At 63.7% G+C, this 219747-nt stretch carries 204 protein-coding genes, 2 tRNA genes and 3 rRNA genes; 114 read left to right on the top strand and 95 right to left on the bottom strand.

Translation table 11 applies throughout. The annotated features are described in order from the left end of the window. From P9220_RS19070 to P9220_RS19060, 3 genes are all read left to right on the top strand, one after another. The coding region (locus P9220_RS19070) for a DUF2380 domain-containing protein (RefSeq protein ID WP_309766851.1) at window positions 1-138 on the top strand (138 nt) is incomplete at its 5' end. Window positions 139-292: 154 nt separating this feature from the next. Then, entirely contained in the window at window positions 293-1357 is a 1065-nt protein-coding gene (locus P9220_RS19065) for a beta-propeller fold lactonase family protein (RefSeq protein WP_404980248.1), read from the top strand. A 111-nt stretch (window positions 1358-1468) separates the two neighbouring features. Further along, window positions 1469-1879, top strand: a complete 411-nt coding sequence (locus tag P9220_RS19060; protein WP_309766736.1) for a hypothetical protein — start codon at window positions 1469-1471, stop codon at window positions 1877-1879. Between the two features lie 9 nt (window positions 1880-1888). Here the strand turns inward: P9220_RS19060 and P9220_RS19055 are convergent, their stop codons facing one another. Continuing rightward, window positions 1889-4189 (bottom strand): TonB-dependent receptor, encoded by a 2301-nt coding sequence (locus tag P9220_RS19055; RefSeq protein WP_309766734.1) that lies wholly within the window; start codon window positions 4187-4189, stop codon window positions 1889-1891. A gap of 178 nt (window positions 4190-4367) precedes the next feature. On the opposite strand from P9220_RS19055, the gene P9220_RS19050 reads away from it, so the two are divergent. After that, a complete protein-coding gene (locus P9220_RS19050; RefSeq protein WP_309766731.1) occupies window positions 4368-5408 on the top strand; it encodes an ATP-binding protein in 1041 nt (346 codons plus the stop codon). Here P9220_RS19050 and P9220_RS19045 read toward each other — a convergent pair. The 11 genes from P9220_RS19045 to P9220_RS18995 all read right to left on the bottom strand — a co-directional run bounded on the left by P9220_RS19045 (window position 5336) and on the right by P9220_RS18995 (window position 16246). Next, on the bottom strand, window positions 5336-6037 hold the full coding sequence (locus tag P9220_RS19045) for a response regulator transcription factor (protein WP_309766730.1): 702 nt from the start codon (window positions 6035-6037) through the stop codon (window positions 5336-5338). The genes P9220_RS19050 and P9220_RS19045 overlap by 73 nt on opposite strands. A 5-nt stretch (window positions 6038-6042) precedes the next feature. After that, window positions 6043-7230, bottom strand: a complete 1188-nt coding sequence (pqqE, locus tag P9220_RS19040; protein WP_309766728.1) for a pyrroloquinoline quinone biosynthesis protein PqqE — start codon at window positions 7228-7230, stop codon at window positions 6043-6045. Window positions 7231-7242: 12 nt separating this feature from the next. Then, window positions 7243-7524 (bottom strand): pyrroloquinoline quinone biosynthesis peptide chaperone PqqD, encoded by a 282-nt coding sequence (gene pqqD / locus P9220_RS19035; protein ID WP_309766847.1) that lies wholly within the window; start codon window positions 7522-7524, stop codon window positions 7243-7245. Between the two features lie 23 nt (window positions 7525-7547). After that, on the bottom strand, window positions 7548-8282 hold the full coding sequence (pqqC, locus tag P9220_RS19030) for a pyrroloquinoline-quinone synthase PqqC (RefSeq protein ID WP_309766845.1): 735 nt from the start codon (window positions 8280-8282) through the stop codon (window positions 7548-7550). Window positions 8283-8325: 43 nt separating this feature from the next. Next, window positions 8326-9246 (bottom strand): pyrroloquinoline quinone biosynthesis protein PqqB, encoded by a 921-nt coding sequence (pqqB, locus tag P9220_RS19025; protein ID WP_309766727.1) that lies wholly within the window; start codon window positions 9244-9246, stop codon window positions 8326-8328. A 22-nt stretch (window positions 9247-9268) separates the two neighbouring features. Beyond that, on the bottom strand, window positions 9269-9838 hold the full coding sequence (locus P9220_RS19020) for a cytochrome b (RefSeq protein WP_309766725.1): 570 nt from the start codon (window positions 9836-9838) through the stop codon (window positions 9269-9271). Window positions 9839-9901: 63 nt separating this feature from the next. Continuing rightward, a complete protein-coding gene (locus tag P9220_RS19015) occupies window positions 9902-10723 on the bottom strand; it encodes a formylmethanofuran dehydrogenase subunit C (RefSeq protein ID WP_309766723.1) in 822 nt (273 codons plus the stop codon). Further along, window positions 10720-11661, bottom strand: a complete 942-nt coding sequence (fhcD, locus tag P9220_RS19010; RefSeq protein WP_309766844.1) for a formylmethanofuran--tetrahydromethanopterin N-formyltransferase — start codon at window positions 11659-11661, stop codon at window positions 10720-10722. The genes P9220_RS19015 and fhcD overlap by 4 nt, the downstream gene beginning before the upstream one ends. Before the next feature lie 5 nt (window positions 11662-11666). Continuing rightward, window positions 11667-13358, bottom strand: coding sequence for a formylmethanofuran dehydrogenase subunit A (locus P9220_RS19005; protein ID WP_309766722.1), 1692 nt, complete (start codon window positions 13356-13358; stop codon window positions 11667-11669). Then, a complete protein-coding gene (locus tag P9220_RS19000; RefSeq protein WP_309766720.1) occupies window positions 13358-14593 on the bottom strand; it encodes a formylmethanofuran dehydrogenase in 1236 nt (411 codons plus the stop codon). The genes P9220_RS19005 and P9220_RS19000 overlap by 1 nt, the downstream gene beginning before the upstream one ends. Before the next feature lie 954 nt (window positions 14594-15547). Then, a complete protein-coding gene (locus tag P9220_RS18995; protein WP_309766718.1) occupies window positions 15548-16246 on the bottom strand; it encodes a HisA/HisF-related TIM barrel protein in 699 nt (232 codons plus the stop codon). Between the two features lie 13 nt (window positions 16247-16259). Between P9220_RS18995 and P9220_RS18990 the strand changes: the two genes are divergently transcribed. Genes P9220_RS18990 through P9220_RS18980 form a run of 3 tightly spaced genes read left to right on the top strand, consistent with a single transcriptional unit; the run spans window position 16260 to window position 18977 of the window. Beyond that, entirely contained in the window at window positions 16260-17291 is a 1032-nt protein-coding gene (locus P9220_RS18990) for an ATP-grasp domain-containing protein (RefSeq protein WP_309766717.1), read from the top strand. Next, window positions 17288-18385, top strand: a complete 1098-nt coding sequence (locus P9220_RS18985; RefSeq protein WP_309766715.1) for a hydantoinase/oxoprolinase family protein — start codon at window positions 17288-17290, stop codon at window positions 18383-18385. The genes P9220_RS18990 and P9220_RS18985 overlap by 4 nt, the downstream gene beginning before the upstream one ends. A 4-nt stretch (window positions 18386-18389) precedes the next feature. Further along, entirely contained in the window at window positions 18390-18977 is a 588-nt protein-coding gene (locus P9220_RS18980) for an aspartate kinase (RefSeq protein ID WP_309766714.1), read from the top strand. 2 nt (window positions 18978-18979) lie between these two features. On the opposite strand, the gene P9220_RS18975 is transcribed toward P9220_RS18980, so the two are convergent. From P9220_RS18975 to pqqA, 3 genes are all read right to left on the bottom strand, one after another. Then, window positions 18980-19684, bottom strand: a complete 705-nt coding sequence (locus P9220_RS18975) for a (5-formylfuran-3-yl)methyl phosphate synthase (RefSeq protein ID WP_309766712.1) — start codon at window positions 19682-19684, stop codon at window positions 18980-18982. Window positions 19685-19706: 22 nt separating this feature from the next. Further along, window positions 19707-20276, bottom strand: a complete 570-nt coding sequence (locus P9220_RS18970) for a DUF447 domain-containing protein (protein WP_309766711.1) — start codon at window positions 20274-20276, stop codon at window positions 19707-19709. A 61-nt stretch (window positions 20277-20337) separates the two neighbouring features. Next, window positions 20338-20412, bottom strand: a complete 75-nt coding sequence (gene pqqA, locus P9220_RS18965) for a pyrroloquinoline quinone precursor peptide PqqA (protein ID WP_008354335.1) — start codon at window positions 20410-20412, stop codon at window positions 20338-20340. Window positions 20413-20732: 320 nt separating this feature from the next. Here pqqA and P9220_RS18960 point away from each other — a divergent pair, with 320 nt between their 5' ends. From P9220_RS18960 to fba, 7 genes are read left to right on the top strand one after another with little or no spacing between them, the layout of a single operon-like run. Then, window positions 20733-22223 (top strand): form I ribulose bisphosphate carboxylase large subunit, encoded by a 1491-nt coding sequence (locus tag P9220_RS18960; RefSeq protein ID WP_309766710.1) that lies wholly within the window; start codon window positions 20733-20735, stop codon window positions 22221-22223. A 27-nt stretch (window positions 22224-22250) separates the two neighbouring features. Continuing rightward, window positions 22251-22670, top strand: coding sequence for a ribulose bisphosphate carboxylase small subunit (locus tag P9220_RS18955; RefSeq protein WP_309766708.1), 420 nt, complete (start codon window positions 22251-22253; stop codon window positions 22668-22670). An 11-nt stretch (window positions 22671-22681) separates the two neighbouring features. Further along, window positions 22682-23599, top strand: a complete 918-nt coding sequence (gene cbbX / locus P9220_RS18950) for a CbbX protein (protein WP_309766706.1) — start codon at window positions 22682-22684, stop codon at window positions 23597-23599. 12 nt (window positions 23600-23611) lie between these two features. Beyond that, window positions 23612-24706, top strand: coding sequence for a class 1 fructose-bisphosphatase (locus P9220_RS18945; protein WP_309766704.1), 1095 nt, complete (start codon window positions 23612-23614; stop codon window positions 24704-24706). A 32-nt stretch (window positions 24707-24738) separates the two neighbouring features. Further along, window positions 24739-25611 (top strand): phosphoribulokinase, encoded by an 873-nt coding sequence (locus P9220_RS18940; protein WP_309766702.1) that lies wholly within the window; start codon window positions 24739-24741, stop codon window positions 25609-25611. Between the two features lie 32 nt (window positions 25612-25643). Further along, window positions 25644-27686 (top strand): transketolase, encoded by a 2043-nt coding sequence (tkt, locus tag P9220_RS18935; RefSeq protein WP_309766700.1) that lies wholly within the window; start codon window positions 25644-25646, stop codon window positions 27684-27686. A 15-nt stretch (window positions 27687-27701) separates the two neighbouring features. Further along, window positions 27702-28739 (top strand): class II fructose-bisphosphate aldolase, encoded by a 1038-nt coding sequence (gene fba / locus P9220_RS18930; RefSeq protein ID WP_309766697.1) that lies wholly within the window; start codon window positions 27702-27704, stop codon window positions 28737-28739. Here the strand turns inward: fba and P9220_RS18925 are convergent, their stop codons facing one another. Both P9220_RS18925 and P9220_RS18920 read right to left on the bottom strand, forming a co-directional pair. Beyond that, the gene (locus tag P9220_RS18925; RefSeq protein ID WP_309766842.1) at window positions 28740-29117 is read right to left on the bottom strand and encodes a type II toxin-antitoxin system VapC family toxin; all 378 of its coding nucleotides are present in this window, start codon (window positions 29115-29117) and stop codon (window positions 28740-28742) included. Then, window positions 29117-29407, bottom strand: a complete 291-nt coding sequence (locus P9220_RS18920) for a hypothetical protein (RefSeq protein ID WP_309766695.1) — start codon at window positions 29405-29407, stop codon at window positions 29117-29119. Before P9220_RS18920 ends, P9220_RS18925 begins: the two co-directional genes overlap by 1 nt. 89 nt (window positions 29408-29496) lie before the next feature. Here P9220_RS18920 and P9220_RS18915 point away from each other — a divergent pair, with 89 nt between their 5' ends. Further along, window positions 29497-30042 (top strand): thioredoxin family protein, encoded by a 546-nt coding sequence (locus P9220_RS18915; RefSeq protein WP_309766692.1) that lies wholly within the window; start codon window positions 29497-29499, stop codon window positions 30040-30042. Here P9220_RS18915 and P9220_RS18910 read toward each other — a convergent pair whose 3' ends face one another. From P9220_RS18910 to P9220_RS18900, 3 genes are read right to left on the bottom strand one after another with little or no spacing between them, the layout of a single operon-like run. Next, window positions 30043-31443 carry a DUF6513 domain-containing protein gene (locus P9220_RS18910; protein ID WP_309766690.1) on the bottom strand — a complete coding sequence of 467 codons (1401 nt, stop codon included), beginning with the start codon at window positions 31441-31443 and terminating at the stop codon, window positions 30043-30045. It abuts the gene before it with no gap. Next, window positions 31422-32021, bottom strand: coding sequence for a flavoprotein (locus P9220_RS18905; protein ID WP_309766688.1), 600 nt, complete (start codon window positions 32019-32021; stop codon window positions 31422-31424). The genes P9220_RS18910 and P9220_RS18905 overlap by 22 nt, the downstream gene beginning before the upstream one ends. After that, the gene (locus P9220_RS18900) at window positions 32018-34039 is read right to left on the bottom strand and encodes a sigma-54-dependent Fis family transcriptional regulator (protein WP_309766686.1); all 2022 of its coding nucleotides are present in this window, start codon (window positions 34037-34039) and stop codon (window positions 32018-32020) included. The genes P9220_RS18905 and P9220_RS18900 overlap by 4 nt, the downstream gene beginning before the upstream one ends. Window positions 34040-34353: 314 nt before the next feature. On the opposite strand from P9220_RS18900, the gene P9220_RS18895 reads away from it, so the two are divergent. Continuing rightward, window positions 34354-34824, top strand: coding sequence for a dihydroneopterin aldolase (locus P9220_RS18895; protein ID WP_404980247.1), 471 nt, complete (start codon window positions 34354-34356; stop codon window positions 34822-34824). A gap of 6 nt (window positions 34825-34830) precedes the next feature. On the opposite strand, the gene P9220_RS18890 is transcribed toward P9220_RS18895, so the two are convergent. The 9 genes from P9220_RS18890 to P9220_RS18850 all read right to left on the bottom strand — a co-directional run bounded on the left by P9220_RS18890 (window position 34831) and on the right by P9220_RS18850 (window position 43041). Continuing rightward, the gene (locus P9220_RS18890; protein ID WP_404980246.1) at window positions 34831-35220 is read right to left on the bottom strand and encodes a hypothetical protein; all 390 of its coding nucleotides are present in this window, start codon (window positions 35218-35220) and stop codon (window positions 34831-34833) included. An 80-nt stretch (window positions 35221-35300) separates the two neighbouring features. Next, entirely contained in the window at window positions 35301-35810 is a 510-nt protein-coding gene (fae, locus tag P9220_RS18885) for a formaldehyde-activating enzyme (protein ID WP_309766685.1), read from the bottom strand. A 168-nt stretch (window positions 35811-35978) separates the two neighbouring features. Beyond that, entirely contained in the window at window positions 35979-36824 is an 846-nt protein-coding gene (locus P9220_RS18880; protein ID WP_309766683.1) for a triphosphoribosyl-dephospho-CoA synthase, read from the bottom strand. Continuing rightward, the gene (locus P9220_RS18875) at window positions 36811-37785 is read right to left on the bottom strand and encodes a RimK family alpha-L-glutamate ligase (protein ID WP_309766681.1); all 975 of its coding nucleotides are present in this window, start codon (window positions 37783-37785) and stop codon (window positions 36811-36813) included. The genes P9220_RS18880 and P9220_RS18875 overlap by 14 nt, the downstream gene beginning before the upstream one ends. Continuing rightward, window positions 37770-38756, bottom strand: a complete 987-nt coding sequence (gene mch, locus P9220_RS18870) for a methenyltetrahydromethanopterin cyclohydrolase (RefSeq protein ID WP_309766680.1) — start codon at window positions 38754-38756, stop codon at window positions 37770-37772. Before mch ends, P9220_RS18875 begins: the two co-directional genes overlap by 16 nt. A 3-nt stretch (window positions 38757-38759) precedes the next feature. Further along, the gene (locus P9220_RS18865) at window positions 38760-39911 is read right to left on the bottom strand and encodes an ATP-grasp domain-containing protein (protein ID WP_309766679.1); all 1152 of its coding nucleotides are present in this window, start codon (window positions 39909-39911) and stop codon (window positions 38760-38762) included. Next, the gene (locus tag P9220_RS18860) at window positions 39911-40840 is read right to left on the bottom strand and encodes a methylenetetrahydromethanopterin dehydrogenase (RefSeq protein ID WP_309766839.1); all 930 of its coding nucleotides are present in this window, start codon (window positions 40838-40840) and stop codon (window positions 39911-39913) included. The genes P9220_RS18865 and P9220_RS18860 overlap by 1 nt, the downstream gene beginning before the upstream one ends. Window positions 40841-40884: 44 nt before the next feature. Beyond that, a complete protein-coding gene (locus tag P9220_RS18855; RefSeq protein ID WP_309766837.1) occupies window positions 40885-41907 on the bottom strand; it encodes a beta-ribofuranosylaminobenzene 5'-phosphate synthase family protein in 1023 nt (340 codons plus the stop codon). 759 nt (window positions 41908-42666) lie between these two features. Further along, on the bottom strand, window positions 42667-43041 hold the full coding sequence (locus tag P9220_RS18850) for a 4a-hydroxytetrahydrobiopterin dehydratase (RefSeq protein WP_309766678.1): 375 nt from the start codon (window positions 43039-43041) through the stop codon (window positions 42667-42669). Between the two features lie 372 nt (window positions 43042-43413). On the opposite strand from P9220_RS18850, the gene P9220_RS18845 reads away from it, so the two are divergent. The 9 genes from P9220_RS18845 to P9220_RS18805 all read left to right on the top strand — a co-directional run bounded on the left by P9220_RS18845 (window position 43414) and on the right by P9220_RS18805 (window position 51481). Continuing rightward, entirely contained in the window at window positions 43414-45234 is a 1821-nt protein-coding gene (locus P9220_RS18845; protein ID WP_309766677.1) for a methanol/ethanol family PQQ-dependent dehydrogenase, read from the top strand. Between the two features lie 103 nt (window positions 45235-45337). After that, the gene (locus P9220_RS18840; RefSeq protein WP_404980286.1) at window positions 45338-45721 is read left to right on the top strand and encodes a c-type cytochrome; all 384 of its coding nucleotides are present in this window, start codon (window positions 45338-45340) and stop codon (window positions 45719-45721) included. 42 nt (window positions 45722-45763) lie between these two features. Then, window positions 45764-46681, top strand: a complete 918-nt coding sequence (locus P9220_RS18835) for a substrate-binding domain-containing protein (protein WP_309766674.1) — start codon at window positions 45764-45766, stop codon at window positions 46679-46681. After that, window positions 46678-47448: a hypothetical protein gene (locus P9220_RS18830; RefSeq protein WP_309766673.1), complete on the top strand. Its 771-nt coding sequence runs from the start codon at window positions 46678-46680 to the stop codon at window positions 47446-47448. Before P9220_RS18835 ends, P9220_RS18830 begins: the two co-directional genes overlap by 4 nt. 24 nt (window positions 47449-47472) lie before the next feature. Then, the gene (locus tag P9220_RS18825; RefSeq protein ID WP_309766671.1) at window positions 47473-48447 is read left to right on the top strand and encodes a LysR substrate-binding domain-containing protein; all 975 of its coding nucleotides are present in this window, start codon (window positions 47473-47475) and stop codon (window positions 48445-48447) included. A gap of 44 nt (window positions 48448-48491) precedes the next feature. Beyond that, entirely contained in the window at window positions 48492-49373 is an 882-nt protein-coding gene (locus tag P9220_RS18820) for a quinoprotein relay system zinc metallohydrolase 2 (protein WP_309766669.1), read from the top strand. Between the two features lie 17 nt (window positions 49374-49390). After that, entirely contained in the window at window positions 49391-50236 is an 846-nt protein-coding gene (locus P9220_RS18815) for a quinoprotein dehydrogenase-associated SoxYZ-like carrier (protein WP_309766668.1), read from the top strand. Continuing rightward, window positions 50233-51150, top strand: a complete 918-nt coding sequence (locus P9220_RS18810) for an MBL fold metallo-hydrolase (RefSeq protein ID WP_309766667.1) — start codon at window positions 50233-50235, stop codon at window positions 51148-51150. Before P9220_RS18815 ends, P9220_RS18810 begins: the two co-directional genes overlap by 4 nt. A gap of 22 nt (window positions 51151-51172) precedes the next feature. Further along, on the top strand, window positions 51173-51481 hold the full coding sequence (locus tag P9220_RS18805; protein WP_309766666.1) for an EthD family reductase: 309 nt from the start codon (window positions 51173-51175) through the stop codon (window positions 51479-51481). Window positions 51482-51486: 5 nt separating this feature from the next. Here the strand turns inward: P9220_RS18805 and P9220_RS18800 are convergent, their stop codons facing one another. From P9220_RS18800 to P9220_RS18790, 3 genes are read right to left on the bottom strand one after another with little or no spacing between them, the layout of a single operon-like run. Then, complete coding sequence (locus tag P9220_RS18800) at window positions 51487-52233, bottom strand: Pr6Pr family membrane protein (RefSeq protein ID WP_309766665.1); 747 nt, start codon at window positions 52231-52233, stop codon at window positions 51487-51489. Between the two features lie 9 nt (window positions 52234-52242). Beyond that, window positions 52243-52830 carry a phosphonate metabolism protein/1,5-bisphosphokinase (PRPP-forming) PhnN gene (gene phnN, locus P9220_RS18795; protein ID WP_309766663.1) on the bottom strand — a complete coding sequence of 196 codons (588 nt, stop codon included), beginning with the start codon at window positions 52828-52830 and terminating at the stop codon, window positions 52243-52245. Further along, complete coding sequence (locus tag P9220_RS18790; protein WP_309766661.1) at window positions 52827-53546, bottom strand: DUF1045 domain-containing protein; 720 nt, start codon at window positions 53544-53546, stop codon at window positions 52827-52829. Before P9220_RS18790 ends, phnN begins: the two co-directional genes overlap by 4 nt. A 70-nt stretch (window positions 53547-53616) precedes the next feature. Here P9220_RS18790 and P9220_RS18785 point away from each other — a divergent pair, with 70 nt between their 5' ends. From P9220_RS18785 to P9220_RS18775, 3 genes are all read left to right on the top strand, one after another. Continuing rightward, window positions 53617-54777, top strand: a complete 1161-nt coding sequence (locus tag P9220_RS18785; RefSeq protein WP_309766659.1) for an alpha-D-ribose 1-methylphosphonate 5-triphosphate diphosphatase — start codon at window positions 53617-53619, stop codon at window positions 54775-54777. 151 nt (window positions 54778-54928) lie between these two features. Next, a complete protein-coding gene (locus P9220_RS18780; protein ID WP_309766657.1) occupies window positions 54929-56293 on the top strand; it encodes an MFS transporter in 1365 nt (454 codons plus the stop codon). Between the two features lie 205 nt (window positions 56294-56498). After that, the gene (locus P9220_RS18775; protein WP_309766656.1) at window positions 56499-56786 is read left to right on the top strand and encodes a hypothetical protein; all 288 of its coding nucleotides are present in this window, start codon (window positions 56499-56501) and stop codon (window positions 56784-56786) included. A gap of 85 nt (window positions 56787-56871) precedes the next feature. Here the strand turns inward: P9220_RS18775 and P9220_RS18770 are convergent, their stop codons facing one another. Beyond that, window positions 56872-57306: a VOC family protein gene (locus P9220_RS18770; RefSeq protein ID WP_309766655.1), complete on the bottom strand. Its 435-nt coding sequence runs from the start codon at window positions 57304-57306 to the stop codon at window positions 56872-56874. 116 nt (window positions 57307-57422) lie between these two features. On the opposite strand from P9220_RS18770, the gene P9220_RS18765 reads away from it, so the two are divergent. The 3 genes from P9220_RS18765 (at window position 57423) to P9220_RS18755 (ending at window position 59899) form a co-directional block, all read left to right on the top strand. Further along, window positions 57423-58349, top strand: a complete 927-nt coding sequence (locus P9220_RS18765) for a LysR family transcriptional regulator (protein ID WP_309766654.1) — start codon at window positions 57423-57425, stop codon at window positions 58347-58349. A 39-nt stretch (window positions 58350-58388) separates the two neighbouring features. Then, a complete protein-coding gene (locus P9220_RS18760) occupies window positions 58389-59465 on the top strand; it encodes an FUSC family protein (protein WP_309766653.1) in 1077 nt (358 codons plus the stop codon). Window positions 59466-59662: 197 nt separating this feature from the next. Further along, window positions 59663-59899: a hypothetical protein gene (locus P9220_RS18755; protein ID WP_309766652.1), complete on the top strand. Its 237-nt coding sequence runs from the start codon at window positions 59663-59665 to the stop codon at window positions 59897-59899. Here P9220_RS18755 and P9220_RS18750 read toward each other — a convergent pair. Further along, window positions 59884-61461: an MDR family MFS transporter gene (locus tag P9220_RS18750; protein ID WP_309766835.1), complete on the bottom strand. Its 1578-nt coding sequence runs from the start codon at window positions 61459-61461 to the stop codon at window positions 59884-59886. The genes P9220_RS18755 and P9220_RS18750 overlap by 16 nt on opposite strands. A 132-nt stretch (window positions 61462-61593) precedes the next feature. Here P9220_RS18750 and P9220_RS18745 point away from each other — a divergent pair, with 132 nt between their 5' ends. Next, window positions 61594-62949 carry an ATP-binding protein gene (locus P9220_RS18745; protein WP_309766651.1) on the top strand — a complete coding sequence of 452 codons (1356 nt, stop codon included), beginning with the start codon at window positions 61594-61596 and terminating at the stop codon, window positions 62947-62949. Window positions 62950-63060: 111 nt separating this feature from the next. Beyond that, window positions 63061-63744: a response regulator transcription factor gene (locus P9220_RS18740; protein ID WP_309766650.1), complete on the top strand. Its 684-nt coding sequence runs from the start codon at window positions 63061-63063 to the stop codon at window positions 63742-63744. Window positions 63745-63779: 35 nt separating this feature from the next. Here P9220_RS18740 and P9220_RS18735 read toward each other — a convergent pair whose 3' ends face one another. Next, complete coding sequence (locus P9220_RS18735; protein ID WP_309766648.1) at window positions 63780-63950, bottom strand: DUF3563 family protein; 171 nt, start codon at window positions 63948-63950, stop codon at window positions 63780-63782. A gap of 256 nt (window positions 63951-64206) precedes the next feature. Between P9220_RS18735 and P9220_RS18730 the strand changes: the two genes are divergently transcribed. The 7 genes from P9220_RS18730 to P9220_RS18700 all read left to right on the top strand — a co-directional run bounded on the left by P9220_RS18730 (window position 64207) and on the right by P9220_RS18700 (window position 70598). Next, window positions 64207-64572 carry a hypothetical protein gene (locus tag P9220_RS18730; RefSeq protein WP_309766647.1) on the top strand — a complete coding sequence of 122 codons (366 nt, stop codon included), beginning with the start codon at window positions 64207-64209 and terminating at the stop codon, window positions 64570-64572. A gap of 92 nt (window positions 64573-64664) precedes the next feature. Further along, window positions 64665-65840: a DNA polymerase IV gene (gene dinB / locus P9220_RS18725; protein ID WP_309766646.1), complete on the top strand. Its 1176-nt coding sequence runs from the start codon at window positions 64665-64667 to the stop codon at window positions 65838-65840. A gap of 105 nt (window positions 65841-65945) precedes the next feature. Continuing rightward, window positions 65946-66845 (top strand): TauD/TfdA family dioxygenase, encoded by a 900-nt coding sequence (locus P9220_RS18720; protein WP_309766645.1) that lies wholly within the window; start codon window positions 65946-65948, stop codon window positions 66843-66845. 37 nt (window positions 66846-66882) lie between these two features. Next, window positions 66883-67905, top strand: coding sequence for an ABC transporter substrate-binding protein (locus tag P9220_RS18715; RefSeq protein ID WP_309766643.1), 1023 nt, complete (start codon window positions 66883-66885; stop codon window positions 67903-67905). 105 nt (window positions 67906-68010) lie between these two features. Continuing rightward, complete coding sequence (locus tag P9220_RS18710; protein WP_309766834.1) at window positions 68011-68835, top strand: ABC transporter ATP-binding protein; 825 nt, start codon at window positions 68011-68013, stop codon at window positions 68833-68835. After that, window positions 68832-69710, top strand: a complete 879-nt coding sequence (locus P9220_RS18705) for an ABC transporter permease (protein ID WP_309766641.1) — start codon at window positions 68832-68834, stop codon at window positions 69708-69710. The genes P9220_RS18710 and P9220_RS18705 overlap by 4 nt, the downstream gene beginning before the upstream one ends. Window positions 69711-69797: 87 nt before the next feature. Beyond that, window positions 69798-70598: an exodeoxyribonuclease III gene (locus tag P9220_RS18700; protein ID WP_309766640.1), complete on the top strand. Its 801-nt coding sequence runs from the start codon at window positions 69798-69800 to the stop codon at window positions 70596-70598. Here the strand turns inward: P9220_RS18700 and P9220_RS18695 are convergent. From P9220_RS18695 to P9220_RS18685, 3 genes are all read right to left on the bottom strand, one after another. Continuing rightward, window positions 70595-71194, bottom strand: a complete 600-nt coding sequence (locus P9220_RS18695) for a phasin family protein (RefSeq protein ID WP_309766639.1) — start codon at window positions 71192-71194, stop codon at window positions 70595-70597. The genes P9220_RS18700 and P9220_RS18695 overlap by 4 nt on opposite strands. 142 nt (window positions 71195-71336) lie before the next feature. Then, entirely contained in the window at window positions 71337-72170 is an 834-nt protein-coding gene (locus P9220_RS18690) for an alpha/beta hydrolase (protein WP_309766638.1), read from the bottom strand. A 42-nt stretch (window positions 72171-72212) separates the two neighbouring features. Next, window positions 72213-73577, bottom strand: coding sequence for a nucleobase:cation symporter-2 family protein (locus tag P9220_RS18685; protein ID WP_309766637.1), 1365 nt, complete (start codon window positions 73575-73577; stop codon window positions 72213-72215). A 391-nt stretch (window positions 73578-73968) separates the two neighbouring features. Here P9220_RS18685 and P9220_RS18680 point away from each other — a divergent pair, with 391 nt between their 5' ends. Genes P9220_RS18680 through P9220_RS18655 form a run of 6 tightly spaced genes read left to right on the top strand, consistent with a single transcriptional unit; the run spans window position 73969 to window position 80463 of the window. Next, window positions 73969-74889: an STAS domain-containing protein gene (locus P9220_RS18680; protein WP_309766636.1), complete on the top strand. Its 921-nt coding sequence runs from the start codon at window positions 73969-73971 to the stop codon at window positions 74887-74889. A gap of 51 nt (window positions 74890-74940) precedes the next feature. Continuing rightward, window positions 74941-75300 (top strand): STAS domain-containing protein, encoded by a 360-nt coding sequence (locus P9220_RS18675; RefSeq protein ID WP_309766635.1) that lies wholly within the window; start codon window positions 74941-74943, stop codon window positions 75298-75300. 21 nt (window positions 75301-75321) lie between these two features. After that, window positions 75322-75762 (top strand): anti-sigma regulatory factor, encoded by a 441-nt coding sequence (locus P9220_RS18670; protein ID WP_309766634.1) that lies wholly within the window; start codon window positions 75322-75324, stop codon window positions 75760-75762. Next, complete coding sequence (locus P9220_RS18665) at window positions 75747-76799, top strand: ATP-binding protein/SpoIIE family protein phosphatase (RefSeq protein ID WP_309766632.1); 1053 nt, start codon at window positions 75747-75749, stop codon at window positions 76797-76799. The genes P9220_RS18670 and P9220_RS18665 overlap by 16 nt, the downstream gene beginning before the upstream one ends. Next, a complete protein-coding gene (locus P9220_RS18660; RefSeq protein ID WP_309766631.1) occupies window positions 76796-78556 on the top strand; it encodes an ATP-binding protein in 1761 nt (586 codons plus the stop codon). Before P9220_RS18665 ends, P9220_RS18660 begins: the two co-directional genes overlap by 4 nt. Continuing rightward, entirely contained in the window at window positions 78553-80463 is a 1911-nt protein-coding gene (locus P9220_RS18655; protein WP_309766630.1) for a response regulator, read from the top strand. The genes P9220_RS18660 and P9220_RS18655 overlap by 4 nt, the downstream gene beginning before the upstream one ends. Before the next feature lie 370 nt (window positions 80464-80833). Here P9220_RS18655 and P9220_RS18650 read toward each other — a convergent pair whose 3' ends face one another. From P9220_RS18650 to P9220_RS18625, 6 genes are all read right to left on the bottom strand, one after another. Beyond that, window positions 80834-81622: a hypothetical protein gene (locus P9220_RS18650; protein ID WP_309766629.1), complete on the bottom strand. Its 789-nt coding sequence runs from the start codon at window positions 81620-81622 to the stop codon at window positions 80834-80836. A gap of 60 nt (window positions 81623-81682) precedes the next feature. Continuing rightward, window positions 81683-82468, bottom strand: coding sequence for a DUF1835 domain-containing protein (locus tag P9220_RS18645; RefSeq protein ID WP_309766627.1), 786 nt, complete (start codon window positions 82466-82468; stop codon window positions 81683-81685). Window positions 82469-82547: 79 nt separating this feature from the next. Next, window positions 82548-83963: an efflux transporter outer membrane subunit gene (locus P9220_RS18640; protein ID WP_309766625.1), complete on the bottom strand. Its 1416-nt coding sequence runs from the start codon at window positions 83961-83963 to the stop codon at window positions 82548-82550. 11 nt (window positions 83964-83974) lie between these two features. After that, on the bottom strand, window positions 83975-85117 hold the full coding sequence (locus tag P9220_RS18635; protein WP_309766624.1) for an ABC transporter permease: 1143 nt from the start codon (window positions 85115-85117) through the stop codon (window positions 83975-83977). Continuing rightward, a complete protein-coding gene (locus P9220_RS18630) occupies window positions 85114-86070 on the bottom strand; it encodes an ABC transporter ATP-binding protein (RefSeq protein WP_309766623.1) in 957 nt (318 codons plus the stop codon). The genes P9220_RS18635 and P9220_RS18630 overlap by 4 nt, the downstream gene beginning before the upstream one ends. Next, window positions 86067-87029, bottom strand: a complete 963-nt coding sequence (locus P9220_RS18625) for an HlyD family efflux transporter periplasmic adaptor subunit (RefSeq protein ID WP_309766622.1) — start codon at window positions 87027-87029, stop codon at window positions 86067-86069. The genes P9220_RS18630 and P9220_RS18625 overlap by 4 nt, the downstream gene beginning before the upstream one ends. 246 nt (window positions 87030-87275) lie before the next feature. On the opposite strand from P9220_RS18625, the gene P9220_RS18620 reads away from it, so the two are divergent. The 9 genes from P9220_RS18620 (at window position 87276) to P9220_RS18580 (ending at window position 96983) form a co-directional block, all read left to right on the top strand. Then, the gene (locus tag P9220_RS18620; RefSeq protein ID WP_309766621.1) at window positions 87276-87620 is read left to right on the top strand and encodes a DUF4148 domain-containing protein; all 345 of its coding nucleotides are present in this window, start codon (window positions 87276-87278) and stop codon (window positions 87618-87620) included. A 411-nt stretch (window positions 87621-88031) separates the two neighbouring features. Next, window positions 88032-89563 (top strand): 16S ribosomal RNA (locus P9220_RS18615). 61 nt (window positions 89564-89624) lie between these two features. Further along, window positions 89625-89701, top strand: a tRNA-Ile gene (locus P9220_RS18610). A 44-nt stretch (window positions 89702-89745) separates the two neighbouring features. Further along, window positions 89746-89821: transfer RNA gene (locus P9220_RS18605), tRNA-Ala, on the top strand. Between the two features lie 285 nt (window positions 89822-90106). Next, a 23S ribosomal RNA gene (locus tag P9220_RS18600) occupies window positions 90107-92989 on the top strand. 166 nt (window positions 92990-93155) lie between these two features. Next, a 5S ribosomal RNA gene (rrf, locus tag P9220_RS18595) occupies window positions 93156-93268 on the top strand. The 16S, 23S and 5S rRNA genes sit together here with 2 tRNA genes alongside, the layout of an rRNA operon. Before the next feature lie 149 nt (window positions 93269-93417). Continuing rightward, entirely contained in the window at window positions 93418-94068 is a 651-nt protein-coding gene (locus tag P9220_RS18590; RefSeq protein ID WP_309766619.1) for a hypothetical protein, read from the top strand. A 47-nt stretch (window positions 94069-94115) separates the two neighbouring features. Continuing rightward, entirely contained in the window at window positions 94116-95114 is a 999-nt protein-coding gene (locus P9220_RS18585; RefSeq protein WP_309766833.1) for a LacI family DNA-binding transcriptional regulator, read from the top strand. An 84-nt stretch (window positions 95115-95198) separates the two neighbouring features. Continuing rightward, on the top strand, window positions 95199-96983 hold the full coding sequence (locus P9220_RS18580) for an IlvD/Edd family dehydratase (protein ID WP_309766617.1): 1785 nt from the start codon (window positions 95199-95201) through the stop codon (window positions 96981-96983). A gap of 3 nt (window positions 96984-96986) precedes the next feature. On the opposite strand, the gene P9220_RS18575 is transcribed toward P9220_RS18580, so the two are convergent. Beyond that, window positions 96987-97322, bottom strand: a complete 336-nt coding sequence (locus P9220_RS18575; RefSeq protein WP_309766615.1) for a hypothetical protein — start codon at window positions 97320-97322, stop codon at window positions 96987-96989. 234 nt (window positions 97323-97556) lie between these two features. Here P9220_RS18575 and P9220_RS18570 point away from each other — a divergent pair, with 234 nt between their 5' ends. Beyond that, window positions 97557-98642: an MBL fold metallo-hydrolase gene (locus P9220_RS18570; protein ID WP_309766614.1), complete on the top strand. Its 1086-nt coding sequence runs from the start codon at window positions 97557-97559 to the stop codon at window positions 98640-98642. Window positions 98643-98722: 80 nt separating this feature from the next. Here the strand turns inward: P9220_RS18570 and P9220_RS18565 are convergent, their stop codons facing one another. The 4 genes from P9220_RS18565 to P9220_RS18550 all read right to left on the bottom strand — a co-directional run bounded on the left by P9220_RS18565 (window position 98723) and on the right by P9220_RS18550 (window position 101345). Continuing rightward, entirely contained in the window at window positions 98723-98884 is a 162-nt protein-coding gene (locus tag P9220_RS18565; protein ID WP_035967564.1) for a DUF1328 domain-containing protein, read from the bottom strand. A 248-nt stretch (window positions 98885-99132) separates the two neighbouring features. Next, the gene (locus P9220_RS18560; protein WP_309766612.1) at window positions 99133-99303 is read right to left on the bottom strand and encodes a hypothetical protein; all 171 of its coding nucleotides are present in this window, start codon (window positions 99301-99303) and stop codon (window positions 99133-99135) included. A 293-nt stretch (window positions 99304-99596) separates the two neighbouring features. Next, entirely contained in the window at window positions 99597-100211 is a 615-nt protein-coding gene (locus P9220_RS18555; protein WP_309766610.1) for a LysE family translocator, read from the bottom strand. A gap of 105 nt (window positions 100212-100316) precedes the next feature. Next, on the bottom strand, window positions 100317-101345 hold the full coding sequence (locus tag P9220_RS18550) for an aldo/keto reductase (RefSeq protein ID WP_309766609.1): 1029 nt from the start codon (window positions 101343-101345) through the stop codon (window positions 100317-100319). Between the two features lie 176 nt (window positions 101346-101521). Here P9220_RS18550 and P9220_RS18545 point away from each other — a divergent pair, with 176 nt between their 5' ends. The 4 genes from P9220_RS18545 (at window position 101522) to P9220_RS18530 (ending at window position 106061) form a co-directional block, all read left to right on the top strand. Next, the gene (locus P9220_RS18545; protein WP_309766831.1) at window positions 101522-103852 is read left to right on the top strand and encodes a VTT domain-containing protein; all 2331 of its coding nucleotides are present in this window, start codon (window positions 101522-101524) and stop codon (window positions 103850-103852) included. Continuing rightward, window positions 103849-104607: an endonuclease/exonuclease/phosphatase family protein gene (locus P9220_RS18540; RefSeq protein ID WP_309766608.1), complete on the top strand. Its 759-nt coding sequence runs from the start codon at window positions 103849-103851 to the stop codon at window positions 104605-104607. Before P9220_RS18545 ends, P9220_RS18540 begins: the two co-directional genes overlap by 4 nt. Before the next feature lie 207 nt (window positions 104608-104814). Next, on the top strand, window positions 104815-105282 hold the full coding sequence (locus P9220_RS18535) for an HU family DNA-binding protein (RefSeq protein ID WP_309766607.1): 468 nt from the start codon (window positions 104815-104817) through the stop codon (window positions 105280-105282). A 419-nt stretch (window positions 105283-105701) separates the two neighbouring features. Continuing rightward, window positions 105702-106061, top strand: a complete 360-nt coding sequence (locus tag P9220_RS18530; RefSeq protein WP_309766606.1) for an H-NS histone family protein — start codon at window positions 105702-105704, stop codon at window positions 106059-106061. Window positions 106062-106098: 37 nt separating this feature from the next. Here P9220_RS18530 and P9220_RS18525 read toward each other — a convergent pair whose 3' ends face one another. Continuing rightward, window positions 106099-106509 (bottom strand): RcnB family protein, encoded by a 411-nt coding sequence (locus tag P9220_RS18525; RefSeq protein WP_309766605.1) that lies wholly within the window; start codon window positions 106507-106509, stop codon window positions 106099-106101. A 275-nt stretch (window positions 106510-106784) separates the two neighbouring features. Here P9220_RS18525 and P9220_RS18520 point away from each other — a divergent pair, with 275 nt between their 5' ends. After that, on the top strand, window positions 106785-108236 hold the full coding sequence (locus P9220_RS18520; RefSeq protein ID WP_309766604.1) for an aldehyde dehydrogenase family protein: 1452 nt from the start codon (window positions 106785-106787) through the stop codon (window positions 108234-108236). A gap of 123 nt (window positions 108237-108359) precedes the next feature. On the opposite strand, the gene P9220_RS18515 is transcribed toward P9220_RS18520, so the two are convergent. Both P9220_RS18515 and P9220_RS18510 read right to left on the bottom strand, forming a co-directional pair. After that, window positions 108360-108704, bottom strand: coding sequence for a hypothetical protein (locus P9220_RS18515; protein ID WP_309766601.1), 345 nt, complete (start codon window positions 108702-108704; stop codon window positions 108360-108362). A 97-nt stretch (window positions 108705-108801) separates the two neighbouring features. Then, on the bottom strand, window positions 108802-109746 hold the full coding sequence (locus P9220_RS18510; protein WP_309766830.1) for a LysR family transcriptional regulator: 945 nt from the start codon (window positions 109744-109746) through the stop codon (window positions 108802-108804). Window positions 109747-110133: 387 nt separating this feature from the next. Here P9220_RS18510 and oxlT point away from each other — a divergent pair, with 387 nt between their 5' ends. The 5 genes from oxlT (at window position 110134) to P9220_RS18485 (ending at window position 114650) form a co-directional block, all read left to right on the top strand. Then, window positions 110134-111486: an oxalate/formate MFS antiporter gene (oxlT, locus tag P9220_RS18505; protein ID WP_309766600.1), complete on the top strand. Its 1353-nt coding sequence runs from the start codon at window positions 110134-110136 to the stop codon at window positions 111484-111486. Window positions 111487-111495: 9 nt separating this feature from the next. Beyond that, on the top strand, window positions 111496-112443 hold the full coding sequence (locus P9220_RS18500) for a LysR family transcriptional regulator (RefSeq protein WP_309766599.1): 948 nt from the start codon (window positions 111496-111498) through the stop codon (window positions 112441-112443). A gap of 142 nt (window positions 112444-112585) precedes the next feature. Continuing rightward, window positions 112586-113599, top strand: coding sequence for a 2-dehydropantoate 2-reductase (locus P9220_RS18495; protein ID WP_309766597.1), 1014 nt, complete (start codon window positions 112586-112588; stop codon window positions 113597-113599). Between the two features lie 114 nt (window positions 113600-113713). After that, complete coding sequence (locus tag P9220_RS18490; protein ID WP_309766595.1) at window positions 113714-113935, top strand: hypothetical protein; 222 nt, start codon at window positions 113714-113716, stop codon at window positions 113933-113935. After that, complete coding sequence (locus P9220_RS18485; protein WP_309766594.1) at window positions 113925-114650, top strand: GntR family transcriptional regulator; 726 nt, start codon at window positions 113925-113927, stop codon at window positions 114648-114650. Before P9220_RS18490 ends, P9220_RS18485 begins: the two co-directional genes overlap by 11 nt. A gap of 73 nt (window positions 114651-114723) precedes the next feature. Here the strand turns inward: P9220_RS18485 and sucD are convergent, their stop codons facing one another. Together sucD and sucC are read right to left on the bottom strand one after the other, a co-directional pair. Then, on the bottom strand, window positions 114724-115596 hold the full coding sequence (gene sucD / locus P9220_RS18480; RefSeq protein ID WP_309766593.1) for a succinate--CoA ligase subunit alpha: 873 nt from the start codon (window positions 115594-115596) through the stop codon (window positions 114724-114726). Next, window positions 115593-116795 (bottom strand): ADP-forming succinate--CoA ligase subunit beta, encoded by a 1203-nt coding sequence (sucC, locus tag P9220_RS18475; RefSeq protein WP_309766591.1) that lies wholly within the window; start codon window positions 116793-116795, stop codon window positions 115593-115595. The genes sucD and sucC overlap by 4 nt, the downstream gene beginning before the upstream one ends. 310 nt (window positions 116796-117105) lie before the next feature. Here sucC and P9220_RS18470 point away from each other — a divergent pair, with 310 nt between their 5' ends. The 4 genes from P9220_RS18470 (at window position 117106) to P9220_RS18455 (ending at window position 123303) form a co-directional block, all read left to right on the top strand. After that, on the top strand, window positions 117106-118872 hold the full coding sequence (locus tag P9220_RS18470) for a thiamine pyrophosphate-binding protein (RefSeq protein ID WP_309766590.1): 1767 nt from the start codon (window positions 117106-117108) through the stop codon (window positions 118870-118872). Window positions 118873-118914: 42 nt separating this feature from the next. Beyond that, a complete protein-coding gene (frc, locus tag P9220_RS18465) occupies window positions 118915-120177 on the top strand; it encodes a formyl-CoA transferase (RefSeq protein WP_309766588.1) in 1263 nt (420 codons plus the stop codon). Window positions 120178-120261: 84 nt separating this feature from the next. After that, the gene (locus tag P9220_RS18460) at window positions 120262-122469 is read left to right on the top strand and encodes an acetate--CoA ligase family protein (RefSeq protein WP_309766586.1); all 2208 of its coding nucleotides are present in this window, start codon (window positions 120262-120264) and stop codon (window positions 122467-122469) included. 54 nt (window positions 122470-122523) lie between these two features. Next, window positions 122524-123303 carry a fumarylacetoacetate hydrolase family protein gene (locus P9220_RS18455; RefSeq protein ID WP_309766584.1) on the top strand — a complete coding sequence of 260 codons (780 nt, stop codon included), beginning with the start codon at window positions 122524-122526 and terminating at the stop codon, window positions 123301-123303. Between the two features lie 102 nt (window positions 123304-123405). On the opposite strand, the gene P9220_RS18450 is transcribed toward P9220_RS18455, so the two are convergent. The 3 genes from P9220_RS18450 to P9220_RS18440 form a co-directional block, all read right to left on the bottom strand. Beyond that, window positions 123406-123660 (bottom strand): CsbD family protein, encoded by a 255-nt coding sequence (locus P9220_RS18450; RefSeq protein ID WP_309766582.1) that lies wholly within the window; start codon window positions 123658-123660, stop codon window positions 123406-123408. Between the two features lie 133 nt (window positions 123661-123793). Then, a complete protein-coding gene (locus tag P9220_RS18445) occupies window positions 123794-124150 on the bottom strand; it encodes a response regulator (RefSeq protein ID WP_309766580.1) in 357 nt (118 codons plus the stop codon). Beyond that, complete coding sequence (locus tag P9220_RS18440; protein ID WP_309766579.1) at window positions 124147-125658, bottom strand: ATPase domain-containing protein; 1512 nt, start codon at window positions 125656-125658, stop codon at window positions 124147-124149. Before P9220_RS18440 ends, P9220_RS18445 begins: the two co-directional genes overlap by 4 nt. Window positions 125659-126690: 1032 nt before the next feature. Here P9220_RS18440 and P9220_RS18435 point away from each other — a divergent pair. Further along, window positions 126691-127236, top strand: a complete 546-nt coding sequence (locus tag P9220_RS18435) for an OmpA family protein (protein WP_309766577.1) — start codon at window positions 126691-126693, stop codon at window positions 127234-127236. A gap of 66 nt (window positions 127237-127302) precedes the next feature. On the opposite strand, the gene P9220_RS18430 is transcribed toward P9220_RS18435, so the two are convergent. The 3 genes from P9220_RS18430 to P9220_RS18420 are packed head-to-tail and all read right to left on the bottom strand — an operon-like array spanning window position 127303 to window position 128831. Continuing rightward, window positions 127303-127818, bottom strand: coding sequence for a methylated-DNA--[protein]-cysteine S-methyltransferase (locus tag P9220_RS18430; RefSeq protein WP_309766575.1), 516 nt, complete (start codon window positions 127816-127818; stop codon window positions 127303-127305). A gap of 1 nt (window position 127819) precedes the next feature. Then, window positions 127820-128080, bottom strand: a complete 261-nt coding sequence (locus tag P9220_RS18425; protein ID WP_309766574.1) for a hypothetical protein — start codon at window positions 128078-128080, stop codon at window positions 127820-127822. Further along, entirely contained in the window at window positions 128073-128831 is a 759-nt protein-coding gene (locus tag P9220_RS18420) for a DNA/RNA non-specific endonuclease (RefSeq protein ID WP_309766571.1), read from the bottom strand. The genes P9220_RS18425 and P9220_RS18420 overlap by 8 nt, the downstream gene beginning before the upstream one ends. 211 nt (window positions 128832-129042) lie before the next feature. On the opposite strand from P9220_RS18420, the gene P9220_RS18415 reads away from it, so the two are divergent. The 3 genes from P9220_RS18415 to P9220_RS18405 all read left to right on the top strand — a co-directional run bounded on the left by P9220_RS18415 (window position 129043) and on the right by P9220_RS18405 (window position 131558). Continuing rightward, a complete protein-coding gene (locus tag P9220_RS18415) occupies window positions 129043-130086 on the top strand; it encodes an alpha/beta fold hydrolase (protein ID WP_404980295.1) in 1044 nt (347 codons plus the stop codon). Between the two features lie 144 nt (window positions 130087-130230). Next, a complete protein-coding gene (locus P9220_RS18410) occupies window positions 130231-131166 on the top strand; it encodes an AAA family ATPase (protein ID WP_309766569.1) in 936 nt (311 codons plus the stop codon). Continuing rightward, window positions 131163-131558 carry a hypothetical protein gene (locus P9220_RS18405; RefSeq protein WP_309766566.1) on the top strand — a complete coding sequence of 132 codons (396 nt, stop codon included), beginning with the start codon at window positions 131163-131165 and terminating at the stop codon, window positions 131556-131558. Before P9220_RS18410 ends, P9220_RS18405 begins: the two co-directional genes overlap by 4 nt. A gap of 47 nt (window positions 131559-131605) precedes the next feature. On the opposite strand, the gene P9220_RS18400 is transcribed toward P9220_RS18405, so the two are convergent. Then, window positions 131606-132964, bottom strand: a complete 1359-nt coding sequence (locus P9220_RS18400; RefSeq protein WP_309766564.1) for an MATE family efflux transporter — start codon at window positions 132962-132964, stop codon at window positions 131606-131608. A 96-nt stretch (window positions 132965-133060) separates the two neighbouring features. Between P9220_RS18400 and P9220_RS18395 the strand changes: the two genes are divergently transcribed. Then, on the top strand, window positions 133061-133378 hold the full coding sequence (locus P9220_RS18395; protein ID WP_309766563.1) for a YnfA family protein: 318 nt from the start codon (window positions 133061-133063) through the stop codon (window positions 133376-133378). 13 nt (window positions 133379-133391) lie between these two features. Here the strand turns inward: P9220_RS18395 and P9220_RS18390 are convergent, their stop codons facing one another. Beyond that, window positions 133392-134414, bottom strand: coding sequence for a DUF2891 domain-containing protein (locus tag P9220_RS18390; protein ID WP_309766561.1), 1023 nt, complete (start codon window positions 134412-134414; stop codon window positions 133392-133394). Between the two features lie 236 nt (window positions 134415-134650). Between P9220_RS18390 and P9220_RS18385 the strand changes: the two genes are divergently transcribed. Both P9220_RS18385 and P9220_RS18380 read left to right on the top strand, forming a co-directional pair. Next, window positions 134651-135946: an MFS family transporter gene (locus tag P9220_RS18385; RefSeq protein ID WP_309766560.1), complete on the top strand. Its 1296-nt coding sequence runs from the start codon at window positions 134651-134653 to the stop codon at window positions 135944-135946. Window positions 135947-136149: 203 nt separating this feature from the next. After that, window positions 136150-136827, top strand: a complete 678-nt coding sequence (locus tag P9220_RS18380) for a hypothetical protein (protein ID WP_309766558.1) — start codon at window positions 136150-136152, stop codon at window positions 136825-136827. Window positions 136828-136836: 9 nt separating this feature from the next. On the opposite strand, the gene P9220_RS18375 is transcribed toward P9220_RS18380, so the two are convergent. Then, window positions 136837-136998 carry a hypothetical protein gene (locus P9220_RS18375; RefSeq protein WP_309766557.1) on the bottom strand — a complete coding sequence of 54 codons (162 nt, stop codon included), beginning with the start codon at window positions 136996-136998 and terminating at the stop codon, window positions 136837-136839. Window positions 136999-137133: 135 nt separating this feature from the next. On the opposite strand from P9220_RS18375, the gene P9220_RS18370 reads away from it, so the two are divergent. The 3 genes from P9220_RS18370 (at window position 137134) to P9220_RS18360 (ending at window position 140805) form a co-directional block, all read left to right on the top strand. Then, entirely contained in the window at window positions 137134-138267 is a 1134-nt protein-coding gene (locus P9220_RS18370) for an acyl-CoA dehydrogenase family protein (RefSeq protein ID WP_309766828.1), read from the top strand. A 12-nt stretch (window positions 138268-138279) separates the two neighbouring features. Continuing rightward, on the top strand, window positions 138280-139980 hold the full coding sequence (locus P9220_RS18365) for an AMP-binding protein (protein ID WP_309766556.1): 1701 nt from the start codon (window positions 138280-138282) through the stop codon (window positions 139978-139980). Window positions 139981-140103: 123 nt separating this feature from the next. Then, window positions 140104-140805 carry a hypothetical protein gene (locus P9220_RS18360; RefSeq protein ID WP_309766554.1) on the top strand — a complete coding sequence of 234 codons (702 nt, stop codon included), beginning with the start codon at window positions 140104-140106 and terminating at the stop codon, window positions 140803-140805. Window positions 140806-140898: 93 nt separating this feature from the next. Here the strand turns inward: P9220_RS18360 and P9220_RS18355 are convergent, their stop codons facing one another. The 3 genes from P9220_RS18355 to P9220_RS18345 all read right to left on the bottom strand — a co-directional run bounded on the left by P9220_RS18355 (window position 140899) and on the right by P9220_RS18345 (window position 143996). Continuing rightward, window positions 140899-141459 (bottom strand): DUF6572 domain-containing protein, encoded by a 561-nt coding sequence (locus P9220_RS18355; protein WP_309766552.1) that lies wholly within the window; start codon window positions 141457-141459, stop codon window positions 140899-140901. A gap of 263 nt (window positions 141460-141722) precedes the next feature. Then, window positions 141723-142814: an AI-2E family transporter YdiK gene (gene ydiK / locus P9220_RS18350; protein ID WP_309766550.1), complete on the bottom strand. Its 1092-nt coding sequence runs from the start codon at window positions 142812-142814 to the stop codon at window positions 141723-141725. A gap of 330 nt (window positions 142815-143144) precedes the next feature. Continuing rightward, window positions 143145-143996 (bottom strand): 3-hydroxybutyryl-CoA dehydrogenase, encoded by an 852-nt coding sequence (locus P9220_RS18345; protein ID WP_309766548.1) that lies wholly within the window; start codon window positions 143994-143996, stop codon window positions 143145-143147. A 417-nt stretch (window positions 143997-144413) separates the two neighbouring features. Here P9220_RS18345 and P9220_RS18340 point away from each other — a divergent pair, with 417 nt between their 5' ends. Continuing rightward, entirely contained in the window at window positions 144414-145550 is a 1137-nt protein-coding gene (locus P9220_RS18340) for a DUF2827 domain-containing protein (protein ID WP_309766546.1), read from the top strand. After that, on the top strand, window positions 145547-146704 hold the full coding sequence (locus P9220_RS18335; RefSeq protein ID WP_309766543.1) for a DUF2827 domain-containing protein: 1158 nt from the start codon (window positions 145547-145549) through the stop codon (window positions 146702-146704). Before P9220_RS18340 ends, P9220_RS18335 begins: the two co-directional genes overlap by 4 nt. A 14-nt stretch (window positions 146705-146718) precedes the next feature. Here P9220_RS18335 and P9220_RS18330 read toward each other — a convergent pair whose 3' ends face one another. Continuing rightward, a complete protein-coding gene (locus tag P9220_RS18330) occupies window positions 146719-147198 on the bottom strand; it encodes a 2,4'-dihydroxyacetophenone dioxygenase family protein (protein ID WP_309766541.1) in 480 nt (159 codons plus the stop codon). A gap of 118 nt (window positions 147199-147316) precedes the next feature. Here P9220_RS18330 and P9220_RS18325 point away from each other — a divergent pair, with 118 nt between their 5' ends. Genes P9220_RS18325 through msrB form a run of 3 tightly spaced genes read left to right on the top strand, consistent with a single transcriptional unit; the run spans window position 147317 to window position 149556 of the window. Beyond that, entirely contained in the window at window positions 147317-148243 is a 927-nt protein-coding gene (locus P9220_RS18325; RefSeq protein ID WP_309766539.1) for an ABC transporter ATP-binding protein, read from the top strand. Further along, window positions 148240-149001, top strand: coding sequence for an ABC transporter permease (locus P9220_RS18320; RefSeq protein ID WP_309766537.1), 762 nt, complete (start codon window positions 148240-148242; stop codon window positions 148999-149001). The genes P9220_RS18325 and P9220_RS18320 overlap by 4 nt, the downstream gene beginning before the upstream one ends. A 48-nt stretch (window positions 149002-149049) precedes the next feature. After that, window positions 149050-149556: a peptide-methionine (R)-S-oxide reductase MsrB gene (gene msrB / locus P9220_RS18315; RefSeq protein ID WP_309766535.1), complete on the top strand. Its 507-nt coding sequence runs from the start codon at window positions 149050-149052 to the stop codon at window positions 149554-149556. Between the two features lie 211 nt (window positions 149557-149767). Here msrB and P9220_RS18310 read toward each other — a convergent pair whose 3' ends face one another. Then, window positions 149768-150928 (bottom strand): metallophosphoesterase, encoded by a 1161-nt coding sequence (locus P9220_RS18310; protein ID WP_309766534.1) that lies wholly within the window; start codon window positions 150926-150928, stop codon window positions 149768-149770. A gap of 252 nt (window positions 150929-151180) precedes the next feature. On the opposite strand from P9220_RS18310, the gene P9220_RS18305 reads away from it, so the two are divergent. Continuing rightward, window positions 151181-151798: a hypothetical protein gene (locus tag P9220_RS18305; RefSeq protein ID WP_404980279.1), complete on the top strand. Its 618-nt coding sequence runs from the start codon at window positions 151181-151183 to the stop codon at window positions 151796-151798. 3 nt (window positions 151799-151801) lie between these two features. Here the strand turns inward: P9220_RS18305 and P9220_RS18300 are convergent, their stop codons facing one another. Both P9220_RS18300 and gabT read right to left on the bottom strand, forming a co-directional pair. Beyond that, window positions 151802-153262, bottom strand: coding sequence for an NAD-dependent succinate-semialdehyde dehydrogenase (locus P9220_RS18300; protein ID WP_309766533.1), 1461 nt, complete (start codon window positions 153260-153262; stop codon window positions 151802-151804). Window positions 153263-153276: 14 nt separating this feature from the next. Further along, a complete protein-coding gene (gene gabT / locus P9220_RS18295) occupies window positions 153277-154572 on the bottom strand; it encodes a 4-aminobutyrate--2-oxoglutarate transaminase (protein ID WP_309766531.1) in 1296 nt (431 codons plus the stop codon). A 270-nt stretch (window positions 154573-154842) separates the two neighbouring features. On the opposite strand from gabT, the gene P9220_RS18290 reads away from it, so the two are divergent. Further along, on the top strand, window positions 154843-156051 hold the full coding sequence (locus tag P9220_RS18290; RefSeq protein ID WP_309766529.1) for a M20 aminoacylase family protein: 1209 nt from the start codon (window positions 154843-154845) through the stop codon (window positions 156049-156051). A gap of 45 nt (window positions 156052-156096) precedes the next feature. Here P9220_RS18290 and P9220_RS18285 read toward each other — a convergent pair whose 3' ends face one another. From P9220_RS18285 to P9220_RS18245, 9 genes are all read right to left on the bottom strand, one after another. Next, window positions 156097-157638: a methyl-accepting chemotaxis protein gene (locus tag P9220_RS18285; protein ID WP_309766528.1), complete on the bottom strand. Its 1542-nt coding sequence runs from the start codon at window positions 157636-157638 to the stop codon at window positions 156097-156099. 185 nt (window positions 157639-157823) lie between these two features. After that, window positions 157824-157985 (bottom strand): hypothetical protein, encoded by a 162-nt coding sequence (locus P9220_RS18280; protein ID WP_309766526.1) that lies wholly within the window; start codon window positions 157983-157985, stop codon window positions 157824-157826. A 19-nt stretch (window positions 157986-158004) separates the two neighbouring features. Further along, on the bottom strand, window positions 158005-158619 hold the full coding sequence (locus P9220_RS18275; RefSeq protein ID WP_309766524.1) for a glycosyltransferase family 9 protein: 615 nt from the start codon (window positions 158617-158619) through the stop codon (window positions 158005-158007). Between the two features lie 219 nt (window positions 158620-158838). Next, entirely contained in the window at window positions 158839-159333 is a 495-nt protein-coding gene (locus P9220_RS18270) for a hypothetical protein (protein WP_309766522.1), read from the bottom strand. A 129-nt stretch (window positions 159334-159462) separates the two neighbouring features. Beyond that, window positions 159463-160983: a UdgX family uracil-DNA binding protein gene (locus P9220_RS18265; RefSeq protein WP_309766520.1), complete on the bottom strand. Its 1521-nt coding sequence runs from the start codon at window positions 160981-160983 to the stop codon at window positions 159463-159465. Between the two features lie 102 nt (window positions 160984-161085). Further along, window positions 161086-161667 carry a nucleotidyltransferase family protein gene (locus P9220_RS18260; protein ID WP_309766518.1) on the bottom strand — a complete coding sequence of 194 codons (582 nt, stop codon included), beginning with the start codon at window positions 161665-161667 and terminating at the stop codon, window positions 161086-161088. 219 nt (window positions 161668-161886) lie between these two features. Beyond that, entirely contained in the window at window positions 161887-164103 is a 2217-nt protein-coding gene (locus tag P9220_RS18255) for a xanthine dehydrogenase family protein molybdopterin-binding subunit (RefSeq protein WP_309766516.1), read from the bottom strand. Continuing rightward, the gene (locus tag P9220_RS18250; RefSeq protein ID WP_309766514.1) at window positions 164100-165089 is read right to left on the bottom strand and encodes a xanthine dehydrogenase family protein subunit M; all 990 of its coding nucleotides are present in this window, start codon (window positions 165087-165089) and stop codon (window positions 164100-164102) included. Before P9220_RS18250 ends, P9220_RS18255 begins: the two co-directional genes overlap by 4 nt. Before the next feature lie 11 nt (window positions 165090-165100). Continuing rightward, entirely contained in the window at window positions 165101-165796 is a 696-nt protein-coding gene (locus P9220_RS18245; RefSeq protein WP_309766512.1) for a 2Fe-2S iron-sulfur cluster-binding protein, read from the bottom strand. A gap of 379 nt (window positions 165797-166175) precedes the next feature. Here P9220_RS18245 and P9220_RS18240 point away from each other — a divergent pair, with 379 nt between their 5' ends. Continuing rightward, window positions 166176-168209, top strand: coding sequence for a tetratricopeptide repeat protein (locus P9220_RS18240; protein ID WP_309766510.1), 2034 nt, complete (start codon window positions 166176-166178; stop codon window positions 168207-168209). Here the strand turns inward: P9220_RS18240 and P9220_RS18235 are convergent. Further along, window positions 168190-169509, bottom strand: a complete 1320-nt coding sequence (locus tag P9220_RS18235) for a GNAT family N-acetyltransferase (protein ID WP_309766508.1) — start codon at window positions 169507-169509, stop codon at window positions 168190-168192. The two genes, P9220_RS18240 and P9220_RS18235, sit on opposite strands and share 20 nt — an antisense overlap. A gap of 139 nt (window positions 169510-169648) precedes the next feature. Between P9220_RS18235 and P9220_RS18230 the strand changes: the two genes are divergently transcribed. The 7 genes from P9220_RS18230 to P9220_RS18200 all read left to right on the top strand — a co-directional run bounded on the left by P9220_RS18230 (window position 169649) and on the right by P9220_RS18200 (window position 179874). Next, the gene (locus P9220_RS18230; RefSeq protein ID WP_309766507.1) at window positions 169649-170047 is read left to right on the top strand and encodes a GFA family protein; all 399 of its coding nucleotides are present in this window, start codon (window positions 169649-169651) and stop codon (window positions 170045-170047) included. Continuing rightward, a complete protein-coding gene (locus tag P9220_RS18225) occupies window positions 170044-170961 on the top strand; it encodes a DUF72 domain-containing protein (RefSeq protein WP_309766505.1) in 918 nt (305 codons plus the stop codon). The genes P9220_RS18230 and P9220_RS18225 overlap by 4 nt, the downstream gene beginning before the upstream one ends. 179 nt (window positions 170962-171140) lie before the next feature. Then, window positions 171141-172742, top strand: coding sequence for a S53 family peptidase (locus P9220_RS18220; protein ID WP_309766503.1), 1602 nt, complete (start codon window positions 171141-171143; stop codon window positions 172740-172742). A 35-nt stretch (window positions 172743-172777) separates the two neighbouring features. Further along, window positions 172778-174526, top strand: coding sequence for a S10 family serine carboxypeptidase-like protein (locus tag P9220_RS18215; protein ID WP_309766502.1), 1749 nt, complete (start codon window positions 172778-172780; stop codon window positions 174524-174526). A 113-nt stretch (window positions 174527-174639) separates the two neighbouring features. Continuing rightward, on the top strand, window positions 174640-177891 hold the full coding sequence (locus tag P9220_RS18210; protein ID WP_309766501.1) for an ATP-binding protein: 3252 nt from the start codon (window positions 174640-174642) through the stop codon (window positions 177889-177891). 120 nt (window positions 177892-178011) lie between these two features. Further along, window positions 178012-178545, top strand: coding sequence for a hypothetical protein (locus tag P9220_RS18205; protein ID WP_309766499.1), 534 nt, complete (start codon window positions 178012-178014; stop codon window positions 178543-178545). Between the two features lie 96 nt (window positions 178546-178641). Continuing rightward, window positions 178642-179874 carry a L,D-transpeptidase gene (locus tag P9220_RS18200; protein WP_309766497.1) on the top strand — a complete coding sequence of 411 codons (1233 nt, stop codon included), beginning with the start codon at window positions 178642-178644 and terminating at the stop codon, window positions 179872-179874. Here P9220_RS18200 and P9220_RS18195 read toward each other — a convergent pair whose 3' ends face one another. Beyond that, a complete protein-coding gene (locus tag P9220_RS18195) occupies window positions 179875-180756 on the bottom strand; it encodes a DMT family transporter (RefSeq protein ID WP_309766495.1) in 882 nt (293 codons plus the stop codon). It lies immediately after the preceding gene. 79 nt (window positions 180757-180835) lie between these two features. Next, a complete protein-coding gene (locus P9220_RS18190) occupies window positions 180836-181027 on the bottom strand; it encodes a hypothetical protein (RefSeq protein WP_309766493.1) in 192 nt (63 codons plus the stop codon). Window positions 181028-181417: 390 nt separating this feature from the next. Here P9220_RS18190 and P9220_RS18185 point away from each other — a divergent pair, with 390 nt between their 5' ends. Beyond that, window positions 181418-183871, top strand: a complete 2454-nt coding sequence (locus P9220_RS18185; RefSeq protein WP_309766491.1) for a glycogen/starch/alpha-glucan phosphorylase — start codon at window positions 181418-181420, stop codon at window positions 183869-183871. 25 nt (window positions 183872-183896) lie between these two features. On the opposite strand, the gene P9220_RS18180 is transcribed toward P9220_RS18185, so the two are convergent. Further along, window positions 183897-184301: a DUF6232 family protein gene (locus tag P9220_RS18180; protein ID WP_309766489.1), complete on the bottom strand. Its 405-nt coding sequence runs from the start codon at window positions 184299-184301 to the stop codon at window positions 183897-183899. A 211-nt stretch (window positions 184302-184512) separates the two neighbouring features. Here P9220_RS18180 and P9220_RS18175 point away from each other — a divergent pair, with 211 nt between their 5' ends. From P9220_RS18175 to P9220_RS18155, 5 genes are all read left to right on the top strand, one after another. Next, on the top strand, window positions 184513-186867 hold the full coding sequence (locus P9220_RS18175; RefSeq protein ID WP_309766487.1) for a filamentous hemagglutinin N-terminal domain-containing protein: 2355 nt from the start codon (window positions 184513-184515) through the stop codon (window positions 186865-186867). Window positions 186868-187361: 494 nt separating this feature from the next. After that, window positions 187362-187655, top strand: a complete 294-nt coding sequence (locus P9220_RS18170) for a metalloregulator ArsR/SmtB family transcription factor (protein WP_309766485.1) — start codon at window positions 187362-187364, stop codon at window positions 187653-187655. 60 nt (window positions 187656-187715) lie between these two features. Then, window positions 187716-188777, top strand: a complete 1062-nt coding sequence (locus tag P9220_RS18165; protein ID WP_309766484.1) for an alkene reductase — start codon at window positions 187716-187718, stop codon at window positions 188775-188777. Between the two features lie 404 nt (window positions 188778-189181). After that, the gene (gene aspT / locus P9220_RS18160; RefSeq protein WP_309766483.1) at window positions 189182-190873 is read left to right on the top strand and encodes an aspartate-alanine antiporter; all 1692 of its coding nucleotides are present in this window, start codon (window positions 189182-189184) and stop codon (window positions 190871-190873) included. 65 nt (window positions 190874-190938) lie between these two features. Next, window positions 190939-192582, top strand: a complete 1644-nt coding sequence (locus P9220_RS18155) for a bifunctional aspartate transaminase/aspartate 4-decarboxylase (RefSeq protein WP_309766481.1) — start codon at window positions 190939-190941, stop codon at window positions 192580-192582. Between the two features lie 64 nt (window positions 192583-192646). Here the strand turns inward: P9220_RS18155 and P9220_RS18150 are convergent, their stop codons facing one another. After that, a complete protein-coding gene (locus P9220_RS18150) occupies window positions 192647-193819 on the bottom strand; it encodes a porin (protein WP_309766479.1) in 1173 nt (390 codons plus the stop codon). Between the two features lie 269 nt (window positions 193820-194088). Here P9220_RS18150 and P9220_RS18145 point away from each other — a divergent pair, with 269 nt between their 5' ends. Continuing rightward, complete coding sequence (locus P9220_RS18145) at window positions 194089-194457, top strand: nuclear transport factor 2 family protein (protein WP_309766477.1); 369 nt, start codon at window positions 194089-194091, stop codon at window positions 194455-194457. A 6-nt stretch (window positions 194458-194463) separates the two neighbouring features. Here the strand turns inward: P9220_RS18145 and P9220_RS18140 are convergent, their stop codons facing one another. After that, the gene (locus P9220_RS18140) at window positions 194464-195579 is read right to left on the bottom strand and encodes a M14 family metallopeptidase (RefSeq protein WP_309766476.1); all 1116 of its coding nucleotides are present in this window, start codon (window positions 195577-195579) and stop codon (window positions 194464-194466) included. Window positions 195580-195819: 240 nt separating this feature from the next. Next, a complete protein-coding gene (locus P9220_RS18135; RefSeq protein ID WP_309766475.1) occupies window positions 195820-196611 on the bottom strand; it encodes an ABC transporter substrate-binding protein in 792 nt (263 codons plus the stop codon). 443 nt (window positions 196612-197054) lie between these two features. Here P9220_RS18135 and P9220_RS18130 point away from each other — a divergent pair, with 443 nt between their 5' ends. Continuing rightward, a complete protein-coding gene (locus P9220_RS18130; RefSeq protein WP_309766474.1) occupies window positions 197055-197951 on the top strand; it encodes a ferritin-like domain-containing protein in 897 nt (298 codons plus the stop codon). On the opposite strand, the gene P9220_RS18125 is transcribed toward P9220_RS18130, so the two are convergent. Further along, window positions 197941-198669 (bottom strand): TetR/AcrR family transcriptional regulator, encoded by a 729-nt coding sequence (locus P9220_RS18125; protein ID WP_309766472.1) that lies wholly within the window; start codon window positions 198667-198669, stop codon window positions 197941-197943. The genes P9220_RS18130 and P9220_RS18125 overlap by 11 nt on opposite strands. A 168-nt stretch (window positions 198670-198837) precedes the next feature. On the opposite strand from P9220_RS18125, the gene P9220_RS18120 reads away from it, so the two are divergent. The 3 genes from P9220_RS18120 to P9220_RS18110 are packed head-to-tail and all read left to right on the top strand — an operon-like array spanning window position 198838 to window position 203684. Next, entirely contained in the window at window positions 198838-200019 is a 1182-nt protein-coding gene (locus P9220_RS18120) for an isovaleryl-CoA dehydrogenase (protein WP_309766470.1), read from the top strand. Between the two features lie 9 nt (window positions 200020-200028). After that, entirely contained in the window at window positions 200029-201636 is a 1608-nt protein-coding gene (locus P9220_RS18115; RefSeq protein ID WP_309766468.1) for a carboxyl transferase domain-containing protein, read from the top strand. Between the two features lie 53 nt (window positions 201637-201689). Beyond that, complete coding sequence (locus P9220_RS18110; protein WP_309766466.1) at window positions 201690-203684, top strand: acetyl/propionyl/methylcrotonyl-CoA carboxylase subunit alpha; 1995 nt, start codon at window positions 201690-201692, stop codon at window positions 203682-203684. Here the strand turns inward: P9220_RS18110 and P9220_RS18105 are convergent. Further along, window positions 203681-204205, bottom strand: coding sequence for an OmpA family protein (locus P9220_RS18105; RefSeq protein ID WP_309766464.1), 525 nt, complete (start codon window positions 204203-204205; stop codon window positions 203681-203683). The genes P9220_RS18110 and P9220_RS18105 overlap by 4 nt on opposite strands. 170 nt (window positions 204206-204375) lie before the next feature. Between P9220_RS18105 and P9220_RS18100 the strand changes: the two genes are divergently transcribed. After that, entirely contained in the window at window positions 204376-205458 is a 1083-nt protein-coding gene (locus P9220_RS18100) for an AI-2E family transporter (RefSeq protein ID WP_309766462.1), read from the top strand. Here the strand turns inward: P9220_RS18100 and P9220_RS18095 are convergent. From P9220_RS18095 to pcaH, 3 genes are all read right to left on the bottom strand, one after another. Next, entirely contained in the window at window positions 205455-205775 is a 321-nt protein-coding gene (locus tag P9220_RS18095) for a DUF2288 domain-containing protein (RefSeq protein WP_309766460.1), read from the bottom strand. The two genes, P9220_RS18100 and P9220_RS18095, sit on opposite strands and share 4 nt — an antisense overlap. A gap of 93 nt (window positions 205776-205868) precedes the next feature. Then, window positions 205869-206459, bottom strand: a complete 591-nt coding sequence (pcaG, locus tag P9220_RS18090; protein WP_309766459.1) for a protocatechuate 3,4-dioxygenase subunit alpha — start codon at window positions 206457-206459, stop codon at window positions 205869-205871. Window positions 206460-206463: 4 nt separating this feature from the next. After that, window positions 206464-207165 carry a protocatechuate 3,4-dioxygenase subunit beta gene (pcaH, locus tag P9220_RS18085; RefSeq protein ID WP_309766458.1) on the bottom strand — a complete coding sequence of 234 codons (702 nt, stop codon included), beginning with the start codon at window positions 207163-207165 and terminating at the stop codon, window positions 206464-206466. 112 nt (window positions 207166-207277) lie between these two features. Between pcaH and pcaQ the strand changes: the two genes are divergently transcribed. Both pcaQ and P9220_RS18075 read left to right on the top strand, forming a co-directional pair. Further along, window positions 207278-208216 (top strand): pca operon transcription factor PcaQ, encoded by a 939-nt coding sequence (pcaQ, locus tag P9220_RS18080; RefSeq protein ID WP_309766457.1) that lies wholly within the window; start codon window positions 207278-207280, stop codon window positions 208214-208216. A gap of 204 nt (window positions 208217-208420) precedes the next feature. Then, window positions 208421-208792 (top strand): response regulator, encoded by a 372-nt coding sequence (locus P9220_RS18075; protein ID WP_309766456.1) that lies wholly within the window; start codon window positions 208421-208423, stop codon window positions 208790-208792. A 10-nt stretch (window positions 208793-208802) separates the two neighbouring features. Here the strand turns inward: P9220_RS18075 and P9220_RS18070 are convergent, their stop codons facing one another. Further along, window positions 208803-209516, bottom strand: coding sequence for a lysophospholipid acyltransferase family protein (locus P9220_RS18070; RefSeq protein ID WP_309766455.1), 714 nt, complete (start codon window positions 209514-209516; stop codon window positions 208803-208805). A gap of 139 nt (window positions 209517-209655) precedes the next feature. Between P9220_RS18070 and P9220_RS18065 the strand changes: the two genes are divergently transcribed. Beyond that, window positions 209656-210627, top strand: coding sequence for an alpha/beta fold hydrolase (locus tag P9220_RS18065; protein WP_309766453.1), 972 nt, complete (start codon window positions 209656-209658; stop codon window positions 210625-210627). A 15-nt stretch (window positions 210628-210642) separates the two neighbouring features. Here P9220_RS18065 and P9220_RS18060 read toward each other — a convergent pair whose 3' ends face one another. Further along, window positions 210643-211881, bottom strand: coding sequence for an EAL domain-containing protein (locus tag P9220_RS18060; protein WP_309766824.1), 1239 nt, complete (start codon window positions 211879-211881; stop codon window positions 210643-210645). Between the two features lie 271 nt (window positions 211882-212152). Here P9220_RS18060 and P9220_RS18055 point away from each other — a divergent pair, with 271 nt between their 5' ends. Continuing rightward, window positions 212153-212575 carry a hypothetical protein gene (locus P9220_RS18055; RefSeq protein WP_309766452.1) on the top strand — a complete coding sequence of 141 codons (423 nt, stop codon included), beginning with the start codon at window positions 212153-212155 and terminating at the stop codon, window positions 212573-212575. Between the two features lie 404 nt (window positions 212576-212979). After that, window positions 212980-215949 (top strand): EAL domain-containing protein, encoded by a 2970-nt coding sequence (locus P9220_RS18050; protein ID WP_309766450.1) that lies wholly within the window; start codon window positions 212980-212982, stop codon window positions 215947-215949. 34 nt (window positions 215950-215983) lie between these two features. On the opposite strand, the gene P9220_RS18045 is transcribed toward P9220_RS18050, so the two are convergent. Beyond that, window positions 215984-216193: a hypothetical protein gene (locus P9220_RS18045; protein WP_309766448.1), complete on the bottom strand. Its 210-nt coding sequence runs from the start codon at window positions 216191-216193 to the stop codon at window positions 215984-215986. Window positions 216194-216401: 208 nt separating this feature from the next. Between P9220_RS18045 and hutU the strand changes: the two genes are divergently transcribed. Beyond that, window positions 216402-218075 carry a urocanate hydratase gene (gene hutU, locus P9220_RS18040; RefSeq protein ID WP_309766447.1) on the top strand — a complete coding sequence of 558 codons (1674 nt, stop codon included), beginning with the start codon at window positions 216402-216404 and terminating at the stop codon, window positions 218073-218075. Next, entirely contained in the window at window positions 218072-219292 is a 1221-nt protein-coding gene (gene hutI, locus P9220_RS18035; protein WP_309766445.1) for an imidazolonepropionase, read from the top strand. Before hutU ends, hutI begins: the two co-directional genes overlap by 4 nt. Window positions 219293-219329: 37 nt before the next feature. Here hutI and P9220_RS18030 read toward each other — a convergent pair whose 3' ends face one another. Then, a complete protein-coding gene (locus tag P9220_RS18030) occupies window positions 219330-219584 on the bottom strand; it encodes a GlsB/YeaQ/YmgE family stress response membrane protein (protein WP_309766443.1) in 255 nt (84 codons plus the stop codon). Window positions 219585-219747 lie beyond the last annotated feature (163 nt).

Here is a 219747-nt window from a genome sequence, read left to right as displayed (position 1 = left end):
CGCGTGGAAGACGCGCACAGCGGCGCAATACTCTTTCAGCGTTCGGTCGATATTCGCGGCAATACGGATCAGTCATGGCGACGTGGCGCAAAGGCGTTGGTTGATCTTCTCGCTAACGATGCGTCCGCCCTGCATTGATTATTCGCCCAGGAATTTCGGGAATTTTTCCCGTCCGGCGAGATTGCCTGTGCGGTGTTTCGTGCGCTAAGTTATTCGCTGGGCCAGGCTTCCTGCAAACGGCCCGCGATTGAACGAACAAGAGCCAACAAAGAACGTTTAGCCGGAGACGCTCATGCAAGTCAGCTTCAAGGCCGCGCGCCTGACGTGCGCGTCGTTTCTCGCGCCCATGGCGTTTCTCTCCGCGATCAGCGCGCACGCCACGGCGCAAACGGCGTATGTGACGAGCGAGACCGGCGGTGTCGGCGTGATCGATCTGGCGAATCTCTCGCTTGCGAGAACCATCGATGTGGGCAAGGACGGCCCGCGCGGTTTGAGCCTCAATGAGGACGGCACGCGCCTCTACGTCGCGAATAAATCGACGGGCGATCTATCAGAAATCGATACGTCTTCGGGGAAGGTCGTGCGGCGCGTGAAGATCGGCAAGAACCCGGAATTCGTGCGGGTCTACGGCGGCTATGCTTATGTCACGTATGAGCCGGGCGAGTCCGGCGGACCGCCCAAGCCCGGCGAGCCGGAGAAGGATGACGACGACGCGAACTCGCCGCCCGCCGAAATCGCCATCGTCGATTTGAAGCCGTTGAAGGTCACGCATTCGGTCAAGAGCGGCCATGAAACGGAAGGCGTCGAGTTTTCGCCGGACGGCAAACTCATTCTCGTCACGAACGAAGGCGACGACACGGTGTCGGTTTATCGCGCGCGCACGGGCAAGCCAGTGCGCACGGTGGAATTGCAAAAGGGCTCGCGCCCGCGCGGCATCAAGCGGTCGCCCGATGGAAAGCAATACGTCGTCACGCTGGAGAACGCGAACAAGTTCATCGTGCTGGACGGCAAGGACCTGAAGATCGTCAAGACCGTCGACACGAAAACCGGCCCGTATGGCGTATCGTTCGATCCGTCGGGCAAGCGCCTGATCGTGGCTGCATCGCGTGACAAGACACTGCAAGTCTTCGACGGCGCCACCTACGCGCACATGAGCGACATACCCGTTGGCCAACGCTGCTGGCATTTCAGCTTCACGCCCGATGGCTCGCGGCTTCTGCTTGCATGCGGCCGTTCGAACGCGGTGTATGTGCTCGATGCGTCGAACTTCCAGACCATCAGGCAGATTGGCGACTTGCCGCTTGCATGGGGCATCGTCACGTATCCGCCGAGCGCGGGGTCGATAGCCGGCCGCTGATCGCGCGGCGTACGGCCGTTTCACTTTGCACCGGCCGTCGTTGCCCGATCCATCTCGCACCTCGCCGGAAGCGGCTGCTAGTATCAGATAGGCTCTCCGGCGAGGACAATCATGCTCACTTTAGCGGAGGCGTTCGATGCAATATCCGATACTCCGGTACGCAAGCGCGTTCTGATCGCGGCTCAGGGCAGCACGGGAAATTGCCGATGGGTGCCCGCCTATATCGGCAAGCGCGGCGAGCTTCGTCACGAACAGTGCATGAAAGACGACATCGAACTGGACGACGCCGCCGCCGATGCCGTTCGCCGCTTCGACGCCGGTTCGCTATCCTCGTGCGCGCTCGTCGTGCATCTTGGGTCACTTGGCGTTGGCGCGCTGGTGATAGGACCGGAATCGCCCAGCGATGCAATGCGGATGCTCGAGCAACTCAAGGCCAATGCACTGGGCCGCTTCGTCGAAGATTATCTGGCCGAGTTGCGGCAACGGCGGCCCGCAAGGATATATCCGTTCAGACCGCGTTGATGACGGCACTCAGTTCCACGCATAGCGCAAGCCGACCCACACGCCACGCGGCGCACCGATGCCCAGGAACTGCTCGTTGGTCGTGTCCGCGCCGTTGAACGTATGGTTCGGGCCGTTGAAGAAGTTCTCGCCCAGAATCGCGAAGTTCGCATAGCGCTTGTTGAGCAGGTTCTTGACCGTTGCATAGACCTGCAACTGCTTCGTGACGTTATAAGTCGTGTCGAGATCGATCAGGAAATAGCCGGCGATGCTGCCGTTCACGTCCTGATTGTTCTCATCGCCGCGCGCAAGGATATTGCTGCGATACGTGAGATTCGTGCCGATGTTCCATCGCGAGAGCGGGTTGTAGTCCACGCGCAATTTCACCGTGTTGGCCGGAATGCCCGGAATGCGGTCTCCCGAATGCACGGTGATGTTGCCGTCGGCGTCGGCGCTCGAATTGCTTGCACTGTTCTCGGTCCATGTCGAGCGATACGTCGCGTTGACATAGCTATAGCTCGCCGCGAGTCCGAGCGGTCCCCACTGCGTGCGCCCGGCAAGTTCGAAACCCTGGCGGCGTGTCTTGCCGACGTTCTGGAAATAGCCGAGCGTGCTCGTCGCGCCTTCGCTGCTGACGAACTGGATGTCGTCCGTGAGTGTGGTGCTGTATAGCGCGGCGCTCCACGTCGTCGCCTTGCCGATACGTCCTCGCGCGCCTATTTCGAAAGTCTTCGAGATGACGGGCTTTAGTTCGGGGTCCGCAATGAAATCGTTCGGCAGCGAGCACGGCGCATTCGGGTCGGCGCATGCAAGTTCGATGGCGGTCGGCGAGCGCATGCCTTCGTTGTAGGTCGCATAAGCCGTGAGCCACGGCGTCGGGTTCCAGTTGAAGCCGATCGCCGGATTGAAACGCGAGAACGTGTGCCGTCCATCGAGCAAGGGCTGCACGCCGCTTTCATCGCCGATGACGGCCTTCGCCCAGTTATAGCGGCCCGCAAGCGTCATCGACCATTGCTCCGTGAACGACAGCGTATTCTCGAAGTAGATTCCCCAGTTTTCGTTACGCGTCCGCGCGTTCGTCGTCGGCACGAACGGGCCTGAGCCGATGGTCGCGCGACTATCGGTGAACTCGGCGGGCTGCGACGATTGCGTGAAATGCGAATTGGCGAAGTCGCCTGCTGCGCCCAGAACCAGCTGGTTATCCATGCCGGCGAGCTTGTTGAGCAGCGTCAGTTGCAGGCTGGCGCCGTAGCTGTCCGTCACGATCACCGATTGATCGTTGGTCGCCTGTGTTAGATCGATTGCGCCGTCGTCGTCGGCTTCGCCATAATTGTCGTTGACGTTGCTGCTCACGTTACGGTTGCGGTAGTGCCGGTAATACAGGTTGCCGCTCAACTCGACGTTCGGCGAGAAATAGTGCTCGCCCGACAGCGTGACGTAGCCCACCTGGTTTTGATTGGTGTCGGGAAACGTGTATGCCTGCTTGTAGTTGTCGAGAAACGAGCGAGGAATCGTTTGCGATCCATTGAGTGTGTTGTCCGCGCCGCCCATCGATAACGCAATGGTGGTGTCGACGTCCGTATAGCGAAGTTTGGCGAATGCTTGTCTCAGGCGGCTCGAATTCTGTGCAGCCCAGCCATTGTCATTCGAGACGTTGGCCGTGAAGTAGTAGTCGAGGTTGCTGCCGATCACGCCGCCCTGTTCGATCTGTGCTGTCTTCCTTCCCCATGATCCGCCGCTTACATCGATATTCCCGCCGGGGTTCGAGCGGCCGTTCTTGGTCGTCACGACGATTGCACCGCCGAGCGTGTTGAGCCCGAACGTCGGATTCGAGCCTGGAATGAGTTGCATCGTATTGATGGCAGCCTGAGGAATGAGGTCCCAGTTCACGACATCGCCGAAGGGCTCGTTGATCCGCACGCCATCGAGAAAGGCCGAAAGACCCTGCGGCGTGCCGAGTACGGGCGACGCCGTGAAGCCGCGATAGTTGATGTCGGTTTGAGACGGATTACCTTGTGCATCGTTGACGTCGACGCTCACTACGTTCTTCTGCAGGTAATCGGTGACGGTCGCGGAGTGTTGCGCTGCGATGTCGTGGCCCTTGATAGTCTGCACATTCGCAGGCACTTTTTCTAGCGGCGTGCCTACGCCGAGCAGCGGGGTCGTGCCGACAACGACGATGGTCGGTAATTCGGTAGTCGGCGGCGCAGTCACCGCTTGCCCCCATGCGCCGACGGTGACGCTCGCGAACGCGCCGCCGAACGCGAGCCTGAGTCCTGCTCGGGGTTTGAACCGATGCGCGAAGCCGGACTGGCGCGGCATGCTCCTCATTGTCGTCTCCGGTTATTTTTCTTTGGGCGTCTTCTAAACGATGAGCCTTTGATAGAAAGAGTCGCACAACACTCCGCGCGCGCACCGGGAGCTTTTCCCGATCGGGCAGGGAAGGGTTCCCAAACGTCATGTGCATGCGCCATCGCGCGAGCCGGGCGTGCTTAAAATGGATTCCGCGATGCCATCCGAATCCTTGTCCTCTCTCGCCGAAGATGCTTCACGCCGCGCCACGCAATCCACTGCGTCGCGCGATCTCGCCTGCGTGCTCGCGATGACCATCATCGCGGGCGCCGGCTTTGCGCTGATCGACTTCAGCGAATTCACCTATCGCTGGACGCGCAGTGCGGAGCGTTTCCAACTCGATGAACTTCCTGCGACTCTCTTCGTGCTCGCGCTAGGCTTTGCATGGTTCGCATGGCGGCGCTATAAGGACGCGCGCCGCGAAGTGCGCCGAAGCCGGGCGCTCGAAAAGGAAGCGGAACATCTGCTCGCGGAAAACCGGCGGCTTGCCAATCAGGCCATTACCGCGCAGGAAGCAGAACGCCGTCATTTAGCCCGCGAATTGCACGATGAACTGGGTCAGTACCTCAACGCGATATCGCTCGATGCAGCACGCATCCGTGATCTGTCCGCTGAACGCGAGCCCGAAGTACATCGGCTCGCTTTAGCACTGATGCAGAGCGCAACGCACGTGTACCGCGAAATCGGTGGCTTGATTCGCAAGCTAAGACCCATCGGCCTCGATGAATTCGGCTTGCCCACAGCCCTGGAGCATTGCATCGAAGGCTGGCGCGAGCGCTTGCCGCAAGCGGAATTCACGCTGACGGTAGAGGGCGATTTCGAACATCTGAGCGATGTGCTCAACATCGCGCTTTATCGGCTCGTGCAGGAAGGGCTGACGAACGTGTCGAAGTTCGCGCGTGCATCACGCGTCGAAATCTATCTGGTGCGTACGCCGCAAACGAACCAAGGCTCGGGCGAGGTCGTCGTGACGATCGCGGACGATGGTCCCGGCATCGATCTGTCGATCCCGCGCAAGGGGCTCGGACTCGTCGGCATGCGCGAGCGCGTGGAAGCGCTGGGCGGCGAGTTTCATATCGCGAGCAGTCCGGGTCACGGCTTTCTGGTCTGCGCGCGCGTACCCGTTCAGGCGGGACGGCCGCTGCCGAGCGCGCCGAACGAAGGGGCATCCGGTGCGCCGGTGAAGTCGGAGAAATGAAGCCCCAGGCGGTTGGCAATCTGCGCGAGCTGCACGCCGTTATCCGCGCCGAATTTCTGCCGTATCACCGATTGATGATTAGCCACGGTCTTCTGACTCAGGCCGAGTTTCTCTGCGATGCTCGGCAGCGTATAGCCTTGCACGAGCAAACGCAGCACTTCGAACTCACGCGCCGATAATTGTCTTCCGGGCGGCCCTTTCTGAATGGTCGCGCGCAATGCAAGCGCTTGGGAAATGTCCGGGCTGAGATAACGAGCGCGACGCGCAACCGAGCGCACCGCTTCGACGAGCACATCGGGCGCGCTCGCCTTCGTGACATAACCGCGCGCGCCGGCATCGAGCGCACGGCGCACGAATATCGCTTCCTCGTGCACGCTGAAGATCAGCACGCTTGCATGCGGTTCGCGCGAGAGCATGCGACGCATCGCTTCAATGCCGCTTGCGCCCGGCAACGCAAGGTCCATGACGACGACATCCGGCTGCAACGCGCAAAACTTCTGATAAGCCTGCGCGGCATCCGCCGCTTCACCCGCGACGCTGACATCGGGGCTCAGTTCGAGCAGACGCTTGTAGCCTTCACGCACAACGGCGTGATCGTCTACGAGCAGCACGGAGATATCGGCGTTCATGGGTATCACTCTCCGCCTTCCGATCCATCGGTTCGATGCAGTGACGCAAAACGCCGCGCGTTCGCATCGTTACGAAAGACGATGGGCTGTTCCTGCGGTTCCTGTCGCGTCGAGGCCGCACGCACCACTTCGATGACTCGCTCATGATGCGCGGACTTGTCGCAGACAGGGTCCGCGTTCGCCGGATCTTGTGTCAGCAGATAAGCCTGACAGCGGCATCCGCCGAGGTCGATCGCTTTCTCATCGCAACTGCGGCATGGCTCTTTCATCCAGCCGAAACCGCGAAAGCGGTTGAACGCATCGCTCTCGTACCAGATGTCCCTGAGCGGCGTATCGGTGACATTGGGAAACGTAAGGCCCGGAAGCGAGCGCGCGGTATGGCAAGGCAACGCCGCGCCGTCGGGCGCGATTCCGAGAAACACCGAACCCCATCCGTTCATGCAGCGCTTGGGCCGGCGCTCGTAATAGTCAGGCACGACGAAGAATATCTTGCACTTGTCGCCGATTTCCTTGCGATAGCGTTCGACTACGGCTTCCGCTTCCTGCAACTGCTCGGCGGTCGGCATGAGTTGCGCGCGGTTCGCATGTGCCCAGCCGTAATACTGCGTGTTCGCGAGTTCCAGATATTCAGCGCCCATCGCAAGCGCCATGTCGATGATGCGTCCGATATGCGGCAGGTTATAGCGGTGCAGGACGCAATTGAGCACCATCGGAAAGTCGTGCGCCTTGATGAGATTCGCGACGCGCTTCTTGAGATCGAACGTCTTCGTGCTCGACAAGAAGTCGTTGAGCTCCTGCGTGGAGTCCTGAAACGAGAGCTGGATGTGATCTAGGCCGGCTTCCTTGAGCGCGCCAAGGCGCTTGTCCGTCAGCCCGATGCCTGACGTAATGAGGTTCGTATAGAAGCCGAGCTTCCGCGCTTCACCGACGAGGGTTTCGAGATCGTCGCGCAAGAGCGGCTCGCCGCCGGAAAAGCCCAGTTGCGCGGCTCCCAACTCACGCGCCTGACGCAATACGTCGAGCCATTGCGCGGTATCGAGTTCGCGCGAGTGGTCCGTGTAATTCACCGGGTTGTAGCAGAACACGCAATGCAGCGGACAGCGATACGTCAGTTCCGCGAGCAGCCACAAGGGCGGCGCAATGGGCGTTCCTTCGTGCTCGGTCTTCGCGATGGGTTCGGAGAGATCGGTCATGCTCGCACCTTTTCACTCTAGCCAGCCACGCGCACGCGCACCGGCGATGAACGCGCGCACATCGTCGCCGATGCCCGATGCGCTGAACGCCTGTTCCAGATCGGCGACGAGCGCGGGGATGTCCCGCGTGCCATCGCAACGAAGCAGAATTTGCGCAGCGCTTTGATTGAGCTTCACCATGCCTTCAGGGTACAGCAGCACATGCGCGTCTTGCGCCGGTTCCCATTGCAGCCGAAAGAGACGCTTGAGCTTCGGACGCAAGGCATCGTCCGGTGCTTCGACGGCTTCGTTCATGCGCTGAGTCGGATTCGTGTCGCTCATGCCGGGAACGCCTTTTCGATTGAATCGAGCATGGTCCAGAGGATATCCAGCTTGAATTGCAGAATGTCGAGCGCGCGTTGCTGTTGTTCGCGCGTCGTGAAATGCGCGAGTGTGACTTCGAGACCATGTTCGACATCCCGCTGCGCAAGCGAAACGCGCGAGCGGAAATAAGCGAGTCCTTCGGGTTCGATCCACGTGTAATGCGCAGGCCACGTGGAGAGCCGGTCCTTGTGAATCTGCGGCGCGAACATTTCCGTTAGCGACGAGCAAACCGATTCCTGCCACGGCGCGCGCCGAGCGAAATTCACGTACGCATCCACGGCGAAGCGCACGCCCGGCGTCACGAACCGGAGCGACCAGAGATCGTCGCGAGAAAGGCCGACAGCATCGCCGAGACGCGCCCATGCTTCGATGCCGCCCGGCTGATCGTCGTAACCATCGTGATCGAGAATGCGCAGCACCCAGCGGCGGCGCGTTTCGCGGTCGGGGCAATTGGACATGACCGCAGCGTCTTTCAGCGGAATGTTGATCTGATAGTAGAAGCGGTTCGCGACCCAGCCGCGTATCTGCTCGCGCGAGCATCCGCCGCTATTCATCTTCACGTTGAACGGATGATGAATGTGATACGCCGTGCCCTTCGCGCGCAGTTGTTCCTCGAACTCCGCGCGCGTCCACGCGGGGCCGGGCTCTTTTAGTGCAGTGAACACCGGGCCGGTCGTGGGGTTCAGCATCGGCGTGAAAGCGTTGCCACTCATTCAATGATTCTCCGCGATGTCATAGCTCGAAACTCATTCCGTCGTGCGCGACTTCGATGCCATGCTCCGACAGCATGCGCCTTTCGGGTCCGTCTTCGATCAGGATAGGGTTCGTGTTGTTGATATGAATGAGCACCTTGCGCACGTCCGCGCGGCCGATCGAATCCAGCACTTCGATCATGCCGCCCGGCCCGCTTTGCGCGAGATGTCCCATATCGGCGCCGGTCTTCTTGGTCAGGCCGAGACGGATCATTTCGTCGTCGGTCCATACCGTGCCATCGACGAGCAACAGGTCGGCCTTCTGCATTGCCTCGACGACATGCGGTTCGAGTGCGCCGAGGCCCGGCGCATAGAACGCGCGCTTGCCGGTTGCATCGTTCGTGAACATGAGGCCGATGTTGTCGCCCACTTCCGGCGCTTCGCGATGCGGCGAATAGGGCGGCGCCTTGCTGGAAAGCGGCAGCGCATGGATGCTTACGCGCGGCAATTCAGGCACGCTGAACGCGGCGCCATCGAGCGCGATGCGGCGGTGCTCGACACCGCAGTAATGCGAGAGGATCGATGTAATCGGAAAGCCTGTCGACAAGTCCTGCCATACCGCATCGGTCGTATAAAGCGGTAGCGGCGTGCCGCGTTCGCGCAGCATCAAGAGACCCGTGACGTGATCGATCTGCGCGTCCATCGTGATGACGGCGGCGATGCCCGTATCGCGCACACGGCGCGCGGGCTGCAATTCCGGGTTCGCCGCGATCTGCGCGAGTATGTCGGGCGATGCGTTGACGAGCAGCCAGTCTTCGCCATTGTCACTGACCGCAATCGACGACTGCGTTCTCGCACGCGCGGCAATGACACCGCGGCGCACGCCGTCGCAATTGCGGCAGTTGCAGTTCCATTGCGGAAATCCGCCGCCTGCCGATGAGCCCAGCACGCGAATTTTCATCGCGGGGTCTCGCACGAATACGTCATGGCCACATTCTCCTCAAGAGCCCGTCTTTGTCGATGAGCTGATGCTTCATTGCGCCAAGGAAGTGAAGCGCGATCAACGCAACGAGCGTCCAGGCGATGAAGCCATGAATTCCGAAGAACAGCTCGCGCATTGCTTTGTCGTCCGATCCCCATTGTGGCAGAAGCACGCCCCAGAAGCGCGTGCCGTACTTGTTGAACGACGAACCGAGATAGCCGGTCAGCGGCATCGCGATCATGCCCACATATAAAAGACCCTGCGTGGTGCTCGCGGCGGCGCGTTGCCACGCTCCCATCGGCGGCAGAGGCGGCCGGCCATAGGCCAGGCGTACCAGGATGCGGATCAGCACCAGCAGGAAAATTGTCAAGCCGAGTGATTTATGGAAGTTGATGACGGTCGACTTGAACGGCAGCCCGCGCGGCAGGCCTACCATATAGAAGCCGATGCACAGCATCGCGATGATCGCGATACCGATGATCCAGTGCAGCGCGATGAGCGGCCGGGCGAAGCGCTCGTTGGCCACCGTCGAACGGTCGGGCGTCGCGGGCCGGGTGCCCACTGCGGTCATGGCATGCCTCCTTCGCGAAAGGGCATCTTTGCGCCGGATAGAGAGTCCATTGTTATCGTCGTTTCATGAATTGGCGATCAGCAATTCCCCCCGTCCGTCTACGGCAAGATCGCCGGCGTAGCGCCTGGGCAAAGCCCTTTGCTCAAGCGTTGAAAAAGGGCCGAATTCTTTAGCGAGCATCCGTGCAAGCAAAAGCCAGAAGACATCGAAGCCTTGTCCGCCTTGCGTGAATGTCGGCCCGATGCGTGACGGGTTCCTCAATAGTACGACCGTGCCGCGCCGCATGCCATAGCCGAGGTGTGCGCCCGTTTGTCCCGCGACGCAGACCGTGCCCGCCACGATGCGTGATGCGGCGAAATCTCCCGCGTTTCCGCCGATCAATATGGTGCCGCGTCGCATGCGGTCTGCAAGGCGCGCGCCCGCATCGCCGCGAACGGCGAGCACGCCGCCGCTCATGCCTTCCATGTTGCCGGGCAGCGCGCTGGCCGCGAAGTCGCCGACATGACCGGATACGTCGATACGTCCGCCTTGCATTTCACATGCGGTGAAGCGGCCCGCGTTGCCTTCGATCGACAGTTTGCCGCCTGTCATGCCGATGCCCGCGTAGTCGCCCGCGTTTCCGCGAACCGTAAGCGTGCCTGCCGTTAGCGATGCGCCAAGGCGATCGAGCCATGCGGCATCGCCTTCGATGGCAAGCGAGACATCGGCTGCATCGGTTTGTGCGATATCGAAGAGATCGCTTAGCGCGCACATGTCGCCGTCGCCCTGCAAAGACATCCGGTCCAGTTCCGCAGGCGACATTTGCGCTAACGTCTGAGGGAGTAATTTGGACGCATCAACGCGAAAGCCGGGCGCATTTTTTACGCGCAACGTAATGGCATTCATACGCGTGCTCCCGCAACATCCGCCGACAATTCATGCAGCCTGAAGTGATAAGGCCCGAGTTTGCCGCCATAGTTTCCTGCCGAAATGCGCAACACGCCGCCGGTGCGTCCGATTGCCGTTGCCGCCGCGATTCCCGCTGTCATTGCGGCGCCGACGTCGGCATCGGTGAGACCGTCGATCACGATTTCGAGCACGCACGCCACTTCCGGAGTGAGTTCGCTTTTCCTCGACAAGCCGACGAGCGTGGGACAAAACGCATCGTTCGTGGATGCGGTCGCGCCTTTGTATTTCGATCCGATTTTCGATCCCGACCGAACGACGCCGCCCGGAAATGGCGTGATGACGTTGGGCAGCTTGTGCATCGCGGCAACGGCGGCTTCGGCCGCCTGTAGCGCACTGTCGATATCGCGCGCAAGAAACAACAGGTTGCCGCCGCCCACTGCCTTGACGGTCGCCGTGAATTCTTCGCAAAGGAATTCGCCGTCCATCACAGGCACACGCCAATAGCGTGTCGGACCAAGCACTTTAGATATCTGAAAGCCATCGCCGAAGAAACGCAGGCCCGCGCCGAGCGGTGCATTGTCGGAGAGCGGCGCGCGACTGTTGAATGGATCAATGCCGCCATAGACGGCCGTCGTCGGGCATGTCAACACGCATTGCCCGACGCGCCGCGCAATTTGCCTGGCGAGTTCTTTAGACGACACGGCGAAGATCAGCACCGATATGCCCGGTCTTCCATCGGGCGTTTCATCGCCGTCCAGATCGCGTTCGATGCCGGCCTCGCATCCGCAATCGATGACGGACGTGGCGAAGCCTGTCAGCGAATTGGCGGCATGACGCGCCCATGTCGGGGTATGCGCGGTGATGATCAGACGCGTCGCCTTCATCGGGAAGGCTTCGGCGAAGGTGTCGTCGATCTCGGTGTCGTTGATGCGCATGGTGGTCATTGTCGTTCGCATGCGACGGGCAACAGCTTGCCGCCGTTGCAGACCGCGCATAGCTCGTCATCGCCGATAGCGATGTTCTCGAACCTTCCCGCGAGGTTGGCATGCGTGTAGTCGCGCACGCGCTGTTCGATTGCGCGGTCGTAGTCGGGCTTCACGTAGTGAATGCCGCCCGTCGGCGTCTTGACCAGGACGCCGTCGCGCGCAATGAGTTCGCCGTCTTTGAACACGAATGCGGGCGATGTGAACATGCGCTCGCGATCCGCGCCTTCGCGATACACCGCGATATCCGCCGCCGCGCCCGCGCCGAGGTGTCCGCGATCGGCGAGACCGAGCAGACGTGCGGGACCCGCGCGCGTGATGATGGCAATTTCAAAAAGAGAGAGTTCGCGCGTGATCTCGCCCAGCACGCTTGCGGTTCTTGCATCGGCGTGCAGCTTGCCGAGTTGTTCGTCGCGAAACGACTTGTCCATCAGCAGGCGTATCAGATGCGGATAACTGGTGAATGGCCCGCCATTCGGATGATCCGTCGTCATCGATACGCGCCAGGGATCATCGACCAGCAGAAAGATTTCGAGTCCGATGATCCACTGCAGCGCATTGACGAAGCTCTGCTCGCGATAGCGAAACGGCACGACGCCGCATCCGCCGTCGCATTCGATATCGCCGAGAATCCATTTGCGCGGGCGTGCCAGTGGCGCGTTGCGGAACTGCATGATCGTGTCGCCGGATGCGGAGACGGTCTGGCCGAAGATGATCTGCCCGACATCGATCGTCACGTTGGGCCGCGCGTTCACCGCTTCCGCAATCGCGCGTGCGCCGGATGAGAACTTGAGCGGGCCTTCGGTCCCATAGCTATGAAACTGAATATGCGTGAGATGGATAGGCAGCCCGTCGGATGCGTCCATCGTCGCTATGGTCGATTGCACATTGCCCGGCACGCCGAGATTGCTTGCATGGACATGCAACGGATGCGGCACGCGCAGCTCGTTTAGCGCGCGCGTCAAGGTTCGTAGCACGTCGCGCGGCGTGATGCCGTAATGCACGTGTGCTTCGTCGAGGTCGAGCGAACGCTGATTGAACTTGAATGCGGAGATGCCGCCAGGATTCACGACTTTGACGCCGAGCGCCTTGTTGGCGTCGATGGTCCAGCCGACGTAATCGCGCATGCGCTCGAAGTCTTCCCTGGCTGCGAGCATTTGCAGGAAGAGTTCGTCGTTGCCCATCATCACGTAGGCGCCGTGATCGATGATCGGCGTGTCGCCCATTTCGAGGTGTGTATGGCGTGCGTTCGATGCCACCATCGCCGGTTCGAACGCGGCGGTGTAGCCCATTTCGGCATAGCGATAGCCGGTGGCAAGCGTGCCGGGCGCGCATGTTCCGCAAGAAGGCAGACGCATATAGCGGCCTTCGTCGGGCTTGCTCGTCTCGGCGCGCGTGTCGTTGCGATGATCTTCCGGCAACAGCAGGCGCGACAGATTGGTCTTGCCGCCGCCGATGTGCGAATGCAGATCGATGCCGCCCGCCATCACGATCATCCCGTTCGCGTCGAAGTCGCGTTCAGGCGGAATGCGTTCGCTTTGCGCGTCGTCGACGATGCGGCCATCGCGAATCGTGATATCGCGCCGGACGCCATCGATGCCGTTAGTCGGATCGTAGACGGTGCCGCCTCTGATGCGCGTCAGGGTCATCACGGCCTCCTTGCGCGAATCAATTCGCTTGCGATCGAAGCCACGGTGGGCAACGCCGTGTCGCGTGCAGCGGCGAGCGGCACCACAACGGATGCATCGACGCGAAACAGGTGGCCGTTGCTATCGATGCCGGGCGTTGCGACGGGGATGAACACGGTGGTTGCTTTACGTGCATCGACTGTCGTCCCCGGATGGCCGAGGACGATGGCGGGCACGTCGTCGGTGAGCGATGGAGGCAGCGGTTCGGGGCCGAAGCTGGAAATCCATAGCAATGCATCGGTTTCCTTGCGGCGCAATAAATCCTCGGTGCGATAGCGGTGCGGATCGTGGTCGAGCGGCAGGCCGTATGCGATACGGGTTCTCAACGGAAAGCCCGATAGCCATGTGACGGCCTGGTTGACTGACAGTGCGCCGTCGTCCCCGGTCAGCGCGAGTGCGCCTGCGCGCGCGGTGCGGTTGATTGTCTTGACGATGCGGTTGATTGCTTCGATTGCGAGGGCTGCGTGTGGAGCGGGCAACGTGGCGGGTTCGTAGATGAAGGCGGTGTAGTGGGCGGTCTGGATGCGTTCGTGCAGCGTCTGGAGTGCTTGAGCGGTTGGTGTGTGGGCGTTGCGGCGTTCCGTCAGCGCTGACCAGAGCGCGAGGATGTCGAATGTATCGGCGTCCTGGAGTATTGCTTTCGCGTGGGCGCTTGCGGCTGGATCGGGGTTGCATCCTACGAAGACGATATCGGTGTTGTGCCTGAGGTTCAGTACGCGCTCGTAGAAGCGCGGATAGCGGCGAGATGGTTCGCACGCGATGATCACGATGAGATCGGCGCGCGAGCGGATTTCCGAGAGCGTCGTGAAGAATGCGCCTCGGTCTTGAAGCGCGAGCGTGCTGGCGGCGAGCGCATCGCCGTGCATGTGGTCGAGGATGGCGCCGGTGTGTGCGGCGAGTTCATAGAGCGCGCGTGCGCCGGTGATGTCGGTCGCCATGCCGGCGAAGAGTGGACGTCGCGATTGTTCCAGGATTCTCGAGGCTTCTGACAGGGCTGTTGGCAGATCGGTGCTTTTGCCATTGATCTGCGGTTTGGTTCCTTCGTCGTCGATGTTGAATGCGGCGAGGGATTGCGCTAGACGCGGACATGTCGTGTTCGGTGCTTCCAGACTTGCAGTCAGCACGATGTCTTCGCATAGCAGTGGGCAGAAGGGGCACGTCTTTTGTGCTGGCGCTTCGAGAGGTGGCGTGGGCATAGTGAGCTACGTTCGAGCAAGGTCTATGCCGTTTGGGGTTTTCGCTCGCGCTTGGGGCGGTGTTGTTTTTCTGGGAGCTTGTATTCGTGTCGGTCTATTAGTGCGCCCCTCCCCGGGGCGGGGGTCACTTTCTTGGCTGTCGACCAGAGTTGGCGCTTTAGCGCCTTACTCTGGTCCCATGCAAAGAAAGTAACCAAAGAAAGCAGCTTTTCTTTCGAACCGCACAATGCACTAACTTGCGTGGCCACTTCGTAGAACATCGGTGGCTCTCAGCTTGACAAAGCCCTGAATCACCCTCCACGCCCACTGACTATTCACGTCCTCCGAGCCCCTTGGCTCGTTAACACCCAACGCGCACTACGCGCTACACACCACCCCGCAGGACCGAACGACAAAGGCAAAGGCAAAGGCAAAGGCAAAGGCAAAGGCAAAGGCAAAGGCAAAGGCAGCGGAGAGCGACGAGACAGCGATGCGCTTGCAACGTGGGTGACCCGATCGCGCAAAGCTTATTGATGTCATTCGTCGATTGGCGCTGGGGGTCATGGCGAACGATTGGTTTTGTCGAGCCAAGGGGCTCGGAGGACGTAAGTAGTCAGTGGGCGTGGAAGGTGATTCAAGGCTTTGTCAAGCTGAGAGCCACCGATGTTCTACGAAGTGGCCGCGCAAGTTAGTGCATTGTGCGGTTCGAAAGAAAAGCTGCTTTCTTTGGTTACTTTCTTTGCAGCGGCAAAGAAAGTGACCCCCGCCCCGGGGAGGGGCGCGCTAATAGACCGACACGAATACAAGCTCCCCGCAAGCAAGCAAGCAAGCAAGAAAGCAAGCCAGCGAGCAAGCCAGCAAGCCAGCAAACAAACAAATGCTCCCGAAACGCAACACACTGTCACCTGCTGCAACAGTAGAACCGCGGCAACGAGCGCACCAAGCAACCCCAGACTGATGGCATAGATATTGAGTTCAGGCGAAGGAAGAAAGCCCAAGCGCCAGCTCATGAACTGCCGACCCAACAAGCCACCCGTGCGCGCCCGCACGACAAGCCTGCGCGAGATCATCGCGATGCCTGACGCCGCCTGCGCCGAAGAGGAGCCGCTGACCTGCCATCGTCCGCACGGCGCGGAGCGTATCGAGGTCCGGCCCCGCACGAGCCCCAACGTGATCCAGCGTCATGACGATGACACGCGCCGGCCAGCAAGCGCTATCGCCATGAAGCGCGCCCAGCGGCCGCCCGCCGTGATAATCGAGCGAAAGCACAGGCTCATATCCCAACGCCGCAGCATCGAGAAAGGCCCCGGCATCGACAAGACTCTCAGTGCCGAACACCGGCACCAGCGATGCGCCCGAATCGCAAACCCCGAACATCGCCCGCACCGATGCGAAGTCGCTGAACCCTGCATCGAGCCAGATCGAAACATCCCGGCCCAGTGCAGCACGAAGCGCAGCAAGCGCACCGAAGTGCGCACCGCGCCCAAGGATCGCGCCGAGATCCGCCACATACAACGTGCGAGAACCCGTCGCGCGAAGCAACGCGCGCGCAACATCGACCGGCTCGCTCGTCGCACACAGCGAAGACCGGATGGGCCGGTAGCGCGAACGCTCGCCGCGCTCCGCACGCACCACCTGACCGTCGAGCAGATCGAGAACCGGTATCACCTGCATGGATGGCCTTCCTTTGATCAAACTATTCGTTTTCGAGTATCTCACCGGAGGCGGCATCGATCCGGATGTCGCCAGCCCAGGCAGTCTCGCCGACCTGAGCGCACTGATCGTCGAAGGCCGCGTGATGCGCGATGCCATCGCATCCGATCTGCGCGCGCTGCCCGGCATCGACGTGACCATCGCCAGTTCGAGCTTCGAACAGATCGATGATCGCTATTCGCATCGACGCGCGCAAGAAGGAGAAGCCATCACCCAGTTCGTATCCCGCATGGCGCGAGAGCACGATTACGCACTCGTCGTCGCACCGGAATGCGACGGCCTGCTGTTGCGCCTCTACGATGCCGTCGGCGCAACACGCTGGCTCGGCTGCGCAAAAGAAGCCATACGCGTGGCGTCCAGCAAGAGCGCGACAGCGGCGTGCCTCGAATCGCACGGCATCGCGACGACGCCCGCCCTCGAACCGGAACAGGCCGCCTTGCCCGATGCAGACCAGTGGGTCGTCAAGCCCGACGACGGCGCAGGCGGTCTCGATACGTACGTCTATCGCAACCTCGACGCCGCGCTGAAAGAATACGAAGCGCGCGCGGCTGCGGGACGCAATCCTGTTCTGCAGCAATGGATCGATGGCGAACCGCTCAGCCTGTCCATCATCTGCGACGATGCAGGCGCACGACTCGTGTCGATCAACCGGCAGCGCATCGGCATGAGCGGCGACACGCAATCGAATCGCAGCGAACGCATCGTTGAATTCGATGGCGTCGATGCCGACTACATCGACCGCGCCAGCATCCAGGGGCGCACGCTCGAGCGGCTTGCCACGCGCGTCGCAGATGCATTGCCGGGGCTGCGCGGTTTCGCGGGCATCGATGTCGTCTGGAATGACGCGCGCGGTCCCGTGGTGATCGAAGTCAATCCGCGCCTCACCGTGGCCTACGCGGCGATCAGCAAGAAGCGCAATCTGGCGGCGCAATTGCTCGCGGCGCATGGTGTGTCAGCCTTCGCACACGATGACACGCGCGTTCGCGCAGTCGGAGCATCGACGTGACGGCGCAGAGCGGCAATGCGCCGGTATTCGGCTGGGACGTGGGCGGCGCGCACGTGAAGGTGTCGATGGCGAGCAGGGGCGCGCTCGTCGATGTCGCGCAATGGGCGTGTCCGTTGTGGCAAGGCATCCCGCATCTGGAACGCGTGATCGAATGTGCGTTCGAACGCTGGCCCTCTGCAGCCCATGCATCCGCGCGCCACGCCGTCACCATGACCGGCGAGATGGTCGACCTCTTTGCGGACCGCGCAGAAGGCGTGCGAACACTCGCACGCACGCTCGCGCAGCGGCTCGGCCCGCGCACGATGTTCTACGGCGGCGAATCGAACTGGCTCGCGCGATCCGCATGTGCCGATGGCTGGCGCAAGGTCGCATCGGCGAACTGGCTCGCAACGGCGCAATGGGTCGCGACGCGCGTGCCTCATGCGCTGCTCGTCGATATCGGCAGCACGACCACCGACATCATTCCGATCATCGATGGCCGCATCGCCGCACGCGGCATGAACGATGCGCAGCGTCTCGCAAGCGGTGAACTCGTGTATCAGGGCGTCGTGCGAACGCCGCTATGCGGCGTCGCGCATCGCATTGTGTTTCGTGGCGAAAGCACCGGCGTGATGAACGAGTGGTTCGCAACGACAGCGGATGTCTATCGTCTGACAGGCGAGTTGTGGGACGCCCACGACCAGCATCCGAGCGCCGACAACGGACCCAAGACCGAAGTTGCAAGCCGTGCGCGCATCGCGAGAATGATCGGACGCGATGCCGGGGATGCAAGCGCCGACGAATGGCGGCGCTTCGCGCTTGCGTGGCGGCATGAGCAATTGCGCACGCTCGAAGCGAGCCTTGTGCGTGTATGCGCGCAGCATGCATCGCTGACGGCTGCGCCCATCGTCGGCGCGGGATGCGGACGCTTTCTCGCGGAAGCGCTTGCTCGGCAGGAAGCGCGCGGCTACATCGACTTCGCGCGCCTGGCGGGCATATCGAATGCGGATGACGAGCGCGCCGAATGGGTTTCGACGTGTGCGCCGAGCGTGGCGGTCGCGTTGCTCGCATCGTCGCCGTCGATCGCGACAACAACGAATCTCGAACGAGGATAAGACCATGTGGGTGGTCAAGATCGGGGGAAGCCTGAGTCACGATCCGGCGCTGCGCGAATGGCTGATGCGGCTATGGGAAGTGGGCGGCGGGCGCGTGGTGATCGTGCCGGGCGGCGGCGATTTCGCGGATGCGGTGCGGCAGTATCAGCGCGAATGGCGCTTCGATGATCTCGCGGCCCACAACATGTGCCTGCTCGCAATGGCGCAATACGCGATCCTCATGCAAGGCATCGTGCCCGATCTCGTGCTGGCGTCGAATGAGGAGCGCATCCGGCGCGCATTGCGCGATGGCCGCGTGGCCGTGTGGGTACCCACCGACCTCATGCGTACGACATCCGATTCGATGACCAACTGGGACACCACGTCCGACAGTCTCGCTGCATGGCTATCCACGACGCTCAACGCCGAGCGTCTCATGCTCGTGAAATCATGCGACGTGGAAGCACAAGCGCCCCTCGACATGCTTGCGGCGAGTGGCGTCGTCGACAGGCGTTTTACTTCTTACGTGCGCGACGCGAACTATCTCGTCGAAGTGTTCAGCAAGGGCGATGCATCGCGCATGAGGGACAGGCTGCTCGCGTTTCAGGCGTGATTTCAGGCATGAACTGCAACGCGCTCGCCGTGCAGGGCGCGCGCCCACCTCTGCACGCGCGAGGGATCGAGCCGGCCGGTGCGCCCGTCGCGTTCATCGCATAGCGCGCCTCTGAAGCCTGCAATGTCCGGTGCGAGCGCGCGAATCTTCTCGAGATCGGACCAGCCGAGCGAACCGGCAAGCGCCGTCATTGCGCCGCGAGAGCGCGCTTGCGCCATGCAGTCCGAAAGCGCCGCCATGTCGACGCAATCGAACAGCGTGCGGCCGTCCTTGTTCGCCGTATCGAACACGATGCCGACGAAGCCGAGTTGCGCAGCGAGCGCGGCAAGCTCGCGGTCCACGCCTTCATCCGACAGCAACACCGGCACGACAGCCGCCGGCAGCCCGGCAAGATGACGCAGGCAATCGGCCGCGTGCTCGCCCGGCGCGACGCCGACCTTTACATAATCGACGCCCGTCGCCGCGACGTCGAGCACGCGATGCGTCATTTCATCGAGGGCATCGTTCGGCAGATCGCCGATCGTCGCGCTGATCGGCCGGACCGCGTACCGCGCGCGCAACGCACGCACGATGAACGCGATGTCCTTCAATGCAACGCCGCCGAGCGCGCCCGCATGCGGTTCCTTCAGATCGATCAGTTCGGCGCCTGCGTGCACGGCATCGAATGCCTCATCGGCCGAGCGGACACTCGCGAGCAATGCGGTCATCGTCGAACTCCAGGGAGATGTGTTACGGATGAAGCGCCTTGGCGCGATGTGCTTCGATGGCTTGCAAGAGCCAGTTCCATGCAGTGCGTTCGTCGTCGCCCGCTGTCTTGTCGACCGCGATGCGCAGATAGGCAATCTCGCTATCCACTTTCTCGGGCGGCAACATGAACAGGCGGCTCACGAGAATCGCGCCCTCGACGATGGCCGCCTGCGCGCGATTGAAGCCGGGAAACGGCGCATGCGTTTCACGATGCACGCATTCCATATGCAATACGGGACGCGTTTCATCGTCGCGGATATCGGCGAGGCGCAGTTCGATATGAGCGAGCGCATTCGCCAGACGCACGCTCGGAACCATCGTGGCCGGGAGCGTGGGCCAGTCGCGCTGAACGCCGGTCACGCAGCCTGCAAAGACGCGCACGTCCGTCGTGAGATTGATGACGGCGCTTTTTGTCGCGACGATGTTGTCGAGCGTCGTGGAAGGGCGAAACGGCGCGAGAATCGCGCGCTCATCTTCGAAGCGCACACCCATCGGCGCGATATGCGGACGCCCGTCGCGGGCCGCGGTCGTCACGATGGTCTCGTAGATCATGATCGAATTCGATGCCGCACGAAGACTTTCATCGATGCATCTTCGTGCGGGCTTATCCGCTTTAGCGTGTGGCGATATACATCGTGATTTCAAAGCCGAAACGCATGTCGGTAAAGCTCGGCGTGGTCCATTGCATGGCTTGTTTCTCCTTGACGAGGTTCGTGCGGCAGCGCCGCCCGTCATACGGACGGCGTTCGCCGCGCAAGCGTTGCAAGCCGCATGCCAAAGGCCGCGAAACGTTCGGCGCTTTCGCATTGTGACGGAAACGCAGCAAAGTGTCCCGTCCGTGCGCGTGACGTTCGATAAGGGATCGCTTAGCCCCTCGCAAGAAATTCGTGAATTCCCAAGCGCCGGGCGCGCGCCTACTCTGCATTCACAGCAAGGCGCAACACCAACGCGACGGTCGCCGATGTTTCAGACGCGTCGTTCCTATCTTCCCCTCGTAAAGGAAACGGAATGAACGACTTCAGCAAGGCTGCCGTCGAGGCGGCGCGCAATCCCGCCGATCCCCGATCACGCTATGCGGCCGGCGTGATGAAGTATCGCGAGATGGGTTACTGGCAGCCCGATTACACGCCGAAAGAGACGGACATCATCGCGCTATTCCGCATCACGCCGCAAGCGGGCGTCGAGCCGGAGGAAGCGGCGGCGGCTGTCGCGGGCGAGTCGTCGACTGCGACGTGGACCGTCGTCTGGACCGACCGCCTCACCGCATGCGACATGTATCGCGCGAAGGCGTATCGCGTCGATCCGGTGCCGAATGCGCGCGCCGACGAGCCGCAATACTTCGCTTATATCGCCTATGAGCTGGATCTCTTCGAGGAAGGGTCGGTGGCGAACCTGACGGCATCGATCATCGGCAATGTGTTCGGCTTCAAGCCGCTCAAGGCGCTGAGGCTCGAGGACATGCGTATTCCGGTGGCCTATCTGAAGACGTTTCAGGGGCCGCCCACCGGCATCGTCGTGGAGCGTGAAAGGCTCGACAAGTACGGCAGGCCGCTGCTCGGCGCCACGGTCAAGCCGAAGCTCGGGTTGTCCGGAAAGAACTATGGACGCGTGGTTTATGAAGGGCTCAAGGGCGGCCTCGATTTTCTGAAGGACGACGAGAACATCAATTCGCAGGCGTTCATGCACTGGCGCGACCGCTATCTGTTTGCGATGGAAGGCGTGCATCGCGCGGAAGCGGAGACCGGCGAAGTGAAGGGCCACTATCTGAACGTGACCGCCGGCACGATGGAAGACATGTATGAACGTGCCGAATTTGCGAAGGAACTCGGCTCGTGCATCGTGATGATCGACCTCGTGATCGGCTGGACGGCGATTCAGTCGATGTCACGCTGGGCCCGCAAGAACGACATGATCCTGCATCTGCATCGCGCGGGCCACGGCACGTACACGCGGCAACGCAATCACGGCATCTCGTTTCGCGTGATCGCCAAGTGGCTGCGCATGGCGGGCGTGGATCACGCGCATGCGGGAACGGCGGTCGGCAAGCTCGAGGGCGATCCGCTCGCCGTGCAGGGCTATTACAACGTATGCCGCGAGCCGCGCAACGACGTGGACCTGCCACGCGGCATCTTCTTCGATCAACCGTGGGCGGGCTTGCGCAAGGTGATGCCGGTCGCATCGGGCGGCATTCACGCAGGGCAGATGCATCAGTTGCTCGACCTCTTCGGCGACGATGCGATCCTGCAGTTCGGCGGCGGCACCATCGGGCACCCGCAAGGCATACAGGCGGGCGCAACGGCGAATCGCGTCGCGCTCGAAACGATGGTGAAGGCGCGCAACGAAGGACGCGACATCGTGAACGAGGGCATCGACATTCTCGAAGCCGCCGCGCGCTGGTGCACGCCGCTCAAGCTCGCGCTCGACACCTGGCGCGACGTGACCTTCAACTATGCCTCCACGGATACGCCCGATTTCGCGGTGACGCCGTCCGTGGCCTGACGTTCGACGACAAGCAAGGGAGCCGACATGCATATCACGCAAGGAACGTTTTCATTCCTGCCCGCGTTGAGCGACGAAGAGATCGCCGCGCAAATCGACCACGCACTGAATCAGGGTTGGGCGTGCTCTGTCGAATATACCGACGATCCGCACCCGCGCAATACGTACTGGGATATGTGGGGCCTGCCGATGTTCGACCTGCACGATGCCGCCGGCGTCATGATGGAAGTGAACGCATGCCGCAAGACGTTTCCGCGGCACTACGTCAAGGTGAATGCGTTCGATTCGGTGCGCGGCTTCGAAACGATGCGGCTGTCGTTCATCGTCAACCGGCCCGCTGAAGAGCACGGTTTCCGGCTCGAACGGCAGGACAATCGCAGCCGCGTGCAGCGTTATTCGATCCGCACGTATGCAACGGACCGTCCCTCGGGCGAGCGGTATCGATAAGGAGAACGCTCATGCAGGCCGACGACATCATCGAAGAAGAGCCGCAAACGCGCGCCGATCTGATGGCGCTTTACCGTGAGTCGCGCATCGGCGAAGTGCTCGCGGAGCTGGACCGCGATCTCGTGGGCCTCGCTCCCGTGAAGACGCGCATTCGCGAGATCGCGGCGCATCTGCTCGTGGAGCGGGCGCGGGAAACGCTCGGCATCGCGAGCGGCGCGCCGACGCTGCATATGTGCTTCTCGGGCAATCCCGGCACAGGCAAGACCACGGTTGCGCTGCGCATGGCGCAAGTGCTGCACAGGCTCGGCTATATCCGCCGCAATCAGCTCGTATCCGTGACGCGCGACGATCTCGTCGGCCAGTACATCGGCCATACCGCGCCTAAGACGCGCGAAGTGCTGAAGCGCGCGATGGGCGGCGTGCTGTTCATCGACGAGGCGTATTACCTGTATCGGCCGGAGAACGAACGCGATTACGGGCAAGAGGCCATTGAAATCCTGCTGCAGACGATGGAAAACCAGCGCGACGATCTGGTCGTGATCCTGGCGGGCTACGAATCGCGGATGGAGACGTTCTTTCAAAGCAACCCGGGCTTTCGCTCGCGCATTGCACATCACATCGTCTTTCCGGATTACGAGCCTGACGAATTGGTCAGGATCGCTGAGAGAATGCTCGACGGGATGCATTATCGCTTCGACGACGATGCCCGCCGTGCCTTCGAAGAGTATCTCGCGCGGCGCATCCGTCAGCCGAACTTCGCCAATGCGCGCTCGGTGCGCAATGCACTGGACCGCGCGCGGCTGCGTCAGGCCAACCGCCTTTTTGCAGCAGCGGAACGAGGCAGCGGTCCCGCCGATGCGAACGCGCTGATGCGGCTCGACTCATGCGACATACGCGCCAGCCGCGTGTTCGACGAATCGCCATCCTGAAAGGAGCACGCCATGCAGGACGGACGCACGACGTTGTCGAAATTCCTGATCGATACGCTCGATCGCAAGCCCGGCCCGCATGCGGCCATCGGACTCTCTGCATTGCTGGTGGACGTGGCCGCATCGATCAAGACCATCGCCGCGGCGCTCACGCGCGGTGCGCTCGGCGGGCAGCATGGTTCGGCACAGAGCATCAACACGCACGGCGAAGAGCAAAAGAAACTCGACCTCTTGACCAACGATATCTTCCTGCAGCATTGCGAATGGGACGGCTTGCTGGCGGGCATGGTGTCGGAAGAAATGGACGGCGTCTATGCGGTGCCGGAGCCGTATCCACGCGGCGAGTATCTGCTTGCATTCGACCCGCTCGACGGCTCCTCGAACATCGATATCAACGGCGTCGTCGGCTCCATCTTTTCCGTGCTGAGGAGAAGCGCGTCGCGGCACGACGCACTGAACGAAGCGGACTTTCTTCGGCCGGGAAGCGAACAGGTGGCGGCCGGCTATGCGATCTACGGGCCATCGACGATGCTCGTCATATCCGTCGGCAACGGCACGCATGGCTTCACGCTGGAGCGCGATGTCGGCAATTTCGTGCTCACGCATTCGGACATCTGCATCCCCGACGATTCGTGCGAGTTTGCGATCAACGTATCGAATGAACGCTTCTGGGAGCCGCCCGTGCGACGCTATGTGAAGGAGTGCAAGGACGGTCGCACCGGATGCCGCGCGCAGGACTTCAACATGCGATGGATTGCGTCGATGGTCGCGGAGGTTCATCGCATTCTGATGCGCGGCGGCGTCTTCATGTATCCGCGCGACTTCAAGACGCCGGAGATGGAAGGGCGCCTGCGGCTGCTGTATGAAGCAAATCCGATGAGCTTCCTTGTGGAGCAGGCGGGCGGGCTGTCGATCACCGGCCGCGAACGCATTCTCGATGTGACGCCGCGCGGACTGCATCAGCGCGTGCCCGTCATTCTCGGCTCGCGCAACGAGGTGGCGCGCATTCAGCGCTATCACGGCGAGTATGACCGCGGCGAGGACAAGCCCTTCACATCGCCGCTGTTCAACGAGCGATCCTTGTTTCTGCCCGAGACGCCGATGTGAAACGCATCGAAAAGACATAGGGAGACAGGCGCATGTCAATCAGGCATCCGATCATCGCGGTGACGGGCTCGAGCGGCGCGGGCACCACCACGGTCATGAAGAGTTTCACGCACATTTTTAGGCGCGAGCGCATCAACGCGCAGATCGTCGAAGGCGATGCCTTTCATCGCTATGACCGCCTCGGGATGCGAGAAGCGATGAAAGAAAGCGAGCGCGACGGCATCCTCAACTTCAGCCACTTCGGGCCCGAAGCGAACCTGCTCGAAGAACTCGAACGCCTCTTCCGTGCGTACGGCGAAAGCGGAGGCGGTCAGTACCGGCGCTACATTCACGATGAAGTCGAAGCCGCGCATTTCGGCCAGGACTCAGGCACGTTCACGCCGTGGGAAGACATCGCGCCCGATACCGACATGATGTTCTATGAAGGCCTGCATGGCGCAGCCGTCACGGACAAGGTCGACATCGCGCGCCATGCCGATCTGCTCGTCGGCGTGGTGCCGATCATCAATCTCGAATGGATTCAGAAGCTGCATCGCGATCAGACCATGCGCGGCTATTCGCACGAAGCGGTCGTCGATACGATCCTGCGCCGCATGCCCGACTACGTGAACTACATCTGCCCGCAATTCTCGCGCACGCACGTGAACTTTCAGCGCGTGCCCACGGTGGATACATCGAATCCGTTCACCGCACGCGAAATTCCGCAGCCGGACGAGAGCTTCGTCGTCATTCGCTTTGCGAAGCCCAGAGGCATCGATTTTCCGTATCTGCTCACGATGCTGCACGACTCGTTCATGTCGCGCCCGAACGTGATCGTCGTGCCGGGCGGAAAGATGGGACTGGCGATGCAACTCATCTTCACGCCGATGATTCTTCAGTTGCGCGACCGCCGCGCGCGCGCCTGAGCCGCTTTTTCCCTGCAAATATGGAGGCATTCATGAATGCCGTCGCCGAGGCTTTACCCAGAGCTTTTCGATCTCCCGATACGCGCCAGATGGCGAATGCGCTTCGCATGCTCGCCGTCGACGCGGTGCAGCAGGCGAATTCGGGTCATCCCGGCATGCCGATGGGCATGGCCGAGATCGCCGTCGCATTGTGGAGCCGTCATCTGAAGCACAATCCCGCCGATCCGGACTGGCCCGACCGCGACCGCTTCGTGTTGTCGAATGGTCATGGCTCGATGCTGCTTTACGCGCTCCTGCATCTCACCGGCTATGACTTGCCGATGAACGAACTGAGGCGCTTCCGGCAGATGGGCAGCAAGACGCCGGGGCATCCTGAAGTCGGCGTCACGCCCGGCGTGGAAACGACTACAGGCCCGCTCGGGCAGGGCTTCGCGAACGCGGTCGGAATGGCGCTCGCGGAGACGCTGCTTGCGCGGGAGTTCAATCGGCCGGGGCATGAGATCGTCGATCATCGGACGTATGTGTTCGTCGGCGACGGATGTCTGATGGAAGGCGTGTCGCATGAGGCGGCGTCGCTCGCGGGGACGTTGCGGCTCGACAAGCTCACGGTGCTTTACGACGATAACGGCATTTCCATCGACGGTCGGGTGCAAGGCTGGTTCAGCGACGACACGCCGCAACGGTTCGCGGCTTGCGGATGGCATGTGATCGCTGACGTGGATGGTCAGGATGTCGAAGCAGTCTCGCGGGCAATCGACGAAGCGCGCACATCGGATCGTCCCACGCTGATCTGCTGCAAGACGACGATCGGTCATGGCGCGCCGTCGATGGCCGGCACGCACGATGTACACGGCGCGCCGCTCGGCGCGAACGAAGTGGAAGCCACGCGTCTCGCGCTCGACTGGCCACATGATCCGTTCGAGATACCGGCATCGATTCGCGAGCGATGGGACGCGCGCGATGAAGGTGCGGCTGCGCAACGGGACTGGAAGCGTCGCATGGACGCGTATCGCCACACGTATCCCGAGCACGCCGCTGAATTCGAGCGACGCACGCGTGGCGCGTTACCCGCGAACTGGCGCGATGCCGCGCATGCGCTCGTGCGCGACGCCGGCCGCGCGCGTCAGAGCATCGCGACGCGCAAGGCATCGCAGCATGCCATCGAAGGACTTGCGCGTGTGTTGCCCGAGTTGCTTGGCGGATCGGCGGACCTGACCGGATCGAACCTCACGCGATGGAAGGAGGCGATCGACGTGACCGCATCGCCGGGACGCGGCAATTACATCCACTTCGGCGTACGCGAGTTCGGCATGAGCGCGATTATGAACGGCATCGCGCTGCATCGCGGCTACCTGCCGTTCGGCGGCACGTTCCTCACGTTCTCCGATTATTCGCGCAACGCGCTGCGCATGGCCGCCTTGATGAAGACGCGAACGGTGTTCGTCTTCACGCACGATTCGATCGGCCTCGGCGAAGACGGACCGACGCATCAGCCGATCGAGCATGCCGCGACCTTGCGGCTGATTCCCGGGCTCGACGTGTGGCGTCCGTGCGATGCCGTCGAGACCGCGCAGGCGTGGGTCGGCGCGGTGGAGCGCGACCGTCCGTCGTGCCTGTTGCTGTCGCGTCAGAGCGTGCCTTTCGTGCCGCGCGACGAAGCGCAGATCGACGCGATCGAGCGCGGCGGATACGTGCTCGCCGACTGGCCGGGCTCCTGTGAGCGCGATGCCCGGCGCGTGGTGCTGATCGCGACGGGATCGGAAGTGGCACTGGCGCTGGCGGCCATCGAACCGTTGAAGCGTGAAGGCATACTCGCGCGCGTCGTATCGATGCCGTCCACGACCGTCTTCGATCGGCAATGCCACGCCTGGCGCGAGCGCGTGTTGCCCGATGGCGTGCCGCGCGTTGCCGTCGAAGCGGGCGTGACCGCGTTCTGGCGGCAATACGTCGGCTTGCATGGCGGCGTGGTGGGCATCGACCGTTTCGGCGAGTCCGCGCCGGCGAGCGAACTGTACGCGCATTTCGGCGTGACGACGGAGGCCGTGATCGAACAGGCGCGCCGTGTGGCGGCCTGAACCTGGAGAACGACGATGGCTTTCATCGCCTTGAGGCAGTTGCTGGACCACGCGGCGGAGCACGGCTACGGCGTCCCCGCGTTCAACGTCAACAACATGGAGCAGATCCACGCGATCATGCAGGCGGCTGAAGCCACGAAGAGTCCCGTGATCCTGCAGGCATCCGCGGGCGCGCGCAAATATGCAGGAGAGCCGTATCTGCGGCATCTGGTGCTCGCGGCGGTCGAGGCGCATCCGGACATACCGGTCGTGCTGCATCAGGATCACGGCGCGAGCCCGGCCGTTTGCCAGCAGGCGATCCGCTCGGGCTTCACGTCGGTGATGATGGATGGCTCGCTCATGCCCGACCAGAAGACGCCCGCCGACTATGTCTACAACGTCGAGGTCAGCCGCCGCGTGGTCGATGCGGCGCATTCGGTGGGCGTCTCGGTCGAAGGCGAGCTCGGCTGCCTGGGTTCGCTCGAAACGGGACGCGCGGGCGAGGAGGATGGTGTCGGTGCGCGGGGCGCGCTCGGTCATGACCGGCTGCTGACCGACCCCGATGAAGCCCGCGATTTCGTCGATGCCACCGGCGTCGATGCGCTCGCCATTGCGATCGGCACGTCGCACGGCGCATACAAGTTCAGTCGCGAGCCGACGGGCGATATCCTCGCGATCGACCGTATCGCCGACATACACGCGCGCATTCCGAATACGCATCTGGTGATGCACGGGTCGTCTTCGGTGCCGCAGGAATGGCTCGATGTGATACGCGAGCACGGAGGTGAGATTCCGTCGACTTATGGCGTGCCGGTGGAGGAAATCCGGCGCGGAATTGCGAATGGCGTGCGGAAGGTGAACATCGATACCGACATACGCCTTGCGATGACCGGTGCCATGCGGCGCGCGATGGCGTCGAGCAAGTCGGAGTTCGATCCGCGACATGCGCTGAAAGCGGCGACGGCGGCGGCGCGCGATCTTTGCATCGACCGGTTTCGCGCGTTCGGATGCGAGGGGCAGGCGCAGCGGATCAGGCCGCTGGCGATGGAGGCGATGGCCAAGCGGTATGGGTGATCAGACCGGCACCGGTTCGTTGACATATTCGGCAAGTTCGCCATCGACTGTCAGAAACTTGAGCTGTTCGGTACGCGCCTGAGCGACCAGGAGCCGATCGAACGGGTCGCGGTGCAGGTGGGGCAACGCACGCACGGCTCTTGCGTGCGCGAGTCGAACCGTCAGTTCGATGAAGCGATGCGCTTCGAACTCGTGGATGCTTCGTGCGGCGTTCGGCTCGAGCTTGCCGCGCGCCGCCTTGATCGACAACTCCCAGATACTCGCCGTGCTGACATAGACCTGCTTCGCTTCGGCAATCTCTTCGCGCATGTCGACCGGCAGCTTGCGATTCCTCGTCACGCTGCAGATGTAGATGTGGGTGTCGAGCAACAGGCGCATCATCGGCCCTCGAGCGCGGAAACGATGTCGTCCGGCAACGGTTTGTAGAACTCGTCGATGATGTCGTCCGGCAGAGGCTTCACGACTTCATCTTCGAGCACGCTGTCGTCCACGTAACCTACGACGATCGAACCGCAGGTTTCGGGGTCGTCGCCGAGGTTGCCGACCGCCCGTACGCGGTGAAGCAGGACGGGATGCTCGCCGCCGATCGCGACGTCTTTTCCTTGCGCCACCATTTCGAGAATCTTCGGCAAATCCTTCTGCGCCTCTTCGACGTTGAAAATGTACATGGATACTCCGTATAACTAACAAGAAATCCCATCCTAACCGACTCCTCCACACCCGCCAATATGCCGCACGGCCAATTGGGAGCTATCTCATGCCTACCGCATCCCCGACAGCGGACCGCGGCGCAATCGCGCCCGCATTCACGCTTCGCGCCACCGATGGCAGCACCCATACGCTCGACTCCGTGCGCGGACGTGACGGCCTGGTGCTTGTCTTCATCTGCAACCATTGCCCGTACGTGAAGGCGGCGCTGCCTCACCTGATCCGCGATGCGATCGATCTGGCGGCAATCGGCATCGGCATGGCGGGCATCAATTCGAACGATGCAAGCATTCACACTGACGACGCCTTTGATCGCATGATCGAAGTGGCGAGCGAATGGCGGCTGCCGTTCCCCTATCTCCACGATGAAACGCAGAACGTTGCGCGAGCGTACGGCGCGGTCTGCACGCCCGAATGTTTCGGCTTCGATAGCGCGCTGCGCTTGCGCTATCGCGGACGCATCGATGCATCGCGAAAGGAACCGTTACCTGACGCTCGAAGAGACCTGTACGAAGCAATGCGCGCCATCGCCGATGGCCGCGAACCCGATGAGCAATATCCGGCACTGGGCTGCTCGATCAAATGGAAGGGCTGACTAACGCTTCTTCATCGTCGGGCCGGGCGCATGCCACGCGGTGAGATCCTCTTGCGGCCGATCCACCTGGCATCCCCAGTCGAGCGGCTGATCCTGGTCGAAGCGCTTGCCGAGCTGCCACGCGATCTCCGCCCGCGCAAGCTGCACGCCCATGTAAAACGCATGGCCGCCATCCGATTCCAGCTGCAATTGCGGATAGAGCGCGAACGGATCGATATCGAGCCGATGTCCGTCGCGGTTATAGACGTGGATGCCTTCCTCCGAAACCTGAACGCGAAAGTTAGGATCACGAACGGCGGATGCGAGCGCGTCGATTTCATCGGCGCCATACGGAAACGGCCGCTTTGCATGCAGCGCCGACAGGTCGCCGGTGATGCCCTTCGGCAATGTCTGTGTTTCGCGCGCGGCATGCATCACACGGCGTGCGACGTCGGCTTCGCGCACCGCGCGGCGCGCATGGAGGCTGACCGATGTCGTCAGCACTGCCGCCACGCGCAACTCGGCGGCCATGCCCATCAGCACCGCATTGATGCCGCTCGTATCCGCTTCGGTCAGTTCGGTGACGTTGCCGATGCCCATCATGATCGCGACATCGGGATGACGCTCGCGAAGGTTGACATAGCGCGCGATGGAAGCGGCGAGCCCGAACGGAATCGGATCGAGAATGGGATCGGCGAGGAAGGGGCGATTGCGCTTCTGCATCGCGTCGATGGCCGCGTCGAGCGATGCCGTGTCGTGCGGCTCGCGCGGGACGAGTATCGGTGTGGACGCAGTTTGATCAGCTATCCATAACGTGTCGATGTTCAGGCTCATCAGATAGTCCGCGCCCGCCCGCGCACCGCGCAACAGCTCGTCGGCGACCATGGAATCGACGCTCACGCGATAGCCCTGTTCCCTGAGCATCGCCACTGCATCTTCGAGATGGGGAAACGGCGTCTCGGGCAGGCAGCCGATATCGATCACATTCGCGCCCTGTTTCGCATACTCGCGCGCGCGAGTTGCGATGCCGTCGAGGGCGAGGCGCGGCGCATCCACGATCTCCGCGAAAATCTCCGTCTCGTAACGGGACAAGTCCACATGCCGCGCCTCGCGTCCGAAGAACTGCGGCAGGTCCTTCACTTCCTCGGGACCGCGCTCGACGTTCACGCCGAAGTGCGCGCTGAGCGCATTGAGGTCGCCACGGCATCGGCCCGGCACGATCATGCGGCTGGTGCCGTCGGTGAGCGGCAGGGTTACTCGTCGACGGATCATGTCGGCCGTCATCAAGCCCGCCACCTGCAGGCCGATCTCGCGCACCTCCCATGTGAACGGCGATGCCGCATCCGCAGGCGCGATGCCCTCCAGCACGCGATACAGGCTCTGCTCGGCGAGCCGGCCGGTCAGGAAGACGATGTGTTCCATGCGAGGCTGAGTTGCGTGAGCCGCCGATCGAGCGCGGCGCGCAGGTCATCGAGCGTATAGGCGACGGTCGTATGTTCGATGCGCGCAAGCCGCTCGACGTTCTCGAACTCGATCGCGCGCGGGCGCACTTCGACCCATTCGCGCGGCGTCTGCGTGATGACGCTCGGCGCGGTATCGCATGCCAACACGATGCCCGGCACGCATTGCTTGCCCGCTTGTGCGAAGAGGTTCGTGGGCAACGTATCGGAGATGCCGAACGCGCACTTCGCGACCGTATTGCTGGTCGCGGGCGCGATCACGACGGTGTGGTAGTCGCCGTTGTAGAGCATCCCGACGGGCACGCTGCTCGCGCTGTTGTCGCGAAAGACCTTGAAGTGCTCGCGCAGTCTCTTGAGCGGCCAGCCATACAGCGGCAGCACTTCCTCGCCTGCCGACGAGAGAAAGAGATCGCAGCGCGGCAGGCGCAATGCAAGATCGATCGACTCTTCGATCATGTGACCGGACCCCGTCACGCACCACGCGAAGTGGGCATCGGGCTTGAATTCGTCGAGCCGGCGGGCGGGCGTCGGCTGCGTCATGCGTCGTGCGGCGCGGGTGAATCATGCGACAGCCGAATGTGCAGCCGATGCATCTTGCGATAAAGCGTATTGCGGCTGATGCCCAGCACCTTCGCGACATTGCTCACGTTCCAGCGATGTTCGTCGAGCAACAGCAGCACGGTCTCGCGCTCCTTCACCTGGATCGCGTTTAGCGCGCTCATTTGCGCATCGTCGGTGAGATGCGCGGGCGCAGGCGATGGTGCCGGACTCGCGGCCCGCGCGGATACGCCGCTCACGATCTCCGGCGGCAGATGCGCGCAGCGAATCTCGTTGCCATCGCAGAGGGCGATCGCCATTTGCAGCACATGCCGCAATTGCCGGATGTTGCCGGGCCACGGATAGTCGAGCAGCGCCTGGCGCGCTTCGGCGCTCAACGCCGGCGGATCTTCGGATTCGGTCTCGAGAATATGGGCGATGAGCGCCGCCGCATCGGCACGTTCGCGTAATGGCGGCAGATTGATTTCGATCCCGTTGAGCCGGTAGTACAAGTCCTCGCGAAACATGCCGTTCTGCACGAGCTCGATGAGATTGCGGTGGCTCGCGCTGATCAACTGGAAATCGACCTTGACGGTGGTTTCCGCGCCGAGCGGCGTCACCTCGTGTTCTTCGAGCACGCGCAAGAGGCGCGCTTGCAACGCGAGCGGCATGTCGCCGATCTCATCGAGGAAAAGCGTTCCGCCGTTTGCCTGCACGATCTTGCCGCGCCGGCCTTCACGCTGCGCGCCGGTGAATGCGCCCGCGCGATAACCGAACAATTCGCTCTCGATGAGATTCTCCGGCAGCGATGCGCAATTCACCGCGACGAAAGCGCCGCTCCCGTTCGGGCTGATGCTGTGCAGCGCATTCGCGAACACTTCCTTGCCGGTGCCCGTCTGCCCGCGCAGGATGATCGGAATCTTGCGTTGAATCACGCGCGCGGCAAGCTGAATTTGCGAGGCCATGCGCGGATCGCCGAATTCCAGATGCGAGAGCTTGTCGAGACGGCCTGTGTCCGCGGCATCGCGTGCGTCTTTGCGCGCCGGTTTCGCGCGGGTGTCGTTCATCAGAATGCGCGTTGCGCTCTTTGCGGCTTCGCGCGGTGTTTGCGCCGTGAGAAAGAAACGGCTGTTCGCTTTTGCGCTATAGACCGTGACCGGGTGAAACGAGCCGCGAATGCTGCGCGCGATCATGTCTTCCAATGTTGCGTTGAACGCTTCTTCGATGCGCTTGCCGCATAGCTCCGCCGGCGAGCGCAAGTCGAGCTGAAACAGCGCGCTGCGGCTTGCCGCCAGCACGATGCCCTCGTCGCTGACGGCGAGCTTGCCCGCGTGCAGCGTGCCGACGAACTCCGGCCTGCTATGGAAGTGGATCATGTTCGCGTGCCGGTAGCGCGCATCGATCAGACGATTTTCGATCATCTGCCGCGACATGCCGACGAGCACCAGCGAATGCTGCTGCAAGAGTTTCGAGCGGCTCGTGACATCGAGCACGCCGACCACCGCGCCGCGTTCGTCGAAGATCGGCGCGGCGGAGCAGGTAAGCGACGTATAGCGCGGATAAAAATGCTCGTGCTGGCACACGGCGATACAGTCGCGCTCGATGAGGCACGTGCCCATGCCGTTCGTGCCGGCTTCGCGCTCGCTCCATAGCGCGCCGACGCGCAGGCCATCGGCGGCGACGGCTTCGCCGAACGGCACCGACGACACCTGATGCACGATCACGCCATCGGCATCGACGAGCACGACCGCGAGTTCGGGGTCCGCGAGTTGCTGATAGAGCGTGGTCATCTCGAGCTTCGAGCACGCGATGAGATCGCTCGCGGCTTCGCGACGTTCGGTGAGTTCGCGCTGCGTGAGGACGGGCGGCATCACGAAACGGCCGGGATCGAGGTGGAATTCGGTGAGGCAGCGCATCCACGATTGCGCGACGGAATCGCTCGCGCGCCGTGAAGCCAGCGGGTTATTGACGATGTTCAGCACTTCCCGGACATGCGTATCTACGTCAGCAAGCGACGACATGGGGGCGTGTCTCCGTGGCGCCGCGTTCCGCCGCGCGCTCGCCGCGCGGCTTACCGACGCCGTATCCGTTGTGATTTCCGCTGGCGCTGCGGCTCGTTCTCCATTGCCGTCGTGCTGTTCGCCGCACGCGTGCGCGCCTCGTAGCCGGGCTGATGCTGTCGTTCGGACTCCCGGTTCTCAAAAACTGTACATCCTATGACGCATGTGTTCAATCGGTAGTCGCATGGGAAAGGCCTTTTGCGCCCGGTTTTTGCTTGGCCGTTACGGATTCCTTCGGCGTCGAGGCGCCGCAATCTCACGCGAGGCACCCCCACATGGGCCGATTCGATCCGATCCGCGAAGCCACAGGTAACGCCTTCGCCGAACAGCACGACGCCGCGATGGATATCGTTTATATCGACGGATTGACGGGGCAGACGGTCATCGGCATCGACAAGAGCGAGCTGCACGACGCGCAGCCCGTCCGCATGAGTCTCATGATCGGCGTGCCGTCGATTCGTGCATGCACCACCGATCACATCGCCGACACGATCAACTATGCAGCCGTGCGCGACGCCATTCATGCGCTGCTCGCATCGCATCGGCTGCAATTGCTCGAGGCGCTGGCGGAACGGATCGCGCAGATGGTGATTGCGGATTTCGGCGCGCACTGGGTGAAGATATCGCTGGCGAAACCCGCGAAATTCGATGACGTCGATGCGGTCGGCGTCGTGATCGAGCGCCGGCGCGCGTGGTCGGCGACGACGGGTCTCGGCTGGATCGGGCGCGGATACGTCCCGCAGTAACGCAGCTTATTTGTTGGCCGACGCGCGCTGCACGATGCCGCAAGCCTTGAACGCATCGCGCTGCAGCTCGCGGAATTTCTTCGTCTGCGCCTTTGCGCGATCCACGCGGAATTCTGCGCCGCCTTCGCCGCCTAGCGTCGCATACTTGGAGAAGGTGGACTGCTCGACGAAGTCGTCATAGTTGAGCACTTTTGCGATCCTGTCGATCGCGCAGGAGCACTTGTAGACGTTCACGAAGTCGTGCCCGTTGTCGTCCATGCAGCTCAACACGTATTCGACGCGGCCCTCGGTCGGATAGTCGTGTCCTTGCGCGCCCGCGCCGTACGAATGCGGCGAGAACACGGAGACTAGCGAGAGCGTGACGAGCATCGTCAGCGTGCGGCAACGTGAAATCATTCGATGAGCCTCGCTTTATCGTCGATGATGAACGGCCGGTGCCGCACGACGCGCACCGGCCGCGAGACAGGTCACATCGCTCAGGACGCCGCGAACGGATGCGCGACCGAGCTCTTCTTCGCTACGACATCGGCCGCTTTCGGTTCGCCCGCGACGGCGCGCTGAATCGATTCCCGCGTCGCGCGATAGTTGAACTCCTGAATCTTCTTGTCGTCCGACGCTTCCCAGTGGATGAACACGCCGACGCAAATGAACAGGTCGTCGGCTTCGTCCGCGGGAATGGTGCCGTCCTCCACGCTGTCGGCAACGGCGAGCGCCACCGCATGCTGTGCGGGTCCGAACATCTGCACGGCCTGCTTCGCGCCCTTGATGGTCACCTTGTTGAAGAGAATCGTGTTCGGCTTCGTGATGAGATTCGGTGCGACCACGGCCAGCAGCGATGTGAAGCCATCCTTGTTGTTCGTGAGCGCGTGGCAGAACGCCGTTTCCGCAGCGGAACCTCGCGGTCCGATGATCAAGTCGATGTGTGCGACCTCGTTGCCTTCGCCGACCAGCGACTCTCCTATCAGGACGCGGTTGATCTTGGCCATGCTGTTCCTCCAGTGATGAGTGGTTCTTGGGACGACCGACTTGCTCTCTTCGCTCGCGAGGGCATGAGTGACCGCGCAAGGCTCGTTGAAAAACGGGGCTGCATAACCGCGCACTTCCTAAACATGATCCGTGCCACTTTTTGCGGGGTACGTGTCGCGTCTTTTCCATCACGCGGTCATCAGCGCGACGAACATCGTCGCCACGGCAAGGTCCGCGCTCGTGCCCGGATTGATGCCGCGCGCCTTGAGCTCGGCGTCCCATGCAGCGAGTTTTGGATCGTCCATCGGCGCTCCGGCAGCCAGCCAGCGCGCGCGATGCGCGGCGGCATCGCGCGTGACACTTTGCGCCATCGCCGCGCCTTGCCTGCGCACTATGTGCGAGTCGGGCAGCGCGGCAAGGAAGCTAAGGAAGATCCCTAGTATTGCGGTGTTTTCTTCGATGTTCGCCCGTTGCGCTGCATCGAAGACGTCCGCGAAGCCGTTGGCGTACTGTCTCGCGATGCTGTCGCGATCCGCGGCAAGGGACATCGCTGTGCGCAGATCGATGGTCGGCGCTTCATGCACCGATTGCTCGGGCGCGTCGCCGAGACCGCCTGGATTCGCGATGGCGATCGCGCGATAGGCGAGCCGCGCATCGTCGATATCGAGCGATGCAAGCACATGCTCCGTCTGTGCGCGCCATTGGCCGGTGCCGATGTCCGCATCGCACGGCAGGCGTTCGAGCGCGGCGCACAGCGGCGCGGCAAGCAGCACGATGCCGAGATTCGTATTGCAGGCGACCGCATCGAAGGTGCGGCGCACGGCATCGAGAATGCGCGCGCCGACGCTTGCGCCCGGCGTGAACAGGCCGGCTGCGGCCGTGCCTGCGCTGATGATGAATTGCGCCGACGTCATGCCGTGTCCCGCGCTCGCGATGCTCACGTTGCCCGGTTTCGCCGTCTCGACATCGAGCCGGCATGCCTGCAAGAATGCTGCACGTGCGCGTCGTTCTCCCGATGACTCAGGCGCGTTCATGGCCGCTCGCAAGGGTCAGCGCGGTCAGCGCCCGTTGCGATGCGGCGAGCTTGCCGTCGAGCAGGTCATCGGCGAGCAGCGTCGCGATATCGAACGACGTCACCGATTGCAGCCCGCGCCACGCCGCCACGCCGTTCACTTCGAGCACGAGCGGCCTGTCGCCGGATGCCGCGGAAGCAATCAGATCGACGCCCGCATAATCGAGCCCCAGCGCCGTGCTTGCGCGCACCGCGATATCGGCAAGCGAAGGCGTGAGTTCGGCGGCCTCACACTTCGCCCCGCGCGCGAAGTTGTGAATCCAGCCGTCGCCGCCGACGCGCTTCATCGCCGCGACCGCCCGCGTGCCGATCACGAGCACGCGCCAGTCGAAGCCGTCGAAGCCCGATGCGCCGCCATCGACATAACGCTGAAGATAAGCCACTTCGTTGAACGCCCGGAGCGACGGCAGCGGTTCGCAGGCGTCGTCGCCGAGTAACTGAAGGCCCTTGCCTTGCGATCCGAACAGCGGCTTCATCACGACCTTGCGGCCCGCCGCACGTTCGCGCATCAGCACACGCTGCGCGAATGCGGTCGATTCACCGGCCCACGTCGCGGGCGTCGGCACGCCATAGCGGTTCAGCAGAAAGCTCGTCATCGACTTGTCGACGCTGCGTTCGATGGCGCGCGCATCGTTATAGACCGGTACGCCGCATTCACGCAGCGCATGCAGGACGCCGAGCCGCAGCGTGACCTGCTCGAACGTGCCGCCCGCGATGCCGCGCACGAAGACCGCATCCGGCAGCGTGCGGCCGAAGCCGGGAATGGCGAGACCATGCGGTTTCCATGTCGTGTCGATGCGGCAATCCGCGAGATCGACGCAACGCGCGTCCACGCCGCGCGCGCGGAACGCTTGTCTGAGACGGCTCGTGTGCCAGCCCCTCTCGTCGGTCATGATCGCGATGCGTGTCATCGTGCCTGCCATTGCGCGTCGAGCAGCGCCTTGTTCAACTTGCCGCCGTGATACGTCGCGCCGCTTTCGAGGCTGGAGACCCACGCTTCGGCAGGCGCAAAGAGCGCCGCATCGATCTGATAGAAGTCGTAGTTGAAGGACTTGAAGATTTCCGCGAACGGCTCGCCATAGTCGCGCGCATTCGACGATGGCAACTCGGCCGCGAGCTTCTTCGCAACCGCATCGCGCTTCACGGTGAGATGCACGCGGCCGCCGTAGAGAATCGCGTCGTTGGTGCGGCCCATTGCCTGCGCGCCATCGGGCGCGGGCGGCGGCAAGGGCGCATTGCCGCTCGCTGCGACGATCTCCTTCAGATCGACGCCGAGCACATGCGTCTTGTGCAACGCAACTTCGACGACGCGTGCAACGACCTGCACCGTCCCCGCGACAGATTGCGTCGGTGTCACCGCGACGACGAGGTTCGCCGGTGCGAGTCCGCAATCGTTGAGCACCTTGTCGATGACCACTTGCGGCGGCACGCGATCCACTTCCATGACGAGCGCGCCGCGATCGTGACGATCGCGATAGCCGAGCTCATCGAATAGCGGCTCCTTGCACGCGAGCGCGCGCGCGGGACCGGAGCCCAGCGAGAAGAACTTCTTGCCGCCCGTTTGCTCCTTCGTCGCTGAAAGGCTCCAGCCCGCGTATTGACTCGCGAGGCAAGCGAGCACCGGATTCGACGCGTGCACTTCGATGAAGCTGGGCCAGAGCGGCGCCGCATCGAGGGCGATGCGCTGCGTCACGTCTCCCAGTCCGCCCATGCAGATGCGCGCGATCAGGAGGCCTGCTTCGACGCTGCCTGCCGCGTTCACGCCGGCATCCACGATGACGGTCCCGGCCGGCGTGCGAGTGATGCCTACCTGAAGGCGTTCCGCATGATCGATGAGCTGTTTGACGAGCGGCTCGCTGAGTGCGTTGACGCTGAGTGCGGATGTCGAGGTCATGAGCTAGTTGGCATTGATGCGTTGCAGAAGACGCGCACGTTGACGATCCAGTTCGATGCGCAAGGCATCGAGCGTGGATGCCGTCGCGGTGATGGTGCAGACCGGCATGCCCGCCTCGATGCGCGCGCCCGGCGATGGTACGTCGTGACACGCGGAATCGGCGAAACAGGCGTCGCTGAAAGCGGTCGATACGGTGAAGCCGTGCGACGCGAAGACCACGCGTTGTCCCGCGATCATCGGCGGGGGATGCTTCCATGTGGCCGTATGCGGCAAGTCGCCGTCGAGACACGCCTCGACGTGCGCGCCGATCAGGCCGCGCGGCCACGCATCGGGCCATGCGGTTTCATACAGCGCCATCGTCGATGAAGGGCGCGTGTTGATTTCGAGCACCTGGAACGTATCGTCGTCGAGCAGAAAGTCGATGCTGTTCAGTCCCGTGAGGTCCGTTTTCCAAACGATGGTTTCGATTGCCTGAACGATGCGTTCGGCGATATCGCGCGGCAACATGATGGGCCCGAGCGATCCCGCATGCACGAACGGCAGGTTGCCCGCCGCGACCGTAAGTTGCTCCGCGAAGCCGATCACCGTCGCTTCGCGGTGCGCGGCGACGAAGAGCGCCGACATGGAACGGCCACGCGAAAAGCGCTGAAAATAGGCGTCGGCGTGAAGATGATCGACGTGCTCCGCCCACGCGATATGCGTCCCGCCGCAGCCATCCGAACGTTTGACGAGCCATCCGCGCGCATCTTCCGGCGGTGTGAAGCGCACTTCCGGATGCGGAACGTGCGCTTCATTCAACAGCGCGAAGAAGCGCCGCGGATCGCGCACGGTCTGCGCCTGCGCGCCATTGCCGATGAAGCGCGGCACACGCGGCGCGCGGCTCAGTTCCATCGCGAGCGGTTCGAGTCCGCTCGTCACGATGAGGCCGAGCATGCGCGGCAGGCGTGCGGCGCATTCGAGCGCGTCGTAGAGGCGCGTGCGATCGATCGACAAGCCGTCGCCGCCGATATCGAGCCACATGTCGGCGTGCGCGCGCGTGTCGCGATCGCCGAAGATATCGAGCGCGACCACGTCGAGTCCCGCACGCTCGGCCGATTGTGCGAGCAGGCGCGCGGACAGACCCGCCACCGCAACGCGTGGCGCACGCGAGGCCATCACGCGTCCTGTCCCGCGACGATGACGCGCGCTTCGTCGAACGCTTCGGGAAAGCCCAGATAGACCGGCTTTCCACCGGTTCGCATGCGCAAGAAGAGCCGATGCTCCGCCTGGTACTTCACGTTGCCGATCGCGAGCGCGCCGATGCCGATCGCATCCGCACGCGCCGCGCCTGCGAGCGGCTTGCCGTCGTCCATCACATGAACGCCGGCGATGCCTTCGGGCGGCACGGCGTTGACATCGGCGGCGATCAGCAGGTGTTTCGCATGGGCCAGATCGGCGGCGGTCATCACTTGCACGCCGGCTACGGCTGTTGCAAAGACGATCTCCGCGCGCGCAAGTTCGCGGTGCAGGTGCTCGGGCGTCCCCGTGGCGACACCCGATGTGGCGATGTCGAAGCGCCGGTTGATCTCGTCACTGACTTGCGTCGCGCGTGACTGGCTTGAATGGCTTGCGACCGCGACATCCGCGCCGAGCGATGCGGCCATCGCCGCGGCCACGCGCCCGACCGCGCCGGTGCCGCCGAGTATCAGCAGGCGCTTGCCGTCGAATCCGACGTTATGCACGGCCTTGAGATGCTTCTCCGCGAGTGCGACGAGCGCGGCGGCTGTCGTATAGGCGCCGCTCGGATCGGCGAAGACGGAGACTTCGAACGGCGGCACCATGGCGTTGCGCGCGCGTTCGAGCATGTCGGCGGCGAGCATGACATCGCGTCCGCCGAGGAAGATGCCAGTGCGCGATACGCCCTTCGGTCCACGCGAGAAGATGGCGTCCTGGGTGAGTTGCACGACGCTGTCGATATCGACGTTGCAATATGGCACGACGATCTGATAGCCGGCATCGGCCGCCATGTTGACATCGAACGGACTCATCTGCGGCGTGCTCGTGAACATGTGCAGGACGTAGGGTCTTTCGGTGGCTTCGGGCATGGTCATGGACTCGTATCGATGGGGGGAGTGCGTGTGCGTCGCGGTCAGGCGGCATCGGCGCCGCGGTGTCGATGGTCGGCGGCGCGCCATGTTGCACCGCGATTGCGGGCGGTCGTGATGGAGCACGCGAGCGGTGCGTTGCGCGCAGCCTGTCGCGCCGTCACGAGGGCGCGTTCGGCGTCTTCGGCGCTTGCAAGAAACGCGAAGCCGACTGGTCCCCATGACGTCTGGCCGATACCGGCTTTCTGTTCGGCGGCGACGGCTTCGAGTGCGTGCGCGACGGCGGGGCTGGCGAAGAGGCCGCCTTGCACGGGCGCGAAGTATTCGCCGATGGTCTGCTGCATGATCGTGATGGCGCTGGCGAAGGTATCGAAATCGCTTTCCGCTACGGCGGGCAGGATTTGCATCAGCACGAGATGCGAGAGGTGTGCGGCGAGCGCTGCGGGAAAGGGCGCGAGTGCGGCGAGCCCGCGTTTTTCCGCGTCGCCGTGGAGTCCTTCGCGCGACGTGTCGTCGATGAGCAGGATGCGCCATGCATCGGGGAACGATTGCCGTGCGATGAGGGGCGGTAGTGTCGAGGCGTTGTTGCGTCCGCCGTCGACGATGAGTCCGCCGTGATCGAAGCCGTGAATGCCGATGCCGGAGCGCGCGCCACGGTGCAGGATGCGTGCGATTTCGGCCGTATCGACGTGATGGCCCGTAATGCGGGCGAAGGCTGTTCCTACTGCGAGCGCGAGCTGCGTGCCGGAGCCCAGGCCGGTGTGGGGACGCGGTGTTTCGTGGACTTCTATGTCGACGTGGCGCGATTCGTTCAGCGCTGCCTTCAGTTGTTCGACGTGTTCCCTGATGCGGTCGTGCTGGGCTTGGGTTGTTGTACCTTGTATTCGGGTTGCTTGCTGCGATGGCTTTGCGGTGATCCTCGTATCGTGGCCTTCGATGGTCAGGCCGACGCTGCCGAACGAACGCCCCAACGATCCGTTTGGATCGATGAAGCCCAAGTGCAGCCGGGCCGAGGATGAGACCGTGATCGCACGGCGCGGCGATAGGCGAGGGTTTTTGAGTTCCACAGATTCGGTCGGGGTTCTTTTACTGGCGCCGGGGTCGAGGGTTTGGGGTTTAGGCAAGAGATGTACCAATTTTTCTGCGGTGCGGTTGGTTTCTTTTGCGTTGCGCTTCGATGCACTGACTCGGGTGATCACTTCGTAGAACACCGGTGGCACTCAGCTTGACAAAGCCTTGAATCACCTTCCACGCCCACTGACTACTTGCGTCCTCCGAGTCCCTTGGCTCGTGAGCACCAAACGAACGCCACACGCTACGCATCATCGACACTCAACTAGAAGCCAAAGCCAAGGCTAAAGCCAAGGTCAAGGTCAAGGCCACGGCCAAGGGCGAGGCCGAGACGGAGACAAAAGCAAAAACGGGAACGGAGGCAAACTCGAACGCTGCGATGAGTTGGCAAGGCGCTGAAAGTTGATGATGCAGAGAACTCGTTCACCTTGTTTGCCAGGGTGGCGCCGTGAGCCTTTGCAGACTGGTGGTGTTGTCGAGCCAAGGGGCTCGGAGGACGTGAGTAGTCAGTGGGCGTGGAAGGTGATTCAGGGCTTTGTCAAGCTGAGAGCCACCGGTGTTCTACGAAGTGGCCACGCAAGTTAGTGCATTGTGCGGTTCGAAAGAAAAGTTGCTTTCTTTGGTTACTTTCTTTGCATGGGACCAGAGTAAGGCGCTAAAGCGCCAACTCTGGTCGACAGCAAAGAAAGTGACCCCCGCCCCGGGGAGGGGCGCGCCAATAGACCGACACGAATACAAGCTCACCGAAAGAGACCTTAATCGTACTTGATATAACGAAACCGCTGATCCCCGGAGGGAGTCCCTTCGAGCGGCCCGCCGTCCCGCGCCGGCTGCCACTGCACGACCTCCTCGATCTTGGCAGCAAGTGCAAAATCCTTATCGGTGATCCCTTTAGCAGAATGAGTCTTGAGCTTAACGACAACAAATGCATAGGACACGGTCAGATCCGGATGATGCCAGGCTGCTTCCGCGAGATGCCCGACGGTATTCACGACCATGAGCGTGCCTTTCCACCCTTCGGTTCTGAACTTGCGTCTAAGCCATCCATCCTCGAAATACCAGTGAGAAAGCGGTCCGGTGAGCCGCTCTTGCACTTCATCGTCGGAATAGACCTTCTCGGCTGAAGTCATGGCGATGCCTCGCTAAGCAGGAGAAACATACGCGTCCAGTATGCACGCGCGCCGCAGGCGAAGGCAAAGAAAACCCTGCTGCAACGCGTCAAGAACACAAAGGCGCCCAGCACAGAACAAAGCAAAGAAATTCGCGTATTTGACACAGTATGTCTCACCGTGACCCGCGTGCACGCGCATAAAACAACTACGACTCGGTAACACCGAGACCGCAACAGACCGGCATGGAATATGCAAACGGCCCCGATACGCAAGCGTCCGGCAATGAATCGGGCAAAGCGCAACGCGTTACCTGCATCCAGAAGGCGCGCACGATGCAAGCCGGTAGCGTGGTCATCCCTGGGTCGGAGGCATCATCATTCTGGAGGAGACATGAACTTACGCACCCTGGTTCTTGGACTGGCGGTGGTCGCGACGGCAAGCCTGAATTCCTATGTGGCCCAGGCCGATCCGCAACTCGACAGCCTCATCAAGAATCCCTCGAATTGGGCGGCGCAAGCGGGCGATTACTCGAATCACCGCTACAGCACGCTCAAGCAGATCAACGAAAGCAACGTCGGCAAACTACAGGTCGCCTGGACTATGTCCACCGGCGTGCTGCGCGGTCACGAAGGCTCACCGCTCGTCATCGGCGAAACGATGTATATTCACTCGCCGTTCCCGAACAAGGTCATCGCCATCAACCTGAAAGACCAGACCTTCATCTGGCAATACCAGCCCAAGCAGGATCAGCAGGTCATCTCGGTGATGTGTTGCGATACCGTCAACCGCGGTCTCGCCTATGGCGACGGCAAGATCTTCCTCCAGCAGGCCGACACCAAACTCGTCGCACTCGACGCAAAGACCGGCGACGTCGTATGGACCGCTCAGAACGGTGACGCCAAGAAAGGCGAAACCAATACGAACGCACCACACGTATTCGGCGACAAGGTCCTGACCGGCATCTCCGGCGGCGAGTTCGGCGTGCGCGGCCGGCTCATCGCATACAACATCAAGGACGGCAAGGAAGTCTGGAAAGCCTATAGCACCGGTCCAGACGATGAAATGCTGCTCGACCCCCAGCAAACCATGACCTGGTCCGACGGAAAGATGACGCCGGTCGGAGCGGACTCTTCGCTCAAAAGCTGGCAAGGAGATCAGTGGAAATACGGCGGCGGCACCACGTGGGGCTGGTATGCATGGGACCCGAAACTCAACCTTGTCTACTACGGCACCGGCAATCCGGGCACCTGGAATCCGACTCAGCGCCCCGGCGACAACAAGTGGTCCATGTCGATCTTCGCTCGCGACCTGAACACGGGCAAGGCGAAGTGGGTTTATCAAATGACGCCGCACGACGAATGGGACTATGACGGCGTCAACGAAATGATCCTGTCGGACCTGAACATCGGCGGCAAGAAGGTGCCCGCCATCGTTCACTTCGATCGCAATGGCTTCGGCTATACGTTGAATCGGGAAAGCGGTGAACTGCTCGTCGCGCAGAAGTACGACCCCGCAGTGAACTGGGCCGACAGCGTCGATCTGAAAAGCGGTCTGCCGATTCGCAATGCAACCTACTCGACCCAAAAGGCCGGTCCCGATGTCAACGTGAAAGGCATCTGTCCCGCAGCCCTCGGTTCAAAGGACCAGCAGCCCGCCGCATTCGATCCGAACACGAGCCTCTTCCTCGTGCCGACCAACCACGTCTGCATGGATTACGAGCCGTTCCAGGTCGATTACGTGTCGGGTCAGCCGTTCGTCGGCGCAACGCTTTCGATGTATCCCGGCCCGAACGAAAACGGTTCGATGGGCAACTTCATCGCGTGGGACGCGGCCAAGGGCAAGATCACCTGGTCCAAGCCGGAACGGTTCTCGGTGTGGTCCGGTGCGCTCGCAACGGCAGGCGGCATCGTGTTCTACGGCACGCTCGAAGGCTACATCAAGGCGGTTCGCATCAAGGACGGCAAGGAGCTGTGGAAGTTCAAGACGCCGTCGGGGATCATCGGCAACGTGTTCACCTACCAGTACCAGGGCAAGCAATACGTCGGCGTGTATTCGGGCATTGGCGGCTGGGCCGGCATCGGCATGGCGGCAGGTCTCGAGAAGTCGACCGAAGGCCTCGGCGCGGTCGGCGGCTATAAGGAACTGGCCAAGTACACGGCGCTCGGCGGCACGCTGTTCGTGTTCGCCATCCCCGGAGGCGAGGCCACGTAGGAAGCGCAAGAGTGGTAAAGCGCGGCGGCAAGACGCGCCGCCGCGCACAAATCATATTCAAGGAGACAAGCGCATGAAAGGCCGATCACTTTTGTTGCTTTCGATGGCGCTCGCTGCGTCGTCCGTTTCGTCTGCCGAGACCGATCCGGGGCAGGTGAAGCCGGTGGCGTACAAGGTCGTCGACGGCAACAAGGTCGACAACGATACGCTGCAAGGCTGGCGTACATGGCGCGCGCTTGCATGCGAACGCTGTCACGGCGCAAAGCAGGAAGGCATGGTCGGCCCCTCACTGGTCGATGCATTGAAGACGCTCGACAAGAATGAATTTCATCGAACCGTATTCGGCGGGCGCGTGGATAAGGGTATGCCCGACTTCAGCGCAAGCCAGATGATGCAAAAGAATTGGGAGAACCTGTACGCGTATCTGAAGGGACGTTCAGACGGCAAGATCAATCCGGGCGACTTGCATGCGATAGATGCGAAGTAAGCACGTCGACGTTCGATGACCGCGTTCACTCCCGGAGGCTTCATGCATCACCGTCATGCCAGCGGCGCATTGTTCCGATCGTTGCGGTTAGTGACCGCATGTTTTGCGGCGCTTGCCGCACATGCCGCGCTTGCACAGGGCGCGGGCGCTCCGCCGCCCGATCTGCCGAACAACGACGGCGCCGATGGTGTCTTGCGCGTATGCGCCGATCCCAACAACATGCCGCTCTCGAATGACAAGGGCGAGGGCTACGAGAACAAGATCGCGAGCCAGATGGCGAGTGACTTCGGCTACAAGCTCGAATACACGTACTTTCCGCAACGCATGGGTTTCGTGCGCAATACGCTGCGCCAGAAGGTGCCCGATACGGAACGCTTCAAGTGCGATCTGATCATCGGCGTGCCCAAGGGCTATGAGCTTACCGCGACGACGCGGCCCTATCTCCATTCCACCTACGCGATGGTGCTTCCGAACCGGCCCGAGTACGAAAGCATCAAGACGCCCGCGGACCTCGTCAACTTGCCGCCCGATCAACTCAGGAAAATGAAGCTCGGGATATTCGTCAAGAGCCCGGCAGTGGACTGGCTGCTAAGAAATAACCTCATCGATCAGGCTGTGTCGTATCAGGGGCAAAGCGGCGATCCCGAGGCTTTTCCCGGCGAGATGATCGAGCGCGATCTCACTCGCGGCAATGTCGATGCCGCCTTCGTCTGGGGCCCCATCGCAGGCTATTTCGTGAATCGCTCGGACAACAAGGTGCGGCTCGTGGCCTTTCCGCCGCAGCCGGGCATTCGTTTCGATTTCGAAATTTCAATGGGCGTGCGCTATGGCGAAAAAGCCTGGCGCGATAAGGTCGATAACTGGATCGCTTCCAATCAACCGAAGATCGATCAGATACTGACGGGCTACCAGGTCCCCTTGCTGCCGCTGCAGCCGATGCAACCGGCACAAGTGCAATGAAGGGCGCGCATGCAACACTTCGCGCGCTGCTCGCGGCGTGGGCCGTGGCTGCCGGTGCGGCGACGAATGCACTCGCCGCCGATGCGCCGCCCGCGTCCGCGCCAAGTCCCGATATCGCGCCGGCCGAGCGCATGCTTTTCATGCAGCCGCATATGACCGGCGTCGATGCGATGACGGAGCTCGATTACGCCGTCGACTATTCCGGTCCGCCTGCGAAGGTCAGCGACACGGTGCGCGTGCTCGTGATGAGCCCCGGCAATGCAAAGAACGATGCGCGGCTGACGGATCGCACGGGCAATGTCGACGTGCCGGGCGGCCTGCCATGCAATCCGGTCATCATCTATTTTCTCGAGCACGACATCGCGGAGATGCAGCAATTGACGGGCGGACAGAAGCGCTATTTTCAGCAGCGCGTACGCCTCGCGCTCGCCGCTGGCCCCGCGATCATGCCAGTCTCCGGCGAGACGCTCGGCCTCAAGAACGGCAAGAACGTGAACGCGCGGCAGATCGTGATTCAGCCTTACCTCAACGATCCGAATGCTGACCGCTTTGCGCAATACATCGGCAAGCGCTACACGTTCGTCGTTTCGGATGACGTGCCCGGCAGCGTGGTTCTCATTCGAACGGAAGTGCCCGGCGCGGGCAACGATTTCGCGCATCCGTTGCAGAAGGAGACCATCGCGTTTCAGGGTGCGCTCAAGAACATCTCTCCGCCGCCTGCAGGTGCGCCCGTCAAGACGGGAAACGCGCCGCGCGCGAGCCGCTGACCGGTTCGATGCAGCGACCCGCGCATGAACTTCGTCCGTTCCCTCACGCTGCGTCAGCTTCAGATCTTCGTGATCACGACGCGCTGCCCGAGCTTCGCGCGTGCCGCCGAAGAACTGCATCTGACGCAGCCGGCCGTATCGATGCAGATCAAGCAACTCGAGGACGTCGTGGGCTTGCCGTTATTCGAGCGCGTTGCGCGCAGGCTCGCGCTGACCGAAGCGGGCGAGAGGCTGCAGCATCATGCGAGCCGCATCCTCGGTGAAATCAAGGACGCGGAAGACGCGATGATGTCGCTCAGGCAAGCCGATAGCGGATCGATCGCGGTGAGCATCGTCAGTTCGGCTACGTATTTCGCGCCGAAGCTGCTCGCGCTCTATTCACGGGAATACCCGAATGTCGATGTGCATTTTTCGGTCGGCAACCGTGAGACATTGCTCAGGCTTCTGCAAGACAACGCGACCGATCTTGCCATCATGGGGCGGCCGCCGCCCGAACTCGGGACGACGGCGGAGCCGCTTGCATGGCATCCGCATGTAATCGTCGCGCCGCTCTCGCATCCGTTGCGGCATGCGCGACGCTTCGACCTGCAGGAACTCGCCAGCGATACCTTTCTGCTGCGCGAACCGGGGTCCGGCACGCGCGCCGTTGCCGAGCATGTGTTTCGGCAGAATCTGTTCGTGCCGACGCGCAGCGTGACGCTCGGAAGCAACGAGACCATCAAACAGGCTGTCATGGCGGGCATGGGCGTGAGCCTGATTTCGCTGCACACGCTGGCGCTCGAACTGCGCACGGGCGAAATTGCGGTGCTCGATGTGAACGGCACGCCGGTCGAGAGAACATGGCAACTCGTGCATTCGCGTTCGAAGCAATTGTCGCCGACGTGTCTCGCGTTTCGACGTTTCCTGCTCGAACATGCGGAGTCGTTTCTCGAGCGCGAGTATGCGGAGTTCGGCCTTATGCGTCCAAAGCGTCTTGCCGATGCGGAAAGCATTCGATGACCGTATCGCCGACAGTGCGCGCCCTTGTTTTGTTCGCGCTATGCATGTCGATGAAGACGTATGCCGCTCCGCCATTCGCGGTGCAGCCGATCGCACCGGGGAATTATGTGCATCGCGGTGACGACGATGTGGCGACCCCCGCTAATGGCGGCGATATCGCCAACGTGGGATTCATCGTCGGTGCACGTTGTGTCGCGGTGGTGGACACGGGCGGCACGCTTGCCGAAGGCCGCCAGCTTCGCGCCGCGATTCGCGCGGTCACGCCGCTGCCCGTTTGCTATGTCATCAATACGCACATGCATCCGGACCACATCTTCGGCAATGCGGCGTTCAAAGACGATCATCCGCAATTCGTCGGCAGCGCAAAGCTCGCGCAAGCAGAGGCGGCGCGCGCGGACAATTATCTCCGTGCGCTAAAGCGCGAACTCGGGGCGGCGGCCGACGGCAGCGAGATCATCGCGCCGACGCTGACGGTCGATACCGGCATCACGCTCGATCTCGGCGACCGCACGTTGACGCTGCAAACATGGAAAACAGCGCATACCAACAACGACATCACGGTATACGATGAGAGGAGCGGAACGCTATGGCTCGGCGATCTGCTTTTCGTCCGATGCATACCGGTGGTGGATGGCAGCGTCACCGGCTGGCTCGACGATATCGCCCGCATTAAGCAGATGAATCCGCGCCATGTGGTGCCGGGACATGGTCCGCTGGATGCGCCGTGGCCCGAGTCCATCGAAGCGCAAGAGCAGTACCTCGCGGAACTGGCGCGCGATGTGCGCGCTGCCATTAAACGAGGCAACACCATTCAGCAGGCCGTGGACACGGTAGGCGTCGATCAGCGCGACAAGTGGCTGCTGTACGAGGTCTATCATCGCCGCAACGTGACGGCGGCCTATGCGGAGCTCGAGTGGGAGAAGTAGCGGCACAGGAGGACATCATGATGAAGCGCATCGCAGTGTCCACGGCTTTGCTGGCATCGCTCGCGCCGTGCGTATCGCAAGCTGCATCGCCCGACGACGATCCCGACAAGGTCGCGCGCTGGCTCGACTTCAGGGAGGGCGCCTTCAAGGGCCGCACGATCGATTCGCGTGGCGACGCGGTCATCAAGCTGGATGCACCGGCGCGCGCAGCAGACGCGGCTGTCGTGCCCATTGCGATCAACGCGCAGTTCCCGCAGACACCGGCGCGTTACATCAGCAAGGTCTATCTCTTCATCGACGAGAATCCGGAGCCGTATGCGGGCTCGTTCGAATTCACGCCCGAGTCGGGTCTCGCGAGCATCGAAACGCGTGTTCGCGTCGAAGACTACACGTTCATGCGCGCGATAGCCGAAACCAACGACGGCCATCTCTATAGCGCCGTGCGTTTCGTGAAGGCATCGGGTGGCTGCTCCGCCCCCGCCGACAAAGACGACGACGCCGCCGAACGCGCAGCGGGCGCCGTGCGTCTTCAAGCCAAAGGCAAGCCCGCAGGCGGAAAGCCCGAGCTTGCGCAAGTGATGGTTCGGCACCCTAATCGAACCGGCATGGCGATGAACCAGATCACGCGAAACTACGCGACCGCCTATTTCATACGCAAGGTGGCTATCACGTATGCCGGCAAGCCGGTGATGACCGCGAACGTCAACTTCTCGATCAGCGAGAACCCGAATTTCCGCTTCTATTTCCTGCCGGAAGGAAATGGCGAATTGAAGGCGCATATCGAGGATACAAAAAACAAGACGTTCGAGAGCGCCGTCGCAATCGATGCGCAATCGGGTCCTCAAACGTCGGCCATGAAATGAGGGCCGCGATTGCTCTGGTGCTGTTTGCGTTCGCTCATCTGGCGATGGCCGCGCTGGCCGGCATGCCCGCGCCGGTGGCCATTGCACCGGGCGTGTACGCGTTCATCGGTACGGGCGATGCGGTTGCGCCTGCGAATCATGGCGTCGTTGCAAACAACGGCTTCATCGTGGGAACGAACGGCGTAACGGTGATCGATACCGGGCCGTCGTATCGCTATGGCCGCGCGATGATCGAAGCCATCCGCAAAGTCACGCCCTTGCCGGTCAGGCTCGTCATCATCACGCATCAGGCGCCGGAGTTCGTGTTCGGCGCGGCGGCGTTTCGCGACCGGGGCGTGCCCATACTCTCTCACGTTCGCACGGCGCAATTGATTCGCGAGCGATGCGCCATCTGTCTTGCGAACTTGCGCAAGACGCTTGGCGAAGACGAGATGGCCGGCTCTCGCGTGACGGTGCCCGACCGCACAATCGATGGCACGACGGAGATGGAAAGCGGCGGACGCAAGCTGCAATTGCTGCATTTCGGCCCAGCAAGCACGCCGGGCGATCTCGCGGTGCTCGATACGCAGACGGGCGTGTTGTTCGCGGGCAGTCTCGTCTCCAATGGACGCATCCCTGAACTGCGCAACGAGCAGATTCCGGGCTGGCTCGGCGCACTCGAGAATGTACGCGCGCTCGATCTCAGGACTGTCGTGCCCGCATTCGGGCCTCCGCTCGGAGGCGACGACATCATGCAAACAGGGGTCTATCTGCGTCAACTGGATGCGTCGGTGAAGCGCGCCTATAAGGACGGCGTCGGTCTCACCGATGCAATGCATTCGATACAGACGCCGGATTTCAGCGGCTATAAGCTCTATGCGATAGCGCAGCCGCAGAACGTGCAACGCCTTTATCTGCAGTTGGAAAAGCAATGAACATCAACGTGAGGAGACAACGATGGCCCAGCTCGTAGCCCTGTACAAGACCCCGTCCGACAACGAAGCCTTCGACGCCTATTACACGTCGACGCACGCGCCGCTTGCTAAAAAAATGCCTGGGCTAAGAAGCTATCAGGTGAGTAACGGGCCGATTGCGTTGCCGCAAGGCGAATCGCCGTATCACCTCGTCGCGCTGCTCGAATTCGATTCGCTCGATGCGATCCGGTCCGCGCTTGCATCGCCCGAAGGCCAGGCGACCGCTGCGGACCTCGGGAATTTCGCACAGGCCGGCGTCGACTTGCTGATGTTCGATACGAAAGACGCCTGAGCAAATCATCGCTGTGCGCCCGAGTCGGCCATGTCGTCGGATTCCGCCTCCGGGTCGGGCACGCTCAAGTCCTCACGCCGGTGATTGATGACGAGAAACACGCTCATCAACACGAGGAAGGCGACGACAAGCAGCGTCGCATTAAAGAAGACGCGTTCGTAGCCCAGCTCTGCAACGTTGATGAACCAGTACGGATAGAACGCCGACGAACTGCCGCGCCATAGTGTGATGAACAGATAACACAGCGGATAAACGAGCCACAGCGCGCATCGCCGCCATGAAAGATGGAAGCGCGGCACGAACAGGAACCAGTAAAGCGCGGCAAGCAAGGGCACGACCGTATGCAGCGCCTCGTTCACGAGCGCGCGATACCCCGACGGCGTCCACCAGAAACGCAGCAGGGTGTTATAGGCGATGCCGACGAACACGATATACACGACGACCGCAGTCACAACGGGCGGCTGACGAAAGAAGCGCGCGATGGGCGCATTCGCACGCGTCGCGACGCATGTGAAGCACAGTGCCGTGAGCAGCACGGTCAGATTCGTCAGATAGCTGCTCATGCGCGCGAGGCCGCCGATCACGGTCAGGCCGCGACCGAGCGAACGCGCGATGCTCAAATCCGTCTGCGCTGCGATGGCGAGCCAGGCGATCATCGCGATGGCGGCCGCCGTGGCGAGCGATGCGGTACTGGGCGTATGAAGCGGCAAGGCGTGCTCGTGCCGCGGCGAGTTCATGGGTGGCTTGGGCATTCGCCCATTCTATCGGCGCGTGAGATGCCGTGCCGGGCGCTGCCGTGCGGCTTCTTCGACGACGCCCAAGAAACGAGAGCCGGCCTCCGCAAGCAGGCCCGAATTGTCGATGCGTACGATGCGCGCCTCGGCAGGCAACTCGAGTGAGGGCTTGCGCAGAAGGCGTGCTTCGATCTGTCGCGCGTCTTCACGTCCGCGTCGCGCGAGCCGCGCCGCCAGCACGGCGGGGGCGGCATCGATATGAACGAAGCGCGCATCGGGATAACGTGCAAGTGCCGCAAGCGCATGCTGTCGCGAGCCGTTCACGACGACCGGCACCCCGCGTGCGAGCCACGCATCGAGTTCGATGCCGACGCCATAGCGCAAGCCGAGGCTTTCCCAATGCATCGCGAAGAGGCCGTGTTCCGCGCGCGATGCGAATTCATCGTGGGTCAGCGCGATGTGATTCTCGCCATCGCCGAAAGCACGCGTGATATAGCGGTGCGCGAACATCGCGCTTGCACCGACGCGCTCGCGCGCAAATGCGAGCAACGCGTCCTTGCCCGCGCCCGATGGGCCCATCACATAGATCAGTCCTGCGCTGTCGAGCTGTCTCATGCTTCGTCCTGTGCGGTCTTAAAGGGCACGCGCTGCCACAGCATGAACGGCGCGCCCGGTTCCCGTTCGATGAACAACGCCGCGCCTCGAACGGGAAGCGGCCCGAGTTGCCCGATGCGCTGCGCCCAGTGCGACTCGATCGACGCGCGCGCGTTCGTATCGTCGAGGGAATCGGAGAGGGTCATGTGGAAGCGGTATTCATCGAGCACATAGGGATAGCCCCATTCCCGCAGCAGCGCAATCTGACGAGCGCTCATGCCCGTGTGAATGCGCCGCTCGATGCTTTCGACCGAGGGCTCCGCCCGCAACGATGCAAACGCTTGCAGCGCGCTGGCCGCAATGGCTCTCGTGCGTGCGTCGTCTTCGTCGTTCGCGGCGCGCAGCGCCATGAAGCCATTCATCTGCGCGACGCGCACCGGCATATCGAAGCCACGAACCTCGCTGGCCCACGCACGCGCAGCCGCAAGCACGTCCGCCCATGCAACACCCGCAGCCGGATGAAACGGCGCCACGATGGTCGCGTGCCAGCCATAGCGACGCGGCGAATGCGTCCACGCGTGGCTGCTCGCTGGATTCTCGCGCCCGCTTTCGGCATCTCGGCCGAGCCATTCGCAGCCTTCACGCCACCATGCCGACGATGCAGGCGGCGAGTAATACAGCGCGACGCGTGCAATGCGCTCCGCCGCTTTATCATTCGATTCAGATGTGACTGTCATATGCGTCGCCTGACTATGCTGGTCCGATTGTAATGCTCAGGCGGCCGCCATTCACTCACGCCGAACAACAATGCAAGCGCAACGGAACTCTACGGACATGCTGATCAGGAACGCGCGGATCGTCACACGCGATGAAGCTTTCACGGGCGTCATGCGCATCGAAGACGGATGTATCGCCGACATTGCGACGGGCAACACGGCGGCGCGCGATGCGATCGACTGGAACGGCGACTATCTGCTGCCGGGGCTGGTCGAACTGCATACGGACAACATCGAAAAGCATCTCGCGCCGCGTCCCGGCGTGCTATGGAATCACGAAGCGGCCATCATCGTGCATGACGCGCAGGTGGCGTCGGCGGGCATTACGACCGTATTCGATGCGCTCGGCGTGGGCTCGCGTCCCGACGACGCGTTGCGCGGCCGCGCGGTGCAGGTCGAGTGCGCGCAAGCCATCGGCAAGCTGGCCGAAAGCGGACTCTTGCGTGCGGAACATCTGCTGCACCTGCGCTGCGAAGTCGGCACGACGGATGTCGTCGAAGTATTCGATTCGCTCAGCGCGCACCCGCTTTTCAGGCTCGCGTCGGTGATGGACCACACACCGGGTCAGCGTCAGTGGCAGGACCACGAGAAGTGGCGCGCGTTTCAGGAGCGTCATGGCAAGTGGAGCGACGCGCACGCGCAAGCCGCGCTCGAGCAGTGGTCCGCACAACAGGTGCGCTATGCAGCGGAGCATCGCAGGCAGATCGTCGCGCGGTGCAATCGGCTGAACATACCGCTCGCGAGCCACGACGATACGCTCGTCGAGCACGTCGAAGAAGCCGTGCGCGACGGCATCGCGCTCGCCGAATTCCCGACGACGCTCGAAGCGGCGCGCGCGGCACGCGCTCACGGCATCGCGACGATCATGGGTGCGCCGAATATCGTGCGCGGCGGATCGCACTCGGGCAACGTATCGGCGATGGAACTCGCGCGCGAAGGGCTGCTCGACATTCTGTCTTCCGATTACGTGCCGTCGAGCTTGCTCATCGCAGTGTTCGATCTCGTCGATGACGCGGGCTGGACTCTGCCGCGCGCGGTATCGGCTGTTTCATGGGCGCCTGCGCACGCAGCGGGGCTTCGCGACCGCGGCGCCATTGCAATGGGCCTGCGTGCGGATTTCGTGCGCGTCGCACGGGCGCAAGGACTCGTCGTGCCGCGTGAGACCTATCGCGCCGGCTCGCGCATCTGCTGAAGATCATTGTCATTTCCGGGTATCCCCGCGTTGCGGATGCATTCGTTGTTGCGTACTCTCACGCGAATCGCATAGTTCGCTATGTGAATCGCTGTTCGCGTAACGAACATCTTGGCGAACATCTATTGCCTCTCTACGTAAAGGGAATGAAGTGAGCAGAAGTCCTAGCGTGAACGTCCAGACGTTCATCAACGAGCATCCGTTCTCGCCGTTTCAGTGGCTCATCTTCGGGATGTGCTTCGTGATCGTCCTCCTGGATGGCTTCGATACGGCCGCGATCGGCTTTATCGCACCGTCGCTCGTGACGGAATGGCATATCAGCCGGCCCGCGCTCGCGCCGGTGCTGAGCGCGGCGCTATTCGGCCTCGCAGCGGGCGCGCTGCTTTCCGGGCCGCTATCGGATCGGCTCGGTCGCCGGCTGATGCTGCTTTCATCGGTCATTCTCTTCGGCGTCGCGTGCTTTGCGTCGGCCTATTCGGCGGACATCACGCAACTCACGGTGCTGCGCTTCGTCACGGGCCTCGGCCTTGGCGCTGCAATGCCCAACGCGGTCACGATGATGAGTGAGTTTTGCCCCGACAACAGGCGCGCCACGCTCATCAATCTGATGTTCTGCGGCTTTCCTTTGGGCGCGGCTTTCGGCGGCTTCCTCGCGGCATGGATGATCCCGCACTTCGGCTGGCGCAGCGTGCTGTTCCTCGGCGGCGTCGCTCCGCTGGTGCTGTCGGTGCTGTTGCTGCTCGCGCTGCCCGAATCGGTGCGTTACATGGTGGCGAAGGCCAGGCCCGTCGAAAAAATCCGCGCGACGCTTGCACGCATTTCCCAGGATGCGCGCAACGCCGGCTCGTTCTTCATGACCGAAGCCGCACCGACGGTGCAAGGGCAAAGCGGCATGAGCGTCGTGCTGTCGCGTTCGTATATCGTCGGCTCGGTCATGCTCTGGCTCGCCTATTTCATGGGCCTCGTGATCTTCTATGCATCGATCAACTGGATGCCGATTCTCCTCAAGGAATCCGGTCTGAACCCGCAACGCGCGACGCTGATCTCCGCATTGTTTCCGCTCGGCGGCGTGGGCGCGGTGTTGCTCGGCGTGCTGATGGACAAGTTCAATGCGAACCGCATCATCGCGGCCTGCTATGCGTTGACCGCAGTGAGCGTGTATTGCATCGGACAGGCGGCGGGCAATGTCGGCTTGCTGGTGCTGGTCGTCTTCCTTGCGGGCGTGCTCATGAACACGGCGCAATCGTCGATGCCCGCGTTGGCTGCAGCGTTCTACCCGACGCAAGGCCGCGGCACGGGCGTCGCATGGATGCTGGGCATCGGCCGCTTCGGCGGTATCGCGGGATCGTTCCTCGTCGCGGAACTGACGCGCCTGCACTTCACGTTCGGCGGCATTTTCGCTGTGATTGCAGTGGCGGGCCTCATTTCGGCGGTGGCGCTGCTGATCAAGCAGGCGGCGCATCCGCAAGCAAAGACCTCGGGCGATCTCAAGGCCACGGGGCCAGTCGGACACTAAGTTTTTTCAGCCGATGATGTGACGACGCCTCGCGTGGCAAGACCACACGAGGCGTTTTCTTTTTAGCCGTCATCGATTCGTCAGACCGTGGCACGTCCCGTGCTCCTGACCGGAATGCGACGAGCCGCCGTGTGTCATGCGCGCGGCTCAGCATGCAGAACAATGCACGAATCGCATTTGCAACCGCTAACAGGAGTCATTGGACATGAAACGTATCGCTCTCTCGTGCGCTGCTGGCGCATTCGCTCTCGTCTGTGCATCGGCATTCGCACAGGACAACCCGCCGAGTTCCGCTACGGGCCTGCAAGCCGGCGACAATGCGCAAACCACGACGCAAGGCTCGGGCGGCTCGCACAAGTCGACGCATTCGAAGAAGTCGCACAGCGGCAGTCATTCGTCATCGATGAAGACCGGCCCTTCCACCGCGCCTGGCGGCACCGCAACGCCTAGCGGCCCGGGCGCACCGGTCAGCGCGAGCGGCTCCGGTCAGTAAGCCTTGGCGCAGCTGATGTAAAAAGCGGGACGCTTCCAGGCGTCCCGTTCTTTTTCCTGGCGCGTTCATGCAACGTCGCAAGCGTTCATTTCGCAAACAGCGATGCCATGTTCGCAAAGGCCTTGACCTCGACAGCATTGCCCGAGGGGTCGAGAAAGAACATCGTCGCCTGCTCGCCGACTTCGCCCTTGAAGCGAACATGGGGCTCGATGATGAAGCGCGTACCCGCAGCCTTCAGCTTTTCAGCAAGCGCTTCCCACTGAGGAATCGACAGCACGACGCCGAAATGGCGCACCGGAACGGCATCGCCATCGACGGCGCTGGTCGCGCGATGTCCCACTTCGTCAGGCGCGAGATGCGCGACGATCTGATGCCCATAGAAGTTGAAATCGACCCAATCATCCGAACTGCGTCCTTCGGGGCAGCCGAGCAGATCGCCATAGAACTCGCGCGCGGCGGCGAGGCTATGAACCGGAAACGCGAGATGAAACGGCGGCATGACGTCTTGCGGGGTGCTCATGTTATTGATCCTTGTCCTGGCTTGGGAGAAAGAGGGCTCCGATTCTATTGATAAAAAATCGTGCTGAAAAACGATATATTCCGGGAGTCAGCTCAAAGAAAATCGATCAATCGGACATGCTGCGCGAACTCAGGACTTTCATCGCGGTGGCGCGCCACGGCACCTTTGCGGGGGCGGGCGCGCATATCGGTCTGACTCAATCGGCGGTCAGCGCGCAGATGCAGCGGCTGGAAGCGCATCTCGGCTTCGCGCTATTCGATCGCACCGGCCGTTCCGCCACGCTCAACAATGCGGGCCGTCGAACGCTTGAACTTGCCGATGAACTCATTGCGCTCTACGCGCGGCTTGCAGAACCCGAAGGCGACGATGGACGCGGAGGAACGCTCGGCGTGGGCACGATCGCATCGGCGCATGCGGTCCTCTTGCCCGATGCGATCGCCATGTTCCGTCGCACGTTGCCTGCATGGCGCATTCGCATCGTGCCGGGTGTATCGCTCAATCTGCTCGCGCAGGTCGATGCCGGCGAAACGGACATGGCCGTGATCATTCGTCCGCCTTTCTCTTTGCCGTCCGAGTTGCAATGGCGCACGCTCGTTGCGGAGCCATTTGTCCTGCTCGCGCCGAGTGCGTATAAAAAGAAGTCCTGGCGCGAGCTGATCGAAACTCAGTCGTTCATTCGCTATGACCGTCGCTCGTTCGGCGGGCGGCAGGTGGAACTGTTTCTGCGCAAGAAGCGCATCGATGTGCATGATGCAATCGAGGTCGACGAACTGCAGGGGATTGCGCAGCTCGTCGCGCGCGGAATGGGCGTGGCGTTGGCGCCGAAATCCGCAGGCATCGGCGCATGGCCGCGCGGCGTGGTTGCCCTCGATCTCGGCGACGATACGTTCTATCGCGAGATCGGCCTCGTCGAGCGTACGCGGCGCCTTCGCGACGATGCGGCGACGCGCCTCGCCGACTGCATCGTGCAAGCGGCGGCGCAGGGTGCGCGCGCTTCTTCATCGACCGGAAACATACGCAGGACCCGCAAAAAGACCGCCTAGAATGCGATGCAGGCCGGTTCCTATCCGAGGTGAATTGCAATGAACGACGGGCAACTGCGGGGCGTGCGTCTTATCACTGCTATGAGCACCTGGCTCGACGGTATCGACCCCGGTACGCATCGACGCATCAAAGGCTTGCGTCTCGTGACGGCCTACGGTCTCGCGGCGGCCATCGGCGCATTGCATGACGTCACGCGCGAGGTGCCGGCGAGCGTATCGGTCGGCACGCTTGCGGCAACGTTCGCGCTTTGGGCAAGCGTGTCCGAAGCGCGAACGTCGCGCGCGAAATCGAGCCGCGACCTGACGATACTTTGCGCAGCCGCCGCACTCGGTGCGCTGACATTCGCGTTACTTGTCGCGCTGTTTCGCGATCCCGGGGGCGGCGGCGCGGAGTGGATTCTGGTGACGGGCGCGTTCTGCGTGGGCTATTTCAAGCGCTTCGGCATAACAGGTGCGGGCATCGGATCGCAAATCTATATCGGCCAGCTCGTGGCCTTCGCGATGAATCTGGCGCTTACGGATGCCTGGGCCATCGCGCTTGCATTGTTCATCGCGATGATCGCCGCTATCGTGCCGCGCCTTCTTAGTGGACCGGCCGAGCGGCCCGTTGTCTTGCCGGCGCTCGCTTCGGAGACGGCCTACGGCGAACGCGTGATATCGCCTGCCTTCGCAATGGGCCTGCAAGCCGCAAGCGGCGCGCTTGCCGTGGTGCTGCTCAATGCTGCGTTCGGGCTGACGGAATCCGCATGGGCGATCACTGCATGCGTGTATGTGGTCGCGACATCGGCCGTGGGCACGACAGAACGTGTGCGGCGGCGCATCTATGGAACGTTGATCGGCGTGCCCATTGGCCTCGTCTGCTTGCCGCTCGCCGAGCACGCTCCACTCGTCGTCTGGACGATGGCCGCGCTTGCAATGATCGTCTATGCAATGGCCTTGCCGGACCGCTATGACATCGCTTGCGGCGCATTCGCGTTTGCGCTCATCGTGACGCTTGCGGCGAGCGGCGTGCATTCGGTGCCGCTGCTCGCAGCGCGCGCGTGGGAGACGCTGCTCGGCGGCGCCTTAGGACTTATATCCGCGCGGCTCGTATTTCCTCTAAGAACGTTGCATTAGCGTGCTTCGGCCTCAAGGCGCCGCAACGTGCAAAGGACTTCATTCAAGGCCCGCCCGCCCATTCTTATCCACGCTTCTGTGGGGATTTCAACGGGAAAGCACGCACGTAGACTGCGTGCACATTTCGGAAGGTCGCTTGCTGAACCCGTGCAATGAGGCCGATGAAGTGGATCTGCGAAACCCTCAGGAGCACGATCATGACGAGCAAACTCAGTGGCGTTGTCTTTGTTGCAGCTTCGCTTGCCGCGACTTATGCGCTTGCAAGCGGCTATGGTCCCGCACCGCATTACAAGCCCTCGACCGGCGCGCCGGCGTCGCAGCAGGGCATGAACATGCAAACCATTGCCGCCGATGAAGCCGCGCCACAGCGCAATAACGATGAAACCGCGTCGAAAGACAAGCAGGACAGCCCGCTCATTCAGGCGCAGGATTGAGCGGTCGAAAGCTCAAGAGGCATCGGCGCCAGAGTGATGTCATGCGTCGATGCCGATATGTCTTTCCCACGCTTGCCTTCCTCAGCGCCGACCGTTTCGACAGTCTCGCGCGCACGGCCGATTTCGACGGCCGGCATTAAGAGCATCGATATCACGGCGCCGATCGCAATGATCAACATCGACATGAAAGTCAGATGGAGCGCGTGATGCAGCGCAAGGCGAATCTCCGTATTCGTTGCGAAACTGCCCGGCACGGCCGTCAGCAATTGCTTCAATTGATCCGCGCTGACTGACGGCAAGCCGCTCGCGTGCGTCAGCCCGTAGTTTTGCACCGCGCCGAATATAGCGGCGCCGAGCGTATTGCCGAGATTGCGCGCGAACAGGTTCGATGCAGTCGCGCTGCCGCGTTCCGACAGCGTGACGATTTCCTGAATGAGGATCAGGCACGACACGCTCAACACGCCCATGCCGAAGCCCATGACTGCGGAGCCGAGACCAGCCAGAACCGGACTCGCTTGTGGCGTCAGCAAGACGAACGGAATCGCGCCGAGCGGAATGAACACCGTGCCGCCGACAAGCAGACGCCGCAGCCCGATGCGAGTGAACGTGCGCGATGTGAACGTCGCGCCACTCGGCCATCCGACCATCATCATCGTCAGCGTGAGGCCCGCCTCGACCGGCGAGCGATGCATCACGCCTTGCACGTACATCGGCAGGAACGTGGTGAGGCCCATCAACGCCATGCCGGCGAGGAGGGTCGCTGCATTACCGGCTGCAATCGGGCGATGCGCCCAGAGGCCGAACGAGATCATCGGATCGGCGGCGCGTCGCTCCTGCAGCACGAATAGCACGCTGGCGACGATGAACACCGCGACTTCCACGCCGACACGCGCATGATCTGCACTGCCCGCATCGGTAAGCGCCATCATCAGCGAAGCCACGGCCGCCGTGAAAAGACATGCGCCCGCGAGATCGATGGCGGGACGCTCGTGGCGTTGCGCTTCGTGCAGGAACATAACGAAGAGCAAGGCTGCGAGCAGACCGATCGGCACGTTGATCCAGAAGATCCACGCCCACGAGAAGTGACGAATGAGCAGCCCGCCGACCATTGGACCGAGCACGGCGGACACGGCCCAGACGCTGGCGAGATAACCTTGCACCTTGCCGCGCTCTCGCGCCGGATAGAGATCGCCGACGACGGTGAGCGCGACCGGCAGGATCGCGCCCGCACCGACGCCCTGTATGAGACGGAAGACGATCATCGCGGGCATCGACGATGCAAAGCCCGCGAGCACCGAGCCGATCAGAAAAATGGCGATGCCGGCGAGTATTGCGGGCTTGCGGCCATAAAGATCCGCCAGCTTGCCAAAGACGACAGTCAGCGCCGTCTGTGTGAGAAGAAACGACGAGAACACCCAGCTATACAGATTGAGTCCGCCGAGTTGCGTGGCGATCTGCGGCATGGCGGTGGAGACGATGGTCGCTTCGATAGCGACCATCGCCATCGACGCCATGACGGCGGCAATGACGAGAGGGCGAGTGGTTTGCTTGGGCGGCGGCATGTGTCGGTCGATCGAGATGCAGCGGCATTGCGCGAGATTCGCCGCTAAGGGAAGCGTCATGGTATCCCGGCGGGCGAAACGCTGCTTTAGTGTATTGATCGACGAACCCACTCAATCGCGCAGTGCAAGGACATGATCAAATCGCTAAGAAATCAATTGGTCGTCGCGCTCGGCTTGCTCGTCACCGCGATCGGCATCGTGCAGGGCGTGAGTTCATATCACCTGAGCAAGGCCGGCATCAACGCGCTGCTCGATCTGCGCCTCGAACAAGTAGCCGCGCGCATGCGCGACGGCTTTGCGGAAAGCCTTCCGAAGAATCCCGCGCGCGGATCGCAGGATGATCGCGATGTCGTCGTCGTGCTCTGGAAGCCGGGTCGGGATGCGCCGTTTCGCACGACGGATCCATCGCTACGCTTCTCGCCCGACGCGCAGCCGGGTTTCTCCGACGCCACCTTCAACGGCGAAGACTGGCGCATCTTTACGCGTGCAGAACCGACCATGACGATCCAGGTCGCGCAGCGCTCGGCGGTGCGCCGCGCGCTGGCGGAAGAGAACGCCACCCGAACGCTGTGGCCCATTGCCGTGCTGTTGCCGCTGATGTGGATAGCCGTCGTGCTCGTGGTGCAGCGCTCGTTACGCGAACTCAATCGCCTCGGCGGCGAAGTGCGGGGCATCGACGCGGGGCATCTCGCTCCGCTGCCGACCGTCGGCGTGCCTGCCGAAATCGCGCCGTTCATCCGGTCCATCAATACGATGATCGAGCGGCTCGCGAAGTCGATCGAAAGCGAACGCAAATTTATCGCGGACGCCGCGCATGAATTGCGCACGCCGCTTACCGCGCTGCAGCTGCAGGCAGACAATCTCGCGCCGCATATCGCACCCGGCAATCAGGAGCGGTTCCGCGAATTGAGGCGCGGCATTGCGCGCAGCGGCAGTCTCATCGCGCAACTGTTGAGGCTCGCACGCGCGGATGCGCCCTTGAACGACGACGCATTGGCGCGCGTGGATCTTTCTACCGTCATCAAGGACGCCATCGCGGATGTGCTGCCGATTGCGTTTGAGCGCAGCCTCGATGTGGGCGCGGAAGAAGTGGTGAGTACCTACGTGCGCGCAGTCGAAGCGGATGTTTGCATCGCGGTGATGAATCTCTTGTCCAATGCCGTGCGCTATACGCCCGATGGCGGGACCATCGATGTGCGCATGCGTCGCGATGAAGGCAAGGTGTGGGTCGAGGTTGTCGACACGGGTCCGGGCATCGTGGAGGATTTATTGCCGCGGGTATTCGACCGATTTTTCCGCGCGAATGCGGATGTCGAGGGCAGCGGGCTGGGGCTTTCCATCGTCAAGGCCATCGCGCTTCGTTACGGCGGCGAAGTCACTTTGCGCAATCGCGACGACGGGCGGTCGGGCATTGTCGCGGCAATCGCTTTTGCCGTCGATGAAAGCGCCGGCGATTTGCCTAAGCAAAGCAATGCCGCAAGCGCCTGAGCGCCGACTACAATTCATTCGCCACCCGCCGCGATGAGCGCCCACGACCGGTCGTGCTTTTGCATCGCCTCGCGCCTCGACGTTTGCCCACTGCATCATGCAAGGTGCAACATGCGAATTTTTCTGATCGAAGACGACGTGCAGATCGGCACGAGTCTGATGCGCGCGTTGAAAGACGCGGATTACGCAGTCGACTGGGTGCGCGACGGCAACGCGGGCCGCAAGGCGATGGACGCCGCCGAGTACACCGTGGCGCTGCTCGATCTCGGCTTGCCGGGCATGACCGGGATTGAATTGCTGCGACAGGCGCGCACGGCCGGCAACGCAACGCCTGTGCTGATTCTCACGGCACGCGACGATCTCGACACGCGCGTGCAAGGTCTCGACCTCGGCGCGGACGACTATCTGCTCAAGCCCTTCGACATGCCCGAACTGCTCGCGCGAATTCGTGCGGTATTGCGCAGGAAAGCGGGCTACGCAGTCTCGCGTCTGGGCGACGATTCCATCAATCTCAATCTCGACCAGCGAACGCTGACCTGCGGCGAGACATCCGGCGTGTTGTCGGCGCGTGAATTCGCGTTGATGCACGCGTTGATGGAACGCCCCGGCACCATCTTTTCGCGCGATCAGCTCGAAGATCGTCTCTACGGCTGGGGCAAGGAAGTCGAGAGCAACGCGGTGGACGTGCTCATTCATTCCGTGCGCAAGAAATTTGGCGCAGGCGTCATTCGCAACGTGCGCGGTCTTGGCTGGACCGTCATGCTCGGCCAAAGCGGCCGCGACGTCGCCAAATAGCGCGCGTTAAAAGGAAGCCGCATCGTCACGCGATCTCACTGAGCCGCAAAAAAAGGCAGTGTGTAGCTGGGCGCTTCCTGCTCGACATGACGCATGCGGCGCTCCAACTCCGCGATATCGATCGATGAAGCGAAATAGGTGTCTGTCCCGGCGTCGCGGCGACTGCACATGAAATCGCCGAGGGACTTGTAGAGGCGTTGGAACATGATGAACTCCGTTATCTTTGAGCCACTAAGGACACGACGCTCCTCCTAGGCGAGCCTGGAAGCAGTCGTCGATGCAAGGCAGCTTAGGCTTCACGAATTAGCCGTTAATGAGGCAGACGAAAGCGTTCGTCAGCGCACGATGTCGTTTTATCGGAGCACTGCCGCGGCGCACCATCACGTGCTATCTTGTTTCAATACGGAACGTAAGCGCGTGCTTCAGCGCCTCTCGTCGAAACGTCTTTCGTGAACTGCCGCCATGAACGATGTCCCTCGTACTCTTAGTGCCCGCGATCGCGTCGAACTGCTTTGCTGGCTCACGTGCGGCAGCCTGGGCGCGTTTTATCTGAATGGCGACTGGCCGGCGGCGTCATTCCACGTGCAGGCGGCTCATAAGTGGCTCGACCGGCATCAGCGGTTCGCGGACTGGCTGACCGTCGCGAAACTTGCGGCCATTGCCCGCGATCTTGCGACGCGTCATTGCGCGATGCTCGAAGCCGACTGGGCGCGCGACGCCGTCGAAGAAATCCTCGATAGCGAAGACCTCAACTATCAGTCGGACGTCGTGAGGCAGGTCTTCGACGACTGCCGCCGCGCGCTCGCGGAAAAGCGCACGCCGGAATAGGCCCAATCGACGCACTGGCGAAAATCACTGTATGAATGTACAGTAGGCCATTTTCTGTCCGGCCTTTCAGCCTTTGAGTCTTCTCGCCGTCGATGAACGCTACGCATGATCCGGTCAAGCGCATTGCGCATCTCGACATGGACGCGTTCTTTGCGTCCGTGGAGTTGCTTCGCTACCCGGAGTTGCGCGGGCAGCCGGTCGTCGTGGGCGGCGGTCGCAATGCAATGCCGGAAACGCTTCCGGACGGCACGCGCCGCTTCGCGCGGCTGCGCGATTACGCGGGCCGCGGCGTCGTAACCACATCGACTTACGAGGCGCGAAACTTCGGCGTGTTCTCCGCAATGGGCATGATGAAGGCGGCGCAACTCGCGCCGGACGCCATTCTGCTGCCAACGGATTTTGAGTCGTATCGTCACTATTCGCGCCTGTTCAAAGCGGCAATCGCGAGCTTTACGACGCAAATAGAGAATCGCGGTATCGACGAGATTTATATCGACGTAAGCGATCTTCCGGGAGATTCCGCCGATATCGGCAAGCGCATGAAGAATGCGGTGTTCGATGCGACCGGACTGACGTGCTCCATCTGCATCGCGCCGAACAAGCTGCTTGCAAAGATCGGCTCGGAGCTCGACAAGCCCGATGGCCTCACCATCCTCACGATGGAAGACCTGCCTACGCGCATCTGGCCGCTCGCTGCGCGCAAGGTGAATGGCATCGGCCCGAAGGCGAACGAAAAACTCGCGGCGCTCGGTCTGCTGACCGTGGGCGATATCGCCGCCGCTGATCCCGGCTTGCTTCAGACGCATTTCGGCCCCACGTACGCGGCGTGGCTTGCGCGGATCGCTCAGGGACAGGACGATCGGCCTGTCGTGGTCAGTTCCACGCCGAAGTCGATGAGTCGGGAAACCACCTTTGAGCGCGACCTGCATCCGAAGCACGACCGCGCGACCTTGTCGGCCAAGTTCACCGACCTGTGCAAGCGCGTCGCCGAAGATTTGCAGCGCAAGGGCTACGTGGGCCGCACGGTCGGCATCAAGCTGCGCTTCGACGACTTCCGCACCGTCACGCGCGATCTGACGATTCCCATCGCAACCGCCGATGCCGCGGAAATTCGCCGTGCGGCGACGGAATGCCTCAAGCGCATTCCGCTAGAGAAACGACTGCGCTTGCTTGGCGTGCGAATGAGTGCGCTAAGCGTGCCTGGAGAAGGGAGTGTGTTCATCGCGCCGGTGCAGGTCGAATTGCCTTTCGATACGGCCGACGAGTGAATAAGTCTTTAGCGCGCCGGCGAATAAGGAAATCGCGTATCGTTGTTTGCTCATGCGATGCGCGCGGCGTAGATTGGTCGTCTATTCGCCGTTTAGAAAGCAACCGTGACGACTCTCTCTCCGACTCGCGAGGCTTCCGAAGAAGCCGTCGATCAAGGCATTACCATTCGTCCGTTCGAAGGACCGCTAGGCGCGGAAGTCATCGGTCTCGATCTGGCAAGGCCGCTTTCGCAAGCGGATCTCACACGCATTCATCGCGCGCATCTGGACCATCACGTGATCGTGTTTCGCGACCAGCGCATCACGCCTGAGCAGCAAGTCGCATTCAGCAAGCGCTTCGGTCCGTTGCAGAAGCACGTGCTGCATCAGTTCGCGCTGAGCGGGCATCCCGAAGTGCTGATCGTGTCGAACATCGTCGAAAACGGCAAGCCGATCGGCCTCGGCGATGCAGGCCATTTCTGGCATTCGGACCTTTCATACAAGGAGAAGCCGAGCCTCGGCTCGATGCTGCATGCCCAGGAATTGCCGGCGACGGGCGGCGATACGCTCTTCGCCAATCAGCATCTCGCGTGGGACACGCTGCCCGCGCATCTGAGGCAAGCGGTCGAGGGGCGCACGGCAGAACATACGTATCTCGCCAAATATGCGGAGCTGCAAAAGCGCAGTCCGTGGCGGCCGAATCTCACTACCGAACAGATCGCCGAAGTGAAGCCTGTCGTGCAACCCATCGTGCGCACGCATCCCGAGACCGGGCGCAAGGCGCTCTTCGTCAGCGAGCACTTCACGACGCGCATCATCGGCATGCCGGAGGATGAAAGCCGCGCGCTGCTCGATGAAATCTTCGCGCATAGCGTGCAGCCTGCCTTCGTCTATCGTCACGCCTGGCGCGAGCATGACATGGTGTTCTGGGACAACCGCTCGGTCATGCATCTCGCGGCGGGCACGCCGGACGATCAGCGCCGCAAGCTGTATCGCACGACGATCGAAGGCGACACGCCTTTCTGACATCACACCGAATAGTCCATAAAACACGGGGTTTTCGATGCATTCTCGACAAGGGAAGGGCGCATGGCGCGCGCTCGCCGCCGCACTGGCGCTGTCGATCGGAGGAGGCGCGTCCAACGCCTATGCCGAAGGGACGTTGCGCATAGCCGAACAATATGGCGTGGTGTATCTGCTGCTCAATGTGGCGCGCGACCAGAAGTTCATCGAGCAGGAAGGCAAGAAGCAGGGCATCGATATCAAGGTCGACTGGGCGAAGCTTTCGGGCGGCGCGAGCATCAACGATGCGCTGCTTTCCGGTTCCATCGATATCGCCGCTGCAGGCGTCGGACCTTTGCTGACCATCTGGGATCGCACGCATGGCCGGCAAAACGTGAAGGGCGTTGCATCGCTCGGCAATCTGCCGTACTACCTCGTGTCGAACGATCCGCGCGTGAAGACCATCGCCGATTTCACGGAAAAAGACCGCATCGCGGTGCCGGCGGTAGGGGTATCGGTGCAATCGCGGGTGCTGCAATATGCAGCCGCCAAGCAATGGGGCGACAAGCAATACGATCGCCTCGACAAGCTCACGCAAGCGGTGCCGCATCCGGATGCGGCGGCGGCGATCATCGCGGGCGGCACGGAAATCAACGCGCACTTCGGTAATCCGCCGTTCCAGCAGCAAGAACTGGCGGGCAATCCCAAGGCGCATATCGTGTTGAACTCATACGACGTGCTCGGCGGCCCCAGTTCGGCGACCGTGCTCTACGCAACCGAAAAATTCCGCAACGCGAATCCGAAGACGTATCGCGCTTTCGTCGATGGCCTCGCCGACGCCGCGCGCTTCGTCACGCAACATCCGGAAGAAGCCGCTGACATTTACTTGCGTGTCAATCAGGCGAAGATCGACCGCGGTCTGCTGGTGAAGGTCATCAAGGACCCGGCGGTTCAGTTCAAGGTCGCGCCTCAGAACACGTTCGCCCTTGCGCAGTTCATGCACCGCGTCGGTGTCATCAAGAACGAACCGAAGTCATGGCAAGACTATTTCTTCAGCGATCCCGCCACCAAGGACGGAAGCTGAAATTCATCCGCTTATCGACGATGCTGCATTGGATATGCGCAATGATTGTTTAGCGCGCGAAGCGCACGCCGGTATCTTGGTGGTTTGCTTATAAGCGTTGCAATGATGGCTGCAAATCCCCATTTGCTGTATCCGGTCGAAGGCGGTCGAGCCGCTGCAACGAGCGGAAAACTGCTGTCCGCGCGTAACGTGACACTCGAATACCGCACGCCGGAGCGTCTCGTGCGCGCGACGCACGACGTGAGCTTCGACGTCTACGGCGCGGACCGTTTCGTATTGCTCGGCCCGTCGGGTTGCGGCAAGTCGACCTTGCTCAAGGCGGTTGCGGGCTTCATCGAGCCGGTGACGGGAAGCATCGAGATCGATGGCGAACGCGTGACAGGACCGGGCGCGGATCGCATCGTCGTGTTTCAGGAATTCGATCAACTGCCGCCGTGGAAGACGGTGCTGCAGAATGTCGCGTTTCCCTTGCGCGTGGCTCGCAAGCTGAGCCGCGCCGAAGCACGCGAACGCGCGCTTCACTTCCTCGACAAGGTCGGACTCGCGCGGTTCGCCGATGCTTATCCGCACACCTTGTCGGGCGGCATGAAACAGCGCGTCGCCATTGCGCGTGCGCTCGCGATGCAGCCACGCGTCCTGCTGATGGACGAGCCGTTCGCCGCACTCGATGCGCTGACGCGCCGCCGCATGCAGGAGGAGCTGCTGCGCCTGTGGAGCGATGAGCGCTTCACGCTGCTGTTCGTGACGCATTCGATCGAAGAGGCGCTCATCGTCGGCAATCGTATTCTGCTTCTCACTCCGCATCCGGGACGCGTGCGTGCCGAGCTGAACAGTCATCAGTATTCGCAGGAAAGCGTGGGGCGTGGCGAGTTTCAGCAAAGCGTCGCGCGCATTCATCGCCTTCTGTTCGAAGAGGAGGCCACGCGATGAGCACGCCGCAATTCATGGAGCCGCCCGTTCGGCCCGAGTTCGAAGCCGTTCCGTCAGCGCCCGCTCAGACGCCACATGAAGCGCCGCTGCCGCTTGCCACGCGCCTCACCGATCGCGCATGGCTGCGCAAGACGCTGATCGCGCTGGTATTGATCGGCATATGGGAAATCGCAGCGCGCTTCGTCGATAACGATCTGCTGTTGCCGACCTTCAGCGCGACATGCGCGGCCTTCGTGCAGGGCGTTCTCTCCGGCGAACTGATCGAGAAGGTCGCGATATCGATGTCGGTGCTGCTGCGCGGCTATTTTCTCGGCGCGGCGCTCGCGTTCGTGCTGACATCGCTTGCGGTTTCAACGCGCATCGGCCGCGACATTCTTTCGATGCTCACCGCGATGTTCAATCCCTTGCCGTCGATCGCGCTATTGCCGCTCGCCTTGCTTTGGTTCGGGCTGGGCACGGGCAGCCTGCTGTTCGTGCTCGTGCATTCGGTGTTGTGGCCGCTCGCGCTCAATACCTATGCGGGCTTTCAGGCGGTCCCTTCCACCTTGCGCATGACGGGGCGCAACTACGGGCTCACCGGACTACGGCATGTCGTGCTCATTCTCGTGCCGGCTGCATTGCCTTCCATTCTCGCCGGTTTGCGCGTGGGCTGGGCGTTCGCGTGGCGCACGCTGATCGCGGCGGAACTCGTGTTCGGCGCGAGCTCGGGCAAGGGCGGTCTCGGCTGGTACATCTTCCAGAATCGCAACGAGCTATATACGGATCGCGTGTTCGCGGGACTGGCCGCGGTCATCGTGATCGGGCTCGCGGTGGAGCATCTCGTATTCGATACGGTCGAGCGCGTCACGGTTCGGCGTTGGGGCGTTCACTCGTAAGTTCAGCGGTGCGACGATACCTGCGGCACGCATCGTGCGTCGCGCGTAGGATCGTCAAACACGCCATCGACCGATGGACACCGCCGAATGAAGATCGCGACCTTCAACATCAATGGCATTCGCTCGCGTCTCGATGCGTTGCTGACATGGCTCGAGCGAGAAGCGCCGGAAGTCGTGTGCCTGCAGGAACTGAAAGCAACCGATGCGCAATTTCCCGCTGCGGCCATTGAAAAAGCGGGCTATGGCGCGCTTTGGCATGGGCAGGCGTCGTGGAATGGCGTCGCCATTCTGGCGAAGGACACGCAACCGATTCTGAGCCGGCGCGGCCTGCCGGGCTTCGAGGACGATACGCACAGCCGCTATATCGAAGCGGCCGTGCATGGCATCCTCATCGGCTGTCTTTATCTTCCTAACGGCAATCCGCAGCCCGGCCCCAAGTTCGATTACAAGCTCGACTGGTTCCAGCGATTCAACGCGCATGCAGCGTCGTTGTTCGAAAGCGGACATCCTGTCGTCCTCGCCGGTGATTACAACGTCGTGCCGACCGACGACGACATCTACAACACGCGCTCATGGAAGAAAGACGCGCTATTGCAGCCGGAAAGCCGCGCCGCATATGCAGAACTTCTCGCGCAAGGGTGGACCGATGCCTTGCGCGAGAAGCATCCTGACGAGCGCATCTATACGTTCTGGGATTATTTCCGTCAGCACTGGCAGACGAATTCGGGGCTTCGCATCGATCACATTCTGCTGAGCAAAGACCTCGCTCCGAAGCTCCAGGATGCGGGTGTCGACAAATGGGTGCGCGGCGAACCGCACGCGAGCGATCATGCGCCCGCGTGGGTCGTGTTGAAGGAATCGCGCAGCAGAAAGAAGGCTTCTGCTTAGCTTTGACGTCTCGACGATGCGCGCGATGCCTTGGCGATCGGCGTTTCGACGGTTTCGCCCAATTGCTGGGGCGCGTTCGCTATCTCGCTGGCAATGTCGCCGCTTGCATCGAGAATGACGCCGCTCGTCTCCTGAGCCGCTTGCGTTGCTTCGCTTGCGGTTTCGGCGAGATTCGTAATGACCACGCCGGTTTCCTGAGCCGCGGATTGGGCGGTTTCCTGCGCTTCGTTCGTGGCCGTATCGAACAGGCCCTTCAGCGTGATCCCGTTGCGCTCGTATTGATTGCGCACTTCGCCGAGAATGTCCGCCTCTGTCGACGTGATGATGGACCACACGTTCTGTCCATACGAAGCCGCCTTGAGCGGAATCTGCGCGAACAGCGCGGATTGCCAGCCGAGCACGCTCGAGCCCGCGTCTTCGCCGGGCTTCAGCAGGTTATTGCTTTCCTCGATCACCGTGCGGACCGTTTGAACGTTGAGTTCGGTCAGTTCCTGCAAGCCGCTCGCAAAGCGGCCGCTTGCATTGAGAAACGCCTGCAGATTGGCGCGTGCGATCGAAGGAATTTGATAAGCGATATTGCCGGGATACTGAAACATTGACCGCTCCTCTCAGGTATGGAATAAAAATCGGTAAATGGAGCGCGCCGCGCGGCGCATGGCTCATCGAATACGAGTTGGTTCTGACGAAGCGCACCGGCAGCGGTTCCCATCCGGGGACTGAATTTTTAAAGCACGGTCGTCAGTCGGGGTCGTGAACTTCTTGCTTCTCGCGCGTTTTGATGAACGCCAGAAATTGCATCACCTGCGTGCGTCCGCCCTTGCGCCAGACATCGACATGATCGGCGCCTTCTATGAACGCGAGATGTTTGTCGCCTCGGGCGGCATCGAAAAGACGCTGGAAATGCACGGGTGGAATCACGAAATCCCGCGTGCCGCCATAGATCAAGATCGGCGCGTGAATCGATCCGATCTTGGCGAGATTGTCGTAGCGGTCGCGGGCCAGATATCGCACGGGAAAGAGTCTGAAGCGTGCAGCGGCGACATCGACGATGCTCGTGAACGGTGCTTCGAGTATCAGCGCATCGATGCGGCGCTCGCTTGCCAGCTGCACCGCTACGCCCGAGCCCAAAGAATAACCGTGCAGCACGATCGAGCGCGAACGCGCGGCGGCATAGGCGTAAGCGGCGCGCGCATCGGCATACAGGCCGGCTTCGTGCGGCTTGCCGGGATTGCCGCCATAGCCGCGATATTCCGCAAGCAACACGCCATAACCGGCTTCGATCAATTCCAGCGCGATATGCGCGCGCTGCGTCAGGTCTTCACCGTTGCCATGAAAAAGCAGCACCGTCGGCGATACCGCATCCGGTGGCGGGCTGAAGCGCGCGATCAGATCCAGACCGTCCTCGGTTCTTACGATGATCGGTTGCGTGTGAGCGTCGAGCGTCGCGTCGACGACCGTTTGCGTCTGCTCCAACGGATAGACGAGCCGGCCTTGCAGCCAGTAAAGCGCCGCCAGTGCGGCGAGATACGCCAGCACGATGGCGGCAAGCAGAATCCCCAGCAATTGCATCATCGAGCGCGGCCGATTACGTGGCGATAGCCGCATGATAGAGCGTCACGCGTTGTCATCGCCCTGGCGCAGGCTCAGGGGCATGTCCGCTGCGATTTCGCGCTGCACGTCGTCGGTCGGCCGGCCTTGATTGAACAGCGCGTTCAGCAGGATCGCCACGACCGCGGTCAGCGTGATGCCGCTGTGCGTGAGCGGTCCCGCCCAGGCGGGCATCTGGCCGAAGAACGTGGGAGCGGTCAGCGGGATGACGCCCACGCCGAGACTGATCGCGACGATGAGCAGATTGTTCTTCCTGTCGAAATCGACCTTGCTGAGAATTTTCACGCCGGTTGCCGCGACCATGCCGACCATCGCGATGCCCGCGCCGCCGAGCACGACCACTGGTATCGATGCGATCAGATTCGACAGCTTCGGCAGGAGCCCGAGCAGCATCAGGATGACGCCCGATACCGCGACCACCCAGCGGCTTTTCACGCCCGTGATGCCCACGAGCCCGATGTTCTGCGAAAACGACGAATGCGGGAACGTGTTGAAAATTCCGCCGATGACCGTTCCCAGACCGTCCGTGCGCAGGCCGCGTGTGGCGTCGCCGCGCGAGACGGGCCGCAGCGCGAGATCGCCGAGCGCGAGGAACATGCCGAGCGACTCGACCATGATCACGACCATCACGAGGCACAGCGACGCGATCGCCGCGAGATCGAAGGTCGGCATGCCGAACGCGAACGGCCTCACGGGCGCGAACCAGGCCGCCCGCCCGATGCCGGAGAAATCGACGAGGCCGAGCGGCAGCGCAATCGCAAAGCCGACCGCCATGCCGAGCAGCACCGAAATATTGCCGATGAAGCCGCGCAGATACTTGTTGATGAGCAGGATCACGAGCAGCACGATACCCGCGATCATCAGGTTGCGCGGATCGCCGAAATGCTGTGCGCCGCGTCCCCCGCCGGCCCAGTTGATCGCGACCGGAAAGAGCGTCATGCCGATGGTGAGGATGATCGTGCCGGTGACGATCGGCGGAAAAAACCGCATCAGCCGCCCGAAGAACGGTGCTATCACGATGGCGAACACGCCCGCCGCGATGGTCGCGCCGAAGATCGCGGGCAGGCCGGCGCCCGATGACGCCATCGCGACCATCGGCCCGACGGGCGCGAAGCTCACGCCCATGATGACCGGCAGGCGAATGCCGAACTTCCAGATGCCGATGCACTGCACGAGCGTCACGACGCCGCACGCGAAGAGGTCCGAGCTGATGAGGAACGCCACCTGGTCCTTCGGCAGCCTGAGCGCCGCGCCGATGATGAGCGGCACCGCGATTGCTCCGGCATACATGACGAGCACGTGCTGGATGCCGACTGCGAGCATCTGACCGAAAGGCAGCACTTCGTCGACAGGATGAGTCGTGTAGGACATCGGCGCTCCGGCGTGGCGTTTTAAGGATGCCGTTTCAGTATTGCACCGCCGGTACGTCAGAAAAATATTCGGGCTGCTATCTGCGGTATGGCGCGCTGTCTTCGTCGGTCGCGGCCCATCGGCACGGAATATTGACTGCGCGACCGACGAAACCGGCAGCATTTCCCGATTTCGGCCATTGGTCCGGAAGGATTCTGCAATAGTGGCGGCAAGTCTTTCGAATCAAGGCGCCGCGCACTGTCGAATTTCGAGATGGCGTGCTACATTCCGAGCGCCTTCAAATCCTCGGACATCGGAGCGCGATCATCCGCAGCCCCGATTTTCAGCAACGCCAAAGCACTTTCGTCGGGGCTTGGCGCCCGCAAAATCATCATTCGCACAGGAACTCGGCATGGAAATGGTCGGCGGAAAGCGGCTCGCCCAGGTATTCAGCAACAACCAGACGGAACTGTTGAACGAATGGATCACGCAACAGCACGCCATCGCGTCGCGGCGCGGACTCGTCGGCGAAGCGGAACTGCGCAATCAGTTCTCGCAGTTCGTCGGGCTGCTGCTGACGGCGCTCGGCGCTTCGGACACCGTCGACTTCAAGGGCTCCGAATGGCAGGAAGTGCGCGGGTTTCTCGCGGACATGTCCGGCCAGCGCGCCCGTCAGGGCTTCTCGCCGGTCGAAACCGCGATGTTCGTCTTCTCGCTGAAGCAACCGCTCGTGGCGCGCCTGCGCGCCGCCATGGCGACGGAACCCGCGTTGCTCGCCGATCTGACGTGGACCATCAGCGCGCTCTTCGACGAGCTCGGCCTGTACACGACCGAAGTGTTCCAGGCGAGCCGTGAGCAAGTGATCGTGCGCCAGCAACAGGAGTTGCTCGAACTGTCCACGCCTGTCGTGCAGTTGTGGGACGGCATCCTTGCGTTGCCGCTGATCGGCACGCTCGATTCCGCGCGCACGCAGGTCGTGATGGAAAACCTGCTGCAGAAGATCGTCGAGACGGGCGCGGCCATTTCGATCATCGACATCACCGGCGTGCCGACCGTCGATACGCTTGTCGCACAGCATCTGCTCAAGACGGTCGCCGCCGCGCGCCTGATGGGCGCGGACTGCATCATCAGCGGCATCCGTCCGCAGATCGCGCAGACCATCGTGCATCTCGGCGTGAACCTGTCGAACGTGACGACCAAGGCGACGCTCGCCTCCGCGTTCGTCGTCGCGCTGCAGCGCACCGGCAAGTCGGTGACGGTGGCCGGCGCGCAGGACAACGGGGCGCGCAAGCACGCGGCCGCCGGCATGCACGATTCGTCGTTGCCGGAATGACGGCGCGCGAGTTCTTCCACAGCATGCAACGCGACTGAACAGGGCCACGCGATGGATCGCATTCCAATTCTCACGATGGGCAAGCTGTTGCTCGTCACCATTCAGGTGGACATGCATGACCGCCTCGCGCTCGCGCTGCAGGACGATCTGACGAGCCGCATCGTGAAAGACGGTGCGAACGGCGTGCTGATCGACATTTCATCGCTCGATGTCGTCGATTCCTTCATCGGGCGCATGATCGGCAATACGGCGGCGATGGCGCGCGTGCTCGACGCGCAGACGGTCGTCGTCGGGATGCAGCCTTCGGTCGCGATCACGCTGGTCGAGCTCGGCCTCACGCTGTCGGGCGTGCGGACGGCGCTCAACGTCGAAAAGGGCATGGCGCTCCTTACCGGCGGCGGTGCGGCCTGACGGCCGCAAGTGAACCAGTCCATGATGACTTTTCATCCAACGGCCACGCCGGTCGCCTCGTCTCCGCCCGATACGCTGCCGATCCGCTCCGACGAGCAGATCGTGCGCTTGCGCCAGTTCGTGCGCGAGAAGGCGGTGGCGCAGGGTTTGTCCCTCATCGATCAAACCAAGTTCGTGACGGCGGCGAGCGAGCTGGCACGCAACACGCTCATCTACGGCGGCGGCGGCGACGTGCATTGCACGCTCGTCGAACGCAATGGCCGCCGTGGCCTCAAACTGGAATTCGTCGATAACGGGCCCGGCATTCCCGACATCGCCCGCGCGCTTTCCGACGGCTACACCTCGGGCAGCGGCCTCGGGCTCGGTCTCGGCGGCGCCAAACGCCTGTGCGACGAATTCGATATCCGCTCCGCGCCGGGTGAGGGCACGCACGTCTCGATCACCAAATGGAAACCGTTCTGAAGGAATCAATGGCGGCGCAGCAGCGATACGAGATTGCCGAGGCGAGCCAGATCGCCTTCGCGCGACGCTCGATCGGCGAACTCGCGCGCGGACTCGGTTTCAACGAGACGGTCGCCGGGCAACTGGCGATCGTCGTCACCGAATGCGGGACCAATCTCCTCAAGCACGCCGGAAGCGGCGAACTGCTCGTGCGTCCGCTGATGGACGGCCCGCAGCGGTACGGCATCGAGGTGCTGTGCATCGATCGCGGGCCGGGCATTCAGGACCTTTATCGTTCGTTCGAAGACGGCTATACGACGGCCGGCAGCCCCGGCAACGGCATGGGCGCGATCAGGCGGCTGTCCGGCGAACTCGATATCTGGAGCATGCCGGGCCACGGCACCGTGCTGCGCGCGGTGTGCTGGAACGGGCCGCGCTCCGTATCGCCGAAAGAAGCGCGCGTGACCTACGGCGTGGTGAACCTGCCGCTTCAGACGGAAACCGTGAGCGGCGATGCGTGGTCCTGCCACGCCGGCGACGACGCCTTTACCGTGCTCGTCGCCGATGGCCTCGGCCACGGGCCGCTCGCGAACGTCGCCGCGATCGAGGCGGCGCGCGTGCTCGGCACGCACGGCGATGCGCCGCTCGAACGCATCATGGAGCTCGCCAACGAGGCGCTGCGACCGACGCGTGGCGCGGCGGTCGGCGTGGCGCGCATGCCGGCTGCGCGACTGGCTGCGGGCGGCAAGGTCGCCTTCGCCGGCATCGGCAATATCTCGGCGAGCGTGTGGACGCACGATTCGCACCGGCATCTGGTGTCGCACAGCGGCATCGTCGGGCATTCGGCGCGGCGCGCGCAGCAATTCGACGTGCCTTGCCCACCCGATTCGCTCGTCGTGCTGCATTCGGACGGACTCGGGTCCCGCTGGGATCTCGAACGCTATCCGGGCCTGGGCGCGCGTCATCCGGCGCTCGTCGCCGCGGTGCTCTATCGCGATTTCTCGCGCGGCCGCGACGACGTGACCGTGTTCGTCGCGCGGGCGACGGGAGCCGCATGATGGCGCTTGCGCTCTACTCGATGGGAATCGACGGCGAGCGCGATATCGTCGCCGCTCGTCGCAAGGCGCGCGAGGCGAGCGCCGCGCTCGGTTTCTCGACGCAGGACCAGACGCGCATCTCGACTTCCGTGCTCGAAGCCGCGCGCACGGTGCTGGCGGCCGGCCCGCACGCGCACGCCGAATTTCTGCTCGACAACGCCACGCATCCGCCGCGTTTCGTCGTGCGCTTTCTCGCCGGCGCCGGCGCGCGAGAGCGCCTTCGCGCGATGCAGAGCGATGCGTCGCAGGCGGCGCTCGGCCTGCTCGCCGCCCAACGGTTGATGGACCAGTGCGCGATCGCCGACGATCCCGACGGCGGCACGTCGATCTCGCTCGCGAAGGCGCTGCCCGAGAACGCACCGCTCCATCCGAACGCAGCGCAAACGGTCGCCGCGACGCTCGCGCGCCAGGACAACGAAGACTCGACCGCCGAACTGGCGCGCCAGAACCGCGAACTGATCGGCGCGCTCGCCGATCTGCGCGAGCGCCAGGAAGAGCTGACGCGTCTCACGCGCGAGCTCGAGGACACGAACCGCGGCGTCGTCGCGCTGTACGCGGAACTCGATGCGCGCGCGGATCATCTGCGCCGCGCGGATGAATCCAAGTCGCGGTTCCTGTCGAACATGAGCCACGAATTCCGCACGCCGCTTTCGTCGATCCGCGCGCTCTCGAAGCTGCTGCTGGAACGCATCGACGGCGATCTGACGGAAGAGCAGGAGAAGCAGGTGCGCTTCATCCGCAAGGCGGCGGAGGATCTGTCCGAAACCGTCGACGATCTGCTCGATCTCGCGAAGATCGAAGCGGGCAAGATCGAAGTGCGCGCCGCCGAATTCGAAGTGGATACGCTTTTCTCCGCGCTGCGCGGCATGCTGCGTCCGCTCACGCCGGGCAACGCGGTCGAACTGATATTCGAGCCGTGCGAAGGTCTTCCGCCCATTCGCACCGACGAAGCCAAGGTCGCGCAAGTGCTGCGCAACTTCGTGTCGAATGCGCTCAAGTTTACCGAGCGCGGCGAAGTGCGCGTGTCAGCGAGCTATGACGAAGCTCGCCGTCTCATCACGTTCTCGGTGACGGATACGGGCATCGGCATCGCGCCGGAGCATCAGCAGGTCGTGTTCGAGGAGTTCGGGCAGGTCGAGAACCGGCTGCAGCAATACGTCAAGGGCACGGGGCTCGGGCTGCCGCTCTGCCGCAAGCTCTGCAAGCTGCTGGGCGGCGATGTATCGCTCGAAAGCGAACTTGGGCGCGGCTCGACCTTCAGCGCGACGATTCCCGCCTTCTACGGCGCATCCGAGGCCGCGCAGAGCGCCGCGCACGGTGACGCGGGCCCGGCGGTGCTGCTCGTCGCGAGCAATCCTATCGAACGGCTCGATTGCGAAGCCGTGCTGCGGCAGTCGCCGTATCGCACGACGAGCGCCGCCACGCTCGATGAAGCGAGCCGCGCGCTCTCCCGCACGCCGCCCGCCGCGCTGCTGCTGGCCGTGCGGCCCGCGCCGTCGGAAGCGTGGATCTGGCTCGCCGCGCTGCGCGCGCAGGCGGCCACGCGCGACATTCCTGTTGTCGTGCTCGGCGAACCGGAAGACCGAGATGAAGCCGGGGCGCTGGGTGCAGCCGCGTTCGTGCAGAAACCGATTACGGGCGGCGAACTGGCCGGCGTGCTGGACATGGTGTCGGGCAGAGTGAACGGGGCGCTTCGCGGGGAAGGAACGACATCATGAAAAGCGACTGGAGCGAGGTGCTGATCCTCAACGTCGACGATAACGACGGCGCGCGGTACGCGAAGACGCGCATCCTGTCGCGGGCGGGTTTCAACGTGATCGAAGCCGGGACCGGCACCGCCGCGCTCGAACGCGTGCGCGCCGAGTCGCCCGATCTCGTGCTGCTCGACGTGAAGCTGCCCGATATCAACGGACTCGAAGTGTGCCGCCAGATCAAGGCGTCGCCGGAGACGGCGGGGACGCTCGTGCTGCAGACATCGGCGGCGGCGGTGCATAGCCTCGATCGCATTCGCGGTCTCGAAGGCGGCGCGGACAGCTATCTGACCGAGCCCGTCGAGCCGGCCGAACTGATCGCGCACGTGCGCGCGCTGCTGCGCGTGCGGCTTGCGGAAAGCGCGTTGCGCGAGAGCGAAGAACGCTTCCGGCAGCTCGCCGACAATATCGACGATGTCTTCTGGATGCTCGATCCCGCCGCCAACACGCTGCTTTACGTGAGCCCCGCCTATGCGCGGCTGTGGGATTCCGGCGAAGGCGCGCCCCCGCCGCACCCCGGCGCGGATCACTGGTCCGGCGAGATTCATCCGCTCGACCGCGAACATGTGGCGGCGGCGTATCGGCAATTGCTTGCGAGCGGCGCGCCGTATCAGGTCGAATACCGCATCGCGCGGGCGCATGGCGGGCCGCGCTGGGTGGCCGAGCGTGCGTCGCAGGTGCGCGGCGCGGATGGGCGGCCGGTGCGGATTGCGGGCATCGTCAACGATATCTCCGAGCGCAAGGCCGCCGAGATGCTGTTGCGCGACGCGGATCGCCGCAAGGATGAATTTCTCGCGATGCTCGCGCACGAGCTGCGCAATCCGCTCGCGCCGATCCGCAATGCGGTCGATCTGCTCGATCCGCAACGCGCGCCCTCTGTGCAGCACTTCGCGACGGTGCGAACGATCATCGACCGCCAGGTGCGGCACCTGAGCCGTCTTGTCGACGATCTGCTCGATGTCGCGCGCATCACGCAGGGCAAGATCACGCTGCGTCAGGAAACGGTGGACGTGGCGGCGGCGGTGGAAGCAGCGATCGAGACCGCGCAGCCCGCGCTGGAGCGCAAGCGTCACAAGCTCACGACGCGACTCGCGGATGCGCCGCTCTACATCGTCGGCGACAGCGTGCGCATTGCGCAGGTGTTCGGCAATCTGCTGTCGAATGCGTCGAAGTACAGCCTCGAGGAAGGCGAGATCGCGATCGAGACCGCGCAGTTCGGCGACGAAGTGCGGATCGCGGTGCGCGACAAGGGTATCGGCATCACAGCGGACATCCTGCCGCATATTTTCGATCTGTTCGTGCAGTCCGAAACATCGCTGGAACGCTCGGAGGGCGGGCTCGGCATCGGCTTGCCGCTCGCAAAGACGCTCGTCGAACTGCAGGGCGGGCGTATCGAGGCGCATTCGGCGGGGCCGCAGCAGGGCAGCGAGTTCGTCGTGTGGCTGCCGCTTGCGAACGAGCCGCCGCCCGCGCCGCATCATGCCGACGAAGCGCCGCGCGTGACGGGCGGCAAGCGCGTGTTGCTCGTCGATGACAGCGTCGACGCGGCGACCGCGATGGCGCTGCTGCTCGAAGCGGACGGCTTCGACGTACGCACCGCGCACGAAGGGGCCGAGGCGTTGGAGATCGCGGAGGCGTTCTTGCCGCAGATCGTGCTGCTCGATATCGGCTTGCCCGGCATGGATGGCTACAGGCTGGCTGCGGAAATGCGCACGCGCCCCGCTACCGCCGATGCGTTGCTGATCGCCGTGACGGGATACGGCCAGGCGCATGACCGTCAGCGATCGAAGGAAGCGGGCTTCGATCATCATCTCGTGAAGCCGGTGGCTTTTGCCGAGATTCAGCGGGCTGTGCAGGGAAGGTTCGGGGAGTAGGGGCGTTGCTCGGACGCTTCACAAGCATTGCCGGACGATCTCCGGGACGACGAGTGTGAGCACCATCGGAGCGATGACTTTCAGGGCGCGGAGGATGCGCTCGGGCGGGGCACGGCTCCCGCACGGCCGACTAAGTGCAGGCCGCAAGACCTGCAGTTGCTTGCCGCGCGGAGGACAGGCGGCTGGCTACAGCGAAGACGCGGAATTTCCGAATCGAGGCAGGATGCCGGTCGACGATCGGTGGCGCGAACGGGAGGCCATCCCCTCGATGGAGCGCGCTCTTGTTCATGCGTGCGCCGTCTGCGGCTCGGGCGGCGCGGCGCTCGCGGTAAGTGTCGAGGTCCGCAGCGTTCTTCGGCATCGGTCGTCCTTATGCCTTCGCCGTTGCCGCCCGCGCCCGGTCGATCCACTCGCGGTTGTGCTGCTTAGCGTAGCGCGGCCAGTGTTGGGCGTCGCGCAGGATGTCGGCGAAAAGCGCCTTGGCGCGCGTTGTGTCTTGCGCGTCGTCACGCTTGAGCAGCCATTCCCCGTACAAGCAGCGCGGCGCCGCGTCGCTTGCGCACGTAAGGGCGCGTTCGAACGCGTCGCGAGCTTCCGGCAATTGCAATGCCGCAAGGGTTCTCGCATGCAGCAGGCTGGCCTCCGGCTCCTGCCGCGCGGCCGGCAGGATCGAGAAGAGCTTATTGAGCGTGGCATTCGCGGCTGCCGGCTGTTGCGCCGAGAACTGCGCATCGGCGAGCGTGCGTAACAGTGCGGGGTCATCGGCGAATGGACCGCTTGCCGCTTGCTCGAGATGTTCGAGCGACTCCTGCGCCTTGCCCGCTGCGAGCAGCGCCTGACCGAGCCGTAGACGATGCTGCACGCTCGGCGCGCGATCCAGATCGTTGCGCGCCTCTCGCACGGCCCGGTTCGGGTCGATGAATCGCGTGACGGTGCGGGTTGCGGCACGCGCGCGATGCGAATGCTTCAGATCGGGCAAGTAGATCGCGAAGAAATATACGACGCTACCCAGCAACGGAAACACGAACAAGATGTACAGCCAGTACATCTCCTGGCGATTACGGACGGCATGGTAGGCGAAGAACAAGGCGATGATCACATGCGCCCCAATGCCGAGGAAAGAAAATTCGGAATAAAGGCTCAACAGCAAGTCGGTCATGGTGTTGTCGTTATGGTTCGTTGTTCTTAGCAGATCCGTCTGCCGCTTCCCGTTGTCGCTTTAGTTTGCCGCCACCCAGACGGAATCGAGATTGCGCAGATCGCCTTGAGTCACCGCGAGCTTCTGCTGCGCAATAAGCTGCGCGAATCGCCATTTGCAGAAGAGATCGCTGCGTCCAGAACGATGCATCGCCGCGCCGAGCAGCTCGCCGCTCAGCAGCTTGACCGGCGCCGTGCTGGCGAGCGCAGCGAATTCGGCGTCGTAGCGATCGATCGGATACGACACGAGACGCCCGCTTTCACAGACTCGCACGGCATCGCCGTCCTGCTTGAGCGCGGCCCAGTCGTTCGCGAGTTGCGCGCGCATTGCCGGCGTGCACGGCGTGCGCGCGGAGACGAGCGAGGCCGCCTGATCGATGTCGAGCGCAAGCGCCTGACCTTTCGGTATCGAGCGCGCGATGTCGCGCAGGCTCACGTCGATCTCGCTGACTGTCACGGCGGCATCCCTGAGCCACCAATGCGCGCGTCGGCGCAGCGCCTGCTCTGCGTCGGCGTGCTCCGCCCAGATCACGACTTCCGATGCATCGCGTACGAGCTGACCGAACCGGCGATTCATGTCGCGCAGCTCGCCGTACCAGTCCATCTTCGCTTCGTCTTCGTGGTCGAAACCGCCGCATGCGAAGAGCGCCTTCATGAAGGCAACGCGGGCGTCGGGCGCGTCCGTATCGACATCGGCGAGCGGGCCGATCGAGCCATCGTCCAGTATCTCGATGACCGGCTCGCGCAACGACGCGCGCAACATTGCCGCAGCCGAACCGCCCTGGCACAGGTGATGGATGGGTTTCATGAGCTCCTCCGTTCAGCTACGCGCCTGCCGGTGCAGCCGGCGCAAAGGCGCTGACTATAGCCGAATCCTCATCTCGAATTTAGTGGGCGCGTGAGTTCATCGTCTCGCTCTCGATACCGCCCAGCGCCTGGAAGAGAGCAGCCGTATCGGCAAGACGGCTTGCATGGGCGATCGTGCGATCGAGCTGCGTTTGCAGCGCCTGTCTTTGCGTATCGAGCATATCGAAGCGGCTCACGCCGCCTGCCGTGAAGCGTGCACGGGCGGTCGCAAGGTTCGCTTGCGCCTCGTTCGCTGCGATATCGCGGGCGCGCACGGCGTGGGCATCGTTTTGCAGCGCGGTCAACGCATCCGCGACTTGCTGAAGCGCGCCGAGCACGGTCTCGCGATACGCGCTCGTCGCGGCGTCGCGGGCGGCTTCCGCCGAGCGCTTTCTCGCACGCAGCTCGCCGCCGCGAAAGAGCGGCTGCGACAGGCCGAGTCCGATGTTCCACACGTTCATCCTGTCGAACATGTCGTGGATATTCGTGCGCTGCGAGCCGGCGCTCGCCGATAGCGAGAACTTCGGATACAGGTCTGCCGTCGCCACGCCGACGTTCGCGTTCGCCTGATGCAGCAGCGCTTCGGACGCGCGAATGTCGGGGCGTTCGCGGGCGAGCGTCGACGGCAGCGTAAGCGGGACGTCATCGGGTACGCGCAGGGTATCGAGCGTGAGCGCGTCGAAGTCCGCGTTCGACGGCTCGACGCCCAGCAGAATCGCGAGCCGGTGATCGGCTGCATCGCGCTCGGCGAGGAGTGCGGGCAGGCTCGCGCGCGTTTGCTCGACGAGCGTGCGTTGGCTGCGCACATCGAAGCGTGACACGCCGCCGGCCGTCATGCGCGCTTCCATGATCGAAAGCTGCTGCGCCTGCGCATCCACGATGCCCTGCGTCAGCGTGATCCGGGCCTGCAACGATGCCCGTCGAATGGCGGTCGAAACGACGTTGCCTGCAATCGACAGGCGGGCTGCATCGAGTTCGAACGCCTGATAGTCGACTTGCGCGCGCAGTGCTTCGAGCGCACGCCGGTCGCCGCCGAAGAGGTCGAGCGAATACGTCACGTTCACCGATGCATCGTATAGCGTGAAGGGACCGGGACTCGGCACCGGCACGCCGAACGCGGCGGGGTCCACTTTCTGCCGCGAGCCGGAGAGCGAAGCATCGACCGCGGGATAATAGGCGGCGCCCGCTTGCGCCCGGTAGTCCTCGCGCGCTTGCGTCAGCCGCGCGCGGGCTTGCGCGACCGTGGGGCTGTTGCGCAATGCCTCATCGACGAGGCGGTTCAGCGCATCGGATGCGAATTGCTTCCACCATTGCGGTAGCGCGTGATCGGCAATCGGCAAAGCGGGCGACGCGCTTCGCGTGTAGGTTTGCGTATCGGGCGCGGCGGGCGCGTGAAAGTCCGGGCCGACGGTGCAGCCGCCGAGCAAGAGCACGCATACGGCTAGTCTGGTTTTCATCGGCGTGTCTCCTAGTCGAGCGTGCGTTTGTAGAAACGCAGCGCGATACCCATGACGATCAGCGTGAAAAGCGCCATCGGCCACACGGACGGCCACAAGTCTGCCCAGCCGTTTCCCTTCAGGAGAATGCCGCGAATGAGACGGTTGAAATAGGTGAGCGGCAACAGGTTGCCGATGAATTGCGCCCACTTCGGCATGCCCGAGAACGGGAACATGAAGCCGGACAGCAGGATATTCGGCAGGAAATAGAAGACGGTGAGCTGCATGGCCTGCAACTGATTCTGCGCAAGCGACGACAGCGTGATGCCGACCGTCAGGTTCGCGGCGATGAAGAGCAGCGCAGCCAGATAGATGGCGACGGGATTGCCGATCAATGGAACGCCGAAGACGAAGCGCGTCGCCACGAGAATGATCGTCGCCTGTATCAGTCCGATGAACACATAAGGCACGATCTTTCCCGTCATCACTTCGACAGGACGCACGGGTGTTGCAAGCAGATTCTCCATCGTGCCGCGTTCGCGTTCGCGCGTGATGGCGAGGCCCGTCATCATCACGAGGGTCATCGTCAGGATCACGCCCATGAGGCCCGGCACCACGTTGTATTGCGTGATGCCTTCGGGGTTGTAGAGATTGTGGACGCGTACGTCGAATGCGGCGGGCGCGCCATTGAGCGGTGCAAGCGGGCCGGTGATGTCTTTGGACGCGACAGAGCGAACGAGGCCGTTCAGCGCGTTCGTTGCCTTGCTGACCGCGTTGGGATCGGTCGCGTCCGCTTCGAGGAGCAATGCGGGACGTTCTCCGCGCAGGAGCTTGCGCGAGAAATCCGTCGGAATGTTCAGCACGAACAGTACGCGGCCTTGTGCGAGCGCGCGCCGGCCGGCTTCGTCATCGGGAAGCGTTTCGACGATATAAAAGTACTCCGAATTATGCATCGCGGCGATGAAGCTCCGCGTGAACGGGCTGGATTCCCCGGCGATGACCGCAGTGGGCAAGTGCTTCGGATCGGTGTTGATCGCATAGCCGAAGAGCGCGAGCTGCACGATCGGCAAGCCGACGATCATGCCGAACGTGATCCGGTCGCGCCGCAGTTGCAGGAACTCCTTGAGCACGATGCTCCACCAGCGCATCAGCGAGAAACCGTTGCGCGCACTCATGACTTCGCCTTGAAGTTATCGGTCGAGCGGCTCATCAGGTAGATGAACACGTCTTCGAGTCCCGTGTCGATCTGCTCGGCGCGCAACGCGGTGTGCTTCACTGCATCGCTGATTGCGCGCTCGAGCGCGGCATGGTCGCTGCCGCTTGCATGCAGCGTCGAGCCGAACACGACGGTCTGATCGATGCCCGGCGTCTTGCGCAGCCGTTCCGAGAGTGCGCTCAACTGGTCGCCATGGATGCGCCATGTCGCGAGCCCTTGCGATGCGATCACTTCGTTCGCGGTGCCTTGTGCAAGCAGCTTTCCGTATGCGATGTAGGCGAGCTTGTGGCAGCGCTCGGCTTCGTCCATGTAGTGCGTGCTGACCAGAACCGAGATACCGTTCGCAGCCAGCCGATGCAACTCCTCCCAGAAGTCCCGACGCGCGGTGGGATCGACGCCGGCGGTGGGCTCGTCGAGCAGGAGCAGCCGGGGTTGGTGCAGCATGCATGCAGCGAGCGCGAGACGTTGCTTCCAGCCGCCCGAAAGCGATCCGGTCAACTGGTTTGCGCGGCTCTGCAGGCCGAGGGATTCGAGCGAACTGTCCACCACTTGCCGGCGATTGGGCATCTGATAGATGCGCGCGACGAAGTCGAGGTTCTCGCGGATGGTCAGGTCTTCCCAATACGAGAAGCGTTGCGTCATATAGCCGACGTTGCGCTTGATCTGCTCGCTTTCGCGCACGATGTCGTAGCCGAGGCAGGTGCCGCTGCCTGAATCAGGCGTGAGCAGGCCGCACATCAGGCGTATGGACGTGGTCTTGCCGCTTCCGTTCGGCCCGAGAAAGCCGAAGATTTCGCCGCGCGCGACTTGCAGCGAGACATCGTTGACGACGTGCTTGTCGCCGAAGTGCTTGTTGAGCTTGTGCACGTCGATGACGTACTGCGGTTCATGCTTGCCGGCCGGCTCGCTCATGGCAGCCTCACTGCGACGGGCTGGCCCGGATGCAGCGTGCGCGCATCGGCTGCATTGGCGTGCGCCTCGATCATGAAGACGAGCTTGGCCCGGCTTGCATTGCTGTAGATGACGGGCGGCGTGTACTCGGCTTGCTGCGAGATGTAGGTAACTTTCGCGGCGACATCGGCGGTGCAGCCGTCGCAATGAATCGACACGGCACGTCCGGTAGCCAGCGCACCGACCACGCGTTCCGGCACGAAGAAGCGCACCTTGACGTTCCCGGGCGGCAACATCTGCACGACGGGACTGCCTGCCTGCACCCACTCGCCAGGACGATAGAGGGTGTCGTACACGAGGCCATCGGCGGGGGCCGCGACACGCTTCTGATCGAGCTTCCATCGCGCTTGCGCGACGACAGCCTCGGCGGCTGCAACTTGCGCTCGCTGCGCCGCGATCTGCTGCGGACGTCCAGGCAAACGCGCGATATCGACCTGTTCCGTCAGGTCGCGCACCTGCGCGGCAGTGGCGTCCGCGTTGGCGCGCGAGTCGTCGAGCTGTCCCTTCGGGATGCCGCCTGCATCGTATTGCGCTTCATCGCGGCTCAGTTGCAGCGCGGCCTTGCGTGCGTTCGCCCGTGCCCGCGCGAGCTGCGCTCGCACGGATGCGACTTCGGGCGCGCGCTTGCCGGTGAGTATGTCTTCGAGTTGCGATTGCGTCGCGGCCAGTTGCCGTTTCGCCTGATCGAGGGCTGCGGTCTCATCGGCGGATTCCAGCGCGAACAATGGGGTTCCCGCCGCTATCGTCTGTCCCCGCGCGATGGACAAGTCGACGAGCTTGCCCGCCTGCGACGACCCGACATAGACGAACTCGCCCTCGACGTAGCCCTGAAACAAGTTGGGGTCTTCACGCGAGCACGCCGCGAGCAGCGTCGCGGCAAGCACACATGAACAGAGTGAAACGCGAAAAATCCGGAGCATCGCTCGCTCCCTGGGTTACTCGTCCGGGTTGTTTGGTTGGTCTACCAAACAATACGTGACGCGATTCACGGCTGTCAAGCAAGGCCCCCGGGAATAGATCGCGATGTGCGCGGGTTAACCAAGCGAACCTCGATGCTTGAATCCCGGGTCGAGCGAATCGGATGCAGCGGGCATCGCCCTCTGCGCTCGATGAGGTTTGCGAATCGCGCGCGATCTCACTCAACCTTATGTCGGAGTCTCTTTATCATGAATAGCATCGCCAAAGTCGTCGTGTCGGTTGCCGCGATCGTCGCACCGGCCTTATCCTTCGCGCAGAGCAATAGCGCGCCGCTCACTCGCGCGCAAGTCCGGGCCGAGCTGGCGCAACTCCAGGCCGCCGGGTATTCAACGGCGGCGGGAGAAAATGCCACTTATCCCGCCGACATTCAGGCGGCTGAGGCAAGGGTCGCCGCGCAGCAGAGCGCGGCCAGCCAATCGTACGGGGGCATGCAGTCGGGCGAAGGGGCCTCGGGAACGATGCAGCGCGGCGCATCGTCCGCGTCGACTTGCGTAGGGCCGGCCGGATTTTGCGTGCCGTTCTTCGGGAGCTGAGCGTTTCGTTCTGAAGCATACGGTGTGGTGGCGGCGGCGGTCGGTCGTTAATCGGTGGCTGGCGCCGCTTTATTGAGCAGCGGAGACGAGAAGAAAAATAATTGAGAAAAGGGGGTTGACCTCTTGTTGCTGCCCAGACATAATCTCGTTCTCTGCTGCTGACGCAGCGACGCAAGACGAAGCGGGAAGGTCTAGCGAATGTTCTTTAAAAACTAACAGCCGATAAGTGTGGGCGCTTGATGGCGAGTGCGGTTCTGGTGCTTAGGTGCTGGAGCGACAAGCAAAAGTAATCAAGAGTCTCACACGAAGTATTAAGAGGAAGGTTTATCTGTCTTCTGACGGATTAATCATCGTCAGTACGTTGAGTGAGCGACCGGTTTCTAACGGAACCGAAAAACAGTAACAGGGTTTGAACTGAAGAGTTTGATCCTGGCTCAGATTGAACGCTGGCGGCATGCCTTACACATGCAAGTCGGACGGCAGCGCGGGCTTCGGCCTGGCGGCGAGTGGCGAACGGGTGAGTAATACATCGGAACGTGTCCTGTAGTGGGGGATAGCCCGGCGAAAGCCGGATTAATACCGCATACGATCTACGGAGGAAAGCGGGGGATCTTCGGACCTCGCGCTGCAGGGGCGGCCGATGGCAGATTAGCTAGTTGGTGGGGTAAAGGCCTACCAAGGCGACGATCTGTAGCTGGTCTGAGAGGACGACCAGCCACACTGGGACTGAGACACGGCCCAGACTCCTACGGGAGGCAGCAGTGGGGAATTTTGGACAATGGGGGCAACCCTGATCCAGCAATGCCGCGTGTGTGAAGAAGGCCTTCGGGTTGTAAAGCACTTTTGTCCGGAAAGAAAACTTCGTCCCTAATATGGATGGAGGATGACGGTACCGGAAGAATAAGCACCGGCTAACTACGTGCCAGCAGCCGCGGTAATACGTAGGGTGCGAGCGTTAATCGGAATTACTGGGCGTAAAGCGTGCGCAGGCGGTCTGTTAAGACCGATGTGAAATCCCCGGGCTTAACCTGGGAACTGCATTGGTGACTGGCAGGCTTTGAGTGTGGCAGAGGGAGGTAGAATTCCACGTGTAGCAGTGAAATGCGTAGAGATGTGGAGGAATACCGATGGCGAAGGCAGCCTCCTGGGCCAACACTGACGCTCATGCACGAAAGCGTGGGGAGCAAACAGGATTAGATACCCTGGTAGTCCACGCCCTAAACGATGTCAACTAGTTGTTGGGGATTTATTTCCTTAGTAACGTAGCTAACGCGTGAAGTTGACCGCCTGGGGAGTACGGTCGCAAGATTAAAACTCAAAGGAATTGACGGGGACCCGCACAAGCGGTGGATGATGTGGATTAATTCGATGCAACGCGAAAAACCTTACCTACCCTTGACATGGTCGGAACCCTGCTGAAAGGTGGGGGTGCTCGAAAGAGAACCGGCGCACAGGTGCTGCATGGCTGTCGTCAGCTCGTGTCGTGAGATGTTGGGTTAAGTCCCGCAACGAGCGCAACCCTTGTCCTTAGTTGCTACGCAAGAGCACTCTAAGGAGACTGCCGGTGACAAACCGGAGGAAGGTGGGGATGACGTCAAGTCCTCATGGCCCTTATGGGTAGGGCTTCACACGTCATACAATGGTCGGAACAGAGGGTTGCCAAGCCGCGAGGTGGAGCCAATCCCAGAAAACCGATCGTAGTCCGGATCGCAGTCTGCAACTCGACTGCGTGAAGCTGGAATCGCTAGTAATCGCGGATCAGCATGCCGCGGTGAATACGTTCCCGGGTCTTGTACACACCGCCCGTCACACCATGGGAGTGGGTTTCACCAGAAGTAGGTAGCCTAACCGCAAGGAGGGCGCTTACCACGGTGGGATTCATGACTGGGGTGAAGTCGTAACAAGGTAGCCGTATCGGAAGGTGCGGCTGGATCACCTCCTTTCTCGAGCTTCGCGCTTAAAGTTAAGCGCTCACGCTTATCGGCTGTCAGAAAGACAGGCTAAGGGTCTGTAGCTCAGTCGGTTAGAGCACCGTCTTGATAAGGCGGGGGTCGTTGGTTCGAATCCAACCAGACCCACCATCCGAATCAGGCGTGGCTGGGCAACACCTTAGTCAGGCCTCATCGGGGGATTAGCTCAGCTGGGAGAGCACCTGCTTTGCAAGCAGGGGGTCGTCGGTTCGATCCCGTCATCCTCCACCAATCCTCAATGCCTAGCGCTTCGGGTAAGCGTTAAGCATTGGCGATTGCTAGCCAGTTGATGTCGCAAGTATTGAAACACGCTTGTCGGCTAAACGTTCTTTAACAATCTGGAAGAAGTAGTAAAGAGAATCTGGGAAAGCGCTTAGAGATGGGCGTGAGTAGCAGGTTCAGGGTAGTGATTGTATCGAGTATGAAAAGTGATCTTAATGATGACTTGGAATACGGCACAACGCGAAAACTCAGCCTATGGCGGATGTGGCTCGATGAGAGACGCACTCGTTATAGGGTCAAGCGAACAAGTGCATGTGGTGGATGCCTTGGCGATCACAGGCGATGAAGGACGCGGTAGCCTGCGAAAAGCTTCGGGGAGCTGGCAAACGAGCATTGATCCGAAGATGTCCGAATGGGGAAACCCGGCCCGTATGGGTCACCCATGACTGAATACATAGGTCATGTGGAGCGAACGCGGTGAACTGAAACATCTAAGTAACCGCAGGAAAAGAAATCAACCGAGATTCCCAAAGTAGTGGCGAGCGAAATGGGAAGAGCCTGTACTCTTTATCTGCATTGTTAGCTGAACGCTCTGGAAAGTGCGGCCATAGCAGGTGATAGCCCTGTAAGCGAAAGCAGCGTGGAAGAACTAGGGGTACGACAAGTAGGGCGGGACACGTGAAATCCTGTCTGAAGATGGGGGGACCATCCTCCAAGGCTAAATACTCGTGATCGACCGATAGTGAACCAGTACCGTGAGGGAAAGGCGAAAAGAACCCCGGGAGGGGAGTGAAATAGATCCTGAAACCGCATGCATACAAACAGTCGGAGCCTCGCAAGGGGTGACGGCGTACCTTTTGTATAATGGGTCAGCGACTTACGTTCAGTAGCGAGCTTAACTGATTAAGGCAGGCGTAGCGAAAGCGAGTCCGAATAGGGCGATCAGTTGCTGGGCGTAGACCCGAAACCAAGTGATCTATCCATGGCCAGGTTGAAGGTGCGGTAACACGTACTGGAGGACCGAACCCACTAACGTTGAAAAGTTAGGGGATGAGCTGTGGATAGGGGTGAAAGGCTAAACAAACTTGGAAATAGCTGGTTCTCTCCGAAAACTATTTAGGTAGTGCCTCGTGTATCACCTTCGGGGGTAGAGCACTGTCATGGTTGTGGGGTCCATTGCGGATTACTACGCCATAGCAAACTCCGAATACCGAAGAGTGCAATCACGGGAGACAGACATCGGGTGCTAACGTCCGGTGTCAAGAGGGAAACAACCCAGACCGCCAGCTAAGGTCCCCAAGATTGGCTAAGTGGGAAACGAAGTGGGAAGGCTAAAACAGTCAGGAGGTTGGCTTAGAAGCAGCCACCCTTTAAAGAAAGCGTAATAGCTCACTGATCGAGTCGTCCTGCGCGGAAGATGTAACGGGGCTCAAGCCAGTCACCGAAGCTGCGGATGCGTACGCAAGTACGTGTGGTAGGAGAGCGTTCCGTAAGCCTGCGAAGGTGTGTCGAAAGGCATGCTGGAGGTATCGGAAGTGCGAATGCTGACATGAGTAGCGATAAAGGGGGTGAAAAGCCCCCTCGCCGTAAGCCCAAGGTTTCCTACGCAACGTTCATCGGCGTAGGGTGAGTCGGCCCCTAAGGCGAGGCAGAAATGCGTAGCTGATGGGAAGCAGGTCAATATTCCTGCACCATTGTTAGATGCGATGGGGGGACGGATCGCGGAAGGTTGTCCGGGTGTTGGACGTCCCGGTCGCTGCATTGGAGAAGGTGCTCAGGCAAATCCGGGCACAGGATTCAAGGGTGTGGCGCGAGCTTCTTCGGAAGCGAAGCAATTGGAAGTGGTTCCAAGAAAAGCCTCTAAGCTTCAGTCTAACGATGACCGTACCGCAAACCGACACAGGTGGGCGAGATGAGTATTCTAAGGCGCTTGAGAGAACTCGGGAGAAGGAACTCGGCAAATTGGTACCGTAACTTCGGGATAAGGTACGCCTCTGTAGCTTGACTGGCCTGCGCCAGAAGGGTGAAGAGGTTGCAATAAACTGGTGGCTGCGACTGTTTAATAAAAACACAGCACTCTGCAAACACGAAAGTGGACGTATAGGGTGTGACGCCTGCCCGGTGCCGGAAGATTAAATGATGGGGTGCAAGCTCTTGATTGAAGTCCCGGTAAACGGCGGCCGTAACTATAACGGTCCTAAGGTAGCGAAATTCCTTGTCGGGTAAGTTCCGACCTGCACGAATGGCGTAACGATGGCCACACTGTCTCCTCCCGAGACTCAGCGAAGTTGAAGTGTTTGTGATGATGCAATCTCCCCGCGGCTAGACGGAAAGACCCCATGAACCTTTACTGTAGCTTTGCATTGGACTTTGAACCGATCTGTGTAGGATAGGTGGGAGGCTATGAAACCGGAACGCCAGTTTCGGTGGAGCCGTCCTTGAAATACCACCCTGGTTTGTTTGAGGTTCTAACCTTGGTCCGTGATCCGGATCGGGGACAGTGCATGGTAGGCAGTTTGACTGGGGCGGTCTCCTCCCAAAGCGTAACGGAGGAGTACGAAGGTACGCTAGGTACGGTCGGAAATCGTGCTGATAGTGCAATGGCATAAGCGTGCTTAACTGCGAGACCGACAAGTCGAGCAGGTGCGAAAGCAGGTCATAGTGATCCGGTGGTTCTGTATGGAAGGGCCATCGCTCAACGGATAAAAGGTACTCTGGGGATAACAGGCTGATACCGCCCAAGAGTTCATATCGACGGCGGTGTTTGGCACCTCGATGTCGGCTCATCTCATCCTGGGGCTGTAGCCGGTCCCAAGGGTATGGCTGTTCGCCATTTAAAGAGGTACGTGAGCTGGGTTTAAAACGTCGTGAGACAGTTTGGTCCCTATCTGCCGTGGGCGTTGGATATTTGAAGGGGGCTGCTCCTAGTACGAGAGGACCGGAGTGGACGAACCTCTGGTGTACCGGTTGTCACGCCAGTGGCATCGCCGGGTAGCTATGTTCGGAAGAGATAACCGCTGAAAGCATCTAAGCGGGAAACTCGCCTTAAGATGAGATATCCCCGGGGCTTCGAGCCCCTTGAAGGGTCGTTCCAGACCAGGACGTTGATAGGTCAGGTGTGTAAGTGCAGTAATGCATTGAGCTAACTGATACTAATTGCCCGTAAGGCTTGATCCTATAACCAGTGTGTTTCGCAGTGAGTTAGCGCTTTAGCGCTTACTCACTGCAACCCCCGAAGGGGGCACGCCGGTTGAGTGACGCGACTGTGCCCAACAGTCACTACCGAATCTACTTCTTCCCAGATTGGTTGTGCCGTCCCCAACGCGCACAACAACAAGTCATGCCTGATGACCATAGCGAGTCGGTCCCACCCCTTCCCATCCCGAACAGGACCGTGAAACGACTCCACGCCGATGATAGTGCGGATCCCCGTGTGAAAGTAGGTAATCGTCAGGCTCCTCATGCCTTAAACAAAAACCCCACCCCTCAAAGGTGGGGTTTTTGCGTTTGGGACACCAGGTTCTCGACACGATTCAACGCTGCAAGAGCTGAACGACGCAAACTTGTCGGTAAAATGGCGCGATGCCGACCCCATCGGAGCGCCTATGAGAACGAGTCTGTTGATTGCCGCGGTCAGCATCGCGATGTTGACGACAGCATGCGGCAAGAAGAACGATGCGAGCGAGTCCAGTCTCGGCGACGCGATCACCGCCGACATGAAAACGAATCGCGGCCTCTTGTGCCTCAACCGCAGCGGACGCGGTCCCTTCACCTTCCCGTCCACGTATTCGGCACGCGATCTCAACGAATACTCCGCCGCCGCGTTACGCGAGCAACTGGCCGCGCTCGAGAAGAGCGGTCTGATCGCGCGAGCGGCGTCGGCGCCGACGAACGCCAGTCCCAACGCACAGCAGAATGCCGTCGCTTATAGCCTGACGGGCGAAGGGCAAAAATACGCAGTCGAAACGGTCAGACAAGCGGGCGACCCGAACGCCACGCCCGACAACCGTGCATGGATGCTCTGCTACGCACGCGTGAAGCTCGACAAGGTCGTCGCCTGGACGGAGCCCGACCCCAGCGCGCATCGCACGGATGTGACTTATACCTACAAGCTCGACAACATCGCTCCGTGGGCGGATGACCGCGACATCAAACGCGCGTTCGCCGATCTCGTCGCCGCCGACCGCGAAGCCGGCGAAACGAAGCTCCATCTGACGCTCGAGCAGCGGCCGGACGGCTGGGCAAGGGTGGACTGAGGGACGTGTCGGCCACTTTCGAGGACCTTCCCGCCGGCCCGCCGCGCATGTCCGATGTTGCGCGGCTCGCCGGAGTTTCGAAGATGACGGTATCGCGCGTGCTTGCCGGACATAGCGTGGCCCTCGCGACGCGCGAGCGCGTGCAGAAAGCGATCGACGAACTCGGCTACGTAGCGGATGCCGCCGCTGGCGCTCTGTCGTCGGGGCGGTCGGAATTCGTCGCGGTACTGGTCCCGTCGCTATCGAGTTCCAATTTCTCCGACACCGTGCGCGGCCTTTCCGCGGCATTGGAGCCGCACGGCCTGCAACTGCTCATCGGCGACACCGACTACCACCTCGACCGCGAAGAAAACCTGGTGCGATCGATGCTGCGCCACCAGCCGCGCTGCATCGCGCTGACCGGTTCGCGCCATACCGAAGCGACGCGCACGCTGTTGCGCCGCTCGGGCGTGCCTGTCGTCGAGATGTGGGACTTCCCTTCCGATCCGATCGATGCCGCCGTCGGCTTTTCCAACGTCAACGCCGCGCGCGAGATGGTGCGCTATCTCGCGGAGCGCGGTCACGAGCGTATCGGGTTTCTCGGCGGTGCAAGCGAGCTGGACCGGCGTGGCCTCGATCGTCTGAAGGGCTTTCGGACGGAGATGAAAGCGCGCGGCCTGGACGCCGGGCGCGTCGTCCGTCTGGGCGATTCACCGATCACCATGAGCCACGGCGGCCCCGCGATGGCCGCGCTCCTCGATGCATGGCCCGACACGCAAGCCGTGATGTGCGTGAGCGACATGTCCGCGTTCGGCGCGATAATGGAATGCCGTCGGCGCGGGCGCTCGGTGCCTGACGACATCGCTGTTGCGGGCTTCGGGAATTTTGAAGTGGCCGCCTGCTGCGCGCCATCGATCACGACGGTCTCCGTCGACGCATACGGCATCGGCACGCGAACCGGCGCGGCGCTGCTGGCCGCACTCGAAGCATATGATCAGGGCGTCGCAAGGCGCGCGGGCAAGCGCATCCGCATCGACTATCACGTGATTCCGCGCGAGAGCGCGTGAGCCAACGGAAGGCCAGCCGATGCATGGTACTATGATTGAATGTTACCGGTAACAACATAACACCAGCACCCCACGGAGAGAGACATGTCCCAGCAAACAACCCGCCGCCTGCGCAGTCAGGAATGGTTCGACGATCCTTCGCACGCCGATATGACCGCGCTCTATGTCGAGCGCTTCATGAACTACGGCCTGACGCGCGAGGAGTTGCAGTCGGGCCGGCCGATCATCGGCATCGCGCAGACGGGCAGCGATCTCGCGCCGTGCAATCGCCATCACATCGAGCTGGCCGCGCGCACGAAAGCCGGTATCCGTGACGCCGGCGGCATCCCGATGGAATTCCCGGTGCATCCGCTCGCGGAGCAGAGCCGCCGCCCGACCGCCGCGCTCGACCGCAACCTTGCATACCTCGGCCTCGTTGAAATCCTGCATGGCTTTCCGCTGGATGGCGTCGTCCTCACGACCGGCTGCGACAAGACCACGCCCGCCTGTCTGATGGCCGCAGCCACCGTCGACATGCCCGCAATCGTGCTTTCCGGCGGCCCCATGCTGGACGGATGGTACGAAGGCAAGCGCGTCGGCTCCGGCACGGTCATCTGGCATGCGCGCAATCTGCTCGCCGCTGGCGAGATTGATTACGAAGGCTTCATGCGACTGACGACGGCTTCGTCGCCGTCGATCGGCCATTGCAACACGATGGGCACTGCGCTCTCGATGAACAGTCTCGCCGAAGCGCTCGGCATGTCATTGCCGACGTGCGCGAGCATTCCGGCCGCGTATCGCGAGCGCGGACAGATGGCGTATGCAACGGGCAAGCGCATCGTCGACATGGTGCGCGAGGATCTGCGTCCGTCGAAGATCATGACGCGCGACGCATTCCGCAACGCGATCGTCGTTGCCTCGGCGCTCGGTGCGTCGACTAACTGCCCGCCGCATCTGATCGCCATTGCGCGGCATATGGGAATCGAACTGAGTCTCGAAGACTGGCAGCGCGACGGCGAGCAGGTGCCGCTCATCGTCAATTGCATGCCGGCCGGTGAATATCTGGGCGAGAGCTTCCATCGCGCGGGCGGGGTGCCGGCCGTGTTGCGTCAACTCGATGCAGCGGGCCTGCTGCATCGCGACTGTGACACGGTCTCGGGCCGCACGATCGGCGAAATTGCCGACGAAGCGCCCGCCGCCGACCGCGATGTCATCCGCACGGCGGACGATCCGCTGAAGCACGGTGCGGGCTTCATGGTGCTGTCGGGCAATTTCTTCGACAGCGCGATCATGAAGATGTCCGTAGTCGGAGAAGCGTTCACCAAAACGTATCTGAGCGAGCCGGGCGCGGAGAATATCTTCGAAGCGCGGGCGATCGTGTTCGATGGCCCCGAGGATTACCACGACCGCATCAACGATCCCGCGCTCGAAATCGACGAGCATTGCATCCTCGTGATTCGTGGTTGCGGCACGGTGGGTTATCCGGGCAGCGCGGAAGTGGTCAACATGGCGCCGCCCGCGGAACTGATCAAGCGCGGCGTCGATTCGCTCCCCTGCATGGGCGATGGCCGACAAAGCGGCACGTCAGCGAGCCCGTCGATTCTCAACATGTCGCCGGAAGCGGCCGTGGGCGGCGGTCTCGCGCTGTTGCGCACGAACGACCGCATCCGCGTCGACCTGAACGCGCGCTCGGTCAATGTGCTGCTCGATGAAGCGGAACTCGCGAGCCGTCGCGACGAAGCCGCGTTCGCCGCGCCCGTCGCGCAGACGCCGTGGCAAGAACTGTATCGGCAGACGGTCGGGCAGCTATCGACCGGCGGCTGTCTCGAGCCGGCGACGCTCTATCTGAAGGTCATCGAGACGCGCGGCAATCCACGCCATTCGCACTGAGCGTCACACGCGCGCATCGCGCCGTTGGGCGATGCGCGGCTCGATCTTCAGCGTCGGCATCGTGCCGCTTTCGATGTGATGCTGCACGGCGTCGGCGGCGTCGAAGTATCGGCGCTCGTCGAGCCAGTGCCAGACAGCGGCGAGGAAGAGGCCGAGCCCTGCGTGACCGCAATGCGCGATGACATCGGCGATGCCTTCCGCCAGGCTCTGATCGCGTCCGTGTGATGTGAATGCGCCCGCAACATGCGATGCGGTGCGCGAGACGAGCATCGCGTGCATCGAATGCAATTGCGGATTGAATGCGCGCGAAGCGTGACTTCTGTTTCTGCTGCCGCCCATAGGGCCCCCGTGGTCCATGCCGGCGTGCCGCGTCTTTTGCCGACGCGCGCCGCCGTTAGTTATTCGATGCGCCGTTTTCCGGCTTCGCGCCAAGTACGCAAGAACCGGGCCGACGGTTCGAAACTTGCTCACTCGCTTGCCTGGTGAGTGCCTGCGCGGGCCGCGCGGTTGGCTGACGGCGAACGCAAGGCGCCCTTTCTACATTCCGTATGAACGAACGCAACCCATCCGCCTATGCGCCAACGCATCGCTATCTGCGTGCTCGCCTTGCTTGCAGGATGCTCCTCGCGCAGTGAGGAGCCGCATCCACCGATAACGAACCAGCCGCAGCCGCTGAGGCACGCGACGCATACGTCCGCGGGCTTCGAGAACAATTACCGTCATCTGCCGCGCGAGTCGTTTCTCAAGTGGCAATGGGAACGCTTCACGCAAGGGCTGCCGAAACCGCCGGCGAATGGCTATCGCTTCCCGATGGCGCGTCCCGACGTCGCGTTTCTAAAAGCGAATCGCAGCGTCGATACGCTCACGTGGATCGGTCACGCGAGCGCGCTTGTGCAGATCGACGGCGTCAACGTGCTCACCGATCCGGTTTTCTCCGAGCGCGCATCGCCGGTTTCCTTCGCGGGCCCGAAGCGCAAGACGCCGCCGGGCCTGACGCTTGATGAACTGCCGCATATCGACGTCGTCCTCATCTCGCACAATCACTACGATCATCTCGACAAGCCGAGCATCGAGGCGCTGAATCGCCAAGCGGGCGGCCCGCCGCGCTTTCTCGTGCCCCTGGGCGTGAAGGCGTGGATGACGCGCATCGGCGTGACGAACGCCGAAGAACTCGACTGGGGCGACGCAACGCACGCCGCCGGACTCGATATCTGGTTCACGCCGGCGCAGCACTGGTCAGCGCGCACGCCGTTCGATCGCGCGGAAACGTTGTGGGGAAGCTGGGTCCTCAAGACGCCGCAGGGCGCGGCCCGTCCGTATTCCTTTTTCTTTGCGGGCGACACCGGCTACTCGCCCGATTTCCGCGATATCGGTGCGCAATTCGGCGGCTTCGATCTCGCGCTGATTCCGGTCGGCGCTTACGATCCCCGCTGGTTCATGGGCGCGCAGCATGTCGATCCGGAAGAAGCGGTCCGCATTTTCGCGGACCTTCACGCGAGAAGAGCCATCGGCATTCACTGGGGCAGCTTCGAACTAACCGATGAACCGCTCGACGAACCCCCGCGCCGCCTCGCCGATGCGGTGCGCAACGCCGGCCTTCCTGCCGATGCCTTCACCGTCCTCGAGCACGGTCAGACGATCCGGCTGAACGCCCGCTGATAACGCGCAGCATGAAAAAACGCGCGGGCCTCGAAAGAGCCCGCGCGTCAGTCAATGCAACACTTGCCTTGCAACCAGCGTCATCGCCTGAATACGCCGAGCAGCAGGGTCGCGAGGAAGATCACGATGAAGATGAAGAACAGGATCTTGGCGATTTCCGCCGCGCCCGTCGCGATCCCGCCAAAGCCGAAAAAGGCCGCGATGAGCGCAATGATGAAGAATATGACAGCGTAACGGAGCATGAAGCCTCCCACGGGGATCGGTTGGTGAGTTCGATTCGCATGCGGACTGGACACCGTCGCCGCCTTCGCTCATCGGTCGTGCCGCGCTTTTGTTCAAGGTGGCGCGGTACGAAGGGTCAAAGCAACCCACGTGCCCAAGACGAATCCAGAATTTGTGTCGGCCGAAACAAAAACGCCGCAGGCCCGTGAAAGTGGACGATTGCGGCGTCGGCTGTGCGCTGTCGGGCGCGCGGATGAGACTGTCGTGGCTAACGGCTTAGCGTGCGATCGGAGTCGGTTTCATCGTCCTCGTCATCGTCGTCCTCGACGCGGTTTTGCGCATCCAGAAGATGGCTCTTGAGTTCATCGCGCTCGATCTGATCGGCAAGGTCGAGGGATTTGCGCGTGGCGGGACCGGACGGGCGGTTGGCTCCAGACATGGCGTACTCCTTGAACGGATTTCACAGCCGCGCCATAAACGGCGCGAACCAAGGAACAACGAGGCATGTACACGCCGGGCGATGAAACCGCCTCGAAGGATTGTCGAAGCGGCGCACGTTGCGATCGTTCATGACGGCAGCGTTCAACGCACAAAACGCTGGTTGGGTGATGAAACCGCCGTCCCATTCTTGCAAGCGGAACGGCACATTTTGCGTGGCCGGCGCGTAAGCCAAGTATGCACGGGTCCGGCAGCGAGGCAAAGTGCTTTATCGGATAACAATCGCTCGTCCGGTCACGCAAAATAATGCGCGACGATTGGATACAGCGACAGCACGAGCAGCGCGGCCATCGTCACGTTGAAGGCACGCAGAAGACGTGGACGCGCGAGAAAACGCCGCAGCGACATGCCGAACGCTGCCCACGCAACGATGCACGGCAGCCCGATCACCACGAACACGACGGCCATCAGCGCGGCGTTCAGCGAAAGACTCGCGTGCAGATGGATGGTCGTGGCGGCGGTGAGCACCATCATCCACGCTTTCGGATTGACCCACTGAAACGCAAGCGCTTCATGAAACCGCATCGGGCGGCGCTCGCCGTTGCGCATCTGCACCGACGACGACGTCGCGATCTTCCATGCGAGATAGAGCAGATAAACGACGCTGGCCGTTTCGAGCGCCGGATAAAGCCACGGCAGGCGATCGAACGCTTGCGCGAGACCCAGCCCCACCGCGAGCATCAGCAAGGCGACGCCCGCGCTGATGCCGAGGACATGTGGCACCGTGCGCCGCAGTCCGAAATTGACACCCGACGCGAGCAGCATCGTGTTGTTCGGACCCGGCGTGATGCTCGTCACGAGCACGAAGAGCGCGGCGGCGGGCAGGGCGTTGAGAAGGTCGGAAGGCATGGCGCAGTTCGCAAGGTGAGTCGATTGCGGCCAGTTTAAGCGTTGGAATCTGTACAGTACCGGTACACCTCGACGCAAGGCTTCCGGTACGGCACGACGCGCGAATCACACGGGGAACGGGTTTCGCTCCGCGAATCCTTCCTGATGCCAGTACGGATAAGCCGGCCTCACCTTGCTTGCCTCGTCGAGCCGCTTCACCTGATCGGCTGTCAGGTTCCAGCCGACGGCGCCCAGGTTCTGCCGCAACTGCTCTTCGTTGCGCGCGCCGATCAGCACCGTCGCGACAGTCGGACGCTGCAGCAGCCAGTTCAACGCGATCTGCGGCACCGTCTTGCCCGTTTCCTCGGCGATGGCATCGAGCGCATCGACCACGCGGTACAAATGCTCATCGGGCACGGGCGGCCCCATGTCGGCGGTCTTATGCAGGCGGCTGGAATCGGGCAGCGGCTGGCCGCGCCGAATCTTGCCGGTCAGGCGTCCCCATCCGAGCGGACTCCATACGACCGCGCCGACGCCCTGATCGATCCCGAGCGGCATCAGTTCCCACTCGTAGTCGCGGCCGATGAGCGAGTAGTACGTCTGATTGGCGACATAGCGCGGATAGCCGTAACGGTCGGCCACGTCGAGCGATTTCTGCAGATGCCAGCCCGAGAAATTCGATACCCCCGTATAGCGGATTTTCCCCGCGCGCACGAGATCGTCGAGCGTGGAAAGCGTCTCTTCGACGGGCGTTTTCGCATCGAAGCCATGCAACTGGAAGAGATCGATGTAATCGGTCTGCAGGCGCTTCAACGCATCGTTGACCGCGTTGATGAGATGGAAGCGCGATGAGCCGACGCTGTTAGGTTCGTCGGTATCGAAACGAAAGGTGGCTTTCGTCGAGATGATGGCCTTGTCGCGCCGGCCCTTGAGCGCCTCGCCGAGAATGGACTCCGATGCGCCGCGCGAGTAGATGTCGGCGGTGTCGAACATGGTGACGCCTGCATCGAGACAGATGTCGATGAGCTGACGCGCTTCGCTTACATCGGTCTGCCCCCACGCCTGGAAGAACTCACCCTTGCCGCCGAACGTGCCGGTGCCGAAGCTCAGTACGGGCACCTTGAATCCCGAAGCACCTAGATGTCGATATTCCATGGCATGTCCTCTCTATGATGGTCGTTGGTATCGATGACGAGACTACCGCAACGGCCGCATGCGTGCAGAACCGGCATCGGCGCACGGGCACGTTGCTTGCAAACCCCTGACGCACATGTCGCGGCGCGCTGCGGCATGCAGGCCAACATGACGGAGAGCGCTTGAACGAGACTGCCATGCGCGACGCCCGCGCCAACGCGATGACCACGGACAAACGCGACGAATCCTTCTTCGAGCCGGGACGCAACTGCGCGAGCGTGCGTCACGCGGATCGCTTCAGCATGCTCATCGACGGCTCCGACTATTTTCGCGTGCTGCGCGAGGCGATCACGCGTGCGGAGCGCACGGTGTTCATCCTCGGCTGGGATATCGACAGCCGCATGAAGCTCACGCCGGAAGGTTCGAACGACGGCTATCCCGAAGCGCTCGGCGACTTCCTGCACGCGATAGCAGCCGAAAAGCGCCGCCTGCGCATCTACATCCTCGCGTGGGACTTCGCGATGCTCTACGCGTTCGAACGCGAATGGCTGCCGGTCTACAAGATGGGCTGGCGCACGCATCGGCGCATCGCGTTTCAGATGGACGGCAAGCATCCGCTCGGCGGCTCGCAGCATCAGAAGCTCGTCGTGATCGATGATCGCCTCGCATTCGTCGGCGGTCTCGATCTCACGCGTTCGCGCTGGGACACGCCCGCTCATGCGCCCGACGATCCGCATCGACGTGACGCGAACGGCGCGAAGTATCAGCCGTTCCATGATGTCCACACGATGTTCGATGGCGACGCTGCCCGCGAGATCGGTCAGCTTGCGCGCGAACGCTGGTCGCGCGCATGCGGCCGGCGCCTCGCTATCCGCGCGCATCGCGTGGCGCTGCAGAACGATCCGTGGCCGCCTTCGCGCGCCGTCGATGTGGAAGACGTGCAGCTCGCGATCTCGCTCACGGAGCCCGCGTATCTCGGCCGGCCCGCCGTGCAGCAGATCCGCACGCAATATCTCGATGCGATCGCGCGCGCGCGGCGCAGCATCTACATCGAGAATCAGTACTTCACGTCGGGCACCATCGGCGCGGCGCTGTCCGATTCCCTCGAGCGCGAAGACGGGCCCGATCTCACCATCGTCGTGCCGCGCAATCAGAGCGGCTGGCTGCAGGAAGTGACGATGGGCGTGCTGCGCGCGCGTCTCCACAAGCTCCTGAAACAGGCGGATCGTCACGGACGTTACCGGCTGCTGTGTCCGACCGTGCCCAATCTGGGCGAAGAGATCGTCAACGTGCATAGCAAGCTGATGATCGTCGACGACGAACTGCTGATCGTCGGCTCCGCGAACCTCAACAATCGCTCGATGGTGCTCGACAGCGAGTGCAACATATCGATCGATGCCGGCGCGGATGCCCGTTTGCGCCGCGCCATCGCGACGATGCGCGACACGCTGCTCGCGGAACATCTTGGCTGCGAAGTGGCGGACATCGTGCGCGAGCGCGATGCGCGCGGCGGCGGTCTGAATGCCGCGATTCAGGCGCTTTCGCGCGATCGCGACGAGCATCGCACGCTGGTGCCGCTCGATCCCGAAGTGTCGCGCGAGCTCGATCAACTCATCCCGCCCGAAGCGCTCGTCGATCCCGAAACGCCGATTGCCGCCGACGAACTCGTCGACCAGTTCGTGCCTGCCGAAAGGACGCGCCCGCTCATCGGCCGCTTCGCGCTGCTCGGCGTGCTCGCATTGCTCGTCGTCGGCGTGGCGGCCGTGTGGCACTGGACGCCGCTCGGCGAATACATCAACGTGAAGTCGCTGACCGAGGCCACGCGGCGCATCGATGCGCTGCCGCTCGCGCCGCTTCTGATCCTGCTCTGCTATGTCGTCGCCGCCGTGATCTCCGTGCCGATCACGCTCTTGATCGCGACGACGGGTCTCGTGTTCGGCGCCGGTTGGGGCAGCGCGTATGCATTCGCCGGCACCATGATCGCCGCTTCCGTTTCGTACATGCTCGGGCAATGGCTCGGCCGCGATGCGGTGCGCAAGCTCGCGGGTGCGCGCGTGAACCGGCTATCGGAGCGCGTGGCGCAGCGGGGCATCGTCGCGGTCGTCGTGCTGCGGCTGTTGCCGGTTGCGCCGTTTTCGATCGTCAATCTGGTGGCCGGTGCATCGCACATTCGCATGCGCGATTTCCTGATCGGCACGCTGCTCGGCATGGGTCCCGGCATCCTGTTGACGGTGGCGTTCGCGCATCAGCTGGTGGCATCGTTGCGCCATCCGACGGTCGGGTCGTTCGCCGTATTGATCGGCATCGGCGCGGTCCTGATCGGCGTGTCGATCCTGCTGCAGCGCTTTCTTGGCCGCCGCAACGACAGCGAAGAGAAGGTGGCGGAAGGCGCGCCGAGCGATGCGGACAAGGCGCGCGCAAGCGACGAAGCGCAGCGCGCGAGCCGTCTGCGCGAGCGCAGCGCGATGCCGCGCGACACGGCGAACGATGACGCATCGTCGCGCAATCATGACGAGGTCAGCTCATGACGTTGATGCACGAGGCCGGAATCGACATCGAAAAACTGAGCGCGACGCGCGTGAAGGAGTTGCGCATCGCGACGTACAACGTGCACGGCGCAGTGGGCATCGACGGCAAGTTCGCGCCGGAACGCATCGCCGGTGTGCTCGCCGAAATGGATGCGGATATCTTCGCGCTGCAGGAGATGCCGCTCGGCGGCAACGGTCATCCCGATGTCCTCGAGATGCTCCAGCGCATGACGGGTCTGCATGCCGTTGCAGGCCCGACGCTCGATACACCGGAGCGCCGCTACGGCAACGCCGTGCTGACACGTTATCCGGTGCGCGCGGTGCGTACGCTCGATCTTTCTTTCCGAAGCCGCGAGCCGCGCGGCGCGCTCGACGCGGACATCGACTGCAACGGCGAACTATGGCGCGTCGTCGCGACGCATCTCGGGCTTGCATCGAGCGAACGCCGCGCGCAGGTCGATCAGGTGCTGCAGAGCTTCGATACGCCCGCGCTTCCGGTGATCCTTCTCGGCGATCTGAACGAGTGGTTCGTCTATGGCCGCACGTTGCGGCGGCTCGTCACGCACTTCCATCGCGCAAGTGCCTTGCGCACGTTTCCGACGCGCTGCCCGCTCTTCGCGCTCGATCGAATCTGGGTGCATCCCGGCGAGCGGCTGATGCGTGTCGACGTGCATCGCACGCGGCTTGCGCGCATCGCATCCGATCACTATCCGCTGATTGCGCATATCGCGCGTCGTGCATCGCGTCACGGATGAAGCGCAGTGCGGTGCATCGAAAGCGCATGCATTGCGCGACGAGCGGCTCGTTTGTCAGTGCGACGCCACGAAAAACCCCTGAAAAAACGATATAAAAACGCAAAAGACTCGCACGAACGCGTCTGGCCTATGTAGAATCCGGCGTTGATACGAACGCATAAGCGCTGACGTATTCCGATATCACTGACCAAAACAGGTAGGAGAAACATGCCGACTTCCGCAAAAACCGCTGCCAAGAAAGCCACGGCCAAGAAGGCCACGGTGAAGACTGCTGCACCGGCAAAGAAAGCAGCATCGAAGGTTGCCGCGAAGAAAGTACCCACCAAGAGCGTCGCCGTGAAGAAGACTGCGGGTGCGCTGTCGCCGATCAAAGACACCTTCACGAAGGCATCGCTCGCAGCGCATCTGGCGGAGCGCGCGGAAGTGGACGTCAAGGCGGTCAAGGCCGTGCTGGTCGCGCTGGAAGACACCATCCTCGGTTCGGTTCACAAGAAGGGCTCGGGCGAATTCACGCTGTCGGGTCTGTTGAAGATTTCCGCGCAAGCGGTGCCGGCGAAGAAGAAGCGCTTCGGCAAGGATCCGTTCACCGGCGAAGAGCGCTGGTTCCCGGCCAAGCCGGCAAGCGTGCGCATCAAGGCACGCGCACTCAAGAAGTTGAAGGACGCCGCGGCCTAAGGTTCGGCTCGAGCTAGAGTTGTTTGGAGAGGCTGGCTTTTCCGGTGGGGGAAGCTGGCCTTTTTGTTTTCTTCGTCGAGAACGTCGGGGCGCTCATAGGACCGTCGCGTGAAGCGCCGGCATGTAAGGAACCCTGATGAACGAGTCCGCTGCAATGCAGGCCGTTGAGCTAGCCAGTCATGCGATACCGCATAAGCGGCCGCAAAGACGGCGCGCGTTCCTATCGCGCTCTGGCCGTCGATGCTGAAAGCACGGCATGTCCTCGCGCTCCTGCCCGGCACACCAGTTCGTGTTAGCCTCTCGTTTTCGCGGCATTTCAACGCCGCGCCCGACTGCGCGGCTCCCGCGCCCCCTGCATCGAACCCCTCGCTCCGCCATGCGCGGGCGATGACATCGCATACCCGACGCCCGACACGAACATGACGTACAGAAGTCCGCAAGTCGCCGAGTTGATGGCGCAAAGAGAATCGCTGGAAAAGGAACTTGCCGAAGCGCGGCGAAAAGAAGAGCGGCTCGCGCTAATAGAGATCGTGCAAAAGATGCGCGAATACGGCATCACGCTGAACGAGCTGTTGGGCCGCAAGCCCGAGACGTCGTCCGCCGCGTCCGATGTCGCCATCAAATACCGCGACCCCGCGAGTGGCGCAACGTGGAGCGGACGCGGTCGCGCGCCGCACTGGATCGCCGGCAAGGACCGCGATGCGTTCCTCGCCAGCCTGCCCGCGAACGGCGCATCGGCACGCATCGGGCAGGCATCGCTGTTCGCGGACGAAGAGTAGAGCGGCCGCAGCGCAACCCACTCTGCGCGAACCCGGCTTACTGCGACAACACCACCTGCGCGATCAATCCCGTGCCGACTGCCACGAGCAGATAGTCTGCTCCCACGCCGACCCATTGGTATCCGCGCGGCGGCTGACGCAAGCCGTGGCCGTGCCAGTCATCGACGACATACTGGCGATTACGATAATCCGCCGACAGCCGGTCGCCCTTGCGCCAGTCGGGATGTCCGCGGTCATGGTCGGCATGTTCCTGCGGGCGCGGCGCGTCGTGACCGTTCATCACCGGCGCACGTCCGGGTGCGCGATCGGGACCATGCCCGTTGCCGTGCTCATTGCCACGATCGTTCCCATGATCCGGCCCGCCATGCGACGGCTGCGCGACACTCGCGCCCGCACCGAAAGCCATGCCGGCGCACAACAGCACCGCGACAATTTGATTCTTCTTCATCAAACACTTCTCCTCGATAGCTGAATTGCGACCGCGATTCCCGACCCACAAAGCCGGTTCGCGCGACCCGCTGCCACTCTACGGGCTGGCCTCCGACAATGCCGTGAGAATGTGTAAGTAACGCTTACTCCGTATTACGCAGTCTCGAGCGAGCCAACCCCGAAGGTTTCAGCGGTCCATACATTCAGCTGAATGCGAACAATAAAAATGTTTTGCTATCGTGAATGGTCTTTCTGGCTCACCATGAAACGATTCGATAAAGCAGGGAGACGGCAATGGAAAGCAGTGCGGACCTCAAGCGTTACGAGCTGTTGATCGGCGGAGAATTCGTCGCGCCGAGCGGCGGAGAATATTCGACGAATCTCGATCCGGCGACCGAGAACGCCATCGCCTACGTGGCGCAGGGCACATCGGCGGATGTCGATCGCGCGGTAGCGGCGGCGCGCGCCGCGTTGAAACCGTGGAACGGTATCCGCGCCGCCGAACGCGGCCGCATCCTGATGCGGCTCGCCGAACTGCTGCGCGAGAATCAGGAAGAGCTCGCCGCGCTCGAAAGTCTCGATGCGGGCAAGCCGATCGCCGGCGTGCAGCGTCAGGACGTGCCCGCCGCCATCGATACGCTGACCTATTACGCCGGCTGGTGCGACAAGATCAACGGACAGGTCGTGCCCGCGCGCCCCGATGCGCTCACCTACACGGTGCGGGAACCGGTCGGCGTGGTCGGGGCCATCGTGCCCTGGAATTTTCCGTTGATGATCGGCATGTGGAAGATCGCGCCCGCACTCGCATGCGGCTGCACGCTGATCGTCAAGCCCGCCGAAATCACGCCGCTTTCCGCGCTGATGGTCGGACGTCTGGCACTCGAAGCGGGCTTGCCGCCGGGCGTGCTCAACATCGTGACGGGAAAAGGCTCGGTCGTCGGCGATGCGCTCGTCGCGCATCCGGGCGTCGACAAGGTCACGTTCACCGGTTCGCCGTCGGTCGGGCGCGGCATTCTGCAGGGCGCGGCGGGCAACTTCAAGCGCGTGACGCTGGAACTCGGCGGCAAATCGGCGAACGTGATTTTCGCGGACGCCAACATCGACAGCGCCGTGCGCGCGACGGCTTCAGGCATCTTCTTCAACGCGGGGCAGGTGTGTTCCGCGGGTTCGCGCGTGCTCGTGCAGCGCGGCGTTTATGACGAGGTCGTCGAACGTCTCGGGCAGCGTGCGCAAAGCATCAAGCTCGGCGATCCGTCGAAGCGCGAAACCAACATGGGTCCGCTCATTTCGGCCAAGCAGATGAAGAGCGTGCTCGATTACGTGGATATCGGCAAGGGCGAGGGCGCATCGCTCGTGACGGGCGGACGGCGGTCGGGCGAGCGCGGCTACTTCGTCGAGCCGACCGTGTTCGCGAACGTCGAGCACGAGATGCGGATCTCGCAAGAAGAGATCTTCGGGCCGGTCGCGAGCGTGATTCCGTTCGACGACGAAGCCGACGCACTGCGCATCGCAAACGGAACCGCGTATAGCCTGGCAGCGGGCGTGTGGAGCGCGGACATCGGGCGGGTGCATCGCATGGCTGCGGAACTGAAGGCGGGCACCGTATGGGTGAATACCTACGGCTATACGGATGTGCGTCTGCCTTGGGGCGGCGCCGGCGATTCGGGCTTTGGCCGCGAGCACGGCGACGTGGCCATCGAGAACTTCACCGAGCCGAAAGCGGTGTGGGTGGCGTTGACGCCGTAAAGGACCGAGGCTTCTCTCGCGGCATGCGTCGCGAGAGGGCTGTGTTGTGGGAGTGCGTACGGAACGGGACTCAACGCAAAAGGGCGGCATAGCCGCCCCTTCGTTTCACTTCAAAGCCAGTAATCAGACCCTCGCGCGCTGTCCTTCCTCATTCCGCGAGCGCCAGAGGCGCGCGCGCTGCGTGCTGTCTTCATACTGCACGGTGTTCTGCCTGCAAGCCTCGATCGTCGAATTCTTGCGCTCGATGATCGCCTGGCAAAGAAACTCCGCGCTATAAGCCGTCAGCAGATGCGGGCAATGCGTGCCGATATACTGCGCGAGCTTTCCATAGTCGCTGTCCGCCGATGCAAGCGATCGATACGTTTGCGCATCCCACCGGAACATCAGGTCGAGTTCTTCGAAAGCAGTATTGAAGGCGCACACTTGCGCCTGAACTTCGCGGTCATCGCTGTGAGTTGAATGGATCATGATCGTCTCCTGTATGGCCGTGGGGCATGTTGGGAGAATAGGCAACCTGATCCATAGACGACAGTTAAACTTTCTTCTGCTATCTATTCGAAAACGCTTATAAGTCGGGTTTTCCCGTCTTCGCGACGATATGCGTGATCGCTTCGATCTGCGCCGCGCCTTCTTCGATGAGAAAATCCTTGAAGGCGAGCGCCACCGGCGGCAGGCGCTTATTGTTCCGATGCACGACGAACCAGTTGAGCATCACGGGAAAACCCTCGATATCGAGCACGGCCAGTTTGCCGACCTGCAGTTCCATGCTGATCGTATGCGCCGATAAAAAACTCACTCCCATTCCGGCAATCACCGCTTGCTTGATCGTCTCTGTGCTTGTGATTTCCATTGCGACGTTGAGATTCGCAAGGCGTCCCGCGAAACCTTCTTCCATCGAATTCCAGGTATCCGAGCCGCGCTCGCGAACGATGAACGGCTCATCGGCGAGCGCTTCCAGCGGGAGGTTCTTGCGCCCGACGAGCGGATGATCGGGCGGCGCGACGATCACATATGGATGCGGCGCAAACGATACATTCACGGTATCCATATCGCGCGGCGGCCGAACCATCACCGCGAGATCAGTGAGATTGTCCGTGAGTTGATGCAGCAGTTCTTCGCGATTGTGAACCGCGAGATTGAGCCGGACATCGGTATTACGTTTGGTGAAAGCGGCGAGCAAGCGAGGAAAGAAATAGTCGCCGGCGCTGATCACCGCGACATTGAGCGTGCCGCCCGATATCCCTTTGAGGCGCGCCATCGCATCGTCGGCTTCACGGAACTGCTCGAGAATCGACCTGCTGTAATGGAGCATTTCGTTGCCGGCCGGAGTGAGGTAGATTTTCTTGCCGAGTTGCTCGAAGAGCGGCAAGCCGGCATGTTCCTCCAGTTGCTTGACTTGCGTGGAAACCGCAGGCTGGGTGAGATACAGCTCTTCCGCAGCCCGTGAAAAGCTGAGCCGGCGCGCGACTGTTTCGAAGATTTTCAGTTGACGCAGGGTGGCGTTACGCAGCACGGCGAGCCCTCATCCATTCACGATAGCTAACTTATACAATAAATTTTTTTAACTTTCCCTAATCGTTTTTCTCCCCCACGATGCCTTCACGCCCCTGGGTTTGTAAGCCAGTCGCGAATCGGCAGCACACGAAAGCCTGTAAAGGCTGCTTCAATCATCCGGACTCTATTGGGAATCGCTCGAAATGATTCTTCGATCGCCTGACGCGGATGTTGGCCAGATGTGCAACTTCATCGCCCTCCCCGATGCGCGCCGCCATGCCCGCGCCGCGCGTCCCGAACATCTTCCCTGACCGACCGCCTCGCCCGCTGGCGCACCGCGCCCGCGGTTCTCGCAGTGCATCAGGCGCCGCACGAGCGCCGATAACAGATAACGGAGACAGACATGGCAAGCGCAGACACGGTTGTGTCCGGGCAATCGCACGGGCGTCATCACAACAGGTGGATTCAATTAGCGATCGGCATTGCATGCATGGGCCTCGTCGCGAATCTGCAGTACGCCTGGACCCTTTTCGTCGTGCCCATGGATGCCAAGCATCATTGGGGGCAAGCGGCGATTCAGACGGCTTTCACCATTTTCATCGTCACCGAGACGTGGCTCGTGCCCGTCGAGGGCTGGCTCGTCGATAAATTCGGCCCGCGGCCGGTCGTCATCGGCGGTTCGATCTGCGCCGCGCTCGGCTGGATCATCGACGCGCACGCGACGAGTCTCGCGCATCTTTACATCGCCGCGGTGATTGCGGGTATCGGCGCGGGCTGCGTGTACGGCACGTGCGTCGGCACGGCGCTCAAGTGGTTCCCCGACAAGCGCGGACTCGCTGCGGGCCTGACGGCAGCGGGCTTCGGCGCGGGCGCCGCCGTGACGGTCATCCCGATCTCGAACATGATCCAGAGCTCGGGCTACGAACACGCGTTCATGTTCTTCGGCATCTTCCAGGGCGTGTGCATCTTCTTTCTCGCGTTGCTGCTCGTGCGCCCGAAGCCGCCTGTGAACGTCGTGCCGGCGAAGCGCATCGTGTCGACGAAGATCGATTACACCACCGGCCAGATGGTGCGCTCGCCGCTTTTCTGGGTGCTGTATCTGATGTTCGTGTTTGTCGCGGCGGGCGGTGTCATCGCCACGGCGCAGTTCGGGCCGATCGCGAAGGAATACGGCTTCGCCAAGATGCCGGTCAACCTGCTCGGCGTGACCTTGCCGCTGCTCGCGATGACGCTCTCCATCGACAATCTGTGCAACGGCTTCACGCGTCCGCTATGCGGCTTCATCTCGGACAAGATCGGGCGCGAGAACACGATGTTCATCATCTTTCTCGGTGAAGGCGTCGCGCTGCTCGGACTGATGGAATTCGGTCACAACCCGTATCTCTTCATGCTGTTCGCCGCATTGACCTTCCTCTGCTGGGGCGAGATCTTCTCGATCTTCCCGGCGACCTGCGCGGACACCTTCGGCAGCAAGTACGCGGCAGCGAACGCTGGCACGCTGTACACGGCGAAGGGGACAGCGTCGATGCTGGTGCCGCTTGCTTCGGTGCTGGCCTCGTTCGGATCGTGGAACGCGGTGTTCATCACGGCGGCGGTGACATCGATCGCGGCGGGGCTGTGCGCCAAGTTCGTGCTCGCGCCGATGCGCAAGCGCTGGATCGAGAACACTGTTGCGGAAACGTCGGGCGATGCATCGGTGAATGCGTCGTTTCAGGCGGGCTGGCCGGAAACGTCGCGCAATACGTCGGTTCAGTGAGGACACGGCATGCGCGACCGTCCGCCCGGCTCCGCGCATGCGCCTTCCGTTTCGCTGCACCAGTTGCGGTTGTTCATCACGCTCGCGCGCTATCGAAGTTTCACGCGCGTGGGCGACGAATTCGGCATCACCCAGTCGGCAGTCAGCCGCAGTATTCGAGAACTAGAAGATGAAATTGCGCTGCGGCTGTTCGACCGGACGACGCGCCACGTCACGCTGACCGATACCGGACGCAAGCTCTTGTCGCGCATCGCGCCGCTCGTCGAGGAACTCGAAGCGACGCTGCGGCCGCGCGCGTCGGAATCTGGCGAACCGGGCGTCGTGAACCTCGCGTGCAGTTGCGGCCTGACCGCGAGCGTTCTGCCGCCGCTTTTCGCGTCGTGCCGTGAGCGCCTTCCCGACATCACCGTGGTCCTGATGGACCGCCCGCAAAACGCCGTGCTCCAGCTCGTGCGTTCGGGCGAGGCGGAACTGGGCGTGGTGATCGCGCCGGACAATCTGGACGATCTCGCAAGCGAGCCGCTCTTCGCGGACGGGTTCGCCGCCGTGGTGCATGGGTCGCATCGGCTGGCGGGGGCAGGGCGCGTGGATTGGCAGCAGTTGCGCGGCACGCCGCTCCTTCTTCTCGACGATGACACCGGCAGCCTCGCTGCAATCGAAGCCGCGCTCGCGCGGTACGCGGTAACGGGCGCGGTCCGTCAGCGGCTCGCGCAGTCAGCGGCGGTCGCGCGAATGGCGGAAGCGGGCCTGGGCGTCGGCGTTCTGCCGATGCACGCGCGGAACGCGTGCGAAAGCGACCGCGTGCGTTTCATCCCGCTCGCACCCGACGAATCGCGCACGATCATGCTCGTGCGGCGGCGCGGGCGTGCGCTGCACGCAAGCGCGGCAAGCGTCTGGTGGCACTTCATCGCGTCGTCGACGCATACTCTTATCGCGTCTCAGGCGATCGAAGCCTGAGCGCCAGCTTCTCCCGGTCTTCGTTCCGCAGCGCGCCTCAGGTGCGGGTTTCCGCTCGCTCGATTCGCCTTGTTCGGCCTGCACCTGGCATGTAGTATCTTGTATATCAGCAACTACAAGCATCTAACTCAGGAGACGAACCATGAAAATCTGCGTGTACGGCGCCGGCGCCATCGGCGGTTACATGGGAGCCCAGCTTGCGCGTGCCGGAGCCGATGTGAGCTTCGTGGCGCGCGGGCCGCACCTTGCGGCGATGCAGGCGAACGGCGTGCGCCTCAGGATCGACGGGGAAGAACATACCGTCAAGGTCCGCTGCACGAACAATCCAGCCGAACTCGGGCTGCAGGACTTCGTCATCATCGCGTTGAAGGCGCATTCGGTGCCGGGCGTCGTCGATCTGATGCCGCCGTTGCTCGGCCCCGATACAGCCATCGTCACTGCGGTCAACGGACTGCCCTACTGGTACTTCCACGAGCACGGCGGCGAATTGGCCGGGACGACACTGCAGAGCATCGATCCCGGCGGCCGGCAGTGGAGCGTGTTCGGGCCGGAGCGTGCAATCGGCTGCGTGCTGCTGCCGGCTGCGGAAATTGCGGAGCCGGGCGTTATCGAACATCACTATGGCAAGAAATTTCCGATCGGCGAACCCAGCGGGCAGATCACGCCGCGTCTGCAGGCGCTGCACGACATCATGGTCGCCGCCGACATGGAAGCGCCGATGCGCGACAACATCCGCGACGAAATCTGGCTGAAGCTGTGGGGCAACCTCTGCTTCAATCCGATCAGCGCGCTCACGCACGCCACCCTCGACGTGCTGACGAGCGATCCCGGCACGCGCGCGCTTTCCAGGGCGATGATGCTCGAAGCCAAGGCTATCGGGGACCGGCTCGGCGTCAACTTCCGGGTGGACGTGGAGCGGCGCATCAACGGTGCGGGTGCGGTCGGCGCGCACAAAACCTCGATGCTGATGGACTGCGAAGCCGGCCGCCCGATGGAAATCGATCCGCTCATCACCGTCGTCCAGGAAATCGGGCGCCTCGTGAAAGTCGAGACGCCGATGATTGATGCCGTCCTCGCATTGATCAAATTGCGGGAAGCGGTGAACCAAGGCACGGCGCGTGCACAGCCACTCCCGCAACCGCAGAAAGCGGCATAAACTGCACTCGATGGCCCCAGCGTTGTTTCTAATATGCAAGATGCAAAATATGTTGCGCGCTGTTGCGACGCAACATATACTGGAGGCTCTTGAGTGATTAACCGGAGCCTTGAAATGAGCATCGCCTTGTCGGTAGTTGTCGGATTCGCGCTGGTGGCCGTGGGTGTGGGCGTTACGTTTGTAATTGCGTCGGCGGTGCCGCAGGACATGCTGCAGCGCGCACAGGATCACGGTCGCTTCGCCGGTCTCGCGGCGGATGACCGGAACGGCGGTTCGGGCAAGCGTGTAGTTGCAGACCGGCCGCAAATGGGAAATCAAGCCATCAATGCCATCTGATACTCAATCGGTAGACCGTCCGGAAGTTCGGGGACTGACGCTCTCGCTGGAGCCCATCAATGCCACGGTTTCGCTGCGCGATCAGGCGTACGCGAAACTGCGGCAGGCTATCGCGGAGGCGGACATTTACCGCTCCCGCGAAGAGATTCGTCTGGACGAGAAAGAGCTGACGGAGGCGCTCGGCGTGAGCCGCACGCCCATCCGCGAAGCCATGACGCTTCTGGAGCAGGAAGGCTTTCTGCGCACGGTGCCGCGTCGCGGTGTCTACATCTTGCGCAAGACCAAGCGCGAGATCGTCGAGATGATCCACATGTGGGCCGCGCTCGAAAGCATGGCGGCGCGTCTCGCCACGCAGCGCGCGACGGACGAGGAAATCGCCCAGTTGCGCCACATGTTCGACAACTTCCGCGACACCACGCCTGCCGAGCATATCGACGAGTATTCAGAAGCGAATATCGCGTTTCATCAGGCCATCGTGCGGCTGTCCAAGTCGCAGATCATCTTCGATACGATCAAGAACATCTTCGTGCACGTGCGCGCGATTCGGAAAATGACGATCTCGCAGAGCGACCGCGCGTCGCGCTCGATCGTCGATCACATGCGCATCATCGAGGCGCTGGAAAAGCGCGACACCGAACTGGTGGAGCGGCTCGTCAAGCAGCATTCGCTCGATCTCGCGGCGTTCGTCGAGGCGAATTGCGATTTCCTGGACTGATTTCGCTTCCAGATGATCAAATGACAGAGAGGCCGCATAGCGGCCTTTCTGTCTTTCTCCGCGTTCGCGCGCGCTAGCGCAATGCACGCACCATCGTTTCGCCGAGCGCCGCAGGAGAGTCGGCGACATGGATACCCGCCGCCCGCATCGCGTCAATCTTCGCGCTCGCCGTGCCCGATCCGCCCGAAATGATCGCGCCCGCGTGGCCCATGCGCCGTCCCGGCGGCGCGCTCGTTCCCGCGATGAATCCCACTACCGGCTTCTTCGTCCTCGCGTCTTTCAGGAACTGCGCGGCTTCCTCTTCCGCCGATCCGCCGATTTCGCCGATCATGATGATGCCCTCGGTCGCGTCGTCGGCAAGAAAGAGTTCGAGGCAATCGATGAAGTTCGTCCCGTTCACCGGATCGCCGCCAATGCCGATGCATGTCGTCTGCCCGAGCCCGGCCGCCGTTGTCTGCGCCACCGCCTCGTAAGTCAGCGTCCCCGAACGCGACACCACGCCGATCTTCCCCGGCTGATGGATATGCCCCGGCATGATGCCGATCTTGCATTGCCCCGGCGTGATGACGCCCGGGCAGTTCGGCCCGACGAGACGGCTCTTTGAACCGGCGAGCGCGCGCTTCACGCGCAGCATGTCGAGCACCGGTATTCCTTCGGTGATGCAGACGATGAACGGCACTTCGGCATCGATGGCTTCGAGGATCGCATCGGCGGCGAAGGGCGGCGGCACGTAGATCACGGACGCGTCCGCGCCCGTCCGGGCGACCGCGTCGGCCACCGTATCGAAGACGGGCAGGTCCAGATGCGACGTGCCGCCCTTGCCCGGCGTGACGCCGCCGACCATGCGCGTGCCGTATGCGATCGCCTGCTCCGAATGAAACGTGCCTTGCGCGCCGGTGAAGCCCTGGCAGATGACCTTCGTATCCTGATTGATGAGAACGCTCATTTGGACTCTCCCACGGCTACGGCTGAAACGATTTTGTCGGCGGCATCGGCGAGATTTTCGGCGGGGATGATGGCGAGACCCGATGTGCGCAGGATTTCGCGGCCGGCATCGACGTTCGTGCCCGCGAGACGCACGACGAGCGGCACGTGCAGATCGATTTCCCGCGCCGCCGCCACGACGCCTTGCGCGATGACGTCGCATCGCATGATGCCGCCGAAAATGTTGACGAGAATCCCGCGCACTTTCGGATCGCGCAGGATCAGCTTGAACGCCGTCGCGACGCGCTCTTGCGTCGCGCCGCCGCCGACGTCCAGAAAGTTCGCCGGCTCGCCGCCATAGAGCTTGATGATGTCCATCGTGGCCATCGCGAGGCCCGCGCCGTTCACCATGCAGCCGATGTTGCCGTCGAGCTTCACGTAGTTGAGGCCGTGCTTCGCCGCTTCGATTTCGGCCGGGTCTTCCTCGTCTTCGTCGCGCAGGGCTTCGATATCCGGGTGCCGGTACAGCGCGTTATCGTCGAAATTGAGCTTGGCGTCGAGCGCGATGACATCGCCCGAACCGGTTACGACGAGCGGATTGACTTCGACCACCGACGCATCGAGATCGACGAACGCCTGGTACAGCGCCGCGATGAACTTCGAAGCCGCTTTGATCTGCGCGCCCGTCAACCCGAGTCCGAACGCGACTTGCCGCGTGTGAAACGGCTGCAGGCCCGTCGCCGGATCGATCGCCACTTTCAGAATCTTCTCCGGCGTGCGATGCGCCACTTCCTCGATCGCCATCCCGCCTTCGGTCGACGCCATGATCGTGATGCGCGAGCTCGCGCGATCGACCAGCATGCCGAGATACAGCTCGCGCGCGATGTCGCAGCCTTCCTCGATATAGAGACGCTTCACTTCTTTTCCCGCCGGCCCCGTCTGCTTGGTGACGAGCACCGACGACAGCATCTTGCGGGCGTTCTCGCGCACGTCGTCGACGGACTTGACGACGCGCACGCCGCCCTTGCCGTCGGGATCGTTCGAAAAGCGTCCGGCGCCGCGGCCGCCTGCGTGAATCTGCGATTTCACGACCCATACCGGCCCGCCGAGCGCGCTTGCGGCGTCGGCGGCTTCCTGCGGGTCAAAGGCGACGCGGCCTTGCGGGACCGCGACGCCGTACTTACGTAACAGCGCCTTCGCCTGGTATTCGTGGATGTTCATTGCGTCTCCTTTTGTGATGGCTGTGGCGCGAGGGACAGGACGGGGCGTTCGCGCTGGTATGTGATATATCACATTTCACGGAGCATCAAAAAGGGTCGGTGGTATCGTTGGGCCGCTGCATCGCAGCAATCAGAAGTCGGCGGGGCTCAAAACAGCAGCGTAAGAGGCGTTGATGCGCCGCATCACAGGGTTTTCGCCCCTGCCGGACGCTTGAACTAATACTGTGTGTGGAATATTGTATATCACAGACACCGGGCGGCAGCGCGACGCCTCGTGATCGCACACAACCCCCATCGAGGAGGAGACAACAATGTCCGAAGTCGTCAGCAGCCGTCCGGAAGTCGCTCCAGCCACCACCACCGCGGAAGACACGCTCAAACAAAAGACACGCGGCGCGGGCGTCGTGTCGGGCGGCCATCTGGTCGCGCGAGCGCTCAAGAACGAAGGCGTCGATACGATCTTCACGCTGTGCGGCGGCCACATCATCGATATCTACGATGGCTGTGTCGATGAAGGCATTCGCATCATCGACGTGCGCCACGAGCAGGTCGCCGCCCACGCCGCCGACGGCTATGCGCGTCAGACCGGCAAGCTCGGCTGCGTCGTCACGACGGCCGGCCCCGGCTGCACGAACGCGGTGACGGGCGTCGCCACGGCGTTCCGCTCGGAAAGCCCGATCATCCATATCGGCGGGCAGGGCGCGCTCACGCAACACAAGATGGGCTCGCTGCAGGACCTGCCGCACGTCGACATGATGGCGCCGATCACCAAGTTCGCCGCGACGATTCCGAGCACCGAGCGCGTCGCCGACATGATCTCGATGGCCGCGCGCGAAGCGTTCAACGGCGCGCCGGGTCCGGCGTATCTGGAGATTCCGCGCGACGTGCTGGACCGTGAAATCGACGTCAGCAAGGCCGTGATTCCGCAGCCGGGCCGCTACCGCGCATCGACGAAATCGGTCGGCGATCCGGCATCGATCGAACAGCTCGCCGATCTGCTCGTCAACTCGGAGCGCCCGGCTATCCTGTACGGCCAGCAAGTCTGGACGGCGCGCGGCCACGAAGAAGCGATTGCGCTCCTGCGCGGCCTCGATATCCCCGGCTACTTCAACGGCGCGAGCCGCGGCCTCTTGCCGCCGGGCGATCCGCATCACTTCGACCGCACGCGCTCGCAGGCTTTCGCGAAGGCGGACGTGATTGTGATCGTCGGCACGCCGTTCGATTTCCGCATGGGTTACGGCAAGCGCATCAGCCGAGACCTGAAGCTCGTGCAGATCGACATGGATTACCGCACGGTCGGCAAGAACCGCGATATCGATCTCGGGCTCGTCGGCGATCCGGGCGCGATCCTCGGCGCGGCGCTGCAGGCGGCGAGCGGGCGTCTCAAGAACGACAAGCGCCAGGCGCGCCAGGCGTGGATGCGCGAACTCGCGGCGGCCGAAGAAACCGCGACCGCGAAGCTGATGCCGCTCTTCACGTCCGACGCGAGCCCGATCCATCCGTACCGCGTCGCGCACGAGATCAACCAGTTCCTGACCGACGACACGATCTATATCGGCGATGGCGGCGACGTGGTCACGATTTCCGCGCAAGCCGTGCGTCCGCGCCGCCCCGGCCAGTGGATGGACCCGGGCGCGCTCGGCTCGCTCGGCGTCGGCACCGGCTTCGCGATCGCGGCGGGCCTCGCCAATCCGGAGAAAGAAGTACTCTGCTATTACGGCGACGGCGCCTTCTCCATGACCTCGTTCGACATGGAAACAGCCAATCGTTTCGGCGTGCCGTATATCGCGGTCGTCGGCAATAACTCGGCAATGAATCAGATTCGCTACGGCCAGCTCGCCAAGTACGGGCAGGACCGCGGCAACGTCGGCAACCTGTTGTCGGACGTGCCGTACGGACGCTTCGCGGAAATGCTCGGCGGCTACGGCGAGGAAGTGTACGAAGCGTCGAAGATCGCGGGCGCCTTGCAGCGGGCGCGCGAGTCGATCGCCAGGACGGGCAAGAGCGCGGTCATCAACATCTGGGTCGATCCCAGCGTGTATGCCCCCGGCACGATGGCGCAGACGATGTACAAATAAACGTAGAACCTATAAACGTCGCAAGAGAGACTGGAGACAGCCATGACGGTGAACACTTCTGGCAAGGCGCTGGACGGCGTGCGCATTCTCGACTTCACGCACGTGCAGTCGGGCCCGACCTGCACGCAGTTGCTCGCGTGGTTCGGGGCGGACGTGATCAAGGTGGAGCGCGCGGGCGCGGGCGACATCACGCGGGAACAGCTGCGCGATATTCCCGACGCCGACAGCCTCTACTTCACGATGCTCAACCACAACAAGCGGTCGATCACGATCGATACGAAAAACCCCGAGGGCAAGAAGGTGCTCGAAACGCTCGTCAAGAAGTGCGACGTGCTGGTCGAGAACTTCGCGCCGGGCGCGCTCGATCGCATGGGTTTCACGTGGGAGCGCATCCAGGAGTTGAATCCGCGAATGATCGTCGCGTCCGTCAAAGGCTTCGGGCCGGGGCCGTACGAGCACTGCAAGGTCTACGAGAACGTCGCCCAATGCGCGGGCGGCGCGGCATCGACCACCGGGTTCGACGACGGCCCGCCTGTCGTCACCGGCGCGCAGATCGGCGATTCGGGCACGGGCCTGCATCTCGCGCTCGGCATCGTCACGGCGCTGTATCAGCGTAATCAGACGGGGCGCGGCCAGAAAGTGCTCGCGGCGATGCAGGACGGCGTGCTCAACCTCTGCCGCGTGAAACTGCGCGATCAGCAGCGGCTCGAGCGCACCGGCGTAATGAAGGAATATCCGCAGTTCCCGAACGGCACGTTCGGCGAGGCGGTGCCGCGCGCGGGCAACGCATCGGGCGGCGGCCAGCCGGGCTGGATTCTCAAGTGCAAGGGCTGGGAAACCGATCCGAACGCATACATCTACTTCATCACGCAGGCGCCGGTGTGGGGCGAAATCTGCAAGGTGATCGGCAAGGAAGAGTGGATCGACCATCCCGACTACAAGACGCCGAACGCGCGCCTGCCGCATCTCAAGGACATCTTCGCGGAGATCGAACGCTGGACGATGACGAAGACCAAGTTCCAGGCGATGGAAATCCTCAACAAGCACGACATTCCGTGCGGCCCGATCCTGTCGATGAAGGAAATCGCGGAGGAGCCGTCGCTGCGCAAGACGGGCACGGTCGTGGAAGTCGATCATCCGGTGCGCGGCAAGTACCTGACGGTCGGCAATCCGATCAAGCTGTCCGATAGCCCGACCGAAGTCGTGCGCTCGCCGCTGCTCGGCGAGCATACGGAAGAAGTCATGGCCGAACTCGGCTACTCGCCCGACCAGATCGCCACGCTGAGAAGCCTCGGCGCGATCTGACCCACGCCTCATTCGATGTTGTCACGCCGCCGCCCGGAAAAGGGCGGCGCGGACCGGCACGCCCTATACACGGAGACATTTCACATGAACAGCACCGTTGTCCAGGAACGCAGCGAAGCGAGTAACGAATCCACGCAAACCGCCAATGTCGTGCCGCTGCATGCGAGCGACGCGAAGCGCCGCGTCGCCGAGATTTTCGATCGCGTGAGGGCGGAAGGACGCACCTCGCTGACCGCGCCGGAAGGCAAGCTCGTCTGCGATGCATACGGCATTTCCGTGCCGCAGGAAGGCGTAGCGACGAGCGCGGACGATGCGGTGAAGCTCGCGTCGTTCATCGGCTTTCCGGTGGTGCTCAAGATCGTATCGCCGGAGATCCTGCACAAGACGGAAGCGGGCGGCGTGCTCGTCGGCGTGAAGAACGAGGCCGATGTCCGCGCCGGTTTCGCGACCATCATCGAGAACGCGAAGAAGTACGATGCGAACGCGACGATCGTCGGCGTGCAGGTGCAGCAGATGGTCGGCGCGGGCCAGGAAGTGATCATCGGCGCGGTGACGGACCCGTCGTTCGGCAAGCTGATCGCGTTCGGTCTCGGCGGCGTGCTGGTCGAAGTGCTGAAGGACGTAACGTTCCGCCTCGCCCCGGTGACGCGCGAAGAAGCGGCGTCGATGCTCGACGGCATTCAGGCCGCCGAAGTGCTGCGCGGCGTGCGCGGCGCCGAGCCGGTGAATCGCGAGGCGCTCGTCACGCTGGTCGAGCGGGTGTCGCGGCTCGTCGACGACTTCCCGCAAATCTCGGAGATGGACCTGAACCCGGTCTTCGCGAGCCCGAGCGGCGCGGTCGCGGCGGACGTGCGGATCGTGATGGATTTCGAGCCGGCCGAGCCGCGCTATCGTCCGACGCAGGAGCAGATCGTCACGCAGATGAACCGCATCATGAAGCCGGATGCGGTCGCGGTGATCGGCGCGTCGAACGAGGACGGCAAGATCGGCAATTCGGTGATGAAGAATCTCATCAACGGCGGCTACCAGGGCACGATCTATCCGATCCACCCGAAAGCCGACGAGATCATGGGCCGCAAGGCGTACAAGAGCGTGAAGGACGTGCCCGGCGTGGTCGATGTCGCCGTGTTCGCGATTCCGGCGAAGTTCGTCGCGCAGGCGCTCGTGGAAGTGGGCGAAAAGAAGATTCCGGGCGCGGTGCTGATTCCGTCGGGCTTTGCCGAGACGGGCAATCACGAAGGCCAGGAAGAGATCGTGAAGATCGCGCGACAGTACGACATTCGCATGATGGGGCCGAACATCTACGGCTTCTACTACACGCCGAAGAACCTCTGCGCGACCTTCTGCACGCCGTATGACGTGAAAGGCAAGGCGGCGTTGTCGTCGCAGTCGGGCGGCATCGGCATGGCGATCATCGGCTTCTCGCGCTCCGCGAAGATGGGCGTGTCGGCGATCGTGGGCCTGGGCAACAAGAGCGATATCGACGAAGACGACCTGCTCACGTTCTTCGAGCAGGACGACAACACCGAGATCATCGCGCAGCACTGCGAAGACCTGAAGGATGGCCGCTCGTTCGCGGAAGCGGCGAAGCGCGTATCGAAGAAAAAGCCGGTGGTCGTGCTGAAAGCGGGGCGCACGAGTCTCGGCGCACGCGCGGCCAGCTCGCACACCGGCGCGCTCGCGGGCAACGACAAGATCTACGAGGACGTGTTCCAGCAATGCGGCGTGATTCGCGCACGTTCGCTGCGCGACCTGCTCGAGTTCGCGCGCGGCATTCCGAAGCTGCCGACGCCCAAGGGCGAGAACGTGGTCATCATCACGGGCGCGGGCGGATCGGGCGTGCTGCTGTCCGATGCGTGCGTCGACAACAATCTCTCGCTGATGACGATGCCCGACGATCTCGACGCCGCGTTCCGCAAGTTCATCCCGCCGTTCGGCGCGGCGGGCAATCCGGTGGACATCACCGGCGGCGAGCCGCCGAGCACGTACAAGAACACGATCAGGCTCGGCCTTCAGGACGATCGCATCCATTCGATCATCCTCGGCTACTGGCACACGATCATCACGCCGCCGATGGTCTTCGCGAAGCTCGTGATCGAAGTGAAGGAGGAGATGAAGGCGCTCGGCATCGAGAAGCCGATCGTCGCGTCGCTCGCGGGCGACGTGCAGGTGGAAGAGGCTGCCGAGTATCTGTACGAGCACGGCGTGCCGGCATATGCGTATTCGACCGAATTGCCGGTTGCGGTGCTCGGTGCGAAATATAAGTGGGCGCGCGGGGCGGGTTTGATCTGACGTGAAACGAGGGGGCGCGGCCCGCGCTCCCTCCAACGACAAAGGACCGCATAAGTGACCACCTGGATACGCTTTCGCGACGGCGACGGACGCATCGGCTTCGGTACGCTCGATCCGCATTCGGGACGCGTCGTGCAGCACGACGGCGCGCTGTTCGATCGCCCGCGCCCGACCGATATCACCTTCGCCGCCGACGACCTCACGCTGCTCGCGCCGTGCGAGCCGAGCAAGATCGTCGCGCTATGGAACAACTATTACGCGCTGTCGCAGAAGCTCGACAAGGCGCCGCCGCAGCATCCGCTTTTTCTCATCAAGCCACCGATGTCCGTTATCGGGCCGAACGAGGCCATCCGGCGTCCGCGCAGTTATCACGGAAAAATCGCGTATGAGGGCGAGCTTGGCATCGTGATCGGCAAGACGGTGTCGGGCGCATCGGTGGAGGAAGCCGAAGAGGCGATTTTCGGCTACACCTGCGTGAACGATGTGACCGCAATCGAATTGCTGCAGGAAGATCCCAACTTCGCGCAGTGGTGCCGCTCGAAGGGCTTCGACACCTTTACATGCCTCGGGCCGGCGATCGTCGCCGGTTTCGACTGGCGCAGCGCGACGCTCACCACGACCGTCGAGGGCGTCGAACGGCAGAACTATCCGCTCGACGACATGATCTTCTCGCCCGCTGAGCAGGTCAGCCTGATCTCGCACGACATGACGCTCGTTCCCGGCGATGTCATCGCGTGCGGCACATCGGTCGGCGTCGGCTCGATCAGGGACGGGGCGCGCGTGGACGTATCGATTGCGGGGATCGGGACGTTGTCCAACGTCCTTGCCGTCTAGCGACGCTTCACACATCTGCATGCAGAAACGACAAAGCCGGCGCACGAGGGCGCCGGCTTTGTCTTTGCGTCTCGATGCGCCGGCGGGCGGCGCATCGCACGATCAGCGATCGCGATTCCACAACGCGCCGAGCAGGAAGCCGACGGCTGCCGCAATCAGCACGCCGTTGATCGGCTGATCGGAGACGGCCGAGCGCACGTTGTCGATCGTCTGACCGTAGGTCTGCTGCAGCGAGCCTAACGCCTGCCGCGCCTTGCCTTCCACCTGCGTGCCGGAATCGCCCGTCAGCGCGCCGACCGCGTCCTGCACCTTGCCGACCACGTTCTGCGCCGTGCCTTCCACTTGATCTTGCACCATGGTGCCTCCCATTCTGGTTGAAGCGGTTTGCGTTGGAATTGCCTCGAAACTGCGTCGATACTGCTTCGATTCAACCGGCATCGCCGGAACGGACGATAGAGCACGCTTCGTGCCCGGCGCGATCGTCGCGTTTTCAGGCCGGGCCGATCAGATGGTTCACCAGCGCGAGCAGCTCGTCAATGGAAAACGGCTTGCGGCGAAATTGCGCATGTGGATGGTCGAGCGCGGGCGCGTGCGCCGCGGCGCTCATGAGGATCACCGGCACCTCGCGGAGCGACTCGCTCGACGCCAGATCGCGGATCAGCTCGACGCCGTCCTTGTGCGGCATCATCCAGTCGGTGATGACGAGATCGGGCGCGCTCATGTTCGCCGCCTCGAGCGCGACGCGTCCGTTGAACGCGGTCGTCACCTCGTAGCCTTCCATTTCCAGCACGAGCCGCCAGGTGGTCAGGATGTCGAATTCGTCATCGACGACGAGGATCTTTTTCATGCTCGCGCGCCGGGGTCCGACACGGAGATCGCGGGCGAGAGCGACGGATGCCCGGACAGGATGCCCGTCGGCCCGATGAACCCCTCGCTGATATGCAGCCCGGCCGAATCGATCGTGAGCCGGCGGATCGCCGTGTCGTGTGCGCCTTCGCGCTGCTTCACGATCGCCACCATGCGATGAAGCGCGGAATTCAGCTCGACATAGCGCATGAGCACGATGTTCTCGGTCATCGCGGAAGCGCGTAATGTCGCGGGGGCGGCGAATTCGTTGTAGAGCGGCAGTTCCTCGGTCAGCACCGTGGTCACGCCGATATTGCGCAGACGCTGCGTGAGCGCGTTGACGAAGAGGCCGAAGCGCTCGGTCCGGTTGGCCGACTGCAGGAAGCCGTCGATGCCGTCCACCACGAGCCGCGATGCGTTCGTGCGCGTGACGACGGCCATCAGCTCCGCGGCAAGTTCGTCGATGGCGAGTTCCACTGCGGGATGCCACTGAAGCGTGAGGCGCCCGTCCTTGACGGCATCGGTCAGGTCGATGTCTACGCCGAGCGCCTTCGCGACGAGCCGTTCCGGCGATTCGTAGATGCCGAAGTACACGCAGCGTTCGCCGCGATCGACGCCCGCCTTCAGGAACTTGAGCGCGAGCAGCGTCTTGCCGATCCCCGATGGTCCGACGAACGTGGTCGTCGAGCCGCGCATCACGCCGCCGCCGAACATGCGGTCGAACAGCGGGAGCGCGAAGTCGAGCCTTCCTTCGAAGTGCGACGGCGCGCCCGCCTGCTCGGAGGTGGCTTCGAGACGCGGAAACGCGACGAGCCCGTTCGCCGTGATATTGAAGAAATGCTTGCCCAGCAGATGATCGCGGGCGCGCAGCTTGTGAACTTCGATCTCGCGGGCGCGGCGCATGCCGGTGTTGAAGCGGTTCAGTTCGATGAGCCCGTCCACCAGCGTGTGCTCGGGATGCGGCTCGTTGCCCGACAGCGGCGCGAGGATGAGGGTCGTGCAGCGGGCGGCGCTGACGAACGCCGACAGTTCGTGGATGAATTGCGAAAGCTCCAGCTCCGTCGAACTGAACTCGCGCGCGCTCCGGAAACCATCGATGACCATGAAGCGCGGACGGCTCGTCTTGATCGTCGAGGCGATCAGCGCGAGAAATCCCGAGAGGCCGTCGCGCATCAGCTCGTGATAGCCGCTCACGAACAGCATGCGGTCCGAGATGGCGTCCGCGTCGTAGAACGAGAGCTTGCGCAGGTGCGACAGCAGCTTCGTATGCGACTCCGCGATGAGCGTGATGTACAGCACCTTGTCGCCGTTCGTGACGCGATGAAAGCCGATCTGCGACGAGAGAATCGTCTTCCCCGCGCCGGCCATGCCCTCGATCAGATAGAGCCCGCCTTCGACCAGGCCGCCGCCGAGAATATGATCCAGGCCCGGCACGCCCGTCGTGACGTTGCCGTCGCTGGCGCTCCGTTGCGGCGATGGATCGGGCGGGAGATTGTCGTCTTGGCTCATGGGATTTTCGTTTTTACTCGGCGAACCGCCTTTTCGAGATGGCGAATTATCGCTGACGAATGGCAAGCTGTCGTCATCGGTGCGTGAATCTGCTCGCCGCAACGTCGGTGTGCGGGCGGTTCGGGCGCGGACGGGCTCCGCAAGCGGTGTCGCCGTGATGACGGCGGTCCGGGAGCGCCGCATGATTCGCGCCCGCCGCCGTGCAATGCTGCGGTCCGTCATTGGAGAGGCACTTTGAGATGCTTCTCATGGGCGACGGACGGCCGCACTGGTGAAATAGCGGCGTCGCTTTCCACTCGGCGCCGTGTGTTTCCGGCGTCTGTTCAGGCGCCCCGCGCCGTCATTGCCTTCCACGTCATGTACCGTTCACATCCGCTTTCGGGCGCCATCGCGCTCGCCGCTTGCCTCGCTTCATCGCTGCTGTTGTCGCCCGTGCCGTCGCTTGCGGCGGAGCCGTCGGTCGACCCGCATATGCTTTCTGCCGCGCCGTTCCGCTTTCACGCGGACCGGGCCATTTTCTCGCGCATGTCGCCGCCATCATCGGATTCGCGCATTTTCTCGCGGCGTGAATTCCTCAAAAAGGATGGCTTCCCGAAATTCTCTCAAGCGGATACGCGGCGTCGTAAATCGCTTTGAGATTCTCATGTCAGTCATCCCTCGGATTTACCTGCTGAAAAGCGACGATAATCATTTACCTGCGATTAATCCTGGAAATTGAGATTTTTCTGCTGCGATTGGCGTTAGCGCACTTGTAGAATCGCCCGGCTTTTGAATCGCCTGCTCGCGTCACGGGCGGCCACGCAAGGCACTACCTTCAATATAAAGCGCGCCATCGCAGGCTTGTTGCGCTTCCTGACCAGATCCGAGATGTTCAAGAGAACCGTTGCCGCTGTACTTTCTGTCGCTGCCGTGCTTTCCGGTTGCGCGTCCAATTCCGGGCCTACTTTCAATATTCAGCAGATCAAGACATCGAGCGGACAGCCTGCTTTCCGCGCCGAGTGTTATGGGCTTTTCGAAAGCGGCAGTGCTTGCATGAAGGCCGTCAAGAAGGTTTGCGGCGAGCAGCCTTACACGCTTTTGCAGAGCGTCGAAGGCACGAAGGCATCGGGCGATGCACGGTCGGTCGTCTTCACGTGCGGCGCGCCGGCTCAGGCCGCCGAGCCCGCACCGCAGCCGGTTGCCGCTGCGGCGGCCGTGACAGAAGCGCCCGTTGCGGCGGTCGCAGTTGCGCCGTCGCGCAAGGTCTCGCTGGACGAAAAGACCAACTTCGCGTTCGATAGCGCCCAACTGACGCCCAAAGCCAAGCGCATTCTCGACAAGCTCATCGCCGATGGCCGCGACGTCACGTTCGCTTCTGTCACCGTCGAGGGCTTCACCGACGCTGTCGGCTCCACGGCGTACAACGTCGCGCTGTCGGAGCGCCGCGCGCAGTCCGTGCTCGGCTATCTGAAGAGCCACGGTCTGCAGTCGGAGACGTTCGCGATGAAGGGCTACGGCAAGTCGCGCCCGGTTGCATCGAATGCGACGAGCGGCGGCCGCGCGGAAAACCGTCGCGTGGAAATCGTACTGACGCAGTAAGCCGCATCGCCGGCGCAAGGCAAAAGCTCGCGGACTGCAACGTCCGCGAGCTTTTTTATCGCCGGTTCAGAACAGAAGAAGCTGTTCGCGGCCCCGTCCGCCTTCGAGCGTGAGCAGCGAACGCTTGCGATCGACGCCGCCCGCGTAGCCCGTCAACTCGCCATCGCCGCCGATCACGCGATGACACGGCACGATGATCGCCACGGGATTGCGTCCGTTCGCGCCGCCAACCGCGCGCGATGCGCCCGGCGGCAGGCCGAGCCGGCGCGCGAGGTCGCCGTATGTCCAGGCATCGCCGAAAGGAATGCGGCTCAACAACTCCCAGACCTGCTGCTGGAACTCCGTGCCTTGCAGCCGCACCGGCACGGAAAACGTCTTGCGCTCGCCCGCGAAGTATTCGGCGATCTGTTCGTGCGCCTGAGCAATGACGCGGGACGCCGCGCGATCCGAGCCGGGCATGACTTGCGGGATGCCCTTCGGGAAATGCTTCTGTCCGACGAAGAAAAGCCCGGTCAGCCGCTCGTCCTCCGCGCGATACAGGATCGGCCCGAGCGGACTCGGGCCGACATGAAGGTCAATCACGTCAGATAAACGGATTGTCCGCGGTGCCGGCCGGCGCGGGCGGCTCGTCGGCGAGCTTCGCGGGCAGGTTCGACTCGCTCTCGAGCGCCGCGACGATCGCGCCCAGCGCGTCGTGGAGCGCCTTCGCGACGGCCAGCCCCGCCTGGTCCCGCGCGATGGCGAGATCCCCGCTGAGCGTCAGGCGCGTCGTGCCGTTGACGATGTTGATGGCGTCGCCCGCGATGTTCATCGCGTCGGTATCGTTGGCAAATGGCTTAAACACCTCTCAGTCCTCCAATTCGTTTGTCTTTCAGTGCATCGGGGATGCCGGGAAACGCGAGACCGCTCATCGCTTCCAGTTCGCGCACGGTCTTCATCGTATAGGTTTTGGTCGGCGTGTTCTCGATGACGACCGCGAACGCAATCTGCCGTTTCGGCAAATAGACGACCTTGTACAACTGCGTCGGCACGAGCACGCGCGAATCGCCGATGGTCTGCAACTGACGGCCCGAGAACAGCGGTCCCGTGACGACATACGCTTCGCCCGATTCCTCCGTCAGGCGTCGCACAGCTTCTTCGATGCGCGACCAGATGCTCCGGTTGTTCGACGGGTCCTGCGGCACGATGTTCGCCAGCGAGAACGATTCGGCCATGCCTTTCTTCGTCCCGCGGTCGCCGGCCGGGCTCATGTGGCCGCGGTCGTAGCCGCTGCGCTTGTAGTCGTCGAGCTGGGCGCTGTCGCCGGGCGGCAGCCGCTTGTCGACGAAGAAGCGGTTGGTGCGCGTGTTGTCGCGGGCGTCATCGACGCTCTTCGCCGTCAGATGTTCCGCCGACCACAGCGGCCCGTGCGTGATGCCCGAATGAAGCAGCGCGAAGTCCGAATAGCAGATTTCCTGCGCGGAGGCGCGCATCTTCGGATTGGTGACGACGGGCGCGAGGCCGCCTGGGCTGAACTGCGGGCAGTCGCTCGCGACCGCGCTGATGCACACGGCGCCGACTAGCGCGGCGACGAGTGCCTTGATGCTTGCTTGCATGCTTGAAAGTCCGAACTGAATGTGATGCTCGATGCGCCGCCGGGCGCGCTGCAACCGAAGCGCGCCCGGCAAGGCGGCACAGTATAAGGGCTGCGCGCGGGCATCGACATGCTCGAAACGCTCGAAACGCGATCGCCGGCAGCGAGCTAGAATCGCCGGGCCTCCATCATCCCGAAGAAGAACGCCCATGAAGCCTCGTTTCATTCGATCGATGCTGCTGTCGATAGCCTCGTGCATCGCGCTGACCGTCGCCCCTCTTGCATTCGCGGACGATGTCCCGCAGGCCCCTGCCAGCAACGACGGCCCCGCATACGGTCCTGAGCTGCAGGGCTTCGACTATCCGTATCCGGTGGCGCGCTTCGCGTTCACGTCGCAGCGCCAGGTGGTTCGCATGGCGTATATGGACGTGCATCCCGCGCATCCGAACGGGCGCACGGCAGTGCTGATGCACGGCAAGAATTTTTGCTCGGCGACGTGGAAGCAGACGATCGATACCCTGCGCGATGCTGGTTATCGCGTGATCGCGCCGGATCAGATCGGCTTCTGCAAGTCCACTAAGCCCGAACGGTATCAGTACAGTTTTCAGCAGCTCGCGCGCAATACGCATGCGCTGCTTGCGGCGCTCGGCGTGAGCCGTCCGACGCTCATCGCGCATTCGACGGGCGGGATGATCGCGGTGCGCTATGCGTTGATGTATCCGCGTGAGACGGAGCAACTGGTGCTCGTCAATCCGATCGGACTTGAGGACTGGAAGGCGAAGGGCGTGCCGTCGATTTCCATCGACGACTGGTATGCGCGCGAGCTGAAGACGAGCGCCGACGGCATCCGCCGATACGAGATGAACACGTACTACGCGGGTCACTGGCGCGACGACTACGAGCCTTGGGTGCAGATGCTCGCGGGGATGTATCGCGGGCCGGGGAAGGATATCGTCGCGTGGAATTCGGCGCTGTTGTACGACATGATTTATACGCAGCCGGTCGTCCACGAATTCGATCGCCTGAAGACGCCGACGCTGCTGCTGATCGGCGACAAGGACACGACGGCCATCGGCAAGGACCTCGCGCCGCCGGAGATTCGCGCGACGCTCGGCCGCTATCCCGAACTCGCGAAGCTGACGAAGGAGCGGATCGAAGGCGCGCGGCTCGTCGAATTTCCGGAACTGGGCCATGCGCCGCAGATGCAGGACCCGGGGGCGTTTCATAAGGCGCTGCTGGAGGGGTTGGAAGCGGTGACAGGAAGCAGCGAACGTTAGAAGCGGTGTAAGGCCGTGAGGTTGTCGGCCTTCTTGCGCGACCGGTGAGCGCAGAAGGCTAATGTTGATCGCCCATTTGCTTCGTCGTGCTATTCTCCACTCGAATTTTTTTGCACCCTTTTGATAATCCGGCCGAGGGGAGTCATGGATATCGTTGCAGTAATCAACTATAAAGGCGGGGTCGGCAAGACGACCGTCACGTCGAACCTCGCAGCGGAACTCGCGTTTCGCGGAAAAAAAGTATTGCTGATCGACACCGACGCTCAAGCCAGTCTGACGTTTTCGTTTGTTACCCCGGACGAGTGGGATGACAAGTACAAGGAAGCGAAGACGATTAAATCGTGGTTTGACGCGGTCAGTCAAAGCTCGGAGCCGCCATGCCTTACTTCGTTTGTCATCGCACCCCGAAGTGCAAATGAGGCCGTTGCGGGTAGTGGCGGGAGAATCGACCTGATCTGCTCTCACCTCGGCTTGATCAATGTCGACCTCGAGCTTGCAACGCTCCTGGGCGGCGTCAATATCCAGCAGACCAAGCGGAACTACATCAAGGTGCACGGCAAGCTTCGATCAGCGATCGAGGAACTCAAGGTTACGACTGACTACGATATCGTCCTCATCGACTGTCCGCCGAACTTCAACATCGTCACGAAGAACGCGATTGTCGCAGCGGAAAAGATTCTGATTCCCGCCAAGCCGGACTACCTGTCGACGCTCGGAATCGACTACCTCCATCGCAGCGTGAATGATCTGGTACGCGAGTTCAATGAGTACGCACAGCTGGACGGCGACATCGAAGAGATTTCACCGGACATCCTGGGCGTCGTTTTAACGATGATTCAGATAACGGGCGGGCAACCCATCGCCGCGCAAAGACAGTTCATATCTCAGACCCGGCGACTAGGCATAAAAGCTTTTGAATCCTTCTTTCGCGAAAACAAAACCATATTCGCAGACGCCCCGCAGAATCTGCGCCCCGTCGTGCTGAATCACTATTCATCCGGTACTCACTCCGACGTGGTCGAGGAAATCGAGGATTTCGTGACCGAGTTCGAAGCGTCGCTCGATGAGGCCGAGCTATGAGCGCGGGAATCGATCTACGCGCGGCTTTTCGTCGGATCGCCGAGGCGCTTGAATCCTTGTCGGACGAAGAGTTGAAGAAGTTCTCGGATCCGCAGTATTCGATCGAACTGCGTGCAATCCGTCGCCGCACCAAGGAGGAGCCGAGTTCACCCGTTCCGGGCATCTCGGCAGATGAGGCAATCGGCCAAATAACCGCACTGTCGAGCCGTCACGACGCGCAAGCGCTCCTGGATGAGAAGTTTCCCTCGAAGAAAGCGTTGGAAACTTTAGCAAGAAGGCTCGATATACCCATCGTCCGGCAGGACAAGGTGGACGATCTTCGCGACAAGATTGTCGAAGCAACCGTGGGAGCCAGAATCCGTTCGCAGGCTATCCAGGGCAAGGGGTCCTGACGTCCGCGTCCGTGCCTTCGCGCTCGATGCCCGGCTAAGCGCGATAGTCACGCCCGTCCGCCCGCACACGACGCCCTCTCGATCGACGGCAACTGCATCAGCAGCGTAATGCCTCGCGCCACCATGAACACGGTGAGCGCGAGCCAAAGCCCGTGATTGCCCAGCGAGCCGACGAGCGTCCACGCGGCGACCATGAACACCATGAGCGATACGGCCATCGCCTTCATCAGCTCGCGCGTGCGCGTGGCGCCGATGAACACGCCGTCGAGCTGGAATCCCGCGACGGACGCGAGCGGCAGGAGCGCGGCCCACGGCAGATAGTGCATCGCCGCCGCGCGCACGACGGCCTGATCCGTCAGCCGCGCGATGATCCATTCGCCGCTGATCCAGTACACGATGGAAAATCCCGCCGCGCCGATGACCGACCACAGCATCGTCACCCTGACGGCCTGGCGGAACGCGTGCCGGTCGCGCGCGCCCGTCGCCGCACCCACGAGCGCTTCCGCCGCATGCGCGAAGCCATCGAGCCCGAAGGCCATGAACGTCTGAAAGTTGAGCAGGAGCGCGTTGGCGGCGAGGACGGCATCGCCCTGACGCGCGCCCATGTGCGCGAACCAGCCATACGAGCCCAGCAGACAGAGCGTGCGCACGAAGATGTCGCGATTGATCGCGATGAGGCGGCGGATCGCGCGAAGATCGAACAGCGCAGCCAGCGCGAGCGGCGGCAGGCCGCGTTCGCGCAGACGCCAGAGAACCGCTGCGCCGAGCGCGAAGCCGCAGACATCCGCAAACGCGGTCGCCGCGCCGATACCGCCGATCCCCCAACTGAAGCGATACACGAACAGCAGCACCGCGACGATATTTACCGCGTTGATGAACACCTGCGTGAGGAGCGCGAGCCGCACGCGCTGACAGCCGAGCAGATAACCGAGCACCGCGTAATTGCCGAGCGCGAACGGCGCGGCCCAGATGCGCGCGTGACAATACGCACTCGCGGTGTCCTGCACCGCGCCGCTGCCGCCGAGCATGCCGAGCGCGTACCGGATGATCGGCACTTGCAGCGCGAGCAGCGCCGCTCCGATCGCAAGTGCGAGCATCAGCGCGCGCAGCACGCTCGCGCGCACGGCGGCCGCATCGCGTGCGCCGAAGGCCTGCGCGACGAGGCCCGTCGTGCCCATGCGCAGAAAGCCGAAGCCCCAGAATACGAAGCTGAATACGAGACCGCCCAGCGCGACGCCGCCGAGATATTGCGGCCCGTCCAGATGGCCGGCGACGGCGGTATCGACTGCGCCGAGAATCGGCTGCGTGAGATTGGCGAGGACGATGGGGAACGCGAGCGTCAACACCCGTCGATGCCAGTGCACCGGCAGCGCGTCGGCGTGAGGGGAGTGCGGGGAATCGGTCAAAGGGAAGCGCGCAGGCGGACAAAGGCGATATTGTCGTCAGCGCGGCGCGGCGGCGCAACCTGACGCACGCCCGCCCCCGCGCCGATAATGCACGCCATGAAAACCTTCGCGCTCTATGTCGTGACCGCGCTCGCGGAAATCGCGGGCTGCTATTTTCCGTATCGATGGCTGAAGGCGGGCGGATCGCCGTGGCTCGTGGCGCCGGGCGCGTTGTCGCTCGCGCTCTTCGCCTGGCTGCTGACGCTGCACGATGCCGCCTCCGGCCGCATCTACGCCGCGTATGGCGGCGTGTATATCGGCACGGCGATCGCGTGGCTGTGGGCGATCGACCGGATCAGGCCGACGGCGTGGGACCTGACCGGCGCGGCCATCGCGCTGATCGGAATGAGCGTGATTGCGTTCCAGCCGCGCTGACCCGTCCGATCGATCACGCTTCGAGCGCGAGCAGGGCGAAGGTCGCGAGCCAGTGCTCGCCCATGTAATCGCCGGCGACGTGCGCAATGCCCGACGCCAGATGCGCTTCGGCCGCCGCTTCGAGCACGGCGATACGCGCGTCACCGGCAGGCAGCGCCCGCGCAATCGTCCGCTGGCACCATGCGCGGCTCAGATTCAGGCCGTCGAGATGCGCGAGCTTGCCGTCGCTGCGATCGGTGACGGTCGCGGGCACGAAGAGCGTCGCGGGTTCACGGTTCGCGAGGCGCGGCAGGAACGCATCGAACCAGCCGGCGAAGCGTTCCGCCGGGAGCACGTGACGCATCAGCACCGCTTCCATCAGCGACGGCGACAGGAATTCGTCCCCGGCCGGCTCCCACGCCTGGCACGCGACATCGTCCGCGAACCAGCGCATCGCGGTCTCTTCGAGCAGGCGCGCGAAACCGGCATTGCCGGCCGTCCGCGCATAGCCGAGCGACAGCGTCAGCGCGAACGCCATGTTGAAGTGCGTGCCGACACGTAAGGGGTACGTCGATTTCGGCAGGAAGTCCTCGAAGCGATCGACGAAGGCATCGGCGAGCGGTTGCAGCGTGCGGGCCCAGCGGGCGCCGTCGTCCGAGCGCATCGAGCGAAGCTGGCCCGCGAGGGCGAGCAGCCACGCCCAGCCGTAGGGCCGCTCGAAGCCGCGCGACGCCGGCCGCTGCAAATAGGCGACTTCCGCTGCAACGTTGGCGTCGGTGAAATGCTCGTCGATGACCGCGCGGATGCTCGCGGCTTCGGGCAGATCCGGGAAGCGGTCGTAGAGCCGCGCGATCAGCCAGTAGCCGTGCACGCACGAATGCCAGTCGAAGCTGCCGTAGAAGATGGGATGCAGCGCGCGCGGACTCTGCACGTCGGCCGCGCTTGCCATCACGTGATCGAGCTTGTTCGGGTATTCGCGCGTCAGATGACCGAGCGCAACCCGCGCGAACTTGGATGCCAGCGCGGCGTCCAGCGCCGTCGCATTCTGCTTGTTCATGCGCACCTCGCGGTGAAACGGGAAACCGGGACAGCAATCTAGCATGAGACTTTATCGATAAAGCATCGAGAAAGTCTCATGTCGGGGTAATCACCTAGGTGCGTCATTATCGATAGAAGCTCTGCAAGCCGAGCGCCGATGCGTCGTTTAAACTTGCGCCCGAACGCCGACAGAGCGTGCCGTTCCGGCCTCGCGCCGGGTTTGCGATCCGTTCAAACAGACAAGCTGAGCACATCATGAGCGACCATCCCATGTACACCGCAGAGGACACCCGGCGACGCGTATTCGCCATCGTCGGGGCATCGTCGGGCAATCTCGTCGAGTGGTTCGACTTCTATATCTACTCGTTCCTCGCGCTGTATTTCTCGGCGGCATTTTTCCCGAAGGGCGATCCGACCACGCAATTGCTGAACACGGCCGGCGTGTTCGCGGCCGGCTTCCTGATGCGACCTATCGGCGGATGGCTTTTCGGCCGCATCGCCGACAAGCACGGCCGCCGCAACGCGATGATGATCTCCGTGCTGATGATGTGCGGCGGCTCGCTTGTCATCACGTTCCTGCCGACGTACGCGACCATCGGCGCATGGGCGCCCTTGTTCCTCCTGATCGCGCGGCTCTTTCAGGGCTTGTCGGTAGGCGGCGAATACGGCACGAGCGCGACCTACATGAGTGAGGTCGCGTTGCGCGGACGTCGCGGCTTCTTCGCGTCGTTCCAGTACGTGACCCTGATCGGCGGACAGCTTGCCGCGCTGCTGGTGCTCGTCATCCTCCAGCTTTTTCTGTCGACGGAAGAACTCAAGGCATGGGGCTGGCGCGTGCCGTTTTTCATCGGCGCGTGCGCGGCGCTCGTGTCGCTCTTTCTGCGCCGTTCACTCGATGAAACCACGACCGCCGAAATCCGCGAGCGCAAGGAAGCGGGTACGCTCGCCGGCCTGATGCAGCACAAGAAAGCGTTCCTGACGGTGGTCGGCTTCACGGCGGGCGGATCGCTGATCTTCTATACGTTCACCACGTACATGCAGAAGTATCTGGTCAACACGGCGGGCATGCACGCCAAGACCGCCAGTAACGTGATGACCGGCGCGCTCTTCGTGTACATGCTGCTGCAGCCGCTCTTCGGGGCGCTGTCCGACCGCATCGGCCGCCGCCGCTCGATGCTCTTCTTCGGCGCGTTCGCGACCATCGGCACCGTGCCGCTGCTGCACGCGCTGCGCGACGTCACGAGCCCGGTCGCGGCGTTCGTGCTGGTGGTGGTGGCGCTCGCCATCGTGAGCTTTTATACGTCGATCAGCGGTCTCATCAAGGCCGAGATGTTCCCGCCGGAAGTGCGTGCGCTGGGCGTCGGGCTGTCGTATGCGGTGGCGAATGCGGTGTTCGGCGGATCGGCCGAATACGTCGCGCTGTTTCTGAAGAACATCGGAAACGAATCGGCGTTCTATTGGTATGTCACCGTGATGTGCGCGATCTCGTTCGTCGTGTCATGGATGATGATGGACCCGAGCAAGGAAGGGTATCTGCGCAACGAACCGTAAGGCCTGGCGGCGCGGGGACTGTTGGTCTCTCGTGCCGCTTGCCGTCGACCTGAGTATGGTGTTTTATGCGGTATGTGCCGTTAGAAGGCGCGCCGGGTGCGGCGCACAGTGGCAATCGGAAACAGGATACACACGCGCGCGGCATCGTCGCGCGCCACGGCGATGAGCGCATGCGGGCGCATCGGTCCGCCAGGAGCCTGTCCATGGAAGATTTCGACGAAACGTTATTTGTCGTCTGGCGCGCGAACATGAACGTGCTGACCGGCTCGCCGGGCGGCGCGACGCGTCTCGCCCGCATGATGAACTTCTCGCCGTCGTTCATGAAGCTGATCGTCGCGGGGCAGCGCGATTTCAACGAGGAGTTCGTGCGCGGCATCGAACTGGTGTCCGGCCTGCCGCCGCACTGGATGGACGAGCGCCGCGCCCCCGCCGACGTGCCCCCGGAAGTCAGGCGCGCACTCGACGAGGAACGGCCGTTCGCAACTTTTCGCGGCAGCGCGCATCCGGCGCCGAAGCGTTCCGTGCTTCGCGGCCCCGAGCCGCTGCTGTCCCAGACCGAAGCCACGCGGCGCGTCGCCGATCTCGCCCAGCAGCAGGCGGAGGCGAACCGGCGCGATCTCCTGTTCAGGAAGAACCGCGAACTGCTGTCGCAGGATCTGCGGCGCCTCGAGCGTCAGCTTGGCCTGCTCCAGGTCGAGCCGATGCTGCCGAAGGCCGATGAACTCATCGCGTCCGAGCGCATGAGCGAAGCCGCGAAGGCCGATTTGTCGGGCCGGCTCGAACAGATCGACAAGCACGTCAAGCTGCTGCATCAACACGTCGAGAAACTCGTCGCCTTGCTGGCGTCGCCCGACGAGCCGGAGTCGAACGACGCCAACTGAAGGCGCGATTCACTTCTTGGGCGCTTGCCGGTCCCCGGTGGATTCGGGTTGCGGATGAACGGCGATCGGATCGCTGGCAGGAAAAGTTTCGTCGAGCGCCTCGTCGAGCAAGTCTTCTTCGGTCGCGGGCTGCGAGGGCTTGTTCGGTGCGTCTTGCGGTGACTGCGTCATGGCGTGCTCCGGGCGCAGGGTGAAGGTTTCTCAATATATACCGTCCTTATTCATTCGGGTTGTCACTAGGTGGCGAAAGCGCGCGGTTCGCGTGATCGTTCTGGTCACACGAGACCATCACCGGGTTCAACCATGATCGACAGTTTTCTCACCGAAGAGCAGCGCATGATTCGCGATGCGGCGCGCCAGTTCTCGGTCGAAGTGCTCGCGCCGAACGCGGGCCAGTGGGACAAGGACGGCGCGATTCCCGACGCCGTCGTCCGGCAGCTCGGCGAACTCGGGCTGCTCGGCATGATCGTGCCGGGCGATTTCGGCGGCACATACAGCGACTACACCGCCTACGCGCTCGCGATGGAAGAGATCGCGGCGGGCTGCGCCTCGTGCGCGACGCTGATGAGCGTCCACAATTCCGTCGGCTGCGGCCCGATCCTCGCCTATGGCACCGATGCGCAAAAGGCCGAATGGCTGCCGAGGCTCGCGAGCGGCGAGGTGATCGGCGCGTTCTGCCTGACCGAGCCGCACGCGGGCTCGGAGGCGAACAACCTGCGCGTGCGCGCCGTCGAGCGCGACGGCCAGTGGATCATCTCCGGCAGCAAGCAGTTCGTGACGAACGGGCGGCGCGCGGGCGTGGCCATCGTCTTCGCGGTGACGGATCCCGAACTTGGCAAGCGCGGCATTTCGGCGTTCATCGTGCCGGCCGGCACGCCGGGTTTCAGCGTCGGGCCGCCCGAGCACAAGCTCGGCATTCGCGCATCGGATACCTGCCCGATCACCTTCGACGATTGCGCCATTCCCGCCGCCAATCTGCTCGGCGAGCGCGGCGAGGGGCTGAAGATTGCGTTGTCGAACCTGGAGGGCGGGCGCATCGGGATTGCGGCGCAGGCGCTCGGCATCGCGCGCGCGGCTTTCGATGCGGCGCGCGCCTACGCCCGCGAGCGGGTGCAGTTCGGCAAGCCGATCATCGAGCATCAGTCGGTCGCGAACATGCTCGCGGACATGCAGACGCAGATCAACGCGGCGCGTCTGCTCGTGTTGCACGCGGCGCGCATGCGGACCGAGGGCGTGCCGTGTTTGTCGGAGGCATCGCAGGCGAAGCTGTTCGCATCGGAAATGGCCGAGCGCGTGTGTTCGGACGCGATCCAGATTCACGGCGGATACGGCTATCTGCAGGATTATCCGGTGGAGCGGCATTATCGCGATGCCCGCATCACGCAGATTTACGAAGGGACGAGCGAAGTGCAGCGGATGGTCATCGCGCGAAACGTATGAGAAGGAGACCCTATGAGCCGGGCCGAGCCGTTCATCGAGGCAAGAGACTTTCTGCTGCGTCATCGCACCGACTACGAGACCGCGTATCGCGAGTTCCAATGGCCCGTGCTCGATCGCTTCAACTGGGCGCTCGACTACTTCGATCCGATGGCGCGCGGCAACCATGCGCCCGCCTTGCAGATCGTGAGCGAAAGCGGCGATGAGACACGGCTCTCTTTCGCGCAGATGAGCGAGCGCTCCGCGCGGCTGGCGAATCATCTGCGCGCGCTGAACGTGAAACGCGGCGAGCGCATTCTGCTGATGCTGCCGAACCGCGTCGAGCTATGGGAAACCATGCTCGCGGCGATGAAGCTCGGCGCGATCGTGCTGCCCGCCACGACGCAGCTGTCGAGCGGTGACGTGCGCGAGCGCATTGCGCTCGGTCAGGTGCAGCACGCGATCGCGGAGGCGAGCGAGACGCACAAGTTCAATGGCATCGATCTTCCCGGCGTGCGGCTCGCGGTCGGCGGCGCGAGCGAAGGCTGGCTCGACTACGATGAGGGCCACGAGGCATCGCCGGAATTTATTCCGGATGCCGAAACGAATGCGCGCGATCCTTATCTGCTGTACTTCACATCCGGCACTACGTCTAAGCCGAAGCTCGTCGCGCATACGCACGAAAGCTATCCGGCCGGCCATCTGTCGACGATGTACTGGATCGGCCTGCAGCCCGGCGACGTCCACTGGAACATTAGTTCCCCCGGCTGGGCGAAGCACGCGTGGAGCTGCTTTTTCGCGCCGTGGAACGCGCAGGCATGCGTGTTCATCTACAACTTCAGCCGCTTCGACGCCGCTCGCACGCTGGATGCGCTCGTGCAGCACGAAGTCACCACGTTATGCGCCCCGCCGACCGTCTGGCGAATGCTGGTTCAGGAGCCGCTTGCGTCCTATCGCGTGAAGCTGCGCGAGATCGTCGGGGCCGGCGAGCCGCTCAATCCCGAAGTCGTCGAGCGGGTGCAGGCGGCGTGGGGCGTGCCGATCCGCGATGGCTACGGCCAGACGGAGACCACCGCGCAGATCGCCAATTCGCCGGGCCAGCGGCTCGTGCCCGGATCGATGGGGCGTCCGCTGCCGGGTTATCGCGTGGCGCTGCTCGATCCGGACGGCCAGCCCGCCGACGAAGGTGAGATCGCGCTTGCGCTCGACCCGCCGCCGCTCGGCCTGATGACCGGTTATGCCGATAATCCCGCTGCTACAGAAAACGCGATGCGCGGCGGCTTCTATCGCACGTCCGATGTCGCGGCGCGCGGCGCGGACGGCTATTTCACGTACATCGGCCGCGCCGACGATGTCTTCAAGTCCTCCGATTACCGCCTGAGCCCGTTCGAGCTGGAGAGCGTGCTGATCGAACACGAGGCGATCGCGGAAGCGGCGGTCGTGCCGAGCCCGGATGCGTTGCGCTTGTCTGTGCCGAAGGCTTTCGTGACGCTGCGTCACGGGTTCACCATCGGCCCGGAACTGGCGCGCAGCGTGTTCGCTTTCTCGCGCGAGCGGCTCGCGCCCTATAAGCGCATTCGGCGGGTCGAGTTCGCCGAATTGCCGAAGACGATTTCCGGCAAGATCCGGCGCGTCGACTTGCGCAGGCATGAGACGGCGCGCGGGCAGGACGGCACACGGCGCGACAACGAATTCTGGGAAGAAGACTTTCCGGAACTGCGCGAGCCGGCGAAATGATGCGGTCTGGAAACCCCGGCTTGCGGCGCGAATCGAAAGCAAATGTAACTCGGCGAACCGTCTGAAGGCCCGCAGGTCGAATCGGCTCCATTCACGTCGGATCAATTCAGGGAGGAACCCGACATGCCGAATCGCTCGCTACGGATCGCGCTTCTGACGGCTGGCCTCGCAGGTGCGCTCGCGGCGCCCGCCGCATCTTACGCACAGATCAACCTTCAACAATTCGGCTTCGGCAACAAGTCGGAGTCAGCGGACGGGAATGCCGCGGCGCAACCGTCCGCGCTCGGCTCGCTCGTGCAGAACTATCTCGGCGCCAACCAGCAGGTGCTGACGGGGCAATCGAGTCTCGCATCGGCAATGGGGATGGCGGGCGTCGCCAGCCAGGCGCAATCGGCGGCGGGGCTGCTGTCGGGCGCCTCGGGAGGCGGAGTGCCGAGCGCCAGTGTGCTGTCGCAACTCGGCGGGACGCAACAGAGCGTATCGCAATCGCTGATGCAGGCGTTCACCGGCAACGCGGCCACGCCGCCGACTGCCGCCAGCAAGCAGACGTTCACGGATGGGCTCGCGTCGCTCGGGCAGGGCGTCAAGCAATATGCGGGTCTGCAGTCGGACCTCGGCGCGGTGAAGAACTCGATGAACATGTCCTCGCTCTTGCAGGCGGGAACGAATCCGGGGACGGCGCAGGCGGCGTCCTATATCGCGCAATCGGCGCCGGGGCAATTGCAATCGCTCGTGCAGACGTTGACGCAGGCGGTGCAATACGCCAAGACGAACGGCATTTCGGTGCCGGCTATCGCGACGTCCGCGCTGGGTGTGGGACAGTAGGCGCGCGGCTCCCACGAAAGAAAGCGGCGAGCTTCATGGGCTCGCCGCTTTACTATTTCGTGATCGCATCGCCTCGATGCTGCGCTTCGCCGCTTACATCATCGCCGCCCGGCGCATCGCAAGCCGGTTCAGCACCGGCAACGATTGAAGCCGGCGCGGCGCCCGAACGGGCGGCGGCAAAAAAGAGACGTCCCTCACCTCGGTGAACTGCATGTCCGGCTCCGGGTCCAGCACTTCGAGCGCGGGCGGCTCGACGAGCTCGCACACATCCGCTTCTTCCGTCATTGCGACGTCTTCCTCGACGCTTAACCCGAGCGAGCGTCGCACATCGACACCACGCGTACGCACGCCATAACCCGCGGCGCGAATCAGTTCTTCCCGCGTTTTCCAGAAGCGGACGCCGGAAGGCGTCATGGCCTGCATCGAAACGTATTCGACGACGATCTCATAGCCCCGGACTTTCGGATAATTCAGCAGTAATTGACCCGAGCGAATATACCGGGTGTAGTGGTCGATTTTCTTCGTCAGCAAATCCTGATGCAATTGTTCGTCCTGCCAGTCGAGGTCATCGAAAAGGCCGACATACACTTGCTTAAACAGGACATTGATCCCGATGTAATCGATGACGTCCACGTCGCGCAAAGACATGGTCATTCCCCTACGCCCTGGATCGGGCAAGTATCAAAGAAACCTATTGTAACGGGTTTGTCGCGTCGCAAAACCGTGAAACACTGTGTACAGCGGCCGGAGGACGCTTTTTCGTACGACTCCGAAAAGGAATCTAGGATAACTTCGCACTTCGGTATCCGATTTGTCGAAATTTATTATCGAGATGAATCGCAGCCGTCGCCGCGAAGCAACGGCGGTCGCTCGATTGCGCTCGAATCGCGGAGCAGGCCGCTAATGCAAGAAGCGTTTCACGCGGTCGGCGGCTGCTCGTTGATCCACGCATTCAAAATGGCGGAAGTGACGGCCAGAATAACCGGTCCTATGAATAATCCGACTATTCCGAAAGCGAACATGCCGCCAAGCACGCCGGAAAGAATCAGCAACATGGACAAATTGACGCCGCGCTGAATCAGCAGCGGGCGCAAGAAGTTGTCGAGCATCGCGATCATCAGCGACCACACGAGCAGCAGCACCGCCGCCACATGCGAATCGTGCCAGAAAAGCCAGGCGACACCGCCGAGCAGCGGCAAGAGCGGCCCGATCTGCGCGAGACACAGCATCAGCATGACGGCCGTGATGACGCCCGCCGCCGGCACGCCGGCGACGAACAGCCCGATGCCGCCGAGCGCCGATTGCGTGACGGCCGTTACGACGATGCCGAGCGCCACCGCCCGGATGGCAAGGCCCGCGAGCTTGATCGCTTCCGCGCCGCGCTGTCCCGCGATGCGCGTCGCGAAGCGCACGACGAAACTCCCCGCCGCTTCGCCGCGCGTGTACAGGATGCCCGAGATGACGAGCGTGATGAGCATGTGCACGACGAACACGCCGACGACGGCCGCGTGCGACAGCATCCATCGTGCGGCGACGGTCGCATAGGGTTCCAGCTTCGCGAGGAGTCCGCCGGGGCCGGCATCGGAGAGCGATTGCCATTCGGTCGCGACGCGCTGTCCGACGAGCGGCACGTCGTGCACCCAGGCCGGCGGCGGAGGGAGCGCGTAAGTCGGCAGGCTCTTGATGGCCGACATGATGTCGCCGGCATGCAGCGCGAGCGTCGAGATCGCCTGATAGAGCGGCAGGACGATGACGATCAGCAAGCCGAGCAGCATCACCGTCGTCGCGACCCAGCGGCGGTTGCCGCAGCGGCGCTGGACGGCGAGCATCAGCGGCCATGTGGCGATGACGATCGTCGTTGCCCAGATGATGCCGGGAATGAACGGCCGCAGGATATACAGGCTGCCGATGGTCAGCGCAAGCAGGATCGCGATGAGAAGCAGAATGCGGGCGATATCGACCGGCTGGCGCGGATTGAGATTCGGCTGGCCGTTGGGTGGAGTTGACATGGCGCGTGTGTTTCGTAAGGAATGCGGAGGGCGCGGCAGACACCGCGCATGCATCGAGCGATAAGCCAAAGCACGCGCGCGAGCAAGCAGCGTCTTGCGAACGACGGGCGGCATGATACGGCATGCAATCGATCGTACTCAAACCGCAGAGCGTTTCCCCGCGCGCCCGGGCACATGCATGGACTGCCCTCCGTGCGCCAGGAAGAAGGATGGGCAGTTGCAAAAACCGTTCGTCCAGCGGGGCGCTCGCGTTCGTCGGCGTCAATGCGTTGATCACCGTGTTCAGCAATCTCGCCACGCTGCTGCCGGCTGCGTGACCGCTCGCGGCAATCAGTCGTAGCGATACACGCCTTGCCGCGTCTTGCGCCCGAGCCGCCCCGCCGCGACGTATTCGCGCAGCATCGGGCACGCACGATACTTCGAGTCGGCGAAGTCCCGATGAAGCACGTCCATCACGGAAAGACACACGTCGAGCCCGATCAGATCGGCCAGTGCGAGCGGCCCGATCGGATGATTCGCGCCGAGCTTCATGCCGGCGTCGATTTCCTCCGCGCTCGCAATGCCCTCGTAGAGCACGAAGAACGCTTCGTTGATCATCGGCACGAGAATGCGGTTGACGACGAAGCCCGGCGAATTGCGCACGCCGATCGGCGACTTGTCGAGCGTTTCGGTCAGCGCGCGCACGGTCGCGGCGGTTTCGTCGCTGGTGCGCACGCCGCGTATTACTTCGACGAGCGGCAGAAGCGGCACCGGATTGAAGAAGTGCATGCCGATGAAGCGGCCCGGGTCGGCGAGCGTCGCCCCGAGCGCGGTGATCGAAATGGACGACGTATTCGTCGCGATGATCGCATCGGGCCGCGCGGCGGCTTCGATCTGCTTCAGGATGCGCTGCTTGAGCTCGGTGTTCTCGGTCGCCGCTTCGATGACGATGTCGGCTTCGGCGAGACACGCGTAATCGGTCGATGTCCCGATGCGCCCGATGGCCGCATCGCGCGCGGCAGCATCGAGCTTGTCCTTCGACACGAGGCGCGCGAGGCTGTTCGTCAGCGTGGCGACGCCCTTTGCAAGCGCGGCGTCGGTGACATCGATCATCACGACCTTCAATCCCGCGACGGCCGCGACCTGCGCAATGCCGTTGCCCATCGTTCCCGCTCCGACGATACCGACCGTCTGAATGCTCATCGATTGCTCCTGTTTCGTGAATGGATGCGACGCCTGATTCTACCGAGCCGCGACGCCCGTCTTCCTGAAGTCGCGAACGGCCGCTCGCTGCCATATTTCCGAAAGTTTGGCCTACACTCAGTTCATCAAACGATGACGGATGGCAGTTGGTAGAATGCCGCGCCGCCGAAGCGCCCGTCATCGCACTCGATGCCGCACGGAGGCGCCGCCGCTTCGCGTTGCCCGTTCTTCGTCTGTCACGAACGCCGCACCCGGTCGGCCGGCCGCAGCGACATTGTTTCCGTCGTTGCTTCGTTTCGGCTCGAGTCGTGGTTCTGAATCAACGTTTCACGCCGGGCCAGTCTGCGCGGACCGCGCGCTGTCTTGCCGCCTGTCATGGCCCGGCGAAGTCTTTTCGGAGTATTGAAAGTGGTGTCAATGAGAATCGGCATTTCGATGGCGAGCTACGAGGGGCATAGCATCTGGTCGAACGGAATGGGCCAGAACATCGTCTTTCTCGCGGAATTGTTTCAGCGCCTGCCCTTTGTTTCTTCCGTCGACCTGATCGATGTCGGCGCGCTCGCCGCCATGCCGCAGGAAGTGGACCTCGCCGGCAAGAAGCTGCGCGTGATCGGCTTGCGAGAGGCGACCGATGCCGTCGATGTGATCATCGAACTGGGCGGCGCGCTCGATGTCGGCTGGCTCGACCTGATGCGCGCGCGCGGGCGCAAGGTCGTGTTCTATGTCGTCGGTCAGCCGTATCTCGGGCTCACCGAAGCGGCGATGTTCCGCAAGACGGGCCACATGCCGCGCCCGGATCGCTGTGACGAAGTCTGGCTGCTGTCGAAGGACGCGCCGTCCGCGCCGATCATGCGCACGCTGCATCGCTGCGACGTGTTCGAAGTGCCGTATATCTGGCATCCGCAATTCCTCGAGCAACGCATTGCGCATGTCGCGCAGCACGGCCATCGCTACGGCTACCGCCCGCGCGCGGAGACGGGCACGCAGGCGCTGCGTATCGGCATTTTCGAGCCGAACATATCGGTGCAGAAAACGTCGAGCATTCCGATGCTCGTCTGTGATGAGGCGTATCGCGCCAACCGCGAAAGCGTATCGAAGATGGTCGCGCTGAACACCTTCCACATGAAGGACCATCCGACGCTGCTGTATCTCGCGAATTCGCTCGACCTCGTGCGGGATCATCGCGCGCTGTTCGAAGGCCGGCACGATATCGTGAGTTTCATGGCGATGCACGGCGACGCGATCGTGTCGCATCAATGGGCCAACGACCAGAACTATCTCTATCTCGATGCGCTCTTCGGCGGTTATCCGCTGATCCACAACTCGCCCTGGCTGAAAGACGCCGGTTATTACTATCCCGACTTCGACGTGCAGGAAGGCGCGCGGCAACTGCTGCGCGCGGTGCGCGAGCACGACGCGTCGCTCGACGATTACCGCGCGCGCGCGCGCCGCGTGATCGACGCCGTCGATCCGTTCAACCCCGCCAATCTGGAAGCCTACGCGCAACGCCTGATGCATCTCTGGAATCGCCCGAACGGGAGCGCCGCACGATGAGTTCCGTGAACAACACAAGCAAGAAGCCTTCTGCGCGCAAGCTGCGCGTCGGCGTGTCGGTGTATGTGCGCGGCGCCGGACAGTCGATGTTCGAAAGCGGCATCGCCCAGAACGCGCTCTTTCTCATCATGCTGCTCGCGCGGTCGCCGAACGTGGAGGCCGTCTACATCGTCGCGAGCGGCGACGGCACCCGCGAAGACGCGAAGCGTTTCATGGCGGATGCGCCCGCGCCGCTCATCGAACCGGAATCCGCGCTGGGCCGGCTCGACGTGATGATCGAAATGGCCGCGCAGCTCAGTCACGAATGGGTGACGCGCTTCCGCGAGCGCGGCGGCAAGATCGTGTCGATGCGCGTCGGCAATGACTACGTGCTCGATATCGAATGCATGGTTTTCGGGCTGCCGCCCGCGGGCCTCGTCTCCCAGCTTTACTACGATGCGATGTGGACCCTGCCCGAGTACGAACGGACCGGCAAGCCGTACTTTCAGGCGCTCGGCCGCGCGCCGGTCACGATCGTGCCGCATATCTGGAGCCCGATGCTGCTCGAGAAGGACGCGCGCAATCTGCCCGAAGGATTGAGCTTCGGCTATCAGCCGGGCAAGCGCCGCTGGCGCGTCGGCATCTTCGAGCCGAACGTCTCGATGGTGAAGACGAGCTACGTGCCGCTGCTCGCGTGCGAATGCGCGCATCGCGCCGATCCGAACGTGCTCGACGCCGTGCGCGTCTACGGCACGGCGAAGCTGAAGGAGCAGCCCACGTTCATCGAATTCGCGCGGAATCTGGATGTGGTCAGGCACAACCTCGCATCGTTCGAGGCGCGGTTTCCGTTCGCGCAGATCGTGCCGCGCGAGATCGATGCTATCGTCAGTCACCAGTGGGAGAATGCGCAGAACTATCTGTACTACGAGGCGTTGCACGGCGGCTATCCGCTCATCCACAATTCGGACATGATCGGCGATTGCGGATACCGCTATCACGGCTTCGACTGCGAAGACGGCGGCCGCGCGCTGCGTGAGGCGTTCGAGCGGCACGACGCGAATCTCGAAGCCTATCGCGCCACTGCCCGTGCATTCCTGCGCACGCTGGACCCGTTATACGAGGCGAACATCCGCGCGTATTCGGAAGCGCTCGACGCGCTCTTTCAGAAGCGCTAGGGCCGCGCCGCGCGCTAGCCGAACGCCGTCAGATCGCGCGGCGCGAGGCCGTGCGCGCGGCAGTACGCGTCATAGCGGTTCCAGCCGCTACGCCAGTCTTCGGTGGCGAGCGTGCGGCCGGTTTCATCGGTGAACACGAGTTCGCCCTGAATGATGTTGAGCGTGACGATATCGCCCGGACCATCCAGCGGCGCGACGGCTTCCGGCGTATGCGCGGAGCCGGCCGTCTCGTACACGATGCTTCCTTTCTCCGCGATCCACTCGTGCTCGCGATACTTCCATCGCCCTTCCACCGTATAGACGATGACCGTGCCCGTATGCCGGTGACGCGGCATCTGCCCTTTCGCCGGCGCTTTCAGCAGCGCGATGGTTTCGCCGCGAATAGGATCGAGCTTGAAGTACTTGACGAGCACGCGCTCGCTGTAGGGCGTGAAGGGGACCCAGGGCAAGTCCGCGTCGTTGATGCACGCGGTCTGGATGTGTTCGAACAGCATGACGGCTCCTTATGTCTGACCGCTCATTCTAAAGAGCGGCGTGCATGACGAACATCGGCCGTTCGGACGACCCCTCCGGTTCCAGCCGATTGGCGCGGTATCTGCTATCGTCCACGCCATGCCGAACATCATCGCTATATCGAACCTATACAAGACCTACGCGTCGGGCTTCTCCGCGCTCAGGGACGTGAACCTGGAGATTCGCCGAGGCGAAATCTTCGCGCTGCTCGGCCCCAACGGGGCGGGCAAGACGACGCTCATTTCCACTGTCTGCGGCATCGTGCGGGCGAGCCAGGGCGCGATCACCGTCGCGGGGCACGATATCGTCACCGACTATCGCGCCGCCCGCGCGATGATCGGCCTCGTGCCGCAGGAACTCACCACCGACGCCTTCGAAACCGTCTGGGCAACCGTCTCGTTCAGCCGCGGGTTGTTCGGGCGCGCGCCGAATCCGGCGCACATCGAAAAGGTGCTGAGGTCGCTGTCGCTCTGGAGCAAGAAGGACAACAAGATCATGACGCTTTCGGGCGGCATGAAGCGGCGCGTGCTGATCGCGAAGGCGCTCGCGCACGAACCGGAGATCCTTTTTCTGGACGAACCCACGGCCGGGGTCGATGTCGAGCTGCGCCGCGACATGTGGACTCTCGTGCGCGACCTGAAGGCCAACGGCGTGACCATCATCCTCACCACGCATTACATCGAGGAAGCCGAAGAGATGGCGGACCGGATCGGCGTCATCAATCGCGGCGAGATCGTGCTCGTCGAAGAGAAGGCGGAACTGATGCGCAAGCTGGGGCAGAAGAAGCTCACGCTGCAACTCGAGCAACCGCTCGCCGCCATTCCCGAGGCGCTTGCGCCTTACGCGCTGACGCTGTCGGGGAACGGCGCCGAACTCACCTATACGTACGACGCGCACGACGAGCCGGGCCGCATCATCGCGCTGCTGCGCCATGTCGATGAAGCCGGCGTGCGTTTCAAAGACCTGCAAACGACGCAAAGCTCGCTCGAAGACATCTTCGTGAGCCTCGTCAGGGAAGCCAAATGAATCTACACGCAGTACGCGCAATTTACCGCTTCGAGATGGCGCGCGCCGGCCGCACGCTGATGCAGAGCATCGTCTCGCCCGTCATCTCCACTTCGCTTTACTTCGTCGTGTTCGGGGCGGCCATCGGCTCGCGCATTCCGGAAGTGGACGGCATCGGCTATGGCGCGTTCATCGTGCCCGGCCTCGTCATGCTGTCGCTGCTCACGCAAAGCATCGCGAATGCGTCGTTCGGCATCTACTTTCCGAGGTTCACCGGCACGATCTACGAACTGCTGTCCGCGCCGGTGTCGTATCTGGAACTCGTCGTGAGCTATGTCGGCGCGGCGGCGACCAAGTCGATCATTCTCGGGCTCATCATTCTCGCGACTGCGCGGCTCTTCGTGCCGCTGCGCATCGACCATCCGGTGTGGATGATCCTGTTCCTGCTGCTGACATCGGTGACGTTCAGCCTGCTCGGGTTCATCATCGGCATATGGGCGGACGGCTTCGAGAAACTCCAGATCATTCCGCTCCTGATCGTCACGCCGCTCACGTTCCTTGGCGGCAGCTTCTACTCCATCAACATCCTGCCGCCGTTCTGGAAAACCGTTGCGCTGTTCAATCCGGTCGTCTATCTGATCAGCGGATTCCGCTGGAGCTTTTACGGTCTCGCGGATGTCGATGTCGGCATAAGCCTTGCGATGACACTCGTATTCCTCGCGGTGTTCATCGCGATCGTCGCGTGGATATTCAAGACGGGGTATCGGCTGAAGGCGTGAAGCCAGCGCTCGCGCCGGCGAGACGAGAAACGAGGAGGCGTTCATCCGATGAAAGTCATGAGACGCACGAAACGCAGTTTTCTCGGCGCGATGGCCGCCACGATCGCGAGCGGCGTCGCACCGTGGCATGTCGGGGCCGCGCCGGCGCGCGCCGGATCGCATACGTCTTACGAGATCGAGCATAGTCAGGCGCACTGGCGCAGAAGGTTGTCGAGCGCGCAGTATCGCGTGCTCCGGCGCGGCGCGACCGAGCCGCCGTTCGCCAGTCCGCTCCTGCACGAACGGCGCGATGGCCGTTTCGCGTGCGCGGGATGCGGCCTGCCGCTATTTTCGTCGGAAGCGAAGTTCGAGAGCGGCACCGGCTGGCCGAGCTTCTGGAAGCCGCTCGATGGCGCCGTCGCCACGCACGCCGCCGAGCCACCTGTCACGCTCGCCAACGAAGTGCACTGCCGGCGCTGCGGCGGCCATCTGGGCCATGTCTTCGACGACGGTCCGAAGCCGACCGGTTTGCGCTACTGCATCAACGGCGCGGCGCTGACATTCCAGCAGACCTGACTTTGATTGCCTAAGAACAGCTAATTTTTAAGATAGTTCTAGTGGTCGCTGCGGCCCGAATTCTTTAACTTGTCGATGCTTCGTCGGCGGGATTCCCGCTCGTCGATGAAGGGCGTTCGTTCATTCCCGTGTTCGAACGTCGCGCTTTTCCCCAAGCGCAGGACGCGCGTCATGCGGCGCGCGTCCACTCCCTCAGTCATCCTCTTTTGTCCTAGACCGTCGGCGAGACCAGCCGCACGCGCGTGATCTCCGAAGGCGCCCCGAGCCGTTTCGGCGGCCCCCAGTAGCCCGTTCCGCGGCTCGTGTACACCCAGAGCCCGTTGATGTTCACGAGGCCGGCCACGAAAGGCTGCTGCAGGCGCACGAAGAAATTCCACGGCAGGAACTGCCCGCCATGCGTATGCCCCGATAGCTGCAGCGTGAAGCCCGCTTCGGCGGCGGCCGTCGCGCTGCGCGGCTGATGCGCGAGCAGGACGCGCACGGCGGCGTCGGCCGGTGCGCCGCTGATCGCTTTCGCGGGATCGCTTTGATGCGCGGGATCGAAGCTGCCCGCGTTGTAATCGGTCACGCCGGCAATCACGGCGCGCGCGCCATCGTGATCCACCACCACATGCTGATTCAGCAGCACGTTGAGCCCGAGCCGGCGGAACTCCGCGATCCACTTGTCCGCGCCCGAGTAGTACTCGTGATTGCCGGTGACGAGAAACGCTCCGTGGCGTGCGCTCAAGCGTGCGAGCGGGCGCGTGTGATCGGCGAGATTCGGCACCGCGCCGTCGACGACATCGCCCGTTACCGCAATGACGTCCGGCGACAGCCCGTTCACCGCCGCGACGATGCGCTCCACGTAATGCCGCTTGATCGTCGGGCCGACGTGAATGTCGCTGATCTGCACGATGGTGAAGCCATCGAGTGCGGCGGGAAGGCCGTCGATGGGGACGTCGACGCTGACGACCGGCGCGCGCCGCCGCGCGTTATAAAAGCCGATCGCGGACGAGAGGACCGCAAGCATCGGCACCGCCAGCGCGCTATAGGCGACGAGCCGGGGCGAACCGATTGGCGCGCCGCGCAGCCAGTCGATGACATGGACGGCGAAAAGCAGCAAATCGCGGGCGAAAGTCAGCAACAGCAGCGACGAGAAGAAACCGAGCGCGGTCAGGCCGAACCATGCGAGGCGGTCGGCGAGCGATGGCGGTTCGATGCTGCGCGCCATCATCCCGAGCGGAATGAGCACGAGCGATGCAACGAGCAGCGCGGCCGCAAGCACCTTGAGCGGCATGCCCACGGGCGCAGCGGGAATGAGCCGCACACCCACATAGAGATGAAACAAGACGCCGATACCGATGAAGCGGAGAAAGAATGCGGAACGTCGCATAGCGCCCCTGTGCAGGTCGAAGAGACGGCGGCGAGGCGCTCATCAGCCCCGTTTCCGCCAGCAGCCGATTCTACCGTTTCACCAAAATTCACGCCTTAGTCGACATCGATGACATCTTGATGGACGATCTTCAACAATCGATTGCACATTCCTCTGAGCCGCGCGCAATGCATAGCGCGATTCGATGATCCGCGCGGCGGCGACGTGATATTGGTGCTTGGCACTGCAAATGTCCAAAGGGAGCAGGCGACCATGAGCATGAAACGGCGGGCACTTTCGATTCTCGTTTTGACGTCCATCGCCGCAGCGGGCGGGGCGGCATCGGCGCAAGGCAGCGACGAGCTGAACCGGGACGCGCAGCAGGTGATTGCCGCCGCGCCGCCAATTCACATTCAGGCGACCATCACCGGCATCGATCCGTCGACGCGGATGGTGACGCTGCGCGGCCCGCATCGCGATGCGACCGTGCTCGTCGACAGGCAAGTGACGAACTTCGATCAGCTTCGCGTCGGCGACAAGGTGGACGTGCTGTACAAGAACGCGCTGCTCGTCACCGCCGACAAGGTCACGGGCGGTGAGAAGGGCCTGCGCAAGCGTGTCGATACGCAGACGTACTCGCCGGCGTCCGAAGCGGGCGGCGTGAGCGGTTTCGAATCGTCGCGCCGCGTGGAAGTGCTTGCGACGGTCGAGAAGATCGACCGGAAGCAGCGCACGGTCACACTGCGCGGACCGTGGGGCACCGAAACGCTCGACTATCCGGCCGACTTCGACGCGCAGCAGTTGAAGAAGGGCGATACCGTGCACGCGGTGTTCGTATCGGCGGCGGCCGTCAGGGTCACGCCCGCGGACGCCGCCAATGCCGCCAAGTAGGCATCACACCGCGATGCACAGATACTTGATGACGAGGTAATCGTCGATGCCGTAATGCGAGCCTTCGCGGCCCAGCCCCGACTGCTTGACGCCGCCGAACGGCGCGACTTCGTTCGAAATCAGCCCGGTATTGATGCCGACCATGCCGTATTCGAGCGCCTCCGCCACGCGCCAGACGCGGCGAATGTCGCGGCTGTAGAAATAGGCCGCGAGCCCGAATTCGGTGTCGTTGGCGCGGCGGACCACCTCTTCGTCGGTGGAGAAGCGAAAGAGCGGCGCGAGCGGCCCGAACGTCTCTTCCTTCGCGAGGCGCATGTCCGGCGTGACGCCGGTCAGCACCGTGGGTTCGAAAAAGCCGTGGCCGAGCGCGTGACGCTTGCCGCCCGCAGCCACGGATGCGCCTTTTGCCAGCGCATCGTCGATATGCGATTCGACTTTCTTAACCGCCGCCTCGTTGATCAGCGGCCCGAGCGCCACGCCGCTTTCCGTGCCGCGCCCGACCTTCAGCCCGGCGACGGCATCGGCCAGCTTGCGCGCGAAGGCATCGTAGACGCGCTCGTGGATATAGAAGCGATTCGTGCACACGCACGTCTGCCCGCTGTTGCGATACTTCGAGGCAATCGCGCCCTGCACGGCGGCGTCGAGATCGGCGTCCTCGAACACGATGAAGGGCGCGTTGCCGCCCAGTTCCAGCGTGACCTTCTTGATCGTCGGCGCGCTTTGCGCCATCAGAAGCCGCCCGACCGCCGTCGATCCCGTGAACGACAGCTTGCGCACGATCGGATTGGCCGTCATCTCGCCGCCGATTGCTTTCGGATCGCCCGTGACGATGCCGAGCACGCCCTTCGGCACGCCCGCGCGCTCGGCGAGCACGGCAAGCGCCAGCGCGGTGAACGGCGTCGCCTCCGCCGGTTTCACGACGATCGGACAGCCCGCCGCGAGCGCCGGGCCGACCTTGCGCGTGATCATCGCGGCAGGAAAATTCCACGGCGTGATCGCGGCGCAGACACCGATCGGCTCCTTCGTCACGACGATGCGCTTGTCGGCGGCGGGCGTGGCGAGCGTGTCGCCGGCCACGCGCTTGCCTTCCTCTGCGAACCATTCGATGAACGACGCCGCATAACCGATCTCGCCCTTCGCTTCGGCGAGCGGCTTGCCTTGTTCGGTCGTGAGGATCAGCGCGAGGTCGTCGGCGTGTTCGGTCATCAGCTCGTACCAGCGGCGCATGATGACCGCGCGCTCCCTGGCCGTCTTCGCGCGCCACGCGGGCCAGGCGGCGTTCGCGGCTTCGATTGCGCGGCGCGTTTCGGCCGCGCCCATGTTCGGAACGTGGCCGAGCGATTCGCCGTTCGACGGATCGCGCACTTCCAGCGTGGCGCGGTCGTCGGCGTGCCGCCATTCGCCGTCGATATAGGCTTCGTGACGCAGCAGCGCCGCGTCCTTGAGTCGATCGTGGAGGCTCATGTCGTGTCCTTCGTTCAGGCCGCCGCGCCGATCTTGTCGCGCAGCGCGTATTCCAGAATGCCGAGCGCTTCGTCGAAGACTTCTTGCTGGATCGTCAGCGGAAACAGGAACCGCACGACGTTGCCGTACACGCCGCATACGAGCAGCAGCAGGCCGCGTTCGAGCGCGCGCGCCTGGACTCGCTTCGCATAGTCGGCGTCGGCCTCTCGCGTGCCGGGCTTGCAGAATTCGACCGCGATCATCGCGCCGGGGCCGCGCACATCGGCGATATGCGGCACGTCGCGTTTCAGCGCGTCGAGCTTCGCCTTGAGCTTGTCGCCGAGCGCGACGGCGCGTTCGCAAAGCGCTTCCTCGTCGATGATGTCGAGCACCGCGTGCGCCGCCGCCACCGCCAGCGGATTGCCCGCATACGTGCCGCCGAGACCGCCGGGCGCGGCGGCGTCCATCACGTCCGCGCGACCGACGACGCCCGACAGCGGCATGCCGCCGGCGAGGCTCTTTGCAATCGTCATCAGATCGGGTTCGACGCCGTAGTGCTCCATCGCGAAGAGCTTGCCCGTGCGCGCGAAGCCGGTTTGCACCTCGTCGGCGATCAGCAGGATGCCGTGTTCATCGCACATGTCGCGCAGGCCGCGCACGAACTCCGGCGGCGCGGGATTGAAACCGCCTTCGCCCTGCACCGGCTCGAAGATGATCGCCGCGACGCGCTTCGCTTCGACGTCCGCCTTGAACAGATGCCCGATGGCGCGCAGCGAGTCGTCGACGGACACGCCATGCAGCGGATTCGGGAACGGCGCGTGATAGACATCCGACGGGAACGGCCCGAAGCCGATCTTGTACGGCGCGACCTTGCCGGTCAGCGCCATGCCCATCAGCGTGCGGCCGTGAAAGCCGCCCGTGAACGCGATGACGGCGGGCCGCCCGGTCGCCGCGCGCGCGATCTTCACGGCGTTTTCGACGGCTTCCGCGCCTGTCGTGAAAAACGCGGTCTTCTTCGGATGCCGGCCCGGCGCGCGGGCACTGATCTTCTCGGCGAGCGACACATAGGATTCGTAAGGCACGATCTGATACGCGGTGTGCGTGAAGCAATCGAGTTGCGCGCGGATCGCCTCGACGATCCTGGGATGCCGATGCCCCGTGTTGCAGACCGCGATGCCCGCCGCGAAATCAATGAATCGCCGGCCCTCGACGTCCCAGAGTTCCGCGTTTTCGGCGCGCGCCGCGTAGAAATCGCACATGACGCCCACGCCGCGCGGCGTCGCGGCGTTCTTGCGGGCTTGCAGGTCGGCGTTTTTGAGAGGGGCATTCACGGCGAAATCTCCTTTTCCGCGTCGGCGCGGTGATCGGTTGTGGTGTCGATCGCGACCGCAGCCGCGACATAGCGCCGACTATAGTGAGATTTGGCTCTTCGGTTCAGAGCCATTTCATTAAAACGCGGGGAGCCATTCGGCGTTCCCGGACCACGGCGTCGTGCGAAAAATGCACAGAAGCGTCGCCGGACTGGCGAGCGGCGCGCGAGTGGAGGATCATGTGCGCCTTTCACGCCGCGCCGTGCATTCATTCTCAGCCAGGGCTTTTCCATGACGACCGATTCTTTCCCTTCGTCCGATCACCGCTTCACCGAAATCGCCGACCTTTCGGACGACGCGCCTTCGTTGCGCGAGATTCGCCATGACATTCACCGTCATCCGGAGTTGTCCTACGAAGAGACGCGCACGGCCGCGCTCGTCGCGGACAAGCTCGCGGAGTGGGGATGGCAGGTCACGCGCGGCGTCGGCGGGACCGGCGTCGTCGGCACGTTGAAGGCGGGCGAGGGGACGAAGAGCATCGGCTTGCGCGCGGACATGGATGCGCTGCCGATCGTCGAGCAGACCGGCAAGCCGTACGCGAGCGAAACGCACGGCAAGATGCACGCGTGCGGTCACGACGGCCACACGACGATGCTGCTCGGCGCGGCCCGCCACCTCGCGCGCACGCGCCGCTTCAACGGCACCGTGCATCTGTACTTTCAGCCGGCCGAGGAGCACGGCGTGCCGAGCGGCGCGCAACGGATGATCGAAGAAGGCCTGTTCGACCGCTTTCATTGCGATGCGGTGTTCGGCGTGCACAACCATCCTGGCGCGCAGCCGGGCACATTCCTGTTTCGCAAGGGCCCGTTCATGGCGGCGGGCGATCAGGTGTCCATCGTGATCGAAGGCGTCGGCGGCCACGCGGCGCGTCCGCATCTTTCGGTCGATCCGGTCGTGGTGACGGCGAGCATCGTGATGGCGTTGCAGACGATCGTCGCGCGCAATGTCGATCCGGCGCAACCGGCGGTCGTCACGGTCGGCTCGATGCACGCGGGAACCGTCAACAACGTCATTCCGAACCGCGCGACGCTCGAACTGTCGGTGCGCTCGTTCACCCCGCAGGTGCGCGAGCTGCTGAAGCGGCGAATCGGCGAACTCGTGGAAGCGCAGGCGGCGAGTTACGGCGCGAAGGCGACGGTGTCGTATGTCGAAGGCTATCCGGTCGTCGTCAATTCGGATGCCGAGACCGAGTTCGCGGCGCAAGTGGCGCGCGAGCTGGTCGGTGACGAGAACGTCGTCGCGCATACGGATCTGCTGATGGGCAGCGAGGACTTCGCGTTCATGCTGCAGGCGCGGCCGGGGACGTTCCTGCGCATCGGCAACGGCGCGGGCGAGGACGGCTGCATGGTCCACAACCCGCATTACGACTTCAACGACAAGAATCTGCCGGTCGGGGCCGCGTATTGGGCGCGGCTGGTGGAGCGGTGGCTGGCTGAGTAATCACAACGCGCGAGGCTCCCCGCCTCGCGCATCGAACCGCTCGCATCACGCCGGCAATCTGAAGCTGCCGATCGCCTCTCGCAGCCCGTCCGCCTGATCCTTCAGCGAATGCGCGGCTGCGGCGGCTTCTTCGACGAGCGCCGCGTTCTGCTGCGTCACCTGGTCCATCTCCACGACCGCACGATTCACCTGTTCGATGCCCGCGCTCTGCTCGCGCGACGCGTTGCTGATCTCGTCCAGAATTTCGTTCACGCGCCGCACCGACTGGACGATTTCGCCCATCGTCGCGCCCGCGTTCGATACGAGCGACGCGCCTTCCTCCACCGTCTGCGTCGATGTCTCGATCAGCGCCTTGATTTCCTTCGCCGCCGTCGCCGATCGTTGCGCGAGGCTGCGCACTTCCGCCGCGACGACCGCGAAGCCGCGTCCCTGCTCGCCGGCGCGCGCCGCTTCGACGGCGGCGTTGAGCGCGAGAATGTTCGTCTGGAACGCGATGCCGTCGATCACGCCGATGATGTCGCCGATCTGCTGCGAGCTTTCGGTGATGCGCGTCATCGTGTGGATCACGTCATCGACCACGCCGCTGCCGCGCGTCGCGACGTCCGCCGCCTGCTCCGCGAGCCGTGCGGCCTGCGCCGCGCTCTCCGCGCTGTTCTTCACGTTCGCGGTCATCTGATCCATGCTCGACGCGGTCTGCACGAGCGCCGCCGCCTGTTCCTCGGTGCGTTGCGACAGATCGGTGTTGCCCGCTGCGATCTCGGACGCGCCCACGTTGATGTTCTCCGTGCCGTTGCGCACGCGCGAGACGGTTTCGACGAGCCCGCGCTGCATCGTCGCGAGCGCGTGGAGGAGGCTCGTCGTGTCGCCGGGACGCACGTGGACGGTTGCAGTCAGATCGCCGCCCGCGATGCGGTGCGCCGCGCCGACCGCGACTTCCAGCTCGCCGCCCAGATTGCGCCGGATGCTGCGCAGGACGACGAGCATCGCCACCGTCGCCGCCGCGCCGAGCAGGGCCGTAATGCCGAGCCAGCGCAGCGCGCTCGCGTAGAACGCATCCTGCACGTCGTTCATGTACATGCCGGTGACGATGTACCAGTCCCACGGCGCGAATTTCTGCGCATACGAGAGCTTCGGGACCGGCTTGTCGCTGCCCGGCTTCGACCACAGGTAGCTTACGAAGCCGCCGCCCGGCTGATCGCCCGCCTTGACGATATCGACGAAGAGCCGGTTGCCCGCCGGATCCGTGTAGGAGGCGAGATTCTGGCCGACCATCGCGGGCTTGATGGGATGCATGACCATCGCCGGACGCGAGTCGTTGATGGACAGATAGCCGTCGGTGCCGTAGCGGATCGCGCCGACGGCTTCGAGTGCGCGCTTTTTCGCGTCGTCGTCGGTGAGCGTCTTGCTGGCCGCGAGCGCCGCGTAATGGGAGACGATTGCATGCGCTTCGCCGACGAGCGATTTGAGCTGCTCCTTGCGGTCGTCGATCATCGAGGTCCGGTTCTGCCACGCTCCGATCACGCCGATGGCGATCAGGCCGATCCACAGCACGGCGATCAGCGAGCCGAGCTTTCTGTTGAGGGTCATTCCGTTCATGTGTGCGCCCGCTCTTCCGTTACGTTACGTTGACGTCACGTTTGTATGTCACGTTGTCTTGTGTGTGTATCGACGATGCGACGGCGTGCGCCGCCGCATGGCTGCTTTACGGCGCGAGGCAGGCGGGATTGAGGCGGGGAATACCCGATGTGACGCGGGCAGGCGGGCGGGGCGGCTCAGAAACGGACGATGGGGTCCTTGTCCGGCGGCGCTTCCGGATGCTGCGGCTCGTCCGGACGATGCCCCGGCGACGGCGGCGTGAGCGGATCGGCTTCCGGATCGCGGTTCGGGTCCGCGATCGGATCGGGGACGGGACTGGTCTGCAGGTCGAATCTCATCGTGGCTCCGGAAAGAAAGTCAGAACGCATCGTGTGACGCCGGCATGTGCAGCGTGAACGGCTGGCCGGGGTGCGCGTGCTCGACATCGGACAACTCGGCGCGGGCGCGGCGCGCGATCGCGTCGGTCGCGGTGCCGCGCGGATGTTCGTTCAGCACGATATGCGGCGTGCCGAGCGCGCGCGCCACGGCGACGGGCGAGGGCGCCTGCGCGTCGTCGGAAAGCAGGAGCTGCGCATCCGCGATCAGGCGCGGCAGCGTGCGCGGCGCGACCGCGCCGGCCAGAAAAAGCGCGGCGGTCTGCATCGCGCCGAGCACGCCTGCGGTGCGCTCGGGATCGGGCGCGTCGCCGATGATCGCAATCTGCCAGCCGTCGGCGGCGAGCTGGTCGGCGACATCGGCATATTGCTCCGCAGCCCACGCGGGCGCAGCGTGATGGCTGCCGGGATGAATCAGCACCAGCCGCTCCCGTTCGATGCCGTGAAACGCCACCAGCTCGTCGTACTGGGCATCGGTGAGCGCGTCATCGGAAGGCGCGGAAGGGGGCGCGGACGGCGAATCGGGGATCAGCGCCGGGGCGAGCGACAGGTCCGGGGACAGCGCATCGGCAAACTTCGAAAAGGGATTGGCTCGCATCCTGACTCCTGCAATTGGCGTGGCCTCGTGTCTCGGGCGGATCGGAGGCATAAGTTTCAGCACGCGCCATGCCTATCGAAGAGGGTTCCGGATGTCCGTATTGAAGGCGGCGGACAAAGGATCGTCAAGACGGTTCGCCGTCCGCGCGCCCTCAAAAGAAAACCGCCGCCCTGCGCGATCAGGAGCGGCGGTTCTCGACGCCGGCGAAACGGCTGCGGCTCAGGTTTCCGGATTGCCGTCTTCGGCGGGCAGCGCTTTCGGCGTGAACGCTTCCGCGCGACGGCGGATGCCGTCGACTTCACCGGTCACGAAGGTGCGGTTGTCGGCGGCGAGCGCCTGCTGATACGACGCGCCTTCGGGCACCCGATGCAGCAACGCGCGCAATTCGCCCTGCGTGGTCTGCTCGACCGGCTCGTAGTCGTAGAGCGCGAGCGTCAGTTCGGCGCGCTCGTGCAGCAGGAACAGGCACGACGCGAACACCGCGACGCCCAGCACTTCCTGCAGGCCGAAGCTGTATTCGTGCGGCACCGGCGAAAACGGCAATCCCGCGACGAAGGCCGCGCCCACGAGCGCCAGCGCGATAGTCGCCTTCAGCAGCAAGCCGGCGCGCGCAATCAGCCGCTCGCGTTCGCTATGCAGTTGCCCCGCCGATTTCGGCACGAGCGCAGTCAGGGAATGTTGCTGGCGAAGAGCTTCGAGCGGCAGAGCGGCCATGTGGTGTCGTCTCAACGAATAAGCGCAAACAAGCGCGACATCGGTTCAACGCACGGCTTACACGATCGTTGACGTTGCTTTCGTTTTGTTTCTTCCTGTTGCGGGCTGTTGCATTTGCCAGCGCGTCCGTCAGCGGGTGCGGTCCTTCACGGGCGTTCGCACGGTCGCGGTGCCGTCGGCGATTTGCTGCGCGAACACGAGCGCCTCGACGATCGTCCCGAACACTTCCTCGCGCACTTTGTCGTCGATGAGGCGCAGCAGATACGACGGATGATAGGTCGGCACGACGATGCGCCCCTTGTGCTCGATCGTCTTGCCGAGATACTCCGACAACGCCGTGCGATGCCCCGTCAGCGCCTTGAGCGCCGTTGCCCCGAGCGCGACGACCACCTTCGGCGCAATGCGCGCCAGTTCTTCGTCGAGCCAGTAGCGGCACGCCTCCCGCTCGCGCTGCGACGGCGTCACGAGCAGGCGTTCCTTGCCTTCGCCGCCTTGCTCGCCGTGTTCGTCCCACTTGAAGTGCTTCACCGCGTTCGTCAGATACAGCGATTCGCGCGTCAGTTGCGCCTCGCGGATGGCCTCGTCGAGCAGCTTGCCCGCCGCGCCGACGAACGGCTTGCCCTCGCGATCCTCCTGATCGCCCGGCTGCTCGCCGACCAGCATCACGCGCGCACCGGCCGGGCCCGCGCCCGGCACCGCCTGCGTGGCGTTGCGCCAGAGCGAGCAGCGCTTGCACGCGTCGAGCGACGGCGGCTCCTTCAGCGACGTGCCCTTGAGCGGCTCGAGATCCGTATTGAGCGCGACTTCCATGTCGTCCGGCACGTTGCGCGGATGGCTGTCGCGCCGCGTGTACGGGTCCGCGCGGGCAATGAGCGCCGGATCGGCGCGCTCGTTCGGCGGGCTCTTCCAGTAACGCACCGGCATGTGCGACGCCATTTCCGCGGCGTTTTCCTGCGCCGGCGCGAACGTGCTCTCGTAATACGCGAGCCACAACGCCTCGATGGCGTCGCCGCTGACCGCCTCGCCGCTCATGGAATCGGCGCTCACGCCGAAATCCATTGGCTTTTCCTCCGGCTCGCTCGTGCGGTCCACGCGCAGCAGCGCACCGTCCCAGAACGCCGCGCCGTGGGGCGTGGCGATCATCCACGTGGCGCTGCCCATGCGCGTGGCGAAATGCATGGCGGCGTGTTCCAGCAGGTCATGCACCGGCTCGCACCAGCTAATGAACTCCGGCGGCCCGAGCGACGCATCCCGGTGCCGGAAGCGCAACGTCTTGCGCATCTTGCCTTCCTCGGCCTGCACCGCCTCGATCATCCGATGCAGCCGATGCCCGTCCGCATCTTCAGCCGACGCGACCGCGCGATCGCCCTGCGTCCAGCGCCACAGCACCTTGTAGAGAAACGGCCAGCGATCCGGCGCGCGGTAGCACGCAGCCGTCTCCAGCATGGTCAGAAACTCGCGGGCGATTTTCACCGGCTTCGGCGCGTTCGGGTCCGCCGGGCCGCAGGGTGCGGCGATGGTGCCGAACACCGTGGCCGACGCGGCGGACTCGCGCCAGAGCACGTCTTGCGGCGGCACGCCTTCCGTGACGAGGGAACGCGCGACGGTGCGCCATGCAGCGAACGATGGGTCGAGAATGACGCTTTTCATCGGAAACCGGAACCAGAAAAGGCTGAAAAGTACTGTATATCCATACAGTATTCTAGCGATGGCTCCTGCTTCGAGGCAACTTTTTTGGGATGGTCGTGCCCTTTACTGCAAGTCGCTCGGTCGGTCGACGTCGCGCAGCACGTTCGGATCGTCGACATCGATGACGAGCGGCGTCGCGCGGGCCAGGATGCCGCGCGCGCCGGCGTCGCCGTCGAGCGAGGCGAGGGCATCGCGATGCGCGCCGCCGAACCCGACCGGATGCCCGCGCGTGCCGCGATAGCACGGCGCGACAAGTTCCGCGCCGGCGTCGAGGGAACGCGCGACCGCTTCGATCGTCGCGGGCTCAATCCACGGCATGTCGCCGAGCGCGACGATCCATCCGCTGCAATTGGACGTTGCGCGCACCGCGGCGGCGAGCGTCGCGCCCATGCCGCGTTCCGCGTCCTCGCTCACGACGACATTGCAGCCGGCGTCGCTCAGCACGCGGGCGAGCTTTTCCGCGCCCGGCCGCACGACCGCGACGACTTCCGCCGTCACGGAAAGGAGCCGCCGCGCCGACTGCAGGACGACCGGCGCGCCGTCCGGCAGCGGGGCCAGCAGCTTGTTCCGCGCGCCCGACGGATCGAAGCGCGTGCCGAGGCCGGCCGCCAGCAGAAGGCCGGTCGCGTTCGACGAATAGGTCATCGTGCTGCCCATGGTGAGAAAGGAAGCCGATTGTGCAGCGCGTCGGAGGCGGCGGCAAGCGGGGCGGCGCTGGCCATCCATCGTGCGCGTGCCGTGGCGAATCCTGCACGTGCGCGCCCATGCCAGCCGACCAAAGCGACCGCCGAACAACCACGCTCGCCCAACAGCCAACGCACGCCGTCGCGAGACCGACCGCCTTCGCGAATGCCGCGTCCGCCTTCAGCCTGCTCCCATCACCTTGTCGAGCGTGACCGGCAGATCGCGCACCCGCACACCCGTCGCGTGGAACACCGCATTCGCCAGCGCCCCCGCCACCCCGGTGATGCCGATTTCGCCGATCCCGCGCGCCCCGAGCGGATTGATATGCGGGTCCGGCTGCCCGACGAACGCAATGTCGAGCGAGCCGATATCCGCGTTCACCGGCACGTGATACTCCGCGAGATTCGCGTTGGTGTAACGCCCGTAACGCACGTCGAGATCGCTCTTTTCCAGAAGCGCCGAGCCGACGCCCCACACGATGCCGCCCATCAACTGGCTATGCGCCGTCTTTTCGTTGATGAGCGTCCCCACGTCGTACACGCCGACGATGCGCGGCACGCGGATCGTGCCGAGGTCGGCATCGACATGCACTTCCGCGAAGACCGCGCCGAACGAATGAAACGAGTACTGCTTCTTCTCGTCGCCGGGGCGCGTGGTGGCGACCGCCTCGATGGGCCTGCCGCCGTTGCGGGCGATGACCGCCGCGGCCGGATCGCGCTTCTCGGGCGCCGACAGGCTCACGACCCAGCCGTTGCTCACGGTCACGTCCTCGCGCGCGAGGCCCGCGACGGGCGATCCCCGATCGGCGATCGCCATTGCGATGAGCTGCTCGCGCGCCTGTTTCGACGCTGCCTGCACCGCCGGCGACACGCTCGCCGCCGACTGCGATCCCCCCGACACCGGCGCTTTCGGCAGCGACGAATCGCCGAGCGCGAAACGTACGTAATCGAGCGGAAAGCCGAGCGCGTCCGCGGCGACCTGCGTCATGATCGTGTAGGTGCCGGTGCCGAGATCCTGCGTGCCGGAAGCGACCACCGCCGTGCCGTCGGGCAGGATGCGCGCGATCGCCGACGCCTCGCTGCGATTGGCCGGATACGTCGCCGTCGCCACGCCCCAGCCGATGAGCGTGTTGCCTTCGCGCATCGAACGCGGCGCGGCGCTCCGCCTGCTCCAGCCGAACTTGTCGGCGCCCGCCCGGTAGCACTCCAGCAGCGACTTGCCCGACCACGGCTTTTTCTCCTGCGGCTCCATGTTCGCGTGATTCCTGATGCGAAAGGCGAGCGGGTCCATGCCGAGCCGATACGCCATCTCGTCCATTGCCGATTCGAGCGCGAACGAACCGCTCGTCTCGCCCGGCGCGCGCATGAAGGTCGGCGTGCCGACATCCAGCTTCACGAGCTTGTGCGATGTCGATTGATTCGGCACCGCGTACATCATCCGCGTGACGATGGCCGAGCTTTCCGTCCAGTCCTCGAACGTCGAGGTCGTCGATATCACGTCGTGCCGCATGCCCGTCATCGTGCCGTCGGGACGGGCGCTCACCTGGATGCGCTGCTCGGTGAACGGCCGGTTGCCAACCATCCCGAACATCTGCGGCCGGTCGAGCACGAGCTTCACGGGCCGCCCCGTCTGCTTCGACGCCATCGCCGCGAGCACGACATGCGACCACGCCGACCCTTTGCAGCCGAAGCCGCCGCCGACGAACGGGCAGATCACGCGAACGTCGTCATCGGGAATGCCGAAGAATTTGGCCACCGCGCTCCGCGTGCCGGACACGCCCTGCGTCGAGTCGTAGAGCGTGAGCTTCGGGCCGTCCCAGCGTGCGAGCGTTGCGTGCGGCTCCATCGGATTGTGATGCTCGTTCGGCGTCGTGTAGACCGCGTCGAAGCGCGACGCTCCCTGGCGCAGGCCGGCATCGACGTCGCCGCGCTGCGTCGTGATCGCGCGGCCCATCATCTTCTCCGGCTGATACGCCGAGCTTCTCGCGCGCTGGAAATCCGCGTTGGGCGTCGCGGCCTCGTAGCGGATATCGACGAAACGGGCCGCGCCGCGCGCATGCTCGAGCGTATCGGCGACGACGACCGCCACCGGCTCGTTGCTGTATCGCACGTCGTTCGTTTGCAGCAGCGTGAGCTTGCGCACGGCGGGCGGCTGCGCATCGGGGACGCCGCCGTTCGGCAGGCGCATCGCGTTCCGGTGCGTCATCACGAAGAGCACGCCGGGCAGCGCCTCCGCGCGGCTCGCATCGATCGATGCGATACGTCCCTTCGCCACCGTGCTCGTGATCAGCACCGCATGGGCGAGCTTCGCTTCGCTGTTGTCGCCCGAATAGCGCGCCTGGCCAGTCACCTTGAGCACGCCGTCGGTGCGGTCGAGCGGTTGTCCGATGACACTCATGCGACACCTCCGGCCTGTTCGACGGCGCGTACGATCGCCCGCTGCGCGAGCGTCACCTTGAATGCGTTGTCGCGCCGCGGCTTCGCGCCCTGCACCGCCAGCGCGGCGGCGCTTTGCAGCGTGCCCCGGTCGAGCGTCCTGCCGACGAGCGCGCTTTCCGTCGCGCTCGCGCGCCACGGCTTGTGCGCCACGCCGCCCAGCGCGATGCGCGCGCTTTTCACGGTGTCGCCGTCCATCTGCAGCGCCGCCGCGACCGATACCAGCGCGAACGCATAGCTCGCGCGATCACGCACCTTCAGATACTTCGAATGCGCCGCGAAGAGCGGCGGAGGAAGATCGACCGACGTGATGAGTTCGCCCGGCAGGAGCGTCGTGTCGAGATCGGGCCGGTCGCCCGGCAGCCGATGAAACTCCGCGAACGGAATGGTGCGTTCGCCATCCCGGCCGCTCACGCGTACCACGGCATCGAGCGCCGCGAGCGCCACGCTCATATCCGACGGATTCGTCGCGATGCATTGCTCGCTCGCGCCGAGAATCGCGTGAATGCGCGTGTGGCCGTCGAGCGCCGCGCAGCCGCTGCCGGGATTGCGCTTGTTGCACTGGGGGAAGGCGGTGTCGTAGAAGTAATAGCAGCGCGTGCGCTGCATCAGGTTGCCGCCGACCGTCGCCATGTTGCGCAATTGCGCCGACGCCCCCGCGAGAAACGCCTGCGACAGCAGCGGATAACGCTCGCGCACCCAGGTGTGATTCGCGGCATCGCTGTTGCGCACCAGTGCGCCGATGCGCAGGCCGCCGTCGGGCAGCGTCGTGATGGTATCCAGCCCGCCGATATGCGTGATATCGACGAGCCGCACGGGCCGCGCGACGCCGCCCTTCATCAGGTCGAGCAGGTTCGTTCCGCCGCCGATGAACGCCGTGCCCGGCTGGCTGCCGGCCTGAATCGCCGAGCCGATGTCGGCGGCGCGCTGATAGGAAATCGCGTCCATGTGCGCCTCCTTCAGCTGCGCGTCGTGGCAACGGCCTTCACCGCCGCCACGATGTTCGGATACGCGCCACAGCGGCAGAGATTGCCGCTCATGCGCTCGCGGATCTCATCGTCGGAGAGTTGCGGCGGGCGATAGCGCACGTCGGCGGTTGCGGCGCTGGCGTCGCCGGCGCGGAATTCGTCGATGAGCGCGGTCGCCGAGCACAGCTGGCCCGGCGTGCAGTAGCCGCACTGGAACGCATCCTTTTCGATGAACGCCTGCTGCAGCGGACTCAGCGCATCGGCGGCGGGGGCGAGGCCTTCCACCGTCGTCACCGTTTCGCCTTCGTGCATCACGGCGAGCGTCAGGCACGAGTTGATGCGCCTGCCGCCCGCGATGACCGTGCACGCGCCGCACTGGCCGCGGTCGCAGCCCTTCTTCGTACCGGTCAGGCCGGCGTATTCGCGCAGCGCATCGAGCAGCGTCGTGCGCGCTTCCACTTGCAGTTCATGCGGATGACCGTTGATGGTCAGCCTGACGGGCATCGTCGGCGCGGCGGAAGGCGGCATCGGCGCCGCTGCGCTCGCATCGGCGCCCGCCTGCTGCGCGGGCGCGAGCGGCGCGGCGGTCACGGCCGCCGCCGCCGCGGCCGATTGCAGAAAGCGTCTGCGCGCGGGCTTCTGAGCCGCGTCGTCGGGACGTGGGGATGGCTTGTTGACTGGGGACATGGCGAAAGAAGGCTCCTCGCTCGTTCAGAAGGACGCCGTTCGGCTCGAGTCTTCATGGGGCCTGTCCGCTCGCGGCCGATGCGACGTCGGTTCGCCAAGCGCCGATGCCCGAGTCCGTGGGCGGTTGTGGTGCGCGCGAGGGCCGCTCGCGGCGGCCAACGGCGAGCAACTTGGATGCCAGGCATCATGCAACGCGCCTGAATGCGCCGATGCCGCCCGTGGCGCGCAAGAACCACGTAAAAGCTGCATGAGTTCGTAAAGCCGACCCGCGCCGGCTCGCGATTATTTCGATCGCCGCTCGCCCGGTGGCTCCAAATTGTGACGATCGCGGGGAAGGGCACGCTGCAAAATGACGTCGATTCCGTTCGCTACGTTAGCCATGACCTTCGATCAGAACCGCTACGACGCGGCCCTTTGCCATTATTCGAACGCCCGCTTCGACGATGCCCTCGCCGCCCTAGCGCCGATGCTCGACCGCGTTCCGGCTCATCTGGCCGCGCTCGATCTCGCCGCTGTCTGCGCGTACAGCGCGAACCGGAAGCAGCAGGCCGAAGTCTGGTGGCGGCGCGCGATCGACGAACATCCGCAAGACGCGGGGCCTTACAGCAATCTCGGCAACGCGCTGAAGGACGCGGGCCGGCTCGACGAAGCGCAGGCGGTCTATCGAAAGGCGATCGAGCTGCGCCCGGCGTTCGTCGAGGCGCAGTACAACCTTGCGAACACGCTCGATCAGCTCGGCCATCGCGATGAAGCCGAACACTGGTTCCGGGAGGCGCTGAAGCTGAAGCCCGATTTCGTGGAAGCGCATTACAACCTCGCCAGCCTGTTGACGCGCGCCGGCCGTCTGCCCGAGGCCGAGGCGGCGTACCGGCAGGTGCTGGCGGCGCGTCCGGCCCACGCCGAGGCGCACAACAATCTCGGCAATCTGCTGAAAGACTGCGGGCGACTGGACGAAGCGGCGGCGCAACTGCGGCAGGCGGTCGCGGCTCGCCCCGACTGGGCCGACGCGCACTACAACCTCGGCAATGCGCTCGACGATCAGGCGGAGGCGGAGCGCGCCTATCGGAACGCGCTCGCGCTGCGTCCCGATTTCGTGGGGGCGCTCATCAATCTCGGCGGAGCGCTCGTCCGGCTCGATCGCGTCGGGGAGGCGGAAGAAGCGTATCGACGCGCGATCGCCATCGAGCCGGATTGCGCGAACGCACACTTCGGCCTCGGCAACGTGCTGTTCCGCGAAGCCGCGCAGGGCCGGCCGGAACGGCTGGAAGAAGCGGAAGCCGCCTATCGCCGGGCAATCGCACTCATGCCGGACTTCACGGCTGCGTATCACAATCTGGGCATTCTGCTTGGCGAAGACGGCGCACGCTCGGACGAGGCGCAGGGCGCGTTTCGCGAAGTTCTGCGCATCGATCCCGAATCCGCCAACTCGAGACTTCATCTCGCGTCGGCATTGCTGCGCGCCGGCCATTTCACCGAAGGCTGGCAATGCTTCGAGGCGCGCTACGACGATGGCCTGCCGCAGCAGGTCGTCGAGCGTCCGTCACTGTCTTATCCTCAATGGCGCGGCGAGCCGCTCGCGGGGAAGTCGCTCGTGGTCATCACCGAGCAGGGCTTCGGCGACACGCTCCAGTTCTGCCGCTACGTGACCGAACTGAAGTCGCGTGGCGCAAAGAAGCTGACGGTCGTGTGTCCCAACGCGTTGATCACGCTCGTCGAATCGGTCGACGGCGTCGCGCAGTGCATCGGCCGCGACGCGCTGGCGACCTTGCCGCCGCACGACTACTGGTGCTTCCTGATGAGCGTGCCCGCGGTCGTCGGCACGACGCTCGATTCCATCCCGTGCGGCACGCCTTATCTGCACGTATCGGCGGAACGGGTGGATCGGTGGCGCACCCGCCTGCCTGCCGATACGCTCAAGGTCGGCCTCGTGTGGGGCGGCGTGCCGCGTCCGTGGCTGGCCGACCCGCTCGCCATGTTCAGCCGCCGCTGGTTTGACGTGCGGCACCTGGAGCCGCTGCTTGAACAGCGCGGTATCACGTTCGTCAGTCTGCAGAAAGGCCCGGCGGTGCGCGAGCAACTTGCAACGCTGCCCGCGCGCCTGCGCCCGCTCGAATTCATGGACGACGTCGCCGATTTCGCCGATACCGCCGCGATCGTCGCCTCGCTCGACCTCGTCATTTCGGTGGATACGTCGGTCGCGCATCTCGCGGGCGCGCTCGGCAAGCCCGTGTGGGTGCTGTTGTGCTCGAACGCGTGCTGGCGCTGGCTCGACGCGCGCGACGATTCGCCGTGGTATCCCACCGCGCGGCTTTTCCGGCAGGCCGCGCCCGGTCAGTGGGACGCGGTGCTCGCGCGCGTCGCGGACGAACTCGCGACGTGGCGCGACGAGCGCATCACGCCTCGCTCTCCATGATCCTGTCGATCCACTGCGCATTCTCGCCCGCCGACCCGATGCCCGCGTGCCGCGCCATCGGCACGAAGAAATGCATGGCGATCGGCAGCTTCGAGCGTTCGAGCCAGCTGGTCAGGTGCGCCTCGAGCCGTCGGCCCGGCGCTTTCAGTTCTTCGCGCAGCACGGCGGGCAGCTTGTCGAAGTGGCGCATGTCCACCTGATACGGCTCCGGCGCGACGCATAGCGCGTTCGGCCGGCCGTCGACATCGACGGGAAGCCGCTCCAGCGCCTGATGCAGCAGCGCGACGCCGAGCCCTTCGCCGCGCCACGGCTTTCGCACTTCCCACATGCTGATATAGATCACCCGATGCGTGCTGTACACGTCGCACAGACGCGCCTGTCCGAGCGCTTCCGTCGACGCCAGCGCGAGCGACAGCATCTCGCCCGAATACGTGTCGAGCGTATAGACGAGATCGGCGCTGCTCGTGAGCGGCGGCACCTTGACGAGCTTGAGTTCCGCCGCCGCCGCGACGATATCGCTGCCCGCTTCGTGAAACACGGCGAACGCAGTGCCGAGGCGCTCGTCGTCGACTTGCGGATACTCGTGGCGATACGTCATCGTGAACAGAAACGGGCCGATCTTCTCGCGATACGCGAGCGGCCGGTCCACATCGTAATCATCGGTGCCGACGAGGCCGTACGGATCGTAATCGCGCTTTTCGCGGCGCTCGCCGTCGTCCATCGCGGAGGCGAGGGCGGCGAGCGGCCGGCGCGACTCGGGCACCAGATCCTCGGGCAAGCCTTCCCACGAAAGACGCAGGAATTCGCGCCCTCCGCGATAGTGCGCTTCGAACAGCGAGAGAAGCGGCTGGCCCGCGACCGGATCGAGGATGCGTTGCGCGCAATCCAGCGCGCGATCGAGCAGTTGATCGGCTTCGGCGGGATCGGGCGCGAGCGGCGGCTCGTCGGCCTCGGGCGCGGCGGGCAGACCGCGCGCCACGCGCTCCTTGTGCGCGAGTTCCAGCCACTCGTCGGCGGCGCGCTCGGCGATGAATCCCGCCGCGATGCGATAGCCCGACAGCACGATCGACTGCCCGGTGTCGCCGAGCGGAAAGACGTACTCGTCGGACATGGCTTCGTCGACGGTCATTCCGTGGAAAGTCTCGCGCGGCAACGCAGCGCCTGCCGCCGGATCGAAACGCTGATGCGAGAGAACGTGCGCGGCGAGATCGGACGCCGCGGGACCGAATTCGGAACCCGGTCCGGGAAGGAGCTTCAAGAGGGATAACGTGCTGCTGCCTGCGATGCCCGATGTCGTCATGAGTGCCGCCTCCGATCGTGATGGGCTATCGTAACAAACCGTGCGACGACGCAGGGAGGCCGGCGGCGGGCGGCGCGATCGACCGGGCGCGTGACGTGCTTCCGGCGTGAAGACTTCGACCTCGACTGCGGAGCGCACGATGAACACCGACATCCACGAAGGCGGCTGTGCGTGCGGAGCGTTTCGTTTCCGCGCGCGCGGCAAGCCGCGGCGCGTCTCGCTCTGTCACTGCATGACGTGCCGCCGCGTGCACGGCTCCGCGTTCGGCGCGTACGCCATCTTCGCGCGCGATGACGTCGAGATGAGCGGACGGCTCGAGACGTGGCGCAGTTCCGAAGACGGGCGGCGGCATTTCTGCCCGGTGTGCGGATCGGTGGCGTACATGGAATATGCGAGCCATCCGGAAGTCGACCTGCCGCTCGGCGCATTCGACGAAACCGGCGTCTTCGAACCCGCCTACGAACTGTGGTGCACGCGTCGCGAGCCGTGGCTGCCCGCGGGCGTGCGCACGGAATATCCGGAAGACCGGCCAAAATGAGCGCGGCGGGCGGGCATATCCGCATCGGCATTTCCGGCTGGCGCTATGCCGGCTGGCGCGGCGTGTTTTATCCGAAGAAACTGGCGCAGGCGCGTGAACTGGAATTCGCGTCGCGGGCGGTGCAGACGGTCGAAATCAACGGCTCGCATTATTCGCTGCAGACGCTATCGAGCTATCGCGCGTGGCACGACGCCACGCCCGCGGACTTCGTGTTCAGCGTGAAAGGGCCGCGCTATCTGACGCACATGCTGCGCTTTCGCGACGAGACGGCGATTCCCGCGATCGCCAATTTCTTCGCCTCGGGCGTGCTCGCGCTCGGCGACAAGCTCGGGCCGTTCCTGTGGCAGTTTCCGCCGAACTTCAGCTTCAAGCCGGAAGCGTTCGAACGCTTTCTCCAGCTGCTGCCGAAGGACACGCACGCCGCCGTCGCGCTCGCGCAGCAGCACGATACCCGCGTCAAGGACCCGTGGTGCGAAGCGGGCCGCAAGCGCGCGCTGCGGCACGCCATCGAGATACGCCATCACAGCTTTTGCACCGATGCCTTCGTGCGGCTTCTGCGCAAGTACGGCGCGGCGCTCGTCGTGTCGGATTCGGTCGCGGACTGGCCTTACGCGGAAGACCTGACGTCCGACTTCGTCTACATGCGGCTGCACGGGACCGAGACGCTCTATGGCGGCGCTTATTCCGACGACGCGCTCGACGGCTGGGCCCGGCGCATCGAGCACTGGGCGGCGGGCGGGCAAGTCGAGGACGCGAGGCTCATCACATCGGCTGCGGCGCGCCGCCGTGCTTCGCGCGACGTGTACTGCTACTTCGACAACGATCAGAAAGTGAAGGCTCCCTTCGATGCCCGCCGCCTGATGGAGCGCCTCGGCATCGAGCCGGCGAGCGCCGCGAGCATCGTGCAAGCGTGAATCGACCGGGACACGCATTGTCCCGGGACCGCCGCATTCTTGGTCGCACGGTCCCGGCGATTGCATTCGCGTCCGGAAAATACGACGATAAGCAGCGTGCTTCGCGCACCTTACGATGCGCGACATCGACAGGACCGGAACTCTCAAGAAGTCCATAGCCTGCAAGGAGCATCGATATCATGGCGAAGCAACCGGTGAGCGGCACCGACAAGATTCATCCCGAAGGCGCGAAGTGCATCGGCGATTGCGATCCCGGCGAACAGATCGAAGTCGTCGTGATGCTGCGGCGCAAGGACGCCGAAGGCTTTCGCCAGATGATGGCGCGCATCGACGCCGGCGACGCCCCCGCGCAGCCGGTCTCGCGCGAGGATTTCGACAAGCGCTTCGGCGCATCCGAGGAAGACGTCCGCAAGGTCACGCAGTTCGCCGGGCGCTACGGCCTGTCGGTCGTGCGCGCGGAACCCGGCACGCGCAGCGTCGTGCTGAAGGGCAGCATCGACGCGTTCCAAAAGGCTTTCGATGTGAAGCTCGAACGCTTCCAGCATCACAACATCGGCGAATATCGCGGGCGCGCGGGCCCGGTCAACGTGCCCGACGATATCCACGACGCCGTCACGGCCGTGCTCGGCCTCGACAGCAAGCCGCAGGCGCGTCCGCATTTCCGTTTTCGTCCGCCGTTCAGGCCGCTTCGCGGCGCGGCGCAGACCTCGTTCTCGCCGGTCGATCTCGCACGCCTCTACCACTTCCCCGATGGCGACGGCGCGGGCCAATGCATCGCCATCATCGAACTGGGCGGCGGCTATCGCGACAGCGATCTTTCGGCGTACTTCTCGAAGCTCGGCGTGAAGGCCCCGAAGGTCGTCGCGATCGGCGTGGACCGCGCGAAGAATGCGCCGACCGGCAATCCCAACGGTCCGGATGGCGAAGTGACGCTCGATATCGAAATCGCAGGGGCGGTCGCGCCGGGCGCGCGCATCGCCGTGTACTTCGCGCCGAACAGCGACGCCGGTTTCGTCGATGCGGTCAATCGCGCGATCCACGACAACACGAACCGGCCGTCGGTCGTGTCGATCAGTTGGGGCGGGCCGGAGTCGAACTGGTCGTCGCAGTCGATGAGCGCATTCAACGACGTGCTGCAGAGCGCGGCGGCGCTCGGCGTGACGGTGTGCGCGGCGTCGGGCGACAGCGGCTCGTCGGACGGCGTCGGGGATGACGCCGATCACGTCGATTTCCCGGCGTCGAGCCCCTACGTGCTCGGCTGCGGCGGCACGAGCCTCGCGGCCACGGCGCACGGCATCACGCGCGAAGTCGTCTGGAACGACGGCGATCAGGGCGGCGCGGGCGGCGGCGGAGTGAGCAGCGTCTTTGCGTTGCCCGTGTGGCAAAAGGGCCTGCACGCGGCCCGCTCCGGCGGGCATCAGGCGCCATTGACGAAGCGCGGCGTGCCCGATGTCTGCGGCGACGCATCGCCGCTCACCGGCTACGAAGTGCTGATCGACGGCGACGATACGGTCGTCGGCGGCACGAGCGCCGTCGCGCCGCTGTGGGCCGCGCTGATCGCGCGCATCAACGCGATCCACGGCTCGCCGTCGGGCTTCGTCAATCCGAAGCTCTACAAGGCGAAGGCCGCGTGCCGCGACATCACCGAGGGCAACAACGGCAGCTTCGCGGCGGCATCGGGATGGGATGCGTGCACGGGGCTCGGCAGTCCCGACGGCGCGAAGGTCGCCGCCGCGCTCGCGCCCGCCCCGAGCCACGTAACAGTTGAGGCAAGTCAGTGAACAACAACCACGACGACGATTCTGGAGCGACCACGATGAACTCCGATCCACTGGAAATGAAGAGCATTCCCGCCACGGGAACTGGCGTCGCGCCCGATCCGGGCGGCATCAAGGAGCCGCCTGCGGCCGAGGAGCCCGCAGCGAAGGCGCCCGCGAAAAGCGCGGGGAAGAAGCATCGGCAGGATCAGCCGTATTTCGATTCGGTCGCGTACGGCAACGGTCCCGACGATTCCATCGACCCGGGCGAAGCCGACGAAAACGCCGCGATCACGCATCACACGGTGACGGTCGGCGGCGAGAAGATCGCGTACACGGCGACCGTCGGCCATCTCGTGACGGTCGATCCGAGCAGTTCGAAGCCCGAAGCGAAGATGTTCTACGTCGCGTTCACGAAGGACGGCGCGAAGGAGGAAGCGCGCCCGCTCACGTTCTTTTATAACGGCGGGCCGGGCTCGTCGTCGGTATTCGTGCTGCTCGGCTCGTTCGCGCCGCGCCGCATCAAGACCTCGATGCCGGGCTTCACGCCGCCCGCGCCGTACGAGATGGAGGACAACCCGGACAGCCTGCTCGACAAGAGCGATCTCATCTTCATCAATCCGGTCGGCACCGGCTATTCGGCCGCAATCGCGCCGAACAGGAATCGCGACTTCTGGGGCGTCGATCAGGACGCGGATTCCATCAAGCAGTTCATCAAGCGCTATCTCACGAAGAACAACCGCTGGAATTCGCCGAAGTTCCTGTTCGGCGAGTCGTACGGCACCGCGCGCAGCTGCGTGCTGGCGTACCGGCTGCATGAGGATGGCGTCGATCTGAACGGCATCACGCTGCAATCGTCCATTCTGGATTACAGCCAGGCGGGCAACCCCGTCGGCGCGCTGCCGACCGCCGCCGCCGATGCGTGGTATCACAAGAAGCTCGGCGTCCATCCGACGCCGCCGAACCTCGTCAACTTCATGGAGGAAGTCGCGGAATTCGCGCGCACGGACTACCTGAACGCGCTGCGCAAGTTCCCGCAGACGGACGACGAAGTGGTCGAAAAGCTCGCGGAGTTCACGGGCATCGACCGGGTGACGCTGCTCGCGTGGAGCCTCGATATCGCCGCTTACGACAGCCGCGGCAACTCGCTTTTCCTGACGACGCTGCTGAAGTCGAAGGGCGAGGCGCTCGGTTCCTACGATGGCCGCGTGACGGCGATATCGACGGGCATCGCAGGGAAGATCGATCCGAACTCCGGCGGCAACGACCCGACGATGACAGCGGTGAGCGGCGTCTACACGTCGATGTGGAACAGCTATCTGAACGAGCAGCTGAAGTTCACGTCGACATCATCGTTCACGGATCTCAACGATCAGGCGTTCGTCAACTGGGACTTCAAGCACACCGATCCGACCGGCGCGGAGAAGGGCGTCGATGCGAAGGGCGACATCGTTCTCTACACGGCCGGCGATCTCGCGGCGGTGATGGCGCTGAACGTCGACCTGAAGGTGCTGGCCGCGAACGGCATGTACGACTTCGTCACGCCGTTCTACCAGACGATCCTCGATCTTCAGCAGATGCCGCTCATCGACAAGACCGTGCGGCAGAACCTGTCCGCGACGTTTTATCCGTCCGGGCACATGGTCTATCTCGACGGCGGCTCGCGCACGCAACTGAAGGCCGATCTGGCGAAGATGTACGAAGAGGCGACTTCGAACCATGCGGCGATGAACCGCATCATCATGTTGCAGAAGACGACGGCGGACAAGATCGGTGCGGCGCTCTCGCCCGCGAATGCGGAGCAGTAGCGCCAGGCGTTTCGCTGCCTGCAACGGGCAGCATGGGCGTGCTGTCCTGTCCGATTGGCGCGCCCGCCCGTTTCTGCCACACTGGCTGCACCGCCCGCACAAGGGGTGCAGCGTTGTTCCATTCCGCAAAGCCCGCAAGCGTCGGGCGCTTCGTGTCGATCATCGCCTGGCTGCTCGTATGCGTCGCGGTCAGCGGGATGCACGCGCACGCATCGCAGCCTCTCGTGATCGGCGCGGTCCCCGGCATCGTCCCGCCGCTCGACATGGCCGACACGGCGGCGAGCCCGAACGCCGAGCCGCGCGGCATTTCCGTCGAGTTCGCGCAGGCGGTCGCGGGTTCGCTCGCCATGCAGCCGCAATGGCGGTTCTATCCGGATCGCGCCGCGCTCATCGGTGCGCTCACCCGCGGGGAAATAGACATGGCCACGGGCGCGACCGGCGAGGACGCCGGCCCCCCGCTCGCGCTTTCCCGGCCGTATATGCCGACGCAAATGGTGCTGGTCGAGCCGCTTGAGCAACGCGCGCCGACCTATCGCATTGCCTATGTGGACGCGCAGACATCGCGGGCGCGTTTGCAGGCCGCCTATCCGTCGATGACGCCCGCCGCGTATCCCGGCACCGTCGCGGCGTTGCTCGCGGTATCGCTCGGCGAAGCCGATCTGTTCGTCGGCGACATGACCGCCGTCGCCTACGCGATCGGGCATCTCGATCTTCCCGGCCTCGTCGCGACCGGCGCCGCGCCTTTCGACGAAGGCGGATACAGCTTCGCGTTCGCAACCGGACGGCCGGGCGCCGATGCCCTGCGCCAGCGTGTGGACGCCGCGCTCGCCTCGCTGCCGCCGCGCGTGATGATCGTCGCGCGGGCGCGCTGGAATGCCGCGATGACCGCCGTATCGGCCGAGCATCCGCTCAAGCTCACGCCCGAGGAGTCGGCGTGGGTCGCGACGCATCCCATCGTGCATTACTCGATGGTCGCGAACGCGCCGCCGCTGATTTTCCGCGACGCGCAGGGCGATCCGGCCGGCCTGGTGCCGGATCTGCTCGCCGCGTTATCGGGCGTTTCGGGGCTGCGCTTCGAAGGACGATTGCGCAAGGACGCCGCGCAGATCGACCACGACCTTCGAACCGGCGCGTCCGCGTTCGTGCCGTTCGGCATGCCGCGCGATTACGCCGACCGGAACCTCGTGCCGACCGTGCCCTTCGGCGACGGGCTCATCGCCATCGTGACGCGGGTGGACGCGCCGCCGCTGCAGGATGCCGCGGCGCTCGCGGGCAAGCGGCTCGCGCTGCCGCCCGAGTTTCCGGCGCGGGCCATGATCCGCGAGCTCGCGCCGGCGACGCGCGTGGTGCAGACGACTCCGATCGACGGACAGCTGCAGGCCGTCGTGAACGGCCATGCCGATGCGACGATCATGGACATGAAGCTCGCGAGCTATGCGGTCGGCAATCCGTATCGCGGCAAGCTGAAGATCAGCGGCGTGCTGTCGGCCAGGCCGTCGCCGCATGTGCTGCTCGTCGCGCGCGACGAACCCGTGCTGCTCGGCATCCTGAATCGCGCGATCGCCGCGCTTCCGCCGTACGAGCTCGAAGCGATCCACGCGCGCTGGAAACTCGATGAGCATCCCGAAGCATTGTGGGAACGCCGGCTGCCGCAGATCGAACTCGCTGCGTCGCTGGGCGGCGCGCTCGTGATCCTGCTTGCGGCGTGGGCGGTCTCGCTGCGCGTGCAGATCACGCGACGGATCGCCGCCGAGCAAGCGATGCGCGCCGCGAAGGAGGAAGCGGAAACCGCGAATCGGGCCAAATCCACGTTTCTCGCGACGATGAGCCACGAAATCCGCACGCCGATGAACGCCGTGCTCGGCCTTCTCGAGCTGGAACTGCGCGCGCCGGGCGAGGGCGCCGCGACGAAGCGTTCGCTGGAGACCGCGCATCACGCGGCGCGCGATCTGCTCGGCATGATCGACGACCTGCTCGATGTCGCGAAGATCGAGGCGGAGCGCCTGGTGCTCGCGCCCGCCCCGATGGATATCGATGCGTGGATCGCGAGCGTCGCGTCGATCTACGAGCCGGCCGCGCGCGCGAAGGGCATCGCGCTGGTGCCAGAGCGTGACGGCGCGGGCGGTCCCGCGTGGGTGATGGCCGACGGGCAACGCTTGCGGCAGGTCGTCGGCAATCTGCTGTCGAACGCGATCAAGTTCACGGATCACGGCGCGGTGACGCTCGCCTGCGACGCCGGACCGCCGCTCGACGGCATGCGCGCGCTGACGCTCACGGTATCGGATACGGGGATCGGCATTCCGCCCGAGCGGCAGGCGTCCCTCTTCACGCCGTTCGTGCAGGCCCACGACGGCGGCGCGCGGCACTTCGGCGGCACGGGACTCGGGCTGACCATATGCAAGCGGCTCGTGGAGATGATGGGCGGAAGCATTGAGTTGTCGAGCGAGCCGGGGAAGGGCACGCGGTTCACGGTGCGCGTCGCGTTTCCGGCGTCAAAAGCGGAGCATGCCGGGGCGGCTGCGCCGCGCGAGGCGGCGGCCGGCGCGCAGCAGGCGCTGGCGGGCACGCGCGTGCTGATCGTCGACGATCATCCGGCGAACCGCATCGTCCTCGAAGGACAGGTGCGGCTCTTGGGCGGCGCGACGCATTGCGAAGCCGACGGCCGTGCTGCGCTCGAACGCTGGCGTGCCGATCCGGGCGCATTCGACGTGATCGTCACCGACTGTTCGATGCCGGGGATGAGCGGCGAGGAACTCGCCCAAGCGATCCGCGCGGACGAAGCGCAGCATGCGCCGGGCGCGCGCGCGACGCCGATCATCGGCCTGACGGCGAATGCGCAGCCGGAAGCGGCGTCGCGGGCCGTCGCGGCGGGCATGACGATGTGCCTCGTCAAGCCGATCTCGCTCGATGAGTTGCGTGAGGCCGTCCTGTCGGTGGCGGGCGTGAAGGCGGGACGCGCCGTGCCGGCCGCGCAAGCCACGCCGGCGCCGGAACTTCCGCACCGCGCCCCCGTCTTCGATCAGGCCACGCTGAACGCGTTCGGCGATCAGGCCGCGACGCTGATCGACACCCTGCGATCCGCCAACGCCCAGGACCTCGACCAAGCCCACGCCGCGATGCACGCGTGCGATCACGCGCTGTTACGCGACATCGCGCATCGGATGAAAGGCGCGGCGGCGGTCATCGGCGCTGCGCCGTTCATGCAGGCGTGCGTCGTGCTTCAGCGCGACTGCGAACGCGTCATCGAAGAAGACCGCAACGGCGAAGACGACGCGAATATCGACGTATCGTTCGCCGCGTTCACGCGCGAGGCCCGCACGCTCGATGCGGCGCTCGATGCCGCCGTCGCCCGCCTGTCGGTCTGACAGACGCGTCTCGCGCCGCTGCGATCGTGTGTTTTAATTGAACCGCCGTTCATCTCGAAAACCGGCGGCCACGCGATGGCCGCGCCATCCGCTTGTCCCGCTCGTCCAGTTCATCGAGGCATGAATCGAAGCGACACCTCCGTTAATCCGCGCGGCGTCGAGAGCCGCCGCCGCATCGGGCGCGTGGCGTCGCCGGCCGTCATCGCGCTGGTCGCCCTTATCGCGGTGTCCGGCGGCGGCGCTCGCGCGCAGCGGTCAGACTGGCTCGATGCGCGCGTCACGCAGGCGACCATCGTCGATACCATCTGCGTGTCGGGATACGTCGATCGCGTGCTGCCGTCGTTCGAGATGCAGATGCGCCAGAAGGACCGGCTGCTCAAACAGCGTGGCGTCGATGCGTCGTTCGGCTCGGAATATGCGCTCGACCACCGCATGCCGGTGATCCTCGGCGGCTCGCCGAACTCGCCCGCCAATCTCGACCTGCGGCGCTGGGAAGGCCGCGCCGGGCAGCGTCGCAAGGAGCGGCTCGCGGTCTATCTGAAGCGTTGCGTCTGCACTGGCGATATCACGCTCAGGGCCGCGCAATCGGCGATGGCCGGCGACTGGCCGAACCGGTATCCGAATCTGTCCAGCATGTCCTGCAAGGGGCTCTGACGAGTCGGATCGCAACCCGCCCGCAACGGCATGCGGCGCCGGTATGAACGTTGCTCCGGGGCTCGCTTGTCGTTTCAGCTTCAAGCGGGTCCATCAATGCAGCAGGCAGGAACCAACAAGACGCCGTTCGGCGCGCGAAAAACCGGGGTTGCGGCGCTTGCCGTCCTCTTTCTGATGACGGCGCAGGCCAGCGCGCAGCAGGCGGGACGAGCGACGGCACCGGCTTCGGCACCGGCTTCGACACCGGCTTCGGCACCGGCAAGGGTCGCGCAAGGGCGTGTCGCGATTCCGCCCGCGCCGCCGCTGCCGCATGCCGCGAGCGCGCCGCAAACCGTGAGCGCCCCCGCGCGGGCGCTTCCCGCGATGCCGGTGCCGATGCCGCCGCAAGCGGTCTCGGATGCGTCGGCTGCATCGCGGGCTTCGGAGGCCGCGGAGGCGTCGGCCGCGTCGGCAGCCGAAGCGGCATCGGCGGCGAGCGCGGCATCCGAAGCCGCCGTGCCGGAGGCGCCGCTGCCGCCGGAACCGCCCGAGCCGAACATCGCGCAGCGAACGGGTCTCGCGCCCCAAGGCGCCTACGCGATGCGGCAGGCGTTCGCGCGCGAAGTCGACCGCCGCCTCGACGTGCCGGCCGCCGATCAGCAAGCCTATGGCCGCGCGCTTCAGCGTGCGCTCGACGAAAACGGCCACGGTAATCTGGCGAACGAGTTCGTGGTTCTCGTGGATCGCGCGGAGAACGTGCAGGCGGTCTTCGTCTACTTTCGCGCGAAACCGGGCGATGCGTGGTCGATGACCGGGGCATCGCCGGTATCGACGGGACGCCCCGGATCCTACGACCACTTCCTGACGCCGCTCGGCGTGTTCCAGCACGTGCCGGGCAACATGGACTTCCGCGCGGAAGGCACGCTCAACGAGTTCAAAATCCGCGGCTACGGCGCGCGCGACATGCGCATCTACGATTTCGGCTGGGTCGACGGCGAACGCGGCTGGGGCAAAGGCGGCGTCTCGCCGATGCGCTTCCAGATGCACGCCACCGATCCCGAGAAGCTCGAACCGGTGCTCGGGATGCGTCATTCGAAGGGCTGCGTGCGCATCCCGTCGACGCTCAACGCGTTCTTCGATCACCACGGCATTCTCGACGCCCAATACGAAGCGCGTGCGGCCGAAGGGCAATCGATATGGGTGCTGAAGCCGGATCGGCAGACGACGCCGTGGGCCGGCCACTATCTCGTCGTCATCGATACGGCGAGAAAGACGCGGCCCGCGTGGTCGCCGGGACCGGGAAAGGCCGCGCGCCAGCAGGTGCCGGCGGCCGCGATCCACGTCGATTGATCAGCCGGATCTCGCCAGCAGCACGCCCGCCAGCGCGACGCCAAAGCCTGCGATCTGGATCGCGCCGAGCGTCTCGCCGAACGCGACGTAGCTTTCGATGGCCGCGAGCGGCGGCGCGAGAAACAGCAAGGCCGTCGCCCGCGATGCGTCGCCGCGCCGGACCATCCACACGAGCAGCGTCGTCGCCACGCCCGACAGCATGACGATGCCCCAGGCAAGCGAGAGCCACGTGGTCATCGACGGAATGAAGCGGTGCTCGCCGAGCGATACGGCGAGCACCGCCGCGACGATGGCCGCGCCCGCGTTCTGCAAGGCGCTCGCGCTGCGAATATCCGCGTTGGCCAGCGACGTCTTCTGGTAAAGCGTGCCTGCGGTGATCGCGAACACGGCCAGGATCGCGACCGTGACCACCAGCCATTGCGGCGCAGCCCCCGCTGCATGCGAGGCGGGCGCGGCGCTCTCCGCGATCTTGGGAGCGAGCACGAGTGCGACGCCGAGGAGCCCGAGCGCAAGGCCGCCCCATGCGCGCGCCGAGAGCTTTTCGCCGAAGAGACGCGCGGCGAAAGCGGCGGTCAGGAGCGGCTGCAACGCGCCGAGCAGCGCCATCACGCCCGCGCCGAGCCCGCGCGCGACGGCCCAGTAACTCGCGCCGAGGTAGACGCCCTGAAGCAGCGCGCCGGCGACCAACTGGCGCACGGCGTCGCGGCCCGTCGGCCAGCGCACTCGCGCGACCAGCGCCAGCACGACGAACAGGACCGCCGTGCCGCAGAAGCGCGCGAGCAGGTACAGATTGGGGTCCACATACGGCGTGATCGCCCGCGCGACGATGAAGCCCGTCGACCAGAGGAACACGAACACGGGCGCGGTCAGCAACGAGAACATGAGCCGAGAAAGAGGACGAAAACGCGCAGTATCCGCGCGATTGCGGCGCGTCGTCTTGTTCAACCGTGCACAGCGTCTGCTATTCGATCGAGAACGTGTCGAGCGGCTGATTCGCGCGGGCGTCCTTCCCGCTCGCGAAGCGCCTCGAAAGCTGCGCATGAAGGCGGCGCGCCTCGTCGAGTGTGAGGTCGATCCAGTAGGGATCGCCGGCGGCGTCGTTGAGTCGCTCGGGCGGGAATTGAATTTCGATGACCACGCCTTTCTTGTACATCGTTGGCCTCATTCAGGTGCATGACTGCGGACCCGCGAGTCTAACGGACGCTTGCCCGCGTATTGCACACCACGCGGAAAGAATGCGTTGCCCGATGCGGGGTATCGGCCTTTCGCACGGCTGTCACGCGGATGACATCGTCCATATGTTACGGATCACGAAATAATATTTACCGACGCGAGTTCGCCACACGCCGGGGAACCATCGCGCGGAACGTCGTACAAAAAAAATAAAAGTGGCGTAACCTGCCTTTTTTCGGCCGCCGAGCGGACCTCCTGCAAACGTGCAAGGCCGTCGTCTCGCGTTCCGGACTGTGGTCATCGGGCGCGGCGCTGAACTAACGGCGCGCATGGACGGTCGTTGCTAAGATGCAAAAAACCGGAGATATCGATGACATCCGTCGACCTGGAATTCGACCAGCTGAACAGCACTGTCGATGCGCTGCGGCGCTCCATCTCGAACCGCCTGATGTACGGCGTCGGCAAAGACGCGGCGACCGCGCAGCCGCGCGACTGGCTGCATGCAGCCGAGCTCGCCGTGCGCGACCGGCTCGTCGCGCGCTGGATGCGCACCACGCGGCAGCAATACGAACAGGACGTGAAGCGCGTCTATTATCTGTCGATGGAATTCCTGATCGGCCGCACGTTCACGAATGCGCTGCTCGCACTCGGCATTCACGATGAAGTGCGCGACGCGCTCGCCTCGCTCGGCGTCGATCTCGCCACGCTGGAGGAACTCGAGCCCGACGCCGCGCTCGGCAATGGCGGTCTCGGACGGCTTGCGGCGTGTTTTCTCGACTCGATGGCGACGGTCGGCGTGCCCGGCTTCGGCTACGGCATCCGCTACGAATACGGCATGTTCCGGCAGACCATCGTCGAGGGCAATCAGGTCGAAATGCCCGATTACTGGCTGCGCGCGGGCAATCCGTGGGAGTTTCCGCGGCCCGAAGTGGTGTACACCGTGCACTTCGGCGGACGCACCGTGCAGCACGGCGACCGCACCGAATGGATCGACACCGAGCACGTCAACGCGATGGCCTACGACACGGTCATCCCCGGCTACGCGACGACCGCGACCAACACGCTGCGCCTGTGGTCCGCGCGCGCCACCGACGAATTCGATCTCTCTGCGTTCAATCAGGGCGATTATCGTCGCGCGGTCGAGGCGAAGAACACGTCGGAGCATGTGTCGCGACTGCTCTATCCGGACGATTCGACGCAGGCCGGCCGTGAGCTTCGCCTGCGTCAGGAGTACTTCTTCGTCTCCGCGACCATGCAGGATCTGATCCGCCGCTATCAGCGCACGCATACCCATTTCGGGCGGCTTGCGGAAAAGGTCGCGGTGCATCTGAACGACACGCACCCCGTGCTCGCGATTCCCGAACTGATGCGCCTGCTCGTCGATACGCATCATGTGCCGTGGGACAAGGCGTGGAAACTCGTGCAGCAGATGTTCTCGTACACGAATCACACGCTGATGCCGGAGGCGCTCGAAACGTGGGACGTCGAAATGCTCGCGCGTCTTTTGCCGCGTCATCTCGAGATCATCTTCGAGATCAATGCGCAGTTCCTCAAGCAAGTGACGGAGAAGTTCGGGCGCGATGTCGATCTGATCCGCCGCATCTCGCTCGTCGATGAATACGGCCAGCGCCGCGTGCGCATGGCGCACCTTGCGATCGTCGCGAGTCAGAAGGTGAATGGCGTGTCGAAGCTGCATTCGCAGCTGATGGTGCAGAACATCTTCTCCGACTTCGCGCGCATGTATCCCGAGCGCTTCACCAACGTGACGAACGGCATCACGCCGCGGCGATGGCTCGCGCAGGCGAGTCCTTCGCTGTCGTCGCTGATCGACAAGCGGCTCGGCACGCGCTGGCGCACCGACCTGTTCGAACTGGGACGGCTGCGCGAATGGCGCGACGATCCCGAGTTCCGCAAGGCGTTTCACGAGGCGAAGTTCGCGAACAAGCTGCGTCTCGTCGAACGCGCGAAGCGCGACGCGAACGCGATCATCAATCCCGAAGCGCTCTTCGATCTGCAGGTGAAGCGCATCCACGAATACAAGCGGCAGCTGCTCAACATCCTGTATGTGATCGTGCGCTATAACCGCATCCGCGAGAATCCGCAGCATGACTGGACGCCGCGCGTGGTGATGTTCGCGGGCAAGGCCGCGTCGGCGTACAAGATGGCGAAGAACATCATCAAGCTCATTAACGATGTCGCCAAGCGCATCAATGCGGACCCGCTCGTCGGCGACCGGCTGAAGGTCGGCTTCATTCCGAACTATGGCGTGAGCGTCGCGGAGCTGATCATTCCGGCGGCCGATCTGTCACAGCAAATCTCGATGGCCGGCACCGAAGCGTCCGGCACCGGCAACATGAAGCTGGCGCTGAACGGGGCGCTGACCATCGGCACGCTGGACGGCGCGAACATCGAGATATGCGATGCCGTCGGTCGCGAGAACATCTTCATCTTCGGCAACACGACGGACGAGATCGAATCGTTGCGCGCGGCGGGGTATCGGCCGCGGCAGATTTACGAGGAGAACGCGGAACTGAAGCTCGCGCTCGATCAGATCCGGCTCGGGCACTTCTCGCCGGAAGAGCCGCACCGCTTCTACGACATCTTCCATACGCTGGTGGACTGGGGCGATCACTACATGGTGCTCGCCGACTTCGCGAGCTTCGACAAGACGCAAAGCGAAGTCGACCTCAAGTTCCGCGACAAGGACGCCTGGACGAAGAGCGCCATCGAGAATGTCGCCGGCATGGGGATATTTTCATCGGACCGCACGATTGCGGAATATGCGCGCGAAATCTGGCATGTCGAGCCGCTGAACCTGAGCTGACGCGCCAAGCGCCGCGCGCCCTGCATCACGCTTCGGGGCGCGCGGCTGCAGTTTGCGCGTGTTTCGCGACCGCGTCGCCGACGAGCGCGGCCACGCGATCCGCGAAATCCTCATCCTTCGTGATGAGCACTTCGCGCTCGCCGTCGGATGTCGACACCATCAACTGATAGATGACGTCCTGCGTGATCCACGTCAGATAACCGACGACGACGATCATCACGCCGAGCACGAGCGCCGCGCCCGCGCCCGTCGCGATGCCCGCGCCCAGTACGACGAGCCCGATGATCGCGAGAGCGATCGGCAGCGGCTTCTTGCGTTCGATCTTCACGACCCGTGCGGCGCGCAGCTCGCGCAGCGGAATCATCTGGCCCGAAGCCGACAGGCCGGCGCGCGACAAGGTGACGCCGCGTTCGTTGAAGGGTGTATCCATAAGCTGATCGTTCCGTATGAGGCAGGGAAAACGCGGAGATTACCAGACGGTGCCAGGAACGGAGAAACCCCGAGCGATCTGCGGCTGAACCAGGTCTGCTTACATTCGAAAGTATGCCGTAATAATTTGGCCGGACCTTGATTATTGAAGCGGAAAGCGCATGATGTGTCGGAAGCAGTGACCGCTCGATGCAACCCGCGGGAGGCGCATCATGCCCACTCAGACCCGAACCATCGGCGCAACGTCCGCAAAGCACCGGCACAGAGATTCGGCGAACCGCCGCCGCTTCGCGATTCTGATGATTGCGGGCGTGGCGATCGCGTCGAACACATGGTCGGCCGGGCCGCTGCCCGCCGGAGGAAAATTCGTTGCGGGCGCGGGCGGCATGTCTGTCAATGGCAAGCGCCTGACGGTCACTCAGACGACATCGCGAGCCGTCATCGACTGGGCCAGCTTCTCGATCGACAAAGACAACGCGGTGACGATCCAGAACGGGTCCGGCGCAACGCTCGGCCGTGTGACCGGCATCGAGAAGTCGTCGATCAACGGTGCGCTCACCGCAAGCGGGAGCTTCTATCTGATCAATCCGCAGGGCATCGTGATCGGCGCGACGGGCGTCGTCTCGACGGGCGGGCGCTTCGTCGCATCGGCGCTTGATGTCGGCAACGACGCGTTCATGGCGGGCGGTCCACTGACCTTTGCGGGCAGTGGCGGGGGCGTCGTGGTGAATCTCGGCAAGATCAGCTCCACTAACGGCGATGTGTTGCTGATCGCGCGCAGTCTCGTCGAGAACGACGGCACGATCAGCGCGCCGGCCGGCTCGGCGGAACTTGCAGCGGGGGATCGGGTTCTCGTGCGCGATGCCGCCAGCCTTCCGCAAACGTTCGTGCAATCGACGGGCAGCCGTGGCGATGTGGTCGACAAGGGAACGATAGCGGCGGCGCAGATCGCATTGCAGGCCGCCGATGGCAATGTGTTCGCGCTGGCAGGCAACACGAACGCATTGCGCGCGACCGGCGCCGCGACGCGCGATGGCCGTGTCTGGCTCGTGGCGAACGACGGCGCCGCGCATGTGCACGGCCGCATCGATGCGGCGAACGCCGATGGCACGGGCGGCATCGTCGATACGGCAGGCGCGGCGCTTCATCTCGACGATGCCGACATTCATGCCGCGAACTGGAAGCTGAACGCGCCTGTATTCCATGCCGGTCCGTTGACGACGGCGGCGTTGCTCCACCAGTTGAATCAGGGCACGTCCGTGACGCTCGATGCGTCGCCGGGCGATATCGTGATGGAGCAGACGATGCGCTGGTCGGGCAACGCTTCGCTCACGCTCAACGCGGCGCGTTCCGTCACGGTCGGTCCGATGGCGACGCTCGGCAATACCGGTGCGGCCAATTTGACGCTGCGCGCCGACGCAGCGGGGCAGGGGAACGCGGGCAGTGTCTTCAACCTCGGCACGATCGACTGGTCGAAAAGCTCGGGCGTAGTCGCGAGTTACCGCGATAGCGGCGGGCAATACGTCAGCGGAACGGTCATCAGCAATCCTGCGTGGACCGCGCCCGCGTACAGCGGCGTGCGGGCGCAGATAACGGACTATCGGCTGATCGACTCGGTAGACGAGCTCGCGGCCATCTCGCAGGATCTCAATGGATCCTATGCACTGGGCCGCAACATCGACGCCGGTTCGTCGACGAGCACATTCCAGCCCATCGGCGCGGGCAGCGCGAGCGGGTTCACGGGGCAACTCGACGGCCTCGGGCATACGATCAACAGCCTGAGCATCACCGTTCTCGACTTCGACACCGCGCAACCGACAGGGCTTTTCGCGTCGATCGGAAACTCGGGTGCGGTGCGGAACCTGAAACTCGGCAATGTCGGCATCAGCGATTATTTCGGGCCGATGGGCGCGCTCGCCGGGCAGTCGTCCGGCGTGGTGTCGAACGTTCATGCCGACGGCAAGCTGGTCACGTACGGATCGACCGGCGGGCCAGTCGGCGGACTGTTAGGCATCAGCACCGGCGTCGTGTACCGCTCCGACAGCGCGGTCCCGGCCGGATCGTCGAGCGCCGCGGGCGGGCTCGTCGGCAATAACGAAGGATTGATATTGCAGTCCTTCGCCACCGGAGGCGCAGGGGGAGGCTCTCGCGCAGCGGGCGGCGGGCTCGTCGGAAGCAATTCAGGGTCGATCAGGCAATCGTATGCGACCGGATCGGTGGACGGCGGAAGCGGTGGTGGGGGACTGGTTGCTACTAATGTCGGATCCATCGTGGAGTCGTTTGCAAGCGGGCCCGTCGCGAGCTTCGTGCGGCCAGCGTTCAGGGGCGGCCTCGTTGCCGATAACCGCGGAAACGTTGCCGCCGACGTGTTCTGGGACCGCGAGACCACGGGGCAGGCATCCGGCGTCGGTTCGGGCACGCCTGTGCCCGTCACGAACGGTTTGACGACCGCGCAGATGAGCAAGCCGGAGAGCTTCGGCCCAACGTGGGATTTCAGTGCCGCCGGGACGTGGATCATGCGGCTCGCCGCGACGCATCCGGTATTGAGGTGGCAGGTTGCGCAGTAACGATGTCGATTGCGGTCATGCGGAGTGGATACCAAAGGCCGTGGGCCGTACCGTCACGGTGCGAGTTGACGCGTTTCATCCACGGACGAACCCATCGCTCGTCTGCGGCGGCGTCATGACCTGCAACACCGGACGTCCTTGGAGGTCTTTGCGCGGAAAGTACGATCGATGCGTCGTCGTGTCGACGTGCAGGACATGAGCGTTCGGTCCGACGTATCCTTCGCCGACCTCGGCTACAGGCTGAAATGGGCGATTCAGAGCCCGCATCGGGAGCGGTGTTCGTGCACGGTGCGCGCAATAGCGCGGGCTGCAGAGTGCCCACTGAAGCTGCCTCTCGTCGACGCGCACGCCAGGCGCTTCGCTTCCCAGCCTCGGCGTAACGGCCGGCAGGGGCGGCTTTCTTGCGTATCGGAAGATTGCGATATATACTTCGCATCAAGACGATTCGATACGTGCCCTTTAGCGTGCCGGCCGTCAGACGCACGAGCAACGAAATGGACATCGACGCAATCCACAAAGCCCTAGCCAACCCCCTTCGCCGCGAGATTCTCGAATGGCTGAAGGAGCCGGAGCAGCATTTCCCCAATCAGGAATTGCCGCTGTCGCATGGCGTGTGCGCGGGTCAGATCGATGAACGCTGCGGCATGTCGCAGTCCACCGTTTCCGCGCATCTCGCGACTCTTCACAAAGCAGGGCTCGTCACCACCAAGCGCGTAGGGCAATGGGTGTTCTTCAGGCGCGACGAGGCGGTCATTCAGGCGTTCCGCGATTCCATGGAGAATCTCTGAGCATCCGATGCGCCGTCCAGGTGACAGCATCCTTTCAACTTAATTAGGATACCTTCCGTTATGCCGACTCTTTTCGATCCGCTCAAAGTGGGCGCGCTGACGCTCAAGAACCGCATCGTCATGGCGCCGCTGACGCGCCAGCGCGCGGGCGTCGAACGTGTGCCGAACGCGCTGATGGCGCAGTATTACGCCGATCGCGCATCGGCGGGTCTCATCATCAGCGAGGCCACGTCGGTCACGCCGCAAGGCCTCGGTTACGCCGATACGCCGGGCATCTGGTCCGACGAACAAGTCGAAGGCTGGAAACTGGTGACCAAGGCCGTTCATGAAGCAGGCGGTCAGATCGTGCTGCAACTGTGGCACGTGGGCCGCATCTCGGACCCGGTCTTTCTCAATGGCGAACTGCCCGTTGCGCCGAGCGCGATCGCGGCCGAAGGCCACGTGAGTCTCGTGCGTCCGCAGCGTCCTTATGTCACGCCGCGCGCACTCGAGCTCGATGAAATCGCGGGCGTGGTGGCGGCGTATCGCAAAGGCGCGGAGAACGCGAAGCGCGCCGGTTTCGACGGCGTGGAAGTGCACGGCGCGAACGGCTATCTGCTCGACCAGTTCCTGCAGGACAGCACCAACAAGCGCACCGATGCATACGGCGGCCCGATCGAAAACCGCGCGCGCCTGATGCTCGAAGTCGCCGATGCGTGTATCGAAGTGTGGGGCGCGGATCGCGTCGGCATGCACCTCGCACCGCGCGCCGATTCCCACACGATGGGCGACAGCGACCGCGCCGCGACCTTCGGCTATGTCGCACGTGAACTGGGCAAGCGCAAGATCGCGTTCATCGCGGCGCGCGAGGCGGAAGGTCCGGACAGCCTCGGGCCGCAACTGAAGAAGGCGTTCGGCGGCGTCTATATCGCCAACGAAAAGTTCACGAAGGAAAGCGCCGAAGCGATCATCGCGCGCGGCGACGCGGACGCGGTGGCCTGGGGCAAGCCGTTCATCGCGAATGCGGACCTCGTGCGCCGCCTCGAACTGGACGCGCAGTGGAACGACCCGGACACGTCCACGTTCTATGCGCCCGGAGCGAAGGGCTATACGGATTATCCGCTGCTAGAAACGGCGGAGTAACGAAAACAGCGGCCCCGGCCGCTGTTTTCGTTTTCGCTATGATACTTCGGCATCCGAAGCAATACTTACCTCCCGCGCCGCGCAACAATAGCGCCCATGCGGCACGCCCATCGAAATTATCGAATTTCGACTCTACCGCGCATCAAAACTAGTGTATTGGTGACTCCAATCCGCTGCTGCATGCATTGCTTAAGAAATTGGGCCACGCATCGGCATCAATACGCTCAACCGTTGCATGCCGGGATTGGTTCGATGAAACGATCCAACGCATCGTCGACATTTCGTGGACGCGCCCGACCCGCCGGCACCGATGGCGGCGCGTCTGTCAGCCTGCTCGTCCTCTACCTTCATTTCGTGCCGGCACGGCACGTAACGGTCGCGAATCATCGCGCAAAGGAGCGCATATGTCGTGGATCACGCAAACGCTGCGCGCGTACCCGGAAATTGCCATCTTCCTGTCACTGGGTATCGGGTATTGGGTCGGCGGCAAGAGCTTCAAGGGCTTCAGCCTGGGCGCCGTGACAGCGACGCTGCTCGCGGCCATCGCCATCGGGCAGCTTGGCATCACGATTTCATCGAACGTGAAGGCGGTCTTCTTTCTGATGTTCCTCTTCGCCGTGGGTTATGGCGTCGGTCCGCAATTCGTTCGCGGCATTGCGAAGGACGGCTTGCCGCAAGCGCTGTTCTCCGTCATTCAATGTGTGCTTTGTCTTGCCGCGCCGTATGCCGCCGCCAAAATGGCGGGCTACGACATCGGATCGGCGGCAGGGCTTTTCGCCGGATCGCAGACCATATCCGCATCCATGGGTCTCGCCACCGACGCCATCAACCGGCTCGGCCTTCCGCCCGCCGAAACCAAGGCGCTGCTCGATGCGATGCCCACGGCCTACGCCGTCACGTATATCTACGGCACGATCGGCTCGGCGGTGATTCTCGCGATGCTCGGGCCGAAGCTGCTGAACATCGATCTCGTCGCGGCATGCAAGGACTATGAGAAGCAACTCGGCGGCGGATCGGCTGAACTCGGCGGCGCGGGTTCGGGCTGGCATCAGTTCGCGCTGCGTGCGTATCGCGTGGCGGAAGAAGGGCGGGCCGCCGGCATGACGGTCGGACAAGCGGAAGCGATGGTCCCGAGCGGCGCACGCCTCTTCATCGAGCGAATTCGCCGCAATGGCGCGATCCAGGAGGCGAAGCTCGAAGACGTGCTGCAGCCGGGCGATGTCGTCGCGATCGTCGGACGGCGCGAGCATCTCGTCGATCTGCTCGGCGGCGCGACCGAAGTGGACGATGCGGAACTGCTGTCGGTGCCGGTCGAGGGCGTCGATATCTATTTGACCGACAAGCGGATCGAAGGCAAGACGCTTGCCGAACTGGCGCAGATGCCGGGCGCGCGCGGCGTGTTCATCCGCAAGATCAAGCGCGGCGCCACCGAGACGCCGATTCCGGTGCTGCCGAGCACGAAGCTGTATCGCGGCGACACGGTGACGATCGTCGGCCGCACGCAGGATACGACCGCGGTGGCGAATGCGGTCGGCGTCATCGACCGGCCGAGCGACGCGGCGGACATGGCGTTCGTCGGCCTCGCCATCACGCTGGGCGCGCTGATCGGCGCGATCGTCGTCCGCTTCGGCGCGATTCCGATCACGCTGTCGACGGCGGGCGGCGCGCTGATCGCGGGCATCGTATTCGGCTGGCTTCGCGCGATACATCCGACGTTCGGCCGCATTCCGTCGCCGACGATCTGGTTCATGAACTCGGTCGGGCTGAACGTGTTCATCGCGGTGGTCGGCATTTCGGCGGGGCCGGGCTTCGTCGCGGGCCTGCAAAAGCTCGGCGTGAGCCTGTTTTTATGGGGCATTTTCGCGTCGTCGGTGCCGCTCATCCTCGGCATGTATATCGCCAAGTACGTGTTCAAGTTTCATCCCGCGATTCTGCTCGGCATCTGCGCGGGCGCGCGCACGACGACCGCGGCGCTCGGCATGATCTGCGATGCCGCGAAGAGCCAGGTTCCGGGTCTCGGCTACACCGTCACCTATGCAGTCGGCAATACGCTGCTGACGATCTGGGGGATGGTCATGGTGATGCTTCTGACCTGAGGGCGCGGCACTTCCGCCTCTCGTGTTTTCCTTCCCGTTTGATTGCTCTATTCTGGGGGTGTTGGATGTCAAAGTCCTCTAAGTCCGGTTCCGACGATCGCGCCGCGATGGCTTCGCTCAGCCCGTTCGAACTCAAGGACGAACTCATCAAGGCAGCAGGCGGCGGCGTGGTCGAGCGCCCGGCCAATGTCGCCATGCTCAACGCGGGGCGCGGCAATCCGAATTTCCTCGCGACGATTCCGCGTCACGGTTTCTGGCAGCTCGGCCTCTTCGCGATGCGCGAGTCGGAGCGCTCCTTCGCCTACATGCCGGAAGGCATCGGCGGTTTTCCGAAGCACGAAGGGCTCGAAGAGCGCTTCGAGATTTTCGCGCGTGAAAACAAGGGCACGCCCGGCATCGACTTCCTGTTCGGCGCGGTATCGTATGTCCGCGATCAGCTCGGCCTCAACGCCGGCGACTTTCTCTATGAGATGTGCGAAGGCATTCTGGCGTCGAATTATCCCGTGCCCGACAGGATGCTTAAGTTATCCGAAGTAATCGTCGGGCAGTATTTGCGGCGCGAGATGATCGGCAAGCATCCGTTCGTCGGCGAGTTCGACATCTTCGCGGTGGAAGGCGGCACGGCGGCGATGACGTACATCTTCAATACGATGCGCGAGAACTTCCTCATCAAGCCGGGCGATACCATCGCGCTCGGCGTCCCGATCTTCACGCCGTACATCGAGATTCCGCGTCTCAACGACTACAAGCTGGAAGTGGTGAATCTCGACGCGGATGTCGCGCGAGGCTGGCAATACTCGAAGGAGGAGCTGGACAAGTTGCGCGATCCGAAGGTCAAGGCGTTCTTCCTCGTGAACCCGAGCAATCCGCCGTCCGTCAAAATGGACGACGAAAGCCTCGCGTACATCGCGGAGATCGTGAAGGAAAGGCCTGACCTTATCCTCCTGACCGACGACGTGTACGGCACCTTCGCCGATGACTTCGTCTCGCTCTTCGCGCTATGCCCGAAGAACACCATTCTCGTCTATTCGTATTCGAAGTATTTCGGTGCGACCGGCTGGCGGCTCGGGACCATCGCGACGCATCGGGAGAACATTTTCGACGAGCAACTGGCCGCGCTTCCCGAGGAGCAGAAGGCGATCCTGCATGAGCGCTATGAATCGATCACGACGGAGCCGGACAAGCTGAAGTTCATCGACCGTCTGGTGGCGGACAGCCGCACCGTCGCGCTGAATCACACGGCGGGTCTCTCGACGCCGCAGCAGGTGCAGATGGTCCTCTTCTCGCTCTTCTCGCTGATGGACACGCCCGACGCGTACAAGAACGCGTTGAAGCGCCTCATTCGCAGCCGCAAGCAGGCGCTGTATCGCGAGCTCGGCATTCCGCTCGAGGACGACGACAAGAATCTCGTCGATTACTACACGATCCTCGATGCGGAATACATCGGCGAGCGCATGCACGGACGCGAGTATGTCGAGTGGATGTTGAAGAACACGCAGCCTTCCGAACTGCTCTTCAGGCTCGCGAAGGAAGCGCGCGTCGTGCTGTTGCCGGGGCGCGGCTTCGGCACGCAGCATCCGTCGGGACGCGTGTCGCTCGCCAATCTCAACGAGAGCGACTACATGCAGATCGGCCGCGCGATCCGCAAGCTGATGAACGAGCGCCTCGCGCAATACGAGGCGGAGAGCAACGGCAAGAAGGGCAAGTAACGCGCATCCGAACGAGAGCGGGCCGCCTGCGCGGCCCGTTTTTCATGCGTGGTTCAGCGCGCGATCAGAACTTGTGACGCACGCCGATGCGGAACGCGAGCTGGTTGTTTTCACCCGCGCCCGACGTGCCGAAGTAGCTCGACGCGGAGCCGATCTGCGCCTGATTCTCAACGCCGCGGTTCGCGCCTGACGCCTTCTGGTAGATCGCGAGCGCGTAGACATCGGTGCGCTTGCTGAGCGCATAGTCGGCGCTCGCATCGATCTGATGCCAGTGGCCCTGGAATGCATCCGACAGGTTCATGTACGTGTAGCCGAGGCCCGCGGTGAAGGCCGGCGTGACCGCGTACTTGCCGCCGATTTCATACGCATTGAACTTCGAGCTGTTGCCCGCGACCGGTTCGAAGCGCGTGTTCGTCCACAGGCCGAACACCGTCGCTGCGCCGAATGCATAGTTCGCGCCGACGCCGAACGTGCGCAGGTCCTTCGCGCCGCCCGTCGCGATGTTCGCGATGGTCGTGCTGAACGCGGGCGTCGCCGCACCGGGGAAGCGGATGTCGGTATAGGCCGCGCCGATGCCGAACGGACCCGCCTTGTAGTTCAGCCCGAAGCTGTATGCGCGCGACGAACCCGCGACCGTCGTGGCGCCTGCCGTCGTGTTCGGCGCACCGGCGAACGCGCCGGCCTGATTCGAGAAGCCGTACATCGCGCCGAAGGTCACGCCGTAGAAGCTCGCGCTGCTGAACTTCACTGCGTTGTTGATGCGGCTCGACGTGAGCTGATCGACGTCGTTGATGTGATACGCGTAGTTGCCCGCGACGGTCTGTCCGCCGATCGAATAGGCCGAGCCGAGGTAGTCGGTCGAGAACGAGTATTGACGGCCGAAGGTCACGGAGCCGATGTCGTTCTTCGAGACGCCGACATACGCCTGACGGCCGAACTCCGCGCCGCCCTGGCCGAGCGCGCCGGTGCCGCTGTTGAAGCCGTTCTCCAGCACGAAGATCGCCTTCAGGCCACCGCCCAGATCTTCCGCGCCGCGCAGGCCCCAGCGGCTGCCCTGCGCCACGCCGTCGTCGTACTTGAACAGATGATCGCTGCCGGTGCGCGTCGCGCTGTTGTTGGCGTAGCTGATACCGGCGTCGATGATGCCGTACAGCGTCACGCTGCTTTGCGCATGAGCGGACGTCGCGATGCAGGCGAATGCGGCGAGCGCGGCGGCTGCCAAAAGATTCTTCTTCAAAACAAGCTCCGTGAGTGAGTTCGCGGTGTGTGGTCGCGCGGCAGCGTGTTGCGGTCAGCTATGCAAGCAGCGCGCGTCGCGGCGCGTTGCGCTCGGAATGGCGCATGGCGGCGACGGGCGCAAATGTAGCGATCGCTGAAGAAAGAAATGTGACAGCGTGGCAGCCGGCGCCGGCTGTATCGCGTGTGCAACGGGGCTGGCGGATGCCCTTCGGATGTGAGCACGCACGCGCGCGGTATCCTTGCGGTTCGATTACCGCGAGCGAGATCATGGACGAAAAAGGAATCCGCGAACTGGAAGAGCAGCTCAGGCAGGCGATGCTGTCGTCGGACGTCAAGGCGCTCGACGCGCTATTGGCCGATGACCTCAGTTTCGTCGACGCCACTGGCAAGGTGTGGACCAAAGCCGACGACCTCAATGGCCATCGCTATGGCGTGCAGCGTATCGACAGGCTCGATGTGGAGGAGCAGAGCGTCCGCGTGCATGGTGCGTTCGCGGTGACGGTGACGCGCGTGGCGCTTTCCGGCACGTTCGCCGGTGCGCCGTTCGCGGGCAGCCTGCGCTACACGCGAACGTGGGGAGAGACCGCCGGCGGCTGGCGTGTCGTGGCCGCCCAGTGCGGTCTCGTGGCTTTCTGATCCCGCCTAGGCCGACAGCAGCGAGCCCGTGCGATAAGCCTTCGCTCCCGCGATGCGCGCGACCTCCAGCCCCGCCGACGCGAAGCGCATGATCTGCCGCGCGTACATCACGCCGGAAGTCGTGCATTTGAGCGTGGTGACGGTGTCGGAGAGCGGATCGATGACATCGGCGATGACTTCGCCCGCATCGATGTACGCGCCGACTTGCGCGCGAAACACGAGCACGCCGGACACGGGCGCGACGATCGGCTCGGCGCCCGCAAGCGGCGTCGCGGGATAGGCGAGCGGAGGTTGCTCGACGGCGGGCGCATCGATCACCCCGCGATGGATCAGATAATTGACGATGGCCTGCGCGTCCTTGTCGCCGAGTTCGTGCGATACGTCGTGCTGGCTGCGCAGTTCGACCGTCACCGAGATTCCGCCGTTCGGAATCGGGAAGCGTTCGCCGAAGCGCGCGCGCAGGTCCGACCAGCAGAAACTGTGAATCTCGTCGAACGGATTGCCGACCGAATTCAGCGCGAGCAGCGACGCCTTCGCATCCAGATAACGCGCGAGCGGCTCGACTTCGTCCCAGATGTCCGGGTTCGTGTACAGGTGCAGCGCGGCGTCGAGGTCGCAGTGCAGATCGAGCACGACATCGGCGTCATAGGAGAGCTTCTGCAGCGCGAGGCGTTGCGATTCGAGCTCGGTGCGCGGCGTCTGCTCGTCGAGCGCTTCCTTCATCGCGGCGCGCACGGCGAGCCGGTTTGCATCGGCGTCGTTCGAGAGCCGGGCCTCGATGCGCGGGCCGATCAGCGCGGCGAGATCGTAGAAATTGCGGTTGAAGTTGTGGCCGCTGTTGGTCTCGAAACGGCCGAGCAGATTGCCGTGCAGGAACTGGCTCAGGCCGATCGGATTCGGCACCGGCACGATCACGACTTCGCCGCGCAGCTTGCCTGCGGCTTCGAATGCGGCGAGCTGGCGGCGCAGCTTCCAGGCGACCAGCATGCCGGGCAATTCGTCCGCATGCAGCGACGATTGAATATAGATTTTCTGTCCGCCGCCGGGGCCGTAATGAAAACTCGTGATGCTGCGGGAGGTGCCGAGCGTCGGCGAGATCAGTTGATGAGTTCTAGTCTGCATAGTGTGCGCGCGCACGCGAGTGCGCGAGGTCTTGCCTCTGTAGGTTACTGAACCGGACGAGTCCCGCGCCGCGGTGTCTCTGTCCGCCGGCGCTGCCTCGGACGTTCGATCTTAGCCGAAATCGGCAGCACGGGAGGCCGGCGCTCGCGCGCCCCGCGCCGGCCGGCTTGACCGCCGGAAACGAAAAAGGCTCCGCGCAGTGAAGCGCGGAGCCCGTCGACCAAGCTGGCTGCGAAGCGATCAGCCGCCGTACACGTCGAAGTCGAAGTACTTCTTCTCGAGCTTCTTGTACGTGCCGTCCTTGATGATATCGGCGATCGCCTTGTCGATCTTCGCCTTCAGATCGGTGTCTTCCTTGCGCAGACCGATGCCCGCGCCGTTGCCGAGGATCTTCGCATCGACGAGATCCTTGCCCGCGAAGTCGTAGCCCGCGCCGCGCGGCGTCTTCAGGAAACCGAGGTCGGCCTGAACCGCGTCCTGCAGCGCGGCGTCGAGACGGCCCGAGGTCAGGTCGGCGTAAACCTGGTCCTGGTTCTGATACGGCGTGACCGTCACGCCCTTCGGCGCCCAATAGGTCTTCGCGTAGGTTTCCTGGATGGTGCCCTGTTCGACGCCGACGTTCTTGCCCTTCAGGCTTTCAGCCGTCGGCATGATGTTGCTGCCCTTCTTCGCGACGAGGCGCGTCGGCGTGTTGAAGAGCTTGCTCGAGAAAGCGATCTGCTCGGCGCGTTGCGGGGTCATCGACATCGACGAGAGGACGCCGTCGAACTTCTTCGCCTTGAGCGCCGGGATCATGCCGTCGAAGTCGTTTTCGATCCACACGCACTTGGCCTTCAGGCGCGCGCAGATTTCGTTGCCGAGATCGATGTCGAAGCCGACCAGCTTGCCGTCCGAGCCCTTCGATTCGAACGGGGGATAGCTTGCGTCGACGCCGAAGCGGATCGTCGAATAGTCCTTGGCGTGAGCCGTGACGGCGGTGAACGACGTGGCGGCGAGAAGGGACATCGACAAGGCGGCAAGCAGTTTCTTCACTTGTTAACTCCAAAGGATGGTCGGTTCAGCCCGAAAGGTCTCGGTTCGGGTGCGGCCGGCGCCGGCGCGGATCGGTCGTGATCGCTCGGAGCGCCGGACGGCGGGCATTCGGCGGATCGTGTCCGCGCAGAATCGGCAGAAGGTTACCAAGCCAAAATAGTACGGGACCTAGTGAAAGCACGGATAGCGGTGCTTTAGAACATTTCCTCGCTTAAAGACAAGTGCTTATTTCCTAATTTCTCGATGATTCGCCGCGCTCCTTGGTTCCGGATGCGCCTTTTTCGCTGGCCCGGAGCGGGGCATCGGTCGGTATTGCTGCGTATCGGCAATTAACTGGGCGGTTAGGATGCGCCCCTGAGCGTGCGGCGTGCGGTTTGCTGCGCCGGAGCGTCCCGTGTGCCAGAATCCGCAGGTCGTTCCCAATAGCCGCCCACTATTCGAATATGTCCGACACGCTCACTCCGGTGGAAGCAGATCATGCGATGCGCAACTGGACCTATCGACCGGAAGGCGCCATTCCGGTCGGGTCCGATGAGCACAAGCGCATGTTTTGCGAAATGCTGCTGACGACGCACAACCCGTATAAACCCGCCGTCATCGACTGGCCGAAGCTGGATGCGGCGGCGCTCAAGCGCGTGACGTCGCTGCCGATCTGGGACATCGCGGTCCAGACGGAAGGGCGCGCGTCGATTCGCGTGGCGACGTACGCGGCGAGCGTCGCCGATCCGCTTTTGCGCGATGCGTTGCAGATGAACGGCGGCGAGGAGGCGCGGCACAAGATCGTGCTGTCGAAGCTGGTGGAGGCTTACGGCATCGCGCTCGCGCCGGAGCCGCCGTATCCCGCTCCCGACGATGCGCTGCGCGCGTGGATGCTGACCGGGTATAGCGAGTGCATCGACAGCTTTTTCGCGTTCGGGCTGTTCGAAGCCGCGCGCCGGTCGGGTTATTTTCCGGAGGCGCTGGTCGAAACGTTCGAGCCGGTCATTCAGGAGGAAGCGCGGCACATCCTGTTCTTCGCGAACTGGGTGGCGTGGTATCGGCGGAGTCTGCCGTGGTATCGCAAGCCGGGATTCATGCTGAAGACGGCGGGCGTGTGGCTTTCGCTGATTCGCGACCGCATATCGCTTGCGCGCGGATTCGACAATAGCGGCGCGGCGCAGGATGCCAATTTCCCGGCGAATGTGGGGGATTCCGTCGCGGGGGATGTGTCGGTCGGGGCGTTGATCGATCTTTGCCTCGCCGAGAACGACCGGCGCATGGGCGGGTATGACGCGCGGCTGCTTCGGCCGGGTACGGTGCCGAGGTTGGCGCGGTGGGTCAGGCGGTTCGTCAAGAAGTAGCGGGCTTCCTGCTTTCCTCGAACCGCCGCGACGCATCCTCCACCTCCTGCCGAAACTGCACGAGCGCAGCCAGTTGTGCATCCGGCGGCTGCAACGCCGCCCACAGCACCTCGATGAGCTCGTCCGCTGTCGTATCGATCTGACTCTGGCTCAGCCGGCGCTTCGGCAGCGTCGCGTCCCACAACACGTGTTCCATCGGCCCGAAAACCAGCGAGCGCAACAGTCGCAGCGGCACATCCGCGCGCACGTGCCCAAGCGACTGCCCGCGCGCGAGCACATCCATCAGCGGCGCGGTGTATCGGCGCTGCAGTTCCGTCAGCGTATCCGACAGGTCGTGCTGCTTCGTGCGCCCCTCCGACAGCACCAGCGAGCACAGTCCCGTGCCGTTCACGAGCATCAGGCGCAAATGCGTCCTCACGATGAACGCGAACTGCTGCCGAACCGAGCCTTCACGCGGCAAGCCGCTTTCGAAGGCATCGATGATCTCGTCATACCAGTCCGCGATCACGCGCGCGCACAGTTCCCGCTTTCCGCTGAAATAACTGAACACAGTCGCCTCGGAAATGCCCGCGCGCTGCGCGATCTCGGCGGTCGTCGCGGCGTCATAACCCTTCTCGGCAAAGACATCGCGGCCGGCTTGCAGAATCTCGCGCACGCGTTGCTGAGATTTCACGCCGGCAGGCGTGCGGCGGCCGGTGGAGGTCGAGTGTGTGGACATGAAGGTCGCCCGGAAGCAGAAGCGGAGTAAATGTGAGCGTAGCTCAAAAACCTATTGACGGCTAGGCGATTTGAGCGTGAAATTGGCGCATTCTGCGGCTGATCGTCCGCTGTGAGTCAGACTCATGCAGCGGCGCGCCGACAACATCGCATCTGGAGGAGACACCCCATGAGCACCGTACCCGGCCTCGACTTCGCGCTGGGCGAAGACATCGACATGTTGCGCGATACGCTCGCCAACTTCGCCTCGAAGGAAATCGCGCCGCGCGCCGGCGAAATCGATCGCACCGACCAGTTCCCGATGGACCTCTGGAAGAAATTCGGCGATCTCGGCGTGCTCGGCATGACCGTTTCGGAAGAATACGGCGGCGCGAACATGGGGTACACCGCGCACATGATCGCGATGGAAGAGATTTCGCGGGCATCGGCGTCGGTCGGCTTGTCGTATGGCGCGCATTCGAATCTGTGCGTCAACCAGATTCATCGCAATGGAACCGAAGCGCAGAAGCGCAAATACCTGCCGAAGCTCGTGTCCGGCGAACACGTCGGCGCACTCGCGATGAGCGAACCGAACGCCGGTTCGGACGTCGTCAGCATGAAGCTGCGCGCCGACGAAAAGGGCGATCACTACGTGCTCAACGGCACGAAAATGTGGATCACCAACGGCCCGGACTGCGACACGCTCGTCGTCTATGCGAAGACCAGCATCGAAGCGGGCGCGAAGGGCATTACCGCGTTTATCGTCGAGAAGGGCATGAAGGGCTTTTCCGTCGCGCAGAAGCTCGACAAGCTCGGCATGCGCGGCTCGCATACCGGCGAACTCGTGTTCGAGAACGTCGAAGTGCCGAAGGAGAACATTCTCGGCGCGTTGGACGGCGGCGCGAAAGTGCTGATGAGCGGCCTCGACTACGAACGCGCCGTGCTCGCGGGCGGACCGACCGGCATCATGCTCGCGTGCATGGACGCGGTCGTGCCGTATATCCACGATCGCAAGCAGTTCGGGCAGCCGATCGGCGAGTTCCAACTGATTCAAGGCAAGGTCGCGGACATGTATTCGACGCTGCAGGCGTGCCGCGCCTATGTGTACGCGGTCGGCCGCCAGCTCGACACCATCGGCGCCGAACATGTGCGCCGCGTGCGCAAGGACTGCGCTGGCGTCATCCTCTACACCGCGGAAAAAGCCACATGGATGGCCGGCGAAGCGATCCAGATTCTCGGCGGCAACGGCTATATCAACGAGTATCCGGTGGGCCGTCTCTGGCGCGATGCGAAGCTCTACGAAATCGGCGCGGGCACGAGCGAGATTCGCCGCATGCTGATCGGCCGTGAACTGTTCGCCGAGACGGCGTGAGGGCGCGACATGGCGATCATCGAATCGAAACTGAATCCGCGCAGCGAAGAGTTCCGCGCGAACGCGGCGGCCCTTGATGCGCTCGTCGCGGACCTGAAAGACAAGGTCGCGAAAATCGCGGAAGGCGGCGGGCCGGCGGCGCGCGACAAGCATCTGTCGCGCAACAAGCTCTTGCCGCGCGATCGCATCGCGCAACTGCTCGATCCGGGCACGCCGTTTCTCGAGCTGTCGCAGCTCGCGGCCTACGGCATGTACAACGACGAAGCGCCGGGCGCGGGCATCATCACCGGCATCGGGCGCATCGCGGGGCAGGAGTGCGTGATCGTCTGCAACGACGCGACCGTCAAGGGCGGCACCTACTATCCCGTCACGGTGAAGAAGCATCTGCGCGCGCAGGAAATCGCCGAGCAGAACCGCTTGCCGTGCGTGTATCTCGTCGATTCGGGCGGCGCGAACCTGCCGAATCAGGACGATGTCTTTCCCGACCGCGATCACTTCGGCCGCATTTTCTACAACCAGGCGAACATGTCGGCGCAGGGCATCGCGCAGATCGCGGTGGTGATGGGATCGTGCACCGCGGGCGGCGCGTATGTACCCGCGATGAGCGATGAATCGATCATCGTAAAGAACCAGGGCACGATTTTTCTGGGCGGCCCGCCCTTGGTGAAGGCCGCAACGGGCGAGGAAGTCAGCGCGGAAGACCTCGGCGGCGGCGATGTGCATACGCGCCTGTCGGGCGTCGTCGATCATCTCGCGCAGAACGATGCCCATGCGCTCGGCATCGCGCGCAGCATCGTCGGCAATCTGAATCGCGTGAAGCAAGCGCCGCTCGCATTGAAGGAGCCGCTGCCGCCGCGTTACGACCCGCAAAGCGTGTACGGCGTCATTCCCGTCGATACCCGCAAGCCCTTCGATGTGCGAGAAGTGATCGCGCGCATCGTCGACGATTCCGCTTTCGACGAATTCAAGGCGCGCTACGGCGCCACGCTCGTGTGCGGATTCGCGCATATCTGGGGGCACCCGGTCGGCATCGTTGCGAACAACGGCATCCTCTTCAGCGAGTCGGCGTTGAAGGGCGCGCATTTCATCGAACTATGCGCGCAACGCAAGATTCCACTCGTGTTCCTGCAGAACATCACGGGCTTCATGGTCGGGCGCAAGTACGAAAACGAAGGCATCGCGCGCAACGGCGCGAAGATGGTCACGGCGGTCGCGACGGCCAAGGTGCCGAAGTTCACGGTGATCATCGGCGGTTCGTTCGGCGCGGGCAATTACGGCATGTGCGGTCGCGCATATTCGCCGCGCTTTCTGTGGATGTGGCCCAACGCGCGCATTTCGGTGATGGGCGGCGAGCAGGCGGCCTCCGTGCTCGCGACGGTGCGGCGCGACGGCATCGAGAAGAAGGGCGGCACGTGGTCGAAGGAGGATGAGGAAGCGTTCAAGGCGCCTATCCGCGATCAATACGAGGTGCAGGGTCATCCGTACTATGCGAGCGCGCGCCTCTGGGACGACGGCGTCATCGATCCCGCGCAAACGCGCGACGTGCTGGGCCTCGGCCTCGCCGCGACGATGAACGCGCCTATCGAAGACACGCGCTTCGGCGTATTCCGGATGTGACGACACGAGTGGGCGCTTTCGCGCCTTACTCCTGTCTCCTACAGAGCAAAGCCATGTTCAACAAAATACTCATAGCGAACCGCGGCGAAATCGCATGCCGCGTGGCGGCGACTGCGAAGCGCCTGAACGTCGGCAGCGTGGCGGTTTATTCGGATGCCGATGCGAAAGCCAAGCACGTCGATGTCTGCGACGAAGCGGTGCACGTCGGCGGATCGGCGGCGTCGGAGAGTTATCTGCGCATCGAGCGCATCGTCGAGGCAGCGAAGCGAACCGGCGCGCAGGCCGTGCATCCCGGTTACGGATTTCTTTCGGAAAACGAAGCGTTCGCCAACGCGTGCGAGGAAACCGGACTGGTGTTCATCGGGCCGCCCGTGGAAGCCATTCGCGCGATGGGGTCCAAGGCCGCAGCCAAGGCGCTGATGCAATCGGCATCGGTGCCGCTCGTGCCGGGCTATCACGGCGACGATCAATCGCCCGATCTGTTGCAGCGCGAAGCCGACCGCATCGGCTATCCGGTGCTGTTGAAGGCCAGTGCGGGCGGCGGCGGCAAGGGCATGCGCGTCGTCGAACGAAGCGAGGACTTCACGCAGGCGCTGGCTTCGTGCAAGCGCGAGGCGGCGTCGAGCTTCGGCAACGATCGCGTGCTGATCGAAAAGTATCTGCTGCGGCCGAGGCACGTCGAAGTTCAGGTGTTTGCGGACAAGCACGGCAACGCCGTCTATCTGTTCGACCGCGATTGCTCCGTGCAGCGCCGCCATCAGAAGGTGCTGGAAGAAGCGCCCGCGCCCGGCCTCTCCGATGAAACCCGCCGTGCGATGGGCGAAGCCGCCGTCGCGGCGGCGCGCGCAGTGAATTACGTCGGCGCGGGCACGGTCGAATTCATCATGACGCAGGACGGCCAGTTCTACTTCATGGAGATGAACACGCGCCTGCAGGTCGAGCATCCGGTGACGGAGATGGTGACCGGCCTCGATCTCGTCGAATGGCAATTGCGCGTGGCGGCCGGCGAGCCGTTGCCTTTGCAGCAGCACGATCTGCGCGTCGATGGTCATGCAATCGAGGCCCGCGTCTATGCCGAGAATCCGTCGCGCGGCTTTTTGCCATCGACGGGCACGCTCAGGCACCTCGCGTTGCCGGATGCGGTGGAGTTCGGAATCGATGGTCACGTGCGCATCGATAGCGGCGTGCGCGAGGGCGACGCGATCACGCCGTTCTACGATCCGATGATCGCGAAGCTGATCGTGCACGGTCGCGACCGCCGCGACGCCCTCGCGCGCATGGCGCGCGCGCTCGCGCAGTGCGAGATCGTCGGATTGCATACGAACGTGGAGTTCCTGCAGCGGATCGTGAAGAGCGAGCCGTTCTCGGGGGGCGAACTCGATACCGGCCTGATCGAGCGTCATCACGATGCGCTCTTCGCGGCTTCACCGGTATCGCGCGACAAGGCGCTCGCGCTCGCCTGCGCTGCATTGCTCACGCGCGAGGGCGGCGAGGCGCACGGCCATTCGCCGTGGGATGCGCTGTCGCACTGGCGCATGTCGGGCGGCTACAGTCAGGATCTGAACTGGCGCGCGGCGGCATCGGATGAAACGTTGAAGGCCGTCTTCACGAAGAACGGCGAGAAGCGTCTGCAACTGAGCGGCGAGAGCGCGCGCTTCGATTGGTCGCATCGCGGGGAAACGGCCTTCAGCGTTCAACTCGACGATGCGCTCATCAAAGGCCACGTTTTCATCGACGGCGACGTTTTCCACGTGTTCCTCGAAGGCGCCGCGTTCGCGTTCGAATGGCAGAACCTGATGGCCCACGCGGGCGACGCCGAGCACGAAGGCCGACTGACCGCGCCGATGCCCGGCAAGGTCATCGCCGTGCTGGTGCAGCCGGGGGCGTCGGTGGAAAAGGGCGCGCCGCTGATCGTGATGGAAGCGATGAAGATGGAGCACACGATCGTCGCGCCCGCAACGGGGAAAATCGGCGAGATTCTGTTCGATGTCGGCGATCAGGTCACCGACGGTTCCCAGTTGCTCGTGCTGGAAACGGAAGGAAATTAGCGCTTCTTCTTCGGCTGCGGTCCGAGCAGGGTGTCCGCACTTTCGGCGCGAATGAGAATCTCGACGCGGCGATTCGCTGCGCGCCCCTGCGGCGTGTCGTTGCTGGCGATGGGCCGCAGATAAGCCATGCCCTTGGTCGTCAGGCGCTCGGCCGGCACGCCGCGCGCGATCAGCGCGCGCGCGACCGCTTCGGCGCGCGCTTCCGAAAGGCTTTGGTTGTAGGCGAGCGGGCCGTCGTTGTCGGTATGGCCTTCGATCAGCACCGGCCGCATGCTGCGCTTGAGCACCGTTGCGGCGCGGTCCAGCGCGGGCAGGCTGCCCTGGCGGATGGCTGCCTCGTCGCTATCGAACAGCGCGACTTCAGGCAGGCGCATTTCAACGCCGCCCTTGACCGTCTGCATCGTGATGCCGTATTGCGCGTTGAGCTTCTCTTCGTCCGACCGGTTGAGTTTCGTCGTACAGCCAGCCAGCAGCGCGATCGACGTGCATGCTCCAATTGCCACCAAGCCTTTGCCCAACATTCCAGGATTCCTTGCGTTGATGCCCGACTCGCGATTATAGGGAGAACATACCGTTGCGTTGTAAAGAACGGTGCAATGACGGCGAGTGCGAAGTGGAATGAACCGTGCGCTTACAATGCAGGCGGCGCTATCGCTTCGCTTTCAGTCGATTCCCTCAAAGGCTCCCTTTCATGGCGATTCCATCGCGCAACGAGGCCGCATCCGACGCAGCCGATCGCACGCGCAAGCTCCAGCGCGCGGCATCGGCGGCGCTTTATGCGGTGCTCGTGCTCATCGCGCTCTATACGGCGCGCACCTTCATCCCGGCTGTCGTATGGGCGGTGGTGATCGCCATCGCGCTGTGGCCCGCGTTCGGCTGGCTTGAACGCCGGCCGGTCTTCAGGCAGCGGCATACGCTGCTTGCCGTCCTGCTGACGCTTGCAATCGGCTTGCTGTTCGTCGTGCCGTTCGGCATCGTCGCGGCGCAGACGCTCGATGAGGCGCACGACACGATGCGCTGGTTCCACGACGTGCTGAGAACCGGCATTCCGATGCCCGCGTTCATCGAGCATCTGCCGATGGGCTCCCAGCAGGCCGCGCGCTGGTGGCAGGACAATCTCGCGACGCCGCTCGAATCGTCGCCGGCGGTAAAGAGCCTGCACGGGGCGACGTTCGTCGCGATGACGCGGCATTTCGGCGGTCGCGTCGTGCATGGCTTCGTCACCTTCGGCTTCATGCTGATGACGCTTTTCTTCATCTTCCAGGCGGGCGCGAAGCTCGGCCGTCAGATGCTCGCCGGGTCGAGCCGCGCATTCGGCGCGGATGGCGCGGCGCTGATGCAGCGCATGGCCGATGCCGTGCGCAGCACCGTCGTGGGGCTCGTGGTGGTGGGACTCGGAGAGGGCGCGCTGCTAGGTGTCGCCTATGCGGTGACAGGCGTGCCGCACGCGACGCTGCTCGGCATGCTGACGGCCGTTGCGGCGATGCTGCCGTTCTGCGCGCCGATCGTCTTTCTCGGCGCGGCGCTCTGGCTGCTCGCGCATGGCTCGATGGCGGCGGCCATCGGCGTCGCGGTCTTCGGACTGGTCGTGGCGTTCGTGGCCGAGCACTTCGTGCGGCCGGTGCTGATCGGCGGCTCGACGCGCCTGCCGTTTCTGCTCGTGCTGTTCGGAATTCTGGGCGGCGCGGAGACGTTCGGGCTGATCGGCCTGTTCATCGGCCCGGCGCTGATGACGATTCTCGTCGTGCTGTGGACCGACTGGGTGCGAGCCTAGTTGCTTGCGCCTGTTCCGCGTTCCTGCACGCACACCCACGGCGACACCACGACCGCCCACAGCTCCGGATCACGCGCGGCGAGATCGGCGGCGGTTCCGGCCTGCACGCGCTCGATCAGTCCCGCGGACAGCCATTGCGTGACCTGTTTCGTATCGTCGCTGGCGACGGCTTCGGCCACGCTCACGAGATCGAGATCGCCTTTCACCCAGATCAGCACGCCCTTCGCGAAGAAACGCTCGAGTTCCGACCAGCCGATCTGCGCGGTTTCGGCAAGGAGCTTGACATAGAGCGGGCTGGGATTGGCGGCGTCGGTCATAACGGAAATAACGGGATTGCGATAAAAACGAAGGCGTCCGACACTATAGCGCAGTGCCGGACGCCTTCGTTCATCGCGGTGCAGCGATCAGGCTCAGAGATCGAAGAACACGGTCTCGTTCGGGCCGCGCAGATGAATATCGAAGCGATACACCGTCGCCCCGGTATGCACTTCGCGCTTCGCGATCAGCGTGTGGCGGCGCTCGGCGGGCACGCTCTGCAGCACGGTGTCCTTCGCATTGGCTTCGGTTTCGTCGTCGAAATAGAGGCGCGTGTAGGTGTGCAGCAGCATGCCGCGCATCAGCACGATGATGTCGAGATGCGGCGCGGAGTCGTCATCGGTCTTGCCGGGCTTCACCGTATCGACGACGAAGCGCAGCTTGGGGTCCGTGCCGGTGCCGACGCGCGCGAAGCCGCGGAATCCCGTCTCGCGCGCTTCTTCCGGACTCTGCACGTAGCGGCCGTTCGAGTCCGCCTGCATCACTTCGATCAGCGCGTCGCCGATCGGCTTGCCTTCCGCGTCGTACACGTTGCCGACGATGGCGATGTGCTCGCCCGGCACTTCGCGATCCGCCGCGGACGCCGTGAAGAGGCTCTTCAGATCGAAGTTGTACTGCTCCGGCACGAGGCCGTAGGCGAAGTACGGTCCGACGGTTTGCGAGGGCGTTTGCTTGAGGGTCGTCATGTCTTCACTCCGTCGGGGTCTGGTCCGGGCCGCGCAGCACGATGTCGAATTCGTAGCCGAGCGCGTAGTTTTCCTGCGTCGTGTCGATCGAGAAGCGCGACACGAGCCGTTGCCGCGCGTGCTCGGGAATGCCCTGATAGATGGGATCGAGTTCGAGCAGCGGATCGCCGGGGAAGTACATCTGCGTGACGAGCCGCGAGCCGAAGTACTCGCCGAACAGCGAGAAGTGGATATGGTTCGGACGCCACGCGTTCGGGTGATTGCCCCACGGGTACGCGCCCGGCTTGATCGTCATGAAGCGATAGCGGCCTTCGTTGTCCGTCAGGCAGCGGCCGGCGCCGAGGAAGTTCGGATCGAGCGGCGCGTCGTGCTGATCGTTCTTGTGGACATAGCGCCCGGCGGCGTTCGCCTGCCAGACTTCCACGAGCGTGTTGCGAACGGGACGGCCGCCCTCGTCGAGCACGCGCCCCGTCACGATGATGCGCTCGCCGAGCGGTTCCCCGTTCTTCGCTGCGTTGCGCGTGAGGTCGTTGTCGAGTGCGCCGAGATCGTCTGCGCCGTAGACCGGCACGCGGCGATTGCGCAGGTTCTCCTTCAACGGGATCAGCGGCAGCGACGGGCTGCGCGAAACCGACGAGCGGTAGCCCGGCGACAGATACGGCGGATGGGATGCCCAGTCGCGCGGCGTGAGGATGGGGGACGTCATGTCACTGTCTCCTGATGTTGTGACGTGAATAGGATATTTCTGGCGGCTACTTTATCGAACGCATCGGGTTATGGAAAATGATGTTTTGTGCGCCGATACATAACGCCTCGTCATGGATAACGACTTCACCAATACGCGCGTCAAGTTCCGTCACCTGCAGTGCTTTCTTGCCGTCACGCAACTGGGCAGCGTGCAGCGCGCGGCGGACAGCCTGTCGATCACGCAGCCGGCGGTATCGAAGACGATCGGCGAACTCGAATCCATTCTAGGCGTGCGCCTCTTCGAGCGTGGCCGGCGCGGCGCGGTTCCGACGCGCGAAGGCCGGCTGTTCGCACCGCACGCGAGCGCCTGTGTCGCGTCGCTGCGCGAGGGCGTCGACATGCTGCTGCGCGAGCGTGGCGACGTGCCGGGCGCGGTGTCGATCGGCGTGTTGCCGACCGTGGCCAATGCGCTGCTGCCGCCCGCCTTCGCTGCTTTCCGGCAACAGTGGCCCGCGATCTCGCTGTCTGTCGCGACCGATTCCAACGCGTCGCTGCTGGACAAGCTCAAGGCGGGCGATGTCGCTCTCGTCGTCGGGCGGCTGTCCGAACCGGAGGCGATGCACGGGCTGTCGTTCGAGCAGATCTATCGGGAGCCGCTTGCGGTCGTCGTGCGACGCGATCATCCGCTCGTGTTCGAAACGCCGCTGACGCCCGCGCTGCTCGCGCGCTTCGCGATCGTCGTGCCGCCGTTCGGCACGCTCATCCGCCAGTCCGCGGAAAGCGTGCTGACGGCGTTCGGCGCACACGCGTTGACGGCGCTGGTCGAAACGCTGTCGGTATCGCTCGGGCGCTCGCTCGCGCTTCACAACGACGCGGTGTGGTTCGTGCCGGCCGGCGCGGTCGAGCACGACATCGCGCTCGGGCTGCTCGCCGCGTTGCCGATGCCCTTCGCCGGAACAGACGAGCCCATCGGCCTGATCCGGCGCAACGACGCGGCGCGCACGCCGGTGGAGGAATCGCTCGTCGATGCGATCCGGGAAGCGGGCCGCTCGCGCGCCGCGACCAAGTAGCAAGCCGCGCGAGCAATTGACCGACGCCCGTCTGCGGCCCGCGGCTTGCTCAGGCAGCATTTACCGCGCAAGTTTGGCGCGAACACAATACTATGACGAAAGGCAGCGAAAGTACGCAAAGCGGCAACGAGAGCAACCGTTCCCGGTCACATCGCACGTTGCCCGCCGTTCCTGTCCGCTCCCAACCGCGCCCGCCCCGTTTGCATGATGAAGACCGTACTGCTCGTCGACGACGACCCCGCCACCATCGAAGCCTGGTCCCTCTGCATGCAGGGCGAGGATTGCAACGTTCTGTGCGCGGCGGACGGCAACGGCGCGTTATCGATACTGGGCGAGCAGGCGGTGGATATCGTGGTGTCCGACTGGATGATGCCCGGACTCGGCGGCGCGCTGCTCTGCCAGACGATGAAGAACGACGCGGCGCTCGCCCACATTCCTTTTCTGATGATCTCGGGGCATCCGAATCCGCCGGCGTTCGTCAGCTACGACGGCTATCTGCGCAAGCCGGTGGACTTCGGCACGCTCGTGGCGGCGGTCAACCGGCTGTGCGCGGCCAAGAAGCGGCCGCTCTACTGACGCCTTTGCCTTAGCGCAGCACGGCCAGCGCTTCGTCCATTTGCGCCTGCGCGAGCCGGTTCAATTCCTGCGGGATATCGCATTCGAGCGGCAGCGCCGGCGTGACGATCACGCGGATATGGCCGCCGCGATCGGGCCAGCCCTTCGCGGGCCAGACCTTCCCTGCGTCATGGACGACCGGCACCACCGGCACTTTCGTCGCGCAGGCGAGCCGCACGCCGCCCGACGCGAGCTTGAGCGGGGCATCGTGCGCGACGCGCGTGCCTTCGGGAAAGATCACGACTGCATCGCCCTTTTTCAAACGCGCCGCGCATTCGCGCGTGACCGCCTGGTGCGCCTGCCGGATCGAGCCGCGATCGAGATGAACCATGTCAAGCCCGCGCAGCACCCAGCCGAAGAACGGAATGTTCATCAGCTCGCGCTTGAACACGAAGCTGATGCGGCGCGGGAACAGCGCCATGAAAGCGAGTGTCTCCCACGTCGATTCATGGCGGCTCAGGATGATGAACGGTCCGTTCGGCAAATGCTCCAGCCCTTCGACCGACGTGGTCACGCCGGCGATGACGCGCATCATCGCGACCATCGCGCGGCACCACAGCCTTGCGAGCCGGTAGCGGCCGTTGCGGCCGACGAACGGAAAGAGCGGCAGGATCAGGATCGACCAGACGGTGCCGCTGCCGAGCAGGTAGGTGGCAAACAGCCACTTGACGAGGGTGCGGCGCATCGGGCTTGGCAATGAAAATGTGAATGATGGACGCGAGGAATCCGCAAGCATAGCGTATCGGTCTTTCGGGAGCTTTCATGCGCGGCTGACCGCGTGATGCAACAATGACTGCACGGAACATTCATGGAGAACGCGTGCGATGGATCAACAGCCGGTGAATTTCGACGAAGGCATGCTCGACGCAGGCGATGGCCATTCGATCTACTGGCGCGCGCAAGGCCCGCGCGACGCGCCCGCGATGCTCGTCGTGCACGGCGGCCCCGGCGGCGCGATGAACGTGAAGTGGGCCGACGTGCTCGAACCGGAAGCATGGCGCGTCGTCTTCTTCGACCAGCGCGGCTGCGGCAAGTCGAGGCCGTTCGGCAAGCTCGAACACAACGGCCTCGATGCGCTCGTCGGCGACATGGAGAAGCTGCGTGAAGCGCTCGACATCGAACGATGGGCGATTTTCGGCGGCTCGTGGGGCACGACGCTCGGGCTCGCATACGGCGTCGCGCATCCGGAGCGGTGCACGGGCTTTCTGCTGCGCGGCGTGTTTCTCGCGCGGCGCGAGGATATCGACTGGTTCCTGTGGGACGCGCGCCGCGTGTTTCCGGAGGCGCATCGCGCGTTTCTCGATGCGATCGAGGCGGCGTGCGGCAAGCGACCGGCGAGCGGGCAGGACATCCTGACGATGACCGAAGCGCCGCTCGCGCGCTTCGACGAAGCCGGGGCGCAGCTCGCGCGTGCGTGGACTCTTTACGAGACGACGCTCTCGGTCGTCAACAAGCCGGCGACGGAACCCGCTGACGCCGACAAGCGCCCGAGCGCCGAGGCGAATGCCGCCGCCGTTTCGATGGCGCTGCTCGAGCGTCACTACATGGCGAACGAGTTGCCGCCGCCGCCGCTCTTGCCGCTCGTCGCGCGCATCGCGCATCTGCCGTGCCGCATCGTGCATGGCCGCTTCGACATGGTCTGCACGGCGGATCAGGCCGTCGAGCTGGCCGCGCACTGGCCGGGCGCAGAACTGGCCGTGATTGGCGGCGCGGGGCATTGGACCTTCGAACCGGGCAACCTGGCGGCGCTGCAAGCCGGCGCTCGAGCGCTGTCCGGTCTGATCCGCAAGACGTGACGCGGCGGAGCGCGTTCAGGGCAAGAGCGTCGGCGCGGTGTCCGAAAGACGCCGCCAGTCGAGATCCGCACCGACGACGATCGTGCGGTCGCCGCGCCGCGTCGCGATGGTGAGCGTCACGCACAGCGACGTCCCCGTGACCGAGAGATACGGCGCGCTCGTGACGATCTGCTGCGGCCGCGCGCAGGCATCGACGAAATAGCCTCGATTGTCCCAGCGCCCGGTCGATGCATCCGCGATCGGCGCGAAGCGCTTGCTGTGCCGCCTTTCGCCCGCCCCCCGCAGCGTCGGGCTGAACTGGCGGCCGGCTTCATCGAGGAAGAAGCAGGCGACCGTGCTCGGCAGCGCGAGCATTTCGGCGCACGCGGCTTCCATGCTCGCGCCGCCCGCGATCCGTCGCGCAGCCTGCGATAGATTCGCGCGGTACGGCATCAGCAGCAGATCGGCGCCCAGGCGCTCGTTGCGGCGCGTCTGCGCGAGCATGTCGAATGCGTCTTCGATGAGCGGCGTCGCCGCGCCGTGCGGGGCGAGTTCCTCGCACGGCTTGCCGAACAGGAAGCCCTGCACGAAATCGACGTTGGAGCGTGCCGCGAGGAGCAGGTCGTCGCGCGTTTCGATGCCTTCCGCGACCACGAACATGCCCGACTGATGCAGGAGTTCGACGAGCTTCGGCATCAGAGCGTCGCGCAGAGGGGCGTGCTTCAGGGCGCTCTGCGCGCGCACAAGACTGCGGTCGAGCTTGACGATGTCCGGCCGCAGCGTGAGCAGCCGGTCGATGTTGGAGTGGCCCGCGCCGAAATCGTCGACGGCGACGAGAAAGCCCTGCGCGCGGAACGTGCGCGTCGCACTGGCGATGCGCTCGACGTCCGTGCCGCCCGACTCCAGCACTTCGATCACGAGCTGCTCGGGCGCGAGACCGGCGTCGCGTGTGCGCGCGGCCAGTTCCTTTGCGTAGCCGGCATCGGTGAAGGTGGCCGGATTCATGTTGACGAAGAGCCAGTGCGCAGCAGGCAGGCGTCTCGCCGCGTTGCGCAGGTGCGTCAGATGGCTCATGCGATCGAGTCCCGTCAGCGTCCCGGCGACGATCGCGCGGGCGAACAGGTCAAAGGGGCCGATGAGCGGGCCGTCGCCGGCGCCTTGCGCCCGCCCCCGCAACAGCGCCTCATAGCCGATCGCCCGTTGATGAGGAAGGCTGTAGATCGGCTGAAGATGCGTCGAAAGCGCGATGCCGTCGACGACCGCGTCGCCCGGCATCAGCACGCACGCATCCTCGGGCGCGGCGCACGGCGCACGGGCGCGGGCCGACGGTCGAAGGAGACACAACACGGGACGATGAACGGCAGCACGGCAGGCACGCGAGCATGGAAGGGCGATGACTCGTTTATCGGCCCGCTGGCGGCGAACTTGAGCGGGTTATGCGGCGCGCTTCGTGCATCCTATTATTAAGATGCGGTGATACGATCGCGCTGCAACTCGAGCCGCGCGTGGCTCGTCGAATCTGCGTTGAACTTCAAGAGAGACATCGATGGCGCAACAGAAAACCAATCCCAAACTCGAGCAGGCGCTGACGCGCGGCGATCTCGCGATCCGCCAGGCCAACTCGGGCCGCGCCACGGCGGTGCTGCGCGCGCTCGGCAAGATGATCGTCGAGGCGTCGTCGACGATCGGCGTCGAGGCGCACGTCGTCATCCACGATGGCGACAAGATCTACGATCCCGCCGACGGCGTGTGGCCGCAGCAATTGCTGATATCGCTCGACGGGCCGGTGGAGGACAACGACCCGGACGAGATCCGCACCGTCACCTTGCTCGCCGACACCCCCGGCACCGTCTTTCGCTGCGAATGGCAGCGCGCGGACGGCAATATCGGGCGGCAGGAAGGCCGGCCGCTTGCGATGGTCGCCTTCATCACCGACGTCGACATTCCCTGGCTTGACGAAGAAGACTGACATCGCCGGTTCATGGCGGCCGGTGCGAAGCGCGGAAGCGGTTTCCGTGCTTCGCGTATGCACGATAAGCCCGTTCACGGCACGGTCGTGCGCTAAAGCACGCGTGCTTTAGGCAGCGCAACCCAGAAGTGTGCGGCGGCGCACGATTCGAAACCGCGAATCCAATCTCCAGATTTATCTTTCGGACGGGAACCGGTAGGATGCCCAAAAGCGCCGTTGACGGCTTTGCGTCGCCGGTGGGACCGCCGTCCCGGCCGAGCGGCGAAAAAAAGCGAATAGCGAACAAGCCGGACCCCGGCGCGGTCCGGTTGGCCAAGAAGCAGCGATGACGGGGCATCTCGCCCATCGCTGCCGTCCTGCGCTGGTGCAGCGTGATGCGCCGCGTGAACGGGGGTTGTCCAGGTATGGCGTCGGTGATTCCAGCTTCCTTATCGAGATTCAGGCAATCCGGCTCGTGGATCGACGACGCGCTTTACGCGCTTGCCGTCTACACCGTGCCGGTGCTCATCGCGCTGGGCACGCTCGTCACGCTCTATTTCCTGCCGCGCCAATACGACTCGCGCGGCGCCGTCCCGCTGCAATTGCGCGTAATCGCCGATCGCGGCGGCCAGCTGCGCCCCGCCGAAGCGCGGGAAGCATTGCGCGGCGCGCCGCCCGTTCTGAGCTACAGCACGCGGCTCTCCGAGAAGCCCATCTGGTTCACCTTCATCGCGCCTCGCATGGGCGGCGAGTTGTCAACGGCGATCGAATTACCGTCGCGTCACGCGCAAACGGTTGCGTGCTGGGACGCGGCGACGCTTGCGCCCATCGGCATCGCCGACCGCGACGGCGCGAGCGGCGCGATGCATCCGGTGAAGGCGGGCTTCTTCGTGCAGGCGGGACGCCTTGCCGCGCCTCAGACCATCCTGTGCCGGGGCACGTATTCCGGTCCCGCCCAAGTCAGCGTGCTCGCATGGGACGGGCAGGCCTTGCGCCGGTCGGCGCTCGACTTCCAGGAAAGCTCGAGCCTGATCGCCGGCGGTCTGCTGACGCTCGCGGTCTTCGTCTTCGTCACCGCGATGATCAACCGCGAGTGGACCTACGTGATCTTCGCGGCGTGGCTCGTCGGCAATCTGCGCCTGTGCGCGAACGCGATGGGCTGGGACACGCAATGGCTCGGGCGCGTGCTGCCGGCGGAATTCATGCCGCCGCTGCGGCAGATCACGTTCGCCGCGTACTACCTGCTGACCGTCGCGCTTTTCACCCAGCTGTTCAGGCGGGAGCTGCGCGTCGTCGGATACCGATGGCTGCTGCGGGTGATTCAGTACGTCGGCATCGTGCTGCTGGTGGCGGCGCTCGCGCTGCCTTACTCGTCGTTCATCCCGACGCTCTGGGTGAGCGGCGCGCTGGCCATCGGCGTGCTGTTGTTCTTTCTCGCGCGGCTCGTGTGGATGGCGCGCTCCCGCACCGTGCTCTGGTACGTCGGCTCGCTGACCGTAGTGCTCTTCGCGACGTTTTCCGAGCTGCTGGGCGCGGTGCTCGGGCTCAAGGTATTGCTCGGCGGCGTCAATACGGTGATGGCCGCGCTGTCGTCGAGCATGATGGCCGCGTTCGCCATCGCCGAACAGATGCGCGCCGAACGCGACTTCCGGCGTCAGGCGCAGATGGAGTTGCGCAACACATACGAGGTCACGCCGATCGGCCTTTTCACGCTCGATGAAAACGGCCACTTCGTGCGCGCCAATCCGGCCTTGCGCGCGATGCTCGACCTGCAGAAGTCGGACTACCGGCTGCGCCACTGGCACGACTACTTCGAAGCCGGCGCCTGGGGCGCGCTGCAGGCGCTCGCCGCTAAAGGCAGCGACGGCGAGCTGGAAATGAGCGGCTCGGTCGAGCGCGGCACCGGCGAGCGGCGCTATCTGCTGAAGGCGATCCGCTGGAACGGATGGATCGAAGGCTCGCTGCAGGACACCACCGAACGCTCGAAAGCCGTCGAGCGGCTGCGCTTTCTCGCCGAGCACGATCCGCTGACCGGTTCGCTGAACCGTCGCGGTGTCGAAAAGGCGATCGCCGCGCAAAGCGAGGAACCGTTGCCGTACGCGCTCGCTTATGTGGACCTCGACCGCTTCAAGCTCGTCAACGATCTCTTCGGCCATCGCGCCGGCGACGAAGTGCTGCGGCAGGTCGCGGCGCGCATGCGGGCCCACTTTGCACGTAGCTATCCGGTCGGGCGTATCGGCGGGGACGAGTTCGTCTGCGTGATGAACGACACGCCCATCGAAGACGCCATCGCGCAAGCTCGCGAGATGCTCTCCATTCTGAGCGACGCACCGTACCAGGTCGGCAATCGCGCTTTCCAGGTGAAGGCGTCGATTGGACTGGTCGAATGCTCGCAGGGCGTGCGGGTCGCCGACGCGCTCTCGCACGCCGATCGCGCCTGCCGGGAGGCGAAGAAGGTCGCGCATACGCATCTCGTCACGTATCGCAAGGGCGCGGCGGCGTTCGAGGAGCGCGCGGAAGAACTCAAGCTCGTCGAAACGCTGGGCGGCAACCGGCTGCCGGCCGGCCTGTTCCTCGTGATGCAGCCGATCATGTCGCTCAAGACGCCGAATGAATCGCTGAACTTCGAAGTGCTGCTGCGCATGCGTGCGCCCGACGGCACGACGCTGCCGGCGGGCAAGGTGATCGTCGCGGCGGAGGAATCCGGGAACATCGCCGCGATCGACCGCTGGGTGATTTCCACGCTGCTCGAATGGATAGAAACGCATCGCCACCAATTGCGCAACACCCAGTTCATCTGCGTGAACCTGTCGGGCGGCTCGCTCAACGACGAGCAGTTCATGGAGGACATCTTCGCGCTCTTCGCCAGGCACCGGTCCGTCGTGCCTTATCTGTGCCTCGAGATCACCGAAAGCGTCGCGCTGCACGATCTCGCGAACACGCAGCGTTTCATCGCACGCGTGCATGAGATGGGCGGCAAGATTGCGCTCGATGACTTCGGCGCGGGCTATACGTCGTTCAAGTATCTGAAGTCGCTTTCCGCCGATGCCCTCAAAATCGACGGCGAATTCGTTCGCTCGATGTGCGCGCATCCCGCGGACGTCGCGATCGTCGAGGCGATCGTCGCGCTTGCCCGGAATCTCGGCATGCAGAGTGTGGCCGAATGGGTCGAGGACCTCGACACGCTCCGCGCGCTGCAGGAAATCGGCGTGGACTACGTGCAGGGCTTCCTCATCGCGCGGCCGCAGGACAGTTCGGCGATTCTTGCGGCGCACTCGGCGGCGAGCTTCGTCAGCAGTCCGGATGTGGTCAGCTTCGTCCAGTGCCTGTCGGACCCCGGCCAGGCGATCGCCGTGGATTTCGAGCGGCGCGCCCGCGCCGTGACTGCGCGCTGAACGCCCATCGCGTCTTATCGCCTTCCAACGCGGCCTAGGCGGCGTTCATCTCGTTCAGTATTTTTCCGGCCGCGATCGGAATGCGCGTGTCGTCCCATTGCGCGAGCCATTGAATCTCCTTGCGCGTGAAGTAACCAGGGTGGTTGCGCAGCGCGAACTGCAGCGCATCGACGACGTGATCGCGGATGATCTGCGGCGCGTCCTCGTCCGTGACGATCGCGTGAAGGGCTTCGAGTGTGCTCATCTGGCTCGTGATCGATAAAAGGCTGCAGCAAACATAACCGGCCAAAATTGGCGAAAAAAACGAATCTCCGCCAGCGCGATGTCTAGACAAGAGGCGTAGTCAGCAACGGCGGGCAGGCAGTAATAGAACCGGGATTTCCCCAATACAACGCAGGTTGTATATACAAGAAGATGAGGCGCATTCCCCGAACCGATGCGCAGGAGCGCCCATGACGTCATCTTCCCGTTTCCGCGATACCCAGATTCGCGCGCCGCGCGGCGCCCGGTTGAACGCCAAGAGCTGGCTCACCGAAGCCCCGCTGCGCATGTTGATGAACAACCTCGATCCCGACGTCGCCGAAAATCCGAACGAACTCGTGGTCTATGGCGGGATCGGGCGGGCGGCGCGGGACTGGGCGTGCTACGACAAGATCGTCGAGACGCTGCAACGCCTGGAAGCCGACGAGACGCTGCTGATCCAGTCCGGCAAGCCGGTCGGCGTCTTCCGCACGCATGAGAACGCGCCGCGTGTTCTGATCGCGAATTCGAATCTAGTGCCGCATTGGGCAAGCTGGGAGCATTTCAACGAACTCGACGCCAAAGGCCTCGCGATGTACGGCCAGATGACGGCGGGAAGCTGGATCTATATCGGCAGTCAGGGCATCGTCCAGGGCACGTATGAAACCTTCGTCGAAGCGGGACGTCAGCATTACGGCGGCGATCTCAAGGGGCGCTGGGTGCTGACGGCGGGCCTCGGCGGCATGGGCGGCGCGCAGCCGCTTGCCGCGACGCTCGCGGGCGCGTGTTCGCTCAACATCGAATGCCAGCAGAGCCGTATCGACTTTCGACTCAAGACGCGTTACGTCGATGAACAAGCCAGCGACCTCGACGACGCCCTCGCGCGCATCCGGCGCCACACGTCGGAGGGCCGCGCCGTGTCGGTGGCGCTGTGCGCGAACGCGGCGGACGTACTGCCCGAGCTCGTGAAGCGCGGCGTGCGTCCCGACATGGTGACCGACCAGACGAGCGCGCACGATCCGCTCAACGGCTATCTGCCGAAAGGCTGGACGTGGGCGCAATACCGCGACCGCGCGCAGACCGATCCGGCGGGCACGGTCAAGGCGGCCAGGCAGTCGATGGCGGAGCACGTCCGCGCAATGCTCGCTTTTCGCGAGCAGGGCGTGCCGACCTTCGACTACGGCAACAACATCCGCCAGATGGCGAAGGAAGAGGGCGTCGAGAACGCGTTCGATTTTCCCGGTTTCGTGCCGGCTTATATCCGGCCGCTGTTTTGCCGCGGCGTCGGGCCGTTTCGCTGGGCGGCGCTGTCGGGCGATCCGGAGGACATCTACAAGACCGATGCCAAGGTGAAGGAACTGATCGCGGACGACGACCATCTGCATCGCTGGCTCGACATGGCGCGCGAGCGCATCCGCTTCCAGGGACTGCCCGCGCGCATCTGCTGGGTGGGGTTGGGGCAGCGCGCGAAGCTCGGTCTCGCGTTCAACGAGATGGTGCGCAACGGCGAACTGTCGGCGCCTGTCGTGATCGGCCGCGATCACCTGGATTCGGGTTCCGTCGCGAGTCCGAATCGCGAGACGGAGGCGATGAAGGACGGCTCCGACGCCGTCTCGGACTGGCCGCTGCTGAATGCGCTCCTGAACACGGCGAGCGGCGCGACGTGGGTGTCGATCCATCACGGCGGCGGCGTCGGCATGGGCTTCTCGCAGCACGCGGGCGTGGTCATCGTCTGCGACGGCAGCCGCGAAGCCGACGAGCGCATCGCACGCGTGCTGCACAACGATCCTGCCACCGGCGTCATGCGTCATGCCGATGCGGGCTACGACATCGCGATCGACTGCGCGCGGGAACAGGGCCTCGACCTGCCGATGATCGCGCGATGAAAAAGCTCTGGCACCACTGCCACGCCGCGACGATGACGGGCGGCGCGTATTCGATCATCGAGGACGCGGCGATCGTGACGGATGGCGCGCGCATCGAGTGGATCGGACCGCGAGCCACGATGCCCGGCGGACTCGACGGCGAGCGCATCGATCTCGGCGGTGCCTGGGTGACGCCCGGTCTGACCGATTGCCACACGCATCTCGTCTTCGGCGGCGACCGGAGCGGGGAATTCGAGGCGCGTTTGCAAGGCGCGAGCTACGCGGAAATCGCGGCGCGCGGCGGCGGTATCGCGAGTACGGTGCGGGCCACGCGCGAGGCCAGCGAGGACGCGTTGTTCGAAACGGCGAAGGCGCGCGCGATCGGCTTGATGCGCGACGGCGTGACCGCGCTGGAAGTGAAGTCGGGCTACGGCCTCGATCTCGCGAACGAGCGCAAGATGCTGCGCGTGGCGCGCCGTCTTGCCGACACGCTCCCGCTGACCGTGCGTACAACGTGTCTCGCGGCGCACGCGCTGCCGCCCGAATTCGCGGGCCGCGCGGACGATTACATCGCCCACGTGTGCGACCACATGTTGCCCGCATTGGTCGATGAAAACCTCGTCGACGCCGTCGATGCCTTCTGCGAGCACATCGCGTTTTCGCCGCACCAAGTCGAACGGCTGTTCCGCGCGGCGCAAAAGCTCGGCCTGCCGGTCAAGCTGCACGCGGAGCAGTTGTCGTCGCTGCACGGTTCGGCGCTCGCGGCCCGGTATGGCGCGCTGTCGGCGGATCATCTGGAGTACATGACCGAAGACGACGCCATTGTGATGGCGAAGGCGGGGACCGTCGCCGTGCTGTTGCCCGGCGCGTTCTACATGCTGCGCGAAACGCAGATGCCCCCGGTCGAGATGCTGCGCCGCCACGGTGTCGCGATGGCGCTCGCAAGCGATCTGAATCCGGGCACATCGCCGGCGCTTTCGCTGCGGATGATGCTCAATATGGGTTGCACGCTGTTTCGCCTGACGCCGGAAGAAGCGCTGGCGGGCGTCACGGTTCACGCGGCGCGCGCGCTCGGCTTGCGCGAGACGCATGGATTGCTGGAAGCGGGCAAGGCGGCTGATTTCGTCGCGTGGGGAATCAATCGCCCGGCCGAACTCGCCTATTGGCTGGGCGGCGTGCTGCCCAACCGCATCGTGCGAAACGGCGAGGAAGTCGTGCTGCCGTCATCGGAGCGATGACGCGACGCCTCGCCGCCTTGCAGTCGACGTGGCGGCGCTACGCGCGTCGTCCGCGGATCATTCCATAGATGACGAGCAGGATGATCGCGCCGATCACCGAGGCGATCCATCCTGCTGGCTGACCCGGCTGATACCAGCCGAGCGCCCGGCCGACGTAACCCGCGATGAGCGAGCCGGCGATGCCGAGCACGATGGTCATGATCCAGCCCATGCTGTCGTTGCCCGGCTTGATAGCGCGCGCGATGAGACCGACGACGAGTCCGACGATCAGAGTACCGATGAAGGCAAGCATGCAGTTGCTCCTTGACTAAGTTTGCTGCTTATTGGCGAAGTGCTTCCGGGGTTTCTCCGGTAGCTTCAAAGTAGCATGGGCGGCCGGGTTTGGGTATGACACCCGCCCGCCCCTGCGCGGGATTGGCCATTCGGCCAGGACTCCTAGCACACCGAATGCCAAG

The organism is Caballeronia sp. LZ016 (assembly GCF_031450805.1).
GTDB lineage: Bacteria > Pseudomonadota > Gammaproteobacteria > Burkholderiales > Burkholderiaceae > Caballeronia.
The sequence above is the reverse complement of the archived record's forward strand: the minus strand, read 5'-3'. Positions and strand labels throughout refer to the sequence as shown.

Bases quoted from the DNA above. Each gene is read 5' to 3' on its own strand.
- P9220_RS19065 (WP_404980248.1), top strand. From the start codon at position 293: ATGCAAGTCAGCTTCAAGGCCGCGCGCCTGACGTGCGCGTCGTTTCTC.
- P9220_RS19060 (WP_309766736.1), top strand. From the start codon at position 1,469: ATGCTCACTTTAGCGGAGGCGTTCGATGCAATATCCGATACTCCGGTA.
- P9220_RS19055 (WP_309766734.1), bottom strand. From the start codon at position 4,189: ATGAGGAGCATGCCGCGCCAGTCCGGCTTCGCGCATCGGTTCAAACCC.
- P9220_RS19050 (WP_309766731.1), top strand. From the start codon at position 4,368: ATGCCATCCGAATCCTTGTCCTCTCTCGCCGAAGATGCTTCACGCCGC.
- P9220_RS19045 (WP_309766730.1), bottom strand. From the start codon at position 6,037: ATGAACGCCGATATCTCCGTGCTGCTCGTAGACGATCACGCCGTTGTG.
- pqqE (WP_309766728.1), bottom strand. From the start codon at position 7,230: ATGACCGATCTCTCCGAACCCATCGCGAAGACCGAGCACGAAGGAACG.
- pqqD (WP_309766847.1), bottom strand. From the start codon at position 7,524: ATGAACGAAGCCGTCGAAGCACCGGACGATGCCTTGCGTCCGAAGCTC.
- pqqC (WP_309766845.1), bottom strand. From the start codon at position 8,282: ATGCTGAACCCCACGACCGGCCCGGTGTTCACTGCACTAAAAGAGCCC.
- pqqB (WP_309766727.1), bottom strand. From the start codon at position 9,246: ATGAAAATTCGCGTGCTGGGCTCATCGGCAGGCGGCGGATTTCCGCAA.
- P9220_RS19020 (WP_309766725.1), bottom strand. From the start codon at position 9,838: ATGACCGCAGTGGGCACCCGGCCCGCGACGCCCGACCGTTCGACGGTG.
- P9220_RS19015 (WP_309766723.1), bottom strand. From the start codon at position 10,723: ATGAATGCCATTACGTTGCGCGTAAAAAATGCGCCCGGCTTTCGCGTT.
- fhcD (WP_309766844.1), bottom strand. From the start codon at position 11,661: ATGCGCATCAACGACACCGAGATCGACGACACCTTCGCCGAAGCCTTC.
- P9220_RS19005 (WP_309766722.1), bottom strand. From the start codon at position 13,358: ATGACCCTGACGCGCATCAGAGGCGGCACCGTCTACGATCCGACTAAC.
- P9220_RS19000 (WP_309766720.1), bottom strand. From the start codon at position 14,593: ATGCCCACGCCACCTCTCGAAGCGCCAGCACAAAAGACGTGCCCCTTC.
- P9220_RS18995 (WP_309766718.1), bottom strand. From the start codon at position 16,246: ATGCAGGTGATACCGGTTCTCGATCTGCTCGACGGTCAGGTGGTGCGT.
- P9220_RS18980 (WP_309766714.1), top strand. From the start codon at position 18,390: ATGTGGGTGGTCAAGATCGGGGGAAGCCTGAGTCACGATCCGGCGCTG.
- P9220_RS18975 (WP_309766712.1), bottom strand. From the start codon at position 19,684: ATGACCGCATTGCTCGCGAGTGTCCGCTCGGCCGATGAGGCATTCGAT.
- P9220_RS18970 (WP_309766711.1), bottom strand. From the start codon at position 20,276: ATGATCTACGAGACCATCGTGACGACCGCGGCCCGCGACGGGCGTCCG.
- P9220_RS18960 (WP_309766710.1), top strand. From the start codon at position 20,733: ATGAACGACTTCAGCAAGGCTGCCGTCGAGGCGGCGCGCAATCCCGCC.
- P9220_RS18955 (WP_309766708.1), top strand. From the start codon at position 22,251: ATGCATATCACGCAAGGAACGTTTTCATTCCTGCCCGCGTTGAGCGAC.
- cbbX (WP_309766706.1), top strand. From the start codon at position 22,682: ATGCAGGCCGACGACATCATCGAAGAAGAGCCGCAAACGCGCGCCGAT.
- P9220_RS18945 (WP_309766704.1), top strand. From the start codon at position 23,612: ATGCAGGACGGACGCACGACGTTGTCGAAATTCCTGATCGATACGCTC.
- P9220_RS18940 (WP_309766702.1), top strand. From the start codon at position 24,739: ATGTCAATCAGGCATCCGATCATCGCGGTGACGGGCTCGAGCGGCGCG.
- tkt (WP_309766700.1), top strand. From the start codon at position 25,644: ATGAATGCCGTCGCCGAGGCTTTACCCAGAGCTTTTCGATCTCCCGAT.
- fba (WP_309766697.1), top strand. From the start codon at position 27,702: ATGGCTTTCATCGCCTTGAGGCAGTTGCTGGACCACGCGGCGGAGCAC.
- P9220_RS18925 (WP_309766842.1), bottom strand. From the start codon at position 29,117: ATGCGCCTGTTGCTCGACACCCACATCTACATCTGCAGCGTGACGAGG.
- P9220_RS18920 (WP_309766695.1), bottom strand. From the start codon at position 29,407: ATGTACATTTTCAACGTCGAAGAGGCGCAGAAGGATTTGCCGAAGATT.
- P9220_RS18915 (WP_309766692.1), top strand. From the start codon at position 29,497: ATGCCTACCGCATCCCCGACAGCGGACCGCGGCGCAATCGCGCCCGCA.
- P9220_RS18910 (WP_309766690.1), bottom strand. From the start codon at position 31,443: ATGGAACACATCGTCTTCCTGACCGGCCGGCTCGCCGAGCAGAGCCTG.
- P9220_RS18905 (WP_309766688.1), bottom strand. From the start codon at position 32,021: ATGACGCAGCCGACGCCCGCCCGCCGGCTCGACGAATTCAAGCCCGAT.
- P9220_RS18900 (WP_309766686.1), bottom strand. From the start codon at position 34,039: ATGTCGTCGCTTGCTGACGTAGATACGCATGTCCGGGAAGTGCTGAAC.
- P9220_RS18895 (WP_404980247.1), top strand. From the start codon at position 34,354: ATGGGCCGATTCGATCCGATCCGCGAAGCCACAGGTAACGCCTTCGCC.
- P9220_RS18890 (WP_404980246.1), bottom strand. From the start codon at position 35,220: ATGATTTCACGTTGCCGCACGCTGACGATGCTCGTCACGCTCTCGCTA.
- fae (WP_309766685.1), bottom strand. From the start codon at position 35,810: ATGGCCAAGATCAACCGCGTCCTGATAGGAGAGTCGCTGGTCGGCGAA.
- P9220_RS18880 (WP_309766683.1), bottom strand. From the start codon at position 36,824: ATGAACGCGCCTGAGTCATCGGGAGAACGACGCGCACGTGCAGCATTC.
- P9220_RS18875 (WP_309766681.1), bottom strand. From the start codon at position 37,785: ATGGCAGGCACGATGACACGCATCGCGATCATGACCGACGAGAGGGGC.
- mch (WP_309766680.1), bottom strand. From the start codon at position 38,756: ATGACCTCGACATCCGCACTCAGCGTCAACGCACTCAGCGAGCCGCTC.
- P9220_RS18865 (WP_309766679.1), bottom strand. From the start codon at position 39,911: ATGGCCTCGCGTGCGCCACGCGTTGCGGTGGCGGGTCTGTCCGCGCGC.
- P9220_RS18860 (WP_309766839.1), bottom strand. From the start codon at position 40,840: ATGCCCGAAGCCACCGAAAGACCCTACGTCCTGCACATGTTCACGAGC.
- P9220_RS18850 (WP_309766678.1), bottom strand. From the start codon at position 43,041: ATGACTTCAGCCGAGAAGGTCTATTCCGACGATGAAGTGCAAGAGCGG.
- P9220_RS18845 (WP_309766677.1), top strand. From the start codon at position 43,414: ATGAACTTACGCACCCTGGTTCTTGGACTGGCGGTGGTCGCGACGGCA.
- P9220_RS18840 (WP_404980286.1), top strand. From the start codon at position 45,338: ATGGCGCTCGCTGCGTCGTCCGTTTCGTCTGCCGAGACCGATCCGGGG.
- P9220_RS18835 (WP_309766674.1), top strand. From the start codon at position 45,764: ATGCATCACCGTCATGCCAGCGGCGCATTGTTCCGATCGTTGCGGTTA.
- P9220_RS18830 (WP_309766673.1), top strand. From the start codon at position 46,678: ATGAAGGGCGCGCATGCAACACTTCGCGCGCTGCTCGCGGCGTGGGCC.
- P9220_RS18825 (WP_309766671.1), top strand. From the start codon at position 47,473: ATGAACTTCGTCCGTTCCCTCACGCTGCGTCAGCTTCAGATCTTCGTG.
- P9220_RS18820 (WP_309766669.1), top strand. From the start codon at position 48,492: ATGTCGATGAAGACGTATGCCGCTCCGCCATTCGCGGTGCAGCCGATC.
- P9220_RS18815 (WP_309766668.1), top strand. From the start codon at position 49,391: ATGATGAAGCGCATCGCAGTGTCCACGGCTTTGCTGGCATCGCTCGCG.
- P9220_RS18810 (WP_309766667.1), top strand. From the start codon at position 50,233: ATGAGGGCCGCGATTGCTCTGGTGCTGTTTGCGTTCGCTCATCTGGCG.
- P9220_RS18805 (WP_309766666.1), top strand. From the start codon at position 51,173: ATGGCCCAGCTCGTAGCCCTGTACAAGACCCCGTCCGACAACGAAGCC.
- P9220_RS18800 (WP_309766665.1), bottom strand. From the start codon at position 52,233: ATGCCCAAGCCACCCATGAACTCGCCGCGGCACGAGCACGCCTTGCCG.
- phnN (WP_309766663.1), bottom strand. From the start codon at position 52,830: ATGAGACAGCTCGACAGCGCAGGACTGATCTATGTGATGGGCCCATCG.
- P9220_RS18790 (WP_309766661.1), bottom strand. From the start codon at position 53,546: ATGACAGTCACATCTGAATCGAATGATAAAGCGGCGGAGCGCATTGCA.
- P9220_RS18785 (WP_309766659.1), top strand. From the start codon at position 53,617: ATGCAAGCGCAACGGAACTCTACGGACATGCTGATCAGGAACGCGCGG.
- P9220_RS18775 (WP_309766656.1), top strand. From the start codon at position 56,499: ATGAAACGTATCGCTCTCTCGTGCGCTGCTGGCGCATTCGCTCTCGTC.
- P9220_RS18770 (WP_309766655.1), bottom strand. From the start codon at position 57,306: ATGAGCACCCCGCAAGACGTCATGCCGCCGTTTCATCTCGCGTTTCCG.
- P9220_RS18765 (WP_309766654.1), top strand. From the start codon at position 57,423: ATGCTGCGCGAACTCAGGACTTTCATCGCGGTGGCGCGCCACGGCACC.
- P9220_RS18760 (WP_309766653.1), top strand. From the start codon at position 58,389: ATGAACGACGGGCAACTGCGGGGCGTGCGTCTTATCACTGCTATGAGC.
- P9220_RS18755 (WP_309766652.1), top strand. From the start codon at position 59,663: ATGACGAGCAAACTCAGTGGCGTTGTCTTTGTTGCAGCTTCGCTTGCC.
- P9220_RS18750 (WP_309766835.1), bottom strand. From the start codon at position 61,461: ATGCCGCCGCCCAAGCAAACCACTCGCCCTCTCGTCATTGCCGCCGTC.
- P9220_RS18745 (WP_309766651.1), top strand. From the start codon at position 61,594: ATGATCAAATCGCTAAGAAATCAATTGGTCGTCGCGCTCGGCTTGCTC.
- P9220_RS18740 (WP_309766650.1), top strand. From the start codon at position 63,061: ATGCGAATTTTTCTGATCGAAGACGACGTGCAGATCGGCACGAGTCTG.
- P9220_RS18735 (WP_309766648.1), bottom strand. From the start codon at position 63,950: ATGTTCCAACGCCTCTACAAGTCCCTCGGCGATTTCATGTGCAGTCGC.
- P9220_RS18730 (WP_309766647.1), top strand. From the start codon at position 64,207: ATGAACGATGTCCCTCGTACTCTTAGTGCCCGCGATCGCGTCGAACTG.
- dinB (WP_309766646.1), top strand. From the start codon at position 64,665: ATGAACGCTACGCATGATCCGGTCAAGCGCATTGCGCATCTCGACATG.
- P9220_RS18715 (WP_309766643.1), top strand. From the start codon at position 66,883: ATGCATTCTCGACAAGGGAAGGGCGCATGGCGCGCGCTCGCCGCCGCA.
- P9220_RS18710 (WP_309766834.1), top strand. From the start codon at position 68,011: ATGGCTGCAAATCCCCATTTGCTGTATCCGGTCGAAGGCGGTCGAGCC.
- P9220_RS18705 (WP_309766641.1), top strand. From the start codon at position 68,832: ATGAGCACGCCGCAATTCATGGAGCCGCCCGTTCGGCCCGAGTTCGAA.
- P9220_RS18700 (WP_309766640.1), top strand. From the start codon at position 69,798: ATGAAGATCGCGACCTTCAACATCAATGGCATTCGCTCGCGTCTCGAT.
- P9220_RS18695 (WP_309766639.1), bottom strand. From the start codon at position 71,194: ATGTTTCAGTATCCCGGCAATATCGCTTATCAAATTCCTTCGATCGCA.
- P9220_RS18690 (WP_309766638.1), bottom strand. From the start codon at position 72,170: ATGATGCAATTGCTGGGGATTCTGCTTGCCGCCATCGTGCTGGCGTAT.
- P9220_RS18685 (WP_309766637.1), bottom strand. From the start codon at position 73,577: ATGTCCTACACGACTCATCCTGTCGACGAAGTGCTGCCTTTCGGTCAG.
- P9220_RS18680 (WP_309766636.1), top strand. From the start codon at position 73,969: ATGGAAATGGTCGGCGGAAAGCGGCTCGCCCAGGTATTCAGCAACAAC.
- P9220_RS18675 (WP_309766635.1), top strand. From the start codon at position 74,941: ATGGATCGCATTCCAATTCTCACGATGGGCAAGCTGTTGCTCGTCACC.
- P9220_RS18670 (WP_309766634.1), top strand. From the start codon at position 75,322: ATGATGACTTTTCATCCAACGGCCACGCCGGTCGCCTCGTCTCCGCCC.
- P9220_RS18665 (WP_309766632.1), top strand. From the start codon at position 75,747: ATGGAAACCGTTCTGAAGGAATCAATGGCGGCGCAGCAGCGATACGAG.
- P9220_RS18660 (WP_309766631.1), top strand. From the start codon at position 76,796: ATGATGGCGCTTGCGCTCTACTCGATGGGAATCGACGGCGAGCGCGAT.
- P9220_RS18655 (WP_309766630.1), top strand. From the start codon at position 78,553: ATGAAAAGCGACTGGAGCGAGGTGCTGATCCTCAACGTCGACGATAAC.
- P9220_RS18650 (WP_309766629.1), bottom strand. From the start codon at position 81,622: ATGACCGACTTGCTGTTGAGCCTTTATTCCGAATTTTCTTTCCTCGGC.
- P9220_RS18645 (WP_309766627.1), bottom strand. From the start codon at position 82,468: ATGAAACCCATCCATCACCTGTGCCAGGGCGGTTCGGCTGCGGCAATG.
- P9220_RS18640 (WP_309766625.1), bottom strand. From the start codon at position 83,963: ATGAAAACCAGACTAGCCGTATGCGTGCTCTTGCTCGGCGGCTGCACC.
- P9220_RS18635 (WP_309766624.1), bottom strand. From the start codon at position 85,117: ATGAGTGCGCGCAACGGTTTCTCGCTGATGCGCTGGTGGAGCATCGTG.
- P9220_RS18630 (WP_309766623.1), bottom strand. From the start codon at position 86,070: ATGAGCGAGCCGGCCGGCAAGCATGAACCGCAGTACGTCATCGACGTG.
- P9220_RS18625 (WP_309766622.1), bottom strand. From the start codon at position 87,029: ATGCTCCGGATTTTTCGCGTTTCACTCTGTTCATGTGTGCTTGCCGCG.
- P9220_RS18620 (WP_309766621.1), top strand. From the start codon at position 87,276: ATGAATAGCATCGCCAAAGTCGTCGTGTCGGTTGCCGCGATCGTCGCA.
- P9220_RS18590 (WP_309766619.1), top strand. From the start codon at position 93,418: ATGAGAACGAGTCTGTTGATTGCCGCGGTCAGCATCGCGATGTTGACG.
- P9220_RS18585 (WP_309766833.1), top strand. From the start codon at position 94,116: ATGTCCGATGTTGCGCGGCTCGCCGGAGTTTCGAAGATGACGGTATCG.
- P9220_RS18580 (WP_309766617.1), top strand. From the start codon at position 95,199: ATGTCCCAGCAAACAACCCGCCGCCTGCGCAGTCAGGAATGGTTCGAC.
- P9220_RS18575 (WP_309766615.1), bottom strand. From the start codon at position 97,322: ATGGGCGGCAGCAGAAACAGAAGTCACGCTTCGCGCGCATTCAATCCG.
- P9220_RS18570 (WP_309766614.1), top strand. From the start codon at position 97,557: ATGCGCCAACGCATCGCTATCTGCGTGCTCGCCTTGCTTGCAGGATGC.
- P9220_RS18565 (WP_035967564.1), bottom strand. From the start codon at position 98,884: ATGCTCCGTTACGCTGTCATATTCTTCATCATTGCGCTCATCGCGGCC.
- P9220_RS18560 (WP_309766612.1), bottom strand. From the start codon at position 99,303: ATGTCTGGAGCCAACCGCCCGTCCGGTCCCGCCACGCGCAAATCCCTC.
- P9220_RS18555 (WP_309766610.1), bottom strand. From the start codon at position 100,211: ATGCCTTCCGACCTTCTCAACGCCCTGCCCGCCGCCGCGCTCTTCGTG.
- P9220_RS18550 (WP_309766609.1), bottom strand. From the start codon at position 101,345: ATGGAATATCGACATCTAGGTGCTTCGGGATTCAAGGTGCCCGTACTG.
- P9220_RS18545 (WP_309766831.1), top strand. From the start codon at position 101,522: ATGCGCGACGCCCGCGCCAACGCGATGACCACGGACAAACGCGACGAA.
- P9220_RS18540 (WP_309766608.1), top strand. From the start codon at position 103,849: ATGACGTTGATGCACGAGGCCGGAATCGACATCGAAAAACTGAGCGCG.
- P9220_RS18535 (WP_309766607.1), top strand. From the start codon at position 104,815: ATGCCGACTTCCGCAAAAACCGCTGCCAAGAAAGCCACGGCCAAGAAG.
- P9220_RS18530 (WP_309766606.1), top strand. From the start codon at position 105,702: ATGACGTACAGAAGTCCGCAAGTCGCCGAGTTGATGGCGCAAAGAGAA.
- P9220_RS18525 (WP_309766605.1), bottom strand. From the start codon at position 106,509: ATGAAGAAGAATCAAATTGTCGCGGTGCTGTTGTGCGCCGGCATGGCT.
- P9220_RS18520 (WP_309766604.1), top strand. From the start codon at position 106,785: ATGGAAAGCAGTGCGGACCTCAAGCGTTACGAGCTGTTGATCGGCGGA.
- P9220_RS18515 (WP_309766601.1), bottom strand. From the start codon at position 108,704: ATGATCCATTCAACTCACAGCGATGACCGCGAAGTTCAGGCGCAAGTG.
- oxlT (WP_309766600.1), top strand. From the start codon at position 110,134: ATGGCAAGCGCAGACACGGTTGTGTCCGGGCAATCGCACGGGCGTCAT.
- P9220_RS18500 (WP_309766599.1), top strand. From the start codon at position 111,496: ATGCGCGACCGTCCGCCCGGCTCCGCGCATGCGCCTTCCGTTTCGCTG.
- P9220_RS18495 (WP_309766597.1), top strand. From the start codon at position 112,586: ATGAAAATCTGCGTGTACGGCGCCGGCGCCATCGGCGGTTACATGGGA.
- P9220_RS18490 (WP_309766595.1), top strand. From the start codon at position 113,714: ATGAGCATCGCCTTGTCGGTAGTTGTCGGATTCGCGCTGGTGGCCGTG.
- P9220_RS18485 (WP_309766594.1), top strand. From the start codon at position 113,925: ATGCCATCTGATACTCAATCGGTAGACCGTCCGGAAGTTCGGGGACTG.
- sucD (WP_309766593.1), bottom strand. From the start codon at position 115,596: ATGAGCGTTCTCATCAATCAGGATACGAAGGTCATCTGCCAGGGCTTC.
- sucC (WP_309766591.1), bottom strand. From the start codon at position 116,795: ATGAACATCCACGAATACCAGGCGAAGGCGCTGTTACGTAAGTACGGC.
- P9220_RS18470 (WP_309766590.1), top strand. From the start codon at position 117,106: ATGTCCGAAGTCGTCAGCAGCCGTCCGGAAGTCGCTCCAGCCACCACC.
- frc (WP_309766588.1), top strand. From the start codon at position 118,915: ATGACGGTGAACACTTCTGGCAAGGCGCTGGACGGCGTGCGCATTCTC.
- P9220_RS18460 (WP_309766586.1), top strand. From the start codon at position 120,262: ATGAACAGCACCGTTGTCCAGGAACGCAGCGAAGCGAGTAACGAATCC.
- P9220_RS18450 (WP_309766582.1), bottom strand. From the start codon at position 123,660: ATGGTGCAAGATCAAGTGGAAGGCACGGCGCAGAACGTGGTCGGCAAG.
- P9220_RS18445 (WP_309766580.1), bottom strand. From the start codon at position 124,150: ATGAAAAAGATCCTCGTCGTCGATGACGAATTCGACATCCTGACCACC.
- P9220_RS18440 (WP_309766579.1), bottom strand. From the start codon at position 125,658: ATGAGCCAAGACGACAATCTCCCGCCCGATCCATCGCCGCAACGGAGC.
- P9220_RS18435 (WP_309766577.1), top strand. From the start codon at position 126,691: ATGAAGGCCGTCAAGAAGGTTTGCGGCGAGCAGCCTTACACGCTTTTG.
- P9220_RS18420 (WP_309766571.1), bottom strand. From the start codon at position 128,831: ATGCAAGCAAGCATCAAGGCACTCGTCGCCGCGCTAGTCGGCGCCGTG.
- P9220_RS18415 (WP_404980295.1), top strand. From the start codon at position 129,043: ATGCTGCTGTCGATAGCCTCGTGCATCGCGCTGACCGTCGCCCCTCTT.
- P9220_RS18410 (WP_309766569.1), top strand. From the start codon at position 130,231: ATGGATATCGTTGCAGTAATCAACTATAAAGGCGGGGTCGGCAAGACG.
- P9220_RS18405 (WP_309766566.1), top strand. From the start codon at position 131,163: ATGAGCGCGGGAATCGATCTACGCGCGGCTTTTCGTCGGATCGCCGAG.
- P9220_RS18395 (WP_309766563.1), top strand. From the start codon at position 133,061: ATGAAAACCTTCGCGCTCTATGTCGTGACCGCGCTCGCGGAAATCGCG.
- P9220_RS18390 (WP_309766561.1), bottom strand. From the start codon at position 134,414: ATGAACAAGCAGAATGCGACGGCGCTGGACGCCGCGCTGGCATCCAAG.
- P9220_RS18385 (WP_309766560.1), top strand. From the start codon at position 134,651: ATGAGCGACCATCCCATGTACACCGCAGAGGACACCCGGCGACGCGTA.
- P9220_RS18380 (WP_309766558.1), top strand. From the start codon at position 136,150: ATGGAAGATTTCGACGAAACGTTATTTGTCGTCTGGCGCGCGAACATG.
- P9220_RS18375 (WP_309766557.1), bottom strand. From the start codon at position 136,998: ATGACGCAGTCACCGCAAGACGCACCGAACAAGCCCTCGCAGCCCGCG.
- P9220_RS18365 (WP_309766556.1), top strand. From the start codon at position 138,280: ATGAGCCGGGCCGAGCCGTTCATCGAGGCAAGAGACTTTCTGCTGCGT.
- P9220_RS18360 (WP_309766554.1), top strand. From the start codon at position 140,104: ATGCCGAATCGCTCGCTACGGATCGCGCTTCTGACGGCTGGCCTCGCA.
- P9220_RS18355 (WP_309766552.1), bottom strand. From the start codon at position 141,459: ATGACCATGTCTTTGCGCGACGTGGACGTCATCGATTACATCGGGATC.
- ydiK (WP_309766550.1), bottom strand. From the start codon at position 142,814: ATGTCAACTCCACCCAACGGCCAGCCGAATCTCAATCCGCGCCAGCCG.
- P9220_RS18345 (WP_309766548.1), bottom strand. From the start codon at position 143,996: ATGAGCATTCAGACGGTCGGTATCGTCGGAGCGGGAACGATGGGCAAC.
- P9220_RS18340 (WP_309766546.1), top strand. From the start codon at position 144,414: ATGAGAATCGGCATTTCGATGGCGAGCTACGAGGGGCATAGCATCTGG.
- P9220_RS18335 (WP_309766543.1), top strand. From the start codon at position 145,547: ATGAGTTCCGTGAACAACACAAGCAAGAAGCCTTCTGCGCGCAAGCTG.
- P9220_RS18330 (WP_309766541.1), bottom strand. From the start codon at position 147,198: ATGCTGTTCGAACACATCCAGACCGCGTGCATCAACGACGCGGACTTG.
- P9220_RS18325 (WP_309766539.1), top strand. From the start codon at position 147,317: ATGCCGAACATCATCGCTATATCGAACCTATACAAGACCTACGCGTCG.
- P9220_RS18320 (WP_309766537.1), top strand. From the start codon at position 148,240: ATGAATCTACACGCAGTACGCGCAATTTACCGCTTCGAGATGGCGCGC.
- msrB (WP_309766535.1), top strand. From the start codon at position 149,050: ATGAAAGTCATGAGACGCACGAAACGCAGTTTTCTCGGCGCGATGGCC.
- P9220_RS18310 (WP_309766534.1), bottom strand. From the start codon at position 150,928: ATGCGACGTTCCGCATTCTTTCTCCGCTTCATCGGTATCGGCGTCTTG.
- P9220_RS18305 (WP_404980279.1), top strand. From the start codon at position 151,181: ATGAGCATGAAACGGCGGGCACTTTCGATTCTCGTTTTGACGTCCATC.
- P9220_RS18300 (WP_309766533.1), bottom strand. From the start codon at position 153,262: ATGAGCCTCCACGATCGACTCAAGGACGCGGCGCTGCTGCGTCACGAA.
- P9220_RS18290 (WP_309766529.1), top strand. From the start codon at position 154,843: ATGACGACCGATTCTTTCCCTTCGTCCGATCACCGCTTCACCGAAATC.
- P9220_RS18285 (WP_309766528.1), bottom strand. From the start codon at position 157,638: ATGACCCTCAACAGAAAGCTCGGCTCGCTGATCGCCGTGCTGTGGATC.
- P9220_RS18280 (WP_309766526.1), bottom strand. From the start codon at position 157,985: ATGAGATTCGACCTGCAGACCAGTCCCGTCCCCGATCCGATCGCGGAC.
- P9220_RS18275 (WP_309766524.1), bottom strand. From the start codon at position 158,619: ATGCGAGCCAATCCCTTTTCGAAGTTTGCCGATGCGCTGTCCCCGGAC.
- P9220_RS18270 (WP_309766522.1), bottom strand. From the start codon at position 159,333: ATGGCCGCTCTGCCGCTCGAAGCTCTTCGCCAGCAACATTCCCTGACT.
- P9220_RS18265 (WP_309766520.1), bottom strand. From the start codon at position 160,983: ATGAAAAGCGTCATTCTCGACCCATCGTTCGCTGCATGGCGCACCGTC.
- P9220_RS18260 (WP_309766518.1), bottom strand. From the start codon at position 161,667: ATGACCTATTCGTCGAACGCGACCGGCCTTCTGCTGGCGGCCGGCCTC.
- P9220_RS18255 (WP_309766516.1), bottom strand. From the start codon at position 164,103: ATGAGTGTCATCGGACAACCGCTCGACCGCACCGACGGCGTGCTCAAG.
- P9220_RS18250 (WP_309766514.1), bottom strand. From the start codon at position 165,089: ATGGACGCGATTTCCTATCAGCGCGCCGCCGACATCGGCTCGGCGATT.
- P9220_RS18245 (WP_309766512.1), bottom strand. From the start codon at position 165,796: ATGTCCCCAGTCAACAAGCCATCCCCACGTCCCGACGACGCGGCTCAG.
- P9220_RS18240 (WP_309766510.1), top strand. From the start codon at position 166,176: ATGACCTTCGATCAGAACCGCTACGACGCGGCCCTTTGCCATTATTCG.
- P9220_RS18235 (WP_309766508.1), bottom strand. From the start codon at position 169,509: ATGACGACATCGGGCATCGCAGGCAGCAGCACGTTATCCCTCTTGAAG.
- P9220_RS18230 (WP_309766507.1), top strand. From the start codon at position 169,649: ATGAACACCGACATCCACGAAGGCGGCTGTGCGTGCGGAGCGTTTCGT.
- P9220_RS18225 (WP_309766505.1), top strand. From the start codon at position 170,044: ATGAGCGCGGCGGGCGGGCATATCCGCATCGGCATTTCCGGCTGGCGC.
- P9220_RS18220 (WP_309766503.1), top strand. From the start codon at position 171,141: ATGGCGAAGCAACCGGTGAGCGGCACCGACAAGATTCATCCCGAAGGC.
- P9220_RS18215 (WP_309766502.1), top strand. From the start codon at position 172,778: ATGAACTCCGATCCACTGGAAATGAAGAGCATTCCCGCCACGGGAACT.
- P9220_RS18205 (WP_309766499.1), top strand. From the start codon at position 178,012: ATGAATCGAAGCGACACCTCCGTTAATCCGCGCGGCGTCGAGAGCCGC.
- P9220_RS18200 (WP_309766497.1), top strand. From the start codon at position 178,642: ATGCAGCAGGCAGGAACCAACAAGACGCCGTTCGGCGCGCGAAAAACC.
- P9220_RS18195 (WP_309766495.1), bottom strand. From the start codon at position 180,756: ATGTTCTCGTTGCTGACCGCGCCCGTGTTCGTGTTCCTCTGGTCGACG.
- P9220_RS18190 (WP_309766493.1), bottom strand. From the start codon at position 181,027: ATGTACAAGAAAGGCGTGGTCATCGAAATTCAATTCCCGCCCGAGCGA.
- P9220_RS18185 (WP_309766491.1), top strand. From the start codon at position 181,418: ATGACATCCGTCGACCTGGAATTCGACCAGCTGAACAGCACTGTCGAT.
- P9220_RS18180 (WP_309766489.1), bottom strand. From the start codon at position 184,301: ATGGATACACCCTTCAACGAACGCGGCGTCACCTTGTCGCGCGCCGGC.
- P9220_RS18175 (WP_309766487.1), top strand. From the start codon at position 184,513: ATGCCCACTCAGACCCGAACCATCGGCGCAACGTCCGCAAAGCACCGG.
- P9220_RS18170 (WP_309766485.1), top strand. From the start codon at position 187,362: ATGGACATCGACGCAATCCACAAAGCCCTAGCCAACCCCCTTCGCCGC.
- P9220_RS18165 (WP_309766484.1), top strand. From the start codon at position 187,716: ATGCCGACTCTTTTCGATCCGCTCAAAGTGGGCGCGCTGACGCTCAAG.
- aspT (WP_309766483.1), top strand. From the start codon at position 189,182: ATGTCGTGGATCACGCAAACGCTGCGCGCGTACCCGGAAATTGCCATC.
- P9220_RS18155 (WP_309766481.1), top strand. From the start codon at position 190,939: ATGTCAAAGTCCTCTAAGTCCGGTTCCGACGATCGCGCCGCGATGGCT.
- P9220_RS18145 (WP_309766477.1), top strand. From the start codon at position 194,089: ATGGACGAAAAAGGAATCCGCGAACTGGAAGAGCAGCTCAGGCAGGCG.
- P9220_RS18140 (WP_309766476.1), bottom strand. From the start codon at position 195,579: ATGCAGACTAGAACTCATCAACTGATCTCGCCGACGCTCGGCACCTCC.
- P9220_RS18130 (WP_309766474.1), top strand. From the start codon at position 197,055: ATGTCCGACACGCTCACTCCGGTGGAAGCAGATCATGCGATGCGCAAC.
- P9220_RS18125 (WP_309766472.1), bottom strand. From the start codon at position 198,669: ATGTCCACACACTCGACCTCCACCGGCCGCCGCACGCCTGCCGGCGTG.
- P9220_RS18120 (WP_309766470.1), top strand. From the start codon at position 198,838: ATGAGCACCGTACCCGGCCTCGACTTCGCGCTGGGCGAAGACATCGAC.
- P9220_RS18115 (WP_309766468.1), top strand. From the start codon at position 200,029: ATGGCGATCATCGAATCGAAACTGAATCCGCGCAGCGAAGAGTTCCGC.
- P9220_RS18110 (WP_309766466.1), top strand. From the start codon at position 201,690: ATGTTCAACAAAATACTCATAGCGAACCGCGGCGAAATCGCATGCCGC.
- P9220_RS18105 (WP_309766464.1), bottom strand. From the start codon at position 204,205: ATGTTGGGCAAAGGCTTGGTGGCAATTGGAGCATGCACGTCGATCGCG.
- P9220_RS18100 (WP_309766462.1), top strand. From the start codon at position 204,376: ATGGCGATTCCATCGCGCAACGAGGCCGCATCCGACGCAGCCGATCGC.
- P9220_RS18095 (WP_309766460.1), bottom strand. From the start codon at position 205,775: ATGACCGACGCCGCCAATCCCAGCCCGCTCTATGTCAAGCTCCTTGCC.
- pcaG (WP_309766459.1), bottom strand. From the start codon at position 206,459: ATGACGACCCTCAAGCAAACGCCCTCGCAAACCGTCGGACCGTACTTC.
- pcaH (WP_309766458.1), bottom strand. From the start codon at position 207,165: ATGACGTCCCCCATCCTCACGCCGCGCGACTGGGCATCCCATCCGCCG.
- pcaQ (WP_309766457.1), top strand. From the start codon at position 207,278: ATGGATAACGACTTCACCAATACGCGCGTCAAGTTCCGTCACCTGCAG.
- P9220_RS18075 (WP_309766456.1), top strand. From the start codon at position 208,421: ATGATGAAGACCGTACTGCTCGTCGACGACGACCCCGCCACCATCGAA.
- P9220_RS18070 (WP_309766455.1), bottom strand. From the start codon at position 209,516: ATGCGCCGCACCCTCGTCAAGTGGCTGTTTGCCACCTACCTGCTCGGC.
- P9220_RS18065 (WP_309766453.1), top strand. From the start codon at position 209,656: ATGGATCAACAGCCGGTGAATTTCGACGAAGGCATGCTCGACGCAGGC.
- P9220_RS18060 (WP_309766824.1), bottom strand. From the start codon at position 211,881: ATGCCGGGCGACGCGGTCGTCGACGGCATCGCGCTTTCGACGCATCTT.
- P9220_RS18055 (WP_309766452.1), top strand. From the start codon at position 212,153: ATGGCGCAACAGAAAACCAATCCCAAACTCGAGCAGGCGCTGACGCGC.
- P9220_RS18050 (WP_309766450.1), top strand. From the start codon at position 212,980: ATGGCGTCGGTGATTCCAGCTTCCTTATCGAGATTCAGGCAATCCGGC.
- P9220_RS18045 (WP_309766448.1), bottom strand. From the start codon at position 216,193: ATGAGCACACTCGAAGCCCTTCACGCGATCGTCACGGACGAGGACGCG.
- hutU (WP_309766447.1), top strand. From the start codon at position 216,402: ATGACGTCATCTTCCCGTTTCCGCGATACCCAGATTCGCGCGCCGCGC.
- hutI (WP_309766445.1), top strand. From the start codon at position 218,072: ATGAAAAAGCTCTGGCACCACTGCCACGCCGCGACGATGACGGGCGGC.
- P9220_RS18030 (WP_309766443.1), bottom strand. From the start codon at position 219,584: ATGCTTGCCTTCATCGGTACTCTGATCGTCGGACTCGTCGTCGGTCTC.